Origin of the sequence: Sulfitobacter sp. M368, from assembly GCF_025141875.1 — a bacterium.
GTDB classification, from domain to species: Bacteria; Pseudomonadota; Alphaproteobacteria; order Rhodobacterales; family Rhodobacteraceae; genus Sulfitobacter; species Sulfitobacter mediterraneus_A.
This window is the reverse complement of the sequence record NZ_CP081113.1, coordinates 2967844-3198529: the sequence shown is the minus strand read 5'-3', so window position 1 is coordinate 3198529 and position 230686 is coordinate 2967844. Positions and strand designations below refer to the sequence as shown.

At 58.3% G+C, this 230686-nt stretch carries 204 protein-coding genes, 1 tRNA gene and 1 pseudogene (1 of these 206 cut by a window edge); 102 read left to right on the top strand and 104 right to left on the bottom strand.

Going from position 1 to position 230686, the window contains the following annotated elements; translation table 11 throughout:
- The 7 genes in view from K3754_RS15795 to K3754_RS15765 are tightly spaced (at most 8 nt apart) and all read left to right on the top strand, a layout consistent with a single transcriptional unit that may run on beyond the window.
- A protein-coding gene (locus K3754_RS15795) for an ABC transporter ATP-binding protein (protein WP_203210186.1) crosses the window boundary here: on the top strand, nucleotides 1–661 show its 3' portion. The gene continues 338 nt to the left of window position 1, outside the view; only the last 661 of its 999 coding nucleotides appear in the window; its start codon lies beyond the left edge, outside the window; its stop codon occupies nucleotides 659–661.
- Nucleotides 658–1692, top strand: coding sequence for an ABC transporter ATP-binding protein (locus K3754_RS15790; RefSeq protein WP_259938491.1), 1035 nt, complete (start codon nucleotides 658–660; stop codon nucleotides 1690–1692). Before K3754_RS15795 ends, K3754_RS15790 begins: the two co-directional genes overlap by 4 nt.
- Nucleotides 1689–3122 (top strand): ABC transporter substrate-binding protein, encoded by a 1434-nt coding sequence (locus tag K3754_RS15785; RefSeq protein ID WP_259938490.1) that lies wholly within the window; start codon nucleotides 1689–1691, stop codon nucleotides 3120–3122. The genes K3754_RS15790 and K3754_RS15785 overlap by 4 nt, the downstream gene beginning before the upstream one ends.
- Nucleotides 3119–4570 carry an amidohydrolase family protein gene (locus tag K3754_RS15780; RefSeq protein ID WP_259938489.1) on the top strand — a complete coding sequence of 484 codons (1452 nt, stop codon included), beginning with the start codon at nucleotides 3119–3121 and terminating at the stop codon, nucleotides 4568–4570. The genes K3754_RS15785 and K3754_RS15780 overlap by 4 nt, the downstream gene beginning before the upstream one ends.
- Nucleotides 4567–5226 (top strand): aspartate/glutamate racemase family protein, encoded by a 660-nt coding sequence (locus K3754_RS15775; protein ID WP_259938488.1) that lies wholly within the window; start codon nucleotides 4567–4569, stop codon nucleotides 5224–5226. Before K3754_RS15780 ends, K3754_RS15775 begins: the two co-directional genes overlap by 4 nt.
- An 8-nt stretch (nucleotides 5227–5234) precedes the next feature.
- Nucleotides 5235–6158 carry a dihydrodipicolinate synthase family protein gene (locus K3754_RS15770; protein ID WP_203210191.1) on the top strand — a complete coding sequence of 308 codons (924 nt, stop codon included), beginning with the start codon at nucleotides 5235–5237 and terminating at the stop codon, nucleotides 6156–6158.
- Nucleotides 6158–6928: an SDR family oxidoreductase gene (locus K3754_RS15765; protein ID WP_259938487.1), complete on the top strand. Its 771-nt coding sequence runs from the start codon at nucleotides 6158–6160 to the stop codon at nucleotides 6926–6928. The genes K3754_RS15770 and K3754_RS15765 overlap by 1 nt, the downstream gene beginning before the upstream one ends.
- Before the next feature lie 60 nt (nucleotides 6929–6988).
- Here K3754_RS15765 and K3754_RS15760 read toward each other — a convergent pair whose 3' ends face one another.
- Complete coding sequence (locus K3754_RS15760) at nucleotides 6989–8137, bottom strand: ester cyclase (protein ID WP_259938485.1); 1149 nt, start codon at nucleotides 8135–8137, stop codon at nucleotides 6989–6991.
- A 311-nt stretch (nucleotides 8138–8448) separates the two neighbouring features.
- Here K3754_RS15760 and K3754_RS15755 point away from each other — a divergent pair, with 311 nt between their 5' ends.
- From K3754_RS15755 to K3754_RS15720, 8 genes are all read left to right on the top strand, one after another.
- On the top strand, nucleotides 8449–9687 hold the full coding sequence (locus K3754_RS15755) for an ABC transporter substrate-binding protein (protein ID WP_259938484.1): 1239 nt from the start codon (nucleotides 8449–8451) through the stop codon (nucleotides 9685–9687).
- 86 nt (nucleotides 9688–9773) lie between these two features.
- Nucleotides 9774–10802: a carbohydrate ABC transporter permease gene (locus tag K3754_RS15750; RefSeq protein ID WP_203210195.1), complete on the top strand. Its 1029-nt coding sequence runs from the start codon at nucleotides 9774–9776 to the stop codon at nucleotides 10800–10802.
- Between the two features lie 3 nt (nucleotides 10803–10805).
- Complete coding sequence (locus K3754_RS15745; RefSeq protein WP_203210196.1) at nucleotides 10806–11708, top strand: carbohydrate ABC transporter permease; 903 nt, start codon at nucleotides 10806–10808, stop codon at nucleotides 11706–11708.
- Nucleotides 11709–11717: 9 nt separating this feature from the next.
- Entirely contained in the window at nucleotides 11718–12773 is a 1056-nt protein-coding gene (locus K3754_RS15740) for an ABC transporter ATP-binding protein (protein ID WP_259938480.1), read from the top strand.
- 30 nt (nucleotides 12774–12803) lie between these two features.
- Entirely contained in the window at nucleotides 12804–14132 is a 1329-nt protein-coding gene (hisD, locus tag K3754_RS15735; protein ID WP_203210198.1) for a histidinol dehydrogenase, read from the top strand.
- A gap of 158 nt (nucleotides 14133–14290) precedes the next feature.
- Nucleotides 14291–15313, top strand: a complete 1023-nt coding sequence (locus tag K3754_RS15730) for a LacI family DNA-binding transcriptional regulator (RefSeq protein WP_203210199.1) — start codon at nucleotides 14291–14293, stop codon at nucleotides 15311–15313.
- 61 nt (nucleotides 15314–15374) lie between these two features.
- Nucleotides 15375–16340 (top strand): cupin domain-containing protein, encoded by a 966-nt coding sequence (locus K3754_RS15725; protein ID WP_259938479.1) that lies wholly within the window; start codon nucleotides 15375–15377, stop codon nucleotides 16338–16340.
- A gap of 1 nt (nucleotide 16341) precedes the next feature.
- Nucleotides 16342–17730, top strand: coding sequence for an amidase (locus K3754_RS15720; protein ID WP_259938478.1), 1389 nt, complete (start codon nucleotides 16342–16344; stop codon nucleotides 17728–17730).
- Here K3754_RS15720 and K3754_RS15715 read toward each other — a convergent pair.
- Entirely contained in the window at nucleotides 17724–18272 is a 549-nt protein-coding gene (locus K3754_RS15715) for a cupin domain-containing protein (protein WP_259938477.1), read from the bottom strand. The genes K3754_RS15720 and K3754_RS15715 overlap by 7 nt on opposite strands.
- 114 nt (nucleotides 18273–18386) lie before the next feature.
- On the opposite strand from K3754_RS15715, the gene hisD (K3754_RS15710) reads away from it, so the two are divergent.
- Nucleotides 18387–19685, top strand: a complete 1299-nt coding sequence (hisD, locus tag K3754_RS15710) for a histidinol dehydrogenase (protein WP_259938476.1) — start codon at nucleotides 18387–18389, stop codon at nucleotides 19683–19685.
- A 34-nt stretch (nucleotides 19686–19719) separates the two neighbouring features.
- Here hisD (K3754_RS15710) and K3754_RS15705 read toward each other — a convergent pair whose 3' ends face one another.
- A complete protein-coding gene (locus K3754_RS15705; protein WP_259938474.1) occupies nucleotides 19720–20862 on the bottom strand; it encodes a DUF3095 domain-containing protein in 1143 nt (380 codons plus the stop codon).
- 463 nt (nucleotides 20863–21325) lie between these two features.
- Between K3754_RS15705 and acs the strand changes: the two genes are divergently transcribed.
- From acs to K3754_RS15670, 7 genes are all read left to right on the top strand, one after another.
- Complete coding sequence (acs, locus tag K3754_RS15700) at nucleotides 21326–23299, top strand: acetate--CoA ligase (RefSeq protein WP_259938473.1); 1974 nt, start codon at nucleotides 21326–21328, stop codon at nucleotides 23297–23299.
- The gene (locus K3754_RS15695; RefSeq protein WP_259943379.1) at nucleotides 23299–23985 is read left to right on the top strand and encodes an adenylate kinase; all 687 of its coding nucleotides are present in this window, start codon (nucleotides 23299–23301) and stop codon (nucleotides 23983–23985) included. Before acs ends, K3754_RS15695 begins: the two co-directional genes overlap by 1 nt.
- 62 nt (nucleotides 23986–24047) lie before the next feature.
- Nucleotides 24048–24311, top strand: coding sequence for a DUF4212 domain-containing protein (locus K3754_RS15690; protein WP_025047491.1), 264 nt, complete (start codon nucleotides 24048–24050; stop codon nucleotides 24309–24311).
- A gap of 5 nt (nucleotides 24312–24316) precedes the next feature.
- Nucleotides 24317–26104 (top strand): sodium:solute symporter family protein, encoded by a 1788-nt coding sequence (locus tag K3754_RS15685; RefSeq protein ID WP_259938471.1) that lies wholly within the window; start codon nucleotides 24317–24319, stop codon nucleotides 26102–26104.
- 105 nt (nucleotides 26105–26209) lie between these two features.
- Nucleotides 26210–28030, top strand: coding sequence for a DUF294 nucleotidyltransferase-like domain-containing protein (locus K3754_RS15680; protein WP_259938470.1), 1821 nt, complete (start codon nucleotides 26210–26212; stop codon nucleotides 28028–28030).
- A gap of 4 nt (nucleotides 28031–28034) precedes the next feature.
- On the top strand, nucleotides 28035–28553 hold the full coding sequence (locus tag K3754_RS15675; protein ID WP_259938469.1) for a hypothetical protein: 519 nt from the start codon (nucleotides 28035–28037) through the stop codon (nucleotides 28551–28553).
- A 1-nt stretch (nucleotide 28554) separates the two neighbouring features.
- Nucleotides 28555–29967, top strand: coding sequence for a 3'-5' exonuclease (locus tag K3754_RS15670; protein ID WP_203210208.1), 1413 nt, complete (start codon nucleotides 28555–28557; stop codon nucleotides 29965–29967).
- 13 nt (nucleotides 29968–29980) lie between these two features.
- On the opposite strand, the gene alr is transcribed toward K3754_RS15670, so the two are convergent.
- The 9 genes from alr to K3754_RS15625 all read right to left on the bottom strand — a co-directional run bounded on the left by alr (nucleotide 29981) and on the right by K3754_RS15625 (nucleotide 38272).
- Entirely contained in the window at nucleotides 29981–31105 is a 1125-nt protein-coding gene (gene alr, locus K3754_RS15665) for an alanine racemase (protein WP_259938468.1), read from the bottom strand.
- A 79-nt stretch (nucleotides 31106–31184) separates the two neighbouring features.
- On the bottom strand, nucleotides 31185–32477 hold the full coding sequence (locus K3754_RS15660) for an ArgE/DapE family deacylase (RefSeq protein ID WP_259938467.1): 1293 nt from the start codon (nucleotides 32475–32477) through the stop codon (nucleotides 31185–31187).
- Between the two features lie 11 nt (nucleotides 32478–32488).
- On the bottom strand, nucleotides 32489–33142 hold the full coding sequence (locus K3754_RS15655) for a CoA-transferase subunit beta (protein ID WP_259938466.1): 654 nt from the start codon (nucleotides 33140–33142) through the stop codon (nucleotides 32489–32491).
- The gene (locus tag K3754_RS15650) at nucleotides 33129–33821 is read right to left on the bottom strand and encodes a CoA transferase subunit A (protein ID WP_259938465.1); all 693 of its coding nucleotides are present in this window, start codon (nucleotides 33819–33821) and stop codon (nucleotides 33129–33131) included. The genes K3754_RS15655 and K3754_RS15650 overlap by 14 nt, the downstream gene beginning before the upstream one ends.
- Entirely contained in the window at nucleotides 33818–35170 is a 1353-nt protein-coding gene (locus tag K3754_RS15645) for an aspartate aminotransferase family protein (protein WP_259938463.1), read from the bottom strand. The genes K3754_RS15650 and K3754_RS15645 overlap by 4 nt, the downstream gene beginning before the upstream one ends.
- A complete protein-coding gene (locus K3754_RS15640; RefSeq protein ID WP_259938462.1) occupies nucleotides 35167–35937 on the bottom strand; it encodes an amino acid ABC transporter ATP-binding protein in 771 nt (256 codons plus the stop codon). Before K3754_RS15640 ends, K3754_RS15645 begins: the two co-directional genes overlap by 4 nt.
- Nucleotides 35938–35953: 16 nt before the next feature.
- A complete protein-coding gene (locus tag K3754_RS15635; RefSeq protein WP_203210215.1) occupies nucleotides 35954–36610 on the bottom strand; it encodes an amino acid ABC transporter permease in 657 nt (218 codons plus the stop codon).
- An 18-nt stretch (nucleotides 36611–36628) separates the two neighbouring features.
- Nucleotides 36629–37276, bottom strand: coding sequence for an amino acid ABC transporter permease (locus K3754_RS15630; protein ID WP_259938460.1), 648 nt, complete (start codon nucleotides 37274–37276; stop codon nucleotides 36629–36631).
- Between the two features lie 219 nt (nucleotides 37277–37495).
- On the bottom strand, nucleotides 37496–38272 hold the full coding sequence (locus tag K3754_RS15625; RefSeq protein ID WP_259938459.1) for a transporter substrate-binding domain-containing protein: 777 nt from the start codon (nucleotides 38270–38272) through the stop codon (nucleotides 37496–37498).
- A gap of 135 nt (nucleotides 38273–38407) precedes the next feature.
- Here K3754_RS15625 and K3754_RS15620 point away from each other — a divergent pair, with 135 nt between their 5' ends.
- A complete protein-coding gene (locus K3754_RS15620) occupies nucleotides 38408–39376 on the top strand; it encodes a LysR family transcriptional regulator (RefSeq protein WP_203210218.1) in 969 nt (322 codons plus the stop codon).
- 100 nt (nucleotides 39377–39476) lie between these two features.
- Here K3754_RS15620 and K3754_RS15615 read toward each other — a convergent pair whose 3' ends face one another.
- Nucleotides 39477–39902: a MarR family winged helix-turn-helix transcriptional regulator gene (locus K3754_RS15615; protein WP_203210219.1), complete on the bottom strand. Its 426-nt coding sequence runs from the start codon at nucleotides 39900–39902 to the stop codon at nucleotides 39477–39479.
- Between the two features lie 127 nt (nucleotides 39903–40029).
- Between K3754_RS15615 and K3754_RS15610 the strand changes: the two genes are divergently transcribed.
- The 8 genes from K3754_RS15610 (at nucleotide 40030) to K3754_RS15575 (ending at nucleotide 50989) form a co-directional block, all read left to right on the top strand.
- Complete coding sequence (locus K3754_RS15610; protein ID WP_259938456.1) at nucleotides 40030–41124, top strand: substrate-binding domain-containing protein; 1095 nt, start codon at nucleotides 40030–40032, stop codon at nucleotides 41122–41124.
- 130 nt (nucleotides 41125–41254) lie between these two features.
- Nucleotides 41255–42865, top strand: a complete 1611-nt coding sequence (locus K3754_RS15605; protein WP_259938454.1) for a flotillin domain-containing protein — start codon at nucleotides 41255–41257, stop codon at nucleotides 42863–42865.
- Nucleotides 42866–42916: 51 nt separating this feature from the next.
- Nucleotides 42917–44137 (top strand): ABC transporter substrate-binding protein, encoded by a 1221-nt coding sequence (locus K3754_RS15600; protein ID WP_259938453.1) that lies wholly within the window; start codon nucleotides 42917–42919, stop codon nucleotides 44135–44137.
- Nucleotides 44138–44207: 70 nt separating this feature from the next.
- Nucleotides 44208–45074 (top strand): branched-chain amino acid ABC transporter permease, encoded by an 867-nt coding sequence (locus K3754_RS15595; RefSeq protein ID WP_259938451.1) that lies wholly within the window; start codon nucleotides 44208–44210, stop codon nucleotides 45072–45074.
- On the top strand, nucleotides 45074–46099 hold the full coding sequence (locus K3754_RS15590; RefSeq protein WP_259938449.1) for a branched-chain amino acid ABC transporter permease: 1026 nt from the start codon (nucleotides 45074–45076) through the stop codon (nucleotides 46097–46099). The genes K3754_RS15595 and K3754_RS15590 overlap by 1 nt, the downstream gene beginning before the upstream one ends.
- On the top strand, nucleotides 46092–46808 hold the full coding sequence (locus tag K3754_RS15585) for an ABC transporter ATP-binding protein (RefSeq protein WP_203210225.1): 717 nt from the start codon (nucleotides 46092–46094) through the stop codon (nucleotides 46806–46808). The genes K3754_RS15590 and K3754_RS15585 overlap by 8 nt, the downstream gene beginning before the upstream one ends.
- Before the next feature lies 1 nt (nucleotide 46809).
- A complete protein-coding gene (locus K3754_RS15580; RefSeq protein ID WP_259938446.1) occupies nucleotides 46810–49209 on the top strand; it encodes an amidase in 2400 nt (799 codons plus the stop codon).
- A 16-nt stretch (nucleotides 49210–49225) separates the two neighbouring features.
- Nucleotides 49226–50989, top strand: a complete 1764-nt coding sequence (locus K3754_RS15575) for an AMP-binding protein (RefSeq protein ID WP_259938444.1) — start codon at nucleotides 49226–49228, stop codon at nucleotides 50987–50989.
- 8 nt (nucleotides 50990–50997) lie between these two features.
- Here K3754_RS15575 and K3754_RS15570 read toward each other — a convergent pair whose 3' ends face one another.
- The gene (locus tag K3754_RS15570) at nucleotides 50998–52020 is read right to left on the bottom strand and encodes a LacI family DNA-binding transcriptional regulator (protein WP_259938441.1); all 1023 of its coding nucleotides are present in this window, start codon (nucleotides 52018–52020) and stop codon (nucleotides 50998–51000) included.
- A gap of 265 nt (nucleotides 52021–52285) precedes the next feature.
- Entirely contained in the window at nucleotides 52286–53326 is a 1041-nt protein-coding gene (locus K3754_RS15565) for a hypothetical protein (protein WP_259938440.1), read from the bottom strand.
- Nucleotides 53327–53660: 334 nt separating this feature from the next.
- Here K3754_RS15565 and K3754_RS15560 point away from each other — a divergent pair, with 334 nt between their 5' ends.
- Complete coding sequence (locus K3754_RS15560; protein ID WP_259938439.1) at nucleotides 53661–55259, top strand: hypothetical protein; 1599 nt, start codon at nucleotides 53661–53663, stop codon at nucleotides 55257–55259.
- Between the two features lie 79 nt (nucleotides 55260–55338).
- On the opposite strand, the gene K3754_RS15555 is transcribed toward K3754_RS15560, so the two are convergent.
- The 10 genes from K3754_RS15555 to K3754_RS15510 all read right to left on the bottom strand — a co-directional run bounded on the left by K3754_RS15555 (nucleotide 55339) and on the right by K3754_RS15510 (nucleotide 65474).
- Complete coding sequence (locus K3754_RS15555; RefSeq protein ID WP_259938438.1) at nucleotides 55339–55578, bottom strand: hypothetical protein; 240 nt, start codon at nucleotides 55576–55578, stop codon at nucleotides 55339–55341.
- A gap of 211 nt (nucleotides 55579–55789) precedes the next feature.
- Nucleotides 55790–56902, bottom strand: coding sequence for a Gfo/Idh/MocA family protein (locus K3754_RS15550; protein WP_259938435.1), 1113 nt, complete (start codon nucleotides 56900–56902; stop codon nucleotides 55790–55792).
- Nucleotides 56899–57975, bottom strand: a complete 1077-nt coding sequence (locus K3754_RS15545; protein WP_259938428.1) for a Gfo/Idh/MocA family protein — start codon at nucleotides 57973–57975, stop codon at nucleotides 56899–56901. The genes K3754_RS15550 and K3754_RS15545 overlap by 4 nt, the downstream gene beginning before the upstream one ends.
- 12 nt (nucleotides 57976–57987) lie before the next feature.
- Nucleotides 57988–58995 carry an ABC transporter permease gene (locus K3754_RS15540; protein WP_259938426.1) on the bottom strand — a complete coding sequence of 336 codons (1008 nt, stop codon included), beginning with the start codon at nucleotides 58993–58995 and terminating at the stop codon, nucleotides 57988–57990.
- Nucleotides 58992–59930, bottom strand: coding sequence for an ABC transporter permease (locus K3754_RS15535; RefSeq protein WP_259938424.1), 939 nt, complete (start codon nucleotides 59928–59930; stop codon nucleotides 58992–58994). Before K3754_RS15535 ends, K3754_RS15540 begins: the two co-directional genes overlap by 4 nt.
- Entirely contained in the window at nucleotides 59927–61411 is a 1485-nt protein-coding gene (locus K3754_RS15530; protein WP_203210235.1) for a sugar ABC transporter ATP-binding protein, read from the bottom strand. The genes K3754_RS15535 and K3754_RS15530 overlap by 4 nt, the downstream gene beginning before the upstream one ends.
- A 71-nt stretch (nucleotides 61412–61482) precedes the next feature.
- Nucleotides 61483–62511: an ABC transporter substrate-binding protein gene (locus K3754_RS15525; protein ID WP_259938421.1), complete on the bottom strand. Its 1029-nt coding sequence runs from the start codon at nucleotides 62509–62511 to the stop codon at nucleotides 61483–61485.
- Nucleotides 62512–62567: 56 nt separating this feature from the next.
- Nucleotides 62568–63482, bottom strand: coding sequence for a sugar phosphate isomerase/epimerase (locus K3754_RS15520; protein WP_259938420.1), 915 nt, complete (start codon nucleotides 63480–63482; stop codon nucleotides 62568–62570).
- A gap of 10 nt (nucleotides 63483–63492) precedes the next feature.
- Nucleotides 63493–64647 carry a Gfo/Idh/MocA family protein gene (locus tag K3754_RS15515; RefSeq protein WP_259938417.1) on the bottom strand — a complete coding sequence of 385 codons (1155 nt, stop codon included), beginning with the start codon at nucleotides 64645–64647 and terminating at the stop codon, nucleotides 63493–63495.
- Nucleotides 64648–64658: 11 nt separating this feature from the next.
- The gene (locus K3754_RS15510) at nucleotides 64659–65474 is read right to left on the bottom strand and encodes an SDR family NAD(P)-dependent oxidoreductase (RefSeq protein ID WP_259938416.1); all 816 of its coding nucleotides are present in this window, start codon (nucleotides 65472–65474) and stop codon (nucleotides 64659–64661) included.
- Between the two features lie 100 nt (nucleotides 65475–65574).
- Between K3754_RS15510 and K3754_RS15505 the strand changes: the two genes are divergently transcribed.
- Nucleotides 65575–66600, top strand: a complete 1026-nt coding sequence (locus tag K3754_RS15505; protein WP_259938415.1) for a LacI family DNA-binding transcriptional regulator — start codon at nucleotides 65575–65577, stop codon at nucleotides 66598–66600.
- A 9-nt stretch (nucleotides 66601–66609) separates the two neighbouring features.
- Here the strand turns inward: K3754_RS15505 and K3754_RS15500 are convergent, their stop codons facing one another.
- Nucleotides 66610–67401 carry an oxidoreductase gene (locus K3754_RS15500; RefSeq protein ID WP_259938414.1) on the bottom strand — a complete coding sequence of 264 codons (792 nt, stop codon included), beginning with the start codon at nucleotides 67399–67401 and terminating at the stop codon, nucleotides 66610–66612.
- A 440-nt stretch (nucleotides 67402–67841) separates the two neighbouring features.
- Between K3754_RS15500 and K3754_RS15495 the strand changes: the two genes are divergently transcribed.
- From K3754_RS15495 to K3754_RS15480, 4 genes are read left to right on the top strand one after another with little or no spacing between them, the layout of a single operon-like run.
- The gene (locus tag K3754_RS15495) at nucleotides 67842–68978 is read left to right on the top strand and encodes a fatty acid desaturase (RefSeq protein WP_259938413.1); all 1137 of its coding nucleotides are present in this window, start codon (nucleotides 67842–67844) and stop codon (nucleotides 68976–68978) included.
- A 29-nt stretch (nucleotides 68979–69007) separates the two neighbouring features.
- A complete protein-coding gene (locus K3754_RS15490) occupies nucleotides 69008–69319 on the top strand; it encodes a MocE family 2Fe-2S type ferredoxin (RefSeq protein WP_203210243.1) in 312 nt (103 codons plus the stop codon).
- Nucleotides 69316–70119 (top strand): 3-methyl-2-oxobutanoate hydroxymethyltransferase, encoded by an 804-nt coding sequence (locus K3754_RS15485; protein ID WP_259938411.1) that lies wholly within the window; start codon nucleotides 69316–69318, stop codon nucleotides 70117–70119. The genes K3754_RS15490 and K3754_RS15485 overlap by 4 nt, the downstream gene beginning before the upstream one ends.
- A 19-nt stretch (nucleotides 70120–70138) precedes the next feature.
- On the top strand, nucleotides 70139–71191 hold the full coding sequence (locus K3754_RS15480; protein WP_259938410.1) for a hypothetical protein: 1053 nt from the start codon (nucleotides 70139–70141) through the stop codon (nucleotides 71189–71191).
- Between the two features lie 4 nt (nucleotides 71192–71195).
- Here the strand turns inward: K3754_RS15480 and iolC are convergent, their stop codons facing one another.
- From iolC to K3754_RS15445, 7 genes are all read right to left on the bottom strand, one after another.
- Entirely contained in the window at nucleotides 71196–73085 is a 1890-nt protein-coding gene (gene iolC, locus K3754_RS15475) for a bifunctional 5-dehydro-2-deoxygluconokinase/5-dehydro-2-deoxyphosphogluconate aldolase (protein WP_259938409.1), read from the bottom strand.
- A 212-nt stretch (nucleotides 73086–73297) separates the two neighbouring features.
- Nucleotides 73298–74299, bottom strand: a complete 1002-nt coding sequence (locus K3754_RS15470; protein WP_259938408.1) for an ABC transporter ATP-binding protein — start codon at nucleotides 74297–74299, stop codon at nucleotides 73298–73300.
- Nucleotides 74299–75321: a Gfo/Idh/MocA family protein gene (locus K3754_RS15465; RefSeq protein ID WP_259938407.1), complete on the bottom strand. Its 1023-nt coding sequence runs from the start codon at nucleotides 75319–75321 to the stop codon at nucleotides 74299–74301. Before K3754_RS15465 ends, K3754_RS15470 begins: the two co-directional genes overlap by 1 nt.
- Nucleotides 75318–76157 (bottom strand): carbohydrate ABC transporter permease, encoded by an 840-nt coding sequence (locus K3754_RS15460; RefSeq protein ID WP_203210248.1) that lies wholly within the window; start codon nucleotides 76155–76157, stop codon nucleotides 75318–75320. The genes K3754_RS15465 and K3754_RS15460 overlap by 4 nt, the downstream gene beginning before the upstream one ends.
- Nucleotides 76158–76167: 10 nt before the next feature.
- Nucleotides 76168–77094, bottom strand: a complete 927-nt coding sequence (locus K3754_RS15455) for a carbohydrate ABC transporter permease (protein WP_259938406.1) — start codon at nucleotides 77092–77094, stop codon at nucleotides 76168–76170.
- Between the two features lie 185 nt (nucleotides 77095–77279).
- The gene (locus K3754_RS15450; protein WP_259938404.1) at nucleotides 77280–78533 is read right to left on the bottom strand and encodes an ABC transporter substrate-binding protein; all 1254 of its coding nucleotides are present in this window, start codon (nucleotides 78531–78533) and stop codon (nucleotides 77280–77282) included.
- 14 nt (nucleotides 78534–78547) lie between these two features.
- Nucleotides 78548–79450, bottom strand: coding sequence for an N-acetylmuramic acid 6-phosphate etherase (locus K3754_RS15445; protein WP_259938402.1), 903 nt, complete (start codon nucleotides 79448–79450; stop codon nucleotides 78548–78550).
- A 299-nt stretch (nucleotides 79451–79749) separates the two neighbouring features.
- On the opposite strand from K3754_RS15445, the gene K3754_RS15440 reads away from it, so the two are divergent.
- From K3754_RS15440 to K3754_RS15425, 4 genes are all read left to right on the top strand, one after another.
- Entirely contained in the window at nucleotides 79750–80508 is a 759-nt protein-coding gene (locus tag K3754_RS15440) for a GntR family transcriptional regulator (RefSeq protein WP_203210252.1), read from the top strand.
- Nucleotides 80509–80516: 8 nt separating this feature from the next.
- Nucleotides 80517–81548 (top strand): SIS domain-containing protein, encoded by a 1032-nt coding sequence (locus K3754_RS15435; protein ID WP_259938400.1) that lies wholly within the window; start codon nucleotides 80517–80519, stop codon nucleotides 81546–81548.
- Complete coding sequence (gene nagA / locus K3754_RS15430) at nucleotides 81545–82702, top strand: N-acetylglucosamine-6-phosphate deacetylase (protein WP_259938398.1); 1158 nt, start codon at nucleotides 81545–81547, stop codon at nucleotides 82700–82702. The genes K3754_RS15435 and nagA overlap by 4 nt, the downstream gene beginning before the upstream one ends.
- Nucleotides 82703–82948: 246 nt before the next feature.
- A complete protein-coding gene (locus K3754_RS15425; protein WP_259938396.1) occupies nucleotides 82949–86956 on the top strand; it encodes a Hint domain-containing protein in 4008 nt (1335 codons plus the stop codon).
- Nucleotides 86957–87215: 259 nt separating this feature from the next.
- Here the strand turns inward: K3754_RS15425 and K3754_RS15420 are convergent, their stop codons facing one another.
- From K3754_RS15420 to K3754_RS15405, 4 genes are all read right to left on the bottom strand, one after another.
- Entirely contained in the window at nucleotides 87216–87782 is a 567-nt protein-coding gene (locus K3754_RS15420) for a carboxymuconolactone decarboxylase family protein (protein WP_259938394.1), read from the bottom strand.
- A gap of 101 nt (nucleotides 87783–87883) precedes the next feature.
- On the bottom strand, nucleotides 87884–88369 hold the full coding sequence (locus K3754_RS15415) for a YHS domain-containing (seleno)protein (protein WP_259938392.1): 486 nt from the start codon (nucleotides 88367–88369) through the stop codon (nucleotides 87884–87886).
- Between the two features lie 41 nt (nucleotides 88370–88410).
- Nucleotides 88411–89268 (bottom strand): cysteine hydrolase, encoded by an 858-nt coding sequence (locus K3754_RS15410; protein ID WP_259938391.1) that lies wholly within the window; start codon nucleotides 89266–89268, stop codon nucleotides 88411–88413.
- Nucleotides 89269–89460: 192 nt separating this feature from the next.
- Nucleotides 89461–89925, bottom strand: coding sequence for a nuclear transport factor 2 family protein (locus tag K3754_RS15405; RefSeq protein WP_203210259.1), 465 nt, complete (start codon nucleotides 89923–89925; stop codon nucleotides 89461–89463).
- A 933-nt stretch (nucleotides 89926–90858) separates the two neighbouring features.
- On the opposite strand from K3754_RS15405, the gene K3754_RS15400 reads away from it, so the two are divergent.
- Nucleotides 90859–92019: a porin gene (locus K3754_RS15400; RefSeq protein ID WP_259938390.1), complete on the top strand. Its 1161-nt coding sequence runs from the start codon at nucleotides 90859–90861 to the stop codon at nucleotides 92017–92019.
- 96 nt (nucleotides 92020–92115) lie between these two features.
- On the opposite strand, the gene K3754_RS15395 is transcribed toward K3754_RS15400, so the two are convergent.
- Nucleotides 92116–92718, bottom strand: coding sequence for a TetR/AcrR family transcriptional regulator (locus K3754_RS15395; protein WP_259938388.1), 603 nt, complete (start codon nucleotides 92716–92718; stop codon nucleotides 92116–92118).
- A 347-nt stretch (nucleotides 92719–93065) separates the two neighbouring features.
- On the opposite strand from K3754_RS15395, the gene K3754_RS15390 reads away from it, so the two are divergent.
- Entirely contained in the window at nucleotides 93066–93248 is a 183-nt protein-coding gene (locus tag K3754_RS15390; protein WP_259938386.1) for a hypothetical protein, read from the top strand.
- Between the two features lie 23 nt (nucleotides 93249–93271).
- On the opposite strand, the gene K3754_RS15385 is transcribed toward K3754_RS15390, so the two are convergent.
- Nucleotides 93272–93739 (bottom strand): acyloxyacyl hydrolase, encoded by a 468-nt coding sequence (locus K3754_RS15385; protein WP_259938385.1) that lies wholly within the window; start codon nucleotides 93737–93739, stop codon nucleotides 93272–93274.
- Nucleotides 93740–94022: 283 nt separating this feature from the next.
- Nucleotides 94023–95030 carry an AraC family transcriptional regulator gene (locus K3754_RS15380; RefSeq protein ID WP_259938384.1) on the bottom strand — a complete coding sequence of 336 codons (1008 nt, stop codon included), beginning with the start codon at nucleotides 95028–95030 and terminating at the stop codon, nucleotides 94023–94025.
- A 230-nt stretch (nucleotides 95031–95260) separates the two neighbouring features.
- Between K3754_RS15380 and K3754_RS15375 the strand changes: the two genes are divergently transcribed.
- The gene (locus K3754_RS15375; protein WP_203210265.1) at nucleotides 95261–96637 is read left to right on the top strand and encodes a PLP-dependent aminotransferase family protein; all 1377 of its coding nucleotides are present in this window, start codon (nucleotides 95261–95263) and stop codon (nucleotides 96635–96637) included.
- Between the two features lie 130 nt (nucleotides 96638–96767).
- Here the strand turns inward: K3754_RS15375 and K3754_RS15370 are convergent, their stop codons facing one another.
- The 10 genes from K3754_RS15370 to K3754_RS15325 form a co-directional block, all read right to left on the bottom strand.
- The gene (locus K3754_RS15370) at nucleotides 96768–97049 is read right to left on the bottom strand and encodes a hypothetical protein (RefSeq protein ID WP_203210266.1); all 282 of its coding nucleotides are present in this window, start codon (nucleotides 97047–97049) and stop codon (nucleotides 96768–96770) included.
- A 103-nt stretch (nucleotides 97050–97152) separates the two neighbouring features.
- Complete coding sequence (locus K3754_RS15365; protein WP_259938383.1) at nucleotides 97153–97344, bottom strand: hypothetical protein; 192 nt, start codon at nucleotides 97342–97344, stop codon at nucleotides 97153–97155.
- A gap of 50 nt (nucleotides 97345–97394) precedes the next feature.
- Nucleotides 97395–98516 carry an alanine/ornithine racemase family PLP-dependent enzyme gene (locus K3754_RS15360; protein ID WP_259938382.1) on the bottom strand — a complete coding sequence of 374 codons (1122 nt, stop codon included), beginning with the start codon at nucleotides 98514–98516 and terminating at the stop codon, nucleotides 97395–97397.
- Complete coding sequence (locus tag K3754_RS15355; RefSeq protein ID WP_259938381.1) at nucleotides 98513–99712, bottom strand: DUF1611 domain-containing protein; 1200 nt, start codon at nucleotides 99710–99712, stop codon at nucleotides 98513–98515. Before K3754_RS15355 ends, K3754_RS15360 begins: the two co-directional genes overlap by 4 nt.
- Before the next feature lie 70 nt (nucleotides 99713–99782).
- Complete coding sequence (locus K3754_RS15350) at nucleotides 99783–100484, bottom strand: hypothetical protein (protein WP_259938379.1); 702 nt, start codon at nucleotides 100482–100484, stop codon at nucleotides 99783–99785.
- Nucleotides 100485–100599: 115 nt separating this feature from the next.
- On the bottom strand, nucleotides 100600–100953 hold the full coding sequence (locus K3754_RS15345) for a hypothetical protein (RefSeq protein ID WP_259938378.1): 354 nt from the start codon (nucleotides 100951–100953) through the stop codon (nucleotides 100600–100602).
- Between the two features lie 507 nt (nucleotides 100954–101460).
- Nucleotides 101461–101796, bottom strand: a complete 336-nt coding sequence (locus K3754_RS15340; protein WP_259938377.1) for a GYD domain-containing protein — start codon at nucleotides 101794–101796, stop codon at nucleotides 101461–101463.
- Nucleotides 101797–102184: 388 nt separating this feature from the next.
- A complete protein-coding gene (locus tag K3754_RS15335; RefSeq protein WP_259943376.1) occupies nucleotides 102185–103633 on the bottom strand; it encodes a tetratricopeptide repeat protein in 1449 nt (482 codons plus the stop codon).
- A 27-nt stretch (nucleotides 103634–103660) separates the two neighbouring features.
- Entirely contained in the window at nucleotides 103661–103888 is a 228-nt protein-coding gene (locus K3754_RS15330; RefSeq protein WP_259938374.1) for a hypothetical protein, read from the bottom strand.
- 261 nt (nucleotides 103889–104149) lie between these two features.
- Complete coding sequence (locus tag K3754_RS15325; RefSeq protein ID WP_259938372.1) at nucleotides 104150–104803, bottom strand: phosphatidylcholine/phosphatidylserine synthase; 654 nt, start codon at nucleotides 104801–104803, stop codon at nucleotides 104150–104152.
- 240 nt (nucleotides 104804–105043) lie between these two features.
- Between K3754_RS15325 and K3754_RS15320 the strand changes: the two genes are divergently transcribed.
- From K3754_RS15320 to K3754_RS15310, 3 genes are all read left to right on the top strand, one after another.
- Nucleotides 105044–105475 carry an adenylyltransferase/cytidyltransferase family protein gene (locus K3754_RS15320; RefSeq protein WP_259938370.1) on the top strand — a complete coding sequence of 144 codons (432 nt, stop codon included), beginning with the start codon at nucleotides 105044–105046 and terminating at the stop codon, nucleotides 105473–105475.
- A 67-nt stretch (nucleotides 105476–105542) separates the two neighbouring features.
- Nucleotides 105543–106094 carry a 2OG-Fe(II) oxygenase gene (locus tag K3754_RS15315; RefSeq protein WP_259938368.1) on the top strand — a complete coding sequence of 184 codons (552 nt, stop codon included), beginning with the start codon at nucleotides 105543–105545 and terminating at the stop codon, nucleotides 106092–106094.
- 673 nt (nucleotides 106095–106767) lie between these two features.
- Nucleotides 106768–108729, top strand: coding sequence for a Hint domain-containing protein (locus tag K3754_RS15310; RefSeq protein WP_259938367.1), 1962 nt, complete (start codon nucleotides 106768–106770; stop codon nucleotides 108727–108729).
- A gap of 133 nt (nucleotides 108730–108862) precedes the next feature.
- On the opposite strand, the gene K3754_RS15305 is transcribed toward K3754_RS15310, so the two are convergent.
- Nucleotides 108863–109294, bottom strand: coding sequence for a hypothetical protein (locus K3754_RS15305; protein ID WP_259938365.1), 432 nt, complete (start codon nucleotides 109292–109294; stop codon nucleotides 108863–108865).
- Between the two features lie 424 nt (nucleotides 109295–109718).
- Here K3754_RS15305 and K3754_RS15300 point away from each other — a divergent pair, with 424 nt between their 5' ends.
- Genes K3754_RS15300 through K3754_RS15285 form a run of 4 tightly spaced genes read left to right on the top strand, consistent with a single transcriptional unit; the run spans nucleotide 109719 to nucleotide 113527 of the window.
- Complete coding sequence (locus K3754_RS15300) at nucleotides 109719–110774, top strand: ABC transporter ATP-binding protein (protein WP_311201432.1); 1056 nt, start codon at nucleotides 109719–109721, stop codon at nucleotides 110772–110774.
- Entirely contained in the window at nucleotides 110771–111673 is a 903-nt protein-coding gene (locus K3754_RS15295) for an ABC transporter permease (protein WP_203210276.1), read from the top strand. Before K3754_RS15300 ends, K3754_RS15295 begins: the two co-directional genes overlap by 4 nt.
- Nucleotides 111666–112472, top strand: coding sequence for an ABC transporter permease (locus tag K3754_RS15290; protein WP_259938364.1), 807 nt, complete (start codon nucleotides 111666–111668; stop codon nucleotides 112470–112472). The genes K3754_RS15295 and K3754_RS15290 overlap by 8 nt, the downstream gene beginning before the upstream one ends.
- Before the next feature lie 29 nt (nucleotides 112473–112501).
- Entirely contained in the window at nucleotides 112502–113527 is a 1026-nt protein-coding gene (locus K3754_RS15285) for an extracellular solute-binding protein (protein ID WP_203210278.1), read from the top strand.
- Between the two features lie 201 nt (nucleotides 113528–113728).
- Here the strand turns inward: K3754_RS15285 and K3754_RS15280 are convergent, their stop codons facing one another.
- Nucleotides 113729–114760 (bottom strand): histone deacetylase family protein, encoded by a 1032-nt coding sequence (locus K3754_RS15280; RefSeq protein WP_259938361.1) that lies wholly within the window; start codon nucleotides 114758–114760, stop codon nucleotides 113729–113731.
- 260 nt (nucleotides 114761–115020) lie between these two features.
- On the bottom strand, nucleotides 115021–117447 hold the full coding sequence (locus K3754_RS15275) for an ATP-binding protein (RefSeq protein ID WP_259938359.1): 2427 nt from the start codon (nucleotides 117445–117447) through the stop codon (nucleotides 115021–115023).
- Between the two features lie 107 nt (nucleotides 117448–117554).
- Between K3754_RS15275 and K3754_RS15270 the strand changes: the two genes are divergently transcribed.
- The 3 genes from K3754_RS15270 to K3754_RS15260 all read left to right on the top strand — a co-directional run bounded on the left by K3754_RS15270 (nucleotide 117555) and on the right by K3754_RS15260 (nucleotide 127039).
- On the top strand, nucleotides 117555–118277 hold the full coding sequence (locus K3754_RS15270; RefSeq protein WP_259938356.1) for a hypothetical protein: 723 nt from the start codon (nucleotides 117555–117557) through the stop codon (nucleotides 118275–118277).
- Nucleotides 118278–118376: 99 nt separating this feature from the next.
- On the top strand, nucleotides 118377–118628 hold the full coding sequence (locus tag K3754_RS19895) for a DUF6455 family protein (RefSeq protein ID WP_409202392.1): 252 nt from the start codon (nucleotides 118377–118379) through the stop codon (nucleotides 118626–118628).
- 1226 nt (nucleotides 118629–119854) lie between these two features.
- Nucleotides 119855–127039 carry a DUF4214 domain-containing protein gene (locus tag K3754_RS15260; protein ID WP_259938353.1) on the top strand — a complete coding sequence of 2395 codons (7185 nt, stop codon included), beginning with the start codon at nucleotides 119855–119857 and terminating at the stop codon, nucleotides 127037–127039.
- 146 nt (nucleotides 127040–127185) lie between these two features.
- Here the strand turns inward: K3754_RS15260 and K3754_RS15255 are convergent.
- From K3754_RS15255 to K3754_RS15245, 3 genes and pseudogenes are all read right to left on the bottom strand, one after another.
- Nucleotides 127186–127392, bottom strand: a pseudogene (locus K3754_RS15255) (integrase core domain-containing protein); the annotation flags it as partial.
- A gap of 1816 nt (nucleotides 127393–129208) precedes the next feature.
- Nucleotides 129209–129535: a hypothetical protein gene (locus K3754_RS15250; RefSeq protein WP_259938351.1), complete on the bottom strand. Its 327-nt coding sequence runs from the start codon at nucleotides 129533–129535 to the stop codon at nucleotides 129209–129211.
- Between the two features lie 99 nt (nucleotides 129536–129634).
- Nucleotides 129635–130006, bottom strand: a complete 372-nt coding sequence (locus K3754_RS15245; RefSeq protein ID WP_259938350.1) for a DUF4177 domain-containing protein — start codon at nucleotides 130004–130006, stop codon at nucleotides 129635–129637.
- Nucleotides 130007–130185: 179 nt separating this feature from the next.
- On the opposite strand from K3754_RS15245, the gene K3754_RS15240 reads away from it, so the two are divergent.
- The gene (locus tag K3754_RS15240) at nucleotides 130186–130377 is read left to right on the top strand and encodes a helix-turn-helix domain-containing protein (protein ID WP_259938349.1); all 192 of its coding nucleotides are present in this window, start codon (nucleotides 130186–130188) and stop codon (nucleotides 130375–130377) included.
- A 452-nt stretch (nucleotides 130378–130829) separates the two neighbouring features.
- Here the strand turns inward: K3754_RS15240 and K3754_RS15235 are convergent, their stop codons facing one another.
- Entirely contained in the window at nucleotides 130830–131066 is a 237-nt protein-coding gene (locus K3754_RS15235) for a hypothetical protein (RefSeq protein WP_259938348.1), read from the bottom strand.
- Nucleotides 131067–131157: 91 nt separating this feature from the next.
- Nucleotides 131158–131580, bottom strand: a complete 423-nt coding sequence (locus K3754_RS15230) for a hypothetical protein (RefSeq protein WP_259938347.1) — start codon at nucleotides 131578–131580, stop codon at nucleotides 131158–131160.
- Nucleotides 131581–131808: 228 nt separating this feature from the next.
- On the opposite strand from K3754_RS15230, the gene K3754_RS15225 reads away from it, so the two are divergent.
- Nucleotides 131809–132351, top strand: a complete 543-nt coding sequence (locus K3754_RS15225; RefSeq protein WP_259938346.1) for a hypothetical protein — start codon at nucleotides 131809–131811, stop codon at nucleotides 132349–132351.
- A gap of 276 nt (nucleotides 132352–132627) precedes the next feature.
- Here the strand turns inward: K3754_RS15225 and K3754_RS15220 are convergent, their stop codons facing one another.
- Complete coding sequence (locus K3754_RS15220; protein WP_311201493.1) at nucleotides 132628–133881, bottom strand: DUF6538 domain-containing protein; 1254 nt, start codon at nucleotides 133879–133881, stop codon at nucleotides 132628–132630.
- Nucleotides 133882–133931: 50 nt separating this feature from the next.
- Complete coding sequence (locus tag K3754_RS15215) at nucleotides 133932–134129, bottom strand: hypothetical protein (protein WP_259938344.1); 198 nt, start codon at nucleotides 134127–134129, stop codon at nucleotides 133932–133934.
- 356 nt (nucleotides 134130–134485) lie between these two features.
- Here K3754_RS15215 and K3754_RS15210 point away from each other — a divergent pair, with 356 nt between their 5' ends.
- The 5 genes from K3754_RS15210 to K3754_RS15190 all read left to right on the top strand — a co-directional run bounded on the left by K3754_RS15210 (nucleotide 134486) and on the right by K3754_RS15190 (nucleotide 138859).
- Nucleotides 134486–136198 (top strand): DUF4214 domain-containing protein, encoded by a 1713-nt coding sequence (locus K3754_RS15210; protein ID WP_259938343.1) that lies wholly within the window; start codon nucleotides 134486–134488, stop codon nucleotides 136196–136198.
- A 755-nt stretch (nucleotides 136199–136953) separates the two neighbouring features.
- Nucleotides 136954–137517 (top strand): exonuclease domain-containing protein, encoded by a 564-nt coding sequence (locus tag K3754_RS15205; protein WP_259938342.1) that lies wholly within the window; start codon nucleotides 136954–136956, stop codon nucleotides 137515–137517.
- On the top strand, nucleotides 137505–137972 hold the full coding sequence (locus K3754_RS15200; protein ID WP_259938341.1) for a hypothetical protein: 468 nt from the start codon (nucleotides 137505–137507) through the stop codon (nucleotides 137970–137972). Before K3754_RS15205 ends, K3754_RS15200 begins: the two co-directional genes overlap by 13 nt.
- An 18-nt stretch (nucleotides 137973–137990) precedes the next feature.
- Nucleotides 137991–138305: a hypothetical protein gene (locus tag K3754_RS15195; protein ID WP_311201431.1), complete on the top strand. Its 315-nt coding sequence runs from the start codon at nucleotides 137991–137993 to the stop codon at nucleotides 138303–138305.
- 185 nt (nucleotides 138306–138490) lie between these two features.
- Nucleotides 138491–138859, top strand: a complete 369-nt coding sequence (locus K3754_RS15190) for a hypothetical protein (RefSeq protein ID WP_259938339.1) — start codon at nucleotides 138491–138493, stop codon at nucleotides 138857–138859.
- 104 nt (nucleotides 138860–138963) lie between these two features.
- Here K3754_RS15190 and K3754_RS15185 read toward each other — a convergent pair whose 3' ends face one another.
- The 4 genes from K3754_RS15185 to K3754_RS15170 form a co-directional block, all read right to left on the bottom strand.
- Entirely contained in the window at nucleotides 138964–140391 is a 1428-nt protein-coding gene (locus K3754_RS15185) for a hypothetical protein (protein WP_259938337.1), read from the bottom strand.
- A gap of 262 nt (nucleotides 140392–140653) precedes the next feature.
- A tRNA-Gln gene (locus tag K3754_RS15180) sits at nucleotides 140654–140728 on the bottom strand.
- 57 nt (nucleotides 140729–140785) lie between these two features.
- A complete protein-coding gene (locus K3754_RS15175; protein WP_259938336.1) occupies nucleotides 140786–142105 on the bottom strand; it encodes a mechanosensitive ion channel domain-containing protein in 1320 nt (439 codons plus the stop codon).
- Nucleotides 142106–142149: 44 nt separating this feature from the next.
- Nucleotides 142150–143142, bottom strand: coding sequence for an NADPH:quinone reductase (locus K3754_RS15170; RefSeq protein ID WP_259938335.1), 993 nt, complete (start codon nucleotides 143140–143142; stop codon nucleotides 142150–142152).
- Nucleotides 143143–143200: 58 nt separating this feature from the next.
- Here K3754_RS15170 and K3754_RS15165 point away from each other — a divergent pair, with 58 nt between their 5' ends.
- Complete coding sequence (locus K3754_RS15165) at nucleotides 143201–144109, top strand: haloalkane dehalogenase (RefSeq protein ID WP_259938334.1); 909 nt, start codon at nucleotides 143201–143203, stop codon at nucleotides 144107–144109.
- Between the two features lie 41 nt (nucleotides 144110–144150).
- Here the strand turns inward: K3754_RS15165 and K3754_RS15160 are convergent, their stop codons facing one another.
- A complete protein-coding gene (locus tag K3754_RS15160) occupies nucleotides 144151–144654 on the bottom strand; it encodes an SH3 domain-containing protein (RefSeq protein WP_409202391.1) in 504 nt (167 codons plus the stop codon).
- Between the two features lie 130 nt (nucleotides 144655–144784).
- Between K3754_RS15160 and K3754_RS15155 the strand changes: the two genes are divergently transcribed.
- From K3754_RS15155 to K3754_RS15145, 3 genes are all read left to right on the top strand, one after another.
- Nucleotides 144785–145771, top strand: coding sequence for a D-glycerate dehydrogenase (locus K3754_RS15155; protein WP_259938333.1), 987 nt, complete (start codon nucleotides 144785–144787; stop codon nucleotides 145769–145771).
- Between the two features lie 110 nt (nucleotides 145772–145881).
- A complete protein-coding gene (gene ggt / locus K3754_RS15150) occupies nucleotides 145882–147660 on the top strand; it encodes a gamma-glutamyltransferase (RefSeq protein WP_259938332.1) in 1779 nt (592 codons plus the stop codon).
- 13 nt (nucleotides 147661–147673) lie between these two features.
- Entirely contained in the window at nucleotides 147674–149080 is a 1407-nt protein-coding gene (locus K3754_RS15145) for an FAD-binding oxidoreductase (protein WP_259938331.1), read from the top strand.
- A gap of 20 nt (nucleotides 149081–149100) precedes the next feature.
- Here K3754_RS15145 and K3754_RS15140 read toward each other — a convergent pair whose 3' ends face one another.
- The gene (locus K3754_RS15140; RefSeq protein ID WP_259938330.1) at nucleotides 149101–150675 is read right to left on the bottom strand and encodes an MHYT domain-containing protein; all 1575 of its coding nucleotides are present in this window, start codon (nucleotides 150673–150675) and stop codon (nucleotides 149101–149103) included.
- Between the two features lie 342 nt (nucleotides 150676–151017).
- Between K3754_RS15140 and K3754_RS15135 the strand changes: the two genes are divergently transcribed.
- Nucleotides 151018–153510, top strand: a complete 2493-nt coding sequence (locus K3754_RS15135) for an FAD-dependent oxidoreductase (protein ID WP_259938328.1) — start codon at nucleotides 151018–151020, stop codon at nucleotides 153508–153510.
- Between the two features lie 55 nt (nucleotides 153511–153565).
- Here the strand turns inward: K3754_RS15135 and K3754_RS15130 are convergent, their stop codons facing one another.
- Genes K3754_RS15130 through K3754_RS15110 form a run of 5 tightly spaced genes read right to left on the bottom strand, consistent with a single transcriptional unit; the run spans nucleotide 153566 to nucleotide 157676 of the window.
- The gene (locus K3754_RS15130) at nucleotides 153566–154354 is read right to left on the bottom strand and encodes a glycoside hydrolase family 25 protein (RefSeq protein ID WP_259938327.1); all 789 of its coding nucleotides are present in this window, start codon (nucleotides 154352–154354) and stop codon (nucleotides 153566–153568) included.
- A 2-nt stretch (nucleotides 154355–154356) separates the two neighbouring features.
- Complete coding sequence (locus K3754_RS15125) at nucleotides 154357–155007, bottom strand: class I SAM-dependent methyltransferase (RefSeq protein ID WP_259938326.1); 651 nt, start codon at nucleotides 155005–155007, stop codon at nucleotides 154357–154359.
- The gene (locus K3754_RS15120; RefSeq protein WP_259938325.1) at nucleotides 155004–156083 is read right to left on the bottom strand and encodes an FAD-binding oxidoreductase; all 1080 of its coding nucleotides are present in this window, start codon (nucleotides 156081–156083) and stop codon (nucleotides 155004–155006) included. The genes K3754_RS15125 and K3754_RS15120 overlap by 4 nt, the downstream gene beginning before the upstream one ends.
- Complete coding sequence (locus K3754_RS15115) at nucleotides 156076–157020, bottom strand: aldo/keto reductase (protein WP_259938324.1); 945 nt, start codon at nucleotides 157018–157020, stop codon at nucleotides 156076–156078. The genes K3754_RS15120 and K3754_RS15115 overlap by 8 nt, the downstream gene beginning before the upstream one ends.
- 47 nt (nucleotides 157021–157067) lie before the next feature.
- Nucleotides 157068–157676, bottom strand: a complete 609-nt coding sequence (locus K3754_RS15110; protein WP_259938320.1) for a glutathione S-transferase family protein — start codon at nucleotides 157674–157676, stop codon at nucleotides 157068–157070.
- Nucleotides 157677–157746: 70 nt separating this feature from the next.
- Between K3754_RS15110 and K3754_RS15105 the strand changes: the two genes are divergently transcribed.
- The gene (locus tag K3754_RS15105; RefSeq protein ID WP_259938319.1) at nucleotides 157747–158142 is read left to right on the top strand and encodes an ectoine synthase; all 396 of its coding nucleotides are present in this window, start codon (nucleotides 157747–157749) and stop codon (nucleotides 158140–158142) included.
- 7 nt (nucleotides 158143–158149) lie between these two features.
- Here the strand turns inward: K3754_RS15105 and K3754_RS15100 are convergent, their stop codons facing one another.
- Nucleotides 158150–158692 carry a winged helix-turn-helix transcriptional regulator gene (locus K3754_RS15100; protein ID WP_259938318.1) on the bottom strand — a complete coding sequence of 181 codons (543 nt, stop codon included), beginning with the start codon at nucleotides 158690–158692 and terminating at the stop codon, nucleotides 158150–158152.
- 39 nt (nucleotides 158693–158731) lie between these two features.
- On the opposite strand from K3754_RS15100, the gene K3754_RS15095 reads away from it, so the two are divergent.
- Nucleotides 158732–159112: a VOC family protein gene (locus tag K3754_RS15095; RefSeq protein ID WP_259938317.1), complete on the top strand. Its 381-nt coding sequence runs from the start codon at nucleotides 158732–158734 to the stop codon at nucleotides 159110–159112.
- 304 nt (nucleotides 159113–159416) lie between these two features.
- Here K3754_RS15095 and K3754_RS15090 read toward each other — a convergent pair whose 3' ends face one another.
- Nucleotides 159417–159635 carry a tautomerase family protein gene (locus K3754_RS15090; protein WP_259938316.1) on the bottom strand — a complete coding sequence of 73 codons (219 nt, stop codon included), beginning with the start codon at nucleotides 159633–159635 and terminating at the stop codon, nucleotides 159417–159419.
- 123 nt (nucleotides 159636–159758) lie between these two features.
- Here K3754_RS15090 and K3754_RS15085 point away from each other — a divergent pair, with 123 nt between their 5' ends.
- From K3754_RS15085 to K3754_RS15075, 3 genes are all read left to right on the top strand, one after another.
- Entirely contained in the window at nucleotides 159759–160193 is a 435-nt protein-coding gene (locus K3754_RS15085; protein ID WP_259938315.1) for a thioesterase family protein, read from the top strand.
- A 92-nt stretch (nucleotides 160194–160285) separates the two neighbouring features.
- Nucleotides 160286–161089 carry a class I SAM-dependent methyltransferase gene (locus K3754_RS15080; RefSeq protein WP_311201430.1) on the top strand — a complete coding sequence of 268 codons (804 nt, stop codon included), beginning with the start codon at nucleotides 160286–160288 and terminating at the stop codon, nucleotides 161087–161089.
- Nucleotides 161090–161777: 688 nt separating this feature from the next.
- On the top strand, nucleotides 161778–162191 hold the full coding sequence (locus K3754_RS15075; RefSeq protein ID WP_259938314.1) for a RidA family protein: 414 nt from the start codon (nucleotides 161778–161780) through the stop codon (nucleotides 162189–162191).
- Between the two features lie 220 nt (nucleotides 162192–162411).
- Here the strand turns inward: K3754_RS15075 and K3754_RS15070 are convergent, their stop codons facing one another.
- Both K3754_RS15070 and K3754_RS15065 read right to left on the bottom strand, forming a co-directional pair.
- Nucleotides 162412–162969 (bottom strand): hypothetical protein, encoded by a 558-nt coding sequence (locus K3754_RS15070; protein ID WP_259938313.1) that lies wholly within the window; start codon nucleotides 162967–162969, stop codon nucleotides 162412–162414.
- 53 nt (nucleotides 162970–163022) lie between these two features.
- Nucleotides 163023–163331: an EthD family reductase gene (locus K3754_RS15065; protein WP_203210320.1), complete on the bottom strand. Its 309-nt coding sequence runs from the start codon at nucleotides 163329–163331 to the stop codon at nucleotides 163023–163025.
- 256 nt (nucleotides 163332–163587) lie between these two features.
- On the opposite strand from K3754_RS15065, the gene nrtS reads away from it, so the two are divergent.
- Together nrtS and K3754_RS15060 are read left to right on the top strand one after the other, a co-directional pair.
- The gene (nrtS, locus tag K3754_RS19890; protein ID WP_409202359.1) at nucleotides 163588–163881 is read left to right on the top strand and encodes a nitrate/nitrite transporter NrtS; all 294 of its coding nucleotides are present in this window, start codon (nucleotides 163588–163590) and stop codon (nucleotides 163879–163881) included.
- Nucleotides 163878–165164, top strand: a complete 1287-nt coding sequence (locus K3754_RS15060) for an adenylate/guanylate cyclase domain-containing protein (protein WP_259938312.1) — start codon at nucleotides 163878–163880, stop codon at nucleotides 165162–165164. Before nrtS ends, K3754_RS15060 begins: the two co-directional genes overlap by 4 nt.
- Before the next feature lie 296 nt (nucleotides 165165–165460).
- Here the strand turns inward: K3754_RS15060 and K3754_RS15055 are convergent, their stop codons facing one another.
- The 8 genes from K3754_RS15055 to xdhA all read right to left on the bottom strand — a co-directional run bounded on the left by K3754_RS15055 (nucleotide 165461) and on the right by xdhA (nucleotide 176117).
- Nucleotides 165461–166447 carry a nitronate monooxygenase family protein gene (locus K3754_RS15055; RefSeq protein ID WP_203240818.1) on the bottom strand — a complete coding sequence of 329 codons (987 nt, stop codon included), beginning with the start codon at nucleotides 166445–166447 and terminating at the stop codon, nucleotides 165461–165463.
- A gap of 244 nt (nucleotides 166448–166691) precedes the next feature.
- Nucleotides 166692–167765 (bottom strand): BMP family ABC transporter substrate-binding protein, encoded by a 1074-nt coding sequence (locus K3754_RS15050; protein WP_259938309.1) that lies wholly within the window; start codon nucleotides 167763–167765, stop codon nucleotides 166692–166694.
- 58 nt (nucleotides 167766–167823) lie between these two features.
- Complete coding sequence (locus K3754_RS15045) at nucleotides 167824–168744, bottom strand: ABC transporter permease (protein ID WP_025046650.1); 921 nt, start codon at nucleotides 168742–168744, stop codon at nucleotides 167824–167826.
- Nucleotides 168744–169826 (bottom strand): ABC transporter permease, encoded by a 1083-nt coding sequence (locus K3754_RS15040; RefSeq protein WP_259938307.1) that lies wholly within the window; start codon nucleotides 169824–169826, stop codon nucleotides 168744–168746. Before K3754_RS15040 ends, K3754_RS15045 begins: the two co-directional genes overlap by 1 nt.
- Before the next feature lie 48 nt (nucleotides 169827–169874).
- Entirely contained in the window at nucleotides 169875–171395 is a 1521-nt protein-coding gene (locus K3754_RS15035) for an ABC transporter ATP-binding protein (protein ID WP_259938306.1), read from the bottom strand.
- Nucleotides 171392–172339 (bottom strand): xanthine dehydrogenase accessory protein XdhC, encoded by a 948-nt coding sequence (gene xdhC, locus K3754_RS15030; RefSeq protein WP_311201429.1) that lies wholly within the window; start codon nucleotides 172337–172339, stop codon nucleotides 171392–171394. Before xdhC ends, K3754_RS15035 begins: the two co-directional genes overlap by 4 nt.
- The gene (xdhB, locus tag K3754_RS15025; protein WP_259938304.1) at nucleotides 172339–174732 is read right to left on the bottom strand and encodes a xanthine dehydrogenase molybdopterin binding subunit; all 2394 of its coding nucleotides are present in this window, start codon (nucleotides 174730–174732) and stop codon (nucleotides 172339–172341) included. The genes xdhC and xdhB overlap by 1 nt, the downstream gene beginning before the upstream one ends.
- Nucleotides 174729–176117: a xanthine dehydrogenase small subunit gene (gene xdhA / locus K3754_RS15020; protein ID WP_259938303.1), complete on the bottom strand. Its 1389-nt coding sequence runs from the start codon at nucleotides 176115–176117 to the stop codon at nucleotides 174729–174731. Before xdhA ends, xdhB begins: the two co-directional genes overlap by 4 nt.
- Nucleotides 176118–176330: 213 nt before the next feature.
- On the opposite strand from xdhA, the gene dnaE reads away from it, so the two are divergent.
- A complete protein-coding gene (gene dnaE / locus K3754_RS15015; protein ID WP_259938302.1) occupies nucleotides 176331–179837 on the top strand; it encodes a DNA polymerase III subunit alpha in 3507 nt (1168 codons plus the stop codon).
- Between the two features lie 70 nt (nucleotides 179838–179907).
- Nucleotides 179908–180912 (top strand): hypothetical protein, encoded by a 1005-nt coding sequence (locus tag K3754_RS15010; protein WP_259938301.1) that lies wholly within the window; start codon nucleotides 179908–179910, stop codon nucleotides 180910–180912.
- Between the two features lie 139 nt (nucleotides 180913–181051).
- On the opposite strand, the gene K3754_RS15005 is transcribed toward K3754_RS15010, so the two are convergent.
- Nucleotides 181052–181246 carry a SlyX family protein gene (locus K3754_RS15005; RefSeq protein WP_037908572.1) on the bottom strand — a complete coding sequence of 65 codons (195 nt, stop codon included), beginning with the start codon at nucleotides 181244–181246 and terminating at the stop codon, nucleotides 181052–181054.
- 166 nt (nucleotides 181247–181412) lie between these two features.
- Here K3754_RS15005 and hisS point away from each other — a divergent pair, with 166 nt between their 5' ends.
- From hisS to hisG, 3 genes are read left to right on the top strand one after another with little or no spacing between them, the layout of a single operon-like run.
- Nucleotides 181413–182909: a histidine--tRNA ligase gene (hisS, locus tag K3754_RS15000; RefSeq protein WP_259938300.1), complete on the top strand. Its 1497-nt coding sequence runs from the start codon at nucleotides 181413–181415 to the stop codon at nucleotides 182907–182909.
- A complete protein-coding gene (locus tag K3754_RS14995) occupies nucleotides 182909–183988 on the top strand; it encodes an ATP phosphoribosyltransferase regulatory subunit (protein WP_259938299.1) in 1080 nt (359 codons plus the stop codon). The genes hisS and K3754_RS14995 overlap by 1 nt, the downstream gene beginning before the upstream one ends.
- Nucleotides 183985–184674 carry an ATP phosphoribosyltransferase gene (hisG, locus tag K3754_RS14990; RefSeq protein ID WP_203210335.1) on the top strand — a complete coding sequence of 230 codons (690 nt, stop codon included), beginning with the start codon at nucleotides 183985–183987 and terminating at the stop codon, nucleotides 184672–184674. Before K3754_RS14995 ends, hisG begins: the two co-directional genes overlap by 4 nt.
- Nucleotides 184675–184759: 85 nt before the next feature.
- On the opposite strand, the gene K3754_RS14985 is transcribed toward hisG, so the two are convergent.
- Complete coding sequence (locus K3754_RS14985; RefSeq protein WP_203210336.1) at nucleotides 184760–185191, bottom strand: DUF1489 family protein; 432 nt, start codon at nucleotides 185189–185191, stop codon at nucleotides 184760–184762.
- Between the two features lie 193 nt (nucleotides 185192–185384).
- Between K3754_RS14985 and K3754_RS14980 the strand changes: the two genes are divergently transcribed.
- Nucleotides 185385–187652, top strand: a complete 2268-nt coding sequence (locus tag K3754_RS14980) for an adenosylcobalamin-dependent ribonucleoside-diphosphate reductase (RefSeq protein ID WP_259938298.1) — start codon at nucleotides 185385–185387, stop codon at nucleotides 187650–187652.
- A 25-nt stretch (nucleotides 187653–187677) separates the two neighbouring features.
- On the opposite strand, the gene K3754_RS14975 is transcribed toward K3754_RS14980, so the two are convergent.
- Nucleotides 187678–189525 carry a DUF4214 domain-containing protein gene (locus tag K3754_RS14975; protein ID WP_259938297.1) on the bottom strand — a complete coding sequence of 616 codons (1848 nt, stop codon included), beginning with the start codon at nucleotides 189523–189525 and terminating at the stop codon, nucleotides 187678–187680.
- A gap of 193 nt (nucleotides 189526–189718) precedes the next feature.
- On the opposite strand from K3754_RS14975, the gene K3754_RS14970 reads away from it, so the two are divergent.
- The 7 genes from K3754_RS14970 to K3754_RS14940 all read left to right on the top strand — a co-directional run bounded on the left by K3754_RS14970 (nucleotide 189719) and on the right by K3754_RS14940 (nucleotide 198279).
- Nucleotides 189719–191335: a GMC family oxidoreductase gene (locus tag K3754_RS14970; protein ID WP_259938296.1), complete on the top strand. Its 1617-nt coding sequence runs from the start codon at nucleotides 189719–189721 to the stop codon at nucleotides 191333–191335.
- Nucleotides 191336–191404: 69 nt separating this feature from the next.
- The gene (locus K3754_RS14965) at nucleotides 191405–192091 is read left to right on the top strand and encodes a DUF2461 domain-containing protein (RefSeq protein WP_259938294.1); all 687 of its coding nucleotides are present in this window, start codon (nucleotides 191405–191407) and stop codon (nucleotides 192089–192091) included.
- A gap of 227 nt (nucleotides 192092–192318) precedes the next feature.
- Complete coding sequence (locus tag K3754_RS14960; protein ID WP_203210341.1) at nucleotides 192319–193338, top strand: BMP family protein; 1020 nt, start codon at nucleotides 192319–192321, stop codon at nucleotides 193336–193338.
- Complete coding sequence (locus K3754_RS14955; RefSeq protein ID WP_259938292.1) at nucleotides 193339–194889, top strand: ABC transporter ATP-binding protein; 1551 nt, start codon at nucleotides 193339–193341, stop codon at nucleotides 194887–194889.
- Entirely contained in the window at nucleotides 194879–195928 is a 1050-nt protein-coding gene (locus K3754_RS14950) for an ABC transporter permease (RefSeq protein ID WP_203210343.1), read from the top strand. Before K3754_RS14955 ends, K3754_RS14950 begins: the two co-directional genes overlap by 11 nt.
- Nucleotides 195928–196872 (top strand): ABC transporter permease, encoded by a 945-nt coding sequence (locus tag K3754_RS14945; protein WP_259938289.1) that lies wholly within the window; start codon nucleotides 195928–195930, stop codon nucleotides 196870–196872. Before K3754_RS14950 ends, K3754_RS14945 begins: the two co-directional genes overlap by 1 nt.
- Before the next feature lie 126 nt (nucleotides 196873–196998).
- Nucleotides 196999–198279, top strand: a complete 1281-nt coding sequence (locus K3754_RS14940; RefSeq protein ID WP_259938287.1) for an amidohydrolase family protein — start codon at nucleotides 196999–197001, stop codon at nucleotides 198277–198279.
- On the opposite strand, the gene K3754_RS14935 is transcribed toward K3754_RS14940, so the two are convergent.
- Complete coding sequence (locus K3754_RS14935; RefSeq protein ID WP_203210346.1) at nucleotides 198280–199158, bottom strand: BadF/BadG/BcrA/BcrD ATPase family protein; 879 nt, start codon at nucleotides 199156–199158, stop codon at nucleotides 198280–198282.
- A 184-nt stretch (nucleotides 199159–199342) separates the two neighbouring features.
- Between K3754_RS14935 and gap the strand changes: the two genes are divergently transcribed.
- Nucleotides 199343–200371: a type I glyceraldehyde-3-phosphate dehydrogenase gene (gene gap / locus K3754_RS14930; protein WP_259938285.1), complete on the top strand. Its 1029-nt coding sequence runs from the start codon at nucleotides 199343–199345 to the stop codon at nucleotides 200369–200371.
- Between the two features lie 175 nt (nucleotides 200372–200546).
- Here the strand turns inward: gap and K3754_RS14925 are convergent, their stop codons facing one another.
- The gene (locus K3754_RS14925) at nucleotides 200547–201074 is read right to left on the bottom strand and encodes a winged helix DNA-binding protein (RefSeq protein WP_203210348.1); all 528 of its coding nucleotides are present in this window, start codon (nucleotides 201072–201074) and stop codon (nucleotides 200547–200549) included.
- 223 nt (nucleotides 201075–201297) lie between these two features.
- On the opposite strand from K3754_RS14925, the gene K3754_RS14920 reads away from it, so the two are divergent.
- On the top strand, nucleotides 201298–202371 hold the full coding sequence (locus tag K3754_RS14920) for a Hint domain-containing protein (RefSeq protein WP_203210349.1): 1074 nt from the start codon (nucleotides 201298–201300) through the stop codon (nucleotides 202369–202371).
- Nucleotides 202372–202428: 57 nt separating this feature from the next.
- Here the strand turns inward: K3754_RS14920 and K3754_RS14915 are convergent, their stop codons facing one another.
- Nucleotides 202429–202998: a TlpA disulfide reductase family protein gene (locus K3754_RS14915; protein WP_259938282.1), complete on the bottom strand. Its 570-nt coding sequence runs from the start codon at nucleotides 202996–202998 to the stop codon at nucleotides 202429–202431.
- A 22-nt stretch (nucleotides 202999–203020) separates the two neighbouring features.
- Here K3754_RS14915 and argH point away from each other — a divergent pair, with 22 nt between their 5' ends.
- The 6 genes from argH to K3754_RS14885 are packed head-to-tail and all read left to right on the top strand — an operon-like array spanning nucleotide 203021 to nucleotide 209053.
- Nucleotides 203021–204412 (top strand): argininosuccinate lyase, encoded by a 1392-nt coding sequence (gene argH / locus K3754_RS14910; protein WP_259938281.1) that lies wholly within the window; start codon nucleotides 203021–203023, stop codon nucleotides 204410–204412.
- Entirely contained in the window at nucleotides 204409–204585 is a 177-nt protein-coding gene (locus K3754_RS14905; protein ID WP_203210352.1) for a hypothetical protein, read from the top strand. Before argH ends, K3754_RS14905 begins: the two co-directional genes overlap by 4 nt.
- On the top strand, nucleotides 204582–204755 hold the full coding sequence (locus K3754_RS14900; RefSeq protein ID WP_203210353.1) for a hypothetical protein: 174 nt from the start codon (nucleotides 204582–204584) through the stop codon (nucleotides 204753–204755). Before K3754_RS14905 ends, K3754_RS14900 begins: the two co-directional genes overlap by 4 nt.
- 1 nt (nucleotide 204756) lies before the next feature.
- Complete coding sequence (locus K3754_RS14895) at nucleotides 204757–205074, top strand: DUF2834 domain-containing protein (RefSeq protein WP_203210354.1); 318 nt, start codon at nucleotides 204757–204759, stop codon at nucleotides 205072–205074.
- Between the two features lie 41 nt (nucleotides 205075–205115).
- Nucleotides 205116–206381, top strand: a complete 1266-nt coding sequence (gene lysA, locus K3754_RS14890; protein WP_203210355.1) for a diaminopimelate decarboxylase — start codon at nucleotides 205116–205118, stop codon at nucleotides 206379–206381.
- Nucleotides 206382–206419: 38 nt separating this feature from the next.
- The gene (locus tag K3754_RS14885; RefSeq protein WP_259938277.1) at nucleotides 206420–209053 is read left to right on the top strand and encodes a TIGR02302 family protein; all 2634 of its coding nucleotides are present in this window, start codon (nucleotides 206420–206422) and stop codon (nucleotides 209051–209053) included.
- Nucleotides 209054–209068: 15 nt separating this feature from the next.
- On the opposite strand, the gene K3754_RS14880 is transcribed toward K3754_RS14885, so the two are convergent.
- On the bottom strand, nucleotides 209069–209926 hold the full coding sequence (locus tag K3754_RS14880) for a zinc-ribbon domain-containing protein (protein ID WP_259938275.1): 858 nt from the start codon (nucleotides 209924–209926) through the stop codon (nucleotides 209069–209071).
- Between the two features lie 165 nt (nucleotides 209927–210091).
- Here K3754_RS14880 and K3754_RS14875 point away from each other — a divergent pair, with 165 nt between their 5' ends.
- The 5 genes from K3754_RS14875 (at nucleotide 210092) to K3754_RS14855 (ending at nucleotide 214140) form a co-directional block, all read left to right on the top strand.
- On the top strand, nucleotides 210092–210769 hold the full coding sequence (locus tag K3754_RS14875; RefSeq protein WP_259938274.1) for a cell division ATP-binding protein FtsE: 678 nt from the start codon (nucleotides 210092–210094) through the stop codon (nucleotides 210767–210769).
- Nucleotides 210766–211671, top strand: coding sequence for an ABC transporter permease (locus tag K3754_RS14870; RefSeq protein WP_238937785.1), 906 nt, complete (start codon nucleotides 210766–210768; stop codon nucleotides 211669–211671). The genes K3754_RS14875 and K3754_RS14870 overlap by 4 nt, the downstream gene beginning before the upstream one ends.
- On the top strand, nucleotides 211671–212399 hold the full coding sequence (locus K3754_RS14865; RefSeq protein ID WP_203210360.1) for a 1-acyl-sn-glycerol-3-phosphate acyltransferase: 729 nt from the start codon (nucleotides 211671–211673) through the stop codon (nucleotides 212397–212399). The genes K3754_RS14870 and K3754_RS14865 overlap by 1 nt, the downstream gene beginning before the upstream one ends.
- Nucleotides 212392–212997 (top strand): pyridoxamine 5'-phosphate oxidase family protein, encoded by a 606-nt coding sequence (locus K3754_RS14860; protein ID WP_259938273.1) that lies wholly within the window; start codon nucleotides 212392–212394, stop codon nucleotides 212995–212997. The genes K3754_RS14865 and K3754_RS14860 overlap by 8 nt, the downstream gene beginning before the upstream one ends.
- Nucleotides 212998–213150: 153 nt before the next feature.
- On the top strand, nucleotides 213151–214140 hold the full coding sequence (locus tag K3754_RS14855) for a sterol desaturase family protein (protein WP_203210362.1): 990 nt from the start codon (nucleotides 213151–213153) through the stop codon (nucleotides 214138–214140).
- Between the two features lie 320 nt (nucleotides 214141–214460).
- On the opposite strand, the gene lpdA is transcribed toward K3754_RS14855, so the two are convergent.
- The 13 genes from lpdA to K3754_RS14790 all read right to left on the bottom strand — a co-directional run bounded on the left by lpdA (nucleotide 214461) and on the right by K3754_RS14790 (nucleotide 228112).
- Entirely contained in the window at nucleotides 214461–215849 is a 1389-nt protein-coding gene (lpdA, locus tag K3754_RS14850; protein ID WP_203210363.1) for a dihydrolipoyl dehydrogenase, read from the bottom strand.
- Between the two features lie 123 nt (nucleotides 215850–215972).
- Nucleotides 215973–216368, bottom strand: a complete 396-nt coding sequence (locus tag K3754_RS14845) for an MAPEG family protein (protein ID WP_259938268.1) — start codon at nucleotides 216366–216368, stop codon at nucleotides 215973–215975.
- Between the two features lie 66 nt (nucleotides 216369–216434).
- Nucleotides 216435–216818 carry an MAPEG family protein gene (locus tag K3754_RS14840; RefSeq protein ID WP_259938266.1) on the bottom strand — a complete coding sequence of 128 codons (384 nt, stop codon included), beginning with the start codon at nucleotides 216816–216818 and terminating at the stop codon, nucleotides 216435–216437.
- Between the two features lie 78 nt (nucleotides 216819–216896).
- Complete coding sequence (gene odhB / locus K3754_RS14835; RefSeq protein ID WP_259938265.1) at nucleotides 216897–218444, bottom strand: 2-oxoglutarate dehydrogenase complex dihydrolipoyllysine-residue succinyltransferase; 1548 nt, start codon at nucleotides 218442–218444, stop codon at nucleotides 216897–216899.
- A 3-nt stretch (nucleotides 218445–218447) separates the two neighbouring features.
- Nucleotides 218448–221408 carry a 2-oxoglutarate dehydrogenase E1 component gene (locus tag K3754_RS14830; protein WP_259938263.1) on the bottom strand — a complete coding sequence of 987 codons (2961 nt, stop codon included), beginning with the start codon at nucleotides 221406–221408 and terminating at the stop codon, nucleotides 218448–218450.
- Nucleotides 221409–221524: 116 nt separating this feature from the next.
- The gene (gene sucD, locus K3754_RS14825) at nucleotides 221525–222412 is read right to left on the bottom strand and encodes a succinate--CoA ligase subunit alpha (protein WP_120503548.1); all 888 of its coding nucleotides are present in this window, start codon (nucleotides 222410–222412) and stop codon (nucleotides 221525–221527) included.
- Nucleotides 222413–222567: 155 nt separating this feature from the next.
- The gene (locus K3754_RS14820; RefSeq protein ID WP_259938257.1) at nucleotides 222568–223416 is read right to left on the bottom strand and encodes a class I SAM-dependent methyltransferase; all 849 of its coding nucleotides are present in this window, start codon (nucleotides 223414–223416) and stop codon (nucleotides 222568–222570) included.
- Nucleotides 223413–223940 carry a hypothetical protein gene (locus K3754_RS14815; protein WP_259938256.1) on the bottom strand — a complete coding sequence of 176 codons (528 nt, stop codon included), beginning with the start codon at nucleotides 223938–223940 and terminating at the stop codon, nucleotides 223413–223415. The genes K3754_RS14820 and K3754_RS14815 overlap by 4 nt, the downstream gene beginning before the upstream one ends.
- Nucleotides 223941–223974: 34 nt before the next feature.
- Entirely contained in the window at nucleotides 223975–225168 is a 1194-nt protein-coding gene (sucC, locus tag K3754_RS14810; RefSeq protein ID WP_203210370.1) for an ADP-forming succinate--CoA ligase subunit beta, read from the bottom strand.
- A gap of 289 nt (nucleotides 225169–225457) precedes the next feature.
- Entirely contained in the window at nucleotides 225458–226489 is a 1032-nt protein-coding gene (locus K3754_RS14805; RefSeq protein ID WP_259938254.1) for a MaoC family dehydratase, read from the bottom strand.
- On the bottom strand, nucleotides 226489–226692 hold the full coding sequence (locus tag K3754_RS14800; protein ID WP_025046601.1) for a DUF1737 domain-containing protein: 204 nt from the start codon (nucleotides 226690–226692) through the stop codon (nucleotides 226489–226491). The genes K3754_RS14805 and K3754_RS14800 overlap by 1 nt, the downstream gene beginning before the upstream one ends.
- A gap of 10 nt (nucleotides 226693–226702) precedes the next feature.
- Nucleotides 226703–227248: an NnrU family protein gene (locus K3754_RS14795; protein ID WP_259938251.1), complete on the bottom strand. Its 546-nt coding sequence runs from the start codon at nucleotides 227246–227248 to the stop codon at nucleotides 226703–226705.
- A gap of 6 nt (nucleotides 227249–227254) precedes the next feature.
- Entirely contained in the window at nucleotides 227255–228112 is an 858-nt protein-coding gene (locus K3754_RS14790) for a CoA ester lyase (protein WP_259938249.1), read from the bottom strand.
- A 327-nt stretch (nucleotides 228113–228439) separates the two neighbouring features.
- On the opposite strand from K3754_RS14790, the gene K3754_RS14785 reads away from it, so the two are divergent.
- Nucleotides 228440–228772 carry a hypothetical protein gene (locus tag K3754_RS14785; RefSeq protein WP_409202358.1) on the top strand — a complete coding sequence of 111 codons (333 nt, stop codon included), beginning with the start codon at nucleotides 228440–228442 and terminating at the stop codon, nucleotides 228770–228772.
- 50 nt (nucleotides 228773–228822) lie between these two features.
- Here K3754_RS14785 and K3754_RS14780 read toward each other — a convergent pair whose 3' ends face one another.
- Nucleotides 228823–229578 (bottom strand): sulfite exporter TauE/SafE family protein, encoded by a 756-nt coding sequence (locus tag K3754_RS14780; RefSeq protein WP_259938246.1) that lies wholly within the window; start codon nucleotides 229576–229578, stop codon nucleotides 228823–228825.
- 109 nt (nucleotides 229579–229687) lie between these two features.
- Between K3754_RS14780 and K3754_RS14775 the strand changes: the two genes are divergently transcribed.
- Nucleotides 229688–230674 (top strand): PRC-barrel domain-containing protein, encoded by a 987-nt coding sequence (locus K3754_RS14775; RefSeq protein ID WP_259938245.1) that lies wholly within the window; start codon nucleotides 229688–229690, stop codon nucleotides 230672–230674.
- The last annotated feature ends 12 nt before the right edge of the window (nucleotides 230675–230686 follow it).

Here is a 230686-nt window from a genome sequence, read left to right as displayed (position 1 = left end):
CACTGTGGGTCGGCAGATGGATGAGGTTTTGTGCCTGCACTCCGATCTGGACGCAGGCGCCCGCAAGCAGGCCTGTATCGACATGCTGGAAAGCGTCGGCATCAGCCGGGCTGAGGAACGTCTCAAGGCCTATCCGCACCAGTTCTCCGGCGGCATGAGACAGCGGGTCGTGATCGCCATTGCCATGCTGGCCCGACCCCGGTTGATCATCGCGGATGAGCCGACAACTGCCCTAGACGTGACCATCCAAAGCCAGATCCTCAAGCTGATGCGCCAGCAGATCGCGGACAAGGGCGCGTCGATGATCCTGATCACCCATGATCTGGCGGTGGTCTCCGAAATGGCCGATCACATCACGGTCCTGTATTGCGGCAACGTGGTTGAGCGCGGCAAAACCAGAGAACTGATTGAAACGCCGACCCATCCCTATACCCGCGGTCTGATCGACAGCATCCCAGACACAGCAGAACGCCATGACCGGTTGAAACAGATCCCCGGCTCGGTGCCGGACATTCGAAACCTGCCCAAAGGGTGCAATTTCAAGGATCGCTGCCCACGGGCGCAAGCGCTTTGCGCAGAGCGCGAGCCGTCCCTCACGGCGCAGCATGGCTCGCTTTGGGCGGCTTGCCACTTCCCTCTCAAACCGGGAGAGCTTGCATGACTTCGATGTCTGATCCCATGTTGGATGTGCGTGATCTTGAGATGCACTTTGCCATCGGCGGCGGTCTTTTGGACCGGCTCAAGCTGGACAGCGGCGGCTTGCGGTTGGAAAACCCGGTTGTGCGGGCGGTGAATGGCGTGAGCTTTTCTATTGCCCGCGGCGAGATCATGGCTTTGGTTGGCGAAAGCGGATGTGGCAAATCCACGGTCGCCAAAACCATTGCCCGTATCTACAAACCGACCGTGGGCGAAATCCATATCGATGGCGAAGACATCGCCGGTCACGGGTTTGCAGAGATGCTGCCGGTGCGGGCCAAGATGCAGATGATCTTTCAAGATCCCTATGCCTCTCTTAACCCCCGCCAGAAGGTACGCGACATCGTGGCAGAGCCATTGTTGGAGCAGACAAAATCCGCGGCAGACCGCAAAGCCGTGCCCGCGCAGATCGAGAAACTTTTGGCGCGGGTCGGGCTGAACGCCGAACACGCGGGGCGTTATCCGCACCAGTTTTCCGGCGGGCAGCGGCAGCGGATCGGCATTGCCCGTGCACTGTCGGTGACGCCGGGATTGATCGTGGCGGATGAACCGGTCTCGGCTTTGGATGTGTCCATTCAGGCACAGATCCTGAACCTGATGAAAGATCTGCGTGACGAATTTGGGCTGGCCTATCTGTTCATCAGCCACGACCTCTCCGTTGTGCATCACATCGCGGACCGTGTGGGCGTGATGTATCTGGGTTTCATGGTCGAGAACGCGCCGCGCGATATTCTTTTCTCGCGCCCGCGGCACCCTTACACACGGGCGCTACTTTCGGCGGCGCCCAGTATCAAACCCAAGCGCAGCAGCGAAGAGATTGTCCTCAGCGGTGAGGTGCCATCGGCGCTTGATCTCCCGACGGGCTGCTGTTTCCGGACCCGTTGCCCCTTTGCATGGGACCGCTGCGCCCGCGAAAGGCCCGCATTACAGGACGTCGGTGCAGGGCAAACTGTGGCGTGCCACCTGACGGATGAGCCGGAAAGGGATCACCCATGACCACAATCGCACAGGCGCGTTTAGGCATTCACGACCCCCATGATTGCACCGATGCCAGCGATGAGCTGCCGATCCTGCACGCGATCTACGATACATTGGTGCGCCGGGTGGGCACCGAATTTGTTCCACATCTGGCACAAAGCTGGACGGTCAGCGAGGATGCACAGCACTGGGTTTTCGATTTGCAACCGGGCGTGACATTTCATGACGGTTCCCCCTGTGACGCAGCAGCCGTGGCCTCAAGCCTTGAGCGTATGGCACGTGCGGACAAAGGCTATACCCTCGGTGCCCCAGCCGTTTGGCGGCAATTTCTTGGCGGCGCGGCGCTGGAGGTTCTGAACCCACTTCGGTTGTCGGTCCGGCTCGCCGCCCCGATGGCGGATCTGCTTGATGTGCTGGAGCAAGGCTTCATCGTGGCGCCATCCGCCTTTGCTGCCCTCGATGCAAAGAACTACACCGTCCAGATCGGCAGCGGCCCTTACCGCCTTGAAGCGGTGTCAGATGGGCAGATCACCGCCACCCGCGTGGCGGATCATTTTGCCGGAACACCGGCCAACGCCAGGATCACCTGGAAGCTGGTTCAAGACCCGGCGGACCGATTGGCGCTGCTGGAACGCGGCGAGGTTGCGGTCGCCAACGGATTGGACTTTGATGCTTCTCGTGCACTTGGTGCGATGCGTCATGAATTTCTGTCCCCGGTCGCAATTATTTATCTGCTGAATGCCGCGCAGGGGCCGCTGGCCGATGCGCGGGTGCGCCTTGCCCTCAGCCTTGCTGTGGACCGCGATGCGATTGTGCAGACCGTGATGCAGGGCGCGGCCCGGCCGCTGCACGGTTTTGTCAGTCCAAATCACTATGGTTCCTGCCACACTGCGCCAATCACAATGGACCGAGAGACCGCGAAACGGCTCTTGGCCGAAGCGGGATATGGCTCCGGTCTGACCCTGAACGTGGACTGCCCGACCCGGCTCCCCGATGAGGCCGAAAGGCTCACTGCGGCTTTGGCGGTGCAATTGGCGGAGGTTGGGATCGCATTGGCGGTTTCCGTTCATCCGGAACGTGAAGACTATGCCCATATGGTGCGTCGCAAGGAAATCGCAGATCTTTGTGTCTTTGATTCCAGCCCGATGAGCACCTACCGTGTCCTTTATGAAAAGATCGACGCGCGCATCAAAGGATCGTGGTGGCAAGGCTATGAAAACCCCAAGATCGAGGCTCTGATCGACAAGGGCCGCATCACAACGGACCGCGCCGCGCGGGCGAAGATCTGGCAAGAGGCCTACCGGCTGTTGCAGGATGATCCGGCTTGGCTGACACTTTACAATCCGGTTCGGGTGATTGGTCTTTGGGGCGCGCACCCGGGTTTTAAGATGCCCGCGGACGGCGTGATTGACGTGGCAAGATTGCCAAAACTGGAGGCACCAGAATGATAGAGGCTGATACGCTTTTCACTGGTGGTTGCCTTGTGACCATGAACGATCAACGCGAGGTGCTGGATCGCGGCGCGGTGGCCGTTTCTGGCGGGCGGATCGTGGCGGTGGGTGAGGCTGCGGCGTTGGCCGATCAGGTGCGTGCAGCAAAGGTCATTGATTGCACCGACCAGATCATTCTGCCGGGTCTTGTGGATGTGCATGCCCATGCCGGTCACGGGCTGATCAAATCTATCGGCATGCACAACGGCAATAGGTGGGAAGAGATCTGCGGCGAAGTTTACACGCAAGCCTCGGACACGGCGTTCTGGTATGCCGAGGCCCGCCTTGCCGCGTTGGAGCGGCTTCGGTTTGGCGTGAGCACCGGGGTATCCCTGCTGGGCGGCGGTGACACAATCATGCGCACAGATGATCCGGCCTATGCCACGGCGCATTGCGAGGGGGTCATGTCCGTCGGCACCCGTTCGGTTGTTGCCGTGGGGCCAACCCGCGCCCCGCATCCAATTGATTATGCCCATTACAAAGGCGGCAGCCGCACAACCTATCCTGTGCGCTTTGAGCAGCAGTTCGAGACCTGTCAACATATCTTCGAGGCATGGCACGGCAAGGCAGATGACACGATCCGCATCGCCATGCTCTATCCCGTTTTGCGCGATGAGCATGAGCGCGACATGGCGCCTGAAGACTACGCCGCCGCCTGCGCACAAAGCCAGGCAGTCCGTCAGTTTGCCAAAGACAATAGCGCGGTCTTCACCCAGGACGGTCACTGGCGCGGATCAGTGCGCAGGGCAGATGAACTGGGGCTTTTGGGGCCGCAATCCTTGCTGTCCCACTGCATTGATCTGCACGAGGACGAGATCGCGCTGATTGCCGAGACAGACACCAAGGTGGCGCATAATCCATCCGCCAATGCCTCTATCATGGGGCGCTGCCCCGCGATTGAGATGATGGCGCAGGGGGCGACGGTTGCCCTGGGATCAGACGCCACAGCGCCGGACCGGTCGGCAGACATGTTCCGCCACATGCAGCAGGCGATGCATTACCACCGCAGGCATTTTCAGGATGCAGATGTCCTGCCCATCGGCAAGACGTTGGAAATGTGTACGATTGGTGGGGCGCGGGCCTTGGGCATGGAGGCCGATATCGGGTCTTTGGAGGTTGGCAAACGCGCGGATGTGATCACCGTTGATCTGCGCCGTGCGCATTTGTTCCCGCCCAACATGCCGCTGCACCGGCTGGTCTGTTTTGCAAATGGCAATGATGTTAGCAATGTGATGGTGGGCGGGGCCATGGTGCTTGAGGATGGCCGCGCAACGCAGGTGCACGAGGATGAGATCCTTGCCGATGCCGCGCGGCAATGTGCCGTGATGCTGGAACGTATCGGCGGCGGTCAGGCGGATATGGCCCTGCCGGATGACTTTTGGGGAAGAGAGGCAACACCCGCATGACCATCTATGTGATCAACCCCAACAGCAGCCAACACGTCACGGATGGCATTAGCCGCGCTGTTGACCCAATGCGCGCTGCCGCTCCGGTTCCGATTGAAGCCCGGACTCTGGCCGAAGGGCCGCCGGGCATTGAAACGCAAGCGCATGTGGATGCGGTCGTGGCCCCGATGCTGGCCCATTGCGCGGCTCTTGAAGAAACCGCCAGCGCCTTCGTCGTGGCCTGTTATTCCGATCCGGGATTGGCGGCGCTGCGCGAGCAATCAAACCATCCTGTGCTGGGCATTGCAGAGGCCTCCATCCTGACCGCGATGACCCTCGGCCGGCAGTTCGGCATTATCTCCATCCTGTCCACCAGCATACCGCGTCACATGCGCTATGTCGGGGCCATGGGCGTGATGGACCGGCTGGCGGGGGATCAGCCGCTGGAGCTGGGCGTGGCCGAATTGGCCGATGAAACCCGCACGTTCGAGCGGCTCATTTCCGTCGGCGAACACCTGCGCGACACAGCACGGGCAGACGTTGTTATTCTGGGCTGCGCAGGCATGACCGCTTTTCGCACCGATCTTGAAACCCATCTTGGCATTCCGGTGGTCGAACCTTGTCAGGCCGCCACTGCCATGGCGATCGGGCGGGTGGCACTTCAAAAGACACGATAGGACCAACAATGACTTTACTCACTCCCCAAGCCGCTGGCGTCTTTGTGATTGCCGTGACGCCCTTTCACCCGGACGGACGGATCGACATGGACAGCTGTGACAGGATGGTGGATTTCTACCTCGGCGCAGGTGCGACAGGGCTGACAGTCTTGGGCATGATGGGCGAAGCGCCCAAGTTAACCGTCGAGGAATCCCGCGATGTGGTGGCACGGATATTGGCCCGCGTGGATGGCCGGGTGCCGGTGGTTGTAGGTGTATCCGCTCCCGGCTTTGCCCAGATCGGCGGCTTGACGCAGATGGTGATGGATCTTGGCGCGGCAGGCGTGATGGTGGCGCCGCCAGGCAACCTGCGTACCGATGACCAGATCGTGACTTACTATACCCAAGTCGCGGAGCTGATTGGCGATGTGCCATTTGTCTTGCAGGACTTTCCGCTGGTCACAGGGGTGCAGATCGCGCCCAAGGTGATTGCCAGAATAGTTAACGATCTGCCAACCTGCGTTTGCCTCAAGCATGAGGATTGGCCGGGGCTTGAGAAGATCACAGCGCTACGCAAGGCAGGTGCGCTGAACAGGCCGCTTTCGATCCTTTGTGGCAATGGTGGTCTGTTCCTGCCCGAAGAAATGGCGCGGGGGGCGGATGGGGCCATGACCGGCTTTGCCTATCCGGAGATGATGGTCAGCGTGGTGGAACACCACAACAAGGGAGAGGCCGAACGCGGGCGCGATATCTTTGATGCCTATCTGCCGCTGGCCCGCTTTGAACAGCAGCCGGGCATGGGGCTGGCGATCCGCAAATACACCTTGGCCAAACGCGGGATCATCGCCCATGACGCGCTGCGCAAACCGGGTGCGGCGCTTTCGGCAGACAGCCGCGCCGAAGTGGACCGATTGATCGAACGGCAAGAACGAAGATTGAAGGAACTGGGCTAATGGATCTCGAACTGAACGGAAAACGGGCGCTGGTGCTGGGTGCCAGTCGCGGACTTGGCATGGCCATTGCCAAATCGCTTGCTGCCGAAGGTGCAACGGTCTTTGCCGCCGCACGCAGCCGCGACAAGATCGCAGATTGGGCGCAAGGCATGTCGAATGTGACGCCGCTGGCGTTGGATCTTGCGGAGATTGGGCAAGTGGACTCTGTCGTCGATGATCTGCTCAAGGACGGCGGTGTCGATATCATCGTGAATAACGGCGGCGGCCCACCCCCGGGAACGGCACAAACGGCAGAACGCGGTAAGTGGTTGACCCATTTTGAGGCGATGGCCGCCAATTTGTTCCACCTCAACACCCGTCTGCTCCCCGCCATGAAGAGGCGCGAATGGGGGCGGATTATTTCGATCACCTCATCCGGAGTAGAGCAGCCAATCCCGAACCTTGCCCTATCCAACGGTATCCGTTCTGCGGTTGTGGGTTGGTCCAAGACATTGGCCAATGAGGTGGCTGGGGACGGGATCACCGTCAATGTTGTGATGCCGGGCCGCATCCATACTCAGCGGGTCGATGAACTGGACGCCGCAGCCGCCAAACGCACCGAAACTGATGTGACAGAGGTCGCGGCAAAATCCCGCGCCACGATCCCTGCGGGCCGCTACGGAAAGCCGGAGGAGTTTGCCGATGTGGTCACATTCCTTGCTTCGGCGCGGGCGGGCTATGTGACAGGATCAAAAATCCGCATCGACGGCGGCTCGATCAAGAGCATCTGACCTGCATCTGTTACGCCGCCATCCCCCAAGCCAAAAACCTTGGGGGATAGTCGCCTGAACTCAGGCTTCAGGCAAGACCGCGCTGGGCCGGTCCGCCATCTGTGCCAATTTGACCTGCATCAGGATCGACATTTCGTCGTAGTTCACCCATTCATCGACAATCCGGCCATCGCGAATATGCAGATGGGTCATGCCCATGACCTGAACCCGTTTGCCAGTCGGTGCACCAAGATCATCCAGAATGCCCCAGCCAAGGTGATGCCCTTCCACCACCCAGCGGATCGCCACCTTGTGACCGCCTTCATCGCAAGGCACGGAGCAGATATGCTGTGGCATGAAATGGCCATCAGGAATGGATGCGTAAAAGCCAACCGTTTGATGGATCACTGCGGCCTGACCGTAAAGTTCCTTCATCAGCGGGCCGTGGTACTGAACGGTCGGCGCGTACACTTCATTGATTTTGCCGAACATCCGGCGATTGTGAATGTCGTTCAGCCAGATCAACACCTGCTCTTCAAGATCGTTATGGGCGATCTCCAGGTCAGGCTTGGCCTCAGGCGGGTATTGCCCTGACAGGCGTCCGTTTTCGCCGATGTCGATGGACAGCAACCCTTTGTCGAAATACCCCTGTGCGAGGTTTTCGGCGTAGTCCTGCGGATCAAGGCCGATCTGCTTGATCTGCGCCATGCTGTCGACAACAAGCCATTCGCGGTAAATCTTGTTCTCGAACACCATGCAATCGGCAATGGTCCGCGCGACAAAACTGCGCCCTGTCGGTTTGCCGTAAACGCCGGGCTGTGTGTGCCGGCCAGAGCCGGTGACCAGATGCGAGGTGTAAAATCCGTCATCCTCATTGCCGCGCCAGATCACCTGGGTGGCCATCCCGCGCCGTTCCGGCAGCATGAACATTCGTTGAATGGTGTCCTGCACAACCTGCTCGCGCGTATAGATCGTGCCGGTCGCACCATAGACCACGCAATCATGTGTATAATGGGTATAGATGAGCCCTACATCACGTTCATCCCAGATCTTGTGGGTACACCGAATGATATAGTCGACGATGTCGGTATAGATCGGATCAAACCCGCGCATGGGTTGCGCACGTGGACGGTCTTCGGGGACCAGATCAACAAAATCAAGGCGCTCTGCCTGAAGAACGTTTGGGGTCTTTGCGGCCGGCGCTGGTTTCGTGGGCTGTTGTTTGTTCATAGGTCACCTTCAGAATCGGGGGTTTGGATGAAAGGCTACCTAGTTGTGAATACGCTTGCAAATATTTCTTTTTGATAGGGTTTGGCCAGCTGCCGTTTGATGGCGATTTTGATCGTAAAGAAGAGTTTTTAGCAGAAAAATGGAGATATGGTCGCAAACATCAGCAAAAGGGTGGCGAATTCTGTTCTTGAATGCGTATTCAAAATGTGCACAAATGTCACCACAACGAGACTCGGAATCGGGTTTCGCGTGGCGTTGGGAGCGGATCCGGACGCCAGAGGGGAAGACAAAAAACCAATGGGAGGTTTCAAATGAAATTCAAACTCACAACAGCACTCGTTGCCTGTGGTCTGGCGATGTCGACCACAGCGGCGTTGGCCGATTGCGGCATCGAAAGCGGCTCTGTCCGGATCTTGTCCAACGACTTTGAAGCGCTGCATGTCATTGCGGATGCGGCCAAGACTTGCGCAAGTGACAGTGTCGAAGTCACCAGCAATGCCACGACCGAGCACAAGAACATTCAGGTGCCAGCGCTGACCACAAATCCGGCCAGCTACACCGTGCCGATTGTTGCGACCAACTCCATCGTGCCGTTGCTGAACGAAGATCTGATCCGCCCGCTGGATGCCTATGTTGAAAAGTGGGGTCAGCAATTGCTGCCGCAACAGCTGATCAAGGTGGATGGCAAGGTGATGGCGATTGCCTTTATGGCCAACGCGCAGCACCTGTTCTATCGCAAGGACATTCTTGATGAGCATGGCATCGCCGTTCCTGGCACCTATGCCGAACTGATCGAAGCTTCCAAAATGCTGAAAGACAAAGGCGTGATGGAATATCCACTGGCGGCGAACTTCAAGCCCGGCTGGAATCTCGCGGCAGAGTTTGTGAACACCTACCTCGGCACCGGTGGCGATTTCTTCAAGGCGGGTTCTGCAGAGCTGGACATCGACAATGCCAATGGCATCAAGACGCTTGAAACGCTCAAGGCGATGACCGACTACATGAGCCCCGATTACGTGACCTATGACACCAACGGCGTCAAACCGATCTGGGAGGCAAATGAGCTTGCCTTTGCAACATCCTGGGGATCACGGGCCAGCGCCTATATCGGCGACGACAGCCCTGCACCAGAGATCGCCAAAGCAACAGCACTGGCCGCGATGCCGGCACTGACGGATGGCGGCGTGCCGTCCGCGGCGCTGTGGTGGGATGGGTTCACCATCGCCAAGAATATCTCTGACGAAGATGCCGAAGCTTCCTTCCGCGCAATGATGAAGGGAATCTCCCCCCAAGTGATCGCGGAAAACCAGGAGCTGGCTGTCTGGCTGGTGGATGGCTATGAGCCAACACCTGCTGCTGATGGTGTTGTTGCCAACCTGCAAGGCAAGGCGCGCCCCTACCCGATGGTCCCTTACATGGGCCTCCTGCACACGGCTCTGGGGGACAATGTCATCGAATATCTGCAAGGTAGCGAAAGCGCGGAGCAGGCATTGGATGACATTACCGCTGCATACAACACCGCAGCAAAAGAAGCTGGTTTCCTGAACTAAGCTTTGTGCCAGACATTGTAAGGGGGCGGCATAGCCCCCTTACGTTTATTCGATCCGCATCCGGCAATTAAGGGGGGCAGGGCGCAATGACCCACAAAGAATTCATGGCCTTTATCTGGCCGTCACTTCTTGCGATGGCTTTGTTCATCGCCATTCCGATTATCTCGGTCGCCTATCAGTCGATGTTTGTCGAACACGAGCAGATCATGATCGAAACCGAAACTTGCGGCCCGTTTGGGTGTACGCCTGAAGTCGCGGTTGATCAGGATGCGATGCGCAAAATACGCGAGGAGGCTCCCGCCGGGCGCTTCAATGGGTTGGAAACCTACACAAACTCCAGCCACCTCGCGACTGATGAGATCACCGAGATTGTAGCGACCTCAGAAAACTTTGGTGAAATCCGCGACCGGATCATGAACCTGCCGTTCTACAAGGCACTGATCTTTACGCTGTCTTATACCTTTATCGTCACGCCGCTGGTGATTGTCTTTGGGTTTATCATCGCCGTGGTGGTCAATTCGATCCCGAGTGTCCTCAAGGGACCGGTGATCTTCTTTTCACTTTTGCCGATGATCGTCACGCCGCTGGTCGGCTCGCTGGTCCTCTTTTGGATGATCGACAGCCGCGGTGTTGTGGGGGCTTTCCTACAATACCTCTTTGCCGATCCATCGCTATCGCTCAAGGCCTCCCCGACGCTGACCTGGGTCACGTTATTTGTTTACGGCGTCTGGCACTCTGCGCCCTTTGCCTTTGTTGTCTTCTACGCCGGACTGCAAACCGTGCCCTCCGATACGCTGGAATCCTCCATGGTCGATGGCGCCAACCGGTGGGAGCAGATCCGCTTTGTGGTGATGCCCTATCTGCTGCCGCTGGCGACCTTTGTTGCGCTGATGCAGCTGATGGACAACTTCCGGATTTTTGAGCCAATCATCGGTTTCTCTGCTTCCGCCAGCGCCACATCGCTGAGCTATCTGATCTACACCGACCTGCGCGAGGCCGAGACCCCGCTGTTTGGCTCCGCAGCTGCAACGTCGATGTTGACGATCGTCGGAGTGATCATCCTGCTGCTGCCGGTGCTGTTCCGCAACGCCCGCGAATTCAATCGAAAGGCTTGATCCATGGCCCTCTTCAACACAACAAGCGACAATCCCGCGGCCCAGAAATCCACCGCTCTTGCAGTCCTTTCCGTGGCATTCGTTCTGGTCTGGCTGTTTATCGCGGCCTTTCCCTTCCTCTGGACGGCATGGGGATCGTTCAAGGCGGAGGGCGATTTCTTCTCCCGTGCTGATTGGATGAACGCAATCACCGGTCCCGCGACCACGGCGCAAACCGGCGGTGCCTTTACCCTCGATGGTTACCGCGGGGCATGGATCGAAAAGGAATTCTGGCGCGCTGCGATGAACACCGGCATCGTGACGCTTTGCGTCACATTGATCTCCCTCACACTTGGCACGCTGGGCGGCTATGCCTTGGCGCGGTCTGGCTTCCGCTACACCTTTTGGATCCTCATCGCCGCGCTGGTGTTTCGCGCCATGCCGCATGTCACGCTGGTCTCTGGTTATCTGCTGCCGTTCTTTCAGTTGAATATCTGGGGCTATCTGCCGACCACCATCATCGTTCTGGTGGCGATCAACCAACCCTTCACCCTCTGGATGCTGCACAGCTTTTTCCTGTCGATCCCCAAGGATCTGGATGAGGCCGCGATGGTCGATGGATGCACAAGGTTTCAGGCCTTCCGTCTGGCCATCATCCCGGTGATGTGGCCCGGCGTTGTCACCACCGGATTGTTCAGCTTCCTGCTGGCCTACAACGATTTCACCACCACCTCGATGCTGCTGACCGAAGAGAACGCCACGATGATTCCCAAGATCAACAGCTTCCTCGGCTCCACCCAGGAAGAGGGCAAGGTCATGTATGCGGTCGCCGCCGTGGTCTCGGCCATCATCCCGCTCTTTGTGCTCATCATGTTTTTCCAACGCCAAATTGTCAGCGGCCTGACCGCTGGCGCAGTCAAAGGATAGGTCTCTGTCATGGCCCGACTTCAACTCAAGAATATCAACAAGCGATGGGGCGCCTTTGTCGGCGTGAAAGACCTCAACCTCGATATTGCGGATGAAGAATTTCTGGTACTGCTGGGCCCATCCGGCTGCGGCAAGTCCACCACCATGCGGATGATTGCGGGCCTTGAAGGGGTCAGCGAGGGCGAGATCCTGTTGGGCGATAAGGTGGTGAACCATCTGCCCCCGAAAGACCGCGATATCTCCATGGTGTTCCAGTCCTACGGCCTTTATCCGAACCTCTCGGTCTATGAGAATATCCGCTTTCCACTGCGGGTGCGCCGCGTGCCCAAGGAACAACACGACGAGATGGTGATGCGGGCCGTGCGGATGGTCGAACTGGAAGACTTCATGCACCGCCGCCCTGCCGAATTGTCGGGCGGACAAAGGCAGCGTGTGGCACTGGGCCGTGCCATCGTGCGCAAGCCCACAGTCTTTTTGATGGATGAACCCCTGTCCAATCTGGACGCCAAGCTGCGGGTCTCCACCCGTGCGCAGATCAAGAACCTGCAAAGCAAGCTCAAGGTGACAACGGTCTATGTGACCCACGATCAGATTGAGGCGATGACATTGGCCGACCGTGTTGTGGTGATGAATGCAGGCGAGATCCAGCAGGTCGGCACGCCCACCGAAATCTACAACACACCCGCCAATACCTTTGTGGCCAGCTTTATTGGTTCACCCGCAATGAACCTGATCGACGGGCAAATTGAGGGCGGCACCTTTACCGCTGAGGGGATGAAGATCCTGGGGCTGAACACCAAACACAATGGCCCCGTGACCTTGGGTTTTCGCGCCGAGGATGCCGATGTCTGCGACACCGGCGGCCAGATCACCGGCCCGGTCTATTCGGTGGAACTCTTGGGCGATGCGACCATGATTACATGGCGTCAGGGCGGCGCGTTGGTATCGATCAAAACCAACAAGGATTACCGCGCCGAAATCGACCAGATCGTTGAAGGATCAATCCCAGCCGAGATTTGCCATCTGTTCGACCCGCAAACAGGTGCGCGCATTGCGCTGGACTAAGCAAAACCAAGAATTTCAAGGATAAGAGCAATGGCGATCGAATTTCTCAAGCGCAGCAAGCCCGAGACAGAAAAAGCAGAAGATGACGCGAAGGTGCGGGATGTTGTGGCCTCCACTTTGGCGGATATCGAGGCGCGCGGTGATGCCGCGGTGCATGAGCTGGCGGTGAAGTTTGACGGCTATGACCGTCCGTCCTACCGCCTGTCGGATGACGAGATCGCGGCGATCATCGCCAAGGTGTCTGAGCGTGACATGGCCGACATCCGCTTTGCCCAGGAACAGGTGGTCAATTTCGCCAAGGCGCAGCGGGCCTCGATGACCGATATTGAAGTGGAAACGCTGCCCGGTGTGATCCTCGGCCACAAGAACATCCCGGTGCAATCGGTGGGCTGCTATGTGCCCGGCGGCAAATTCCCGATGGTTGCTTCGGCGCATATGTCGGTGGCCACGGCCAAGGTGGCGGGGGTGCCGCGCATCATCGCCTGCACACCGCCCTTCAACGGAGAGCCGAACCCGGCAGTGATTGCTGCAATGCACATCGGCGGCGCGGACGAGATCTATGTTCTGGGCGGCATTCAGGCGGTGGGCGCGATGGCCATCGGCACCGAAAGCATCGCGCCGGTGCATCTGCTGGTCGGGCCGGGCAACGCCTTTGTCGCCGAGGCCAAGCGCCAGCTGTTTGGCCGGGTGGGCATTGATCTGTTTGCCGGGCCGACCGAGACCATGGTGATTGCCGATGACACGGTGGATGCCGAAATGTGCGCCACCGATCTGCTGGGACAGGCCGAACACGGCTACAACAGCCCCGCCTGCCTGATCACCACCTCGCGCAAACTGGCCGAGGCGACGATGGGCGAGATCGAGCGAATCCTGAAGATCCTGCCCACCGCCAACACGGCGTCGGTGAGCTGGGAAGACTTTGGCGATGTGGTGCTCTGCGACAGCCATGACGAGATGCTGCAGGTTGCCAATGACATGGCCTATGAACATGTGCAGGTGATGACGGACCGTGATGACTGGTATCTGGAGAACATGCACAGCTATGGCGCGCTGTTCCTGGGTCCGCGCACCAATGTGGCCAATGGCGACAAGGTGATCGGCACCAACCACACGCTGCCCACCAAGAAGGCCGGTCGCTACACGGGCGGTCTGTGGGTTGGCAAATACCTCAAGACCCACAGCTATCAGAAAGTCACCACGGACGAAGCCGCCGCGATGATCGGCGCCTATGGCTCTCGCCTGTGCCTGCTCGAAGGCTTTGTCGGCCACGCCGAACAATGCAACTTGCGTGTCCGCCGCTACGGCGGACAGAACGTCCCATATGGTGAGGCGGCGCAGTGGCAGGACGCGGCGGAGTAATCACGTTGGGCGAAGAATTTGGACAGGGCACTCCTATCCGTGGTGGTTTTGTTCTATCACGGAGCTACGGACCGATAGATGCCGGCCAAGGCATCCGGGGCGACATGTTGCCAGCGGCGACATCTGCCCTTGCAAGGCGGCCGCGCAAGGTGGGGAAAGTGAACAAATCCAGAGTGACGTCCATGCAGGTGGCCCACAAGGCGGGGGTCAGTCAGTCCGCCGTCAGTCGGGTCTTTACCCCCGGCGGCAGCGTGTCGGACAAGACCCGCGAAAAAGTAATGCGGGCCGCCGAAAGCCTTGGCTATAGCCCCAACGTTCTGGCCCGCGCCATGACCACAGGCCGCAGCCAGATCATCGGGCTGGTCGTGGCATATCTGGACAACCAGTTCTATCCCGAAGCCATCGAACGGCTGGCCGTGGCCTTGCAGGAACAGGGCTATCACGCGCTGGTCTTCATGGCGACGCCTACGATTGGTGACACCGATGATGTGATGCGGCAGCTGCTTGATTACCAAGTCGACGGGATCGTGCTGGCCTCGGTTTCCATGTCCTCCAGCCTGGCCCGCAAATGTGAGGACCACGGTATTCCGGTGGTTCTGTTCAACCGCGACCAAGACGACGCACGGATGAGCGCGGTCACCACCGACAATATCGAAGGCGGACGGGCCATTGCGCAACATTTTGCCGAACGCGGCGCGGAGCGCATTGGCTATGTCGCCGGCTTTGAAGGAGCTTCGACCCAGATCGACCGTGAGAAGGGCTTCCTGCAAGGATTGGAAGAGGCGGGGCTGTCCCTTGCCATGCGCGAGGTCGGCGGCTTTGAATACCCGCTGGCCCGCACCGCCGCGCTGGAATTTTGCGCGGGGCGGAACCGGCCTGATGCGGTCTTTGTCTGCAACGATCACATGGCCTTCGCCTTTGTCGATGCGGTGCGCCACAAAATCGGCCTGCGTATTCCCGAAGACCTGCTGGTCGCCGGGTTTGACGATGTGCCGATTGCCGCTTGGCCTGCCTATGATCTGACCAGTTATCGCCAGCCCATCAACCGGATGGTGGCGCAGACTGTCGAAGTTCTGTTGGGCCAGATCGACAACGCTGACAGCCCTGCGCAAAAGCTGCGCCTCAAAGGGGAGCTGATCGTGCGTGGGTCAACGGGTGGGCCAAGCCAAAGACAAGGTTGAGCAAGGCCGCATGAGATAACAAACCGCGCCAAAGGCGTGCGAAATAACAAAGGATAACCAGATGACACCACAGGACATGGAAAGCCGCATCGTGCGCTATGGCGATTTACGCCCCTGCCGCACTGCATTTATCGACGCCCACACCCCCGGTAGCGATCAAAAGGAAAACTTCACGATTATCGGCGGCGGTGTCAGCGAAAGCCCGGACCAGCATGTGCATATCGGTATTCCGCATGGGTTCAACATTGGCGCAGCAGGCCAGCCGCCCAAGTGCCGCAATTCCCTGCACAACCACCGCACAGCAGAAGTGTTCTTCATCCTCAGCGGTCGCTGGCGGTTCTTCTGGGGTGAGCATGGCGATGCAGGCGAGGTCATCCTTGAAGAGGGCGACATCTTCAACATTCCCACGAATATCTTTCGCGGGTTCGAAAACATCGGTACCGACTATGGGATGATCATGGCGGTTCTGGGCGGCGACGATGCGGGCGGCGGCGTGATCTGGGCGCCACATGTGATCGAAGACGCCAAGGCGCACGGGTTGATCCTTGGTGAGAACGGCAAGCTCTATGACAGCAAGAAAGGTGAAAACCTGCCCGATGGTGTTGGCCCAATGCCGCTGCTGACCCAAGCAGAGCTGGACAAGGTCGATTGCCCAAGCGCCATGCAGGTGATCGGCGGCTATGTGCGCCGCTATCTGGATATGGTCGCGCTGGCAGAGGAGGCACCGGTTAAGGTGATCGGCGAGAAGGGAATCATTCGGGATAAACCAGGGTTCGAGATTGATTTCATCACCCGCGCCTGCGCCTCCGAAGAGATGCACAAACATGACCGGCCTTCGGTCCTGATGCCGGTCAAAGGCCATTGGCGCGTGGATTATGAGGGGGGGGCCGCCACATTGGCGCCCGGTGATACGATGTCTGTGCCAGAAGGGGTCATGCATCGCGCCTTGCCCTCAATGACCGGCGAGGCCGCGCTTTACCACATCATCGCAACCGATGATGCGGCAGGGGCAACCTGGCAGGGGTGAGATGCACAACATGCAGGCCATTCTCCAAGGCCCCGATGGCAACCCCGCAGATCTGACGCTGGTGCAAATGGCGGCGGCGCTGCGGGCGGGGCGGCTTTCTTCGGTTGAGCTTGTCAGCGCATTTCTGACCCGCATCTCGGAGCGCAATCCGCAGATCGGTGCGTTTGTGCATGTTGATCAGCAAGGGGCACTTGCCGCCGCATCGGCGGCGGATGCCGCTTTTGCCGAAGATCTGGACCATGGTCCGCTGCAAGGCATTCCCGTTGCCATCAAAGACGTGATCGACGTGGCAGGATGGCCGATACGCTGGGGCTCGTCTCTCTGTGAGGATCGGATTGCGGCGCAGGATGCACCGGTCGTTGAAATCCTACGGGAGCAATGCGCAGTGCTGGTGGGGGTGGTCGCCACCTATGAGATGGCCACCGTTGGGCCAGACGCCAGCAGTCTTTATGCCCAGCCGCGCAATCCGTGGCATGCCGATCATATCACCGGCGGATCCTCTTCGGGATCAGCAGCTGCAGTGGCGGGCGGGATGGTGCCCTTGGCGCTTGGCACGGATACGGGCGGGTCTGTTCGCAGCCCGGCGGCCTTTTGCGGTGTGGTTGGGTTCAAGCCGACCTTTGACAGTTTCCCGATGGAGGGCGTCATGCCGCTGTCGCAATCCTTGGATCACATTGGGCTGCTCACGCAGACCGCGGAAGATGCGTCATTTGCAATGACGGCAATGGCCGGAATGCCAGTGCCCGACGGGCAATCGGAAAAGCTGCGTGTGGGTTTTGTTCGCAATTGGTGTGATGACCAGACCGTTCAGTATTTTGACAAAGCCGCCTCCGATCTCAGCTTGGCAGGCGCGTCAGTGACCCTCGTGGACTTGCCCGACTATGCGCCGCTGGAGAAAGCGGCCTGTGACGTATTGCTGTATGAACAAGTGCGCAATCACTGGTCGGAGATTTCGCGGGCCTCTGATCAGGTCGGCCGAATGCTGCTTGATACAATGCAAGCCGGTCGTGGTGTGGACGATCAGACCTACGCGCAAGGACAAGCCGTGGTGCAGGACTTTTCTCGGCAAGCCGAAGCGACGATGGCAAAGTTTGACGTGTTGATCCTGCCAACCACCTTGCGCCCCGCAGAGCGGTTCGACAGCTTTGAAGATGGCAAGGCGACATGGACCCCGATGCGAACCATCCCGTTCAACATGAGCGGTCAACCCGCGGTTTCCGTTCCGGTGGGGATGCAGGATGGCATGCCCCTCGGTCTCCAGATCGTCGGGGCGCGGCATGATGATATGAAGGTGTTGCAGGTGGCACAGATGTTCGAACGCGCCACCGATCACAGTTGTCAAAAGCCCGACTTTCGCGCGGTTGAATTGGCCGCGATCGAAAATCAGTAATTTGGCGGCGTGACCGCGCTGACGATCTTGCTTTCTCCATCTGACAAGTTCTCAAATGAATGGGGTATGCGGCTGTCGAAGTAATATCCATCCCCGGCTTTTAGAACGCGCACCTCGTCGCCCACTGATACCCGCACTGCACCTTGAAGCACGAACCCGCCTTCTTGGGCCTTGTGGCTTAACGCTTCGGTCGACACCGCGCCGGGCTGATAGGTTTCCATCATCAAGAGCATCTGCCGCTCGGCAAAGTTCATTCCCACCATGCGGTAGGAGATTTGCTCGGTGGAGCCTATTTCGACCAAATCGGCCTCGCTATAGAAGGGGTGTATGCCCTCTTGCACACCTTCAATGCCGAAAAATGCGGTCAAGGTCGCGCCCAGTGCATCGACAATGGCGGCCAGTGTATCGACCGATGGGCTGACTTTATCCCTTTCAATCAGTGATATGGTCGAATGCGCGATGCCCGATCGCGCTGCCAGCTCTCTCACTGTAAGCATCCGCCTTTGCCGCAATGTGGCAACACGTTTTCCGACTTTGGCCATGGAGAACTCCCTGTGGTGTCCATTATCTTGACCAAACGCTCCAAGTCAATTGATTGGTGATCCGCTAGAGAGGATGATTGCGGCCAATGACCTTCACAGCAAAGAGTGACCACCATGATGCACATTGATGACGCGCTGAACGCGCAGCTGACCTTTGTGAAACAGCCAGAGCGCAGCGCCGAGCAAGACACCGCAGAAATTGAAGGGCTGGTCAAAACGGTCCTCGACGATGTCCACAACGATGGGGATGCGGCGGTTGCAAAATATGCCCGCAAGTTCGACAACTCTGACCTTGAGGCATTTGAAGTCACAGCGCAGGACCGCGAGGCGGCGTTGGCGCAACTGGATCCGCAAACCCGCGCTGATACCGAGTTTGCCATCGACAATGTCCGGCGGTTTGCGCAGGCGCAAATGGACACGATCCTGCCACTTGAGGTCGAGTTGCATCCGGGCATTCATCTGGGGCATCGGGTCATTCCGATTGAGCGGGTCGGGTGCTACGTGCCCGGCGGCCGATTCCCGTTGTTGTCTGCCCCGATCATGAGCCTTGTTCCAGCCAAAGTCGCGGGCTGCGATGAGGTGATTGCATGTCTGCCGCCCAACGCCCATCCCGCGATGATCGCCGGCTGTCACCTTTCTGGCGCAGACCGGATCTTCCGCATTGGTGGTGCGCAGGCCATCGCAGCGATGGCCTTTGGCACCCAGACCGTGCCTTCGGTGGACAAGATTGTCGGCCCTGGCAATGCCTTCGTGAACGAGGCCAAGCGGCAGGTGTTTGGCCCAGTCGGAATTGACCAGTTGGCAGGCCCAAGCGAGATTTTCATCGTGGCGGATGAGACAGCAAACCCGGTGATGGTTGCCGCAGATCTGCTGGCGCAGGCCGAACATGATGTGCGCACCCGTGTAGGTTTGATCACCACCGACGCGGCGCTGGCAGAGGCCACCTTGAAAGAGGTCGAGGCCCAGCTGACCCATCTTTCCACGGCTGCTGTTGCCGCCCCCGCCTGGCGCGATTACGGGTCCATTGTCCTGTGCGAGACCGAAGAGGCGATGATCGCCTATTCCGACATCATCGCGGCCGAACACCTGCAGGTCCACACCCGCGACGCCAAAGCGACGGGCAAGAAGCTGCGCCACTACGGGTCGTTGTTTATCGGCGAGAATGCCTCGGTTGTGTATTCCGATAAATGCTGCGGCACCAATCACACGCTGCCGACGATGGGGGCAGGGCGCTACACGGGCGGGCTCTGGGTCGGCTCATTTGTCAAGATTTGCACCCACCAATGGCTTGAAGACAGTGGTGTTGAAACCGTGGCCTTGCCCGCAGGTCGCCAGGCGGCGACCGAAGAAATGGAGGGGCACCGACGTGCAGCCATGTTCCGCCTGCACGGTGCCAAGGTATTTGAGGGCTGATCGCCCCGCACCAAAGCTCAACCGGCTGCGCGGGTCATCCTTTGATGGCCTGCGCGGCAACGGTATACCCACCAGACGCACCATCGACGAAGTGCACGTGATCGTCTGTCATGATGGATGGGACGATGCAGGTCATCATCGCCTCTGACTGGGCATGAATGCCATATCTGACAACGCCCTCCGCCACGGCTTGATCCAAAAGGCTTCGTAATTTGGCCTCTGTTCCAGGATCGCAATCAACAGTCATCTTCAGCCCGTCCTCAAATTTGCGGAAATCGGCGTTTTGGCCGACCACACGGCGGTAACGGCGCGCGTCAAATCCGCCGATCTTGAGCCCTGTCTTGATCAGAAGCCAGGCAACGAAGCTTTCAAACAGCGCCTTGCGTCGCGCAGCGCCGAGCGATCCCGCACCGTGTTGAGCATGGGCTTCAAGCTGGGCGCCAGCAGGCGGCCAGTCCACGCCGGGGCCGCTGGTGTCGCCGGGATGACCGGACCGATCCAGACCGCCCGCCAAAGCAACAACCTTGCCGGCCAGCTTTGCAAATGCGGGGTCTTCTGCGGTGCGGGCGGGCATGATCACCACGGATAGGATCGCGCCATAGCGGCTTGGCATATGACTCCAACGGCAGGACAATCCGGTGAGGTCCGGCTGTGTCCCCGGCGGTGCGGGCGGCACGCCGTTTGCGCCATCCTTCATACGCGCCTCCGCCCAGGCCAGCCCGCCACCTGCGAACATGGCGTAGTCCACGCCTGCCGCCGCGCCAAACCGGGCAATCCGCACATCATGACCTGCCGCGCGCACGTCTGAGATCCGAACCATGCCGATCCGCAGCGACATATCAAACTCCTCTGCGGCCCAAACCTGAACCGCGGCCAATGCTTCGGTCGCGCGGTCCTTCCATTCGGGCGGAACAGCAAATCCTGCCCCATCGCCGCCAAAGATATAGGGAAAGGCGACCCCGCCATGGGCGTTGATCTGGGCAGAAATGACAGCCGCCCCAACCATGTTGACCGTTTTGTATTTGCCTGCGGCAGCGGCCTGCGTTGATCCGACGATGTCCGATGTGCCAACCCACCAATCCTCGGGCAATGAAGTGTAATTCTCGGTGTCCGACAGGGCGGCAAAATCATCCTGAACGGGGACGGCGGCATAAAACGGAGGAAGGGGATCTGTCATTTGATCACGCTAGCCAATGCGCCCCCGATCACCAAATCATTCTTTGGTGTACAAGCGGTTTCGCGCGGCCTGCTGTTTTGAGGGCGGCACGAGATTTCCGCGCTTCGCTTCTTTCCTCCTTCAAAAAATGTGCGATTCGCCTCTTTCGTACGCAATTTCACCATCAGTTGACGATTTGTCGCAGCGCGTTGGCGCGGCTTGAACCTGTGCCGCAGTATACGTTTGTATACTGTTAGCGCTGACCCCATTTTCCCGGCAGTTGACTATAGGTCAGTAAACTCTGCGGATTCTCGCGATTTGAGAAATTATTTACAAAGGCTTTCGGAGAATCGAAAAAAATTTACAGAAAGTGGCAATAAAGCCAACGGAAATCGCGGATTATTTACAAAGTTAAGTATGTTCCTTCAGAAGATGCTGTCTGTTTCTCACTGCGAGACAGGCCGCGCAGCACGAGGAGGATACCATGACAACCGCAGATCCGCTGAACACGGCAAGCCAACCATCAGCCAAAGATTCATCCCGCACGCCCCATGTAACCGCACAGGATTACGCGCGTATGTATGCGGCATCGGTAGCCGACCCTGACGCCTTTTGGGCAGAGGAAGGCAAGCGGATCGATTGGATCAAGCCGTTCAAGACCGTCAAGAACACCTCCTTCGCGCCTGGCAACATCGACATCCGCTGGTTTGAGGACGGCACGCTGAACGTCAGCGCCAATTGTATCGACCGTCATCTCGAAACCCGCGGCGACCAAACAGCGATCATCTGGGAACCGGATGATCCAAACAAGGAAGCGGCCCTGCACATCACCTACAAGGATCTGCACGCATCGGTCTGCAAGATGGCCAATGTCCTGACGGATCTGGGTGTCGCAAAGGGCGACCGCGTTGTTATCTATCTTCCCATGATCCCCGAGGCCGCCTACGCGATGTTGGCCTGCGCCCGGATCGGGGCCATTCATTCCATCGTTTTTGCAGGGTTCTCCCCGGACGCTTTGGGGGCGCGTATCAACGGTTGTGACGCGAAAGTGGTCATCACCGCGGATTACGCCCCCCGAGGTGGTCGAGAAACGCCGCTCAAATCCAACACCGACACCGCGCTTTTGCATTGCAAGGACAGTGTGAAATGTCTGGTTGTCAAACGCACCGGAAGCCAAACCACTTGGACCGACCGCGATCACGATTGTAACGCCTTGATGGCCGCGGCGTCCGACGAATGCGCCCCTGCCGAGATGGGTGCCGAAGATCCGCTGTTTATCCTCTACACCTCAGGCTCCACCGGTCAGCCCAAAGGCGTGGTGCATACGTCAGGGGGCTATCTGGTCTATGCTTCCATGACCCATGAAATCGTCTTTGACTATCACGATGGCGATGTCTTCTGGTGCACGGCAGATGTGGGCTGGGTCACGGGCCACAGTTATATCGTCTATGGACCGCTGGCCAATGGCGCGACCACGATCATGTTTGAGGGCGTACCGACCTATCCCGACGCAGGCCGCTTCTGGGAGGTCTGCGCCAAGCATAAGGTCAATCAATTCTATACTGCTCCGACCGCGATCCGTGCCTTGATGGGCGCGGGCAAAAGCTGGGTGGAAAAACACGACCTGTCCGATCTGCGGGTGCTCGGATCTGTGGGGGAGCCGATCAACCCCGAAGCGTGGAACTGGTACAATGAGGTTGTCGGCAAGGGCAATTGCCCTATCGTCGATACCTTCTGGCAGACCGAAACGGGCGGTCACATGTTGACCCCGCTGCCCGGCGCAACCCAGCTCAAACCCGGCGCTGCGCAACAGCCGTTCTTTGGTGTGCAGCCGGTCGTGCTGGAACCCACCAGCGGTGAGGTGATCGAGGGCAATGGTGTCGAAGGTGTCCTGTGCATCAAAGACAGCTGGCCCGGCCAGATGCGCACCGTCTGGCAAGATCATGAGCGTTTCGAGAAAACCTATTTTGGCGATTACAAAGGTTACTATTTCTCGGGTGACGGGTGTCGCCGTGACGAGGACGGCGACTATTGGATCACGGGCCGCGTTGACGATGTGATCAATGTCTCCGGTCACCGCATGGGCACGGCAGAAGTCGAAAGCGCCTTGGTCGCCCACGCCAAAGTCGCCGAAAGCGCCGTGGTCGGCTATCCGCATGACGTCAAGGGGCAGGGGATCTACGCCTATGTCACCTTGATGAACGGTGAAGAGCCGTCCGATGCCCTGCGTAAAGAGCTGGAAACTTGGGTTCGTACCGAGATTGGCCCAATTGCCAAGCCGGATCTGATTCAATGGGCCCCCGGTCTGCCAAAAACCCGCTCAGGCAAGATCATGCGCCGTATCCTGCGCAAGATTGCAGAAGACGATTTTGGTGCATTGGGCGATACCTCGACCTTGGCCGATCCATCCGTTGTGGATGATCTGATCAACAACCGCATGAACCGGAGCGCCTCGTGATGGATGGCGCAGGCACACCGACAGTCGCACCCGTTCTTATTCTGCTTGGCCCTCCGGGCGCCGGCAAAGGCACGCAGGCGCGTATGTTGGAAGAGACCCACGGGCTGATCCAACTGTCCACGGGTGATCTGCTGCGGGCCGCTGTTGCGGCAGGCACCGAAGCGGGAAAACAGGCCAAGGCCGTGATGGAAGCCGGCGATCTGGTCAGCGATGACATCGTGATCGCGATCCTGCGTGACCGTCTGGCCGAGCCTGATTGCGCCAAGGGCGTGATCCTTGACGGCTTTCCCCGCACCACGGTTCAGGCCGAAGCATTGGACGCCCTGCTTGCGGGCACGGGTCAGCGGATCAACGCCGCCATCAGCCTTGAGGTTGAGGACGCGGCGATGGTTGAACGGATCTCGGGGCGGTTCACCTGCGGGGCATGCGGCGAAGGGTATCACGACAGTTTCAAACCCACCGCCAAGGCTGGCACCTGTGACAACTGCGGCTCAACAGATATGAAGCGCCGCGCCGATGATAACGCCGCAACCGTGACACAACGGCTTGAGGCCTATCACGCGCAGACCGCGCCACTGATTGATTATTACCAAACCAAAGGGGCGCTTTGTGCTGTCCCTGCGATGGGCGCAATTGACGATATTGCCGCCGAACTCAACGCCGTTGTGTCGCAAGCCACGGCATAACGCTTGAACCCTAGGCCCGCCACCCGGGCCTTGAGAAAGCAAACGAAGGAGGGCTCAAACACATGTCCCAACAAGACGAAAGCAATAACGCATACTGGAGCGCCAATGTGCGTCTGATCCTGATCAGCCTCGCCATCTGGGCGCTGGTTTCATTCGGGTTCGGGATCATCCTGCGCCCTGCATTGTCGGGCATCGCCGTGGGCGGGACCGACCTTGGTTTCTGGTTCGCCCAGCAAGGGTCGATCATCATCTTCCTGATTTTGATCTTCTTTTACGCATGGCGGATGAACAAGCTCGACCGTGAGCACGGCGTGGACGAGGAATAATCACAATGGATCAGTTTACACTTAACCTGCTGTTTGTTGGCGCGTCCTTTGCGCTTTACATCGGCATCGCGGTCTGGGCCCGTGCCGGGTCCACGTCCGAGTTTTATGCGGCTGGCCGGGGTGTTCACCCTGTCACCAACGGTATGGCCACGGCGGCGGACTGGATGTCTGCGGCCTCCTTCATCTCGATGGCGGGTCTGATTGCCTTTACTGGCTATGACAACTCTTCCTTCTTGATGGGTTGGACCGGTGGCTACGTGCTGCTTGCGCTGTTGCTGGCTCCTTACCTGCGCAAATTTGGCAAGTTCACAGTTTCCGAGTTCATCGGCGACCGCTTCTATTCCAAGACCGCACGCATGGTGGCTGTGATCTGTCTGCTGGTGGCTTCCATCACCTATGTGATCGGCCAGATGCAGGGCGTGGGCATTGCCTTTGGCCGCTTTCTGGAAATCGACGCGACGCTTGGCCTGCTTCTGGGCTCATGCGTGGTGTTTGCCTATGCGGTTTTTGGCGGCATGAAAGGTGTGACCTACACGCAGGTTGCACAATATTGCGTGTTGATCACGGCCTATACGATCCCGGCTGTCTTTATCTCGCTGCAACTGACAGGCAATCCGATCCCGGCGCTTGGCCTGTTTGGCGAGCATACCGCATCGGGTGAGCCACTGCTGGCCAAGCTGGACCAGATCGTGCGCGATCTTGGCTTTGCTGAATACACCGCCGCCCATGGCTCGACCATCAACATGGTGCTCTTCACCCTGTCTCTGATGATCGGTACCGCAGGTCTGCCGCACGTCATCATGCGCTTTTTCACCGTACCCAAAGTGTCTGACGCACGTTGGTCCGCAGGTTGGACATTGGTGTTCATCGCCTTGCTCTACCTCACAGCCCCGGCTGTTGGTGCCATGGCGCGTCTGAATATCTCTGAACTGATGTGGCCAAATGGTACGGATGGCGCGGCGGTCAGCGTTGAGCAGATCGAAAACGATCCGCAATACGCCTGGATGGAAACATGGCAGAAGACCGGTCTTCTCGGATGGGAAGACAAGAACGGCGATGGCAAGATCCAGTACTACAACGACAAGAACGCCGATCTGCAAGCTAAGGCCGAGGCCAACGGCTGGACCGGGAATGAGTTGACCAACTTCAACCGCGACATCCTTGTGCTGGCCAACCCTGAAATCGCGAGCCTTCCGGGCTGGGTGATCGGTCTTGTGGCGGCGGGTGGCCTTGCGGCGGCTCTGTCCACAGCGGCGGGCCTGCTCTTGGCGATCTCTTCTGCGGTGTCTCACGATCTGCTGAAGGGTCAGTTGACCCCGAACATGTCTGAGAAGTCAGAACTCTTGGCGGCGCGTATCTCGATGGCGGCGGCGATTGTGGTGGCGGTTCTTCTGGGCCTTAACCCGCCGGGCTTTGCGGCGCAAACCGTGGCGCTTGCCTTTGGTCTTGCTGCAGCTTCGATCTTCCCGGCGCTGATGATGGGTATCTTCTCCACCCGCATCAACAACACGGGCGCCGTGGCTGGTATGCTGGCCGGTCTGGTTGTGACGCTGCTCTACATCTTCCTGCACAAGGGGTGGTTCTTTATCCCTGATACCAACGCCTTCACCGATGCAGATCCTCTGCTTGGCCCGATCAAATCCACCTCCTTTGGTGCGATCGGCGCGGCGGTCAACTTTGCGGTGGCCTATGTGGTCTCCGGCATGACCAAAGAGACCCCGCAAGAGATCAAGGATCTGGTGCAAAGCGTGCGCATCCCGCGCGGTGCGGGCGGTGCGGTCGAAGACCACTAAACAAACGCCTGACACCGCTGCAAATCTGCGGCGGTGTCTCGCATTCCAATTCCGTCCTGCCCGCGTCACTGTGGGCGGGACACCTCATTTAAAAAGGCCTGCGATATGCCTCTTCCGGCCAACCTGATCCAGTTTCTTGCCTCGGTTCATCCCTACGACAGCCTGTCCGAAGGGGATCTGAACGCCCTGGGTTCTGTCTGCGAGGCGCGTGAGTTCGCGCCGGGGGATTTGGCCTTTGCCGTGGGTGACACTGTTGCGGATCTTTTCATCATAGCCGAGGGCGAGGTGGAGATTACCGACGAGACCGGCGTGCAATTGTCGATCCTTGGCCCGCGCAATTCCTTTGGCGAACGCGCCTTGCTGCGCGGCGATACCGCCACCCGGACCGCCACAGTCATCGCGCAATCGCGGATGATCGTTATGCCCGCCGCAACACTTTTTGAACTGATCAAGGGACAGCCCGCTGTCGCACGGTTCTTTGATCGCCGCCGCCCCGCGCGGGCGGACCGCAAAGACCTGACCACCTTGCCGGTTGATCAATTGATGACCCGCGATCTTGTCACCTGCCCGCCGCAGACCACCATTCGTAACGCCGCCGCGATGATGCATGAGGCGCATATTTCATCCATCTGCGTCACCGGCCCGGACGGGCTTGAGGGGATCGTGACAGTACGCGACATGACGGGCCGTGTTGTTGCGCAGGGCGCCGATATCAACGGCCCGATCAGTGACGTGATGACCCGGACCCAGCTGACCCTTGGCCCCAAGGCGCTGGTCACAGATGTGCTGCATCTGATGGTGGAACGCGGCATTGGTCATATTCCGATTGTGGAGGGCAGTGACCTGCTGGGCATTGTCACCCAGACCGATCTGACCCGCGCCCAGGCCATGTCCTCGGCAGATCTGGTCGGCCGGGTGGCCAAGGCCAACGATGCCGCCGCGATGGCCCGTGCCACGGCCGAGATCCCGCAACTGTTGGTGCAACTGGTAGAGGCCGGGAACCGTCACGAGGTCATCACGCGCCTGATCACCGACATTGCCGACACTGCCACCCGAAGGTTGCTGGCACTGGCTGAGGCCAAGCTTGGCGTGCCGCCGGTGCCGTATCTATGGCTGGCTTGCGGATCGCAAGGGCGGCAGGAACAAACCGGCGTTTCGGATCAGGACAATTGTCTCATCCTGTCGGATGATGTGACCAATGCTGACATGCCCTATTTCGCCGCGCTCGCCAAATATGTCAGCGATGGGCTGAATACTTGCGGATATTTCTATTGCCCCGGCGATATGATGGCGACCAACCCGCGCTGGTGCCAGCCATTGAAGGTCTGGCGCGGCTATTTCAAAGGCTGGATCGCCAAGCCGGACCCAGAAGCGCAGATGCTGGCCTCTGTCATGTTTGACCTGCGTCCCATCGGCGGCGATCAAAGCCTGTTTGCCGAATTGCAAAAAAAGACCCTCAAACAGGCGTCCAAAAATTCGATCTTCACGGCGCATATGATCTCGAATTCTCTCAAGCATCAGCCGCCTTTGGGGCTGTTGCGCGGGCTGGCGACGATCCGATCCGGTGAACATCGCAACCAGCTTGATCTCAAACATGCAGGCGTGGTGCCGGTGGTGGATCTGGGCCGGATCTACACCCTGCAAGGCCGTCTGAGCCCGGTGAACACCCGCGCCCGGTTAGAAGCGGCCATGGCTGCGGGCGTGTTGTCCAGTTCCGGCGGTGCCGATCTGCTGGACGCTTACGACCTGATCGCCGTCACACGGCTTGAACATCAGGCCGCGCAGATCAAGGCAGGGGAAAAGCCCGGCAACTACCTTGATCCATCGAGGCTGTCTGATTTTGAGCGCAGCCATTTGCGCGATGCTTTTGTGGTGGTCAAAACAATGCAATCAGCCGTGGGATCCGGCAAAGGTGCGATAGGATAGGATTATGTTTGTAGAATTGATTGCCACGGTCTTTGCCGGCATCGCCTGCGCCGGGGTGGTGATGCTGTTGAATATCACGACAGGTCGACGCTTGCCCAAATGGATCATGCCCATCGCCGCAGGGGCGGGCATGATCGGCATGACGATATCGAACGAATATACGTGGTTCGACCGCACCGCCGAGCGCCTGCCCGAAGGTGTCGAGATCGCGCTCAAGGTCGACGAAGAAGGCTGGATGCGCCCTTGGACCAAGATCTGGCCCTATACCAAGCGGTTTTCGGCAGTCGACACTGGCACGGCACGCCGCAATGAAAATCTGCCGGATCAACGGCTTGCCGATATCTATTTCTTTGGCCGCTGGTCCCCGATCAGTCAGGCGCCCATGCTGTTTGATTGCGCCACTCCGCGCTCGGCCTTGTTGATCGACGGGGCTGATTTTGGTGCAGACGGTGCTGTGGCCAATGCCGATTGGCAAACGGTGCCTGCTGATGATCCGATCCTGAAACTGGTCTGCGAGGGCTGACATGTTCACCCGCCTGTCCCTGCGTTTGCGCATCTTCCTGTTTTTCTGCCTTCTGGCGGCGGGAGGCGCGGCGCTGGCGGGTGGGGCGCTTTGGTTTGGCTGGTCGCGGGCCGATACGGTCATGCCCGCCGCGCCCTTCATCACCACTTTCATCGTGTTTGCTTTTCTCAACACCGGCCTCGCCGTAGCGGTCTGGCTGTTGTTTGATGAAAACGTGGCCAAGCCGATCAACAAGCTGTCCGCCGATCTGCGGCTGCGGGCCCATTCGGGGATTGATGGGCCGGTTGACACTGACGCCGCGCGATACTTGGGCGATCTGGCACCGGCGGCAGGGGCGCTGTCACGCACCCTGAACGCGTCGATGATGGACACAGCCAAGCAGGTCGCGCATGAGACACAACGCCTGAAACACGAAAGCGAGCGCCTGACGGCGCTGCTGACGGAAATTCCTATTGCAACGATTCTGTTGAACCCGGCCCATGAGATTGTTCTTTATGACGGTCAGGCCGCTGATGTCCTGTCACAGATCGCACCGCCGCGCCTCAAGGCACCTTTGTCCGATTACTTTGACCTCACCACGCTCACCGATGCGATTGACCAATTGTCCGATGACATCGCCGAGGTGCCGTTCAAACTGGGCGATAAGACCGCCGTACGGGTCTTCGACGCGCAGGTGAAATCGCTCGGCGATGGCGGCCATATGGTTCTGATCGACGTGCAGGCCATCGCCAGCCAGCTTCTCAAGGCGCGGCCTTTGGTATTTGATTTTGGTCTGATGAATGTCGCCGAAACCAAAGAGATCAGGGACAGCCCACTGCGCGATCTGTGCTACGTGCCGTTTGACACTGAGACCACCGGCCTGTCGGTCGAGAAGGATGCAATCATTCAGATCGGTGGTGTGCGGATCCTGAACGGCCAGATGATTGCGGGCGAAACATTCGATCGCTTTGTGCATCCTGGTCGTAAAATACCGCCTGCCTCTACTCTTGTGCATGGGATCTCGGATGATGATGTCGCGGATGCACCCGATATCGCCACGGTGGGCCGCGCGTTCCACCATTTCGCCCGTGACGCCATTCTGGTCGCCCATAATGCACCTTTCGACATCGGGCTGCTGCGCAAATCGGAGGTGGAAATGGGGGTAGAATGGAACCATCCAGTGCTGGACACGGTGCTGTTGTCTGCCGTGATCTTTGGGGTCACGGAGGACCATTCACTCGACGCCCTATGTGAACGGCTTGCCATTTCGATCCCGGCAGAGCTGCGCCACACTGCCTACGGTGATGCCCATGCGACCGGTGCGGCGCTGGTCAAGCTGCTACCGCTTTTGGAAGGCAGGGGTGTGTGCACCTTTGGCCAATTGATCGAAGAGACCCGCAAACACAGCCGGCTTTTACATGATCTGAACGAATGAACAGGCGAATAGCTCAGCGGTAGATCCGGTGATTGCGCAACCCCCAGTCTGAATACAGGTCGGCCATGATGGTGCCAAACTGCGCCTCGGCTTGTTCGTTGCTGATGACCTGCCCGCCGCCGCGGCCATAGACGGTCACCTCGTCGCCCACTTGCACATCATCGTTTCCGGTCACATCGGCGACAATTGTGTTCATGGACATTTTGCCCAGTAAAGGCACGACCCTTTCCCGGATGATTACGGCGCTGCGATTGTGGGCGTTGCGATAAAACCCGTTGGCATAGCCGATGGAAATGCAGGCCAGTCGGCTGTCCCGCTCCAGAAGATTGGCTCGGTCATAGCCAACCGCGGCGCCTGCGGGGTATGCCCCAAGTCCAACAACACGGGCCTTCAACTCCATCGTCGGGACAAAGCCCAGCTCCGGTTTCAAAATCCCATAGATGATGGCGCCACAGCGGTACATGTCGGTTTCGACCGCAATGCCCGAGACCAGAGAGAGCGAACTGCCTGCATGTATTGTCAGGTCCGAACGGCGCAGGGTGCTGTTGGCCAGAACCCACGCGACTTGCTGCTGAAACAGGGTGGCACTTTGGCGCAGGTGATTTGGTTCATTTGACGCAAAATGGGTGCAGATTCCGGTGATCTGGTTGCGAAGTAGGTCAAGGATCTCTCGGCAAGCCGCTTTGCCTGTCCGAGTTGCCAGGTCCAGCCCGTCCCGCGACATTCCCGCCGCATCAAGGGCCAGATGAACCTTGGGAAGGTTGTGGCCATCGTCCATAAGCCCCCGATACTGGCGGGCTGCGTCAAGCGATCCGATCTGCTCCTGCACGCGGTCAGCCTCGGCTGTTTCCATCTCGGTCAAGGTTGCGGCGCGAAGGCGTATGATCCCGCCTGTGAAACCTGCCTCCCGAACAGCGCGGGCCTCTGCGTTGGACGTAATCCCGATGCAGCGGATGCCCTGCGCCATCACCAATGGCACAACCTGTTTGATACCATGCCCGTAAGCATCCGCCTTGAGAACCGCACAGAACTGCGACCGCTTTGGCAACAGGTCGCAAGCCAGCGCCAGATTTCGTGCAATGCGGCTTGGGTAAATGTCACACCAAGAGCTGCACGGAAGATCGCGGCGGTGGGTCACGTTGCAACCTGCCCAAGTAACCCGCGCCCGATCCACGCAGAGTATGTTCCATCGTGAAAATGGCCCATTGCGCCCGCCCTCAAATCTCTTCGGTGCCGCACCAGCGGGCGATGAATGACGCGGTAGCCTTGGTCACGCGGCGCATGCTTTCCAGCTCTACCCGTTCGTTGAACCCATGGATCGCTTCGGCTCTTGGCCCATAGACCAGCGCAGGTGTATCGGCATATAGCCCGAAGAACCGCGCGTCTGTGGTCGCCGTGATCGCCGCCTTCTTGAGGTCCGTGCCGGTGGCTGCCTGATGGGCGTTATCCAGTGCGTCGATGGCGGACCGCGCGCGTTCCGAGCTGTCTTGAGACAGCGCATAGCCCTCGGCCTCAAAGCCGTGATAGACGATCTCGGGCAGGGAATTGCGCAGAAAGTCATTCTCTCGCGCCGCGTCCAGAATGACGGATTCGATCTCGGTTTTGGCCGCCGCAATGGATTGCCCGGGAAAGATCGCCATGCGCACGTCAAACACCGCCCATGCGGGCACTGAACTGGTCCAGTCGCCGCCTTGGATTTTGGCAACATTCAAGTTCAGCGCGTGATCCATATGGGCGTAATCATCAGGGCGGTTCTCAACTGCGTTCCAGCGATGCTCCATCTCGTGCAAGGCTTTGATCAAGGGAATGGCGGCCTCAATCGCGTTGGCCCCGCTGCCCGCGTAGGCCACATGGGTCGGGCGACCCTTGAGATGCACCTGAAACCACAAGACACCCAATTGCGCTGTGACCAGCTTTTCCGAGAACGGTTCGGGGATCAGTGCGGCGTCTGCCTTGTAACCCCGCGCAAGGCAGGCCAAGGCGCCGTTTCCGGTGCATTCCTCCTCAACCACGGATTGATAAAACACATCTGCGGCAGGGGCCAAGCCGCAGGCGGCCAAGGCATCCATCGCAAAGAGGTTCGACGCCAGACCCGCCTTCATATCGCCGCCGCCGCGCCCGTAAAGCCACCCGCCTTCAACGCGCGGTTCATAGGGCGGGCTGTCCCACATATCCAGCGGCCCTTCGGGCACCACATCGATATGTCCGTTCAGGATCAGGGACCGTCCGGTTTTGGTCTTTGACCGGTGCGAGCCGACCACGTTGACTGCATCCTCATAAGAGCCAAGCACAGGCGAAAACCCCGGCAGATGCTGGATGTCTGCCACGTCGATTTGCCAGCGGTCCAGTTCATAGCCACGCGCGGTCAGGGCATGGGCCATGAAATCCTGCGCGGCCTGTTCCTTTCCTCTGGTCGAAGGAAAAGCGGTCAGGTCAGACAGGAATGCCACCTGCTGGTCAAATGCTGCATCAATGGCATCAAACAGGCGGGCTTGTAGATCTGATTGCATGATCTGGCTCCTTAGAAACTGGGCAGCGGCGAGTGCGAAAGGATCAGGGGCGCATCGGTTGCGGCGCAAACCTCTTCCGGGCTGACCCCTTTGGCGGTCTCGATCAGGGCAAAGCCATCCGCAGTTACATCAATCACTGCCATATCGGTAAAGATCCGCGCCACGCAGGCCTGCGCGGTGATCGGAAGGGTACATTTGACCTTCAATTTCGACTTGCCGGCACGGTCCAGATGGGTTGTCAGAACCACCACCCGCCGCGCCTTCTGGGCCAGTTCAACACCGCCGCCGACGCCGGGTGAGAATTTGCCCGGTATTTTCCAGTTGGCCAGATCGCCATTGGCTGCCACCTCAAACGCGCCCAGCATCGTCAGGTCCAGCCGTCCGGATCGCACCATGGCAAAGCTGGTGGCGCTGTCAAAAAACGCCGATCCCGGCATGGTCGAGACATAGGCCCCTCCCGCATCAATAAGGTTGCGATCAGCCTGTTCGGGCGGCAAGGTCGGGCCAACCCCGGTCATGCCGTTTTCCGTATGCAGACAGACAGGAATGCCAGAGGCCAGATGATTGACCACTTGGGTGGGCATACCAATCCCAAGATTGACGACCATCCCCGGCGCGATCTCGCGGGCCGCGCGGGCGATCATACGGGTTCTAGCGTCGGACAACGGCATATTCCTCGGTCAGGTTTTCCAATTGGGTCACGTGATCCACAAAAACGCCCGCGGTTTGCACCGCATTGGCTGCGATTTCGCCGGGAAGAACCACAGTCTCGGCCTCGACGATGACACAAGCAGCGGCCATGGCCATCAGCGGGCTGAAGTTCTGCGCCGTGGCGGCATAGGTCAAGTTGCCGAAGGTGTCGGCGCAATCCGCGTGAATCAGGGCCACATCGGCCCGCAATGCAGGTTCAACGAGATAGGTTTTTCCCTGCATCTCCACCACCTGTTTGCCCTTGGCCAGTTCCGTCCTGATGCCAATATCGCTCAGCACCCCGCCAAGTCCGCTGCCGCCAGCGCGAATACGCTCTGCCAAGATGCCTTGGGGGTTGAATTCGACCGCAACCGCGCCGGAGTTCATCATTTCGATGGCACGGCTGTTCAGCCCCAGATGTGTTGTGATCAACCGCGCCACCTGTCCGCTGCGCAAAAGATGATCAACCCCCATGTCAGGTTCATTGGCATCATTTTTGATCACAGTCAGATTGCGCGCGCCATGCTGGACAAGTGTGTGGATCAGCGTGAAGGGCGTGCCGGGTACACCAAAACCGCCGATCATGACGGTGTCGCCATCCTTGATCCGGCCCACCGCCGCCGCGATGTCACATCGCTTGTCGGGCAGCCTCATCTTGCGCCCTCGACGGGCAGCCCGGCCTCAGCCGCAAAAGCATCCAGCGCCGCGCAAAGGATCGTCATCATCTCGTCAATCTGGGCTTCGGTGATGATCAATGGCGGGGCAAGCAGAAAGTGATCGCCCGCCGTGCCGCCACGTGTGCGGCGCGAATAGATGATCAAACCGCGCTCATAGACCAGTTCAACCAGCCGCGCATGCGCCTCAAGGCTGGGCGGCAAAGGCTCCATGGTTTCGCGGTCGCTGACAAATTCAAACGCGGTCAAAAGCCCCTTGCCGCGCACGTCCCCGATGAACGGATAACGCTCCATCAACCCGCGCAGCCGTGCCATCAGCACCTCGCCCATTTTTGCGGCGTTTTCGATCAGACCTTGGTCTTCCATTTCTTGCAGCACGGCCAGCCCCGCCGAACAGGCCAGGGGATTGCCTGCATAGGTGAACCCATGCAAGAACCCGCCCGCATCCAGCACCGGTTCGACCAGCCGCGCCCCGGCGACAATCGCGCCCAAGGGCGCATAGCCCGCCCCAAACCCCTTGGACATGGCCACGATGTCCGGCGTGATGCCCCAATGTTCAGCTGCAAGGAATTTGCCGGTGCGGCCCGCGCCGGTCATGACCTCGTCATAGATCAGCAAGACGCCAAATTCGTCGCAAATCTCGCGGATGCGGCCATAGTAACTGTCCGGTGCGACCAGAGCGCCGGTGGAGGCTCCACCAACGGGCTCCATCAAAAAGGCCAGCACGGTTTCGGCGCCTTCCTCGATGATCTTGTCGCGCAGCATTTCCGCGTATTTCAGCCCGCGTGCCTCTTCGCTCAGGTTGTCACGGTCCAGGTAAGTGGCGGGCGCGGGTATGCTTGGCATCCCTTTCATCATCGGCGCAAAGGGTGCACGCAGCGGGTCATAGCCCGTCAGATCAAGCGCCCCCAACGTACACCCGTGATAAGATGGAAACCGAGAGATGACCTTGCTGCGGCTGCCTTGCCCCTGTGTCAGTGCATATTGCCGGGCGAGTTTAAGCGCGCTTTCCACCGCCTCCGACCCGCCAGAAACAAAGAACACCCGGTCCAGCCCCTCGGGCGTCATGGCGACCGTCTTGGCCGCCAGATCCTCAGACGGATGAGTGCGGAAATGCAGACGATACCCGAAGGTTGCCTTGTCCATTTGGGCCTTGATCTTGGCCAGCACGCGCGGGTTGGAATGGCCAATGTTGGACACCATCGCACCGGATGAACCATCAATGTAACGTTTGCCATCCTCGTCAAACAGATAGATGCCTTCGCCCCGATCCAGAAAGGGACGCGGGTTGCGCGATTGGTAAAACAGGTAAGAGGGCGCGTCGGTCACTTGGCACCTGCAATATGTTTGCGCAGAAATTCGCGGGTGCGGTCTTTGACAGGGTTCTTGAACACAACCTCGGGCGGGCCTTCTTCAACCACCACGCCCTGATCCATGAACAAAACCCGATCACAGACTGCTGCGGCAAAATCCATCTCGTGAGTGACGATGATCATGGTCATATGATCTTCGGCCAATTTCTTCATCACCTGGTTCACCTCGTCCACCAGTTCGGGATCAAGGGCGGACGTGGCTTCATCAAACAGCATCAGCTTGGGTTTCATCGCCAAGGCACGGGCAATCGCAACCCGCTGTTTCTGGCCGCCGGACAATTGCGAGGGGTAATAATCAATGCGTTCCAACATCCCGACATGGTCCAGCTGTTCTTCGGCCAATTTGTTTGCCTCGGCCTTGGACAGATCCTTGAGCAGCATCGGCGCCATCGTGACGTTCTCGCGTACGGTCAAATGCGGAAAGAGATTGAAATGTTGGAACACCATGCCGATTTGCTGGCGCATCTCGTTTATGTGCTTTTCATACTGCCGATGGGGTAGTGTCTTGTTGACCTGCACCCCGTCCAGCCAGATCTCACCGCTGGTCAACGCATCAAGATCATTGATCGCCCGCAACAGGGTTGATTTGCCTGACCCCGACGGGCCGATGATCGCAACGATCTGGCCGCGTTCCACGGTCAGGCTGATGTCCTTGAGCACCTCAAGATTGCCAAAGGATTTTTGTGCGTGTTCGATTCTGACGAAATCAGATGTGTCGGTCATGTCTGGCCCCTTGAGATCAGCGAGAGATGGAGATGCGGCGCTCAATCCGGCGCTGCACCCATTCCATTCCGAGATTGATGACGTAGTAGCAGGCCGCAGCCAGCAGATAGAATTCGAAAGGTCGGTAGGTCTTGCCGATGACCCGCTGCGCCGACAGGGTCAGCTCGCTCACCCCGATGACTGAGACCAGGGCGCTGTCTTTCAGCAGGGCAATCATATTGTTGCCAATCGGCGGCAGCACGTCCCGTACTGCCTGCGGGATCACCACCTTGCGCAGCGCCTCGCTCCGGCTGAGGCCCAGGGTGCGTGCGGCTTCCATCTGGCCCTTGTCCACGGCAAGGATCGCGGTCTGGATCAGCTCTGAATTGTAGACCGCAAAGTGTAGACCAAGGCCGATGATACCGGCGACAAAGGCCGGCAGGTCAATGCCGATCTGGACCAAGCCAAAGTAGATCAAGAACAGTTGCAGCAGCAGCGGCGTGCCCATGAACAGCCACGCAAAAAGCCGGAAAGGCTGGCGCAAAATCCAAGGTCCATAAAGCGCGATCACCGCGAAAACAATCCCGCCAAAAAAGCTCAGCAAAGCGGCGGCAACCGTGATCCCGATGGTCCAGGCACAGCCCAGAAGGATCACATCCATGTATTTGGGAATAATAGAAAAATCGAGACCCATCACCGTGTCCTTTCGTGATCAGTTGATCTGTGCTTTACGGTCCAGCCAGGTGATGCCCCGGCCAGCCACGTAGATGATGATCATGTAAAGAATCCCGGCCAGCAGGAACATTTCGAACGGCTTGTAGGTCGAACCGATGTAACGCTGCGCGGTATAGGTCAGCTCCACCACAGAGATCGCCGCAACAAGTGCTGTTGCCTTGATCAGCGCATTGATGTTGACGCCCAGGGGGCGGATCATCAGGCGGGTCGATTGCGGTAGGATGACTTTGTACATCGCCTGCCACTGGCTCAGACCCAGGGTCCGCGCGGCCTCGCGCTGACCTTTGTCGATGGCGATGATTGCACCCCGAATGGTCTCGGTCATATAGGCACCCGCGTTGATGCCAAGGCCAATCACTCCGGCCTCGAAGGCGTCCAGTTGGATGCCGATCTGCGGCCCGCCAAAATAGAGAATGAACAATTGGATCAGTGCGGGCGTGCCGCGGATGACGCTGACATATGCCGCACCGATGAACCGCAATGTGCGAAAGCGCGAGAGCCGGGCCGCCGCCCCCAGCGCCCCGCAGGTCAGGCCCAAAATGGCTGTCAGCACAGAAAGAAGTATGGTCAGCCAAGCCGCCTCAAGAAAGAACGGATAGACTTTCAGCATCAGTTCAAAGTCCATGCCGGCCTCCGCCAAAAACGCTGTGTGCCAAGAGGGGAGACTGCCTGTGCGTCATCAAATGAAATCCTGTGCAGAAGAACATGAAGGGCAGCTTGAATTGAACGGCCTTGATCGCCAAGACTGCCCCGGACCTATTGCCCATCGTCAGGCAGGATGGCAGGGCAGTCAAACCGCTTGCAAGAATCCCCCGCCGCAAAAGGCGCGGCAGGGGCAGGGAGGTCAGCGAATGTCAGCGCCGATCCACTTTTTGGCCAGCGCCAGATATGTGCCGTCTTCCATCATGGAATCCAGTGCCGCTTGCATGGCTGCGGCCAGTTCGGGGTTGCCCTCACGAATGGCGATACCCGCGCCGAAGGGCTTGGTGCCCGGATCGTCAAACATCGCAAATTCCTGACCTTTGGCGGTCATCGCGAGGATGGCCGCGATTGAATCGTTCACGATGGCGTCCACACGGCCATTTTCCAGCTCCAACAGCAGCTCAGGCAGGCCTTTGTAGGTATTGATGGAATAGCCCTGCGCGCGCGCCCAATCTTCATGTGTCTCACCCAAAGTCAGGCCGACTTTCTTGCCTTCAAGATCCGCCAGGCTGGTGATGTCCGATCCCGGCTTGGTAAAAATGGCGCGCTTGTCGGAGTAATAGGGCCCGACAAAATCCACCACTTCATCCCGCTCTTCGGTGATGGTCATCGACCCGACGATGGCGTCGTATTTGTTGGCGAGAAGCCCCCCGATGATCCCGTCCCAGGCAGTTGTCACGATCTCGGCCTCCAAACCCATGCGTTTGGCAATTTCGGTACCAATCGCGGGGTCAAAACCGACGACCTTGTTTTCATCGTTTACAAAGTTGAACGGAGGATAAGCGCCGGACATCGAGATGCGGATGACGCCCTTTTCCTTCAGTGTGTCCAATTCCTCTGCGGCGGCTGCGGTCAGCCCAAGAACCGCCAGCGAGGCTGCGGCAATTGCAGATTTCAGAATGGTGCGGCGAACAGTCATTTTTTTCTCCCAGTTTATACTGCGCCGGGGTTTGACCCAGGCGATATTGGCGGATTCCCCGCTCTGCAAAAACACTTGCATGGCCCCTAACATCGTGCAAATAAATAATAGATATCTTCAATATAGATGAAATTTATGAGACTCCCGCACCAGCAGCGTTTTCCCTGGAACCTCGACTGGAACCTGCTGCGGACCTTTATGGTGGTGGTTGAGCAACGCGGCATTTCAAAAGCGGCGGATTTTCTGGGGCTCAAACAGCCGACCGTTTCAGCGGCGCTCAAACGCCTGGAATTGTCCACGGGCCGCACTCTCATCATCCGGAAGCCCAATGAGTTTACCATCACCCGCGCGGGGCAGGTGCTTTATACCGAATGCGCGACGATCTTTGGCTCGATCTCACAATTGCCAGCCCTGATGGATGTCGACAACACGGATCTGCGTGGCCATTTGTCGATTGCGATCACCAGCTATGTGATCTCGGATCATTTCGATGACTTCTTGAACCGGTTCTCCAAGGCGCATCCGAATGTGACCTATTCGTTTACCGTGTCCGAAAGCGATGAAGTGGAAACTGCAATCTCGCAAAACCGGGCCAGTTGCGGGATTTGCCTGTTGTCGAAAGCGCCGAAAAACCTCGATACGATGATCCTGTATCGCGAATACTTTGGTCTTTACTGCGGTGCCCGCCATCCGCTGTTCAATGTACCGGATATTGAGACCAAAGAATTGGAGGGCGAGCCATTCGTGGCCTTCCAGACCGAGGCCGAGGGTGGCCCGCTTGAGGCAATTGCCCATCTGCGCGCCCGTTTGGGGCTGGCCAATACATGGCGCGGGGTGTCATCCAGCCTCAATGAGATCCGCCGTATGATCATGGCCAACATCGGGATCGGCGCCTTGCCGCTGCACGTGGCGCAACAAGACGTTGTGGCCGGTCACATTCGTCAATTGCCGCCCTATGAAGACCTGCCGATGGTTAACATCTATCTGATCAGCAATCCTGCCCGTCGGCAGTCAGAGGCCGACGCAGTGTTTCTTGCCGCCATCGCGGCAGAACTCTCTGCCATTGATATTGCCGATCGGACCTATGGGGCAATGCGAGGGTAATCGGCTGTTGCCGGATGGCCGCTGAGCGTTGCGATTTCGTTTGGGCCTAGGGCCAAATGCCGATCCATCCCGATTGTCCGGCGCAGGGTGAATGCCGTGACTAGACCGTGATCTTCGACAATAGCTTGAGCAGCAACGCCCCGTCTTCTGTCTCAAGCAAACCGTTCAGTGCGCCGTCCTGTTCTTCGACATCCTTGCGAATGTCGAGCATGCGCATACGCCCCAGATGGGTCAGCAACAGATTGATCTCACGCTGATCGCTCTGCGAGATCTGCCGGTGGACCAAGCCGTCAGAGACCATGCGATCCACCAATTTGCTTAATGTAGGCGGATTGATCAGCGCCTTGCTCGCCAGTGCGCCCATCGTCAGCCGCCCGCCAGCATCAAGGCATTCCATTACCCGCCAGGCTTCGATCTGGATGCCATGCTTTTTCAGGCGCGTCGTCATCCGCTGATTGACCGAACGATGCGCAGCGGCCACGGCATAGGAAATATGGTTTTCAAACGAACTGGGCTGCTCAGACATCTCTACCACCATTAATCACTGCCCTGAATTTAGTTGACTTGGAAAGCAAATTCAATTGCAATGTGCCACCAAGCTTGCATCAAGCGCATATCGCAGAGGGGGAGGGACGCTGCGACACGACGTGACTATGCCAATTGAACTCGCAGATTTTCGCGAGAATGGACAGTTTCACGCAAGTGGCGTCTATCGTGTTGCGCTACTGATTCCTCTGTGCGGGGCGGCGGGCATCTGGGCCCCGTCCTGCATCTCAAGCGCGCAGGTCGCCGTGGCAGAGCTGAACAAAGCGGACGGGATCGACGGGCGCAAGGTGCAGCTGATCATGATCGATGCCGCGGTTGAGGCCGCGGAGCCAATCGAAGAGATCGTCAACGATTTGATCGATCTGGGCGCAATCGACGCGATTGTCGGCATGCACCTCAGCGCGATCCGGCAAAGGCTGTCCAAGGTGGTTTGCCAGCGTATCCCCTATATCTACACACCGCTTTACGAGGGAGGCGAAACGACTGCGGGTCTTTTTGCCATTGGCGAAACCCCCAAGGAGCAACTTGGCCCCGCAATGATGTTCATGCAAAAGCGGTTCAAGCCGCGCAAATGGGCGTTGATCGGCAATGACTATGTCTGGCCGCGCAGTTCGCATGACTATGCAAAGTCCTGTCTCAAACAAATGAACGTTGATCTGGCGATGGAATGCTATGTGCCATTTGGCCTATCGAACATGAGCGGTCTGGTATCAAAACTCGAGGCCTCTGGGGCGGATGCCGTTCTGGTGTCTTTGGTGGGCCAGGATGCGGTGATGTTCAACCGCACCTTCGGGCGGCGCGGGCTTCACAAGAACATTGTCCGGCTGTCCACGGCGCTCGAAGAAAACGGCCTCATGGCCTGCGGGCGTGGCAATCTGGAGCGTCTTTTCTCGGTGTCTTCGTATTTTGGCTCCATATCCAATGACGAAAATGCCGCCTTCAAGGAACGATATTACGGGATGCACGGCGATACGGCTCCGGCGCTGAATGCGCTGGGGCAATCGACCTATGAAGGTCTGCACTATCTTGCCGGTCTTATCGGCCAGTTCGGCGACGTCTGGCAGCACAGATCAACCCGTGACCAACTGCCCGTCAGCTATGCCAGCGGTCGCAATTTTACACATTCTCCCGCTCTGAGACGCCCCTCGGTATACATGGCGCGGGCCGATGGTGTTCAATTTTGTGACTTCAAGCTTTTGTAAATAAAAGAAAAACAAAATTAACTTTCCAATTCAAATAAAATACTTGAACTGGAAACTAATCTCGCCCACCGTAAAGCAACAGAATCTTGCAGGCCGTTTGAGCGCTGCGTGACAGGTGGGGGAATTTACTTTGTATTGGGCGCTAGCTGTTGTCATTTTTATCGTCGTGCTGTTGGTCGGCATCTGGTTTCTTCAGCGTTTCTACGCCAAGGCGACGCTAGAAACGGCCTTGGTTCGGACCGGCATGGGAGGACGACGTGTGTTGACTGACGGGGGCTGCATTGCCCTGCCGATCCTGCATCAGGTGCAACGGGTCTCCATGCAGACCGCCGCCATCGAAATCGTTCGCAGTGGTCGCGATGCAGTGTTGACTGCCGATCAGTTGCGGGCCGATCTCGCAATGGAATTCGAACTGCGTATCGCCCCTGACACGGGCAGTATCGCCACAGCGGCGCAGGCTTTTGGACACCGGATTGCCCGCAGCGGTGACGCGATTGCGGAGGTCTTGTCCGGCGCCTTGATCAACGCGGTTCACAGTGCCGCCGCAGCGCGGGGGCTCACCGAAATTCATCTCAATCGGGCTGAGTTTACCAAGGATGTGGCAGATATGGTTGCAGACCACGCCAAGCGTCTTGGGTTGGATCTGGTGTCTGCCTCCCTGATTTCGGTGGATCAAAGCGATCTGTCAGGCCGGGACGAGAACAATGCCTTCAACGCCACAGGCATGCGCCGTTTGGCCGAATTGGTGGCCGAGGAACGCAAGGCGCGGATCGCCATTGAAACCTCTACCGAAGTGGTAGTGCGCGAACACCGCCTGTCACAACACCAGCGGCAAATTGAACTCAAAAAGGCCGAGCGCGAGGCCGAGATTGCCCAACAAGAGCATCTCGCCCGTCTCGAAGCCGAAGCCGAAAGCCGGTCTGCCCAGACCCGCGCAGAGGCGCACCGTGCATCAGAGGCCGTGCGGATCGCCGAAGAACGCATGACCAAATCTGCGCAAGTTGCCAATGACGAAGCCCTGCGCAAGGCCGAGATGACCGCGCTCATGCAACTGGAAGAGGCAAAGATCGCCAACAACATCAAGCTGTCGCAGGCCCGCGCCAAAGAGGCCAAATCGAAGGCCGATGAGGAAGAAGCCCGCATTCAGGTGATCCTGGCCGCCGAAAATGTGCAGGCTCAGAAAGAACGGGCAATTGCCCAGCGAGAGCGCGAGATTGCCAAGCTCAAGCAAGAGCGTGACATCGAACTCGAAGACGCCCGCGTCCAAAGTGATGTCAGCACCCTGCTGGCCCGTGCGCAGGCCGATGCCGCTGCCAAAACCGCCGCAGCCAGCGCCGAGAAAGAAGCGATGGAGGCTCAGGCCGCAGGGCAGGCCGCATTGAACTCGGCAGAAAACACACTGAGCGATGCGGTAATCCGGATGCGCCTCGAAGAGCGCAAGCTGGACCGGATGCCAGAAATCATGACCCAGATGATGAAGCCGGTTGAAAAGATCGACTCTATCCGCATCAACCAGATCGGCGGCCTGGGGAGCGGCGGAACTGGCCAGACCGAAGGTGTCGATGGGGCCTTTGGTGCCGCGATGGACCAGATCCTTGGCATGGCCGTGCGCCTGCCCGCGATGAAACAGATGGGCGATGAGATCGGCCTTGATTTCGACCCAAACATCGCAGGCCGAACGGCAGATTACGCCAACCGGATAAAGGCAAAAGACGACCCCAAACCCAAAGACAAAGAGTGATCTAAATCACCCTTCCAAAAATCCAACAGTAACCGAACGGAGGACTTACACATGTCTCTGAACAGAAGAGATTTCCTTGGCCGCACGGCCGCATTGACCACGACCGCGATGCTGCCAACAGCCGTATTTGCGGACGGCACCATCAAACTTGGCTCCATTCTGGACGCATCTGGCCCGTTTGACGCTTATGGCAAACCGATGGATCAAGCCATGCGCATGGCCGTGGCTGAGATCAACGAGGCCGGCGGTCTGCTGGGCCGTCAGGTTGAGGTCACCGCCTATGACACCCAATCGGACATGGCGCTTTATTCGCAATACGGTCAGCAGCTGACCCGTCAGGACAAAGTTGATGTGGTGCACGGCGGCATCCTGTCCGCCTCCCGCGAGGCGATCCGCCAGACCATGCGCAAGACCAAGACACTGTATTTCTACAACGTGCTGTATGAAGGCGGCGTATGCGACCGGAACATCTTTATCAACGGTGTCACCCCGGCCCAGCAGGTTGAGGCATTGGTGCCCTTCGCGATGAAAAATTCCGGCAAGAAGGTCTATATCCTTGCCGCCGACTATAACTACGGCCAGATCACCGCGCGTTGGATTCAAAAGTTTGTGGCGGACAACGGCGGCGAAGTTGTCGGCACCGATTTCTTCCCGCTGGATGTAAGCGACTTTGGCTCCACCATCGCCAAGGTCCAGACCGCCGGCCCCGATCTGGTGATTGCCCCGCTGGTTGGCGGCGCGCATCTGTCCTTCTTCCGTCAGTGGGCCGCCGCTGGCATGAAAGACAAGATTGCACTGGCCTCGACCACCCTGGGCGTTGGCAACGAACACAAGGTTCTGACCCCCGAAGAGGGCAACGGCATCATGTGCGCCTACAACTACAGCCAGGAACTGGACACGCCGGAGAACGCCCAGTTCAAGGAAAAATGGGCCGCGATGTTCGATGGCGATCAGTCGATGCACGAGATTGCCGTGTCGCATTACCACGGCATCAAAACCTGGGCCGAAGGGGTGCGCCAAGCCGGATCACTTGACCGGATGGCGATTATCGAAGCCTTGGAGACCGGCATTTCGATCATGGGGCCGGGCGGCAAAGTGACGGTTGATCCCAAAACCCATCACGCGGTTCTGGATGTGCATTTGATGCAGATGCAGGACCAGCAGATGAAAGTGATTGAAACCCTGCCACAGCGGCAGCCGGTCGACACGCAAGCGGTTTGCGATCTGAGCGCAAACCCGAATGACAACACGCAGTACGAAATCCAAATCTAACCGCGTGTATCTCCCAGGCGGGGTGCCTCTGGCGCCCCGCCACCCCTTTTATTCTTTCAAGCAGGTCTCCATGGATCTCAGTTTTGTCATAGCGGTTGAAGTGCTTTACGCGGTTGCCTCGCTGGTCTTGATCAGCGCCGGATTGGCCGTGGTGTTTGGCATGATGAAGGTCATCAATCTGGCGCATGGCGAGTTCATGATGCTGGGTGGCTACACAACAATCACAGCAGTTGGGCTGGGCGTGAATGTCTTTGTTGCGATGCTGGTGATTGCACCTCTGGTCGTGGGGCTGATCGGGCTGATTGTGGAACGATTGGTGATCCGGCACCTTTATGGGCGGCTGGTTGATACGATGTTGGCCACATGGGGTCTCAGCCTTGTGTTCATTGGCCTTGCCACAATGATCTTTGGCAATACCACCACAGGCATCTCCACCCCGATCCCCGGCTTTGCCGTGGGAGACTACCAGATCAGCGGCTATAACTTCTTTATCATTGTGGTGGCTGCCGTTCTGGTGATCGCGATGCTGGCGGTGCTGCGTGGCACCCGCGCGGGGCTGATTGCACGCGGCACGATGCAGCGCGCTGATATGGCCGCCGCCCTCGGTTACAGCCCGGACCGTATTTATATGGCGACGTTTTTCTGCGGCTCTGCCCTGTCAGGATTGGCGGGCGCGGTGCTTGCGCCATTGGTTGGCTTGGTGCCGACATCGGGCGGCGCTTACATCGCCAAAGCTTTCATCACGGTGATCGCTGGCGGCCCTTCGTTGATTGCAGGTCTGCTCAGCTCTGCCACCTCATTTGGTGTCGTTAATCAAGTGTTCACCTTCGCGATCTCGCCGGTGATTGGTGAGGTGGCGCTTCTTGTTGCGGCTGTTGTCTTGCTGCGGCTGATGCCGCAAGGGATCACGGGCCGCTTTTTCAAAGGTAAACTGTGATGGAGCGGTCATTGGGAAAAGAGATCATCGCCACATTGATCGTATCGGCGCTGCTGATCTGGCTTCTGCCGATGGTGATCGCAACCTATACGCTGACGGTGCTGGTGATCTACGGCATGCTGGGGCTGAGCCTTGGTCTGATTTGGGGCTTCGGCGGGATCTTGTGTTTTGGTCAGGCTGCGTTCTTTGGCCTTGGCGCTTACACCTATGCCATCGCGGCGATCAATTTTGGGGAAAGCACGGTGCCAATGCTCTTGGCGGTGCTGGTGCCGCTGATCTTTGCGGCTGTGCTGGGCGCGCTGATGTTCTACGGGCGGCTGACGGATGTCTATCTGGGGGTGATCACCCTTGTTGTGACGCTGATCCTTTTCAAGTTTGTGAACTCCACCGCAGGCCCTCAATACGTGATCGGCAACGCGCGACTGGGCGGTTACAACGGTATTCCGGGGTTCCAGACCCTCAACGTGCCGGGCAATCCGGATGCCTATATCTGGGGCGACCCTTATTTCTATTTCTGCGCCGTCGCGCTGGTGATTGTCTTCCTGCTGGTCACATGGTTGCTGCGCTCGTCCTTTGGTCGGATCGCCATCGGTATCCGCGAAAACGAAACCCGCATGGCGCTGATGGGCTATGACGTGGCCGCCCGCAAAACCGTGCTGTTTGCCACCGGCGCGGCCATTGCCGGACTGGCCGGGGCACTTTTTGCGAACTGGGGCGAGATTGTAACCCCGGGGCTGTTCTCGCTGGGCCAATCGGCCGAGATCATCATCTGGTGCATTGTCGGGGGTTTGGGCACGCGGCTTGGACCGGTCCTTGGCGCGGCGGGGCTGGCCTATCTTAAATTTGTTCTGGGCCAGCAAAGCCTGATCGACAACACCTTGATCACCGGGCTGATCCTCGTGCTGTTCGTGCTGTTCCTGCCCAAAGGTCTGGTGCCCGCAGTGTCCGCCTTGTGGAAGGCCAGCTTTGGCCGGGCCCGGCGCAGACCACTTGCGCGGCAAAGACGGAAAGCAAGACATGGCTGAAACTGTATTGGAAACCCATGGGCTGACCATGCGCTTTGGCGGCGTCACAGCCAGCGACAACGTGAATTTCTCTCTCAAGGCACGCGAATTGCGCTGTTTGATCGGGCCCAATGGTGCTGGCAAATCCACGTTCTTTAAATGCGTGACCGGTCTTCTGACCCCAACCGAGGGGCAGGTGTTCATGCGCGGTCAGGATGTCACGGGCTGGCAACCCCACCAGATTGCCTCGCTTGGGGTTGGGATCAAAACCCAGACGCCCAATGTGATGGACGCGCTGAATGTGCATGAAAACATCTGGCTCTCCGCTCGCCGCTTTCATGATGCGGCAGAGGCAAAGGCCCGCACCGATACCATCATCGACAGATTGGCCTTGGGCGCGATTGCCCGCACGGAACTGGGACAATTGGCCCATGGTGAACGCCAACGGGTGGAACTGGGATTGGTCGCAGTGGCCGATCCATGGCTTGTGCTGCTGGACGAACCCGCCGCCGGGATGAGTGCGCAAGACGTGGACCGGATGACCGAAATTATTCACGAGCTGACCCGCAGTGCCGCGGTGGTGATCGTGGAACATGACATGCAGTTCATCCGCTCCATCGCCGAGACGGTCACAGTTTTCCATCAAGGGGCCGTGTTGATGGAAGACCACGTCGACCGCGTGATGTCTGATCCGACAGTCCGCGCCGTCTATCTTGGAAAGAAGGCATAAGATGACCGAAGACCGCGAGATATTGTTGTCCGCCAAGGGTATATCGGGTGGCTATGGCCGCGTGCCAATCCTGCACGGCATTGATCTGGACGTGGCCGAGAACGAAGTTGTTGGTGTGCTTGGGCACAACGGCATGGGCAAGACAACCTTGCTCAAGACATTGATGGGGTTCCTGCCTGCCACCGCCGGGCAGGTCCGATATGACCAAACCGATATCACCCGAACACCGCCCAATGTACGCGGGCAGATGGGCATCGGCTATGTACCGCAGGGGCGGGGGATCTTTCCGCAGCTCTCCGTGCGCGACAATCTGCGCTTTGCCTGGCACGATCACGCCGGCGGGTCCGAGGCCGAAGTGATGGACGCTGTTCTTGCCGACTTCCCGCGCCTGCAACGCCTTCTGGATCGCGACGGCGGCGCATTGTCGGGCGGCGAACAACAGCTTCTGGCGTTGGCCCGCTGCCTGATGGGTGATCCTGATTTCCTGCTTTTGGATGAACCGACCGAAGGCATTCAGCCTTCCATCATTGAAGAGATGGCCGAAACCCTGCTGCACCTGCGCGAAAAACGCGGGCTTTCAATCCTGCTGGTCGAACAAAACTTTGACTTCATCGCGGATCTGTCTGACCGGGTTCTGGTGCTGGAGCGGGGCCGCATCACCGGCACGCTGACGCGTGCAGAATTGTCGGATCAGGCCAAGGTGGATCAATTCCTTGGGTTCGGTGCGGCGCGCGGCACCCGCCAGACCTCGGGCACGCGAGCCGAAACGCCCACAACCGCGCCTGCCGCGCCGCCAGCAGTCCGCCGCCCGCAAACCTTCCCAACGGACAGCGCTGCGAAGCCATCGCCGCCGCTTCATTCGCAACCCAACAGCCCCACGGTGACAGCCATGACCATCAAACGCCCCACATTGTCCCAAATGCGCGCCATGGCGGACCGGTTCGGGATGAGCCTGTCTGACGAAGATCTGTCCGAATACACCGAGATCATCGAGCCCTATATGCAGGCCTATGACCGGCTGGATGCCTTGCCCGACAACCTGCCCCAGGTCCGCTATCCGCGCAGTCCGGGGTATTTCCCCGACAAGACCGAGAATCCGCTGAACGCATGGTACGTCAAGACCGAAGTGCGCGGCGCGCCGGATGGCAAGCTGCGCGGCAAACGCATCGCGTTGAAAGACACGATCTGTCTTGCTGGCGTTCCGATGATGAACGGTTCCTCGATCATGGAGGGGTACACACCCGAGATCGATGCCACCATCGTGACCCGCATGTTGGATGAAGGGGCGCTGATCGCAGGCAAGGCGCATTGCGAAAATTTCTGTCTTTCCGGTGGCTCACACACCAATGCCAAGGGACCGATCCACAACCCGTGGAAACGCGGCTATATGGCGGGCGGGTCTTCAGGCGGCTCTGCGGCCTTGGTTGCGGCAGGCGAGGTCGACATGGCCATCGCGGGCGATCAGGGTGGATCCATTCGCATCCCATCGTCCAATTGCGGCGTCTACGGCATGAAGCCCACCCATGGGTTGGTGCCCTACACTGGTGCCATGCCGATTGAACAAACCATCGACCATCTTGGCCCGGTGACGAGCAATGTCGCTGACAACGCCCTGCTGCTGGAGGTTCTTGCGGGTGAAGACGGGCTTGATCCGCGGCAGTACAAACCCAAGACCTACAGCTATACCGAAAGTCTGGGACGCGGCGCCCAAGGCATGCGGATCGGGATCCTGTCTGAGGGGTTTGGTCATCCCAATTCTGAAAGTGACGTGGAACAAAAAGTCATGGCCGCCGCCGAAAGGTTCCGCGAACTGGGTGCAAGGGTCGATACGATCTCTGTGCCGGAGCATCACACCGCCATGGACGCCTGGACCGCTATCACGCTGGAGGGGCTTCAGGACGGGATGATGTGGGGCAATTCCAGCGGCACCAACTATCGCGGACTGTTCTTGCCGTCGATGACCGATCACATGGCGCAGTGGAAGGGCCGGGCGGATGAATTGAGTCATTCCCTGAAAGCCTGCATGTTCGTAGGCGAGCATTTTCAGCGCCAGTATCGCGGACGGTTCTATGGCAAGGCGCAAAACATCATGCGCAAGGTCAACGAACGCTATCTCGCCGCACTTCAGCAATATGACCTGTTGTTGATGCCCACCCTGCCGATAAAACCACAGGAACATCCACCTGCCGATTGCTCGCTTAGCTTGTATGTTCAACGGGCGTTTGAGATGGTGCCTAACACAGCCCCCTTCAACGGCGGCTTGCCCGCGATGAGCGTCCCTTGCGGGCTGAGCGAAGGGCTGCCAATCGGGATGCAACTTGTTGGTCCGAATTATGGGGAAATGAAGATTTACCAAGCTGCCCATGCGTTTGAACAATCAGGCGACTGGCGCGACATGTAAACGGGGAGGCTTCGAGATGACCATTTTGAACGAAAGCATTGCAGACCAGATCCAGAAGTTTGGGGTGAATGACGGCAGTGCAGAACAAGCCGACCTTACACCCCGCGATGGCAAATCCTATGTGCAAGGCCCCGCACATCCGCCGCTGGCTTTCGCCACCATCCCCCAGTTGTTGCAGGATGCCGTGGCGCGGTACGGCCCAAGGGATGCGCTGGTGTTTCCCGATCGCACACTCAGCTATTATGATCTCGACCGCGCTGTGGATGCATTGGCCTCCGGCCTTTTGGCGCTGGGCCTCGAAAAAGGGGACAGGGTAGGCATCTGGTCGCCCAACCGTTTGGAATGGGTGCTGACGCAGTTCGCCACCGCGCGGATCGGCGCGATCCTGGTCAACATCAATCCGGCTTACAGATTGTCCGAACTTGAATATGCGCTCAACAAAGTGGGGTGCAAAGCACTTGTACTGGCCCCTGCCTTTAAGAGTTCCGATTATCTGGGAATGATCCGGACCCTTGCGCCAGAGCTGGCTACGGCGGAGCGGGGCAAGCTTCATGCCGCCAAACTGCCGCATCTGCGGCATGTCATCGTGATGGGAGAGGCGCCCGCCGACCAGGGGATCTGGCCTTTTGATGCCCTGTCCGAACTCGGTGGCCCGGCCCAGCAACTGCGGCTGCCGCAGATCGGCGCCACGCTGGAGCCTGATGATGCGATCAACATCCAGTTCACCTCTGGCACAACCGGACAGCCCAAAGGCGCCACTCTTTCGCACTACAACGTGGTTAACAACGCGCGGTTTGTCACCGACCGGATCAAACTGACCGAAAATGACAGGTTGGCGATTCCCGTGCCGCTTTATCATTGTTTTGGCATGGTCATGGGCGTTCTGGGCGCTGTCAGCAAAGGCGCGGCGATGGTCTTCCCCGGAGAGGGGTTTGATGCGGCGCAAACCTTGGACGCATTGGCAAAGGAACGCTGCACCGCGCTTTACGGTGTGCCGACGATGTTTGTGGCCATGTTGCAAGACCTTGAGACAACGCCGCGCGATCTTTCGGCGATGCGCACAGGGGTCATGGCCGGGGCGCCATGCCCGGTGGATGTGATGAAAGCGGTCAATTCCGTGATGCATATGGATGAGGTCACAATTTGCTATGGCATGACCGAAACCGCGCCGGTGTCCTTCCAAAGTTTTGTCGATGATCCGGTGACCCAGCGCTGCGAAACAGTCGGGCGGGTGCATCCGCATCTGGAGGTCAAGATTGTCGATGAGAACGGGCAGATTGTGCCCGCAGGCACCCAGGGCGAGCTGTGCACGCGCGGCTATTCAGTGATGAAGGGCTATTGGGACGATCCGGGTCGCAGCGCCGAGGCGATCCGCGATGGCTGGATGCACACCGGAGATCTGGCTGTGTTTGACGAAAACGGATTCTGTACCATCACCGGGCGCGTAAAGGATATGATCATTCGGGGCGGCGAAAACATCTATCCCCGGGAGATTGAAGAGTTCCTGTATTCCCATCCACAAGTCCGCGAGGCGCAGGTTTTTGGTGTACCGGATGACCGACTGGGCGAAGAGGTTTGTGCATGGGTGGTTGCGGCAGATGGCGCAGATCTGACGCCGGATGCACTGCGCCAATTCTGTCAGGGCCAGATCGCCCATTTCAAGGTGCCGCGGCACATCCGCGTGGTTGAAGAGCTGCCAATGACGATCACCGGTAAGCCGCAGAAGTTTGTTATGCGGGATCAGATGGTCGAGATGCTGGCCGCAGAACGGGCGACCTGACGGGCGCATCACATGGCGGGGATATTCTCCCTTGTGATGACCCGTGGTTCAATGAACTTTTTGGTCAAATAGGGCGCGGTCGAGGCCAGTGAGCCAAGCAGCTGGATGGTGGCCTGTTCTGCCATCAACCTGGCGTTTTGATCGATGACGACGCTGACCCGATTGTTCAGAAGGAATTTTCGGGTCTGGTCCGTCAAATCATGGCAAAACAAAACCAGTCCGTCCGCATCCCCTCTGTCCTCCACCGCTTTGATCACCCCTGACCGGCCGCCGCCCGCGACATAGATTCCACCCAAATCAGGATGGCGGGCAAGGATAGACGCCGCCCGCTGATACCCACGTTGTGCATCGTCATTGATCTCAACGGCATCAATCACCTGCAGATGCGGAAACTCTTCGGACAATACCGAACGGAAACCGGATTCCCGCTCATCGTGGCCGCGGTAACGCCTTGACCCTAGGAACAGGGCGATCTTGGCATTCTCCTTGCTGAGCATTGATCCCATCAACTTGGCGGCGGTGCGCCCCGCGATCCGGTTGTCCACACCAACATAATTGGCCCGCATCGAAGAGGGCAGATCAGATGCTATGGTCACAACCCGCACTCCGGCTTCAACCAAACGCTGGATTGCGGCTCTGGTCTTGGGATCGTCGACTGCCACAACGCCAAGGCCGGCGGTTTTTGGATCAAGATCATCCAGCGCCGCCAGCAAGGTGGACGGCGATGCATCCGGCAGCCGCGTGACTTTGCACTCAGAAACCAGCGGCAAACGCAGGCAATAATCCTCAATTTGAAAGGCGAGGTTTTCCAAGAACCGATTGCCTCCAACAGGCAGGAAGAACTCCAACCGGGCGGGTTTGGCAGGCATCCACAGATCACCGGTTTCGGGCAAATAACCAAGCTTGGCCGCTGCATCCAGCACTCTGTACCGATTGGCCGCTTTCACACCGGACCTGCCGTTCAAAACCCGGTCTACAGTCGCTGTGGAGACGTCGGCGGCTGCCGCGATGTCACTTATGGTCGCTTTCATCGGTGCCTTACCTTGATGTGATCTGATGTAATTTGATGTAGCTACTGCAAAAGTCAAATCAGGATCAAGCTGGATCGTTCTCGCCCCGTGCGGAATATGGGATGGCCTCCGCAAGATCACAGGCGCACAACTTGGGCGCCCAGGGCTTTAGATAACAAATGTTGGAAAAGCCGAACGGACTGCCCCGTGATCAACGCGAGTCAAAGGTACGCTGCACCTGTCGCTGACATGCTTCGGCAGGGAGACACCCCGCCAGGCTGTTGGACTAAGCCCGGCGCAGGTTACGCTGATCTTGCTGATTGCTGATCTGGATAAAGCCATGCAAAGCAGCCAGAAAATTGCGCGACAAAGGCGCGGTCAACGGCGATTGTGCCGAGAAATACGCACCGACCCTGCAAATTTGCGCGGCAAACTCAGGATGCACGCCTGCGTCATCGTATTTGCGAATTTTTTCCTTGCTGAGCCAGCCGCGCTTGCGGCTTTCTTTGCTGATCAGTTTGAGGCGCTGAACCGAGTGAAACGTCAAATAGACCGATAGGTAATCAAGGTAATCATCCATTTCATAACCGCATTCGGGGTCAAAAGTATCGATCACGATATCGACCATGTCTTGCGGCCGAATGGGCCAAGCCTCGTCACCAATCAACCATGCAATATCTTCGGCACCATGCCGCAGACCGGCATATTCAAAATCAAACCAGCGCAGTTTGTTCGTGCTGTCGATGGCTGCATTGCCAGAACGGCAGTCCCATTTCACAAACTGGGTGCCGGCAACCGCAACCCGTTCATAGGCCGCTTCGCGATCAAATTTGTCCGAAATGCCGCCGCCAAGATCACGCAGGAAATCGATGGCATCGACGAAGTTCAGGATCCAGTCTTCGTTGTTGCCCAAATGCGGCATCATTTCATTCAACTGCGTTTTCCGGGCGGCTGATTGAATGCGAAAGATTGCGGACACCGCTTCATGTGCAAGATCCAAGCGCACATCGGGTGCAACCTCGGCAATCTCGACATTCAACCGCCGGTCCCCCACATCGGATTGGAACATGATCTCGCCGACGACGCCCAGGCATTGAGGCAGGTCATCACAATGCGCGTTGAGTTCATCCAGAACATGCGCCTCAAGGTGGGTTCGCCGGAAGTTTGGGCGCAAGGTTGCGATGACCGATTGTCCGGCCACGGACAACCGAAAGCTTGACCGCCCTTCACCGCCGGGCGCGGTGATCTTTTTCACTGGCGCGCCAAAATGCGCCTCAGCACATTCAGTGATTTTATCCTGTGTGCTTTGCTCGTTGCTCTTGCTCATCAGACTGTCCCAATAGTGGTTTCCCTTTGAGATAAATCAGCACAAGAGGGCATCACTGTGGCAGAGCCGTGGCAAAACGTAGCTAACCGGACCTTACGTCAATGTGATTCTCTCTTGACCGGGAATTGATTGTATCCAGTTCCTGCGCAAATCCCTTGGAGGCGATAATTACTGTTTCTGAAAAAATCCCAAAATTGGGCAAATATGGCCAAAATGTGCAAATTATTTGCTGAAAAGTAAGCGTTTCTCGTAACTTCGCTCATTGATTGGCCAAGGCTGGACGTGCCCGCATTTCCCTTCTTGGCCGCCGACAACAGAATTGGAGCAAGACGCTATGGGTTACAGATTTCGCAATTGGAAGTCGTCACAGGATAGAGACTCTGATGGCAGCGGTGCCAGCGGAACGAAATCCTATCACAATGGTGGTGTAGAAGGATCACGGTTCTCCAAGTGGTATGACCAGCACCTTGCAGCCAAGTTTGCGGATGACGACGGAGAAGCCAATGGCTCCGGCTCTGGCGGTACGAAAGGCTCCGGCTCTGGCGGCACGAAGGGCTCCGGTTCTGGCGGCACGAAAGGCTCCGGCTCTGGCGGTACGAAGGGTTCCGGCTCTGGCGGTACGAAAGGTTCCGGTTCTGGCGGTACGAAAGGTTCCGGTTCTGGCGGTACGAAAGGTTCCGGTTCTGGCGGTACGAAAGGTTCCGGCTCTGGCGGTACGAAGGGCTCCGGCTCTGGCGGCACGAAGGGCTCCGGCTCTGGCGGCACGAGAGGCTCCGGCTCTGGCGGCACGAAGGGCTCCGGCTCTGGCGGCACGAAGGGCTCCGGCTCTGGCGGCACGAAGGGCTCCGGTTCTGGCGGCACGAAGGGCTCCGGCTCTGGCGGCACGCGAGGCTCCGGCTCTGGCGGTACGAAGGGCTCCGGTTCTGGCGGTACGAAGGGCTCTGGCTCTGGCGGTACGAAGGGCTCCGGCTCTGGCGGCACGAGAGGCTCCGGTTCTGGCGGTACGAAAGGTTCCGGCTCTGGCGGCACGCGAGGCTCCGGTTCTGGCGGCACGAAGGGCTCCGGCTCTGGCGGCACGAAGGGTTCCGGCTCTGGCGGTACGAAGGGCTCCGGCTCTGGCGGTACGAAGGGCTCCGGCTCTGGCGGCACGAAGGGCTCCGGTTCTGGCGGTACGAAGGGCTCCGGTTCTGGCGGCACGCGGGGTTCCGGTTCTGGCGGTACGAAGGGCTCCGGCTCCGGCGGTACGAAAGGTTCCGGCTCTGGTGGTACGCGAGGCTCCGGCTCTGGTGGTACCGCTGGCGGCGGTGGACCTGTCGATCCACCTGCAAACGACAAATCGGTTTTGAACTTCGTGATGGGCGATCCGGCTGAGATCAATATCTCCGTCACTGAAACCCCCCATGGTCAGTTGCACTTCAACTTGAGCCAAACCGATTTCGCAGATCAGCCTTCGGATATCGACGGGATCTTCTTTGATCTGAGCGATGACAGTAAATTGAGCTCGCTCAACTTCTACCCTGAAGAAAACAGTCATAACGTCACGGATATCCAAGCCGATGCAAACGGTGTCTCTTCCTTGCCAAATGGCGCCGGGGTCGGTCAAAACTTTGATGTTGGGCTGCAATTCGGCACGGAGCCTGACAGTTCAGAGGGCAGTGTCAATCACGCCAGCTTTACCCTGTGGTCAGACGACGGACCGGTGACGGTTGACGATATTGACCTGAACGGAATGCGGGTGATCGTCGACAGCGACGGAACCGGCGGTGAAGTCCTTGGTGTCTCGGGTAGTGATCATCCTGACTTTATGGATGGCGACGGTGAGGCCGACAGCGATATCGTTCTCGAAGATGTCATGTCCTTGATGAGCGGGGCAGGCACCGAAGAAGACACGGATGCTACTTCGGGTGATGAAATGGAAGAATTCATCATCTGATGCAAGATCAGTAGCGTCCAAGGAGCGGCACCTTTCGAGGTGCCGCTTTTTTCATGTGTTGCGGCAGGTCCAATCCGTTTCAGGCGCAGTCAGCTTGGTAGGCGTTGTTGGCCCTGAAATCATGATGTCGCAATGACGCGTATACCGAACCTGCCCGCCCCAACTGGGCGAGCTCAAAGAATTGTTCGACCAGAACAATGACCAGAGCTGCCTTGCTGCGCAGCGGACGGAGACACTCCAGAGACTTCACCCCTGCTGGGTGATGGCGGTCTGGCTGCAGGCAGCGGGAGAGCGCACCGTTTTGTAAACGCAGCTTCATTTGCAACGCTCTATTCTATATGCGTATTCGCCGGTCTGGCTCTGGTTGTTAGCTGGCAGGCGTGGAAAGGGCACAAAGCGTTAGCCGGATCTGACTTCGAGGGAGACCTTGATCCTCGATGTGGGCGATCGGTCTGCCTTTGGCTTGGCCTCTGAACATTCGGCGCCGCGACACTAGGAGAACGCCGCGGCGCGAGCGCAGTGGCAAACACCTAGGGCAAGCTGCGCACGTCGCCAATCCGAACCTCCTGCCCGGTCTTCCGTGAGGCGATTGCGGCGAAGGTCAGCGCCAGTGAAGTCAGGTTTTCGCGTGCCGAATTGACCGGAGCACGACCCTCTTCGATGGCACAAAGCAAAGCGCCCATCGCGCCTCGAAACCCGTCATTGAACCATGTGCCTTTTAGTTTCGGATGGGCGATACCCTCGCCTGTGGTCAGGGTCACAGACTGGCTGCCAAGGTCGGGACCATTGGCCACGATACTGCCCTCGGTTCCACCGATGTAAGTGGTGTCGCGGGGGCCATGCGGCGTGCCGCCATCAAAAACAAGGCTGGCTTGACCGCCGTCCATTTTGATCAACGCCTGCGCAAGCAATGGGGTGGCATTGGCCTGACCGCGGGCATGGGCGGCTGAGGCGGTCACACTCTCGGCGCGATCCCCAACGATGGAGGACAGGAAATCGAACCAATGGATGCCAAAATCGTAAAGGATCAGGTCTTCGATCTTGTCAAACGGTGTGCCGGCGGTCCAGCCGTGGTTCCAATGCAGGGAGGCGTGCACGGATATGACATCGCCAACCACACCGTCCCGGCAGGCGTTGCGCATCCACGCCATATGCGGCGACCAGCGGCCGTTTTGGTTTACCGCCAATTGCACGCCTTGGTCTTCCGCGAGCTTGACCAGCGCCTCGCCGGTATCAAGATCGGACACAAACGGCTTTTGGCTGAGGACATGTTTGCCTGCCTTTAAGGCCGCTTCGATCACCGGGGCGCGGACCTCGGTCGGCAAGGTGATGTCGAGAACGTCGATGTCATCTTGTTCCAGAAGGGACTGCACATCGTCAAAGATCTGCGCATCTGGGCAAAACTCGGCGGCTTTTGCCTCGGCCTTGTCGCGGCTGCGGTTCCACAGGCCTGCAACTTCCCAACCTGCTTTGCGATAGGCATCAAGGTGGCTGTTCGAAATGCCACCTGTGCCGATCATCCCGATCTTTGGGCGATAAGTTTTGGGCGCGGGCGGCAGGTAATCCACCTCCGGCGCGGCGATTTCGGGCAGGGCGCCGGATTTCAGTGCATAGGTATCGCTATCGGCTGAATCGTCACTCATGGCAGCAAGCTCAATGTCCGTTTTTCTGCGGCCGATTGCATGGCCGTATCGACGATGCGCTGCGCAGTCAGGCACAGATCAGGGGCCAGCGGGCCGTCGATGGCGTCGCCCCGATTGAGGCGGCTGACGGCGTATTCGATGACATTGGTCTCGCCCGCGGGCAGCGGATCGGCGGCAATCTCATGTCGTTCGGGGCGGTCCCGCGTTTGCACGGTGACGTGGCTGGCATAATCGGGCGAGGATATGGTCCCATCGGAGCCAACAAACACAAAGCCGCAGGTCGGTTGCGGCTGGATCGCCCATGGGTCGGTAAATGTGCCCCAACGGGTTTCCATCTTGGACAGACCTCGGGCGTAACGGCACACGGCGATGGCGTGTTGATCCACCTCGATCCCGGCGGTTTCATCCACGGTGCAGGTTACTTCCAATGGCGCTTCACCGTCCATGTACCAGGTGCCTAGCGTTGCGCCGTATCCCATGTAATCCAACAAAGCGCCGCCACCGGACGCCTTCTTGTACCACCATGAGTCCGGCTTCTGGCGTTCGACCTCTTCGGGGCTAACCTCGACCTTGTCAGCCAGATGATAAAGCGGGCCGCGATTGCCGTCATAAAAATGCACCTCGCGCAGCTCGCCAATGAGCCCCTCGTCAATCAGACGCTTGGCGGTCACGTGACTTTCGACCCAGCGCAGGGGCCAGTTGATCAGCATTTGTTTGCCGGTGCCTTGCATCGCCGAAATCATCCGCCGGGCATCATCTGCCGAGGCCGCAAAGGGCTTTTCTACAAGAACATGACATCCATGCGGCGCCAACCGCTCGGTCATCTCGGCGTGTTGGGCGGTGGCCACACAAAGCAACGCCATGTCATAAGGGCCGGCTGCCATGCAGGCGTCGAAATCGGTAAAGACGCGATCTTCAGGCAAATCAAACGCATCGATCGCCGCTTGCATCTTGGCCCGGTCAGGATCGTAGATCCCTGCGATCTCCGCTTCGGGGTGCGCATGCACCATCCGCAAAAGATCGCCCATGTGCATGTGATCAAAGCTAATTCCAACGACGCGAAATTTGGCCATGTGGCTTTTCTCCTATCGACTGCCCGTGATGCGCACATAGATGGCAGTCACGGTAAGAATAATTAGCCCGAACAACATCGTGCGGGCGCCTTCGGGCATTTGCATCAGGGTCAGCATCGTATCGAGAACCCGGATGATCAACGCGCCGACAATCGCTCCGGCAAAGCTGCCACGCCCGCCAAAGATCGAGGTTCCGCCAATCACCGCCGCAGCCACGGATGGCAGCAACAACGGCGTGGCGAGGCTCAGCGAGGTTTGGCGGATCATGCCAAGATAAAGCAGGCCGGCCAGTGCGGCGATCAGACCTGAAAGGGCATAGAGTGCAATATAGACCTGCCATGACCGCACCCCGGACAGCTTGGCCGCGTTCTCGTTAGAGCCAAGCGCAAAAAGCAAACGGCCAAATCCGGTAAAGCGCATGAGCCAAAAGATAAACAGCGCAAAGGGCACGAACAAAAACAAGCCATTCGGCATAGACAGCGTGCGACCCGTGCCAAGCCATGACAGAGCGGCGGGGATCTCAGATCCGGCATTGATCACAAGGCGCTGATAGACCTGCATACAGCCGGTCGCGATCAGGCCGGTACCCAGCGTCATGATCAGCGGATGCACCCGCACGATGCCAACGCCGATACCATTGACCACACCAACCACAAGTCCCATCGACATCGCAACCAGCACAGCGGGGACCGGCCCCCAAATGGACGATAGGGTTGCACAGACAAAGGCAGCCACGGTCGCAACAATACCTGCCGACAGGTCAATGCCGGCTGTCAGCATGGTCAAGACCTGACAGGCCGCCAGCATCGCAAGCGGGATCGCGAACTTGATCAGGTTGCCGACCCAGAAGGTCGAGATCAGGCCATCCCGGCCCGCGCGAAACGGCGTCACGATGCCGGGGCGGATCACCTCGAGAACCGCGATCATCAAGACCAGAAAGGCCAAAAGCGGAATGACCGGATTGTCGCGCAAAAAGCGGCCGAAGCGGATCATCGATGAATCGGTCGTTGCCATGTTCATTTTCTGGCTCCCCGCAAAGTTGCGGCTGTGCCCAACATCACAACACCCACCATGATGGTGCCTTCGATGATGGTTGTGACATTTGGGTCAACAGCCAAAAGTGTCAGGATCGTCCGCACGATCCGCAAGATAAAGACCGCGATGATCGGACCAAGCAACCCGCCGCGACCTCCGCCCAGAACCACACCGCCCAGAACCACGGCCGCGACCGATGCCATCAGATATGGCCCCGGCACCGGCTCCCCGATCCCGGTGAGCGAGGCGAGGCTGAGCCCACCAAAGGCGCAGAAGATCCCGCAGACGCCATAGGCCATGATCTTGGTGCGTCCAACCGCCACGCCAGAGCGGAACGCGGCCAGCTCGTCCGAGCCGGTTGCGTAGATCGAGATGCCCAGTTTCGAGCGGCGCAGCGGGATCCAGACCACCGCCACGCATGCGGCGATGATCGCCAGCGCGTTGGGCACAAAGGGGATCACGCTGCCGCGAATACTTTGCTTGAGCCATTCGGTTGTTGCGCCACCTGGCGATTCCAATATGAGCAGGGCAACACCTTCCCAAACAAAGAGCATTGCCAATGTCACGACGATGTCAGGCACGCGCGTCAGCACGATCAGCCCGCCGTTGATCAGACCCATGACAAACCCCAGGGCCAATACGATCAGGATGGCAGGCACGCCGGCCATCCTTTCCATCAACACGGCCGCTGTGACCGCGCAGACCGCCATCATGGAGGCAACCGAAAGGTCGATGCCGCCAACGATGACGACCACCGCCATGCCAGCGGTGGCAAAGGCAAAGGGCAGGGCGGCGCGGGCCACGCTTTCGAGGCCAGACATGCCAAAAGAGGGTTGGATGACCTTGGTCAGAACCAACAGCACGATGAGCAGGGCGAAAAGGCCAGCAACCCATGCATTTTTCTTGATAATATCGGTCACGCCGCGCCCTCTTGTGCCGTTAGTCCATAGGCCGCCCTCAGCAGCGTCTGCTCGTCCGCATTCTCTGCGTCGATGATATCAACAACGCGGCCGTTAAAAATCACCACAGCGCGGTCGCAGGCCAAGGGGATCTCTTCCAGTTCCGAGGTGTAGAACAGAACCGATGAACCTTGTTCAGCCAATTCGCGAACCAGCGGGTAGATCTGGCGCTTGGTGCGCACATCGATCCCGCGGGTTGGGTCAAACAACAAAAGCGTCTCAACGCCGGTTGCCAGCCAACGCCCGATAGTGACCTTTTGCTGGTTGCCGCCGGACAGACGCTGCACTTCGCCCTGCGCCCTTGTATCGATCTGCAGGCGGTCGATGGCATGGGCCACCCGCTCGCGTTCGTGGCGCATGTTGAGCCACCCCCAAGACGACATCCGTGCCGAAAACGGCAGCGCGATATTCTCGCGCACCGACCGCTGCGCAAGCAACGCATCAGCCCGGTCGCCGGGCACAAATTTGACCCCCGCTGCAATCGCATCTGCCGGATGACGAAAGGCCGTGGTGGTGCCGTTCACTTCGATGCTGCCCGCCGTGGGCGGCATAAAGCCGGCCATACATTCAAACAATTCGTCCTGTCCCTGACCCTCCAAGGCGACAACACCCAGGACTTCGCCGGGATACATGTCAAAGGAGATATCACTGACCTTCGGGGCAATCGCCACGCCCTTGACACGGACCCGCGGTGTGTCACCGATGGTGCCGCGCGTTTTGTCCACTTCACGTGCTGCAAGGTCGAGCCGTTGACCCAGCATCAATTCAACGGCGCGGTCCTCCACGCCCGGTTCAATGACCAGATCGCCAACGGTTCGACCGTCGCGCAACACCGTGGCGCGGTCGCATAATTCGGAAATTTCGTTAAAGCGGTGCGAGACATAGATGACGCCCATGCCCTTGTCCGCCTGTTGCCGCGTCACTTTCAGCACACGCTCAACCAGATCCGATGGCAATGCGGCAGTCATTTCATCCAGCAACAGCACATCCGGCTCGCTTGCCAGTGCGCGGGCCAGATCGAGAATGCGCAAAGTGGCCAGTGGCAGATCGCCCACCATGTCTGACAGGGCCAGCCCCTCGATGCCCAACTCCTTGACCCAACGCTCAAACGGGGCGACGGGTGTATCGGTCAGCCGCAGATTGTCGGCAACGTCCAGATCGGGGATCAGCGAGGGTTCTTGATATACCGGCACAAGGCCGGAACGACGGGCTTCGGCCGGGCTTCCAACTCGGGCTTGCTTGCCGCGAATGAGCACCTTGCCGCTGTCCGGGTTCAGCGCCCCGGTTATAATTTTCACAAATGTCGATTTGCCGGCACCGTTGGCACCCATCAGCGCGACAATCTCGCCCTCCGAGACACTGAGGCTGGCATCAACGAGCGCTTTGACAGCGCCAAAGCTTTTGGCGATGCCGCTGGCATCTAGGATCTGATTTGCGTTCATGGGAATGCGTGTTCTTTTCTCGAATGGGTGCCCCCGCCCGACAGGTCGGGCGGGGGCGTTCCGGGTGTTGATCAGCTGTCGCCTGGGCCTTCGCAGGCGATGATCTGATCCATCGTGTAATCGGTCCAGCCCGGCACAGTGACGGACACGGGCCATTCAGGATCGAGGTTCGGGTTCTGCGCCGCGGTGATCGTGGCACGGCCCTCGTCAGAGGCATTTTCCCAAAGAACCGGATCAACCAGCACGGTTTTCTCGCTTGGCGCTTTGCCATTGAGAATGTCGACTGCAAGCGCAACGCCCGCACCGCCAACCGAGCCGGGGTTGGTCACGGCAGCGCCGGTAAGTCCGTCCACTTCGCTCAGGTATTGAACAAAGCCCGCGTTGTCGGCACCGACGATCGGCACCAACGGTGCACCGGATTCAACAAAGGCATCCACGATCACGTTGTCGATGCCAGAGGTCCAGACGCCGTCAAACGGAATGCCCGTTGCCAGATAGTCAAACATCTGTTGCTTGCCCTGGTCCTGCTGCCAGCCGGTGAACACTTCATGGACAACGTTGATACCTGGGTATTCTGCCAAGGCCCGCTTGAAACCATTGTCACGGTCACTGTCTGCCGAGACACCAGCAATGCCGCGCATATAGACGATGTCGCCCTTGCCGCCGACCTGCTCAAACAGCCACTTGGCGCCGAGATAGGCATATTCTTCCTGGTTGTTGGACAGGATGTAGGCACCTTCCGCCGACACACCGGCGTCAACCGCGACCACAACGATGCCTTTTTCCATCGCCATTTCCAGCGCAGAGTTCAATGCGTCGGGGTTTGAAGGGTTGAGAACAATCGCGTCTACGCCCGCCTCAATAAGGTTGTTGAGATCTTCCAACTGACCTGCGGAATCAGTGTTGCGGTGTGCCACGATCAGATTGGACACATCCTCTTCGACCAGTGCCTGCGCACGCATGGCGCAGATCATCTGCTCGCGCCAACCATTGCCCTGCACAGTATTGGATATGCCGATGGTATAATCCGCCGCGAATGCCGCCGGGGCCATTGTGGCCGCGATCGCAAGAGCCGCCGCGCTTGTGAGTAGTTTCTTCATGTTATTTCCTCCCAAATGAAGATTTCGTGTGGTGATTGCTGGGCTTTGACGCCCAATTACTTGATGAACGGTTGCAGCACGTCGCGCGCCAATAGAAAGCCGCGCTTGACCTTTTCGTCCGTGCCTTCGAACAGCCTGTCTTCATGCTCGATAATGACCGGGCCGTCATAGCCAGCCCGGTAAAGGCCGGAAAAGAAACCCGACCAATTGACATCCCCCAGCCCGCAAAGGCGTGGCACTTGCCAGCCCATGCCTGCTGACATGATACCATTTTCGTAAAGACCATCGTGATCAATCATCAGGTCTTTGGCGTGCACATGGCCGATCTGGGGGCCAAACTCTTTGATGAATCTGGTCTGGTCGATGAACTGCCAGATCAGATGCGAAGGGTCGAAATTCATCCCCACATCGGTGCCCCATTTCTCAAAAATGCGGCGCCAGATCTTGGGCGAATAGGCAATGTTATGCCCGCCGGGCCATTCGTCATAGGAAAAGATCATCGGACAATTCTCAAAGCAAAGCTTGACGCCCGCATCTTTGGCATGCGCCACAACGGGGCCAAAGATCTCTTGCGCGCGGGCCCAGTTTTCATCGACGTTCAACGTCCGATCCCCGCCCACAAACGTATTGACCACCGGCACCCCCATGACACCAGCCGCGGTAATGACCTTCTTCAGGTGGGCAATCACATCCTCACGGTGCGCCGCCTCCGCGTGCAGCGGGTTGGGATAGAACCCAAGGCCGGAAACCTCGATGCCCTTGGCTTCCAGCCCGTCCTTGATGTCCTTGCCCTGCGCTGCACTGAGCCCATCCACGTTGATATGACAGGTCCCCGCATAGCGCCGCTTGTCACCGCTTGATTTTGGCCAACAGGCGATTTCCATCGCCGAGAACCCGTTGGTACTTGCCCAATCGGCAACCTCCATCAGGCCCTGGTCTTCAAATGGCACACTCAGAATCCCAAGTTTCATCTCGTTCCCCTCAAATCTCGTCCAGATTGACCCAACGCGCCTCTTGCGCGGATTTCAGGACGGCGTCGCAGAATTTCATCTCGTAATGACCATCGTCAAATGTGGCCCAAGTGCTGTGGTCCCCGCGTTCACCTGCTGCAACATCTGCGTAAACCGCGCCAAAAAAGGCAAAGAAGCTGTCTGCAAATCCTTCGACGTGTCCGGGCGGCAGGGATGCCGCACGGGTGCCGGTTTCGTTCATCAATGTGAAGTCGCGCATAAGCGTTTGGTTCGGGGCATCGCGATGCCCGATGAACAGATGATCGGGCGTTTCACTGTCCCAAGAGGCACTGGCCGCGCTGCCGGCGATGTCCCACTGCAGCGAATTTTTGCGGCCAATGTTGATCTGTGATGTGGTCATCACACCCTTGGCGCCGTTCTCATATCGGATCATGATCGCTGCCGCGTCATCGGTGTCGATCGTAACGGGTTCTGTTTTGCCTTCCGCGCTTGAGAAGGTTTCAACCGGCCCTGTTGATCGCTGCCGCTCGGGCAGGAATGTGCTGAGGTCGGCAAACACCGATTTGGCTTTGAACCCCATGATAAAGCTGGTCAAATCCACCCAATGCGTTCCGATATCTCCCACCGAACGCAGGGCGCCGCCCACTTCGGACTGCAAGCGCCAGTTCCAATCTGTCGCCTTTGCCAGCCAGTCCTGATGATAGTGCCCGGTGACAAAGCGCAGGTCACCCAGTTCTCCGGCTTTCACCATGCCCTGTGCCTGTTGGTTGAGGGGATAAAACCTGATGTTGTAGCACACCGCGCAAATCTTGCCGGAGGCCTTGGCCAGCGCGGCCATTTCCGCCGACTGGGCGCTTGTCATTGCCAATGGTTTTTCGCAAACGACATGTTTCCCCGCGGCAATAATCGCCTTCACTTGCGGGTAATGCGCATGATTGGGCGATGTGACATGCACCACATCAACAGCATCATCGGCCAACAGATCGTCAAGCGAGGCATAGGCATGCCCGACACCGATCTCAGCCGCGCGCGCAGCACCACGTTCTGGCGATGATCCCAGAACACCTGCAATGCGCACACCAAGACGGCGCAGCGCTTGCACGTGCACGGTGCCAATGAACCCGGTCCCGATGACCGCCGCATTGATTTGCGAAACATCAGACAAGGTGTTTCTCCTCAGACAACAGAATATCCTCCATCCACGGGGACACAGACCCCGGTCATGAATTTCGAGGCGTCCGATCCCAGAAACAGCGCGAGACCGGCGATGTCATCCGGCTGGCCCCAGCGGCCAAGCGGCGTGCGGGCCTCGACGGCATCGGTGAAGGCCTGATCTTGTCTGGCGCGGGCAGATTGTTCCGTCACGATGAAACCGGGGGCAATGGCATTGACGCGGACGCCATCCGAAGCCCAGGCAATTGCCAGCGACTTGGTCATCTGCTCGACCCCGGCCTTGGATGCGCCATATGCCGGGTTCCGGGGGGAGCCGAAGCGGGCATACATTGACGCGATATTGATGACGCGGCCCTGACGTTTTGCAAGCGCTCCATGCAACGCCTTGGCGCAGCGCATGGAGCCAACGAGATTGACGTTTAACACATGTTGAAAGAACTCTGCGTCCATTTCTTCGCCGCGTTTTGTGATGGCGGCGCAATTGACCAGAACATCCACTTCATCCCGGCTTTTGGCAAAGTTGTCTACGGCGTCCGTGTCGGTCACATCCAGCTGCGTATAGCCGAAGCGCGCCGCATCTTCGGGCAAGCATTCGGGTTCGGCGCCGGTGATTTCCACGTCACCACCCGCATGCTGAAACGCGCGCGCAATCGCGGCCCCGATGCCGCCACGGCTGGCGCCGATCACGATGATGCGGGCGCCGGAGAAATCAAATTCCGCCGCTGCGCTCATGGCAACATAACCGTTGTTTTGCCGGATTTGGCCGGTTTCATGACATCCCCCTTTGACGCACAAAATGCGTTCTGAAATCGATTTCATTTCGGACAATTAAGTCTTTTCAGATCGTGAAATCGATTACATAATCGGCAAGACAAGAGATTCGTGTCAACAGAAAAATTATAGATGGCGACCGGCGCAGATGATTCAGAAACCCGCGACAATTCAGGATGTGGCCCGTGCGGCGGGTGTGTCGGCTGCGACGGTTAGCCGGGTTTTGACCAACCCCAGTCTGGTCAGTGACGCCACTCGCGAAACCGTTCTTGATGCGATCAAGAGCACGGAATACAGGGTCAATCAGGCAGCGCGAAATCTACGGCTGCAGCGGGCAAACGCGGTCCTTGTCTTGGTGCCCAACCTGGGAAAGCCGTTTTATTCGGGCATTCTTGCAGGCATCAGCGAAGAGTTTTCCGGCACAGACTACGCGGTTTTGATCGCCGATACAGATAGCGATCCGAATGTAGATACGGCACTGGCGGGGTACTTTCTGGATGGCCGTGTTGACGGCGCGATATCGTTGGACGGCGGTTTGGGTGCGTCGGCCTTGCGCGAATGTGTCGATCTGGGTGTCGAAGATCGGATTGTCTTTTTGTGCGAATGGGTCGAGGGCCAGAAATTCCCTGTTATCTCCAGCGACAATGCCGAAGGGGCACGGCTTGCCATTCGGCACCTTCATGATCTTGGGCATCGCAAGATCGCTCATATCACCGGGCCGGACGGCAATGTTCTGACCACGGCACGGCGTGAGGGAATGGTGTCCGAACGGGCGCGCCTCGGATTGCCTGCGAAGCCGGAATGGATCATCAGGGGCGATTTTTCACTGGAGTCTGGTCATGAGGCTGCGACGCGTATTCTGGGCATGGAGGACCGGCCCACGGCGGTGTTTTGTTCGGCGGACATGGTGGCGTTTGGCTTGATGGCAGGGTTGAAAAGCGGCGGATTGCGCGTGCCGGAAGACATTTCCGTTGTCGGCTTCGACGACATTGAGATGTCAGAATACTACATTCCGGCGCTGACCACGATCCGGCAAGATCGCCACCGGTTGGGGTGCCGCGCCGCAAGGGTGCTTTTGGACCGGTTGAGAGACAAAGACCTTGAGCGCACACCCGAAGTGCCGATCCCGGTTGAGTTGATTGTCCGCGAAAGCACTGCGCCGCTACGGACCTGATCGCGGCCCTCAGCCGATACCTGCGTTGGGTGCGCCGGTGACGGATTGTTCGAAATCCAGGTTCACACCGGTCATTGGCGCCGATGACGGTGACAGCAGGAACATCGTGGTCCGCGCCGTTTCCTCAGGTGACACCAGCCGACCAAGCGGAAGATTGGCTCCGGCCTTTTTCATCCAGTCTTCGCCATGGCCCAGAACGTTCGCTTGCATGTTGTGCTCGGCTTCGGTCAGCACCCAGCCCAAATTGATCCCGTTAACACGAATGCCATCATGCAGATGCGCATTGGCGGCGTTTTTGGTCAGCGTCTGGAGGGCCCCTTTTGAGGCGGAATAGAGGGCCAGCTCGGGCGGACCACAATGGGCATTCATCGACTGGATGTTGACGATCACACCGCCAGAATTGCGGTTCTGCATATCCTTGACGGCCTCCTGCATAAGCAGGAATGGCGCACGGGTATTGATGGCGAAAATCATGTCGAAATCTGTGGCGTTGCCGTCGGCAACGCTGGCGCGGGTGGTGACGCCGGCGGCGTTGACAAGCCCGTCGATCCGTCCAAATGCTGCCCTCGCGCCATCGGCAATCTTCTGAGCCGCCGTTGTTTCTGAAAGGTTGGCGACGACGCAGGCAACCTCTGCATGCCCTGAAAGTTCGGCGGCCAAAGAGGCCATTCCCTCTGGGTTGAGGTCGGTGGCCAATATTTGCCGTACGCCCTGTGCCGCGGCCTCAATGGCGACTGCCCTGCCGATGCCGCTGGCCGCGCCGGTGATAACGAGAACCATGTTTTCAAGGTCTTGTGTCATGGAAAGGTCCGTTCTGTTTGCGTGTCCGGTCGCCCCATTGGATCACGGGTTCGACCCATTGCGGATCGTTGCCCGATCGGCGCTGCCCTGGGCCTGACCAAAATTGTTCCCAGCGGCACAGGGCGCCTCCTACTCTCGAATCAAATATTCCACTGCAATAGTGGAGGGGCAGGGGACAATAGTCCCGATCAATTCCATCAAAATGCCTCACAACGGCTTGTTCCAGTGCCATGTCAGCAAAACAGGTTTTACAGATTCCGCCTTCGAAACCTCAGATCTTGGGCCGGTCTGATGTGATCTGATGTGTTGCGGCCTTGCAGGACACAACCGAACTCAAGACATTGGACCGAACCCGAAGACAGGTCGCGCTAATTGCCAAGACGCAAAGCAGTTCGCGCATTTTTTGGGCCGCAGACGAAACGACAACCAGATGAGAGCCGATGAGCGACGCAGCCCAACCACATTCCGAGATACCCGCAGCACGAGACTATTCGCTGACGGGGGCATCAAGCCGCCACGCCGAAGAGGTCGGGCTTGCCGCGGCCGAATGGTATCACAGCGAGGTTCCGCGCAAGACCATGAAAGCGTTGATGAAACGGCGCGACGGCCCGGCCTTGCGCGACACGGCTATCTGGATCGCGCTGCATGTTATTTTCGCGGCTGGCGGTATTTATTTCTGGGGCTCATGGATCGCTGTGCCGTTCTGGCTGGCCTATGGGGTGATGTATGGCTCGGCAAGCGACAGTCGCTGGCACGAATGTGGCCATGGCACACCGTTTCGCACCCGCTGGATGAACGATGTGGTCTATCACATCGCGTCCTTCCAACTCATCCGAAACCCGGTGAATTGGCGTTGGAGCCATGCCCGCCACCATACGGACACGCTCATTGTCGGGCGCGACCCTGAGATAGCGTGGATGCATCCGATCAACCTGTTTCTGAAGGCGCTGGCTTTTGTTGGGTTTGTAGATACATGGGCCTCGTTCAAGACGCTGGCGCGCAATGCACTTGGTATTCTGTCAGAGGATGAGAAAAATTACATTCCTGAAACCGAATGGCCCAAGGCGGCGTTCTGGGCGCGGGTGCATTTGGCGCTTTTTGCACTTACGGCGCTGGCTGTTCTGCTGATGCTGGCAAATGGCATGGGGTGGAAATCTGCACTCCCGGTCCTGCTGGTCGGCGGGCCGCGCGTCTATGGTTGCTGGCACATGGTGTTGACCGCGTTGTTGCAGCATGGCGGGCTGCCCGAGGATGTGACCGACCACCGCCTGAATTCCCGCACGCTTTACATGAACCCGATCAGCCGGTGGATCTATTGGAACATGAATTATCACATCGAACACCACATGTTCCCGATGGTGCCCTACTATTCGCTTCCTGCCCTGCACGAGGAGGTAAAACATGACCTGCCCGCGCCAAACACCTCGATCTGGGATGGCTATAAAGAGATGATGGGCGCGGTGATGAAGCAACGGAGCGACCCCAGTTACGCGGTGCGGAAAACACTGCCGCCCACCGCGAAACCCTACAACGAATTTTTGCACAAACACGTGCCGGACCGCAGCGATGCGGGCTGATCCCCTCACCCAACCAAGCGGAGCTATACATGCCCTGGATTGACGCAATTGCCGCAGATGATGTCGAAGAAGAAGACGTCATCCGCTGGGACCACGATGACAAGACCTATGTGATCATCCGCAGCCCTGACGACGAATTTTACTGCACAGCCGGTTTGTGCACGCACGAGCATGTTCACCTGTCTGACGGGATGGTGATGGACAACGAAATCGAATGCCCCCGCCACAACGGGATCTTTGACTATCGCACTGGTAAGGCCCTGCGGGCCCCGGCCTGTGAACACCTGAGCACATATGAAACCAAGAAAGAGGGCGATCGGATATTCGTGAACGTGCCGTGAGCCGTAGATTGCCTACTGTCGCTGATCTGCGTGCCCTGAAGGGCAAAAGACAGCTCAGCATGCTGCGCTATTTCACGATCGAAGAGGCCGCCGCCGCGGAAGCCGCCGGCATCGATATCGCTTCGGTGCCGCCTGAAATATTGTTCGATCCACGTTACCGCGATGTTGCACCGTCGATATTTTCGATGACCGGCCAAACCCACACGCAATGCGGCACGCCGCTGGATTATCTGCGTTGGTGCAATGACGCGGTCGAACGCGGGGCGGATGCGCTTTATTGCTCCGGCTCGATGCAGACGGTCGAGATGTTGGCGCGCGAGTATATTCCCGTCGTTGGCCATGTCGGTCTGGTGCCGGCCCGCGCCACATGGACAGGTGGCTATCGTGCCGTTGGTAAAACAGCCGCCGACGCCTTGCGCCTGTTTGACGAAGTAAAGGCTTATGAAAATGCCGGGGCCTTGGCGATCGAGTTGGAAGTGGTGCCAGAAGAAGTGGCGACCGAAATTTCCAAACGTGTCAATATCCTCGTTTGGTCGATGGGTGCCGGCGCGGGCTGCGATGCGCAATATCTCTTTTCCAACGACATCCTTGGCTACACCGAAGGCCGCGTTCCGCGCCACGCCAAGGTCTACCGTGACTTTCAGGCAGAATATGTTCGCCTGCAAAAGGAGAGGATCGCGGCCTTCCAAGAGTTTGTCGCGGATGTGGATAGCGGTGCTTTTCCGCAGGGCGAGCATCTGGTGAAGATGCCGGAAAATGAGTTGGACGCTTTCCGCAACCAACTTGAGACACGGTCTTGAGCGGCACTGGCGCTTTGACATGATTGTTCTTGCTTCTCGGGGTATTCGCCTGGCGTTCGATCCGTCGTTGGGCCAGATCGTTCGGTTTGTGGTAACAGAGGGCGCGCGTGAAATCGCGCCGCTTCATCGTGCGCCTTGGGACGAAACAGGCGAGGTTTTGCCCGATGGATTGCCGCCACATCTCTATCATTTGGGCGGCGATTTTTTCTGTGCGCCTTTTGCCGCGGAGAAGGATGGGGCGCCGCCGCACGGCTGGCCCGCGAATGCCCGCTGGCACTTGCAAAACGCCTCACCGGACCGCTTGTCGGCACGCCTGTCAAAAACGGTTCAAGGGGCGATCGTGACCAAGGAATTGTGGCTGTGCCCCGATCAGCCGTTTGTCTATCAGCGGCACACATTTGTTGGCGGCTTCGGCCGGGTGCCGGTGTCCAACCATGCCAATGTTTCGCTGCCCAATGGCGGGCTGATCCGAACGTCGCCGAAACAGGTTTGGGTGACGCCGCCTACGCCGCTTGAACCCGATGCAGGCAGAGGGCGCTCCGGGCTGACCTATCCCGCAACTTCTACTGATCCAACGGCCTTCCCTGCCGGTGCTGGCACGGCTGATCTGACCCGATATCCATGGTTTGATCGGCATGAGGATTTTGTTTCGGCGGTCGAGGCACCGGGCCACCGCTTGGGCTGGACGGCGGTGACGCGGCCCGCTGAAGGGGATGTGTTCTTGTCGCTGCGCCGCACGGATCAATTGCCGATGACGATGCTGTGGCATTCTAATGGCGGCCGCGACTACGAGCCGTGGTCAGGACGGCATAGGGCGTGTCTGGGTGTCGAAGAGGGCGCGGCGCAGCACATGTTGGGCGAGGATCATGGTCTGCCCTTAACCGGACCGGGAGACTTCAAGCTTCATAATGAATGCGCGATGACGGTCTCGCATGTGATCGGCGCTGTTGCCTGGCCATCGGGATCGGCCATCCGCTCTGTCGAGTTGGCAGGCGGGCAGCTTGTTCTGTGCGGTGAAGACGGCAGCCGCCGTGAGGTGCCTTTTGACAAGGACGCGTTGGAACTGGCCTAAAAGGTCAGCCCCGCGCCTTGTCCCAGATGTCACATAAACGCTGGTAGTTTGCGGCCATCTCCGCTACTGCGTCGGCATCTGATACCGCGCCTTTCATCCAGGCTTCGGCGCTTTTTGCAAAGATGGTTCGCCCCACGGCAAAGCCTTTGACAAGCGGCTGTTTCGCGGCGACTTCAAAGCTCGCGGCAAGTGCCGCCTGGTCTTTGCCAAGCCCAAGAACCACAATGCCCCGGCAGTGCGGATCATTGTCCAAGATCGCCGCGCTGGCCAGATCCCAGGCTTTTGCCGATTGCATCGGTTCAAGTTTCCACCAATCAGGAGAGACGCCAATCTCGTAATACCGCCGGATCAAACGGGCGGTCGTGTCATCGGCGACATCACCAACTTTGGATGGAATGACCTCCAGGAGGAATTCCAGATCATTGCGGCGGCAAGCCGCGAAGAGGCGGGTGATTGTGTCCTCTTGCGCACGCTGAATATCCGCCGGATCGTCCGGATGGCAAAAGCACAAGACTTTGACGACCTGACCGGCCGGCCAAGTATCAAGCCCACCAAAATCGGGCCCCAGTGAGGGTTCTAGCGTCAAGGGCCGCGATCCCGGCCACTCCACCGGGCGCCCAATCCAAAGGCTGCCGCCCGCCGCCTTGTGCAAAGCGGTCTCGCCCAGCCGGTCATCACAAAGAAATCCATATCCATCCTGCCCCCCGGCCACGCGGTGAGCCGCATCAAGGCACAATTCTTTGAACCGGCCGATCTTGTCCGGGGTTGCGCCTTCCAGTTCTTCCAACTGCATGCGGTGATCAAAGGCGAAGACCCGCAGATCCGGCCAGTCGCCGGTTCGGTTGGTGGCCCAATGCACCTGGTTCAATGCGGCGTCGTTGCGCAAATCTGGACGGGTCACGCCGCGCGACAGGAAAAAGCGCAACTCTTGCAAGGAAGGGTAGGCGGGGGTGCAGCCGTGACGCGAGACCGCCAATGCGCCGCAGGCATTGGCGTATGTGATCGCCTGCGCCCAATCCTCCCCATCAAGCCAACCTTTGAGCAAACCGGCCATAAAGCCGTCACCGGCACCCAAGACATTAAACACCTCAATCGGAAAGCCTGGCACAACAGGACCGGCCTCAACATGATCGGGAATATCCCCGGTAAAGGCCACAGCCCCCTTTGCGCCCAGCTTGCACACCAGCGAGGCATCGGATTTGTCCCGCACCGCACGCAGGGCCGCCACGGTGTCTGTTGACCCTCCGGCGATATGAAACTCTTCTTCGGTACCGACGATCAGATCAAACAGATGCAATGTCGTTTGCAGCTTGGCGGTTACCTCGGCACTTTCGACAAAGCGGCTCTCGCCATCCCCATGACCGGCAACACCCCAGAGGTTGGGCCGGTAATCTATGTCCAGCGCAGTTTGCATCCCATCTTCGCGCGCAATCTCCAGTGCCTTGATGGTGGACGCCGCCACTTGTGGATGGCTCAGATGGGTGCCCGAGGCGACCAGCGCACGCGCCTGCCGAATGAAATCGGGATCTATGTCATCGGGCGTCAGCCCCATATCGGCGCAATTCTCGCGGTAGAAAATCAGGGGAAACTGCTCCTTGTCGCGAATGCCCAAGAGAACCAGCCCTGTCAGCCGCTCAGGATCAACCTTAACGCCCGTGGTATCAACGCCAAGCCGCTCAAGTTCTTCGGTGACAAAGCGGCCCATATGTTCATCGCCCACGCCGGTGATCACCGCGGATTTCAGCCCCAGCTTGGCGGTCCCGCAGGCGGTGTTGGTGGGAGAGCCGCCGATGTATTTGCGGAAACTGCGTATATCTTCCAACTTGCCACCGATCTGTGCGCCATAAAGATCGACGGATGACCGTCCGATGGTGATCAGGTCGAGCGTCTTCATAGGTTTGAACTTTCTTCCCGATGAAAACCGGCGTCAGGCCGGCTCACCGTGATTGGCGTTGCACTCAAATGTTTGCGCTACCATTCAAAGTTTTAACCTGCTTGTCTACTGTCTTCGTGGTGGAACCGGAAAAAGCCAACCGTTTCACTCCAGCAAATCCGGATCGCTGTAGCTATCTTGTTTTGACGAATTTTCGCACTCGCAGAAGCTGATCACGCCGAAATGCGTTGGCGGTTTTCGTCGAAGGCAAAGGATTGTCGGTCGTCAAAATCCAACTGAATGCTCTCGCCCACCTGTGTGTTGTCCTGCCCAAAGATCCTCACGGTCAGCGGCTCCTGCTGCGCCGTGGAAACAAGCAGATTGGTATCTCCGCCAAGGCGTTCCACATGGGTGACAGTGCCTTTGATCCGCCCGTCTTTCTGAACACGCAAATACTCAGGGCGGATGCCCAAGGCACCGTTTTGGGGAATAGGCAGTGGCGCTTTGTGCAGGAAATTCATTGCGGGAGAGCCAAGAAACCCTGCAACGAATTGATTGGCGGGGTTATTGTAAAGCTCCATCGGAGAGCCAACTTGCTCAACCTGACCGTCGCGCAACACGACAATCTTGTCGGCCAATGTCATCGCTTCGGTCTGGTCGTGGGTCACATAGATCATCGACGCGCTGAGGGTGCGGTGAAGCTCCGCAATCTCGATCCGGGTGTTCATACGCAAAGCGGCGTCAAGATTGGACAGCGGTTCGTCAAACAGGAACAATTTCGGCTCCCGCACGATGGCGCGTCCGATGGCCACACGTTGCCGTTGACCGCCTGACAGGTCGGACGGGCGGCGATCAACATAGGCACCAAGGTCAAGCATATCGACGGCTTTGCTCACCCGTTCATCAATCACGGCCTTGGGTTGCTTTTCCTGTTTGAGACCCAGCGCCATGTTGTCGCGCACAGTGAGATGCGGATAAAGCGCGTAGGACTGAAACACCATCGCGATGCCGCGTTTGGCGGGGGGGATGTGGTTCACCACGGTGCCGCCGATATCCACCGTTCCACTGGTCGCGTCTTCCAGACCCGCGATGACCCGCAGCAGGGTGGATTTGCCGCAACCGGACGGGCCGACAAACACCACGAACTCACCGTCTTCAACGGTCAGGTTGATGTCCTTCAAAACCTCGACATTCCCAAACGACTTGCAGACATTGGTCAGGGTAAGAGCGGTCATCAGATGTCTCCTAGTTCTATGGGGCGGCCTGTGCGGATGCTTTCGTCCGCTGCCAGACAGATTGCGAGCGATTTTACCGCGTCATTCATGTGGCGTGTGAGGTCGATGTCCTTGTTGATCGCATCAATCATGAAAGCTTGTTCGGCGTCGCACAGACGTTGATGATCTGGCTCATCGGGCAACTCGATCAGGGTATCGCCATCGGCGCGGTGCACCAGCAGACCGCCGACCTTTGTGTGACCATCCACATTATCCGACGCGCCCTTGTTGCTGTCGACAATCGACACGGCGCCCTTGGGCGACACCACATCTTTGACGAAGAAGGCGGTCTCGGACATCATCGGGCCCCATCCGGCCTCGTACCAGCCGACAGAGCCATCGGCGAACCAAACCTGCAACTGGCCATAGTTGTACATGTCCGGCGCAATTTCATCCGAAAGCCGCAGGCCCATGCCGCTTACACGCACGGGCGCGGCATCGGTGATCTGGCACATCACATCGACATAATGCACGCCGCAATCCACGATGGGGCTGGTGTCGCGCATCAACGCCTTGTGGGTTTCCCAAGTGGGGCCGTCCGACTGTTGATTGAGGTTCATCCGGAACACGTAAGGCCCGCCCAGTGCCCGCGCCTCTGTGATCAGGCGCTTCCAGCTGGGGTGGTGGCGCAGGATATAGCCAACAACCACTTTGCGGCCCAGCCTTTTGGCCGTGGCAACGACACGCTCTGCGTCTTCGATGGTGGTGGCCAAAGGTTTTTCGATAAACACATCGGCCCCGGCCTCCATCGCCGCAATGGCATAGCTGGCGTGGCTGTCGGAATAGGTCGCAATGCAGACCAGATCAGGTGCTTGGGCAAGACCTTCTTCAAAGGTGCTCAGGCGTGGATACCCCTTCAATGCGTCGGGCAGCTCGACTTCGGAACGGTTGACCAACCCAACAATCTCGGTGTCCGGATGTGCGTGATAGGCCAGCGCATGACTTTGCCCCATATTGCCGAGACCGGCGACGACGACTTTCATTTGACAGCTCCAGATGTAATGCCGCGGATAAGCTGGCGTGAAAAGATAACGTAAAGAGTCATGACCGGCAGGATCGCGAGCGATAGTGCGGACAGCACCGCATTCCAGTCAGTGACAAATTGCCCGATGAACACCTGGCTGCCAAGAGTTAGGGTTTTGACCTCTTCTGCGGGGGCCAGGATCAGCGGGAACCAAAGATCGTTCCAAATCGGGATCATGTTGAACACAGCCACAGTCGCCATGGCTGGCCGCACCAGCGGTAGCACCAGCCGAAAGAAAATGCGGTACTCGCTCAGCCCGTCAATCCGTCCCGCGTTCTTGAGATCATCACTCACCTGGCGCATGAATTCAGACAGGATGAAAACGGCCAGCGGCAAACCCTGCGCCGTATAGACAAGGATCAACGCCCAGAGCGTATTCACCAACCCGGTTTGCACCATCATTTCGAGAATGGCGACCGTACCGATCCGGATCGGGATCATAATGCCAAGGGCCAGGTATAGGCCCATAATCATGTTCCCCTTGAACCGGTATTCGGCCAATGCAAAGGCGGCCATCGCCCCGAACAGAAGAATAAAGAACAGTGATCCGACGGTGACGATCATCGAGTTCTGGAAGTAGAGAAAGAAATCCCCCTGTTTCAGCACGGTCTCATAACCAATCAGTGAGAAACTGTCGGCGCTGGGCAATGCTAGCGGTTCGCGAAAGATCGCCTTGCGGGTCTTGAAGCTGTTGATGACGATCACAAAAACAGGGAAGAGCGCGATCAACGTGTAGAGGATCAACGCGCCATGGGCGGCAACGGTGTTCAGGCGGTTCTGGCGGGCGGCGTTCATGACGGTCTCCTCAGAACTGATAGCGGCGCATGCGTGACTGGATACCAAAGAGGTACAGGCACACACCGACAAGGATGATGGCGAACATGGCTGATGCGATTGTGGACCCCATGTGAGGATCGCCCAGTTGCAGCTGGAAGCCAAAGAAGGTGCGATACATAAATGTGCCAAGAATATCGGTGCTGAAATCCGGCCCGGCCAGCGCCCCTTGCGCGGCATAGATCAGATCAAAAGCGTTGAAGTTGGCAACGAAGGTCAGGATCGAGATGATCCCGATGGATGGCAGGATCAGCGGGAGCTTGATCTTCCAGAATGCAGAGAGACCCGTGATGCCTTCGACTTCGGCAGCTTCGAGGATCTCGTCAGGGATCGACAGAAGCGCGGCATAGATCAGCATCATCGGGATCCCGACGAACTGCCAGACAGAGACCAGCGATAGGGTGGTCAGTGCATAGGCTTCCTTGCCCAGCCAAGGAGCATAAAGCGATTTCAGCCCTATCGCATCCAGCATGCCCGGCGCGATGCCCCATATGGGCGACAGGATGAGTTTCCAGGCGAAACCGACAATCACAAAGCTGAGGATGGTCGGGATGAAGATGGCAGAGCGATAGAAACTGGCAAAGCGTAATTTGGGGTGGCTCAGGATTGCGGCCAATGCCACCCCGATGGGGTTTTGCACCAGCATGTGAATGATGAAGAACCAGAAGTTATTGCCAAGCGCATTCCAGAACTGGTTGGACCAAACGGTTTCGCCAAAAAGCGTCTGGAAGTTCTGCAAGCCGACGAACACCCGTTCCTGATCAATTTCGGTGAACAGTGACAGACGAAGCGTGTTGAACAGCGGGTAAATCATCACCGCCGTATAGACCAGCACGGCAGGGGCAAGGAAAACGACAATGTGCCAGCGAAACTTTGGACGCGAAGGTTGGTCTGACATGGTGATCTCCTGACAATCCGGTGGACGGCGACACGGTATTGCGAATGGAACGATTGGGGCAGAAAGTGATTGCCCGATCGGCGGCGAATTCAACCCGGCGATACCCTCAATGGATTGACCGGGTCGAACAGGGGGGCTTGCCCCGGCTGGAAGGACGCCGGGACAAAGCGGGCTGTCTTAGCCTTTTATTGCTGAGGCGCGTACCAGCTGGCCAGACCCTCTTGCAGGCGCGCACCGGCGGCCTCTGGAGTTTCTTCGCCTTTGATAACGGCCACGGAGGCATTCCATGTATCGTTTTCAAGGTTGGGCGTTCCGCGCGAGAGAACCTGGTAGGTTGAGCGGATGGTGCTTTCACACTGGCCGCGCCATGAGATGAACTCTTGCGCCAGCGGGTCTTCCAGCTCGACCGGGGCCGATGACAATGGGAAGAAGCCGGGCAGGGCGTTGGCAAAGATGGTCGCGAACTCGGACGAGCCAACCCAGTTCAGGAAGGTTTCCGCCGCTTCCTTGTTGGGTGTTGCGGCGTTCATGCCAATACCGATGTCCGTGTGATCCGAAATATAGCAGGTATCACCGGCATTCTGGACTGGTGGGTAAAAGGCGCCCATCTCGAAATCTGCCTGCCCGTTGAAGCCGGAGATTTCCCATGAACCGGTCGGATAGATCGCCGCGCGGCCAAGGGTAAAGATGTTCTGGCTGTCCGGATATGTTTGCGCCTCATAACCATCACCCAGATAGGCACCCCATTTTGCCAGCTGGCGGTATGGTGCAACCCAGGCCTCATCCGTCAGCTTCTGATCGCCAGAAAGAAGCGCCAGACGGCCCTCTTCACCTTTCCAGTAATTCGGACCGATGTTGTTGTAGCCCATGGTCGCAGCTTCCCACTGATCGTTGGTGCCCATTGCCATCGGGATGTAGTTGCCGTCTTCCTTGATCTTGTCGAGGACCGCAAAGAATTCGGCTTCGGTGGTTGGAACCTCGACACCGACCTCTTCGAAAGCTTCTTTGTTGTAGATGAAGCCGTGGATCACCGAGGCCATCGGCACGCAGAATTGAACGGAAGCGTCATCCGTGCTCCAGCCAGACTTGGCAACAGGCGAAAAGTTGGCCATGCCCTCAAGTCCGCTGATGTCGGCCAGGTGGCCGGCTTCATATAATGCAAGCGAGGCGTCGAAAGGGCGGCAGGTGATGATGTCACCGGCAGAGCCCGCATCAAGTTTGGAATTCAGCACTGCGTTGTATTCTGCGGGGGCGGAGGGGGTGAAATTCAGCTTGATGCCGGGGTGTGCGGCCTCGAACGCGGGAATGATCTTGTCTTGCCAGATGGCAAGATCGTCATTGCGCCAGCTTTCGATAGTCAGTGTCACATCCTCGGCCGAGGCTGCGCCTGCGATGAGTGTCGAGGCCAGCATGGCACCGATCAGATTGGATTTTTTCATGGTCTTCTCCCTGGTTAGACGATTGCGTCTTTGTTTGATGTTATGGATTGCAGGCAAGGCCCGAGCTGACCGTCATGCGCGAGCAAAAGGTTCTTGGCCTCTTGTGCAGAACAGCCAGACGCCACCAAAATGGCCTGCTTGGTGTTGCCGTTGCTGTCATGCAACGCGGTCTTGGCGATTTCGGAAGGCACGCCGGCGATGTTGGTAATGATGCCAGTCGCGCGCTGCACGAGTTTGGCGTTGTCTGCGACAACGTTAACCATCTGCCCTTGATAAACATGACCCAAACGGATGCCCATCATCGATGACAACATGTTTAACGCGGCCTTTTGCGCCGTGCCTGCCCCAAGGCGGGTCGACCCGGCAATGGCTTCGGGCGGCGTTTGCAGGCAGATCGGCATATCCGCGATCTTCAGCAGCGGTGATGCCGGGTTGTTGGCGATGGCGATCACCGTAGCACCCTTTGCCTTGGCTGATTTCGCGGCAGTCACGGCAAAGGGGGTTGATCCGCTGGCACTTATTACGATGGCGGTATCGCCCTTCTTGATGTTCTGGGTGGCCAGCTCTGCGGCCTGCGTGTCGTCTTCGGTGTTGCCGGGCATGCTGGCATCTGTCGGGATGCCGCCTGCCATGTGAATTTGGATCGATGATGGGGGGATACCGAAGGTCCCGGGCAGCTCGCACCCATCGGCGAGGGCCATAAGGCCGGAGCTGCCAGCCGCGATGTAGATAAGAGAGTTGCCGGTCCGAATGGTCGCAGCCATCGTTTCTGACGCATCCGCCAGGGTGGGCAATGCGGACCTGACCGCGTCGAGCGCAGCCATCTGGCCATCCAGAAGTGCCTGAGTCGCAGCATGCGGTGAAAGCATGTCAATCGCGCCTATCTGGGGCAGTTGTTCAGTGGTTGGTGGCGGCATTCGAATCTCCCTGCCTAATCTAATACCTTTTAGATACCTTTTGTCTACCATTTAATTCTTGATCGGAGGATTGCGGGATTATAATACCAACCACATGCTTATATGCCCATATAGGTCTTTCCTTTTTCTAAATAGGTATTATAAAGGTATCTTATGGTAGATCTTGCATCAAAGCATGTAACGGACTTGCAGCGCGGCACCTGTGCTTGTCATTTTGCCGGGATTGAGTGCGCGCGTCGAACTGGCGCAGCCCTCCATCTGGTCAAGTCATCTGCCCCTGAAATGCGAAGGAGCTTCGGATGAGCATCACTGAATTTCTCGCGCCGCATAACTGGTTGGAGCCAGGCGGAGGGCCGCGGTATTTGCAACTGCGTCAACGGCTCAGCGATGGTGTGGATCAGGGCTTGCTCAAGGCGGGCAGCTCCCTGCCTCCGGAGCGTGAAATTGCAACAATCACCGAATTATCCCGCGTGACGGTTCGCAAGGCGATCCATGCCCTCGCCGAGGATGGTATAATCGTTCAAAAGCAGGGCTCGGGGTCATTTGTCGCCTCGGATACCCCGCAAATCGAACAATCCCTATCGCGGCTGACTTCCTTTAGTGAGGATATGTCCCGGCGCGGCATGGAATCCTCCAGCATCTGGCTTGAGCGGGGCATCTTTATGCCATCCCCCGACGAAGTGCTTGCCCTTGCTTTGTCTCCGGATGCATCCGTGTCTCGCATTGCGCGGCTCAGAACCGCTGACAACAAACCCATGGCGATCGAACGCGCGTCACTGTCTACCGAAATGCTGCCCAATCCGCTTTTGGTCAAAACCTCACTTTACGAAGTGCTTGCGGAAACGGGCCTGCGTCCGGTCCGGGCCTTGCAGAAAATTTCGGCGATCAACCTCGAGGAGGACAACGCCAGACTTCTGGAGGTTGAGCCGGGTATGGCCGGTCTGAGCATCGAGCGAACGTCGTATCTTGCGGACGGACGCACTGTCGAATTCACCCAATCCATCTATCGCGGAGACGCCTACAATTTTGTGGCCGAGCTTCGACTTGCAAAAGAATAGGACGTCCAATGTCTGCCTCTCAAACACAAATGCGCCGTGAAGTGCTCGAAATTCCTGTTGCTGTGGACCGTTTGTTGCAAAATGGCGGCGCTGATATTGCCCGCGCTGCGGATGCAATGCGCGCCTGTGCGCCTGCCTTTGTGGTCAGTGTCGCGCGGGGGTCTTCTGACCACGTTGCAACCTATCTCAAATATGCGTCAGAGTTGCTGATGGGCACGCCCATCGCCTCTATCGGCCCATCGGTCGCCTCGATCTATCACCGCAAGCTGGCCCTTGATGGCTCTGTTTGCCTGTCCGTGTCGCAATCGGGCAAAAGCCCTGACATCGTGCAGATGGCCAAGATGGCACGCGAAGGCGGGGCCTTGTCCATCGCCATGACCAACGACCCTGCCAGCCCATTGGCGCAGGTGTCGGATCACACGTTGAATCTGCACGCGGGGCCGGAGCTGAGCGTCGCAGCCACAAAAACATTCGTCAACTCGGCCGTCGCTGGCATTTGGTTGCTGGCAGAATGGGCCGAGGATGACGCACTCCGCTCCGCCATTCGGAACCTGCCCGCGGCATTGGAAAAGGCCGTCAGAAACGACTGGCCCGAAGTCCGAGAGGCCCTGGCCGGACGCAGCTCCATCTTTTGCCTTGGGCGGGGAACAACCAACGCCATCTCGAATGAGGCGGCTTTGAAATTCAAGGAAACTTGCCAGATCCACGCTGAATCCTACTCCTCTGCCGAAGTGCTGCACGGTCCGGTTTCCATTGTGGATGGCGGGTTCCCCGTGATTGCCCTGGGTGCAAAAGACGAGGCCGAAACCGCGCTGGCCGCCGTCGCGGATGAGATCGCAGCCAAGGGTGCCACTGTTTTTGCCACAAGCGACAAGGTGCAAAAGGCGACCCCTTTGCCAGCTGTCAGAACCGGCCACGCGCTGACCGATCCCATTGCCCTGATCGCAAGTTTCTATGCAATGGTTGAACAAACTGCGGCGGCACGCGGCATCAATCCAGACACACCGCGTCATCTGAAAAAGGTGACCGAAACGGTATGACCCGCATAACCAAGGCCTTTGTCGGCGCAAAAATCCATGACGGTCGAAAGCTGTATGCCGATCACGCGCTTGTGGTCGGGAAGGGGGATCTTCTGAGCGTGCGACCGAAGGGCAGCCTTCCGCAGGGATGCCCCACACACGTGCTGAAGGGCGGGATCGTTATGCCCGGCTTTGTGGATTTGCAGGTCAATGGCGGCGGCGGGGTGATGTTCAATGATGATCAATCAGTCCGCGCGTTGCGCACCATTGCACAGGCTCATCAGGCGACAGGCACAGCCGCGATATTGCCCACCCTGATTACCGACACGATTGAGCGGACCCGCAAGGCAATGGACGCCGTGGAACAGGCCATCGCAGATGGCGTCGGCGGTATTGTCGGCATTCATCTTGAGGGGCCTCATCTGTCCGTTGCCCGCAAAGGTGCCCACGATCCAAATCTAATCCGAACCATGACGGATGAAGATCTCGCTATCCTGCAAGACGCGGCAGATCGGTTGCCCAATGTGATGGTCACACTTGCCCCGGAAAACGCAACCAGCGACCAGATCAAAATCCTGTCTGACGCCGGGATCGTTGTATCGCTTGGTCACACAGACGCCGATTTTGCCACCTGCATGGGCGCGTTTGATGCAGGCGCGCGCTGTGTGACGCATCTGTTCAATGCAATGAGCCAGATGGGAAACCGCGAACCGGGTCTGGTCGGTGCAACCCTTGTCCGCGATGACATATGCGCAGGCCTCATTGCGGACGGCATCCATGTGCATCCGGCGACCATCCGCGCGGCCTTGGCCGCCTGCGACCACTCCGAACGGATTTTTCTGGTGACGGATGCAATGGCAACAGCGGGTTCTTCCATCCAGAAGTTTTCCATCAACGGACGTGACGTGTTCCGAAAAGATCAACGCCTCACTCTGGCCGATGGCACATTGGCAGGGGCCGATCTTGAAATGCCCCGCGCGATTGCGGTGATGAGGGAGCAGGTCGGCGACAGCGAAACACTGGCAATCCGCAGGGCAACATCAGCTCCGACCGCTCTGCTCAGGGAGCCGGGGCAATTTGGTCGGCTTGCGAAGGGGCTGGAGACAGTTGTCCATTGTAATGACGATTTCACTTCGATCAGCAGACTGCACATGAAAGATCCGGCACTCGCATAAGGGCAACACAGCCGAAGGCCCGTTATATCCAGTCCTTGAGAGTTTCCTGCTCCACGGCTGACTGCGATCCACAAAACGAAAGAACTGGGGATGGTGTCCCGCCCCGTCATCACCGCCAGGTTTTGACTGGGAAAGACCTGTCCGCGGGGAGGCATATTGACCCCGTTCTGACGAATGAGCGCCATTATTATGGCCAAATTCTCGTCTACTTGTCGGCGTTGGAAAGTTCTATCTCAGGAGATATCCATGGTCGCTCGTAGTCTATACGCCATCGACAGTGAAGCATTGAAAGTGACGTATTCCAGAACGCAAAGCGTTGGGGATAATGTCATCAACAATTCGGATTCTCCGAACGGAACCCAATATGCCTTTGGCACAGGATATTCGACACGGCAGGTCATTGTCGATGATCGCGGCGGCAATGCCGACAGGCTAGAGGATGACAACCATTGGAACCATGTTGTTATTGATGGCAAGGGACTGGTCAGCAATGGAACCGGGATCGAGGCGGAATCCGTCATTCAGCTGCGCGAGCTGACAGACGCAGGTACACCGACCGGCCCGGTCATCAACATCTATGTTCTTTCTCAAAACGGCGTCACCAGAGACATCTGGGGATTTGCGACCGATACCCTGTTGGAGCCGGGCACCAACTATCAAAAGGTTGGCGGCAGCAACATCGGGTCGACCGACTATGCAAACTATCAAACGCCTTGGCTCGTTACCGTTGACGGGACAAACCAAGATGACGTCATGGAAAGCGAATATACGGACCGTCAGGGGGACCAGATTGACGGCACCGACGGCACCAACGAAGCCATCTATGGCTATAGCGGTAATGATTACATCGACGGTGGAAAAGGCACGGATACCCTGTTCGGGGGCACTGGGTCGGACACGCTGATCGGGGGCGCCGGGGCAGATGAACTGGACGGCGGCATTGGGTCTGACGTCGCGGATTACAGCAGCTCCGATGCCGGGGTGACTGTCGATCTGGAAGAGGGCACCGGAACAGGCGGCGAGGCGGAAGGTGATACCCTCACGGATATTGAAAATCTGAAAGGGTCGCGGTTCAACGATGTCTTGACCGGTGATCGCAATGACAACGTCATTGAAGGCGGCTCTGGCCATGACACTCTGAAAGGTGGCGAAGGCGATGACACGCTGCATGGTGATGGCGGCAATGATTATATCGACGGCGGCAGCAACAACGACAGCTTGACCGGCGGGTATGGCAGAGACACGCTGCGCGGCGGGGATGGCAACGACACGCTGGACGGCGGCTCTGGAAACGACATTCTTGATGGCGGCAGCCAGAACGACAATCTTTCCGGTGGATCTGGAACTGACACGTTGCGTGGGGGTGACGGCAACGACACGCTGGACGGTGGCAGTGACAATGACAGCCTTGATGGAGGTGAGGGCAGAGACCACCTGTCCGGTGGCGATGGCGCAGATACGCTTGATGGCGGCACGGGCAACGACACTCTCATCGGGGATGAGGGCGACGATAGCCTTTCGGGCGGCGACGGCGATGATTTGCTGATGGGTGGCGATGGCGATGACACCCTTGATGGTGGCATGGGCGAGGACATCTTGGTTGGCGGCCGCGGCGCTGACAGCTTTGTGATCGAAAAGGCCGATTTCTCTCCTCTTGGCAACTCAGAAGAAGTGTCCAACGCCATCCTGCGTTCAAATCTCTCGGATCTCAGAGGTTGGGCCGCCAAGAAGGCGCATGACCCCTCTTCGAACGACACTCCTGATTTTCAGGCGACTTCGCTTGATGTTCAATCCATTGGTGCCGCCGTGCGTGACGCAGCACCTGCAGATCTCGATGACATAACCGTCGAAGCGATTGCCACATTGGTTGAGACCACGATAACCGGAATGGTTCTGACCAACCCTCTTGGCCACCTTGATGCCATAGATGTGTCCAAAGACATAAGTGATCTCCTGAAACCGATCTATGGCGACAGAACCGCAAAGCGGATCGAGGATGCCGTCGCGGAGGACATCGACCAGCAATACAATGATCTTGCTGACCAACAAAACCCATCTGCAATTGGCAGGCAGGACATCCTCGATCTGGCAAAGGACGTCACCATTGAGGATTTCGAGATCGGAACCGATATGTTGGTTCTGTCGTCACACGACTATCTTGGGGCCATGGGGCTGTCGACGAATGACGTGAAGATCACCGACACGATCGGCAATGGCAGGGGCGATGCCGTCCTGAACCTGCCTGATGGTTCGACCATCACGTTGAAAGGCATCGATCCTGCATCGCTCGACCCTGAAACGCTTGAGACCATGGGGTTTTTCGCCTCCAATGACACAAGCGACTTTCAGAACAAATTTCTCACCGATGCGGGCAAGATCTATGGCGGCGGGGGCGATGATGAACTTGTCGGGTCTTCCAACAACGAAGAAATTTCCGGCGGCACGGGGGCCGATGTCGTCTTTGGCGGCGGCGGTGCGGACACGATCCATGGCGGCAGCGGATCGGACTTCATCGAAGGTGGTGATGGCGATGACGTACTCTACACCGGTACGGGCGACGATACGCTCGTCGGCGGTGAGGGTAACGATATTCTGAACAACTCCTCCGGCGATGACAGCCTTGTTGGCGGCGTTGGCGATGACAAGCTGGTTGCCTCGGCAGGTGACGATACCCTCGAAGGGGGCGCAGACAACGATACGCTGATTGGCGGGATCGACGATGATAGCCTGGATGGCGGCTCCGGTGATGACGTCCTCATGGGCGACTTCGAGACCACGGGTCTGGTCGAGCCGAACCTGCTTTTCGCTTATGAATATTACGAGCTGGACGGCGCAAGTTCGCTCAACAGTTTTGCGGATGCCGGTTTCACATCAGGGACTGAAAACGACAACCCCCCCGATGGCGAAGGCGTTGTACAAAGCATTGACCCCGCTGCAATCGACGCCTTCCATGGCGGCAACGGCGATACCTTTGCGGTCAAACTGTCGACCACCCTGACGGTCACCAACGCTGGCTCTTATTCCTTTGGTGTGTCCGCTGATGATGGCGCACATATCTATATCGACGGCGTATCGCTGATCGAAATCACCGGTTCGGGATCAAGTGCGTCGGCGTCCACCCCATTGGACGCAGGTGAGCACCTCATCGAAATTCTCTATTTCGACCAGAGCGGCGCCGAAACACTGAGCGTGGATTTGACCGGGCCGGATACAGGCGGCGTGCCTATCGGATTGGAAAGCGCCAACCTGTCCACATCTTTCGACGATGTCCTGATCGGTGGCACCGGCAACGACACGATCACCGGCGGTCTGGGCAACGATACGTTTGTCTACAACGTAGGTGATGGTGCCGACACGATTACCGATTTCAACGCCGGCAACACCGGATCAATTGCCGATGACGACAGCACCAACAACGACTTCATCGACCTGAGCGGCTATTATGACAGACTGTCGGAACTTTACGCTGACCAAGCGGATGACGGCATCCTCAACCAATCCAACGATGGCGTTGGCAAGGTGGACTACAGCGACAACACCAGTTTTGGCACAGGATCGCTGACCTTCACCGGCGCAAGCAGCAACAATTCGTTCTTCACTGCGGACAACACCGGTGTGGTCTGTTTCACATCCGGGACCAGCATTCGAACCCCCAAAGGCGATGTGCTGATCGATGATCTGCGTATTGGGGATCTGGTGTGCACCATGGACAATGGGCCACAGCCCGTCCGTTGGATCGGGCAACGCGAGGTGAGTTCCAAAGAGCTTGCCGCGGACGTGAGATTGCGGCCTGTTTTGATCCCTCAAGGTATGCTTGGGGCCGAACGCGACCTCTTGGTGTCCCGCCAGCACGCAGTGCTCGTTGACGGTGACCGTTTGGCCAGAGCCATCCACCTGACCGGCGCCAAAGGCCTGCCAGCACGGATCGCGCACGGGAAAAAGCAAGTCACTTACATTCACCTGATGTTCGATGAACACCAAATCGTATTTGTCGAAAACGTGCCATCCGAAAGCTTCTACCCAGGCGCAAACGCGGTCAAAATGCTGACCGAGGGCGCATTGGAGGACTTGCTTCAGGTTCTCCCTGAACTCTCGACCGCAAACAGCCCCGAAGACATTAAGCGTATCTACGGCCCGACAGCGCGACCCATTGTTGGCCTCGAAGAATTGACGGATGTCGAATGCAATGCTTGTGGGGATGGCAATCCGCCGCCTGCAAAGCGGAATGAAGATCAAAGAAGGTTTGCTGCTTAACGGTGAGCACACCAAAGCTGCCAGATGCCGTGGCGGTGTTCCGGTGACAGATGTCCTTGGAAGCAGAGGCCACCTGAACTGGGACAGAGCTGTGCGCATAAGGTTGGGATGGTTTTTCTTCATGCCGTTTCCCCGCAACTGAAACGGCGGCTTGGCCCAAATGCCACAGAACCTTTGGCTGCAGTCACAATCCTGAGGTTGTTTGGCCACTCCCAATTCGCAGTTTTTGAAAGTGGCCATATTCGATCAATATCTGCGATTAGGCCGCGTCCTTCGCAAGTCCGGTCCAGACATTCGGCGCAAAGGCCGTGTCCAACTCGGTCTCGGCGATGTGATTGGTGTAGTTGGACATGGTCTTGAGCGCCGTGCCCAAGATCACCTCCAACATGGTCTGGCGGGTATAGCCGGCCTCCAGGAACGCTTGGATTTGCGCTTGCGTGGGCCAGCCCCTGCTGTCGTTGATAGCAATCGCAAATTGACGCAAAGCCTCCAGCTTGGGATCGGAAATCGGTGTATTGTTGCGCAGGGCATCGATGACATCTTCAGACACACCGCCCATCTGCGAAAGGGTCGTATGGGCCGCCATGCAGTAGGCGCAACCGTTCATCCGGTTGTTGGTCATGAGGATGATCTGGCGTTCGGTTTCCGACAGTTTGGCCTTGCCAAAGATCGCCGAAAGGGTGGTGTAGCCTTCGAGAATGGCAGGCGCTTCGGCCATTGCGCCATAAAGATTGGGCAGGAATCCATAATCATTCAGGGCGCGCTGCAGGATGGGTTTGGCAGCGTCAGGGGCAGTGTTCAGGTCATGGGTGACAAAGTTGGTCATTGGGTCGGTATCCTTTGAGGGAGGGAAGAGGTCGTTTCGCCGGTTGAGAAGGGCAGGGGGGGCGGCACAAAAGTCGTTTTGCCGTCCCCCCTTGAGCCGGATCAGAGCGCGCTGATGGGCGTGTTCACGATCTCTGGCCATTTGGCCTCGGCGCCCTTGATCACCGCGTCCTTGTCTTCGAGGTATTTGTCAAAGATGGCTGCGTTGACGAAGAGGTACAGTTTGCCGTCAACGATATCGGCATAGCGGACATCGCCATCAAGCTTCTTGCCAACAAAAACACCGAAGGCGCAAAAACCGCCAAACTGGGGAAGGTATGCCGCGGGATCGGCGTCAAACTTTGACTGTGCCTCGGCGGAGGAAAAGTAATAGTCAACACCATCATACGCAGAGGTAAAGGCGGCGTCCCCTTGCCCCGGTTTGCCGCCCTGGAACATCGAGACAGGATCAACGCCGTGCAGGCCTAGGGGATGGCCTGCCAGTGTCAAACCGTTGTTGACGTTGTATTCGTCCGCGGCAAAGGCGGATGTTGCGAGGGCCAAGGTCATTGCGGTGGCGATGCCGGGCAGAGTGCGAGAGTATTTCATTGCTATTTCCTTTATGAATTGAAGTTTTGAGAGGGGAGAGATCAGGCAGAGCTGGCGATGCGTTTGACGGCGTCATCCGTCCACCAAAGACCATTGGCCACCATGCGGAAGTTGATCAGCGCCGCGAGATAGCCGTCACCCTCTGGCACCTTCGCGCCGGCGGTTGCGTCGCGCACAACCGCAACTTCATAGCCCAGCTCAAGCAGGTCATAGAGATGGGCCTGTGTGCACAGGTTCGCGGACATGCCCGCAAGGATCACCTTGTCGATCCCGCGTTTGCGCAATTGCAGGTTCAGGTCGTTCTGCGCGGGGCTATAGACCTTGTGGGGGGAGCAAACGATGGTCTCGCCGTCTTCGATGTATTTCTTGTACTGCGGCATCCAATCGGCGCCGGACCCCTCGAAATTGTCGAGGTTTAGCGGGCCAAGCCGGTCAAACATCCCGATGGAGTGCATTGTGGCCTCAAGGGTGCCTTCAAAGTTCCATTTGTGATCATGCGGATAATAGTAGTGGGGCGAGATAAAAACCGGCATGCCAGCTGCCTTCGCCGCTTTGAACAGCTCTTCGATGTTGTCTACGGTGCCCTGCTCGGTGACGCTTTCGCCGACCACGCCCCAGGTTACGCCGTCCTCGGACAGAAAGTCGATTTGAGGATCTGTGACCACCAATGCGGTGCGCCCCGGTTCGATGGACATATCAATCTGCGGCAGGCCCGGATTTTCCGGATCGGCATAAAGCGCTTTGGCCTCGTCTGTTGCAGCCAGAGCGCCACTGCCCGCAACACCGGCTGCGCCGGCCACACCAGCAGCGGCAACGCTGGCCAGAACGCGGCGGCGGGCCAGATCTACGGTTTCTTCGGTGTGGCCGCATCCGCAACCGTGGTCATGTTTATGTGTCATTGATTGTCTCCTTGGTTTGCTTGTGCAGCGCAGATCGCGCTGCGGGTGTCAGGGCGGCGGACCTTTGGACAGATCTTTCCCGTTCACGGCAAAACGGGCCGTGTTGGTCAGAATGCATCTGCGGTGGATCCACCTTCCTTTTGCGCCAGCCCGCATGAAACGCAGGCCGGAATAATTCATTTGGTCTTGGGGCTAGAGGCCCAAATCGGTCAGCCCCTTGTGGCTCATCGGGCGGGCGGGCTCGGACCAATGAAACAGACGGTCTGCCTCTTCGATCGGCAAATCGTTGATCGACGCGATCCGCCTCCGCATCAGGCCATCGGGAGCAAATTCCCAATTCTCATTGCCGTAGGACCGGAACCATTGCCCCGCCGCGCTGTGCCATTCATAGGCGAACCGCACGGCGATCCGGTTGCCCGAGAACGCCCAAAGCTCTTTGATCAGGCGGTACTCCAGCTCTTGCGCCCATTTGTCTGTCAGAAAGGACACAATCTCTTTGCGCCCTTGCAAAAAGGTCGTGCGGTTCCGCCAAACGCTATCAACAGAATAGGCGAGAGCGACTTTTTCTGGGGTCTTGGAGTTCCAGCCGTCTTCGGCCATCCGAACCTTTTGCTCGGCGGTTTCCAATGTGAACGGCGGAAAGGGTGGACGCGTCATATCAAGGCCTCGTGGTTTGAGAAAAAAGCGCCCCGGACAAAGTGACAGGTCGGGTAAATGCCGGGGCGCTGGAGTTTGCCACATTCGGGAGCTGGACAGATGGGGGGGTCCGAAAATGGCTTGGGGAAATGTGGTGTCTGACCGTGGGGCCAAGGTGGCAGGCCTCCACCAGGGTTGCCAACACAAGCCAGACTATGAGGGTCGTCGCGATCGCAAGCAGCCGGTCGTCGGTGCGCCGTGTTCGCGACCCAAATGGGGTCTGGAAGATCACGGGCGGAGAAGCCGGAAGGCGCCCGGAACCGCGGCGCTCATTGCGGCGGGGGGACGGTGCCGCAGTGCGCCTGACGGGGCAGGTCATGTGGTCCGGATGGGTCATTCCAGCTTCTCCGTGCGGAGTGATGCCAAGCCTTTGCCCTAGGGAAATCGGGCATCGGCCAATTGGCACCTCTCGGTTGATCGATGAGCCAGATGTAGGCGGTGCGGCTCCGCAAATATTGGCTCTTTCAGCCAAGGTTTGGGCAAATCCTGCCATGCTTTGACGGGCTGTTCGGCTGCACCGCTTATGGCCTTCGCCGGCGATTTTGTGCGGCAAAGGGGCTTGCGCAGATGTGATGTCTCTCAGAAGGCAGCGCGATCTTTCTATCTGATCTGAATGACTTTTTTGCTTTTCTTTCTGCCGCTTGTATATCCCACAAACATCGCGCTGTCGGTCGGTTCCCTGCACAAAGGACACAAATATCTGACCATACCGCAGTGATGCGTAAGCCCGATATTTCTCAGGAGAAATCAACGATTGGCAGGGCGGGGCAAAGCCCTGACCGGTAGGGCCAAGAAGACGGTCGCGAGCCTGACTAGATCTGGGGAAGGCCGGTGCCATACGACAATATCGAATGCCGGTTTGCCCCAGAGGCGCATTAAAAAGGAGCATCTGAAATGCAGCAAACAACAGATCACAACGCAACCGCAGCGGGGCATCAGTATCCTAACGAAAACAAAATCAGGTTGCGGTTGTCCGGCCTCGGGGCGGCAACGGTTGTCGCCTTTCTGGTCTCTACCGGTTTGGCCCGCGCAGATGGCGCCAAGCAGACAGCATTCAAATTCTACGGGCAGCTTAACTTCGGCATTTTTCATGTCGACGATGGGCAGGGCAATGACACCTACCTTACCGACAATGACAATTCGAACAGCCGGATCGGCATCATCCACCAGACCGAACTGGCCAATGGCCACAGGCTGAAATTCCATTTCGAAAGCGGATTGGGGTTTTCCGGATCGGCGGCGGCAACCCTTGACGACAATGACCTGAACCTGAAATGGCGGCGTACCGAGTTGCGAAAATTGGAGGTGGTATACAGCACGCCCGCCTATGGCGCCTTGTCTTTTGGTCAGGGCAGCACCGCAACAGACGGCGTTGCAGAAACGGACTTTTCCGGGACCAGCGTTGTGCATTATTCCAGTATCAATGCACTGGCGGGCACCATTGAATTCCGGGACGCGGGCGGCGCGGGGTCCGGCAGCAACATCAACGCAGCATTCAGAAACTTCGATGGCGCGCGCCGGTTTCGCCTGCGTTATGACAGCCCCGCGGTCAGTGGTTTCGCCCTCTCGGTTTCCGCCGGACAAGAGGTGCTGCGCCATGGCGATGATCGAGATTATTACGATCTGGCGCTCCGCTTTGATCGGGATCTGGACCAGTTCAAAGTCTCAGGACGCATCGGCTACGCCCGTGCAGGCTCTGACCAGTCATCGGTCGCCTCTTCCATCGCGTTCTTGCACACATCCAGCGGCCTTAACCTTGCGGTTGCCACGGGGCGACAACAGGAAACGGGGGCCAATTACGCCTACCTCAAACTTGGTCTAAAGCGTCGTTGGAATGATCTGGGCGAAACAGCCCTGTCCTTTGATGTGTTTGAGGGGGATGATCTGGCTGGAATCGGGTCACAGTCCGCGTCCTATGGCATTGGGATTGTCCAGAAATGGGAACGCTACAACACTGAACTCTACGCAGGTTACCGCCGCTATGAATTGAAAGGGGCCGCCGTTGCCGTTGAGGATATCAACGTCGCCGTGATCGGTGCCCGCTGGAAGTTCTAAAGGGCAAGTGGCAGATGGAAGGGGGCGGGCATGTTCTCCTGCCTCGATCCGGATATTCGCGAGATATCTAAAGGCCCGTCGCGGCGGGAAAGAAGATCACGCGTGACCGTTGGGTCCATTTGTGCCAAGCGCCGCATCCATCAGCGCGGCTGCGACGCGTTTGGCATTTAGCGCCGCCTCAGGCATGCCGCGGACATGGGCCGTGGCAATCGCCCCCTCCTTGATCAGGGCAATCTGCTCAGCCAGTTCGAGGGGCGCGGCCGCACCCGCCTTGCGGCAAATCTGCTCAAGGTGGTCAACAACGCTCTGTTTATGCTCTGCGGCCAAACGGTGGGCCGGATGCTTTTGATCGCCAAATTCGCTGGCTGCATTGATGAACGCACAGCCGTAAAAACCAAACTCCTTGAAAGCTCTGCCTTTGAACCAATCCTCAAGCGCGTCAAACATTGCCAAAATCTGGGCGCGCGGGTCAGGGCCAGCTTTCTTCATCTCGCCCATGAGCCAATTGCGGAACTTCTCATCACGGCGGCGCAGAGCGGCAAGGATCAGTTCATCCTTGGAGCGGAAGTGATTGTAGAGGGTCATCTTGGCCACGCCGGACTCGCCAAGGATCTTGTCGATCCCGGTGGCATTAAAGCCGCCCGTGTAGAAGAGCTTTAACGCTGTTTCGACGAGATCGTCGCGACGAGGGTTTGCCATGTTCTCAAAACCAATCAGACTGTTCTGTCTATATTTTGCATAGTTTTCCACGCCTGGCAAAGCCAAATCATTCAAAATACGGTGTTTCTGTTCACTTTCTCCCGTAGACCAATCTGTATGGATAGGCTGAATGATGGTCAGTTGCGTGCGATGGTGCCATGGGTATCATTTTTAGCAGAGCAAGTTCAGCATAAACAGTGGGTTAATGCAGATAGGCATGCTGTGTTTGGCAGAAAATGCCATCCCCTTGGCGGTGGCGGGCAAGAGCGTATCACAAACGTCCTATAGAGTGTTCTGATATCGAAAAAACCCACCTCTGCCTCCCGGCAAATTTAAGGACAAGCCAGATGCAAAGCTTGACTTCATTGACCCTCACAGCCATCGCCGCAGGTATCGCGGTCAGCGTTCTGCTTTTGCCCGTGGCAATGTCCAAGGCTTTGTTTGGCCGGAACAATGATGCAAGCGTGAAGGCAGTGCCGCAGCCGACATTCGTGGCTACCCGTGAAATTGACGGCGGCCTTTCAGACTGATCTCACTCGGCATGAGATTGGAGTTAGAACTTGTGGTGAAATCTAAGACTTAAACCATTTGAGCCGGGGTTGAATTCCGACAAACCTCCGTTGGATCGGTGATCAATGGCAAGAGATATCGACGAGGTTTTTGTGATTTCATAGCCCACCGCCAGCACCGACCGGAATTCGATGGTATGGCCCAATGCCGTCGCTGGCCCGTTCTCAAAATAAAGACCGGGCATCAGGCTTGCCTCGGCAAACCAGCGATCACCAAAATGACGCTGCGCGATCAACCCTGCACCTGCCCAGACATCACCCGAAGCATGGCTAACAACCGCCACGCCCCAGCTGATCTGGCCCTTGTCCCACTCGCGGTAGGGATCGAACCGATATTCAAAGGTGAACTGCCGGTCATTGGCGGCGAGGTTGGAGTTGAATTCCACCACACCAGAACCAATAACAAGTTCAGAGGCTTGCGCGGCTTGCCCAAAGGTGAGGCCGACAGCCATTGCGATAGTTTTCAAACATTTCATATCAGGCATCGGGGCGAACCTTGGACCAGAATGGGGGAATGCCCGCCGAGCGCGGTGTCGGCGCAGCGCTCGCTTTGGTTCTGTCTGAAATCGGCATTGAACATCTCCAAAAGATCAGTGCCGGCAAAAGCCCTTCCTTCGCGGAAGGCTGCCAATGCGGCTTGTTGCCTTTGGTCTATTCAATCGAAGGGGTCAGGGTCTTAGCCGGGTCTGCCAAGCTTCGGGCTGTTTCTGCCATCTTGTGGTGCTGCGCGGCTTATCACGCGGATCTTTGCTGCCGAAACTGCGCGGGCGCTTGGCCGACCCAGCGTTTAAAGGCGCGGCTAAAGGTGCTTTGTTCGGAAAACCCGGTCAGAAAGGCGATCTCGGCAATGGAAAAATCACTGTCGATCAGTAATTTTTGCGCCAAGGTAGTCTGGGCCTGTCGCAACACATCGCGGTAGGTCAGCCCCTCATTGGAAAGGCGGCGATAGAGCGTGCGTTCGCTCATCCCCATCTGCGCGGCAATCTTGCTGGCCTGCGGTGCCCCGTTATCCAGCGCCTCTGCCAGCAGGCCAAGCAGTTCAACGCCCAGCGGCGACTCGCTGCGCAACTTGCCCAGCTCCTGTTCGAGGTGTTGCGTCAGGAAAGTGCAGACAGCCCGATCGCCGGACATATTGGGGGCATCCAGCATTGTCCGGGGGATCGAGATCGCGCAACGATCCGCTGCAAAACGGACCTCGCAATCAAAGAGGGTATTATATGCTCCGGGCGTACTGCGGCAGCTATGGCGAAACGAGACGGAGTCAAACCGGATATCCGCCGAGATATAGTGCCGGATGTAGCGTGCAATCGCCGCCAATGCGCATTCGTTGCGAAACTGCTGGGTCGGGTGTGGGGTGTTCGGCTCTTCTACCGTCAGAAATGCCAGGGCGCCGCGTTCCTCAAACCCGTAAGCCGCGCCATCTGACAAAAGCCGGAAATACCGGGCAAGCAATTCAAGGGAAGTACGCAGGGTGGGGGCTGTCTTGACCGCAAGGCCCAGCACGCCAAGGTCTTCTGGCTCAATCATCTCGGCATAGGCGGCGACAAGCTCTGCCTCGTCGTCTTGGGTGGCCCGGATCCAGTCGATGAGGGCAAAATATTCCATGTTCGGAGCCAGCCCGCTGTCTGACGCTCTCACCCGCTGCACAACCGCGCCATCGGAAAGAATTGCATCGCCCTCGGTCATGGCCAGCCCGGCGGCGCGTGCGGTGGCGCGAATGAATGATGCAGTGACGCTTGGCATGTCAGTGCCGCAAGAGGAGGGCGCGCGCCATGGCTCTTGTGTCCACCGATAAACGGATAATCCCGGTCATGTCTGGTCTCCAGCCTGTCATATGTGGCAATGTTAACACTTTGTTAGAATTGAATGCAATCAATTTCGAATAAATGTGGTGCAATTTTATGATCTGACTTGCGGCAATGGCTGTGTGCCCTTACCATTCCGGCTGTGTCCTGCGGTAAAAGGTGAGCTTGATGTCCCCCAAAAACTGGGTTCCCGAAATCCGGCAAACCGACCTGCCGCGCTATGTCGGGATCGCCGAAGCGATTGGCGCCGACATTGCATCAGGCCGCTTGAAACCCGGCGATCGCTTGCCGCCGCAGCGGCAGATCGCAGAGGTTCTTGGGACGGATATATCCGCTATTTCAAGAGGGTACGCAGAAGCCGCCCGGCGCGGATATGTGCAGGCCCATGTCGGCCGCGGCACCTTTGTCTTGGATCCACGCGCGGGTAAACCATCGGCCGATCCGAGGCGCACCAGCGAAGAAGATCCGCGCATGAACATGCCGCCGGAACCCGAAGACCCCAAGCTGATTGCAAAGATGCAGGCTGGGCTGAGCCATGTTGCCGCCAATATCGTCCCGCTGTTGCGGTATCAAACCCCATTGGGAGGCGACAAGGACAAGGAAATCGCCGGAAAATGGCTGCATGCAAACGGATTGTCCTTTGTGCCGGAACGGTTTGCTGTCGCGCCGGGGGCGCATGCCGCGATTGATGCCGCGCTAACGGTTTTGCGCCAGCCAGGCACCGTTGTTCTGTGCGAACAGGTGACCTATCCGGGCATCCGCGCCATTGCCGCCCGTCTTGGTTTGGAACTGGTCGAGGTGGACGAAGATGAACATGGGATTTCCCCTGACGCTCTTGAGGCCGCGATCGCCGGCCATCCAACCGCTGTACTGTACCTCAATCCAACCCTGCGAAACCCGACAACGCACACCATTCCTGCGCAGAGGCGCAGCGAAATCTCCCGCGTTTTGCGGGCCCATCAGACACCACTGATTGAGGATGATGCCTACCGGTTTGTGGCCACAAATGCGCCCGCGCCGATCTGTGACAGTTTGCCAGATCTTGGCTGGCATGTCGCGGGCATATCCAAGGTGTTCGGTGCAGGGCTGCGCCTTGCCTATGTACAGGTGCCTAATGCGGCTTTCCTGGGCCCGTTTGTAAAAGCGGTGCGGGCGGCGCATGTCATGACCTCCCCGATCAGTCTGGCCTTGCTCAGCACCTGGATCGAAGATGGAACCGCCGCGCAGGTGCAGGCATTTGTGCGCAGCGCCGCCAGAGAGCGGCAGCAGATCGCCAAGGAAGCCCTGACCGGGATGACCTTTGACAGTGCTCCGGATGCATTCAATATTTGGCTGACACTTCCAGATGGATTAAATCGGGCAGAAGCACTCGCGCGGTTGTTTGGCCGGCAAATAGGCATACTGCCTAGCGATTTTTTCATTCCAAGCGGGGCAGGGCAGGACAAACTGCGGATTTGTTTGGGAGGACCGATTTCGCAGGAGAGTTTGCGCAAGGAATTGCAGCAGGTTCATCACGCCTTGTCCGCACCGGATTGGTCGGGATAGCGGCTTTGCCCTTCGAAAGGCGCTATTGGGAACAAGCATCCTGAACGCATCTCTGTTGGGCGACGCGTTTGGACGGACACCTATCTTCTATCCGATGTCTCGTGCAGGCCTCCCTGGCCTGTCACAACTCTCAGAAATCATCAGACTCCGGGACGATCCCAAGCCTGACAAGAAAGCTGGGCGATCCGACTTCGCCACTGTCTGGGTCTTCCGAAATCATATAGGCATCGGCGCCGGCGCAATTCTCTGATTGGGCTTCCCGCTCGGCTCTGTTCTGGGCTTCTGCTGCTGTCGAATACTGAAATTGTTTGTCGATCTTCAGGATTGCCTGTCCGTCCCGCACGGGCTTTTGTTCCACATATGTCTGGCAGATATAATGAACCTTTTCTGTGCTCTCGTTCGTGTCGGTCATGGGCGGTCCCTTCAGGTGTGTCCGGTCGCCCCGCAAAAAAGAGGTGTTCCAGAAACATGCATCATATCTTTGCTGCGGCTTTACATGAACTTTTGTACATTCACTAGCGCGAGGGCGGTGTCGGCGTATTTGCTTCCCGTTCAAGGCGCGCCTTGCGGAGGCGGGCGTTTCTGGCCTGTCGCTTCTCCGCCTCTTCTTCGACCATTTGCCGAACGATGCGGGTTGTCTTGTCCATCGCGGTTTCCGCTTTCGGGCTGCTTGCTTTGAACACGCTTGTTTTTGTCAGCTTTGCCATGGGGCACTCTCCTCTTTGATTTGTCCTAACCCTTGTCTGAACAAAGCAGTTCAAACCAACGCCAGGTGTTTTGCGGGGCCATCGGTATTGCGCACCGTTGGCTCCGGTCGGTCATTGTAGAGTTCTATCTGAATATCGGGCGCGACCATGACGCGCATGAGAGCGCTATAGGTCATCCCAAACCGCATTTCCGCCCCGACGCACAGCGCGGGATCTTTCGTGCCAATGACCAGATGATCACTCGTCGCGCCGATATGGCTGCATCCGGAGGGCATCAAAAGCGATGCTGCATCGGTGTCTTGGTTTCCGAGGGCAAGAATGATCCGTGTGACATCTGATGCTTCAGGAACGGGCCAAATTCTAACCAAGGTATGATCCACCTTGCCGGTAAGCAGGCGCATGGGCTTTGCGTCCGTTTCGATCACTTCGGCAACGAGCGTGAAGGCGTCCTGATGCAGACCGGCAATCGGCTCCCCCGTGATCGGATCAACACCAAGCAGTATCGCTTCGCCGATGCGCAGATCGTTGATCCGGCCTGTCGCGTGCGGGCCAAGCGCCCAATGCAGGTTCGCAGAATTGCCCCCAGACACCGTTCGAAGAGACGGGCCACATCTTGCCTCGACATCATTGGCCATGGCCGACAGGGCCCGCATCTTTGCAGCAGTCGGGGCGATGCTTTGCATGCAGGCAAAATTGGCCCCGATACCCGTCAGCGCCACGCCGGGCATGTCCGCCACCTTCCGGGCGATATCGCCCAGATCATCTGGCCTGATCCCTTCGCGGAGGTCGCCCATTTTGACCATCAGAAGAATGCCGTGAACCTTGTTTTGGCGCAGCGCAGCGGCGGCCAAAGCCGAGATCACGGCGGTCTCTGTGTTAAAGCTCGCCGCGCAGGTTTTTACGACATCATCAACCTGACTTAGCATCGGAGTTCGGATCATCGTGATCGGACAGTCTATTCCTGCCTTGCGCAATCGCTTTGCGTTGCTCAAACGCGATTCAGCCAGGCCCAAAGCGCCACCATCCAGCATGGCACGCGCAATGGCCGGATGCCCGCAAACCGCTTTGGTTACCGCGGTTACGCGGATGCCACCCACCGCCAACCGTTGGACAAGGGTCCGCGTGTTGTGGCGTAGTTTGCGCAGATCAACTTCCAGGCGCGGACTATTCAAATTGTGGCCATGGGGGTTCCTTGCTGCAAGCCGGGGTAGGCGGCAACAACCATCGCGAGCAACTGCGCCACTGGCCGGCTAAGCGCGTCTGTGACAGGCAGTCCAAGTTTTTCGCTTTGCGCTTCAATCGTGCTGGTGATCTCGGCTTCGGACATGCCCTCGTGATTGAGGGTAACGCCAATCACTTTGGTGTCCGAGAACGCCTCGATCAACGCGATTTCACTCGCCGGGGTGGGCATTGGCATATTGGGAAAATCGCAGCGATGTGCACGTTTTGGGGCGTGCTGAAGGATGACAGCGTCTGGTTGGCTGCCGCGCAAGATAAAGGCCGATGTACAGAATGCCGGATGGCTGAGCGCACCTTGCCCTTCGATCAAGATAACATCCGGTTGCTCTGCCTCTGAGGCAGCGACAATCGCACCCTCAAGTTCACCACAGCAGAACTGCGGCGGGACGGCGTCCATCGCCACGCCATGTTTTGCCCCCTGCATCAGACCCGTCTGGCCGGTACCAATCAATACAGTCTTGATGCCCTTCGCGTTCAACGCACGGGCCAGAACCGTCGCAGTGGTCCGCTTTCCTATGGCGCAATCGGTTCCGAGCACGGCGATGCGCAACGCATGGACGTTTGCGATACTGCCATCGAACAAGCGCATGTCTTTGCTGGGCTTGGGTTTGCGGATGTCGCGGATGGTGATCTGTCGTTTCAAAGCGGCCTGCGCAAATTCGGTGTCATCGCTCAGGTACTCGTGCAGGCCACTGACGATATTCATTCCCCGTGCAATCGCGTCCAGTACGACGCCACGATCCGCGGGTGAAAGCCGCCCCGTTGAGGGGGCCATTCCGTAGATAAAGGTATCAGGCATGGCTGCTTCGGTCGCGATGGCCGCGTCTAGGTTTTTGCAAATTGGTATGGTGTTGATCACATCATCAAGAACCTGCCCGCTGTTCTTGCCGCTGTGGGTGCTGTCGATAACCGATACGATCCTGTAGGCCTCGGAGTGACGCACAAGGCCGTTGGCTGTCTTGCCATCAATCTTGGCAAAGTTGCCCTCGCAATAGACAACTGCTGTAGGCTGGGCGGTGATCGGGGTTAGCGAAGTTGGGCGTGTCGGTGTGTTGCTGACCATGGAAGGCGCTTGAGAGGCCGCAGAGGGACGGCGAACGGTATCTACCGTCTGGAGATCGGTTTTCATCGTGTTTTCCTTGTAAAGTCTTAGGTGTCGCCGGGCGGCATGTCTGAACGGGTGTCAGGGTGCGACACGTTCAGTGGTTGAGAACGCATAGCCCCTTGGACTTCTGGAAATTCCAATTGCATTCCCAACGATTTCCTGACCGGTCGAGATGGGCATTTTCCGGGATATCGATCTCTTTGCAGGCAGCGCCGGAGGCTTCGTACCCCCTGTGGCACTTCCATCCTTCGCCATAAGCTGCATCGTCCAAATATCCGAATTCCGGGACAACAACGGGCTTGCAAACGGCGTCTTGTTCGAAAAACCCGCGTTCGCAGCTCCATAACTGGCCATAGCGAGATCCGTTCAAATACCCGTTGGTCGGGACCACAACTGCGGTGCAGCTTTGACCGGTTTTCTCGAACCCGCGTTCACAGTCCCAAGCAGACCCAAAGGAGGCTTCCACCAGATAGGCGTTTTCAGGCACGACGACCTTTTGGCAGCTGTCGTCAACTCTGTGGAAACCGCGCAAGCAGTGCCACCGTTCGCCAGAAGGGTCCAGGAACCCTCCCTCGGGAACGACGACCGCGACACAGGCTGTTTCATTGACCTGGCGATAGCCATGAAGGCATGCCCATCCGGTCCCATATGAACGGTTTGTTTCATATGCGTTTTCCGGTGCGGCTACGGCTGCGCAATTGTCGCCATCCGGCCGATATCCGATGTCGCAGTCCCAGCCCTCACCATAGCTCTTTGCGCTGGCGTTTTCCGGCATGGTTTGGGCAAATGCGGGCATCGCCAAGAGAAGCAAACCAAAAACAGGTCCGAGAAAAACGAGCCAGAACACTCTGGCGTCCGTTGATCCACCGGTCTCGCAAAGCGATCTTTGCAAAGGCAATTCTGTTTTTGAATTATGATCCATCCAGGGCAAGCCCCGCGAGGCAAGCAACGGCAAGATCACGGTCTGGCGCATCTGAGCCTGGAGGCGTTGCCCAACCGGTTTCCAACATTGCATTGCGGCGGCCAAAGCCTGAGAGATCCTGAAGCACTACAAGTTTCTCTGCGCGTTCTGGATCGGTTGCCGAAATGTCGAGGCAAACCGGAACCATTGCCGAGGTCACTTCTTCGGATGCCAGGTTCTGTGCCATGGTTTGGGCGCCACTGCTTGTTGTCCAGCCTCCCCAAGAAAAGCCAAGGATAGAAACCGCAATCGCGCCAACCAACGCCCCGTAGATACCGGGTTTCGTCCATTCTGGAAAAGTCATCTTTTGATCCTTTGACGGGGAAAGCGCCGCCTCACTGTTTTTGGCACTGACAAAACATTTTGTCAGCGCCGTCGCATCGTCGCTAGACCGACAGCACTCTGTTCATTTCCAACCGCCAAAACGCATGAACCTACAGCACGGACGATGAGGTTGTGCGCGATCGCATCGGCAACCTCTCAAGCATCAAATCCCGCTACGGCATGTGACATTCGAATTTTCGTGAAAGATAATTGCAGTTTGCGATGGCGGGCGATGCGCCTATGCCGCGAAAATCCACAACTTTGTACCCTTTACATAGCCGCTAAATGCCCGAATTACAATGTCAGTTGACCTAAACTTGGTCCTGACGCCGACGACGAACCATATGTGCCGGGCGCGAACGGGCTTGCAGCCATCAGCCACAAATTGTCGACCGCCCAGACAAACCGGCAGGCGGATCGAAATTTTATAGCCCGTTCAGCAAGCATACTGAAACCTAACTGGCTTTGATTTGATGGGATCCGAAGGTCAGTTCGTCGGAGGTGCGTAGGTGCCCTTGACCTGCTTGTAGACATCTCGTGCCTTATGGCTTTCGGCGCTGCTGTACATTGGAATTGTTTTGAAGCTCTCAATCGCACCGCCCATAGTCGCAGCCAAAACCGTGCCGACATATTCAGAAACACTGGGCATATCTGCAATGAGGGCGACGTGGTGCTCTTGGCCAAGAAGGCCGTAAAAACCAATCAGCTTCCCTCCGGCAGCTTCACAGACTGCACGCGCGACGTCTTCTCGATCTGTGTCCCCTTCGACAATCGTTTTTATCGCCTGCGGGGTGTACTTTATCATCAGCATGTAAAGAGCCATTTTGCAAAATCTTCCAAGAATATGGAGCACGGCAAATCGATGCAGATGATCTGCAATTCATTTCTGCCGATAGCGCACCTTATCACTTTGGGTCTTGAGAGTCGTTGACGTTCATTGAAGTTACGTCAATTCAATCTGGCGGGGAATTCCTGTCAATGCGATGTCCTTGCTGTAATTTACCCTACATGCGGAGGTGCGGACGCGTTTCAAAGGGGCCTCTGTCGATCAAGTCGGGTTCGGACGTTTGCAACTGCCCGATGTCAGCTTGCTGGCGCGAAACAAACATCAAGTGAGATCAATTCAATGTCTATTTTCCAATCTCGATCTGGCTCAAAATTACTTTGAAATTTGCCAGACACACAGCAGGTCTATCGCCTCAGGGTCATGATTATTCAAGCACACCTGCTTTGCGCATCCCGTCAAACAAGTGGTCCAGATCAGCCTGATTTTTGTAAGGCAACTTTTTTGCCAGTCCACTCAGAGTGACGCCTGGTTTGAGAGCCATGTAAATTTCTGCGTGTTTTCTCGCCTCTACCTGCTTTCCCAATTGGGCATAGGTGGGTGCCAGCCACTGATGAAGTCCGTCATAATCAGGGAAACGCGCCAAGCCCTCTTCGAGAGGTATCAACGCCTCTGCATATCGCTTTGTCAGGTAGAGCGATTTGCCAAGCATTTCATAGTAGTCACAGCGGGCATAAATCGGATTGTATCTCAGTGCGAGCCGCGCCTCTTCCACCGCTTCATCAGATTTACCTGCCGTCACCAGATAGTAGGAAAGCGCGAAATGCACATCTGCATTGTTCGGATCCAGTTCAACCGCCTTTCTCCCCTCAGAAACGGCAAGGCTATGCTGTCTCATCCAACAATACACATCCCCAAGAACCATATGCGCCTTCGCCAGACCTGACGCCAGCCGCACGGCCAAGCGCGCATGTTTTAATGCCAGTTCGAGTGCTTGCTTGGGCTCCGGGCTCCATTCCTGGTTTGACTCATGGGTCATCGCCCAGGCAAAACCGGCATGGGCCGGGGCATAGTCAGGGTCCAATTCCATCGCACGTTTGTAGAGCTCCAATGCCTGTGCATTCGTCTCCTTTGTGAATTGACTGTGCAGTGCGTTCGCTTGCAAAACGTAATCATAGGCACGCAGATCTTTGACGTCTTTTCGAAATGCCCGTTCTTGTTCGGCCCGCGATAGAGTTATGGACAGAGTTGCGACAATGCTCTCACTAATCCGATCCTGAAGGTCGAAAATTTCTTGCAAATCTCCGTCAAAGCGATCTGCCCAAAGCTGGGCTGAACTCTCGGCGTCCGTCAGTCTGGCGTTGACCCGAACCCTCCCTCCGCCCCTTCGAACGCTTCCTTCAAGTACGTAACGGACGCCCAGTTCCTGAGCCACCTGGCTCGGGCCAACAGACCGATCTTTATAGGCAAGGGTCGCGCTGCCGGCGATGACAAGCACGCCTGATATCCTTGAGAGGTCAGTGGCGATGTCATCCGTCATGCCATGTGCAAAGTACGTATCCTCTGAATCCCTAGAGACGTTCTCGAAGGGCAGAATTGCGATCGAGGGTATCTCGCTTTGTCTTTGTACGGCACCGGTCGCGGGCCACCGATAGACATGAATCGGTTGTGCAATCCCCTTGACCTTATGCTGACCGGCATCTTCGAAGCTGGCATCAATTCGATTATCGATACTTTCCTGAACAATTGAGGTGATACAAATCCCGTCAGGGTCTGCCAATGTTTCAAGCCGAGCGACGATATTCACCCCATCACCAAAGATATCCTCCCCTTCAATGATTACATCGCCAAGATTGATCCCGATCCGCATCCGGATCTGGCCGTCCGCTTGGACTGTCCGCTGTTAGATCGTCAAAGCGGCCTCGACCGCCTCGACCACGCTGGTGAACTCGACCAAAGCACCGTCGCCCATCAGTTTGACTACACGGCCACCTCGCGCTGCGATAACCGGATCAAACACCTCAGCCCTATGCTTTTGCAAAGCGGACAGCGTGCCCAGTTCATCACCGTTCATCAGGCGTGAAAACCCGACCACATCCGCCATCATTATCGCTGCAAGTCGCCGCGCCATAATACACCTCTTCGAAAGCGAAGTTATCGAATGAAGGAGGATTAGGCTATCGCAAGAATGCCGACATTCACACTTGATGCAGCAACCGGCAGCTTTGGGTTCATTGCCGACCCTGAATGCGCCGCGGCATTCCCGAGGTATGGTGCGCGGTCAATGTCGGATTGTCGTTATGGGCGGGCCTGGCAGAACGGGGGCCGTTAGGGAAACCCCGATCTTGCCTGCCAAGCGCGCTTCTACCCCGGACGTATAAACAGTTTCAAACTACGCCTGTAGCATGGACCAGCCGTAAAAAACGGTCACCCCAAGCGTATAGATCGCAAGCATGACCACATTGGCCGGGTTCCCGGACAGTTTGGGTGTCTTGATCTGAGAAACATTCAATCCCGCAAGACACAGGCTACAGACCGCAAGAAGGACCGCGAATGTCGGGCGCTCGAAGTACCCCGCAAACATGACAATAAAGACCAGGATGATACTGTTGTTGTCGATCGCGAGCCCCGTATACTTGGCATCGCCCGATAGTCCGAAGGTGCTGAAATAGCTCAGGCGGATGGCGCCAAAGACCAAGGTCACAAACACAACTGGCAGAAACGCGGCACTGAATTCGGCGTAGCTGAGGATAAGAATGGCGGGCGTCACCCCGTAGCTGACAATGTCGATCAGAAGATCAAGCGTGCCACCGAACGCCCGGTCATCACCTGTCCGGCCCTTCATTTTGCGCGCGATCAATCCATCTGCCCAATCAAAACCGACGGCCCAGATCATGCCGATCATCGCCGCAGGATAGAGTCCAATAATCAGAAAATAGATGGCCAGCAGCGAACACCCCAAGCCCGCAAGCGAGCAGATGTTGGGCAGATCTTTGATGTATGACAGGATCGGTGGCATTGGCGCGGCAGCGTTTTCGATTGTCATGAGACATCCTTTGAGTTAATGGAACAGACGCGTTGTCAACATCTGACAAGCGATCTCTGCTTTCAATTCTGAGTGCTTTTGAAACCAGCCGTTTCAAAACAACAATCAACTCCGGACTTCTGACAGTCTGGAGTTATCTCAGCTTACTTGTTTGAAACAACTGAACGAAATTCACGCACACACGCATTCAGATGCCGCGTGCTACCACCGATGACAGGTGGGCAAAAGGACAAAGCAAAAATGATCGTCTATACCGTTGGCACGTTCGACTTGCTTCATGTGGGCCATTTGGCCTTGTTGCGACACTGCAAATCTTTGGGCGATATCCTTGCCGTTGGCGTGGCCTCCGATGAGGTTGTGAACCTGTACAAGCCGAACGTTCCGGTTGTCCCGTTAGATCAACGCGTTGAGATGCTTGAGGCGCTGAGTTGTGTCGACATTGTGCGCCCCTATCACACGCTGGAATATGTTTCGGGCTGCAAAGCTGTCGGTGCCGATATCTTCGTGATCGGCGAAGACTGGGGCAGCAAGTCCCACAACCTTGATGTCGATGCCTATTTGAAACAGATGGGCAAGGAGATTGCGCAGGTGCGTTACAATCCGCGCACATCCTCCACCAAAATCAAACAGATGGTTCTGGCGCAGTCACATGCTCTGCTTCAGCCACATTGAACCGCGCGCAGATTGGCAGCCCATACCCGGCCTGAAGCCTCAATCCAAATAATAGAAGGTGACCAACATGCCTGCACTCTACTCCAAGCCGGAGGCGTTCAGTCCGGGCGAATGTGACCGAATTATTGCGGCTATCACCGCGGTCCCTTCCAAAGATGCGATGCTTGTGGGGCAAAATGAGGATCACGTTCTGCGGACCGCTCAGCTGGTATGGGTCGATGACGTTGACGGGCTGGGCTGGGTCATGGAGCGGCTGATCGAAATAGTTCGAAAATCCAATGTAGACCAGTTTGATTTTGACCTGCGCGAATTTGCCGAAAGCCCGCAGGTCGCAAGCTACAGGGCTACTGACAGTGGACATTTTGCTTGGCATTCCGACATTGGAGATGGCCCTGTAGCACGCAAACGCAAGCTCACATTGGTGCTTCAGCTTAGCTTGCCAAGCTCATACGAGGGCGGCGAACTGGAGATCATGCCAAGTGCTCAAATCCTGTCCGCCAGCCGCTCCCAAGGGTGTGTCAGCATCTTCCCTAGCTTTACACTTCATCAGGTCGTGCCCGTCCGATGTGGAGTGCGCCATTCCTTGACGGTCTGGGCCCATGGTCCTGCATTCAGATAACACGTCCTGAGAATCTCTGTGGCACGCCCGCAAGCCACGTCCGTTGACATCCATGTTCCGGCACAATGGTTCCGGTTGCATTTTTCCGCAGGGCTTTACGATGAATCTCAACCTCATGGCAATCGGCCATGGAAGAGCTGTTTTTCTTGATAACCCCAAAGGAGGGGGCGAGATCAAAATTCCGATGCTGGGGGTGAGATACCCGGATTGGGCAGATGTCGCGGTAGTATGTGACTGGCGCGACAATTGCCCGGAGGTACGGTGACCTTGGTGGGGTATTGGCTGTATCTGTGCGGACACTATTGCAAAGCCGGCTTCACACCTCAATCAGACGTTTAGATAATCCGGCCGGTTCATCGGTCATTCAGACTTTGTGTCATGAATTGGGCAAGGGGGTGCATACCCGCCCTGATACTGCCTTTTATTCGTCCTGATCGCGTCAGGATGATCTCGTATTGATGAACATGAGGAAAACAGTCACGGCAGAAGGCGTATGATTGTCGTACGATCATGAAGGGAACTTCACGATGCCAGTACACCATTGCAACCTGAGCAAAGCAGCGGTTCACGTTGCTCATGCTTTTGGCACAGCCAAACCTGCGAAGGGATGCAGTGTGCGCCCTGTTCCTCACCTCATTTGTTCAGCCGAAGCAAGCCATGAGGATGACTTGCAATGAGCTATTATCTCAAGCTTTTTGACTGGGCGCTATATACCCTGCCATCCAGTATTCCGATGTCGGATATTGAGGGCAACACCCAACCCAATGATCCGGCGCATCCTGATTACTCTAGCGGCGCTCCGACGTGGATCGGTGAAGATTTCACCTTCAATGGTGGCGTCGGTTACCAGATTCTGGTCGACGATGATGATGGCAACTTCGAAGACGGGTATGTAGAAACCGGCGGCATCCAAACTCTTGCGCAAGATGTAACGATCAACGGCACACTTTACACAGCCGGATCGCAGGTAGAGAACGAATTTTCCTTGATTGACGGCCTCGGCAACGAGGTTTGGGTGCTTCGAATTGCCGGCAAAAATGTAGGTTTCGTATATCAATCCGGCGAAGAACCAACCGCTGGCGAAACATTCACGCCCACAGGTGGCCGCGACGGTGATCCGGCCGATAGTGCCGATGGTGTTGCCTCGGCCGAGCCTTACACCACAGTTGATGCACGCGACGGCACTGTTTCAGGATCGGCGGGCAATGACACCATTGATGCGTCTTACACCGGTGACCCACAGGGCGATCAAGTCGATGACGGATGGGCTGGTGGCGCTGGAACAAACAACAACCTCATCGAAGCGCTGGACGGCAATGATTCCGTCGCAGCCGGTCTGGGCGCCGATACTGTTTACGGCGGCTCCGGCAACGATACGATCGACGGCGGATCAGGCAATGACAGTCTCTTTGGCGGTGATGACGCTGACCAGATTGATGGCGGTGACGGCAATGACACTGTTTGGGGTGGTACCGGAGGAGACAATATCTCCGGGAACGCCGGTACAGATTATCTCCATGGTGAAACCGGCGATGACATTATCTGGGGCGGCGATGGAAATGACTTTGCATTCGGCGGCGACGGAGCGGATACGCTTTACGGTGGCCAAGGCGCCGACGTGCTCTACGGCGGGAATGAAGCCGACGTTCTGAACGGCGACGATTTCTCATCGGTCGGGGGCAATGACACGCTTTATGGTGAAGCCGGTGACGACGTTCTGAACGGCAATGCTGGTGACGATCTTTTGGTTGGTGGGGCTGGAAACGATCTGTTCCTCGTCAGCGATGGCAACGACACCATCAGCGATTTCAACACTGGCAATACCGGTGCGCTGGGTGACGGAGATATTTTCAACAACGATTTCCTGTCGGTTGGAAGCTACTACGACAGCCTCGGCGAGCTGCGGGCGGACCAAGCGGACGATGGTGTTCTAAACCAGTCCAACACCGTCGATGATGAAGGCAAGGCTGTCGATTATTCCGACAACGCCCAATTCGGCAGCGGCTCAATGACGGTGCAGGGTGCGGATGCCTCCAGCTACACCTATGACAACACCGGCGTGGTCTGCTTTGCATTGAACACGATGATCCTCACGCCAAGGGGCGAAGTCCCGATAGAAAGCCTATCTCCGGGCGACATGGTCACCACTTTGGACAATGATCCGCAGCCAATCGCCTGGATCGGCCAACGCCATTGCAACTTTGAAGACCTTAAGAGGGATGAAACGCTGCGGCCCGTGTTGATCCGAAAAGGCGTATTGGGAGTTCAGCGGGATTTGTTGGTGTCGCGCCAGCATGCAATGCTGTTGGGGCAGAACCATTTCGCCAGGGCGATCCATTTGGCGGAAACGATGCAAGGGGTCAGGGTCGCCCATGGCAAACGTGAAGTGACCTATTTCCATCTGATGTTCGATGCACATCAAGTCATCTTTGCGGAGGGCGCTCCGAGCGAAAGCTTTTACCCTGGCCAGATGGCTATGCAGATGATGTCGAAGGACGCGCGTTCGGATCTTTTCCGCCATTTCCCGAGACTGATGGGCTGCACAGAAGATGCCGATGTCCAGCGGGCTTTTGGTGAGACTGCGCGACCCTTCTTGGCAAAGGCCGAGATTTCCGGGCTGTTCACTGCAGCCTGAACTGTCCAGACTGCTCTGGCGGGTAATGTTTGATCTGCCTGATTGATGCGCCGCCCCGCCTCAGTGGTTCCCGCAACCTGTTTCTCTCGTTTCTGAGATTTACGCCCAACACCCCTTCAAAGGCGACAAATCGTCAATCCCGGATTGTCGTTGCAGCGCTGAGCTCAGCCAACGTTCCGTTGTGATCGCTCATGCCAGCCTCCCAGATGGCGTCTCGCGTGACCTCGTTTATCCGCGTATGACCTCCTGATTTAACCTCGACGAAAAGCTTCGGCTTGAATTCGAACGCAGCGAGATTTCGCAGCACCCCCGCGATCATCCAAAGCTTGCATTGCGGACAAATGGTTTGATCAACCCATATCTTTACTTCAGGACTGCCATCAAAGTTTTCATGAGCGTTATCGTACCATGACTGAAGCTTCTTTTGGGCCTCACGCCACGCCTGCCGCTCTGCATGGTTTTCGGCGCCGTTATTGTCCGCCATGTTGCTGCTTCCATACCCTTGCGCGCCGCCCCAGCCGTTGCCTTCTCCCGAAAATCTGAAATATACCTTTGCAGTTGCCACTTTCTTCTCCCTAAGTCACAGTTCCCCAGAAGGAACCCGTCTAGTTATTGATGGCACCAATGCAGGTTGAGGCGCCCCCGGTTTCTTCGACACCTGCCTTTTTCAGTTTGATCTGTTCTACTTCGAAGTCAACTGGCGGTAGCGTGCCATTGTGCCGTGACCCGCTGATAGTGGATTATTGAGATGTGTTGCTCCTCCGTTGATGGGATGGCACCACTTTATTTTGTGGCCCCACCATTGATTTGAAACAGGACGCGGACGTGCCTTGAGGGCGTGCCAGCGACGATCCAATAAGGCCAAAGGTCCACGTCCCCAAGCGGGCATCTTTGGAATTTGGGCCGAAAACCCGTACAGCACGCCATGCTGACAGATTCACTTGCGCGGGACCAAAATGCATAGCAAGATTAATTATGGGGGACCAATATTGCACACACAGATAGCCGTCGAAGCACGTAACGTAGGCAAGATTTACGGCGCAGGACAAACCGCAATCACAGCGTTAGGAGACGTGTCTATTGCGATCGAAAAAGGTGAGTTTTTCACGCTTTTGGGTCCATCGGGTTGCGGAAAAACCACTTTGCTGCGCTGCATCGCAGGTTTTGAAACCCCGACAGCCGGCTCCATTTACTTGTCTGGCGAGGACATTACCTACACCCCGCCAAACGAGCGACCGGTGAACACGGTCTTTCAATCCTACGCCTTGTTTCCGCATCTTACGGTGGCCCAAAATATCGGTTTTGGCCTCAAAATGCAGGGGAAGCCCGCATCGGAAGTCAAGCGCGCGGTAGAGCGTGTGCTGGCGTTGGTGAAGTTGGAGGATTTTGCAAACCGTCTGCCGACGCAGTTGTCAGGTGGGCAGCAACAACGTGTCGCGCTGGCGCGGGCCCTCGCACCTGAACCTCAGGTGCTGCTGCTGGACGAGCCTTTGTCGGCGCTGGATCTCAAGCTGCGCAAGGAAATGCAAAGCGAGCTGAAACGCCTCCAGACAGAAACGGGTATTACCTTTGTCTTTGTGACTCACGATCAGGAAGAGGCACTCACGATGTCCGACCGCATCGGCGTAATGTCTGCAGGCGCGCTTTTGCAGGTTGGCACACCCCACGATATTTATGATCGTCCCGTCGACCGCTTTGTTGCGGATTTCATTGGCGAGACCAACTTACTGGACGGACAGGTCGAACAGGGCGGTGTGCGCATCGGAACCGGCGATGTGCTGGCTGTGACGCTGGGCGCAGCACAAGGCAAGGTCACTCTGGCCATTCGGCCAGAGCAGGTCAGCCTTGCCCCGACGGGCAGGGGGATGACCGCCAGCATTGTCGAAAAAACCTACATGGGCACCGACACGCATTACAAACTTACCCTAAGTGACGACAGCCACCTTGTCGCGCGGGTCCAGTCCAACTCCGCAATCAGCTTTGCGGTGGGTCAGGATGTGTCGGTCAACATCGATACGCAGGCCGTGCAGGTGCTGACCTCATGAACAGGAAAACCATCGGCCGCAGCAAAGGGGTGAACGGCTGGTTGCTCTCGGCACCTGCGCTTGTTCTGTTGATCCTCGCCGCGAGTGGTCCGCTGCTGATCGTCGCGCTCTATTCGGTGCTGGAGAAGGGCGATTATTCCGGCGTGCGCTGGATCCTGTCGGGTGATGGCTGGTTCAGCGTGTTCCTGCAGCGCGATATATTCGATCAGACAATCAGCCTTGCAGATGCAAACCTCACGATTTTCTGGCGGTCGGTGAAACTGTCGATCATGACAACCCTGATTACGTTCGGTTTCGGCCTGCCAACCGCATGGTTCATCGCCACACGGCCCGCAAAGGCACGTGCGTTCTGGCTGTTCCTGATCACCATTCCGTTCTGGACAAATCTGTTGATCCGCACCTTTGCGATCATGGAAGTGATCCGCAATCAGGGGATCCTGAATACCTTTCTGATGTGGACGGGCCTGATCTCCGAGCCGATACAGATTCTGTATACCGATACTGCGGTGCTGATCGGGATGGCCTATGTCTATCTGCCGCTCATGGTGCTGCCACTTTATGCCGCCATCGACCGTTTTGACTTCCGTCTGATCGAGGCGGGATATGATCTTTATGCCTCGCGCTGGCAGGTGCTGCGCGGTGTGATCATACCGATCATCAAACCGGGGATTATCGCGGGCAGTATTCTGGTCTTCATTCCCAGTCTCGGAGCCTATGTGACGCCGCGCGTGCTGGGCGGCGGCAAGAATATGATGATTGGGAATTTCATTGAGCTGCAATTCGGACAAGGTCAAAACTGGCCCTTGGGGGCCGCTCTCTCAACCCTCCTGCTCGCGGTGGTTCTGATCTCTTTGGTGATCTATACCCGCGTCTCCACCAAGGATGATCCCCGTGACTAAAAAGCGCGCCTTTGATGTGACAACGCTGCCGGGGTTCACTTTTATCGCGATCCTCGCGTTTGTCTTGCTATATGCGCCGATTGTGACGCTTGTTATCTACTCGTTCAACGGTGGACAATCGGTCAATCAATGGGGCGGTCTTTCACTGCAATGGTATGTGGTGGCCTGGAACAATGAGGCCGTTCAGGACGCCACTGCGCGTTCCTTGATCATTGCGCTCTGGGCCTCTGTCATCTCAACCACCGTGGCAACAATGGCCGCACTTGGCACAACGCGGCGGGGCAAGTTCAAGGGGCAGACGGTGATCTATATCATCATCAACCAACCCCTGATGGTGCCCGAGATTGTTACGGCTGTGGCGCTGCTGATCTTCTTTTCCTCCGTCAAGATCGCAACGGGTTATAGCGGCCTTGGCTATCTGATCCTTGCCCATTCCGCCTTTTGCATCCCCTTCGCCTATCTGCCGATCAAGGCCCGACTGGAGGGGATGGACACCAGTATGGAAACCGCGGCCGCCGACCTTTACGCCACCCCATGGCAGACGTTTTACTATGTTACGTTGCCGCTGCTGTTGCCCGGTGTGATCGCTGGTGTGATGCTGGCCTTCATTATCTCGCTCGACAATGTGATTATAACGGAATTTGTGAAATCTGCAGGGCAGGATACACTGCCGACATATATGCTCGGCCAGTTGCGCCGCGCCCTGACACCCGAGGTCAACGCCATTTCAACAGCGCTTTTGGCGCTTACGGTGCTGATCCTGACGGCATTCGTTTTCGTAACCAAGAAGCGGGAATAACCTGCAAAAAACCAATAAGGGAGATTAAGATGAAGACCTACATTATCGCAACAGCAGCCTTACTGGGCAGCACCATGGGCGCTTATGCCGAAGGGGAACTGAACCTCTTTAACTGGGGCAACTACACCAGCCCCGAGATGCTGGAGAAATTTACCGAAGAGACAGGGATTACTGTCACTGTCACCGATTACGACAGCAATACAACCGCTTTGACAAAGGTCGAAGCAGGCGGCTCGGGCTATGATCTGGTGGTGCCTTCAGCCAACTATATTCCTGTCTATGTCCGCAAGGGCCTGATCGCGGAATTGGACCATTCTAAAATTCCGAACATCGGCAATATTGCTGCTGAGTGGAAAGATGTTCCATGGGATCCGGGCCGCACCCATTCCGTACCGTGGCAATGGGGCTCGGTCGGGATTGCGGTCAATACTTCCGTTTATAGCGGCGATGTAAACACCTCTGAACTGTTCATGGACCCGCCGCCCGAACTGGTTGGCAAGATCAACGTGGTTCCTGAGATGACGGATGTTTTGAACATGGCGATCTTCAATGTGGGCGGTGAGGCCTGCACCGAAGACCTGACAGTTCTCAAGAAAGTGCGCGACCGTCTGATGGCAGCCAAGCCGAAATGGCTATCGATGGATTACGGCACCACAGACAAACTATCCTCGGGTGACTATGCCGCGTCGGTTAACTGGAACGGTTCGACCATGCGCGCACGGATCAATAACCCTGACGTGGTTTATGGATACCCCAAGGAAGGCTATCCGTTGTTTATGGATTCTGTCGCCTTGCTGGCCGATGCGCAAAACGTCGATGAGGCATACCAGTTCATCAACTTCATTCTTGAGCCGGAAAACGCCGCAATGATTTCAGCATTTGCACGCTACGCGAATGGCGTCGCAGGCTCAGAAGAGTTCATGCCTGAAGACATGAAAACCGCGCCCGAGATCGTCACGCCAGCGGAATTTGCGGCAGGTGGTAAGTTCCTTCCGACATGCCCGCAATCAGCGACTGATCTCTATACGGCAATCTGGACTGAATTGCTGAAATAAACTCTCAATGCGGGGCGGTGTAACGCCCCGCATTTTTGCTGCGGGATCAGCGCCGCGCTGAGTCAAAGATGCCCGGCACACCGTAAAGATCGGTTCGGCGGACGCGAAACATTCCCCACGCATGCCGATCCCGCGCCGGCTTGATCCATATTCTGAGCGTCATCGGGATCTGTCGCAATTTTCAAGGCGGCAAAAGCCAGCTTACGCACCCATGAAACCTTCAAGGACATTCACGGTATTTATGCCGACCGCTTCGATCGCATATCCGCCTTCCATGCAGATCACGGTGGGAAGTTTCATGTGCCCGATCCGCCGACCGGCATCGGTAAAATCATCGCTTTCCAATTTGAAGAAACTGATCGGATCCTCTTTGTAGGCATCCACACCCAGCGACAGCACCAGCGCTTCGGCGCCCCAGTTCCTGATCTTGCCAATCGCATCGTCCAAAGCGGCCGACCAGATGTCATATCCAGTGCCCTCCGACATTGGGTAGTTCAGGTTGCTCCCTTCACCTGCGCCACGACCGGTTTCATCCTCATATCCCAGATAATAAGGGTAGGTTTCTGCCGGCGCGCCGTGCAGGGAGGCGAACATCACATCCGCACGGTCATAAAACAACGATTGCGTGCCGTTTCCGTGGTGAAAATCTATATCGAGGATCGCAACCCGTTCTGCGCCCGATGCGCGGAACATCTGGGCCGCAACGGCCGCATTGTTGATAAAACAATAGCCGCCATATTGATCTGCAGTCGCATGGTGTCCGGGTGGACGGCACAGGGCAAAAGCACTCTGCGCTCCTGCCGCAACATGGCGCTGTGCGGCCTGCGCGCAGGCAAGTGATCCAAGTGCCGCTTGCCACGTCCCCTGCGTCATTGCCGTTTCGGACGCATGACAGTAATAGCCGACCTTCCCATCGATATTTGTCGGGATGCGGTCCATATGCATGCCACGGGCGGGAACATTGGCAGCAATGATCTCGCCCGCCATCCCCGCCTGTTTCCACTCGTCCCACGCTGTTTCAAGGAATGTCAGATATCCGGGATCAAGCAGAGCCCTCACCGGTTCCATATCGACGGGATCAGGTGCCAGAATATCGCTTAGCCCCTGCGCCTTGAGGCGATTCAGAACGTATTCCACCCGTGACGGCCGCTCAAAAGGCGTGACGAACTGCCCACCCGACAATTCAGCCTGTGGAAAATGTAGTCGGTGATCTTCACTGTGGTAAATTCGCATTCTGCATAAGATCCTTTGAGGAAACGAGCATCGAGATACAAAAAGACTGTGCAGATAACGATCGGTTGTCCAGCCTAAGGTTTGGACGGGCTTGAGCTGGGCGTGTGGCGGTTTGGTGCCCCTACCTATTCAATTCGGGTCATGGACGTTGGATGTCGCGCGTGCGGCTTATCGGTCTTTTGCATATTCCTGAGCGCGCCAGATTACGTCCGAAATTCAGGGGCTCAGTCGGCAGGGCGGTCTAGATGGCACCGATACCCTCACGCGACCTGCGCGATCTCGTCCCCTTTGGCCAAAGGACAAGTAAACCAGAACACGGTCTCTTTGTCCGGCTCGCTTTCAAAGCCGATTTGCCCGCCCATCGATTCAATCAGTTGGCGCGAGATGTTCAGGCCAAGCCCGGTTCCGCCCCTTTGGCGAGTGTCGGAACTGTCAGCCTGTGAGAACGGTTGGAAAACCTTTTCGCGAAATTCCTCCTGAATGCCGATCCCCTGATTTATCACAGAAATTTTTGCGCAATCGGGCAGAAACTCCGCACAGAGGCGGACAGTCGTGCCGGAATGGGCAAATTTGCATGCATTGGACAGAAGGTTGCTCAACACCTGAATGGTCCGTTTCTTGTCAGTCCAGATGTCTTGCTCGCCTTCGGGGGCTTCTACGGACAATTGCACGTCCCATTGCGATGCGTAGGTTTCGGTATGTTTGCTGGCGAGGGCCATGATGTCACTCAAGCGCTCAGGCTTTGCGTCGTGCGCCATACTGCCTGCACTGATCTTTTCCATGTCCAGAATATCATTCACCAGACTGACCAGCCGTTCTGAGTTGGACGAGGCGATTTCGATCAAACGGTCCGCGCCGTTGGTGTCCACGTCTTTCAGTTGAACCTGCAACAACCCGAGTGCCCCTTTGATGGATGTCAGGGGCGTGCGCAATTCATGGCTGACCGTTGCGACGAAATCGCGTTTGAGCTGCTCCAACTTATAGCTTTCGGTGATGTCCATCTGGATGCCCAGCATCCGGATCGCCGTACCATCAGAAGAACGCTCCACCACCACGGCATCGGACTGCATCCAGCGCCAGTCATTCTGGGCCACTTGCACGCGGAACCGCACCGATGCACGATCCGCGCCGCCGTCAACGCAGGCGGCCTTGGCTTCTTCCAGTAGGGCAACGTCATCGTCATGCATCAGTGCAATCTGAAATGAATAGGGGTCGGCACCGCCTTCCATTTCAGGTCGGTGCAAGAGCGTTTTCCAGGTTTCTGAAACCACAGAGGTCTGATTGCGCAGGTCCAGGTCAAAGACGCCGATTTCGGCGCTGGTCAGGGCGAGGTTCCAGCGTTGTTCAGTTTTGGCAATTTCCTGTGTGTGGCGCTCACTTTGGGTGATATCTCGCATCATCAGTGTGAACCGTGTCTCACCGTCTGCTGTGAACCATGTATTCTTTTCAATCTCGACGATCCAGGGCTCCGCGTCGCCCCCGGCCGGAGGCAGATGCAATTTTGTCCTGCCTTGACTGCGGCAAAGATCATAATCGGGCAGAACCTCCCCAAGGGAAAACCGCGTCAGGTCGATCTGGGTGGCCGCAGGCACCAGAAGTTTCTGTGCCGCATCGTTTGAATGCAAGATCCGCCCTGCCGGTGTCACGGAAACAATGGCAAGCATTGCGTTTTCGAGGATCGAACGTTTCTCTTTGTCCTGGGTTTCCAGATCGCGGGTCTTTTGGGCAACGGTCAGTGCAATCGTCTGGTTCTTTCTGATCAGAAAGCGCAGCATCATACTGACCAATGCAGTGATCAAAAGCCCCAGCATCAGGACAATCCACCGGGCCCGAAATGGCTGAGAAGCATCGAATTTTTCGGTGCTGCTCCAAGACAGCGCAAAGGTCTGACCAAGTATATTGATCGTTTGGCTGGCCGTGAAATCTGATGTGATGGGAGCGGTGACGGCCAGATCGCCCTGACCTGCGGCGAGGCCATCGGGGTCTGGCACCACCTTCAATTCGATAAGCTCCGACTGTGCGGCCGTCAGGCACTTGAATGCATTTTCGATATTCATCACGGCAAATGCAAATCCGACCAATTCCTCACCGGGCGACTGGGCATTTTGCCCATCGCTGAAAGGTCTGAAGATCGGTTTGATCAATAATGCCAAAGGCTGACCGTCCGGCGCGGAAAGGCCGGGAAGATCCCTTACCGCGAGGGTTTGTCTTGTCCTGCGTGCCTCTTGCGAGGCTGCAAGTAGTTCGGGGTGCTTGGAAAACGCCAACCCAACCAGATTGCCATGATCGAGCGAGGGTTCGACATATTGCACCACAGAGATATTCTGTTTCAAAGCAGCAGTCGCGCCCGTCGAACCTTTGCCCATGTCCTTGGGCATGGCCAGACCGATTGCATCCAAACCGATCATGTTATCCTGAACCTTCAGGGCATTGGCGTAATTCGACATATCCTTGGCTGTGACAAGATCCGACCCCAGCACCAAACCGGACACCCCGTCCAGAACGCGGCTGTATTCCTCGAAACGCCGGTCGAGCGACACCAGACTTTGATCAACCAGAATCTGAAAACTCTCATGCGAACGGCTTTGGGCAATGGAATGCACAAGAAGGAAGGAAACGTATGACAGGCCGAGGAAGACAACCAGAATAACTGCCTGAAACCACTCGATTTTGTTTTTTGAGGACACTGAATACCCCCTTTCGGCATAACGTTAGAAAGCCGGACTGCGCAGGGCATCCCGTTCTGGCACGATTGGCCCGAACTCTATCATTGCCCTGAGAAAGCGCTTAAATTATGGCGCAATCGGAGCATTCTGGGATGATTGTTGCGAAAACCGAAACCTCGGGGGATCGTTCAGGCAACTCAAGCGCTGGCTCGCGTTTCCAACCTAAATTTCTTTGCCGAGCATTGTCTCATGCCATCCCAACGGCGACACCTTGTCTGACGTCGCTTGAGATGCAGCCGTCTTGCTGTCAGTGTCAGATTTCACAGATGCAACCTGGCATGAGCAAGAGAAGAGCAGCGAAAATGAACCCAAATAAACTTCAAGAAATGCTTGGGCTTGCCTCTGCTGCCGCTGCGTTCTGCGACAGAACCATTCACGCGGTTTCAGCACTGCGTGAACTTCTGAACCGCGCAAAACCGAAACGGGATCCCGAGGTCACTGAAACACTGAAGAAACTGGATGCCGATCTCTTGGCCACAGCAGTCGTTCATGCACGGCTCAGCGCCAAGCTAACAAGCCTGAACGAAGAGATTTCGCGCAATGAGGAGTTCGAAAAAGAGAGATCCCGATATGAATTGGTTGAAACATCCGAGGGCGACTTTGTGTTCCGGATCAAGAACAACATGGCTGATGAACAGCCCATTCATTACATCTGCCCTGTCTGCGTGAACCGTGACAAAACCATAAGCTTCATTGCCGGTAGGAACCGGAAAGTCTGCCAGACAGACAGGAAACATGTGTTTAATTTTGGCAAGACCGCCCCTGTTCTGACCCCAAAAGTCAGGCACTGACCCCCATTTCGCTCTCTTGATACATGTCAAAGACAGCGTCCGCCCCGCCAACTAATACTGTGTCCAGGTGCGGCAAAATCGGAGGGTGGAGAATTGAGCATGTTTTCAAAAGTAGGCAAGAGCGCTGACTTGTCCCAGCAGATGGCGGACAAAGTTGGCGTGGATATCAGCGGCAGGATCGCGCAAGACCCTGTGGCAGCGGGCAAGGTTTTCCGCTCAATTACGTTGCGGTGTTCAAAGTGTGACCAACAGACGGATTGTCTTGAGTTGCTGTCGAAAAACGATCGGTTGGACGCGCCGCCAGATTATTGCCTGAACAAACAAATCCTTGGAACCTTGAAGGACAAGTAACCTCAAGAATAAAAGGCAGAAGTGCAGCTAATTTCCTAGACACCAGCTTTTGCCAATTTTCGCAGTCAACCGGCGACAGCATGCCGGTGTTCGTGTGCTTGCGCTTCGTGTTGTAGAATAGCTCGATGTATTTCAATACATCGTGCCTGGCTTGCTCCCGTGTTTCTTTCGCCGCCTGACCTTTTCTTGATTCAAGAATTGAAAGAAGATTTTGGCGACGGCGTTTTCCTGACAATTTCTCTTACGGCGTAAAAAGTGTTCGAATTTGTGTTCGCGCTGGGACGCGGCCCATTCTCGGCTGGTGAATTCTGCGTTTTGGTCCGAGTGCATCAACTGGACAGGTCCAGATTTTCGCCGCCAGATCGCGATCAGCGATGCTTGCATGGCGCGTTCTGCCCTCTGACACGACACAAAGCCCAGCCAACAACACGCCACTAGGACAGGTTGATGACGACACAGAGATACGCGAAATCTGCATGCGTGCGAAGATCAGAGATGTCAGTCGCCGATAGCTGCGTGCCCTGCGGTGACGGCGGTACTCGGGCAGGTGGCGATAGAACGGCTCTGTGCGGCTGGTAGATCGCCTGGTGGTTGACCCGAATCGGGTGGCGCTCCAGGCAGGCGTCTTGCCTGCGATCTGTCCTGGGGAACAAGCGGCCTTCAGCCGATCTTTAATGGCGTCTTTGAGTTCCGATACATCATCATCTTGCGCTGCATCGGGCGGCGCTTATCGCAATAGCCGTTCAGCCCCGGCAGATCGGAATTCGAGTATCGGTTCCGCTTGAAATTTCGATGGATGGTCGAGGCTTCTCTACCCAAGCGATCCGCGATCTCTGCTATCGGCTTTTTGGCTCACGCCATTTTGCCAATTTGCGGCACTTTTCCAGTCACGGGTGAGAATAGTGGGTTTTCATACCAAATTTACCACGCAACACTCTGTTAAAAAACATAATTTGCGTTCTTTTGTGAAGCCGCTAAAGCTGCAATGGCCCCCCAAGTCCAATGTGAGCCGGTCTGTGCCGTTGGTTTCCCATTAAATGCAAAGTTGATCGGCCTTGCGCAAAACCCCTAGCCGCGACATGGTGCTCACACAGTACAGGTTTTTCGGCATTGAAGGTAGTGCTGTACATCGAACGCACAAAATCGCCGCATTTCAGCAGCAGAAAAAGTCATATTGCTAGCGTTTGACGGGTAGCAAGTCGTTATTTAGATTTAGGAGATTTCAAATGCCAGCACCCTTTTATGTATGGGCGACGGATTCTGGAGTAACAGGATCATTCGCGGGCAGTGGCAATGTTTTTGGTGGACGTCGTGACGGCATTGAAACTAGCCCCGATGGCGACATCGATAACAACCCAAGTGGAACGACTGCTGAACTGGGATATACGGGCGCGCCTTCGGTATCGGGCATTTATGGCCTGCGCACTCTGGTTTTCAGCGATGGTGGAACCGCAGTCTGGGGGGCCGGCAGCGCTGGCGGATTTGTGATCCCGACAAACGAGATCGCCTACACTACGCTCAATAACGGAACGGCTTTTTCCGTCACTTCCCAGACCTCTGTCAGTTCTGCCGCCTATTCCACGTTTTCCACCGGCCCTGCCGCGCCGGTTAACACCGCGCCTGCGCTGGGCGGGACACCGCCGGATGCAACCGTCAACGAAGACGTGACCAGTGCGGTTAACCTGTCGGCCTACAATCTCACCGATGCAGAAGGCGATACCGTTACGCTGACCTTGGCGGTGAACAAGGGGACAATTGCATCTACGGATGGCAATGGTCCAGCGTCCAGCGTCACCGTTGCCGGCAGCGGAACAACGTCCATGACGTTGACCGGCGCTGTCGCAGATATCAACGCCTATCTCAATATCACGACCAAGATCACATTTACCACAGGGCAGAATGATACATCGTCAGCGACGCTGACGGTGACGCCCAATGACGGCACCATCAATGGCACAGCCGATACCGTGACGATCAATGTTACCCCGATCAACGACGAACCCACGCTGACCGCAACGGGTTTGAACCCGAATGCCAATGAACAGACCGCCACTGATCTTTTCTCCACGGTAACCGCCGACACAGTTGAAACAGGGCAAACCCTGACGGGTCTGACGCTCACAGTCACCAATGTTTCTGATGGATCCAGCGAACGGCTGAACATCGACGGCACCGCTGTTGTGTTGACCAACGGAACATCCGGCACAACAGCCACAAATTCGATGAGCTACAGTGTTTCGGTTACAGGCTCGACCGCGACGGTCACATTGTCAGGCGGTACGCTGAGCGAGGCGGCGATGCAGACCCTTGTTGATGGGATGACCTACACCAACAACAGCAACGCTCCGACGACAGGGGCCAGCCGGGTTGTCACCATTACCAGCCTGACCGACAGCGGATCAAACACTGGGTTGAACGACAATGCAGCGGCGCTCAACCTTGCCTCCACCGTGACGGTTGTGGCGGTGAACGACGCGCCGACAGTCAATTCGGGCACAGCAACGCTGCCGGGAACAGACGAAGACACCACATCCAGCGGCACCGCGGTCTCCACTCTTCTATCCAACCGTGGTTTTTCCGACCCGGATGGCAGCGGTCAGCAAGGCATGGCCGTCACGGGCACCACCGGCAATGGCACGTGGGAATTCTCGACGGATGTCTTTAATTATAGCCCATTTGGGGTGGTATCGGATACCTCATCGCTGTTGCTGTCCAGCAGTACGCTCGTGCGCTATGTCCCCGATGGCGACAACGGCGAGACAGCAACGCTGACGTTCCGTGGCTGGGACCGGAGCAGTGGTACGGCCTCCATCAGCGCGACAACATACAAGGTCGATACGACGACAAATGGCGGGTCAACGGCGTTCTCCAGCAACACCGCCACGGCCTCGATCACGGTCACAGATGTGAACGATGCCCCTACGCTGGCCGCAACCGGCCAGAACCCCAGCGCGAATGAGGGCCAGTCGACAGATCTGTTTTCGACAGTGAGTGCCGACACGGTTGATAACGGGCAAGACTTCACCGGGCTGACCCTGACAGTCACGAACCTGGCGGACGGTGCCGATGAGGTTCTGACGATCGACGGCAGCGATGTTGCGCTGACCGATGGCACGATGGTCACCACAGCAAACAATAGCCTGCTGGTCAGCGTGTCGGTTTCTGGCTCGACCGCCACAGTGTCTTTCACCGGTGCCACGCTGACCGAGGCGCAGATGAACACCCTTGTTGATGGTCTGACCTATCGCAACGACAACGATGCCCCCTCGACCGGTGCCAACCGGGTTGTCACGATCACCAACATCACCGACAGCGGCACCAGCAACAACTCTGCGGCGCTCTCCCTCACCTCCACAGTCACGGTTGTACCTGTCAACGATCCGCCTGTGGTGGGCAATGCCTATACCGAGACATCCACCATCAGCCAGGGCGGATTGATGAACCTGGATCATCTGGATGATGCCACGGTAGCTGACCCCGATTCTGGTGATTTCAGCGGTGGTTTGCTGACGCTGGCGCAATCATCCGGGACGGCAAACGGAGCATGGGGCGTGGATGGCACGGTCGCGACCTCTGGGGGCGACGGCACAATTTCTGCGGGCGAGACCGTTCAGATCAACGGCGTGACCATCGGCACGGTTGATGTGACCGATGACGGTCAGGGTGGCAATAACCTGACCATTGATTTCACGACCGCCGATGCGACCGCAGCCAACGTGGCGCTGCTGTTGCAAAACCTGACCTATGCCGCGCCGAGCGGTCAGGGCGACCGGGATTTTCTGGTCACGCTCAATGACGGGGATGGCACGGCAAATGGTGGCGATGAGACGGACAACGGTGATTTCACCATCGCTGTCCGGTCCCTCCCGCCGGTGATCGACAACCTCGACGGCGACAGTGTGACGGCGGAAGTGAGCGAGATCGTCCTGATCGACGCAGGCCGCGATGCGCTGATCACAGACGCGGATGCGCCTGATGCGCCACTCGGCCATGTGCTCATCACCCCGACGAGCGGTCTGGCGGGCGATTTCGGTGTGATCGGTGGGGACTTACCCCTTCAGATGGGGGATGTCGGGGCGAGCATTCCCCTGATCATCGGCACTCAGGACACTGAGATTTCCGCCGGTGAGAATATCTGGGTGTCTCCTTCGAATGGTAGTCTCTCTTTGATAGGAGATGTATCCGCGACCGAAGACGGGCAGAACGGCGCCGCCCTGAGAATCGACTTTGCTGATGATCCGATCACCAATGAGTATGACGTCTTGTCGCTGCTGCTGCAGGGGCTGACCTTCTCCTCTGATCAGGTGGGCATTCACACCTTTGACCTGACGATCACGGACAGTGACAGCGACTTTGCAGCAACCTCCGTTCCTGTGAGCTTCTCGGTAGAGATATTGCCGCCGAATGAGCCCCCGACGGTTTCCATCACCACGCTTCTCGATGAACTGCCCGAAGACACGGACACCTCCGCGCGGATCAAGTTGGCGGATGTGGTGATCACCGATGATGCGCGAGGCGATAATCTGCTGACCTTGCGTGGCGCGGACAGCGGGGCGTTTGAGCTGGATGGGACGGAGCTGTTCCTCAGAGCCGGGGCTGCGTTGGATTTCGAGGGTGAGGCGGAGCTCGATGTCTTTGTCGATGTCGATGACCCCACGCTGGGCACCGGTCGTGAGGACCGGGCGGCATTCACGCTGAATGTGACAGACGTGAACGAACCGCCGTCAGTGTTGGCCAGAAATGTCATTGGCAGCCTGCCCGAAGACAGCGACACCACTGTCGATATCAAGATTGCCGATCTGGAGATTCGGGATGATGCGCTAGGCACCAACGTACTGTCTCTTTCAGGGGCGGATGCCGGGCTATTTACGATTGTCGGGACAGAGCTGTTCCTTGCCGCTGGTGCGGCGCTGGATTTTGAAACGCAACTCAGCCTCGCCGTGAGCGTGGCCGTTGATGACCCCGCGGTGGGGGGCACGCCGGACGACTCTGTCGACCTTGTCCTGAGCATTACAGATGTCAACGAGGCGCCCAGTCTATCGCTGATCAACCTCAATCTGGGCCTTGAAGAAACCGGCTTTCTGCTCGGCCGGGTGAAGGTCGCAGATGTTGTTATCACGGATGATGCACTGGGGGATGAGATCCTGTCGCTAGAAGGGCCGAACCGGTTTTTGTTCCAACTCGATGGAACCGAGCTTTATGTTAGAGCTGGCCAGCCACTCGATTTCGAAATGCAGCACCCCTTTGAAGTGACGATAGCCGTGGATGATCCAAGCATCGGATCAGGGCCGGAAGCAACGATCATCGCCGCGCTGCCACTGCTCGACGTCAACGAAGCGCCCTCGCTTTCGCTTTTGAATGTCCTGCCCAGCCTTGCGGAGGATGTGAACACCACCACCCGCACGAAGGTGGCCGATATCGTGGTGACAGACGACGCGCTGGGCACAAACACGCTGGCGCTGGCCGGTGCGGATGCAGGCCTTTTCGAGATTGACGGCACGGAACTGTTCCTGTCGGCCGGGGTGGCGCTTGATTTTGAGAGCGATCCCCAGTTAGACGTCACGGTGACGCTGGATGATGCTCAATTCGCAGGTCTCGAAGGCTCGGAAGCTGTGGAGCTGGCCATCGTGGACGTGAATGAGCCGCCGACAGTGGCGTTGCTGAATGTTCTGGCTGGGCTGGCGGAAAACACGGAGACCAGCGCACGAATCAAGGTCGCCGACATCGACGTAACGGACGATGCGCTTGGCGCTGCCACGCTGGGGCTTGCGGGCGACGATGCATCGCTGTTCGAGATCGACGGCACGGAGTTGTTTCTCTCCGCCGGGGCCGCGCTGGATTTTGAAACCAATCCCAGCCTCGACGTCCAGGTCACCGTGGATGACCCGGCACTGGCTGCCGATCCTGATGACAGCGCGGCAATGAGTGTCAGCGTTACAGATGTGAACGAGGCGCCGAGCCTTGCGCTGGCCAGTGTGTTGGCGGGCTTGCCGGAAGATACCGACACCACCACCCGCACGAAGGTGGCCGATATCGTGGTGACAGACGACGCGCTGGGCACAAACACGCTGGCGCTGGCCGGTGCGGATGCAGGTCTTTTCGAGATTGACGGCACGGAACTGTTCCTGTCGGCCGGGGTGGCGCTTGATTTTGAGAGCGATCCCCAGTTAGACGTCACGGTGACGCTGGATGATGCTCAATTCGCAGGTCTCGAAGGCTCGGAAGCTGTGGCGCTGGCCATCGTGGACGTGAATGAGCCGCCGACAGTGGCGTTGCTGAATGTTCTGGCTGGGCTGGCGGAAGACACTGAGACCAGCGCACGCATCAAGGTCGCCGACATCGACGTAACGGACGATGCGCTTGGCGCTGCCACGCTGGGGCTTGCGGGCGACGATGCATCGCTGTTCGAGATCGACGGCACGGAGTTGTTTCTCTCCGCCGGGGCCGCGCTGGATTTTGAAACCAATCCCAGCCTCGACGTCCAGGTCACCGTGGATGACCCGGCACTGGCTGCCGATCCTGATGACAGCGCGGCAATGAGTGTCAGCGTTACAGATGTGAACGAGGCGCCGAGCCTTGCGCTGGCCAGTGTGTTGGCGGGCTTGCCGGAAGATACCGACACCACCACCCGCACGAAGGTGGCCGATATCGTGGTGACAGACGACGCGCTGGGCGCGAACACGCTGGCGCTGGCCGGGGCGGATGCAGGCCTTTTCGAGATTGACGGCACGGAGCTGTTCCTGTCGGCCGGGGTGGCGCTTGATTTTGTGAGCGATCCCCAGTTTGACGTCACGGTGACGCTGGATGATGCTCAATTCGCAGGTCTCGAAGGCTCGGAAGCTGTGGCGCTGGCCATCGTGGACGTGAATGAGCCGCCGACAGTGGCGTTGCTGAATGTTCTGGCTGGGCTGGCGGAAAACACGGAGACCAGCGCACGAATCAAGGTCGCCGACATCGACGTAACGGACGATGCGCTTGGCGCTGCCACGCTGGGGCTTGCGGGCGCCGATGCTTCGCTGTTCGAGATCGACGGCACGGAGTTGTTTCTCTCCGCCGGGGCCGCGCTGGATTTTGAAACCAATCCCAGCCTCGACGTCCAGGTCACCGTGGATGACCCGGCACTGGCTGCCGATCCTGATGACAACGCGGCAATGAGTGTCAGCGTCACAGATGTGAACGAGGCGCCGAGCGTAACACTGACTGGAACCATCGACACGTTGCTGGAACAAACTGACACGTCAACCCGGTTGCGCGTGGCTACGATCATGGTGACCGATGATGCGCTTGGCAGCAACAGCTTGACGCTGAGCGGAGATGACGCCGCTTTGTTCGAGATCGACGGCGATGACCTGTTCCTGAAGGCAGGTACAGTGCTGGAGCACGCCGTAAATCCGCAGCTTGATGTCGCGGTCCGCGTCGATGATCCCGATGTGGGCACCTTCCCTGACGATACGGCCGTACTCTCAATCGCCGTACCGGACACAAAGCAGACAGGCACGCCCGGCAATGACCTGCTAATCGGCGACCCATTGCTGAACCTGCTGGAAGGGCTTGGGGGAGACGACACTCTGGTGGGGCTTGCAGAGGATGACACGCTCGATGGCGGCCCGGGCATGGATACGGCCGTTTTGCAGGCCGGACAGGAGAATTATACAATTGTCTTTTCCGCTGATGGCACCACCGTCAGCGACCGCCGTCCGGACGGTACCGGCAGCGACACTTTGATCGACATCGAAAGGCTGCGTTTCTCCGAAGATCCTGAAGGATCGCCAGACAGTGGAAACCTTCTCAACTTGGAGGCCTTCGACGGTGTCCTCGACGTTACGGCAGACCAGCTGGAATCGCTGACAATGCTCTACCTTGCACTTTATGACCGGGCCCCTGACGCACTTGGCCTGTTCTACTGGTCAACGCAACTCGCCAATGGCATGCGATTCAGTGACATTACGGAAGAGTTCCTTATCAGCGACGAAGCGATTGCGCTCTTTGGGGGAACGCCCAGTAACGCGGATATCGTATCTGGCGCTTACGAGAATCTTCTGGACCGGGCACCAGATGCCTCGGGTCAGACGTTCTGGACCGGTTTGCTGGAAGTCGGCCTTATCAACACGGCCAATTTCTACCGGCTCTTCGTGCAAGGCGTGGAAAACAACCTCGGAGCAGATGGTGACCGGAGCACACTGGCGGATCAGACAGATATCGGCCTCTACTACGCTGTCATTCAGGGTCTATCAGACTCGACCGATGCGGCCACTGCAATGAACTTCTATGATACAACCGACCGTGCAAACAGTCTGCAGGAAGCCAAGGATTTCGTCGATGGCATCATAACCGACTCTCAAAACGGGACCAATCCGCAGTTACTTGTTCAACTGAACGGGGTGGTGGACGACCCTTTTGGTATCGCGTGAATGCCTACTAAATCACTTAACGGCCTTGTTTCAGCATCGGTTCAAGGGACGTCAGGAGTGGGTTGCACCAGATGGAGGGATTCATCGTTCAGCCCTCTACTGCAAATCATTGACAAGTTTTGATCTGCCCCCCAAGGCTCCCTCATTCATAACGAGAGTTTGCGGATTTGGATTTCATTTTCGTCGGTTTCGTTTTGGGCAAGAGCGTCGTGCGCGGAGCTCCCAACTTGCTGAAGCGCTCGACGCGCTTCAGCGGGTGTTTGGTTGCCCAGAGATGAGTGCGGTCTGATGTTATTGTAATCGTATCGCCAGAGCGCCAATTTCCTTCGGGTGTCATCTAACGTATCAAAGATCATGAAGGATACGGAGGATCCTTGTCAGAGGGGGCTTGTGCACGAATGCCTTCGCCGATTGAACATTAACCGAGACTAAATGCCCACACTGTCTCCGCCAGGCCCGCGACCTCGGGATGGTCCGACCAGCGGTGAACGTCTATGGGGCGGGAGTGCCAAGGGTTATCGACGGTGGCCATTGGCTTACTCTACTGATTACGAGGGGGAGAGGACGAGCAGTAAGGGAGTGATCAGGAAGGTTCTGTTATCTCTTCTCTATCTCCGGGTTCTTATTCATTACTTATACCTATTCCCTTCCTCCCTTCTAGCCCACCCTGATCTTCCCCCAAATCCCTTGAGATCACTCGGGCCAGCACAGGAAGCAGAACGCCAACAGGGGCCGAAACTGGGGCCTTTTAGCCACCACAGGCAACCAAGCTGTTTAGCTCTTTGATCTATCTGGAAGTGGCTGGGATGGTAGGAAACCTTGACGTGGCTTGAGCAGCATCAGTTTTTCTCTCTCGTCAACAGATCTGGGGCCGAAACTGGGGCGGAACGTAGCGCCAGCGGAGTGAGCATGGGGCGGCACGGGTGCCACGGGTTGGCGTCGATCAACCCAGAGTACTGCGCCCAGCCCGCCAGAGTTCAGTCACCGACCCGTCATCGTCGCCGAAGACCCGCCAACGACCCTCTGGCGAACTGGCGGACCTCTGGCCATCTAACGACCGCTAGACCACTGCCATAGGAACCCAACGACCGGCCCTCTTGAGGCACTCTGGCGGTCTATGCGGTGGTTCGGAGACGGTGGTGGAGGGTGGCGGAGATGACGTGGGGGGCTGCGGAAAGTCCAAGAAATTGATACTTTGACCTGATCGGCAAGAGAGGAGTTTATGGGGATGGATGTTAAGTCAAGCCAAGCTACTGGTAACGCTGCCTTGCACTATGCTGCTTGGCAGCTTTCTCGAAAGGGGTGGAATGTCATTCCAACGGCTCGCAACGCCAAAGGTAGTGACCTTTTTTGCGCAAATGACGATGAGTCCGTGATCTTCGGTGTCCAAAGCAAAGGGCTTTCTAGGCGGGGACCAGTAGGTCTCGGGTCAAATCTCGATAACCTTCGGTCGGAGTGGTGGATCATAACAATAAACTCGAAGAGCGATAACCCGACCTGCTTCATCATGACTTTAGAAGAGGTGAAGGAACTTTGTTTCCATAGCGATCCAGCTAAGAGCAGAACCGGAGCGATGTCTTATTGGCTGCAGCCAAAGGCATATGATCAACTTCAGTTCAAAGAGGCATGGCATCGATTGGGCAAATGATTGGCTCCATCTCTGGATGATCAAGCTCTCTTCAATGCAAGATATATAAAATGCAATGGTTGCGCGGCTGGCTGAGACCGAGAGAAAGAAATGTTCACGCAACGTGGGTCATCATAAAATGCCCGGTTAGGCAAAGTTTCATATTTTGCGCTGGGGGCTCCCTTGAACCGCCGTATTAGTGCTACCTCCAATCGAATGACCAAATCGGAGTTTTCTGACTGGAACAGCGCCCAGTCCTCCGTGAATTGATGCTTTACCTTTACGTGGTCATACCTGCCCTCGATCGCCGTGGTTGGGTCACGCCCACTTGCCTTGCCAATGTAGAATTTCGTAACGCCTCGATCCCTTCGGCAAATCGCTGCAATGGATCTGGTCAGGTGTTCCAGCGCTTCACTGTAACCACCGTACGAAAGGAACTCGCCAAATTCGACTTCATACTCACTCATGGTTTCAACTCCAAACAACTTGGGGTGAAGCCTTATAACACATTCTTGGAGTTGGCCTTACTTGGCGTCTTCCGCCTAGGCTTCATCGAGTAGCCTGCTCTTCTCACGTGCAACGATCAGGGCAATATAACCGATAGCACCGGCTATCCAGAGCAACCCAACCCAACCGGAGGTGAACAGCTTGATCACTCCAAAACCAAACACCAAGATCAAGACTAGGACGTTGAGCGGCGTAGCTGCACGTTTGCCCGCTTCATCGCTGATGACCTTCTCAGCCTGTTCACGCGCTTCCTTGATCGCCTGTTGCTCAGCGGTCAGCGGTTCATCGTCTCCCGCACTGCTTGGTTCGGGGTTCTCTCTCAGGAACTTCTTCGCCCGCTCCAGATCGAGACGGTCTTGCACCTTCGCCTCTAGTTCGTCCTGTTCTTTCTTGTTTTTCTCTTCGTTGGCACGTTCTCGCTTTCGCGCCTCTATTTGTTCTCAAAGGTCCATATCGCCCCCTTACGCGTCAGAGTCGCCAAGGGCAGTCAAGATCGCCGCTCCCACGCCGACCGCAGCCACGCCAGCCGCTGCCTTGCCACCTTGCCGAGACGCTGCAGCTTCAGCGTCAATGATGTCGTCAATGACCTTGGCCGCTCGATCGACTCGTGCTTCCTCCGGCACCCGACGCTCAAAGGTGATCATCAGGGTCTCTCGATCGCTGACGACCAAGTGGCGCTGCATCACCTTTTCCATGAAAACCAACCGCCAGCCTTCCGCCGCCATGGCATTCAGATAGGCTTGAAGCACCGCCGTCTCGATGCGTCCCTTGCCAAGCAGTACCGAACTGATCGACCCGTCAGCGACGTCGATAACCTTGTATTCATATTCCATGTTCAATCCTCTCTTTGTTCAATTATGCCCAGCTCGTCAGCCGAACGCCCCGCGTAATTTCGAAGCGGGTAGCCCCGAATGTCTCTTAAAACAGGTAGAGCTAAAACAGATCGTCAGCAATAGCATTGGGGGTGAAGAGAACACCGAAAAGCCCCCTGAGAGATGTCATCGCCCGCAACATGCGGTTGCTTCGTGCTGAGCGTGGCTGGTCGCAAGAACGGCTCGCTGCGGAAGCCGGGTTGAACCGAACATACTTGAGCGCGGTTGAGCGTTCCGAACAGAACATCTCAGTCGATAATCTCTATCGGGTTGCTCAGGGTCTTGGGGTTGAGAGCTGGACCCTGCTGGTTGACGAGGCTGGTGGCGATTGAGATTGTGACCCAATGGCAGCTACGAGCCCAGAGCGGACCATCTTGTCATAAAGAATTTAGCATTAGATCATTCACAAGATTTCCTTGCCGGTCGTGCTCTTCGCCATGTTAGATGCTCAGAGAATTAAACTTGGAGCATAATACGTTGAAGCCTAGTCCGTTACTGATAGTTCCTGGCGTTATCGCATTGATATTATTGACAATAGCAGTTGCGATTGGGGGCATCGCGCTGTCCGTGGCTCTCATTCCCGGCGATACACCTAAAGAGGCCAAGGCGGGGCTGATTTTTCTGATACCAATGCTCTGGGTCTGGAAACGCTTCTTTGTTTGGTGTGGCCTGAAGTTTGGATAGAACCCTTTTGCGAATAGCAGAATGTCCGCACAGCCGACATTTAGAGAGGCCAGAAATGAAACTAGGAGCCATGCAAGTTCTTCAAAGCCTGTATTTCCACTTATTCATAAAAAAGGGCTCCTAAGACTACCCCACATATATGCCGCAGCTCTGAACTAGATAAGTCATGTTCTCTGGCATAATCGACAAGATATCCGGAGATCGCGGACAAATACTGTGCGGCCTCAGGGTATTCACTATGAGTATCTTGACTTAAATCCGGACCCTGCTCCAAAAGTCGCAATGCATCAGGCAAATCGTTGATCCTCTCGATTTCTTGATGGTAGTCGATACTCACCTCTTCTTCCCTCCTTTTTGTCGTGCCCCACCCTACCAGTTGGCAAGGCCGACCGAAACTATCAGAAGACGGCTATGACCCAAGCCCGCCCTCACCGGGGTGGACCGCTCGCTCGGAGAAATGCCTTCAACGCTTCACATGGGCGTTCCTTGCGACGGCTTTCAAGCACAATGCGGATCGTTTGGAACACAATTTCAACGGTGACGTCATTAAATGCGATCATCCAAAAGCGTGACTTTGAAGCCCTCCAGCGTTCTGTTCTATCGCTGCCAAGAATTTCACTGATGTTCCATGCTTCAATTGGATATTGGTGCTTTCCTAAGTCACGGATATTCATGGAATTCTGTTCGAAGTGGAAAACACCTTCGAATTCAAGGATCACGTTTCCGCCCCCATCGACGGGCGCAATTTCATAGCAGATTAGGACATCATCTCCGTCGCTGAATATGGCGGGATTTTCAACGATGCCTATTCGCGGAAGGGTTTCACGGGGTTGCACGGTAGAAGTTTGCATTGCATTCAGTCCGTCTCATCTATTCTCGGCATCATCGTCAGACCACAGGAGTTTGGGAACGGCAACTACGTTCTGGAAGCCCACCTCTGAGGCAGCTAATCGCTGGGTGATCCGGACTGATACCATCGGCTGATTGGTTTGAGCCAAAGTGTCACAGTTGGTGGAATGTCTAGAACAAAGGTCATATGGGGTTCAGAGACTGTGGAACTTCCAAGGACATCAGAGACTATGTACCAAATCAGAGAGCTTTTAGATCTGGATCAGTGGCCTGATTTGGAAGCCAGCGTAAGCGGTTTTCAAGCGCGAAAGCGTGTTGATGTTGCACCCTTCGCTTATGAGATAAAGATAAACGCTCCACTCGAAGGTCACTTCTTGAGTGAGGTGGTTAAGTTTGCGTTGCCCGCACAATCAGAGGCGACTCGAAAAATCTATTCACTTTGCAATGGCTGCAACATCGGAGCCTCGAAGTTTTTCATCTACGGCAATTCCTTTGAGCGGATTAGTGACCGGCTTGTGTATCAGCCTTATGATCTTCAGAACGCAAACCTTTATGATAGGCCATCACATATTGATCCTGACCTTCTGATCGTTGGGGGAAGCCAGGAAGCCACTAGTGGTGAGGAGGTTGTCAGACATCATCACACATTGGATCGCATGGGCCGGATAAGGATAGTGGACGGCAGTAAATTGGCTGTTCGGGAATATGAAACAGTCGAGGAATGGCTGCAAACAGAAGTATCTCGGGCCTTAGCTGACCATAAAAACTGGTGATTGGCAGTTCCGCCAAGGCAGACCGCTTCCTTCGCAAACCCGCCCTCCAGATAAAAAAGAAAAGTGGTTCCCCCGTCCAGCACAAGCCAGCCGAGGGATAGTCTTATGGATATCGTCTGTTAACCACGTAGACCGCTAGCCACTGCCAGTACCCGTCAGAGTTGGCGAACCCCTGAGCTTGCGCAGCGACGTCCTCAGCGTCAGCACGGGTCAGGCCACCATCGAACTCAGCAATGGCAGCCCGCTCCTCGAACGCCTCGATGTCCGGAGGAACGGTCATGCCGGAAGCCGGATCTGATCAACGATGCCGCGCTTCTGCTCGTCTGAGATACCGGCACTGTAGATCCCGTAGGTTATGCCGTTCTCCGACCGCGCCGACTGATGACCAACCAGCGATGCCGTCCAGTGCTCAGGCACGCCCGTGCGCTCGCACTGCGTGATGAACCACTTGCGCGTTGAGTGAAACACCAGGCCTTCCAGAACCAACCAGTCCCGCACCCGCGAGAACCGCTTCGTCACGGCGTTCACCGTCAAGTCGGGGAACAGAGGCCCCGAAGATGGCAGTCGCTCGAACACCGCGTCCAGATCAGGATGCAGCGGCACGAGTCTTTCCGCAGCATCAGTCTTCAACAGACGAAGCTCGTTTGGTCTGACGTGAACGAAGCGACCAAGATTGCCCTTGGTGACCAGATCTTCCCGCAGCAAGCCAACCGCCTCGCCGTCCCGCATTCCTGTCAACAGACAGGTCAGCAGAACCGGACGCAGCACCGGATCGTCGTGACCCAACAGCCGCCGGACTTCAACGTCCGTCGGGACGGCATAGGGCGCTGGTCGCACCTTGGGATCGAACCGAACAGACCGGAACGGGTTGGCTTCTAGGTGGCCTTCATAGACGACCCAGTCGACCCAATGGTTCACCTGAGACCAGATGCGCCGCTGTGTCCGCGCCGTGATGCGGTGAGGCCCATCAGACGAGAACTGAACGAGTTGATCCAGCGTCAGACCACGGGTGTTCTGGGATCGTCCGATGACCGGCGATAGCTGAGCGATTGCACCAAGGAACTCCCGGCCAACATCACGGTCCAGAGCGGTGACCGGCAACCGCCCATACTTCGACAGGAACAGCCCAACGGAATACCGGACGCTCTTAAACCCACTGGGGCGCAGCTCGTTGCTCCGGCGATCGAGATACGCCCGGCCCAAGTCGGCAACGGTTGCTACGGGTGCGACGGTCTTCGCTTGGAAGGACACACCTCCAGAGGCCTCCAGAGTGGCCCGTAGGTGGCCAAGGGCTGCTGCTGGACGGTCAACCCATTCAGGCAGGCTGGCGGCTCTCTCTGCGCCAGTTCTGACGGCCTGGACCTGCGCCTCGAAGGATGCGTTCAGTTCGGCGGCACGAACGCGGGCGGTCGTCGGGTCTCCGGTCTTCAGAGATTGCTTCAATGCAGCGACCTCGGTTACGACGGTGACGTCTCGTGGGTAGTGGCGACGGTACAGCCACGTATGGCCCTTGAGATAGGCATACTTAATGGAAGCAGAAATAGGTCGGCTCCTTTCATGTTTGGGATTGTTGGGTTGGTTTAGGCGGACCGAACGGCCCGATATGCGACGGACTTGATCAACTCGAAGCCCGGTTCGCCGTAGACCCCGGCCAGCGGGCCGGTGATCGAGTAACCTCTCACGCAGTCGTCAAAGGTCTCATCGACTTCGAATAGATGTTCAGGCCAGTCATCGAAGGCTCTGATGACGACCACGTCGCCTTCTCTAAGATTATCCATTGGGCCGCCTCCAAGCCGCCAACATCGCGAGGGCAACTAGGACCGTGACGGCGGGATGTGATCGTGATCCGACCCAGAGCAACGTCGTCACTGCGGCACGGGGTGGTGGGTTCAATAAAAAACCCCCGGTCATGCGACCGAGGGTGGCTAACGTCTTCATGTCTAAGCTCCTGTTTGAGTTTCTTTATTTAGATACAGGAGGTTCCTCGGTTTAGCGGGATCATGCATAGACGCCAGTCCAGCACGCGCAAACTGCTCAACCCAGGAGAAGTCTTGAAAAACCCACCTGAGGTTGAGCTTGCGCACCTCTTTTCACTGGGTTAACAAATTGCTGTATAGAATGAGGTATTTAACAGATGGCGATTTATATTTTTTATGGGGATGCAGTTGTTGTTGTCCCATTCGTCGACTTGCCCGATGGTCCAACTGCCGACTCTTGGACTTTTTCAAAAGAGTTTAGTGAGAGCCGGCTTACTTATAAGGCGCAAGGCGCCTCTGAGACATGGACGGAATATTCTGGCAGTTTTCAGCAGGATGAGGCCGGGACGATCTCGGGGACAATCAACGGGATCACCACTTTCTACAAGCAAGACAACCCTCTCATTTACGAAGGCGAAGAGTTCTATGATGTGACCCTTTATGTGCTTGAACACGAACTCGACTTTGCGGACGTTGCTCGGTGGTTGGACGAGACAGCACATTTTGACCAGCCTTGGCTATCCGCCTTGCCCGAGGACGTTTTCTTAGGGGACGATTTAATCGACTTAAACAACTTCTCTAAAGTTGGCAGCACAATCGTAGTACAAGGAGGCGCGGGCGATGATGAGATCGCGCAAGATCTTGATCCAATAAACTATCAATTGGAAATCGCGGGGCATGGTGAGGACATCAGCGATATTCACGATCGCCGCCTTGACTTTAGCGTTGAGGAATACCTAGACATTGCCGCAAAACTCACAGCGAATATTGACGGTGGCATCGGAAATGACACGATCACCGGTGCCTTTGGCGACAACACCTTGATCGGGAATGGCGGGGATGATCGGTTGATCGGCTTTGGTGGCGACGATCGGTACATTGGAGGTGCCGGGAACGATAAGATCGAAGGTGTGATTTCTGAATTTCGTGAAGGCTTGCATACGCAGGTAGATACCGCTGTTTATGCAGGAGAAAGTTCGCAATATTCGCTGATTGTAGAGCCATTCGCGGAAGGGATTATTGCTTCAAATTTGCAGCGGGTAATTGATAACTCAACCTCAGTCGAAAGCTACTTGCGCGCATTTTCAGAAGCCAATCCAGAGTTCTCAGCTCCGCATGGGTACAGATATTCGGTGGATAGCCTTCAAGTTATTGACCGCGAGGCTGATAGGGATGGTATAGATGAACTCCGATTGGTTGATCGCCTTGAGTTTGCAGATCAGACGATAGATCTCGCCACAATATTCTCAGCTAATCGTCTTCAGGAAGATCAAATCCATGATCTGATAGAAATCTACATTGCATTCTTTGATCGCGCACCGGATGCACTTGGGCTGTACTTCTGGGGACACTATCTGGCAGAAGGCATGTCGCTGGAAACGATCACCTCGCATTTTGCATCGTCTGCGGAGGCGCAAGCGCTTTATCCATTTACCAGCCCCAGCGAGACTTTCATCACTGCAGTTTACCAGAATGTCCTCAACCGCAGTCCAGAACCAGAGGGGGTGGCATTTTGGAGCACCCATCTGGATAGCGGGATATTCACACGAGATGTACTTGTGTTAGAGATCATCCGAGGTGCGCAAGCCGGAGATCAGCCAAGCGATACTGACGAGATCAGCAGTCAACGTGCCGCGGATCTTCTGTATCTGGAAGCTAAGAGCGATCTGGGTGCGTATTTTTCTGTCGTCAAGGGGATGAGCAACGTGGAAAATGCTCGCTCAGCTATGGATCTATTCGACGGGTCTTCAGAGAGCATCGCTGCTGCGAAATCCTCAATAGACGGTTTCTATGCTGATGCTCTTGGTCCAGACGATGGTGAATTTCTTGTGAGCCTGGTTGGCGTGATTGATGATCCCTTTATGGTCTAAACAATTGACCAAATGAAAAGGAGCATGGTTACAGGGTTTCGCATCTGGCTTTGCTTATTTCCCTGCACACGTCTTCTCCGCCGCCCTCCAGCACCATGAGCCAACCACCGCAGAGACCGCCAGAGTGCCTTAAGAACAACCCGGTCGTCGCGTTGGATGGGGTTCCGACCAGTGCTCCAGTTGACCAGAGAGCGCCAGTTCGTCAGAGCGTTGGAAGACCTTCGGCATCAATGACGGATCGTTGACTGAACTCAAGCGAGCTGGGCGCAGCAGTCTAGAGCCAATAGATCACCCCCGTGGCACCCGCCACCACCGCTACGCCCGTCAACAGATGAGACCCAAACCGCCCCAGTTTCGGCCCCAGATCGGACGACCAGCGGGAAAAACCTATAGCAATCAAGCCACGTCAAGGTTTCCTACCATCCCAGCCACTTCCAGAGACATCAAAGAGCTAAACAGCTTGGTTGCCTGTGGTGGCTAAAAGGCCCCAGTTTCGGCCCCAGTTAGCTGCGCTGGGTACGTGGCTGCTGGAGAGGTGCTGGAAGAAGGGGATTGGGTAAAAAAGAACTGGTGGTGGTGGGGCTGTTCTAGGGGCTTGGAATAGGTATAAGTAATGAACAGAGAACGGGGGGAGGGAGCCGCTCAGTCTTCCCATCCTTACCACCCAGTCCCCCCCAAAGAGAACCTAATGGCAGACATAGAAGATCCCTGGAACTCACGCCCCATAGACGTCCATCGGTGGTCAGGAGGCCAGCATGTTTGTTTTCTATGACTTTGAGACCACTGGGACGGAACCAGCCTTTGACCAACCGCTGCAGTTCGCTGCGATCCTGACTGACGACGATCTTGACGAGGTCGAACGGGTCAACCTCCGCTGCCGATTGAGCCCTCTCGTGCTTCCATCGCCAATGGCGCTTGCGATTACCGGAGTTACGCCTGACGTTCTGATTGACGATCAACTGCCGTCTCTGTTCGAGTTCACTCAGCAACTGTCGGATCTGATCGATCGCTGGGGGCCTGCGACTTGGATCGGCTATAACACTATTCACTTTGACGAGGAGGTTCTTCGACAAGCCTTCTATCAAAACCTGCATCCCTCGATCTATCGGACCCAGCTGGACGGCAACGATCGCGTGGATCTGATGAAGTTGATCTATGCGGTACGTGTGCTGCAACCAGACTTTCTTGAATGGCCCATGGATGAAAAGGTCAGATCTCCTATAAGCTGGACCAACTGGCTCCTGCCAACGGATTTACCAACCACGACGCCCACGACGCCCTGGGAGACGTCGAGGCGACGATTCACGTGGCTGAACTGATCAGGAAGGGTGCTCCGGACGTCTGGGCCGAGGCGCTCAGAAACCGGTCAAAACAACAAAACAGTGAATTGCTTGAGACCGGTCAGCCACTTCGAATGGTTGAACGGTTTGGGGGCGGTGAACCGGCTAGCTACATCGGTGCCTTCGCTGGTCGTAACCCGCAGAACCCAAATCAGGTTGGCTTTCTTGATCTTGAGGCTGTCGATCCTCGTGAGTTGGTCGACGCTGGCGATGACGTAATCGCTAGTGCAGTGGAGGCGACGCCGAAGCTGATCCGGACCGTCACGGTCAACAAGTATCCGTCTTTGTTTGCCAACCCTACGGTGACAGAAGACATCGCTGCTCGAGCGACCGCGCTAGCCGACATGTCCGAACTTCATGACAGGGTTGGCGCTGCTCTGGCGGGACGGTTTGCCGACCGAGAGCAACCTGAACATGTTGAGAAACTGATCTAAGCTGGCTTCCCTTCCGCTGTGGATACGAAGCTTCTGCGAGAGTTCCAGGGCGCTGACTGGGGGCGACGCCATGAGTTGCTGAGAAGCTTTGAAGACGTCCGATTCCAGCAACTTGGTCGCCGGATCGTGTTTGCCAACCAACCAGATCAACTGAGCGAACAAGAAAGAAACACTATGAGGCTGACAGTGCTTGAGCGCTGGAACGCTGAAGACGCACCGTGGACGACGTTCGCTAAGGTCGATGAAGGGTTGGCTCAGGTGCGCCAACAGGAACTGCTGGACGAAGGTTCCATCGCGGCGCTGGTGGCCTTCTATAACCGGCTTAGGGGCTGACGATCGAAGGCGGCTATGCGGACAATGCTGCCGTTCCTACAAACTTAATACAAGGTGAGTTTTGGCAAGTCAGCCAATTGACGACCACGTGCGAAAATTAGACATTGAAACAGAGATACGCTACTGGTTGGAAATCTCAACCTCTGCAAAAGCTGTAGTCAGATTTTCTTAAAGGATGCCAGTACGTGATGCGTGGGTTTGCTGTTTTTCTGGTGGTGCTGGCGCCTTCACTTGCTTTTGGACAAGCGCCTCAAGTCAACGTGACAGATATTACTTACATTCTTGAGGACGAGGTGCCGGGTCTCGGCATAAAAGTCGATATATCTGAATGGGTTGCAGCAGATGACATGAGCGAGCTGGCTCAGGAAATTTGCGAACAAATCGCGCCAAAGGTGCTGCCTGAGATTGAAAAACAAGAAGGCTTGGAAGCACCAGAATTCATTGAGATAGACGCGAAAGTCCCTCGGTCTTATGGCATAATAAAGCTAAATGTTGGTCAAGTTCGTCGGTTCTCTAACCGTAACGGAACATGTGCGCCTCTTTGGGAGGAATAGCCCGCCCGAGGAACTGGTGATGTGACGCAAACCTACGATCTTCGACATTCGCCGCGGTGCATCAAATCGCGAGGATGGGCTCCAAGCTGCCATTGACGCCGATCTCATCGATCATAAGGCTGCACTACTGTCCCCGTTCGCTTCTCATGCCTCGCGAGCCGCTTCAAATAGCCCTCTGACCGAGCGGTCTGCCTCCAGTTGATGTAATCAAGAACCACCTCATGTGGTGCGTCCTCGTACTCGTCCAATCCAAATGACTCGTTGGCTGTCGGAAGAGCCTTCCCGACCACCTGCTCAGACGCAGCGGCCATGACCTCCTTCAGATGGTCAACACGCGTGTAGTCGACGATGTAGCTGTCATGGACAGAAACAACCGGTATCGCTTGGGTCGTGAACTCTTGATGGATAATTGCAGTGATCTGGCTGTCGACGTTCATCAGCCTGATGCCCTGATCGCTGAACAAGCTGTCTTCAAGATGCGGGGATTTCTTGATGAAAGCGGCGACCAGATTGTCCAGTTGTTCGTTGGTGAGCATCTTGCCCAAATTATCCTTTGGGAAACCATCTCTGAAGGCGCGGTAAGCAGCATCCCGTGAGCTGGCGTTAATCGCAGTTAGCAATAACCGTTTGACGAGTGCCCGCTGAAGTTCCGGTGGGCCAGCCCTGATAATCCGGTCGGGCAAGTCGTAGGGATCACCGTCAAGCTCGACCCCATGTTCCGCTGACAGAATAGCGACGTGCAGCCCCCGGAAGTCGACCTCCACAGTTGGCGTATCGTTGATGAATATCTTGGACCGCCAGTCGCTGTTGACCTGCTGCCACCACCCGCCATGAAACCGCCCGTTCTCTGACCACTCTGACCGGCTGAAGATACGGCGAGTTCGGCAATGATGATGGTCCGTCGACTGATCATCGATCACTGGCTCATCAAGGACCGGAATATCAATGAAAGCTCCGGCGATGACATCGTTATACCGTCGAACTTGCTCGCGCATCTCATTGGTCTCGTCGGTGTCTTCATAGTCGACCAACCCGTCATCTTCGCTCCGCAGCACGATGACTTCTTCGTTTGGCACGCGGGTCACATCGTCCCGCTCGAACTTCGCCTCAGCAAACATCGCCTGAAGCCGTTCGGACGCCCTGATGCGGGTCGTTCGGTTACCTCGAACGCCGGGGCCACTATAGCTGCCTTTGGCGAGGTCCAGCAGCCCGTTCTCATGGAGTGCCTTTATGATTGGTATTATTTTCTTGGAGATGTGAATGGCGTTATATCTTGAAGACGTATCCCAGTAGTTCGACGATTGGGAAACCCCGATGCAGAGGGTCGGGTCGCGCAGCCAAGCCACATAGAGGTCGAGCAGCAGAACCCTCAACTGATGGCGGAAAGCAGTCTTGGGCTTCGGACCCGACCGCTGAACGATCTTGACGTACTCATCCCAGACCGTATCGGTCAGTTCGGCGACCTCTGGATGATCTGACCACCGATGGACGTCTATGGGGCGGGAGTTCCAGGGGTCTTCTATGTCTGCCATTAGGTTCTCTTTGGGGGGACTTGGTGGTAAGGATGGGAAGACTGAGCGGCTCCCCCCCCCTCCACCCGTTCTCTGTTCATTACTTATACCTATTCCAAGACCCTAGAACAGCCCCACCACCACCAGTTCTTTACTACCCAATCCCCTTCTTCCAGCACCTCTCCAGCAGCCACGTACCCAGCGCAGCAAACTGGGGCAGAAACTGGGGCCTTTTCGTACCTGCGGGTGCGACGGGTGTTGTGTTCTTTGATCTATCTGGAAGTGGCTGGGATGGTAGGATTCGAACCTACGGTACACTGTACCAAAAACAGTTGCCTTACCACTTGGCTACATCCCAACTGAGGGGCTAATTAAGGGGACTGGGCGCTGGGTGCAAGCCTGTTTTCGCAAAAAATTACTCCTCGGACGCATTCATATTCAGAAGATCGCGGCGCGCCAGTTCTGCGCGCTCCTGATCGACGATTTTCTCAAGCTCTTTATCGGCTGTTGCCTCCACATCCTGAACCGGTGCTGGGGCAGGGGGGCGGCTTTCTTTTGGTTCCTCGGGGGCGGGCGCCGGCGCTTGCAGGACTGCAGGCAGGTTTTCGATGCGGTAGCCCGGCACAGGTGCTGCCATTCCTGCCCCGTCCAAGGCCGCCTGGGTCAGGCGGATCGCCTCGCTGCGCGCCAGAACGATGCTGGTCTCATTCTGATCAATCCATGCCGCCATCATCAGCGTGATCCAGAAATCATCCACCGATTCAACCCAAACCGACACCTCAGGGCTGTCCAGTACGAAGGGCAGATTGTTCAGAGTCTGCAACGCCAATTGCCGTGCAGCATCCAGATCGGTGTCCGAGGCCACAGACAGCGCAAATGTAAACCGCCGCTCTGCATTGCGCGAAAAGTTCACGATGCGGCTTTTGAAAACGGTCGCATTGGGGATGCGAATGTGATTGCCATCAAAGCTGAGCAAAATGGTGGCGCGGCTGGTCAGGCGGATCACCTTGCCGGTGTCGCCGTTGATCTCGACCGTGTCATTGGGGCGAAACGGCTGGCGGATCGACAGCATGATCGAGGCGATGAAATTCTCCACCGTGTCGCGCACGGCAAAACCGATGGCGAGGCCGACAATCCCGGCCGCACCCAGAATGCCTGACAGCAGTGCCGTTGCGCCCACGATATCCAGCGCCACAACCAGGCCGCCGATCACAAACAGCAGGCGCAGGATCTGGCGGTAGATGTCGGCGATAAAGGCGTTGGGCGACAAGCGATCCCAGGGTTGCCGCATCCGGGCGATGAAGAACCCGGCAAAAACAATCAGGACGAATACGCCGAGCGCAATCAGCGCCAGCGGCAGGAAGGCCACCAATTGCGTGGCGCGGGCCTTGAACCGGTCCACCGCGGGGTTCAGGCGGCGGGCCACATCCGTGGTCTCGAACACCTCGTTCTCGATCGCGACCACCCCCTCAACCCGACCAACCAGCTCGGTCAGGCGGACTGCGGTTGCCGTATCCAGCGTGGTGCCGCGCAGGGTGACAATGCCGGAGGATACCGTGACGCTGATGTCTTCATAGCCCTCCAATTCCCCAAGAATATCGCGAATTCGGGTGGCAATGGCGGCATCGGCGCTGGCGTTGTCTTCGATGGCGATGGTGCCATTGGGTTGATCCACGCTTTGCGCGAGGGCGGCAAAAGGCAAGAACAGGCACAAGATCAGGGCAAAAAGACGCATAACAAATTCCGTGGTAAAATTCGCCCCGATCTTAGGTTGCGGCCCTAGCTTTGACAATCAATCAGGATCGCCCCGGACCGCACGGCGGCTTCCACCGCCTCATGGGCGCGGGCGGTTTCGGCAAGCGGATAGATCTTGGCAACCGGACAATCCAATGCACCTTCGGCCAACGCGTTGTGCAGCCGCGTGATGGTCTGGTCCCGCTCGGCCGGGGGCAGCAGATAGATAAGAATGATATCGATGGTCACGGCCTTAAACAGCAGCGGATAGAACGGCAGCGTTGGTGACAGCTCCTTGGCCGCGCCATAGGCGGCGATCCGGCCATTTGGCGCGATCACCTCGGTGTCCATGGCGATGTTGATGCCAAACTCCACTTCGACAATGGTTTCGACAAAAGCGCCATCATTGGCCGCCAAAACCTGTGCAGGCAGATCATCGGCGCGGTAGTCGATCAGATGGTCTGCGCCAGCCGCCCGGACCGTATCCATATCTTTGGGGCTGCAGGTCGCGATCACCCTTGCACCGCCCCATTTGGCCAGTTGCACGGCGAGCAGACCAACGGTGCCTGCACCGCCCTGAACCAAAACAGTCTCACCGGCAACATCTCCGCCACCAAAGACGGCATGGCACGCCGTCAGCCCTGGAATGCCAAGACTGGCGCCGGTTTCAAAACTCACCGCGTCGGGCAGAGGTACAGCTTGCTGCGCGGGCAGGGTAATGTGGCTGGCCGCGGTGCCAAAGGGGCGTTGCCACTGGCCGTTCCAGATCCACACCCTTTGCCCGATGCGGGCCGCATCCACGCCTGCGCCCACGGCGATCACTTCGCCTGCTCCGTCACTGTGCGGGATGATCTGATCAAAGGCAGGTTTGGTCACACCGGGCCGCCCGCCCGCGCGGGATTTGACATCGGAGGGGTTCACGCCGGAATAGAACAGTTTGACCATGACCTCCCCCGCCGCCGGATCGGGGCAGACCACCTCGGCGGGCTTCAAGACGTCTGCGGCGCTTCCGAAGCGGTCATAGGTGATGGCTTTCATGGTTTGGTCCTTGAATGGGAGATGTGTCGCGGACTACCCTGATGCAAAGGAGAGACCCATGCAATTCCTTCGGACCGATGATGCCCATTTTGACGGGCTGAGCGATTATGCCTTTTCCCCCAACTATCTGGAGGTGGATGACACCGAAGGCGGCCAATTGCGGGTGCATTACCTTGATGAAGGGTCGCGCGGTGCCGCGCCTGTGCTGTTGATGCACGGGGAGCCGGCGTGGAGCTATCTTTATCGCCACATGATCCCGCCTTTGGTGGATGCCGGGCACAGGGTGATTGCGCCGGATTTGATCGGCTTTGGCCGGTCGGACAAGCCCACCGAATTGAAAGATTATACCTACCAGCGGCACGTCGATTGGATGATGTCCGTTGTGCAGCAGCTGGACTTGCAGGAGATCACGCTCTTTGCGCAGGACTGGGGCGGGCTGATCGGCCTGCGGCTTGTTGCCGCGATGCCGGATCGTTTTGCCCGCATCGTTGTCGGCAACACCGCGCTGCCCACAGGTGATCAACCGATGAGCAAGGCGTTTGAAAGCTGGCGGGACTACGCGCTGAGCGTGCCGGAGTTCAACGCAGGCCGGATCGTCTATGGCGGCACCACGTCCAAGCTGACCGAGGCCGAGGTTGCCGCTTACAACGCGCCATTCCCCGATGATCGGTATCAAGCGGGCGCGCGCAAGTTTCCGGCACTGGTGCCCAGCACACTGGATGATCCCGCAGCCCCGGCAAACCGCGCGGCGTGGAAGGTGCTTTCGGGATTGACCCTGCCGGTCCTGACCACTTTTGGCGCGGACGACAAAATCATGGCAGGGGTAGAAAAGATCTTTCAAACCCGGATGACCGGCGCGGCGGGGCAGGACCATGTGATCTTGCCGGACGCAGGTCATTTCCTGCAAGAGGACGTCGGCCCCGAACTGGCGCGGCGGATCAACGCCTTTGTTGAAAAGACCCGTTGAGCGGCGGTGGTGCTTTCGTCAAGTCTTTGAAATCGGATATCTTATTCGCGGATCTCATGGGCGGCCACGCCCCAGACCCGCGCCTTGGGCGCCCAGCCCTTGTAGCCGCCTGATCGCAACTCGCACCATTCGGTGCTGCAATCGCCAAGCCGTGCCACAACACCAATTTCCAAAGCCGCCGTCACCGGTGCATTGGGGTCAGGGCGCACATGCAGCGGCAACATGTCTTGCTCAACCAGAACCGTGCGTGTGCCCGAAAGCAGCGAATAATGCACCCAGCCGCCCATGCCGTCACGGTCTTCGACGCGGCGCCAATGACCATGCTCTGCGGTAATGCGCAGCGGCATATCGCGGCGCTTGAAAACCCAGTCGATCCGATGCGACAGGGACGGGCCGCGCCGCACATTGCCTTCCGAAGCTTTCATTGACACGAACCGCGGGAGCGGCAGATGGGTCACTGATCCGGTTTCCCCTGCCTGTACCGGTCCATGCGGGGCGAATGCCACAAGGGCCAGCGCCAGAACGGCGCTTTGCAACTTTGTCATGATCATGGGTGCTGCCTGCACTGTCATACTGATTTGTTTGCTCTTTTGCGGCGCGGGGTTCTTGTGCCTCGTCGCTGCATGAGACACCATGCCTTTCAAATAGACTGAGGCCAAGGCCGGGGAGATAAGCATGGCAAAGAAACGGTTGAGTGTTGTAGTCACGCGACGGTTGCCAGATGCCGTGGAAACACGGCTGTCCGAACTTTTTGACGTGCGGCTGCGCGAAGACGACACGCCAATGACCCGAAGTGAACTGATCGAAGCGGTGAAAACTGCCGATGTTCTGGTGCCGACTGTCACAGACGAGATTGACGCGGCCATGATCGGTCAGGCGGGCGAACAGCTCAAACTGATTGCCAATTACGGGGCCGGAGTGGACCACATTGATGTGGCCACTGCCCGTCAACGCGGCGTGCTGGTCAGCAACACACCGGGCGTTCTGACCGATGATACCGCTGATATGACCATGGCCCTGATCCTGTCGGTGACGCGCCGCATGTCCGAGGGCATGGCGCAGATGCAGAAAGGCACATGGTCCGGTTGGGCACCCACCGCCCTGCTGGGCGGGCGCGTCAGCGGCCGGCGGCTTGGCATTCTGGGCATGGGCCGGATTGGACAGGCCGTGGCACGCCGCGCGGCGGCCTTTGGCATGCAGGTGCATTATCACAACCGACGCCGCCTGCATGAGCAGATCGAAGCGGATCTGGACGCAACCTATTGGGAAAGTCTGGACCAGATGGTGGCGCGGATGGATGTGATCAGCATCAATTGCCCGCACACCCCCAGCACCTTCCACCTGATGAACGCGCGGCGCTTGAAGCTGATGAAACCCGATGCGGTGATCGTAAACACCTCGCGCGGAGAGGTGATCGACGAAAACGCCCTCACCCGGATGCTGCGCGCGGGCGAGATCAAGGGCGCGGGGCTGGACGTTTATGAACACGGCACGCAAGTCAATCCGCGCTTGCGCGAGTTGGAGAATGTCGTGCTGCTGCCGCATATGGGATCGGCCACTGTCGAAGGCCGGATGGAGATGGGCGAGAAAGTGATCATCAACATCAAGACCTTTGATGACGGTCACCGCCCGCCGGATCAGGTTGTCCCTTCGATGTTGTAGGGCGGCGGCGCGGGCAAGCCCGCATTCGATTTATGAAGGGATGAAGGGGCTTTGCCCCCTCAAACTCCCCCAGAGTATTTTTGAGCCAAAAAGGGCAAAGGAGTGATGTCATGAGATTTGCTTTGGTCGGACTTGCCTTGTGTCTTGGATCAGCTGCGACCGCGCAGCAGGTGGCTGACAGCGTCGCGCCTGAGGCGTCAGGGGCGGGGGTCTTTGCAGATCTTCCCGCGGGACTGGCAGCATCCGCCGAGGCCAAGGCGCAGGGGCGGCCCGTGGTGGCGGACAATTGGATGGTCGCGGCGGCCAATCCCCATGCGGTGCAGGCCGGTGCAGATGTGCTCGCGGCGGGCGGCACGGCGGCAGATGCCCTGGTGGCTGTGCAGGCCATGTTGGGTTTGGTTGAGCCGCAAAGCTCTGGTCTGGGCGGCGGCGCCTTTCTGGTTTGGTATGATGCCAAGTCGGGCGCGGTGACAACATTGGATGGCCGGGAAACCGCGCCATTGGCGGCAACGCCGCAGTTGTTTCAGGATCAGGACGGCGCGCCGCTGAAGTTTTTTGATGCGGTTGTGGGCGGGCGGTCTGTCGGCACGCCCGGCACGCCGGCGCTGATGGCGGACGTACATGCCCGCTGGGGCAATCGCGACTGGGCGTCTTTGCTGGCCCCGGCACAACAAGTGGCGCAGGACGGCTTTGCGGTCTCGCCGCGATTGGCCAAGCTGGTAGCCGGAGATGCCATGCGTTTGGCAACTTCGCCTGACACCGCAGCCTATTTTCTTCCGGAGGGGGCGCCGATTGAAGTGGGAGCCACCCTGCGCAATCCGGCCTATGCGCAGACACTTGCCACATTTGCCAAGGAGGGCGCGGGCGCGTTTTATGGCGGTGCCATCGGGCGGCAGATCGTGGCGGCTGTTCAGGGCGCAGAGGGCAATCCGGGTGTACTGTCCGAGACGGATCTGGCGATCTATCAGGTCAAGGAACGCGCCGCCGTTTGCGCGCCCTATCGCGGCCATGAGGTCTGCGGCATGGGGCCGCCCTCCTCGGGCGCTGTGGCGGTTGGACAGATCCTTGGGCTGCTCCAAGGTTCCGACCTGAGTGCCGGACCGCTTGACCCAGAGGTGCGCCGCCTGATGGGGGATGCGGGGCGTTTGGCCTTTGCAGACCGCGGCCGGTATCTCGCGGACAGCGATTATGTGCCCGTGCCGGTACAGGGGTTGCTGGAGCCAGGCTATCTGGCGGAGCGGGCGAAATTGCTGGATGGGGATGCGGCCTTGACCGAGGTTGCACCGGGCAATCCGGAATTTGATCATGCACTGAACTGGGCCGATGACGCGGCGATTGAGCTGCCGTCGACCAGCCATGTGTCGATTGTTGACAGCTATGGCAATGTGGCCAGCCTGACCACGACCATCGAAAACGGTTTTGGATCACGCGTCATGGCGGGTGGTTTTCTGCTCAACAATGAGTTGACAGATTTTTCCTTCCGTTCGCACCGCGACGGGGTGCCGGTGGCCAATCGGGTGGAGCCCGGCAAGCGGCCCCGCTCTTCCATGGCACCAACCATCGTGCTCAAAGATGGCAAACCGGTGCTGGCCGTGGGCAGCCCGGGCGGAAGCCGCATCATCGGCTATGTGGCGCAAGCCATTGTCGGGGTGATCGACTGGGGGCTCGACGTGCAGCAAGCGGTGACGGTGCCTCATGCCGTTAACCGCTTTGGCACCTATGATCTGGAGGCGGGCACACCGGCCGAAACGCTTGCCGCCCCGCTCGAAGCGATGGGATTTGAGGTGAACGCGCGTGGGCTGACCTCGGGTCTGCATCTGATTGCCATTGGCGATGATCTGCAGGGCGGTGCCGATCCGCGCCGCGAAGGCATCGCATACGGAGAATAAGGGGAGAGACACCATGGGAGATGCCAGAGCTTTGCCGCGCAACGAAGAGGGGATCGCCACCGTCGTGGGGATCTTGAAGCAACAGTTTGGCGAGCGGTTGCAAACAGGTCATTCGATCCGCGAACAGCATGGCCATACCACCACCTGGATCGAAAACCAGATGCCAGATGCGGTGGTGTTCGCCCAATCCACGCAAGAAGTTTCGGACATTGTCAAAGCCTGCGCCGCCCATAAGGTGCCGGTCATTGCCTATGGCACAGGCACCTCACTGGAGGGGCATGTGAATGCACCCGCGGGCGGCATTTCCGTGGATCTCAGCCAGATGAATCAGGTGCTTGAGGTCAATGCAGGCGATCTTGATTGCCGGGTGCAGCCGGGCGTGACCCGCGAGGCGCTCAATACCTATCTGCGGGATCAGGGGCTGTTCTTTCCCATCGATCCTGGCGCCAATGCCTCGATCGGGGGGATGACGGCGACGCGGGCCTCGGGCACCAATGCGGTGCGCTATGGCACGATGAAGGACAACGTGCTGAGCCTTGAGGCGGTGATGCCCGATGGCACGGTGATCCGCACCGCCAGCCGGGCACGAAAATCTTCGGCAGGTTATGATCTGACCCGGCTTATGGTCGGCTCAGAAGGGACGCTGGGCATGATCACGGAAATCACCCTTCGTTTGCAGGGCATACCCGAAGCGATCTCGGCGGCCCGCTGTTCCTTTCCCAGTGTGGAGGCTGCCTCAAAAACCGTGATGGCGGTGATCCAATATGGCCTGCCAGTGGCGCGGATCGAATTGATGGATGCGCAGCTTGTGAAGGCGGTGAACGCCTATTCCAATCTGTCCCTGCCGGAAACGCCGCTGCTCTTGCTAGAGTTTCACGGATCCCAAGCCGGGGTGGCAGAACAGGCAGAAACCTTTGGCATGCTGGCCGAAGAGGAAGGCGGCACCGGCTATGAGGCCACCGCAACCTTGGAGGAGCGGAACAAGCTATGGCAGGCGCGTCATGATGCCTATTGGGCGATGATCCAAGCCTGTCCGGGCCGCAAGGGCATTGCCACTGATGTCTGCGTGCCGATCTCGCGCTTTGCCGAGGCGGTCACGGCGGCAGAAGCCAAGGCGACGGAGATGAACCTGTTTGCACCGATTGTGGGCCATGCGGGGGATGGCAACTTTCACGCCTCCATCATGATCGACATGGAGGATGCTGATGAAGTGGCCCGCGCGGAGGTTTTTGTGAGCTGGCTGAACGAACTTGCCATTTCGATGGACGGCACCTGCACGGGTGAACATGGCATCGGGCAAGGCAAACGCCCCTATCTGGTCAAGGAGTTGGGTGCAGGCACCGTGGGTATCATGGGCGCGATCAAAGCCGCGATTGACCCGGACAACATCATGAACCCGGGCAAGATTTTGCCAGAGTGACTGGTCGGCGTATCCTGCCGTTAACCTGCACGTGCCAAACGAAAATTCGAACGCCCTTGCGGTGCGGCGGCGGGGGTCTCTGACAGGGCCAAGGCCGAGGCAGGCAATGACAGCGTAAAGGTCGTGCCAGCGCCCAGATAGCTGCGCACCTTGATATCGCCACCATGGGCAATGGCCAGCCGTTTGCAGATCGCCAGACCAAGGCCGGTGCCGCCTTCGGATCTTGTGTCAGCGGTCTCAACCTGCTGGAAGGCTTGGAAAATGCGGTCCAGATGTTCTTCTGGGATGCCGCAGCCGTTGTCGCGCACTTCGATGGTGAACCCGGTTTTGGACATTTGCGCAGACAGCGAAATCTGCGAGCCGTTGGAAAACTTCACCGCATTGCCCACCAGGTTGATCAAGATCTGCAAAATCCGTCCGCGGTCCGCAAAGGCGTCGATCTGTTCGGACTGCACGTCCAGTGCAATGGACTTGTCCTGCGCGAGTTTCTCAAACTGGTCGGCGACCTGATCCAGCAGGGCAGGCAGCGGGAAGATATCTCTGGTCAGCTTGGCGTCGTCCAGTTCCATGCTGGTGTAATCGAGGATCTCGTTGATCAGCGTCAAAAGGTGATCCGCAGCAACCGTGATTTTCTGCCCGTAAAGCTCGGCCTGTTCACCGATCGGGTTCGGTCCGGGCACAGCCGTCGTTCCATTTCGGGCGGCAATTTTCTCGTGGTGGTCCTTGAGTTTGGTCACGATGCCGGCATACCCCAAAACAATGGTCAGCGGGGTGCGCAGCTCATGGCTCAGAACGCTCATGAATTCGGATTTGGCACGGCTGGCCTCTTCGGCGGCGTTGCGTGCTTCGGTCAGTTCCTTGATGCTTTCCATGCGAATGCGGCTTTCCACGGCATAGCTCAGAAACCCGCCGACAACGATCAAAACAGCCGTGCCCGCAATCGCCAGCGCCAAAATCTTGAAGGCTTCGGGGTTCACAAATTCACCTGAAATGTTCAACGGCTCGACGTGAAAGGCGGTCATGCCGGTGAAATGCAGGCTGACGATACCAACGGTCAACGCGCCTGTCATTTGAAACTCGCTCCAGCGGGTGCTCTTGCTGCCAAGGCATAAGGCCACTGCCGCAAAAACCACCGCAAGCACAATTGAAATCGCGAGAAAGCTTTTGTCCCAATAAACAACGCCCTGCACACGATAGGCGATCATTCCGGCGTAATGCATTCCGGCAATGGCAAGCCCAAGGATCGCACCGCCAAAAGCAGGGGCGAAGCGCGTCTTGGACAGGCTGGCAAACAGCACGCCGACAGTGCTGCCGGCGATTGCGATAATCAGGGATACGATAGTCAACGTGTAGTCAAAGTTCACGGGCGCACCGGGTCGATAGCCAAGCATCGCAATGAAATGGGTGCACCAGATTGTTACGCCTGCGGTCAGGGCCGTCAGAAAATGCCACGAAATCGCGCGGTGTTTGGGCCGCATCTGCGCAGATTTATAAAGCCGCGATGTGACCCAGCTGCCGAAGGCACATAGAAGTCCGGCCACGAGGACCAGGCTGAGATCGTGTTCGACGGTGATGCAGGAAATGACAGTTAACATAAAAAGGGCTACCGGGATCGACAATGATTGCCGCGCCAATTTGCAGGGCAATGTGTTCGCAGTGTGGCGGTTTGCTGCCGTTATTTTGTTGCCATGATAAATATATCGGTCACATGCTGCGATCTTCTGAGCCGCTGTCTGCTGCAACCCAAACAGAAAAGGATCGCGCTGCACGGTCTTGCCCGCCATCGCCAATATCGGTCAAATTTGACCCATCGAGGTCACTTAACGTCACCATGCCGCAGCGCAGGTCGGTTTTTTAACATGTTGGGTCGGCTGGTGCCCGCGTATTCTAGGGCCAATCCGTAAAACAGGATCAATTGAGATCAAAGGAATCGTCAAATGAAAACGCAAGTCAAAGCATTGGTCGTGGGCGGGGGTGCTGTCGGCACGTCCATTGCCTATCACCTCGCCCGTGCGGGCTGGGATGATGTTATGTTGCTGGAACGGGATGAACTGACATCCGGCTCCACCTGGCATGCGGCAGGGCTGCTGCCGTATTTCAACATGTCCTATGCCACGACGCATATTCATGACTACTCCATCAAGTTCTACAAAACTCTTGAGGAAGAGACCGGCCTGAACGCCGGTTTTGCCGTCGTTGGCAACCTGCGCATGGCCCAGACAGACGCGCGCATGGACGAATACATGCTCTACGCCTCCACCGCCGAAACCTGTGGTGTGCCCTATGAGTTCATGACCCCTGATGAGGTAAAGGCCAAATGGCCGTTGATCCGCACCGAGGATCTCAAGGGCGCGCTCTATCACCAGACCGACGGCTACATTAACCCGGCCGATGTCACCATGGCGATGGCCAAGGGCGCCCGTCAGCGCGGCGTGATGATTGAACGCAAATGGCAGGCCGATGCTTTCCATTGGAACGGCGAAGCCTGGGAAGTCACCGCAACCAAGATGATTGAAAAGGGCGGCAACCTTGTGCCGTCCGACGAACAGATCGTCATCACCGCCGAACATGTCGTGACTGCCAGCGGCAACCACGCACAGCGCACCGCCAAGATGCTGGGCATCAAAATGCCCGCCATCCCGGTTGAGCACCAGTTCATCGTCATGGATCAAGACCCCGAGCTAGTGAAGTTTCGCGGTGAAGGCAATGCCGAACACCCCGTCATCCGCGACGCCGACGCGCAATCCTACGTGCGCGAGGAACGCGGCGGCTGGATCTTGGGCGTCTATGAAAAAGACGCGCCAGCACGCTTTGAATACGGCGTGCCAGACAGCTTCCGCGCGGATCTGTTCCAACTGGATCTTGAGCGGATCGAAGACCAATACGCCGCGATGATCCACCGCGTGCCCTCCTGTGAGGATTGCGGCCTGAAAGATGATTTCAACGGTCCGATCTGCTACACCCCCGATGGCAACCCGCTTGTCGGTCCTGCACCGGGCCTGCGCAACATGTGGCTGGCCGAAGGTTTCTCTTTCGGCATCACCGCTGCGGGCGGCACCGGTTATTACCTCGCGCAGATGATGGTCGAGGGCGAAGCCGAGATCGATATGGCGTCGCTTGACCCCAAACGCTACGGCGACTGGATGACGACCGAATTTGCGGCGCGCAAAAACGAAGAGTGCTACGATCACGTCTATATCCTGCACCACCCGGACGAAGAGCGCCCCGCCTGCCGTCCGCTGCGCACCTCGCCGGCCTATGACCGCCAAGCCGCACGCGGCGCACAATTCGGCTGGGTCAACGGCTGGGAACGCCCCAACTATTTTGCCCCCGAAGGGTTCAACGACCACGACAGCCGCAGCTTCCGCCGTGGCGGTTGGTGGCAATACGCGGTGGAAGAGGCCAAGGCCGTGCGCGAAGGCGTGGGCTTGATCGACGCCACAGCCTTTACCAAACATGTGGTCAAAGGACCGGGTGCAACCCGCTTCCTCGATTGGTTCACCTGCAACAAACTGCCTTCCGTGGGCCGGATCAACCTGACCTATGCGCTGACCTCCCATGGCACCACGCGCACCGAATACACCATCGTGCGCACCGGACAGGACAGCTACTATCTGGTTTCTGCCGGGGCATGGACGGCCTACGACAGCGACTATCTGCGCAAGGCGATCGAGGACAAAGCGCCCGAATTTGGCTACATCGAATGCCACGATGTGACCACGCAATGGGGGGTCTTTGCCATCGCAGGTCCAAAATCCCGCGATGTTCTCAAAGAGATCATCAAGGACGCCGATCCCGAAACCGCCCTGTCGAACAAGCGGTTCCCGTGGCTGACCATGCGCAACATCGAACTGGGCATGTGCCCGGTCAAGGCGATCCGCGTGGCCTATACCGGCGAGCTGGGCTGGGAATTGCATCACCCTATCGAGATGCAGAACTATCTCTTTGATCAGCTTGAGAAAGCGGGCGAAAAGCACGGGATGAAGCTGGTGGGCGCACGGGCGCAAAACTGGCTGCGTCAGGAAAAGTCTTACCGTGCCTTTGGCACCGAACTGGGCCGCGACGCGACCCCGCTTGAGGCCGATCTGCCACGTTTTGTTGACCTGAGCAAAGACTTCTACGGCAAAGAAGCGATGGAAAAGACCGGCATCCGCGCCAAATGCGTCACCCTTCTGATCGACGGGCCAGACGATGCCGATCCATGGGGCCGTGAGGTGCTTTATGTCGAAGGGGAACGCACGGGCCGTTTGACATCCGGCGGCTACTCCGTGGCCTTCGGCAAATCCATCGGCATGGGCTACGTCAAGCCAGAACATGCGGTGGTTGGCACCAAGCTGAAGGTCAAAATGTTTGATCAGCTCTGGGATGCCGAGATCGTCGAAGACAGCCCCTATGATCCGAAAAACGCAACCATTCGCGTAGACGGTTAAGCAAAACGCAGGCCGGGCATTCTGCCCGGCTTACCCACCCTATCCGCCAGAGATCTTAGGGCGCAGCCCGCCGCGCAACCCAGGCGTTCCAGTCCTCTGCCGATCCCCCAAAGGCATTCAAATCCACCTCACCGGCAATCCCCGGAACGGCGCCTGTTGCGGTGTATTGCCAGAACGTCCAGCTTTGGCCGGGATAGGCCTCTGCCGGTGTTTTGGCCGTGGTGCGCAGCCAGAAATCATAGCCCTGAAACAGCCCCAACCCATTCTCGGAAAAGAACTTGGGCGTGGTGTAGATGATTGGCCTCTGCCCGTAATGGCCCTCAACGATCCGCAGCCATTTGCGCATCTGCGCCCGCACCTCGGCGGCTGGTGGGCGCACATGGGCGCAGGTGGGTGAAAAGGGGTTCCATTCCATATCCAGAACCGGCGGCAGGGCACCGGCCGTGCGGGGAACATTGCGAATGAACCACGCCGCCTGCACCTCAGGCGCGGTGCAGAAATAATAGAAATGGTAAGCGCCGCGATACATCCCCGCACGGCCCGCGCCGCGCCAATGGCTCTTGAAAGATGGGTCGAGCAGATCACCACCCTCTGTGGCCTTCAGAAAGGCAAAGTTCACCCCGTTGCGCCGTGCGGTGTTCCAGTTGATGCTCTTTTGAAATCGCGCCGCGTCAATCCCGTGAACGGCAAAGCGCGAGGGCTTGGGATTGGCAAAATCAACCGGATCCGTGTCGCCAAACCGGGCGGGAAACAAAACCCCCGGCTCTGCCGGTGGCCCGCTGGATCCGCCGCAGGCCGCAAGGGCAAAAAGGGCAAGGACAGCAAGGCACCGGGATAATTTCATGATCAAATCTTTCGCGACACAAAAGCCAGGTTGTTGGCGGGCATCTCAATGGTCTGCACCGCCGTCAGCCCAGCATCCCCAAGCCAACGCCTCATGTCGAGCGTATCTTTGTAACCGATGGCCGGATCGGCGGTGCGCAGCTGATCGTGAAACCGCACGTCGCCTTCGCTGGTCAACCGGCCCTCGCGTTTGAACGGGCCGTAAAGGACCAGCACTCCCTGCGGCCTCAGTGCCTGCGCCGCCTCGGTGATCACGGTCCGCACCTCGGCCTCGGATATCAGATGCAGAAGGTTCACCAGAACAATCAGATCAAACGGAGCATGGGCGTCATGCCATCCGGCCTCCACTGCGTTCAGATGCGCGGCAGGGGCCACGTTGGACAGGCCCGCCTCGGCCACATGGGCATCAATACTGGCGCGGCGCTCCGCCTCAATATCTGTCGGCTGCCAGTGAAGGCCCGGTAGGGCGGTGGCAAATTCCACGATATGCTGTCCCGTGCCGCTGGCAATCTCCAGCGCCCGCCCTGTCTTGGGGGCATGATCCAGCAGCAGATTGCGCAGAGCCTGTGCATTGCGGGCCGCCGCCGGCGCGTGCAGTTTTGCGCCATCTTGGGCGATGGCCACGCTGGCGGTTGAGGGCAGCTTGCGTGTCATTTGCGCAACCGATCCGGCAAGAGCTGTGCCACCAGACCGTCGGGCAGGGCAGATGTCACCCCGCGCACCAGATCAGCCAGCAATTGTGATGCCGCCGGGGCTGTCTGAAACCTGTAACCGCCTTGTCCGGCGCACCAGACGAAACTCTCATCCTCAGGATCAGGCCCCAAAACCAGCGCCTTGTCCGGTGCAAAACTGCGCAGCCCTGCCCAAGACGCCAACAACCGTGTAACCGGTGTGCGCACCATGCCTTCATACCGCGCCAACCCCTCGGCCAGCACCATATCGTCGGCCCATGCATCCTGCGGCGCAACCACGTCTTCATCGGCGGGGGAGACCAGCAATGCACCCGCATCGGGCTTTGCGTACCAGCTTTCGCCAACGCCAAAGAACATCGGCCAATTTTGCGGATCTAGCCCGTCTGGCGCTGGAATGCGTGCCATGGACCGGCGGCGCGGCGTGATCCCTATCGGCGCAATGCCTGCTGCCTGCGCCACCTCATCGGCCCATGCCCCTGCCGCATTGACCAGCTTGGCCGCGCCATAGGTCTGGCCTGCAGCCACAACCTGCCAACCATCCGCCTGACGGGTGATTGCCGTGACCTCCGCCTTGGTGACAATTGCGCCGCCATTGCCCCGGATCTGCCGAATGAAATCCTGCATCAAACGGTCGGTGTCGATGTCATAGCCGGCCTCGTGATAGCCGGCGAACGTGAACTTGGCCGGATCAAGGATGGGGACCAGTTCCATCGCGCGGTTCTTGGAAATCCGGTCGATCCCCATGGTGACCACATCATCCTCAAACGCGTCCGCCTCATCATCGCGGGCGATGATCATCAATCCGCGCGGGCTGAGATATCCGCCGTTGGCCTCGCGGTGGTAGGCGGCGCTGGCCTTGTTCAGCGCAATGGTGCTGGGCAGTCCATAGTTCTGCTCAAACATCGCGGCAGACCGCCCCGAAGCGTGATAGCCGGTGGCCTGTTCTCGCTCCAGAACGGTGACGCGGAAATGCTCAGACAGCCGCGCCGCTGCTGACAACCCGGCGATGCCGCCGCCAATAACGACAATATCACTCACCCTGTTCCTCCAGCCGGTCTGTCGCCGGGGGCGGGGTGACTGAAAGCGCGGTGATCTGATCATAAAGCGCATCGGACATCACATAGCTCAGCGCCGCCAGTGATGGCCGCAATTGCGCCCCGCTGCGGGCGGAAATGATCGGCGAAGGTGCGGTGGGATGTTTGGCCACCCAAGCCACGGCCAATGTTGCGGGATGTACGCCAACCTCCGCCGCGATCTGTGTCAGCCCTCGTGCCGCATCATGCATCTGTTGCTGGCCATATCGCGCGGCATAGCGGCTGTCTTGCGCCAGACGCCCTTCGTCATCACCCGCCGCATATTTCCCGGTCAACAACCCTCCGCCCAGCGGCGAATAGGGCGCGACGAGAATGCCCAGATCATCCGCCATTGGCAGGATCTCGACCTCGGCCTGCCGCTTGACCAGATTGTACATCGGTTGCAGCACCGCGATCTCAAGATCAAATTTAGCCGCGATGTTTGCGGCCTTGACCACTTGCCACGCGGCAAAGTTCGACAGGCCGATGTGCCGGACATGTCCACGTTCTTTCAGTCCGGCGAGGGTCTCAAAACTTTCGTGCATGTCAGTGTCTGGATCAAACCGGTGCAGGTACAGCACGTCCAGCGTGTCGAGACCCATCCGCTGCCGCGAAGTTTCCGCCGAGGCCAGCAAGTTGTCCCGTCCCGCACCGCCATCATAGGCGGCCTTGGTCGCAATGATCAGATCCTCGCGCCGGTCCTGTACGAACCGTCCCAGAAGGGTCTCTGAGGCGCCACCTGTGTAAACATGTGCCGTGTCAAAATGGGTGATGCCCGCCGCCAGACAGGCGTCAAACATCTCGCGCGACTGCGCTTCATCGGCGCGTCCGCCAAATTGCATCGTGCCAAAGGCAAAGCGGCTGGCGGGGGTGCCATTGGGGCTGGTCAAAGTCTGTTTCATAACGCGACGGTGGCATGCGGCGCGGAGCGGTGCAATGGGGCGCGGCTCTACTCTTCGGACTTTTCCAATGCCCGTTGATATGCAGGCCGGTTCTGGATCATCTGCACAAACCCGGCCAGCGCGGGAAAGTCCTTGGCCCGCTCTTGCCGCATTGCAATCTCCGCTGGAAAGCTCAGCATGATATCCGCCGCAGACAGGCTGTCTTGCACAAAATGCCCCGAGGGGCGCACAAGGCTGTTCATATAGCGGTAATGGTTGTCGAGCTCTGCCGTGATGCGCGGATGCAGCGGTTTGCCCGCATCGCCCAAACGCCCCACGTAAAGGTTCAGCAAGATCGGTGTCATGGCCGAGCCTTCGGCGAAATGCATCAGCTCCAGATGCCGCAGATAGGCTGGCGTGTCCCGCTCCGGAATCATTTCCGGCGCGTAACGACCGCATAGGACTTCGACAATCGCCGCACTTTCGGTGATCAACGTGCCGTCCAGCTCGATCATCGGGGATTTGCCCAAGGGATGCACCAGCTGCAACTCGGGCGGGGCCAGATTGGTCTGCGCATCACGTTTGTAATGGGCGATGGTATAGGGCTCGCCCAGTTCCTCCAGCAGCCACAAAATGCGGTGCGAACGGGATCGGTTGAGATGGTGAACATGGATCATGGCATGGACTTTCAAATGCGGCTGCTGTCAGTCTAGACCCAGATCAGGGAATGAAAAGGGACGCAGTGAAATGATTGTTCAAGATCACAGACAATTGCGCGGCACAGAACGCGACGCTGCCGGTCCGGGCTGGACCAGCCTGCGGCTTTTGGTCAAGTCCGATGGCATGGGGTTTTCCATGACCGAAACCCATGTACTGCCCGGCGCCGTGCTGCGGCTGGAATACAAACACCACATCGAGGCCTGCTATTGCATCGGCGGGGCAGGGACGGTGATTGAACTGGACAGCGGCACGCGCCACGAGATCACGCCTGGGGTTCTTTATGCGCCCAATGCCCATGACCGGCACGAGGTGCATGTGCCCGAGGACGGCGATGCGCTGCATCTGATCTGCGTGTTCTCACCGGCGCTTCAGGGCGATGAGGTGCATGGGCCAGATGGCAGCTATGCCGCGCCGGAGGGATGATCTGACCCTAGCCAAACCTGATTTCAGGTGCAGTGATCCTGCTGATCACTTCCCCTGTATTCACGGCACGATAAATCGATCTGGGCGGGCGGGCGGCCTGGTCAACGCTGCGGCAGACCCAATTTCTGCTCTCCATCGACTTCAACGACTGGGACAAAGCCCGGTCCGTAATGGTTTGCAGATTTCGTTTGATCTGATTGAAATGACTTGGCGCATGAAGCGATGTCAGCACCGGCAATGTCCATGACCTGCGCAGCAAATCCTGACCTTCATCCATTGGAACCTTTTGAACTTTGTTGGCGATTGCTGCAGCGGCAATGCCCTGCGCCGTCAGTCTAAACTCCGGGCGCAGGGGGTGCCCGTAGCCGGGGTTTCTTTCCACCAACCCTATTTTGATCAGATGGTCCAGACTCTGCGCGAATGCGGTCCGGCTTGCCCCCGTCGCGGCCAGCAATGGCGCCTGCCGCGCCGCGACACCTTCATGGAGGTTCGACAAGATGGGCAGCGCCCAAGCTCTTGAGGTGATGTTGACAAACAGCGCTATGTCCATAAAGTATAGTTAGTATATTTAGAATCGTAAGGAAAGACCATGTCGCTCATTTCGTTGGACAAGACCATCACCATCGCATTCTCCGTCAAGGACCGACATGCCAGCGCCGCATGGTTTGAACGCATGCTGGGGTTTGAAACGCTATACCACGCAGACGAGGCAGGCTGGTCAGAGCTTCAAACCAATACCGCAGGCGTCACACTTGGCCTGGGCGAGCACACCAAACCCGCGCCCGGCAACTGCGTACCGGTTTTCGGGACCGCCGATCTCGATACTGCAAGGCAGGCGCTGGAACAGGCCGAGGTCAAATTTGGCGGTGCAACCGATGTGGTCGAAGGGATGGTGAAAACAGCAACCTTCTATGACCCCGATGGCAACGCATTGATGCTTGCCGAAGACCTCACCGGGCAATCACAGTAGGGCGCTGGACAAACGGCGCGTGCCTTACTTTGCCCAGCAGGCAGCGACTTTCCGGCTTTGACAAAATGCGAAGGATTGGTTGGGCGGGACGAAACGAGCTTTCTGCCAAAAGCGCCCAACACCCGATTTCTTGTGTTTCGAGATATGACCCCTGAACGGCAAACCTATGCACACTCGGCCGGCGACGGCGAGGCGAGATAAGCAGCCGTTCACGCGCACCATGGCAAACCATCGAAAATGCCGGAGTGGCAATCGTCCGCAGCTCAAAATTGAGGCTGGGTTGAGTTAGAATCTGGACACCTGATCAGCTGCGTGCGCGCATCTCCAAAGCATCTTCTGTTTTGAGAATATTTCCGCCGTATCCCCATGCACCACTGCGCACCTCGTGTATACGAACGGATGTTCCGGCTCTGATCGTCTGACCGGCTACTTCGCCGAAGGCATCTGTCACCTTTTGTATTATCTCGGCTTTCTCCTTTGTCGAAAATACACCTTCTAGAACTTGGATATCGATGGATGGCATTGCTTGCTCCTTTGACTGTAGCCATGCGGCCGATCAATCATCGCAGCGATCGTTTGGTCTGCGACGCGACCCATGATAGTTTTTACTGAAAAATTGCCAGTTCAAACAGAAAGGCGCCAGAGAATGACTGCCATGATTTCCTTCCGTTCTGTTGTCGACCCCTCGGATTGTGATTTTCTGGGGCATATGAATGTTTCAAAGTACTTTGCCGCCTGTTCAGATGGTGTGTTTGCCATTCAAGCAGAGATGGGTTTAACCGTCAGTGACATGCGTTCGGGCCGCAAGCTGTCGTTTGCAGTCGTACATGCCGAAAGCGATTTTCGCTCAGAACTGTCATCGGGTGATGCCATTCGGTTGGAAACGTCGATTGTCGCCATGGGGACCAAATCCATCACATTTCGCCACCGCCTTATCCGGTCCGAAGACGATGCAATCGCGTTTGAAACACTGTTCAAATGTGTCATGCTCAATCTGGAAACACGCAGAGCAACGGACATCCCGGATGATGTCCGGCAAAGAGCGAGTGCATGGTTGGAAAATGATGCGGACAGCGCATAGGGCAAACCGTTCGCATCCTGTGAAGGTAGACAGCGTGGCCGCAGAAAGACTGGGCGAATTCGATTAAACATGCAGTGCGGGAGGGGAACAACATGGTGAACACGGAATGGCAACTCAGCGGCAATATGGCGGAGCGATACGAAGAACACCTCGTACCTGTCATCTTCACCCCATGGGCCAACGACCTGATTGCGCGGGTGGACTTTGCGCCCGGTGACCGCCTTCTCGATCTTGCCTGCGGTACAGGGATCGTCGCGCGATTGGCAACCCGGTCAGGTGTTATGGCGACAGGTGGTGATATCAATCCCGGTATGTTGGCTGTTGCAAAGGAACGCTCGGCCGGGCTGAACGCGACTTTTCAATTGGCAGATGCACTAGACCTGCCTTTCGAGGATGAAAGCTTTGATGCGATCATTTGTCAGCAAGGTCTTCAGTTTTTTCCAGACAAACCTACCGCTGTGTCCGAATGTCTGCGAGTCTTGAAACCCGGTGGCAGGGCCGTGTTTTGCACGGCGCGTGGTTTGGAAGAAAATCCCTTGATGCAGGCACAGGTGGCGGCGTTCAGCCGCTATTTCGGGGAAGAGGCCACCCAGGCAATCCGTGCGGTTTGTGGTTTTCCCGACGCGGAGAAGGTGCAGGCTCTGTTCGACGATGCGGGTTTCGGGCAGGTCGCCGTCGAGACGGTTGTTCTTGATCTCGAAGCCGAAGATGGGTCCGCTTTTGTAAACGGTTTGATGATGGCCACTCCTGTTGCGGAACGCATCGCTGCAATGAACCAGGCTGAAAGAACAGCATTGCATGATGATATGCTTAAAGAGTTCGGTGCCTGTTATGATGGAACCGCGTTACATTTTCCCCATAGCGCCAATGTTGTTTCGGCGTCGCGGGCCTTGTGACAATCAAAGTGCGCGATACAGGGAATGGCGGCTGCATCAGAAAACCGATTTCATTACCCTTGGATCTCCAGAGACTACTATTGGCGGCTCAGCCCGCGCCGGAAGGGGGGCAATCGAATTTAATGGCCAGCGGTAAGTTTCCAAATCTGCGAGAGATTATGCCTCGGTCGGTTTTCGAACTTTCATTAAATCAAAGGGGAAGGGCCAAGGGCAAATCGCAATCTCAGATTAAGGAGCGCAAATGCCAGTTGGCGACCGTAATTTTCTGAACCGATAGCCCCATCCGATGAACAATTTCGCTCGCCATGGGGATGGCGTCGGAAAAAGTGATGGCCAACTCGACAATAAGATCCACCAGAACAAGTGGACCTATGGCTGTCGCGACCCAGCCGGAAAATTTGGAACGCTGTTGCTTGTCTGATTGACTTGGTAAGTGGCTGTTCACTGTCTTTGGTCCCCCACCTGCCATTTACCGCGGTTTGCACCGATCTTGGCAGAGTGGACCGGGGCGTGTCTTCCAGGCTGGTGTGTACAAGACCACTTTGTGATTGCGCCCCGCGCTGCACGATGCCCAACCGGCGGCGGGGTGGCATGACAGATCCGGCTGCACGGCAGGTCGGTAAACCACGCGACTCCCCTGTGGTTCTTCGCTATACTGAATAAGGTCAACATAGGGAGTTCTCCTGTCATGTCCGGTCGTCAACTTATCTCGAATGGAAATCCGATGGAGAAAATCGTCGGTTTCAGCAGAGCCGTGAGGGTCGGGTCATTTGTTGCCGTCGGCGGCACCGCCCCCGTCGATGCAAATGGCAAAACGGTCGGGATTGGTGATGTCTTCGCACAAACCACACAGTGTTTCGAGATCATCAAGGCAGCACTTGAAGATGCCGGTTCGGGCTTGGCAGATATCGTGCGAACGCGGGTGATCCTGACCGACATTGACAATTGGAAGGAGGCCATCGAAGCCCGAAAGAAATACTGCATAGATGCCCGACCGGTCGATACGATCATGGCCATCAATCGCTTTGTGAATCCCGAATGGCTCGTTGAGATCGAGGTCGATGCCGTCATTCCTGAAACGCCGGGCTCATCCCATGAATGAACCGTCGGCGATCGCTTGCTGCGCGAATGGGTTCTGGCCCTGGTCTAAACGTCCATCTGAGAAGCGCCCTGTCACCACGTGATCCGGGGCCGTATGAGCTTTTTCAACACATTCGCGGCATGGGTCAGCTGTAGCCGGTTCGGATAACATCGCCGTTCGCCGTGCGGTGCATGAACCGGTCGTATGCGGACAATGCTCCTTCACAACCGGATGTCCGCTTCTAGTGGCAGGGACTACTTGTGCCTTTTGGCAGTTGGTTTGCGGCGGCGACCCTCAACTCCCGGTCTTCGCCATAAAATGCGAAGACCGAGGTCAGACGTCCATCTGCATGACAAATGACACGGACTGGTGCAACGGTCTTTGCATCGTCAAACGCCATGGTTCGGTTTCCGAAGTCTCTTATTTGAGCAAGGAGCGTTCCTGTCAGGGTGCCGATTATTGCCCCTTGCTCATTCCCGGTGTCACCCGTCACAACGCACAGGAACCACTCAGAACCGTCTGAAATAGCACTCACAATCAATGGCATAGTGGGATGCTTAAAGCCACGCTCAAGCTGTGGTGTAACATTCAGTTTAGACTGAGTATCGGCATAGTTTTGAAAACCATCAAAGGATTGCTTGGAAACCAGCATTTCACAGGCGTTCATAGCATTGACCCATTCCTGCCCCAAATCTGCTTCGGCAAAAGCGGACGTATCAAGCATTGCAACGGCCAATGCAGCCTTTGGAAGGTCATTTATTAACATCCCGAATTTGCCCTGTAGTCTCGGGTTGCCCATCAACCGATGGTCCCATGGGCTGACATTGGCCGCAACGCAGAAAAGTTTTCCGTTCAATCGGCAACTTCGCCGATGAGCATCTTGGGATCTCCGCTGAAGAAATTTGGAATGTCCTGCAGTGCCGGACCCGCAGCGGCCATTGCAGCATCCAACGCCGCCTGATCGGCAAAGGTCATGGTTGCAATGGCATGATAACCGGCGGGGGTATCCGGGCCACCTGCCAAGCCTTTGGTGATCAGCGTTTTCTCAATATGAGGGCCCATATGCTCGGTCACGATGGGCATATGTGTTGACGCGTAATAGGCATGATCGAATGTCGTGCCATTTTCTGTTGTGTATAAAACCTGCAGTGAAAGCGTCATTGTTTTCTCCCGTTTGCCAGCGCCAGTGATTGGGCCGGTCATGGGACGCTACCCCTCAATGGGGGCACTTCCAAGCGTGATTAAAATTCCTGAGGTGGATGCCGGCGCGATAAACGGGCCAAACCTCGGGGGGGACGACAGGTAAAGAAAGACCTGTCACATCGCTTGATGTGCCCCTATCATCTGCCTACGAGCCATTGGCCGCCTGGCGTTCCGGTCGAACATTTTGTCTGAACCCAGAGCGGAGACTTGCGATATGTCGAACGAGATATCACGAAAGAGGCCAGATTGGCCGTCCTTGCTTTTCGGAGATGGCACACCGCACAAAGCGGCTGTCACGGCTCTGATCGTTGGCACCCTGCTGACGGCCATCAATCATGGAGATCTCATTCTGGCTGGGCAATTCCCACCGTTTCTGAAAGTGCTGCTGACGTATTGCGTCCCCTATTGCGTCACGACCTGGGGCGCTGTGACGGGTAAAATTGCGCAAGCGGAGCGGCAGTTCAGGGATCAAGACACCAATGCCCAACTTAACGGGCACTCGTCATGAATGCTGAGCAGTTTTTCAATCAGAAAACCATTCTGGGCCTCAGTTTCTTCAACTTCGAGAATGCCATCACAGCTGCGTATTTTGCCAACAAGGATCTTGAAATCCGACGCGTGAACGAAAATTTCCGCGTCTTTTTTCCTGAATTGGGCGACGCCACGGATACATCCATGCTGGATGTGCTGGAGCGTCTGGGCCTGCCGGGCAATCAGATTGATCTATTCAGAACGGGCCTGGAGCAAGACGGATCCGTGCTCTTGCCGCATGTTCAGGTCTCGGTCGAAGGCGAGGATCGCGTGTTCTCATTGCTGTCCACATACACGCAGAACAGTGATTTTTCCTACCTCAATGGTGTTCAGGGCCAGTTTGTCGACCGGACCGCTGAATGGTCGCTGCGGCGCGAACGAGAGGATTTGCTTGAGCAGAAAATTCGTGACCGAGAAATTATAGAACAGAAGAGCCAGCAACTTGAGTCATTGGCAAATCGGCTGGCCAAGTACCTGTCTCCGCAGATCTATAACAGTATTTTCTCCGAGACAGAGGATGCGTCCAGAACACATGCGCGCAAAAATCTGACGATCTTCTTTTCCGATATCGTGCAGTTCACCGACCTGAGCGACACGATGGAGCCGGAACGTCTGGCAACCGTGATCAATTCGTATCTGTCGGAAATGACAAACATCGCCATCGAGTGTGGTGGCACCATCGACAAGTTTATTGGCGACGCAATCCTGGTCTTCTTTGGAGACCCGGAAACCCAAGGGGATGCAGAGGATGCCCTGCGGTGTGTTGAAATGGCGGTAAGGATGCAGGAACGTGTCGAGCAGCTGCAAAGTTTCTGGAAGAAAAATGGTGTTACCAACGGCTTGCGCGTCAGGATTGGCATTGCCACGGGCTATTGTACCGTCGGAAACTTTGGCTCGGATCAGCGGCTTGACTACACCGTTTTGGGCAGCCCGGTAAACTTGGCTGCACGACTTCAGGGATTGGCCGATCCAAAGAAAATAGTCATGGATCAGAACACCGTTTCACTGGTCGAGGCGCATGTGAAAGTTGAAGGCAAGGGTGAGTTCATTCCGCGCGGCTTCAAACGACCTGTTCAGTACTTCGAGCTTTCGGAATATGTGGCATCCAAAGACCGGACCTCAGGCAGGCAGTTGTCCCACACCGGTCAACGGGTTGAGGTCAACATCATCGACAGCTCGGATATTCGCAGCGCCATTGAAGAATTGCGTGAAATCGAGGCCCGCTTTCAAACCCAACTCGACGATACGGGCGATCGCTAGGGGCAACTTTCAGCGATGCGGAAAGGGGAGGGTGTGCCTTTGCCAGAAGCGGTTGTGTTCTGGCACCTCCTGCGTGCAATGCACAAAAGGTCTGCGAGGAGCCCCAAATGGATCACTGCTGCGGAGCGTTTGATCGAAGACTGTCCCACCAAAGGCCAAAAAGCTTTCAATATTTTCTCTTGGCACTTGATTGAAACAGGATGCCCAAGGCAGGTGAGATGCTCTTGAATTTACTCAGAAACTCTTACCTTCAGCCATAGTGCCGGACCAAAAGCCCGCAATGGATCTCGCAGGGATCAGAGCACTGAATGGCCAGTTTGCAGGCGCTTTTTTGCCTCTTGATAGATCTCTTCAACAATATCGGCGGCGGGCATCACTTTGCGTACCAATGATACGCCTTGGCCTGACCAAAGCGACATCGCCTCCACGTCACCTGATGTTTCAGGCAAGGGGGTATAACTCTGATACCGAACAACCGGGTCACCATTGGGACGTCTGCCAATCTGCTCATTTTCATTTGGCCGGTGACCTGGGGCAGAAGATCCTGTTTGCAACCATTCCTGCGACGTCGAGTTGGAAAGGGCGCGGTGCGGCGCGTCCGGCCAGCCAACATCATACAGGTCATGGGCCCATTGTGTGTCGGCCTCTGATGCTTGCAGAATGCGGTTGCGATAAACCTCGTGGATTGTCGCCTCCGAACTGGCCAGCAGTCGTGTACCGATCCAGACACCTGATGCGCCCAGCATCATGGCGGCTGCCATGCCCCTTCCGTCAGCGATCCCACCAGCGGCCACAACCGGTATATCAACCGCATCCACAACGGCGGGGATCAGGGCCATGGTGGAAACCTGCCCCCAAACGTGGCCTCCGGCCTCCCATCCCTGCGCGACAATCACATCGGCACCGGCCTCGGCCGCTGCTTTCGCTTCTTTGGCGTTTCCCACGCTCATCAGAACTGTCAATCCACCTGCCTTCGCCCGTGCGATGGCTGACGGCTCCATGCCCCAGAACAATGACACGCCATGCACCCCTTCGGCGATGCATATGTCCAGTTGATCTTCATAGGGAAAAGACAGGTTCAAATTGACCGCAAAATTCCGATCCGTCAGGGCGCGCAGCTCTTCAATTCCGCAAGCCACTTGATCTTTTGACTTACCCCAAAGCGGAATGACACCGTAACCGCCCGCATTGCAGACCGCAGCCACCAAATCCGGCCCCGCCGCGCCGGCCATCGGGGCGGAGAGTATTGGTTTTGTCACTTGCAAGGTATCCAAAAGGCGCATCGGCAAAGGGTCTCCCTTATTGATGCTCTGCATTGAGCGTCCAATATGTGGCGCTGTCAATTAAGCTAAGGCATCATTTGGACATTCCCGAACCTCGGATTTGGAAGTTGAGATGCATGCCTGTGCCATATCAATGGCCAAACCCCGCCATTGCGGCTCCGTTAGAATGCAGGGCGGAACCCAATTACCCATAAAAAAAGCCCCGCAAATCGCGGGGCTTTCCATCTCTTGGAACAAGATCCGCTTACTGCGGGATCGTGCCCTCGATGCCTTCAACATAGAAGTTCATGCCAGCCAGCGTGCCGTCATCAGCGGTCGCACCCTCGGCCAGAAAGACGCTGCCGTCCTGCTTGTTCAGCGGGCCGGTGAACGCGTGATAAGACCCATCGGCCAAGGCCGCCTTCAGCGCCAGTGCCTCTTCCTTGACCTTGGCAGGTACCGCATCGGAAATCTCGCCGATGCCAACCATGCCAGCGCCGATGCCATCCCATGTGTCTTTGCTTTCCCATGTGCCATCCATCACGGCCTTGGTCCGCGCAATGTAGTAGGGTGCCCAGTCATCAATGATCGAGGACACACGCGGATGCGGTGCATATTGCGCCATGTCAGAGGCCTGACCAAAGGTGATCACATTGCCCGCTTCTTGCGCGGCGGCCTGCGGCGCGGTGGAATCGGTGTGCTGCAAGATCACGTCAGCGCCTTGTTCGATCAGAACCTTGGCCGCGTCCGCTTCTTTGGCCGGATCAAACCATGTGTAGGCCCAAACGATCTTGAATTGCACATCCGGGTTCACCTTGCGGGCATGGATAAAGGCGGAGTTGATGCCGCGGATCACTTCGGGGATCGGATAAGACCCGATATATCCGATGATGTTGCTCTCGGTCATGGACCCGGCAATATGGCCCTGAATGGCGCGGCCTTCATAGAAACGCGCCGAATAGGTCGATACGTTGTCCGCCCGCTTGTAGCCGGTCGCGTGCTCGAACTTCACATTCGGGAATTTCTTGGCGACATTGATTGTCGGATCCATATAGCCGAAAGACGTGGTGAAAATCAGATCCGCACCGTCCAGCGCCATCTGCGTCATCACCCGCTCGGAATCCGGACCCTCGGCCACGTTCTCAACGAACACGGTCTCAACCTTGTCGCCAAATTCTTCTTCAACGGCCAAACGGCCCTTGTTGTGTTCATATGTCCAGCCGCCATCGCCAACCGGTCCAACATAGACAAAACCAACCTTGGTCTTGTCGTCAGCCGCCGCCGCCGTGGCCAGCCCCAGCGCAAGCGCCGCGCTTGTCAAAAGTGCAGAGAGTTTCATTCAGGGTTCCCCATTGATTTGGCCCCGGATGATCCGGGGCAGTGGTCTGATTTGGCCTCTAATGCGAGGCATGGAAGGTGCGGCCAAGCGAGGCCGGAGCCGCCGATTTGTCCGCCGACAGGATCACCAACACGATGATCGTGATAACATAAGGCGACATTGCCAGATACTCGACAGGAATGGCAACGCCTGCGCCCTGCAAGTTCAGCTGTAATTGCGTGATGCCGCCAAAAAGATAAGCACCCAGCAACAGCCGCCAGGGCTTCCAGCTGGCAAACACAACCAGCGCGAGCGCGATCCAGCCGACACCGGCGGTCATGCCTTCGGTCCATTGCGGCACGCGGATCAGGCTGATGTAGGCCCCGCCGATCCCCGCACAGGCCCCGCCAAACATGATCGCCAGGGTGCGAATGCGCACCACCTTGTAGCCCAGGGCATGCGCCGCATCATGGCTCTCGCCCACCGCCCGCAGGATCAGCCCGGCACGGGTGAATTTCAACACTGCCCAGACGCCGGCGACCAGAGCAATGCCCAGATAAAGAATAATATCATGGGTGAACAGGATCGGACCGATCACCGGAATATCCGCCAATGGGCCAAAGTTGATATCGCCCAGCCGTGGCGGTTTGATCCCGACGTAAGATTGCCCCAAAAGGGCCGAAAGCCCCAGCCCGAACAGCGTCAGCGCCAGACCAGAGGCGACCTGATTGGCCAGGGTGATCTGCGTCAGGAACGCGAAAAGCAAGCTCAGCGCCGCACCGCCCACCGCCGCCGCCACAAAGCCCAGCATCGGCGATCCGGTTTCAACTGCCGTTGCAAAGCCGCAGATCGCCCCGGTGATCATCATCCCCTCAACCCCAAGGTTCAGAACCCCGGATTTTTCGACAACGAGTTCGCCAATGGCCGCAAAGATCAACGGCGTAGCCGCCACAAGGAAACCGGCGATAAACAGGATTGGGTTGATTGCTGAAAGGTCCATCACGCCACCTCCGCCCGGCCAAAGCGCAGCCGGTAATTTGTGAACATATCAAGCGCCAGCAGGAAAAACAGCAGCATCCCCTGGAACACCTGAATGGCGGCGGCAGGCAGGCCCAGCTGGCTTTGTGCGATGTCCCCGCCGATATAGGTCAGCGCCATCAACAGCCCCGCCAGCAAAATGCCAATGGGATGCAGTCGGCCCAGAAAGGCCACGATGATCGCGGTAAAGCCATAGCTATCGTTAAAATCAATTGTCACCTGACCAGCCGGACCGGAAACCTCGAACAGCCCCGCCAACCCGGCCAGCAGCCCCGACATGCCCATGCAGAACAACACCAGTCGCGTCGGGTTCACCCCTGAAAACTTCGCCGCACGCGGTGCTTCGCCGGTCACACGAATGGCAAAGCCAAGGCGATGCTTGCTCAGCAACACATAGGCAAAGATCACCGCGATCATCGCCGCAACAACCCCCCAATGCATGCCCGTGCCTTCGATCAGATCACCGTTAAAGGCGCTCTCGTATTGTTGCAGGTTGCGCGATCCGGGAAAGCCGAAGCCTTCGGGGTTTTTCAGCAATCCCAATGACATGGAGGCCAAAAACTGCTCCGCCACATAGACCAGCATCAAGGACACCAGAATCTCGTTCGTGCCAAAGCGGACTTTCAGAAACGCCGGGATCATCGCCCAGATCCAGCCACCAAAGGCCCCCGCCATCACCATCAACGGAAAAACATACCAGGCCTCAAGCGGATAAAACGCCAGCCCCATGCCGGCACCAAACAGCGCGCCCATGATGTATTGCCCTTCGGCCCCGATGTTCCAGATCCCCGCCTTGAACCCAAGGCTCAGCCCGATCGCAATCAGCACCAGCGGCGCCCCTTTGATCAACAGTTGCGGACGATAGTAAAACGCAAATTCACCAAAGAGCGGCTCCCAGAAGATCGTCTGGATCGAGGTCAACGGATCTTTGCCAAGCGCCATAAACAACAGCCCGCCAAACACCATCGTCGCCAGAACCGCCAACAATGGCGTTGCCAGCGAAAATGCACGGCTTGGTTCTGGTCGCTTTTCCAACCGGATCATGCGCGGCCCCCTGCTTCATTTGGCAAGAAAAACTCCTGCGCTGCGTGATCAAACATGCGCCACCTCCATGCCATGCGCCCCGCCCATCATCAGGCCAATCTCGTCCACCGTCAGATCATGTGCGGGCCGCGGCGGCGACAACCGCCCCTCATTCAGCGCGGCAAAGCGATCCGAGATTTCCATCAACTCGTCCAGATCCTGGCTGATCACCACCAGCGCGGTGCCATTCTCGGCCAGATCCAGCAGCGCCTGCCGGATCGACGCGGCGGCAGAGGCATCCACCCCCCATGTCGGCTGATTCACCACCAACAGTTCAGGGCGTTGCAAGACCTCCCGGCCAATGACAAATTTCTGCAAGTTCCCGCCCGACAGTGACCGTGCCGCATTGCCGGGGCCGGGGGTGCGCACGTCAAACTGCGCTATGATCTTTTCGGCAAATGCCTTGGCAGCCCCCCAATTGAGGAAACCACCCTTTTCCAGCCCCTCACGGGCCGCACCCGTCAGCATGGCATTTTCCGTCAGCGACATATCGGGCGCTGCGGCGTGGCCAAGCCGTTCTTCGGGCGCGGTCAAAATCCCCATGGCCCGGCGCGGGTTTGGCCCAAGCAGACCCACCTCGCGCCCCTGAAACAGGATCATCCCGGGCGTGGTCAGCATCTCGCCCGACAGCGCTGCCAGCAATTCGTCCTGCCCGTTGCCCGCAACCCCGCCAATGCCCAGAACCTCGCCGCGCCGCACCTCGACCGAAATGTCGCGCAGCGGCATGCCAAAGGCGCTGGGCGATTTGGCCGACAAGCCTTTCAGTTCCAGAACCACCTCGCCGGGGGTCTTGCCCGCCCGTGTCGGGGTTTGCAAAACCGTGCCCACCATCATCTCGGCCATATCGCGGGCCGAGGTTTCGGCAGGCGTGCATTCGCCCACCACCTTGCCCAACCGCAAGATTGTCGCGCTATCACACAGGGCGCGGATCTCTTCCAGTTTATGCGAAATATACAGGATAGCGGTGCCTTCGGCGCTGAGCTTGCGCAGGGTTTTAAACAGGATTTCAACCTCTTGCGGGGTCAAAACGCTGGTTGGTTCATCCATGATCAACAGCTTGGGCTCCTGCAGCAGACAGCGAATGATCTCCACCCGCTGCCGTTCCCCCGCAGACAAATCGCCCACCACACGGTCGGGCGACAGCGGCAAACCATAGGTATCTGACACATCGCGGATCTGTTGGCTCAGCGCATTCAGCTTGGGCGCATTTTCCATGCCAAGTGCGATGTTCTCCGCCACGGTCAGTGCGTCAAACAGCGAGAAATGCTGGAACACCATGCCAACGCCAGCCGCCCGCGCGGCACGCGGCTCTGCCGGGGCAAAGGCCTCTCCATTCATCTGCATGTTGCCCGCGTCGGGTTTGACCAGACCATAGATCATCTTGACCAGCGTCGATTTCCCCGCGCCGTTTTCCCCCAACAGCGCGTGCACCTCACCCGGCATGATCGCCAGGGACACGCTGTCGTTGGCGACGACGCCCGGATATGCCTTGGTCAATCCAGAGAGATCAAGAAGGGGCGTGTCGGTCATGAAAGGCTCACTTTCCGGGGCGTTGAAACAGGCGCTAGCATATGCGCCGCGATGCTTAGCGCAATGGCCTGCGGGTGTTTTCCAAAGGCAGGATCGCCAATCGGACAAGCAATGCGGGAAATCTGGGCGGGGGCGTGGCCCAGTGCCGCAAGCCGTTTGCGAAACCGCGCCCATTTGGTCGCGGAACCAATCAATCCGGCATGACCAAAATCGCGGCGCAGCAGATGATGACACAGCTCCAGATCATAATCATGCTCTGGCGTCATGATGTAATGCGCCGCATCGGGCGCGGCCTTGGCCATCACCTCGGTCGGCATGGCCGCATCACTGCGCACGCCCTGTGGCACATCCGCCAACAGCTCCAGCCGCAGGTCCGTCACCACGACATCGAATTGCGGCAGTGGGGCCAAGACCGCAGCCAAGGCTTTGCCCACATGCCCCGCGCCATAGATCACCACCTGTTGTTGCGGCTGCCACAATGCCTCGGCCAACCACCCGTTTTGATAGGTCAGGGGCAGGGGCGCTGGGCCAGCCGCCGCACGGGCCAGTTTCCGGTGCAGCTTTTCAGGGATCACCGCCTCCGCCTCCGGTGCCACCGCCCGTACATGGATCGCCGGATAATCGCTGCGCCAACCGGCCAGCGCGCCAGCATCAAACACTTCTGTCACCACGCTGACGGCACCGCCGCAGCATTGGTTCAGCGCCGGACCCAGCGCCGCCCGCCGCAAATGCAATGTCTCATAACCCGCCAACATCTTGCGGGCCTGTTCCATACATTGCAGCTCAAGCTGCCCGCCGCCAATCGTGCCGGAACTGCCGCCATCCCAGACCAGCATCGCGGTTCCCGCCTGCCTGGGGGCGGACCCCTGCACCTGCGCCAGAACGATCCGCGCCACTTTGCCGTGGTGTTGCGCCGCTTGGGTCAGAGCCGCCAGATCAAACATCAACCGCGCGCCTTCTGAATGGCCCGCAACACCCCTTCAGCGGTCGCAGGCGCTTGCAGATCGCCATAGGCGGGACCGCAAGCCGATACAGCATCGCTCAGCGCCATAAAGGCCGAAATGCCCAACATGAACGGCGGCTCGCCCACCGCCTTGGACCGGTAAATCGTCTGCGCCGGGTTCGGCTCATCCCAAAGTGCCACGTTGAACACATCGGGCCGGTCCGAACAGGCCGGGATCTTGTAGGTCGATGGCGCATGGGTGCGCAGGCTGCCCTTGTCGTCCCAAACCAATTCCTCGGTGGTCAGCCAGCCCGCGCCCTGCACATAACCGCCCTCGACCTGCCCGATGTCCAGCGCCGGGTTCAACGACGCCCCCGCATCATGCAGGATGTCGGTGCGCAAAATCCGGTTTTCGCCGGTCAGCGTGTCAATCACCACCTCCGTGCAGGCCGCGCCATAGGCGAAATAGAAAAACGGCCTGCCGCGCCCAGCGATCCGGTCCCATTCGATATCCGGCGTTTTGTAAAATCCGGTCGAGGACAGGCTGATCCGGTTTTCATAGGCCGAGGCCGCAGCGGCGGCAAAGCTGATACGTTCTGCACCTGCCTGTACCATGCCACCCTCAAATCTGACGTCACTCGCGTCGCAGCCATACCGCTCCGCCAGATGCGCGGCGATCCTGCCTCGAATGGTATCGCAAGCGTTCTGCACCGCCATCCCGTTCAAGTCCGATCCCGACGAGGCCGCCGTGGCCGAGGTGTTGGGCACTTTGCCCGTATCGGTCGCAGTGATCTTGACCGTTTCCAACGGCACGCCAAACCGGCTGGCCGCGACCTGCGCGATTTTCTGAAACAGACCTTGGCCCATCTCGGTGCCGCCATGGTTCAGGTGGATCGATCCGTCCTGATAGACATGCACCAATGCGCCCGCTTGGTTGAGATGGGTCAGCGTAAATGAAATGCCAAACTTCACCGGCGTTATGGCGATGCCACGTTTCAACACGGGTTGATCGTCATTCCATGCCGCAATCGCGGCGCGGCGGGCGGCGTAATCGGCACTGTGGGCAAGCCGGTCGGTGAGGGCGTTGATGATGCAATCCGTAACCGGCTGATGATAGGGCGTGGTCTGGGCCTCGCTTTGCGGGGCAGGCACGTCCGTTGATGCCTGCGGCGCCCCGCGCGAGGCCAGATCGCCCGTACCGTCCGGCACGTCACGCCCGTCTATCGGCGCACCCGCGGATGCCTCTTGCCGGCTGTCGGCATAATAATTCGCCCGCCGCACCGCCAATGGATCAAGGCCCAGCACTTGCGCCAGATGATCCATGACCTTTTCAATGCCCAGCACCCCCTGCGGCCCACCAAAGCCGCGATAGGCCGTGGCCGATTGCGTGTTGGTGCGCAGCCGGTGCGAGGTGATGCGCACATGCTCCAGATGATAGGCGTTGTCGGCATGCAGCATCGCGCGGTCCGCCACCGGCAGGCTCAGATCCATCGCCCAGCCACAGCGGGTGTAATGGGTAAACTCAATCGCCCGAATGCGCCCATCGGCGTCATGGCCCACGGTATAATCAATGCGGAAATCATGGCGTTTGCCGGTGATGATCATATCGTCATCGCGGTCATAGCGCATCTTGCAGCAGCGCCCGGTCTCCATCGCCGCCACCGCGCAGGCCACCGCCAGCGCGTTGCCCTGGCTTTCCTTGCCGCCAAAGCCGCCGCCCATCCGGCGGGTTTCCACCCGCACCGCATGCATGGGCTGGCCGATGGCATGGGCCACCTTGTGCTGGATCTCCGTCGGGTGCTGGGTGGAGCTGTGCACCACCATGTCGCCATTGTCCTGCGGCAAGGCCAATGCGGCCTGGCCCTCCAGATAGAAATGTTCCTGCCCGCCCATCTCGATGCGGCCGCTCAGGCGCAGCGGTGCATCCTCCAGCGCGGCATCCGGTTCACCCTTTTGATAGATACGCGGCCCGTCTTCAAACCGCGCATCGGCGGCCAGCGCCGCTTCGATGGTGAGAATGGGCGTGTCTTCGGCAATCTCGATCCGGCCCAGCTTGGCCGCCTTGCGGGCCGCCAGATGCGAGGTGGCAATGACCAGAAAGATCGGCTGCCCGGCATAATGCACAGTGCCTTCCGCCAACAGCGGCTCATCATGGTTGGAGGGGGAGACATCGCAATCATGCGCCAGATCGTCCGCCGTCAAAACCCGCACCACACCGGGCGCGTCTGCCACGGCGCTGAGGTCCATCGCGGTGATCCTGCCCGCCGCGACAGTGCTGAGGCCAAAGGCCAGATGCAATGTGCCCTGCGGCGTGGGAATGTCATCGACATATCGCGCCGCGCCCGTCACATGCAGGCGGGCGGCGTCATGGGGCAGGGGCTTGGCAACACTCATGCTGAAACCTCCTGCACGTTGGTTTGATGGCCCTGCATCTCATGCAGATACCGCAACAGCATGTTCTGCGCTGTTTGCAGTCGATAATCTGCACTGGCCCGCATGTCTGACAGGGGGGTGAAATCATCCGCCATCGCGGCCATCGCGGCCCGGATGGTGGCGTCGCTGAAGGGCTGCCCGATCATCGCCGCCTCTGCCGCCGCTGCCCGCATGGGAATGCCCGCCATCCCCCCATAGGCCAACCGCGCCGCGGTGATGGTGTCACCCTCACGGATCACCGACAAACAGCCGCACACTGCAGAGATATCCTGATCAAACCGTTTCGACAGCTTGTAACAGCGCAAGGTATCATCCTGTTTCGGCACGCTCACCGCCTCGACAAATTCGCCCGGCGCGCGGTCTTGCTTGCCATAGGCGACAAAGAAATCTTGCAGCGCGATCTCGCGCCGCGCATCGCCCTTGCGCAGATGCAGCCGTGCGCCCAGCGCGATCAGGGCGGGCGGGCCATCCCCGATGGGCGATCCGTTGGCAATGTTGCCACCAATCGTCGCGGCATTGCGCACTTGCACCGACCCGTACCGCCGGATCATCGCGGCAAAGCTGGGGTGATAGGGTTCAATCGCCGCCTCAACATCGGTCATCGTGGTCATCGCGCCAAAGCGGATTGTGTCCGACCCGTCCTCAACCCCGCGCAGATCGGCGCAGCGGCCCAGAAAGGCCACATCGCCCAGATCGCGGAACTGTTTTGTTACCCAAAGCCCCACATCCGTGGCCCCCGCCACCAGCGTCGCATCGGGATGCGCATCGTACCAGCTTGCCAATTCATCCGCGCTGGCAGGTTGCGCCACATTTGCGGCCAGCACATCCGCCGCCTCCACCGCCGCGGGTAAGCCGCTTCGCAAATTGCGCAGATGCACCGGCACTGGCGTGCCTTCGGTCGCCTCGGCGGCCCGAATGATCGGCGCATAACCGGTGCAGCGACAAAGGTTCCCCGCCAGTTGCACATCATGATCCCGCGCACCGTTCAGATGTGCCGTGGCCATCGACACCACAAACCCCGGCGTGCAAAATCCGCATTGGCTGCCGTGATGCGCGACCATGGCCTCTTGTGCGGGGTGCAGGCTTCCGTCCGGCGCCGCCAGACCTTCGATTGTTGTCACCCGCTTGCCGTTGATCTGCGGCATAAACAGGATGCAGCCGTTCAACGCGCGGCTTCCATCCTCATCGGTGATCATCACCGTGCAAGCCCCGCAATCGCCCTCGTTGCAGCCTTCCTTGGTGCCGGTCAGCCCACGCGCCTCGCGCAGCCAGTCCAGCAATGTTGTCGTCGGAGATACGCCAGTGAGCGACACAACCTCTTCGTTGAGAAGAAAAGTGATGTCCATGTGTTTGACCAGCCGCGGTACTAAAGGGCCCGAGGGTTGCGCGGCGTTCGATGCGGCGTAGAACGCGGCGCGGGCAATATCAGCACTCAGGCTAGTCGGGGGCAGGGCCACTTGGCAAGCATTTAACTGCGACTTTTGCGGCAACATCTGCAAATCGCTGTCAAGCAAACTCTGGCTCTGGTGATGGCCGGACGGCTGGCTTAACCTGCGTCCATGACCGACACACCCCGATTCATTCACCTGCGCACCCATTCCGAATATTCCCTGCTCGAAGGGGCGCTGCGGCTGAAAAAGCTGCCCGGCATGTGCCGCGATATGGGCATGCCCGCGATGGCCCTCACAGACACCAACAACATGTTCGCGGCGCTGGAATATTCCGTTGCCATGGCCGGTGCGGGTGTGCAGCCGATCATCGGCTGTCAGGTCGATCTGGCCTATGTAGAGGTGCAACCGGGCGAGCGGCCCCGCGATCCCGCTCCTGTGGTTCTTCTGGCCCAGACCGAGGCCGGTTACGAGAACCTGATGAAGCTGAACTCCTGTCTCTACATCGACAAGGGCGGTGCGCTCCCCGAGGTGACGCTGGACGAGTTGGAGACATTCAGCGCCGATGTGATCTGCCTCACGGGGGGGGCGGATGGCCCGGTGGGTCAACTGCTGCAAGGCGGCCAACGCCCTGCCGCCGAAGCGCTGATGGCGCGGCTGCACAAGGCCTTTGGAAACCGGCTGTATGTCGAGTTGCAGCGCCATCCGGGAGAGGACGGCCTGCCCGAAAACGAGCGCCTGACCGAACGCGGCTTTGTCGAAATGGCCTATGACATGGACATTCCGCTGGTCGCCACCAACGATGTCTATTTCCCCGACCCCAAGATGTACGAGGCGCACGACGCCCTGATCTGTATTTCCGAAGGGGCTTATGTGGATCAGCAAGATCCGCGCCGCCGCCTGACCGCGCAGCATTACTTCAAAACGCCCTCTGAAATGGCGACGCTCTTTGCCGATCTGCCCGAGGCACTGGCCAATACGGTCGAAATCGCAAAACGCTGCGCCTTCATGGCCTATCGCCGGGCGCCGATCCTGCCTAAATTTGCCGATGACGAGATCGAAGAGCTCAAGCGCCAGTCCCACGAAGGGCTCAAGGCGCGGCTGGCCGTCATCCCCCATGCCACCAGTGTCGAGGAATATGAAAAACGCCTCGATTTTGAGCTGGGCATCATCGAGGGCATGGGCTTTCCCGGCTATTTCCTGATCGTTGCGGATTTTATCAAATGGGCCAAGGATCACGACATTCCGGTGGGACCGGGGCGCGGCTCTGGTGCGGGTTCGCTGGTGGCCTATGCCCTGACCATCACGGATCTGGATCCGCTGCGCTATCAACTGCTGTTTGAACGGTTTCTCAATCCCGAACGGGTTTCGATGCCCGACTTCGATATCGACTTCTGCATGGACCGCCGCGAAGAGGTGATCCGCTATGTGCAGGAGAAATACGGCCGCGACAAGGTGGGCCAGATCATCACATTCGGTGCCCTCCTGTCCAAAGCCGCTGTGCGCGATATCGGGCGGGTGCTGCAAATGCCATATGGGCAGGTCGACCGCCTGTCCAAAATGATCCCGGTGGAGGGGGTCAAACCGGTCTCCATTGAAAAGGCACTGGCGGATGAGCCGCGCCTGCGCGAAGAGGCCAAAAACGAAGAGGTCGTCGCGCGGCTGCTCGAATATGGCCAACAGGTCGAAGGGCTGCTGCGCAACGCCTCGACCCATGCCGCCGGTGTGGTGATCGGGGACCGCCCCTTGGATGCGCTTGTCCCGCTTTACCAAGATCCGCGCTCTGATATGCCCGCAACCCAGTTCAACATGAAATGGGTGGAACAGGCCGGATTGGTCAAGTTCGACTTTCTTGGCCTGAAGACCCTAACCGTGATCCAGAACGCGGTGGACCAGATCAAAGCCTCCGGTCGGCATCTGCACATCGCGGCGGATGGCTCCGAACTGTTTGAGCCGCCCGAGGGGTTGATCGACGACATCGCCACCATCCCGCTGGATGACGAGGCGTCCTACAAACTCTACGCCAGCGCCAAAACCGTGGCCGTGTTCCAGGTGGAAAGCTCGGGGATGATGGATGCGCTCAAGCGTATGAAGCCCACCTGCATCGAGGACATCGTGGCGCTGGTGGCGCTCTACCGTCCCGGCCCGATGGAGAACATCCCAACCTATTGCGAGGTCAAGAACGGCAAGCGCGAGCGCGAATCCGTGCATCCGTCGATCGATCACATCCTGGAAGAAACCCAAGGCATCATCGTTTATCAGGAACAGGTGATGCAGATCGCGCAGGTCATGGCGGGCTATTCCCTTGGCGGTGCGGACCTGCTGCGCCGCGCGATGGGCAAAAAGATCGCCGAAGAGATGGCCAAGGAACGCCCCAAGTTCGAAAAGGGCGCGATGGAAAACGGCGTGGACAAGAAAAAAGCCGCCGAGGTTTTCGATCTTCTGGAAAAATTCGCCAACTACGGTTTCAACAAATCCCACGCTGCCGCCTATGCGGTGGTCAGCTATCAAACCGCCTGGCTCAAGGCCAATCACCCGGTCGAGTTTATGGCCGGCGTGATGAACTGCGATATCCACCTCACCGACAAACTGGCGATCTATTTCGAAGAGGTGCGCAAACGGCTCGAACTGCCTTGGGTGCCGCCCTGCGTGAACCGCTCCGATGCGACGTTCAAAGTGGTGGACGGGGCGCTGGTCTATGCGCTGGGCGCTTTGAAAAACGTCGGTGTCGAGGCGATGAAACTGATCACCGATGGCCGAACTGTCGACGGCGTGGACAAACCCTTTGCCACGCTCTTTGATCTCGCCCGCCGGGTTGACCTCAAACGGGTGGGCAAGCGGCCACTGGAAATGCTCGCTCGCTCCGGTGCCTTTGACCAGCTTGACCCAAACCGCCGCCGCGTGTTTCAGGCGCTTGATCCGCTGGTCAATTACTCCGCCGCGATCCACGAACAAAAAGCCTCCAATCAGGTCTCGCTGTTCGGGGAGGCGGGTGATGACCTGCCAGAACCGCGGATGCTGCCCTGCGATGATTGGCTGCCCGCCGAACGCCTGACCGAAGAGTTCAAGGCCGTGGGGTTCTACCTCTCCGGCCACCCGCTTGATGACTACATGGGCCCGCTGAAACGCAAGGGCGTGATGACATTGGACGAGGTCACCGCCAAGGCCGAAGGCGGCGCATTGGTCGCCAAGATCGCGGGCGTTGTCGCCGGACGGCAGGAACGCAAATCCGCCCGTGGCAACCGCTTTGCCTTTGCACAATTGTCCGACACCACGGGCGGTTACGAGGTCACGCTGTTCTCCGACACGCTTGAGGCCGCCCGCGAACACCTTGAAACCGGATCAAAAGTTGTGGTCACGGTCGAGGCCACGATGGAAAGTGACCAACTCAAGCTGTTGGGCCGGTCCGTCACCCCGATCGACGCCGCCGTTGCCGATGCCGGCAGCATGGGCCTGCGGGTTTTCATCGACGAACCTGCCGCCATTGCCGCCGTGGCAGGCGTGCTCGAAGGGGCACCCCAGGCGATACGCGGGCGTGGGCCGGTGCAACTGTGCCTGATGGACCCCAGCCTGCCCGGCGAGGTCGAGGTGGATCTGGGCCGCGAGTATCCGGTCACACCCCAGATTAAGGGCGCGATCCGGTCCTTGGGCGGGGTTCTTGAAGTGCAGGAAATCTAGAAATCCAGCCGGCTCTGTGGACGCGCGGCCCCCTTTGGTTTAGTTAACGCCGGTGCGGGAGGGGGGATCCATGCTGAAGAAACTGTGTCTTATGGCCCTGTTGGCCAGTGTTGCGGCCTGCGGTGATCCGCTGCGCAACATGGATCGGCTGTCGGACGTGGATCTGGCCGAAACCGAAGCCGTTGCACAGGCGCTCCCGACCGAAGAGGAAATCGCCCGCGAAGGCTTCCTCGGCACCGCAGCCGCGGATCCAGCCACCAACACCGCCGCCCAACTGCAGCCCGCCGAACCCGCGCCCGAAAAAACCGGCGGCTTTCTGGGATTGCTGCGCCGCGTGGTGCCAAACACCGAGGCCGCCCCGAAGGATGCCGCTGCCACCGCGCCCACGGTCCTGAACGCAGAGGCCGCGCCGCAACCCTCCGATACAGAAACGGCAGTGGTGCTGGATACAACCGCCGATGACCAACCCGCAGATGATCCCGTTCTCTTGGCCAGCCTGTCACCGGCGGAAGAAACCCCGCGCAAACGCCGGGGGCTCTTTGCCCGTGTGGCTGCCCCGCAAAAGGACAAACCGCGCACGGGCCCCGACGCGACAGACGTCCCCTATGGCACGGTCTTGCCCTACGGTGTCATCGCCCGTGTCTGCGAGGCCCGGCGCAAACCCTTGGGCCGCAAGGTGGAGAAAGCCAATGCGCGCGGATTTGCCCTGTTTGACAGCAACCCCGATTCCGCCGCGCCCCGCACCTTTTACCTCACCGGGTTTCCCGACGGTTGCCCGCGCCAGTTGACCGCCGCCAGCGTCCTTCTGGGGGCGCCCTCGTTGTATGAACAACTGCACTATGGCCCCGCGGGCAAACATCTGGCCTATGGCGCCACCGACAAAGCCTATGAAAAGGTCAAATCCCGCGTCTGCGGTGCCCGCAAAGGCAAACCCTGCGGCAGCAAAATCAGCCAGCTTGAGAAAACCACGTTCTTTGTGAACACCTATGAGCGGTTTGGCGGCAATGCCCGGTGGTCAGAACTGTTGATCCACGACGGTGAAGTGCTGGCCGCCTCGCTCAAAAGCAACGACTGACATAGCTCCGGAATTCTTAAAAATTCCGAACCGATTTCTTTAAAGAAATCGCCACCAACCGCAACATCTGCACCCGGACGTGCCCCGCATTCTTCAAAGAATGCGCAGCGATCCTTTCAAAAAGATCGCCGCCAGCCGATCAATAATGCGGCGGACGTTCATCGCCGATCACCACCGCACCGCCGCCCGAGGCTTCGCGCTCCCCCTCGCGCTGCATCAGCATATGCACACGGCGGTTCAACGTGGTGATCTCACCCTCTTGACGCGCCACGATCTCGGAAAGGTCATCCACCATCCGTGTCAGATGCGCGATCTGTTCTTCCAGCTTTTCCATGATAACTCTCCTTGTTGCCGCGCTGCCCTAACATGCCTTTCCCCGCGTGACAAAGGCCAGCCTGCATTCGGCCCTGCGACACCATTAACCCCGCCATTGCTTGCCCTCTGACAGGGGCTGGGGTAGATGCGGGACGCGCGAAATCACGCCTCAAGGAACATGATCCATGGCTAAACCCAAAAAGACCCCACGCCCCAAGGCAGAAACGCCCAAAGGGTTCCGCGACTATTTCGGCAGCGAAGTCACACATCGCGCTGAAATGCTGTCCAAGATTGCGGCGGTCTATCATCGGTACGGCTTTGACGCCTTGGAAAGCTCCGGCGTCGAAACGGTTGAGGCATTGGGCAAGTTTCTGCCCGACGTGGATCGCCCGAACGAGGGGGTTTTTGCTTGGCAGGAAGACGCGGATGCCGACAAGCCCGGCGATTGGCTGGCCCTGCGCTATGACCTCACTGCGCCGCTGGCCCGCGTCTATGCCCAGCACCAGAACGATCTGCCCAAACCCTATCGCCGCTATGCGATGGGTCCGGTCTGGCGCAACGAAAAACCGGGACCGGGGCGGTTCCGCCAGTTTTATCAATGTGATGCGGACACCGTTGGTGCACCTTCGGTGGCCGCCGATGCCGAGATCTGCGCGATGCTGGCCGATTGTCTTGAGGAAGTCGGGATCGAGCGTGGCGATTATGTGGTGCGCGTCAACAACCGTAAAGTGCTCAACGGCGTGATGGAAGTGGCAGGCCTTGCGGGCGATGACAAAGAGGCCGAACGCGGCATCGTGCTGCGCGCGATTGACAAGCTCGACCGGCTTGGCCCCGACGGCGTGCGTGCACTGCTGGGCGAGGGCCGCAAGGACGAGAGCGGCGATTTCACCAAGGGTGCAGGACTGGATGATGCGCAGGCCGAGGTGGTCATGGGTTTCATGGACGCCAAGCGGCCCACCGGAGCCGAGACAGTTGACCGCCTGCGTGAACTGGTCGAAGGATCCGCCATCGGGGCGCAAGGCGTCGATGAGTTGGAAATGATCGCCGATCTGCTGAGCGCAGGCGGCTACGGCCCCGACCGGATCGAGATTGACCCCTCCGTTGTGCGCGGCCTTGGCTATTACACCGGCCCCGTCTACGAGGCCGAATTGACCTTCGACATTCAGGATGAAAAGGGACGCACCCGCAACTTTGGCTCCGTCGCGGGGGGCGGGCGTTATGACGATCTGGTCAAACGCTTCACCGGTCAGGAAGTGCCTGCCACAGGCGTTTCCATCGGCGTGGACCGCCTGTTGGCCGCGCTGGATGCCAAGGGGCGTCTGGACAAAAAGGCAGATGGCCCGGTGGTTGTCACCGTGATGGATAAGGCCCGCATGGCCGATTATCAGACCATGGTGGCCGAGCTGCGGCAGGCGGGGATCCGCGCCGAGGTTTACCTTGGCAATCCCAAGAACTTCGGAAACCAGCTCAAATACGCCGACAAACGCGGCTCCCCAGTTGCGGTGATCGAAGGCGGGGACGAGCATGAAAAAGGCGTGGTGCAGATCAAGGATTTGATCCTTGGCGCCAAACTGGCCGAGAACGCCAGTCTGGAAGAATGGAAAGACCGCCCCAGCCAGTACGAAGTGCCGCGCGATCAACTGATTGCAAAGGTGCGCGAAATTCTGGATCTGCACAGCTGATGCCGACCCGTTCTGAAACACTGGCCTGCGCTGCGGGCCTGCGGGCGATGTTCGAGGCACAGGGCGCAGCTTTGGTTGAACCACCGATCCTGCAACCCGCCGATACCCTGCTGGAACTTTACGGCGAGGATATCCGCGCCCGCGCCTATGTGACCTCCGACGCCCTGCGGGGCGAGCAGATGCTGCGCCCCGACTTCACCGTGCCGGTGGTGCAAATGCACATGAGCGAAGGCGCAGAACCGGCCCGCTATACCTACGCGGGCGAAGTTTTCCGGCGGCAGGAACATGACCCCAGCCGCGCCAATGAATATATTCAGGTTGGGTACGAGGTCTTTGACCGCGCCGATCCGGCCGCTGCCGACGCGGAGGTTTTTGCCCTGATCGCGGAAGGGCTGAAAGGCCTGCCCGTGGCACCTGTCACGGGTGATATCGGCGTGCTGATGGCCGCGGTAGAGGGGCTGAATACCACCGCGCGGCGCAAACATGCCCTGATGCGGCACATCTGGCGGCCGCGCCGCTTTCGTGGATTGCTCGAACGGTTTGCAGGCCGCACGGCGGTGCCGCCCTCCCGCGCCGCGCTTCTGGCCGGAAAGGCCCCGAAAGGCGGGCCGCTTGTGGGGTTGCGCAGCGCCGCAGAGATTGACGCCCGCGTCGCCGCCCTGCGCGAGGACGCCGCCGCCCCTGCGATTTCAGCCCGCGATGTGGACCTGATCGAAGTGCTGCTTGAAGTGCGTGAAACCATGCCCAACGCCCTCAGCCGCCTGCATGATCTGGCGGTGGATCTGCCCTCCATCGCGCCGGCTGTGGCGCGGGTGGCTGCGCGGGAAAAGGCACTGCAGGCCCGCGGTGTGAACACCGGTGATCTGATCTTCGAGGCCAGCTATGGCCGCGCCTCGATGGAGTATTACGACGGCTTTGTCTTTGGGTTCCGCGCCGAGGCCCGACCCGATTTGCCCGCGATTGCCAGCGGCGGACGCTATGACGCGCTGACCCGGCAATTGGGGCAGGGCGACGAGATCCCCGCCGTCGGCGGCGTGATGCGCCCCGGATTGATGCTGCAACTGGAGGGCAAGGCATGACGCTGAAACTTGGCGTGCCGTCCAAGGGGCGGCTGATGGAAAAGACATTTGAATGGTTCGGTGCGCGCGGCATCACCCTGCAGCGCACCGGCAACGAACGGGAATATGCGGGCGCGGTTGACGGCATCGACAACGTCAGCCTGATTTTGCTGTCCGCCGGGGAAATCCCCCGCGAACTGGCCGCAGGGCGCATTCATCTGGGCGTGACCGGCACCGATCTGGTACGCGAAAAACTGGCGCTTTGGGACCAATTGGTCGAACCGATGGAGGAGCTGCAGTTTGGCCATGCCGATCTGATCATCGCGGTGCCGCAGGCATGGATTGATGTGGACACGCTGGATGATCTGGACGCCGCCGCGGCGGCCTTCCGCCAGCATCACGGGTTCAGGATGCGCATCGCTACCAAATATCACCGACTGGTGCGGGATTTCCTGCGCAGCGGCGGCGTGGCCGATTATGCACTGGTCGACAGCCAGGGCGCGACCGAAGGCACCGTGAAAAACGAAACCGCCGAGGCCGTGGCGGATATCACCTCAAGCGGCGAAACCCTGCGGGCCAACCATCTGAAAATCCTTAGCGATGGATTGGTCTTGCAGTCACAAGCCACCCTCTGGCGCAGCCGTGTGGCGGAGATGAGCGATCTCGATCGCAAAACCCTTGGCGAGATCAATCGCCGTTTGGGGTGAGGTGACGTTGAACCGGGGGCCAGCCCCCGGACCCCCGGAATATTTAGGGCCAAAAAGGGGGAAGTGGTGGCGCTGTTCAAACGGCTCAGAGCACGCCAATTTCCGCAAGAGCCTGATTGAGCTCCACCGGCAAAGCCTCTTCGTTTTCACGGCCCTCTGGCAGGTCGGGCGGCGCGTCGTCAGGCGCAAGGTAACGCCAGCCCTGAAACGGGCGGCGCAGGCTGCTTTGGGTGCGGACCAGTTTCGGCTCCAACACGATCGCGCAGCGGCGGATGCCGTCCGATCCGATCTGTTCATCAAGCCGCAGAATACGCTGGCGGCATTGAATTGCGCCCTTGATCACCCAGAAGATCGAGCCGCCATTGAGAATCTCGGCCTCGCGTTTGGGCCACATGCGCGTCACATGCCGTGGCAGCCCATCGGCGGTTTGCGCCCGTTTTGTGGCATGCCATTCGGCAAGCCCGTCGACGGACTCCGTTCCAACGGAAAGCTTGATCAGGTGCACGGTTGAGGTCATGAGGTTTCATCGCATTTAATGGATTTGAGGACAAGGGCCATTGCATCACGTTTTACCTGATATTGTTGTTGCGCCGCCAGATGTCACAACATATAGAAATCGTCCGGCCTGCTGAAATCACCCGTTTCAGAATCCCGCCGCCCCGCCTAAGATAAAGATCTTCCTGCCAATGCCTGCTCAGAAAGCCCCTGCTATGACCCGTTTTGCCGCCCCGATTGCCGAACAAATCTGGGATATGAAATACCGTTTCAAAGCGGCCGATGGCACCCCCAAGGATGCCACCGTCGAGGACAGCTGGCGGCGCATTGCGCGGGATCTGGCGCGGGTCGAAGAGGATGCCCCGCTTTGGGAAGATCGGTTCTATTCCGCCCTTGAGGATTTCAAATACCTGCCCGCAGGCCGCATCACTGCCGGGGCAGGCACCGCGCGGCGCGTGACCCTGTTCAACTGCTTTGTCATGGGCACCGTGCCCGACAGCATGAGCGGCATTTTTGATATGCTCAAAGAGGCCGCGCTGACCATGCAGCAGGGCGGCGGTATCGGGTATGATTTTTCCACCATCCGGCCCAAGGGCGCGGATGTTCTGGGGGTGTCGGCCGATGCCTCCGGCCCGCTGAGTTTCATGGATGTCTGGGATGCGATGTGCCGCACGATCATGTCTGCCGGCTCCCGCCGCGGCGCGATGATGGCAACGATGCGCTGCGATCACCCCGATATCGAGGATTTCATCACAGCCAAATCCGATCCGGCCCGCCTGCGCATGTTCAACATGTCGGTGCTGGTGACCGATGATTTCATGGAAGCGGTCAAGGCTGACGGATCCTGGGACCTGACGTTCAATGACCGGATCTATCACACGGTGCAGGCCCGCGATCTGTGGAACAAAATCATGCAGGCCACCTATGATTATGCCGAACCGGGGGTGATTTTCATCGACCGGATCAATGCCGCCAACAACCTCAGCTATTGTGAAACCATTGCCGCCACCAACCCCTGCGGCGAACAGCCCCTGCCGCCCTATGGGGCATGTCTGCTCGGCTCGATCAATCTGGCGCGTCTGGTGTCGGACCCCTTTGGCGATGACAGCCAGCTGGACGAGGCCGCGCTGCAAGAGCTGGTCGCAACTGCCGTGCGGATGATGGACAACGTGGTGGATGTGTCGAAATTCCCGCTGGAGGCCCAGGCCCGCGAAGCGCAGGCCAAGCGCCGGATCGGCCTTGGCGTGACGGGCCTTGCCGACGCGCTTTTGATGGTTGGCCAACGCTACGGCTCTGACGAGGCGGCGGCACAAACCGAAAGCTGGCTCAAGGCGATTGCGCGGGCGGCCTATCTTGCCTCTGTCGATCTGGCCAAGGAAAAGGGCGCTTTCCCGCTGTTTGATGCCGAGGCCTATCTGGCGTCCGGCACCATGCAGCAGATGGACGAAGACGTGCGCGACGCGATCCGCGAACACGGCATCCGCAACGCGCTTTTGACCTCCATCGCGCCGACCGGCACAATCAGCCTTTACGCAGGCAACGTCAGCTCAGGGATCGAGCCGGTCTTTGCCTATGCCTACACCCGCAAGGTGCTGCAAAAGGACGGCTCGCGCACCGAAGAAGAGGTGGTCGATTACGCCGTGCAGATGTGGCGCGACCTGAAAGGTGATGCGCCGTTGCCCGATTATTTCGTGAATGCCCAGACCCTCGCCCCCGCCGATCACGTCAAGATGCAGGCGGCAGCGCAGAAATGGGTCGACAGCTCCATCTCCAAGACCATCAACTGCCCCGAAGACATTGATTTTGACGCCTTCAAGGATGTCTACATGCAGGCTTGGGACAGCGGCTGTAAGGGCTGCACCACCTACCGGCCCAATGACGTGACCGGATCGGTGCTCAGTGTGAGCGAAGACACCAAGGCCGACAAACCCGTGCCCGTCGATGAGGGCGGCGAGGTGGTCTATATGTCCGAACCGCTGGACCGTCCGGCGGATCTGGAAGGCAACACCTACAAGGTCAAATGGCCAGACAGCGAACATGCGATCTATATCACAATCAACGACATCGTGCTGAACGGACACCGGCGCCCCTTCGAGGTTTTCATCAACTCCAAGAACATGGAGCATTTTGCCTGGACCGTTGCGCTCACACGGATGATCTCGGCGGTGTTCCGGCGTGGCGGTGATGTGTCCTTTGTGGTTGAGGAACTCAAAGCGGTATTCGATCCGCGCGGCGGGGCATGGATGCAGGGCAAATACATCCCCTCGATCCTCGCGGCCATTGGCGGCGTCATCGAACAGCATATGATCGCCACAGGCTTCATCGCGGGCGAGGGCATGGGGCTGAAAAACGATCCCAAAGCGCAGGTCGTCGGCCTTGACACCCCGCGTGGCAAATCCTGCCCCTCCTGCGGCCAATATGACCTGCGCATGGTCGAAGGCTGCATGACCTGCGCCTCCTGCGGGCACAGCAAATGCGGCTGAGCTAAGGCCGATTTACCCTTTTGGATCAGGATAAATCTGTTCCGAAGGGGTTCTCGACCAAACCAATAACTTGGATCAACATCTCGCCGCTGCCATCGGTTGAGACAGCATCCTCATAGGCAGCTTCTACGGCCAATTGCGCTGCTGTTCGGCTTTCTATACTTCCGTCAAACAGGTTCATCACATCGTTGGCGGTTGTCACATCACTCATCCCCAATAGGGCGCCATAATATACGCCAATATCGGTCTTACTGTCCAAGAATGCGCGGTCCGCATTTTGTTGCTGGGTGAAATCAGCGCTCGCGTCTGCAGGGGGTTCGGCGCGGGCTCCTGCCAGAAAACTGCGAATGAACTGGCCTTGGGTGACCGCGCCGCCGTCTATGGCATCGGCCCAGAATGAGCGGCCTTCATCGTCCGGCCCACGCCCAAGGACATTGCCATACACCGCGGTGACAAATGCTTCCGTATCCATCTGTTGACCATAAAGGGCGCGTGTCTCGGGCTGATCGAAAAAGAAATCCGCCGCCTGATCCAAAGCCGTCCCATTGACCAGTGCCCTTGCCCAAAAGTTTAGGCCTTCGGCATCTGGGGCCCGGTCGAAATAGGCGATGTACAGCTCGACCAACTCAAGAAAATCTGCGGCAGAAATGTCAGCTTCATCGAGATAGATCTGCCCGTCGCCAACAAGATCCCAGTCCCGATCGGCAAACCGCAACAGGTTTGTTCCGCCCGTGTCGGTTCCTTCTGCGCCTGTACGGTCAACAATGAAGACCTGGCTCACGGCCAAATCAACCTTGATCGTGAACTGGGTCGAGTTACCATCAAAGAGCGCGATATCAAAACCATAACCGCCTAGGTAATGGTCATCTCCTCCGCCACCCTTTATGGTATCTGCGCCCTCGTGGCCAAAAAGGAAGTCGTTGCCAGAGCTTCCAATCAAAACATCATCAAAGTTTGTCCCTTCGACCTCTTCTATATTCGTGAACTGGTCGGTGAACGCTTGACCGTTCACCGACCCTTGGGTCAATCCGGTGGTCATGTTGATGTTCAATCCGCTGTCATGTGCAGAAGAAAAATAAAGCAGTTGGTCGTGGCCGTCGCCGCCATCAAGGGTATCGTTGCCAATTCCAGAGTAAAGGATGTCGTCACCCCCGAGACTGGAAAGGGTGTTGTTACCCTCAATCACAGACAGAACATTGTCATTGTCGTCGCCCGTCAATTGATCGTCAAAGTAACTGCCTTCAATGCCCTCAAAGTTCTGGAAGCTATATGTGTAGGTCTCCGCGCCATTTTGCGTCGTTGCGACCCCCGTTAGCAGGCTGGCGTTCACGCCGCCTGTAATCACTGGTTCGCCATCTCTGTAGGTTGTAAAGAGCAACCAATCATCGCCTTCACCACCGTCAAGCGTGGCGTTCCCCCAGTCGAGATAGACATCATCGTCACCCGCCCCCGCGTCAACAAAATCATTGCCTGCACCGGAAAACAGTAGATCATCGCCCCCAAGGCCAAAAAGCTCATCATCCCCAGTCAGACCCTGAATCTCATTGGCCAGATGATCGCCCGTAAGAGTGTCGTTTCCCCCGCCGCCATAGATGTTCTCGATTTCAGAGAGCACGTAATAGCGAATACCCTGCGAAGTGATGGCCCGTGCGTCGCCATCAAGAAGATTGGCATTCACACCTTGCCCAAAAATAGGCTGGCCATTGTAGGTTGTATCAAAATAGGCAAGGTCGGTTCCGTCACCTCCAGACAATGTGTCATGCCCGTAACCCGGAAATATCGTATCATCCCCGGCAAGGCCGCGGATCTCATTGCCAATGTTGTCTGAGGGAAAAAGGGTGTCATTTCCGTCGGTCCCTTCAATAATTGGCATGTCTGCTCTCCCGGTCAAAAAAACTAGCGCTTCAATTCAACAAAACTGCAAGAGAAGGTTAATAACCTTTTAGGGAAAACTCCACAACTTAATCACCCCCTGATTGCTTTGTTGCAGCTCGACTTTTCATTTCCGTGTAAATCAGATTTGAATGGCAACAAAGACGTCGGCACTCCGCTGGAAGGGGAAAATCATGACCACAACCACCACGCTGGACGGCACCTATGATTACATCATCATCGGCGCGGGCACGGCGGGTTGTGTTTTGGCCAACCGCTTGACCGAAAACCCCAAGACCCGCGTTCTGCTGCTGGAGGCGGGCGGCAAGGACAATTACCACTGGGTCAAAATTCCGGTCGGCTATCTCTATTGCATCGGCAATCCGCGCACCGACTGGATGATGAAGACGGCGGCAGAACCGGGGTTGAACGGGCGGTCCCTGGTCTATCCGCGCGGCAAGGTTCTGGGCGGCTGTACCTCGGTCAATGGTATGATCTACATGCGCGGGCAGGCGGCGGATTATGATCACTGGCGGCAGCTCGGCAACACCGGTTGGGGCTGGGAGGATGTGCTGCCCTATTTTCTTAAGTCCGAGGATCACCACGGCGGGCCTTCGCAGATGCACAGTGCCGGCGGCGAATGGAAGGTCACGACCCAACGCCTGAGCTGGGACATTCTGGAGGCGGTACAGGAGGGCGCCAAGGAATTTGGCATTCACCCCCGCGCCGATTTCAACGATGGCAACAACGAGGGGTCCGGTTTTTTCGAGGTCAACCAAAAGGCTGGCGTCCGGTGGAGCACGGCAACAGGCTTCCTACGCCCTGCGATGAAACGGCCCAACCTGCGGGTGCTGACCCATGCCCATACCGAAACCCTGATCCTTGAAGGCAAAACCGTCAAAGGGGTGCGGTACAACCGGCGCGGCCAAAGCTATGAGGCCCATTGCACCGCCGAGGTGCTGCTGGCCGCAGGGGCGATCAATTCTCCCAAGATTCTGGAGCATTCCGGCATTGGCCAACCCGATCATATCGCGGGGCTGGGCCTGACGCCCAAACATGACCTACAAGGGGTGGGCGAGAACCTGCAAGACCATTTGCAAATCCGCACCGTTTACAAGGTCAGCAATGCCAAGACATTGAACACAATGGCCAATTCCCTGCTGGGCAAGGCCCGGCTTGGCTTGCAATATCTCACCACGCAAAGCGGCCCGCTGTCCATGGCACCCAGCCAGTTTGGCATGTTCACCAAATCCGATCCCGCGCTCGAAACGCCGGATCTGGAATACCACGTACAGCCCTTGTCGACCGACCGCCTTGGCGATCCGCTGCATCCGTTTCCGGCGATCACGGTCTCGGTCTGCAACCTGCGCCCCGACAGCATCGGCAGTTGTCACGCGAGCTCAACGGACAGCGCCCAGCAACCGCATATCAAGCTCAACTACCTCTCGGCCCCGCGTGACAAGCAGGTTGCTGTGGCCTCGATCAAACAGGCCCGCAAGATCATGACCGCCGCCGCGCTGAAACCCTACAGCCCGCAAGAAATCCTCCCCGGCCCCGATCATCAAAGCGATGCGGCGCTGGTCGAACAGGCGGGCAATATCGCCACCACTATTTTTCACCCGGTTGGCACCTGCAAGATGGGTGCGGACGAAAACGCCGTGGTCGGCACCGACCTGCGGGTGCATGGGCTCAACGGGCTGCGGGTCATCGACGCCTCGGTTATGCCGCGCATCGTGTCAGGCAATACCGCATCGCCCGTGGTTATGATCGCCGAAAAGGCCGCCGACATGATCCGCGCCGCTGCAGGGTAGCACTTCGCTGTATTCAACCGCGCCTGCGGCCCTATACTGGCGGCATCACTGATTGTTCAGGGGGATCACATGACACAAGCGGACCCATCCACGCCGCCCGACGGCTTTACCCAGATGATCGACGACAGCAACGCCTTCTTTGCCGAGCTGCGCGAGAACAACACCAAAGACTGGTTCAACCCCCGCAAGGATCACTACAACACCGCGATCAAGAAACCGGCAGAGTTCTTTGCCGATCTGCTGGCCGAGGATTTCAGCCGGATCTCGGGCAAGCCTTTCAAGCCCAAGCTGTTTCGCATCTACCGGGACGTGCGGTTCTCCAAAGACAAGACCCCGCTCAACGCCCATCTGCACATGATGTGGTCGCAGGCCGGGGATGATCCTTTTGCGCCATTCTTTTTCTTTGGCTCCGAACCCGGCGACATGACCATCGGCTTTGGCATCGGCGGGTTCAAGGGTGAAACCCTGACCCGGTTCCGCGCCTTTGTGGATCGTGACGGCGATGAACTATCAGACCGGATCGCCGCCACCGGCCTGCAGTTTTCCTCATGGGGTGCGCCGCCGCTCAAAAAAGTGCCAAAACCCTATGCCGAGGATCATCCCCATGCCGATCTGCTGAGGCGCAAGAACCTGATCCTCAGCGGCCCGATGGATGACAAATGGCGGCAGGCCGAGGGCGGATTGGTCAAGGCGGTGCGGTCCGAGTTCGAAAAAGCCCGCCCGGTCATGAAACTTTGGGAGGAACGGCTGGCGTGAACAGTCGGGGCCGCCGCCGCGTCGCAGCATCTTTGGCCAGCCCCTTGGAAACACCCAACCTTTTCCAACCTGCCCAAGAATTCGCCTCACCCGCATCTTGCCCGCACAAGTCTTTGGCAGTTACAAATTCCAAGCCTAAGCTTGCCACTGGCCGACATACAAAGCTTGACTCAAGACGATTTTAACCAAACGGTAAAAATATCAGACGTCCAACTGGGGGATAACCAATGAATAAGCCACAAAACAATAGTATCACACGCCGCAGATTGCTCGGCACTGCCGCGGTTCTGCTGGGGGCCGCTGCCTTTGCGCCCAAGGCCGCATTTGCCGCGGACAAAATCAAGGTCGCGGGCATTTACACCGTGCCGGTCGAACAACAATGGGTCAGCCGCATCCATAAGGCCGCTGAAACCGCGCAGGCACGGGGCGACATCGAATACACCTTTACCGAAAATGTCTCCAACACGGATTATGCCCGCGTGATGCGCGAATATGCCGAAAGCGGCAACACCCTGATCATCGGTGAGGTTTTCGGCGCCGAACAAGAGGCCCGCGAAGTGGCGGCAGACTATCCAAACGTGGCCTTCCTGATGGGGTCCAGCTTCAAACAGGATGCGGCGCTGCCGAACTTCTCTGTCTTTGACAACTACATTCAGGATGCGGCCTATCTGTCCGGCATCATCGCCGGTGCGATGACCAAATCGGGCAACATCGGCATGGTCGGCGGCTTCCCGATCCCCGAGGTGAACCGCCTGATGCATGCCTTCATGGCAGGCGCGGCAGAAATGAACCCCGACATCAAGTTCCAGGTCAGCTTTATCGGCTCTTGGTTCGATCCGCCCAAGGCCAAGGAAACCGCTTTTGCGATGATCGAAAATGGCGCGGATCTGCTCTATGCTGAACGCTTTGGCGTGTCGGACGCGGCGCAGGAAAAAGGTGTGCTCGCCATCGGCAATGTGATCGACACCCAAGCCGATTATCCCGACACTGTTGTCGCCTCCGCGATCTGGCATTTTGAACCGACGTTGGACGCGGCGATTGCTGCGGTAAAGGCCGGCAATTTCACCGCCGATGACTATGGCAAATATTCCTTCATGGCCGAAGGTGGGTCATCGCTTGCGCCACTCGGCACCTTCGAGGGCAAAGTCCCCGAAGCGGCGATGAAATTGGTCATGGAAAAAGAGGCCGCGATCAAAGATGGCTCCTTCAGTGTCACGATCAACGACGAAGAACCGAAGTCCTCTTAAATGGCACAGCATAAAGAGGCGCAGGTTGTCCTGCGCCTCGACAATATCACCAAAAGATTTGGCAGCCTGACCGCCAATGACGCCATCAGCTTTGATCTCGCTCAGGGCGAAGTCATTGCTTTGCTTGGCGAAAATGGCGCGGGCAAGACAACGCTGATGAACATCCTCTTTGGCCATTACACCGCCGACGAGGGCCGCGTCGAGGTCTTTGGTCAGGCCTTGCCGCCCGGCAATCCCCGTGCCGCATTGGCGGCGGGGGTCGGCATGGTGCATCAGCATTTTACCCTGGCCGACAACATGACCGTGCTGGAAAACATTGTGCTTGGCACATCGCCCCTGTGGAAGCTCGGCTTTGGTAAAGCGGCGGCGCGGCGTCGCATTCTGACGCTGGTGCAGGACTATGGCTTGCAGGTCGACCCCGATGCGCAGGTGGGCAGCCTGACCGTGGGCGAACGCCAGCGCGTTGAAATCCTCAAGGCGCTCTACCGCGATGCCCGCATTCTGATTCTGGATGAACCCACCGCCGTGCTGACCCCGCAGGAAACCGACGATCTTTTTGCCACCATGCGCAAGGCCGTGGCGCTGGGCCTTTCGGTGATTTTCATCTCGCATAAATTACATGAGGTCACGGCCATCTCGAACCGGGTTGTGGTGCTGCGCCATGGCAGGTTGGTGGCCGAGGCCCGCACCGCCGACACAGACAAACATATTCTGGCGCAGATGATGGTGGGCGAAGAAGTCGCGCCGCCCTCTGTCCGCGCCGCCAATCCCGGCGACGTACTGATTGCGCTGGATCAGGTTTCGACCCCTGATCGCGGCAGTGCACCGGGGCTGAAATCCGTCAACCTGAACCTGCGTGCAGGGCAGATCATTGGCCTCGCGGGTGTCTCTGGCAACGGGCAGGCGGCTCTGGCCGATTTGATCGGCGGGCTGATCGCCCCGGCCTCCGGCAGCCTGCGCATTCATGACGCCGCGCCAAAAAACTGGACCCCGCGTGCAGCCCTTGCCGCGGGCATCGCCCGCATCCCCGAAGACCGCCACAAAACCGGAACCATCGCCGATTTTGACCTGACCGAAAACGCGGTGCTTGAGCTTTATACAAAACCCCCGTTCAGCACCAAAGGCTGGATGCACTGGCAAGAAGCCCGCGAATTTACTCAAAATGTGATCGAAGGCTACGACGTCCGCTGCCCCGGCCCCGACACCCGCATCCGTCTGCTGTCGGGCGGCAACATGCAAAAGCTGATTCTGGGCCGCGTGCTTGAAACCACGCCCGAAGTGGTGCTGGCCAACCAACCCGTGCGCGGTCTGGACATCGGGGCGCTGACCTATGTGCATGAGCAACTGCTGGCCGCCCGTGATCGCGGCGCGGCGGTGCTGCTGATTTCCGAAGATCTTGACGAGGTCACAGCCCTGTCCGATGTGATCCATGTAATCTCCGAAGGGCGATTGTCGCCCGGATTTGCACGCGGCGCCCTCAGCACGACAGAACTGGGTGTTTGGATGGCCGGACACGGATTTGAGAACGAAGGGGGCAGTCATGCGGCTTGAACCTGTGGCCAACCCGACCCTGATCCGGCAATTGGGCCTGCCCGCGCTGGCGCTGATTTGCACGGTGGTGATTGCGTCCTTACTGGCGATGATCGCAGGGGCGCAGCCGTTCTCGGTGCTGGGCCTGATCATCAAAGGCGCGTTTGGCTCAAAATTTGCGGCGCTCGAAACCCTGAACCGCGCTACGCCGCTGATCTTTACCGGATTGGCTGTCGCCGTCGCCTTCCGCGCCCAGCTGTGGAACATCGGCGCCGAGGCACAGCTCTACATGGGCGCGGTCGTGACCGTAGTCCTAGGCACCGGAGCTTTGTCTTGGCCCGCCTTTGCCCTGCTGCCCACAATCGCCATTGCCGCGATGCTGGCCGGGGCGGTGGCCCTGCTGGTGCCGACCTTCCTCAAGACCCGCTTTGGGGTGGATGAGGTGGTTACGACGCTGCTGCTGAATTTTGTCGTGCTGCTCTGGGTGTCGATGCTTCTCGAAGGGGCGCTGAAAGATCCGATGGGCCTGGGCTGGCCCAAATCCGCCCGCCTGATTGCCGAGGCCCGTCTGCCGCGCATCATGGATGGATTGCGCCTGCACTGGGGCTTTGGCCTCGCGCTGATCTCTGCGTTGGTGGTCTGGGTGATCCAGCGCCGCACGACGCTGGGCTATGAAATGCGGGCGGTGGGCCTGAATGCCGAGGCGGCGCGCTTTGCCGGTATTCCCGTCAACGCCGTGTTGATCAAAACCGCGCTGCTGTCTGGTGGCCTTGCCGCGCTCGCAGGCTTTTCCGAGGTCGCAGGTCTCAAGGGCAGCCTTACTTTGGATATCTCCCCCGGCTTTGGCTACACCGGCATCATCGTGGCGATGCTGGCGCTGCTCAATCCACTGGGCGTGGTGGTGGCGGCGCTGTTTGTCGCGGGCATCTTTGTCGGCGCGGACAGCATGAGCCGCGCGGCGGGCGTGCCAACCTATCTGGCCGATATCATGCTGGCCTTTGCCCTGCTGCTGATGGTGCTGGCGATCATGCTGACCAAATTCCGGGTGAGGCGCAGCTGATGGATATTCTCGACATTCTGATCTCGGCCAGTTTCTGGACCGCTGCGATCCGCATCGCATCGCCGCTGATCTTCGCCGCATTGGGCGAGCTGATTTGCGAACGCGCGGGTGTCCTGAACCTCGGGATCGAGGGCATCATGGTCGTGGGCGCATTCGCTGGATGGTTGACCGTTTATCTGGGCGGCGGGCTGTGGTTCGGGGTGGCGGTGGCAATGCTGTCCGGCATGGGGTTCGGCCTGCTGCACGCGACGCTGACCGTGCCCTTTGGCCTCAGCCAACATGTGGTGGGTCTTGGTATCACGCTGCTGGCCACCTCACTGACCTATTTCTGTTATCGCCTCGCCCTGCCAGAGGTGACATCCCCGCCCAAGATCGAGGCCTTTCAACCCTATGAAATCCCCGTCCTGTCTGACATTCCACTGATCGGCGAGGCGCTGTTTTCGCAAACGCCGCTGACCTATCTGGCCTTTGTGCTGGCCGTGGTGGTCAGTGTCACGCTTTATCGCACGCCGTTGGGGCTGGCGGTGCGGGCGGCGGGGGAAAACCCTGCGGCGGTGGCGGCGCAGGGGCTGTCCGTGACCGGCATCCGCATGGGCGCTGTCATGGTTGGCAGCGGTCTGATGGCGGTTGGCGGGGCCTTCCTGACCATGAGCGCGTTCAACTCCTTCTTCTTTGAAATGGTCAACGGGCGCGGCTGGATCTGCATTGCACTGGTGGTGTTCGGCTCATGGAAGCCGGGCAAAACCCTGCTGGGCGCGGTGCTGTTTGCCGCCTTTGACGCGCTGCAAATCCGGGTGCAGCAAACTCCGTTGGGCGCGGATATTCCCTACCAGATTTTCCTGATGGCCCCCTACATCCTGTCCATTCTGGCGCTGGTGATCATGTCGCGCCGTGCGCAAGTGCCCGCCGCCCTGATGGTCCCGTTCAACAAGGGGGAACGGTGAGGACGTCTCACGAAGGGTTGGCCCTGACCGCGGGCGGGGCGAATGCCCCCGCCCATGGGGGCGGTCGGGGGCAGCCCGGCCTACGTCCGGGCGCAACCACATTTCCGACAGCACAGGAGTTTCTTCATGTTTGACCTGATCCTCAAAGGCGGCACCCTGCCGGATGGCCGTACCACCGACATCGGCATCACCGGCGGCACCATCACCGCTATCGAAGACCTCTCCTCCGCTCAAGCAGGCGAAGTCATCGACGCAACCGGCGATCTGGTCAGCCCGCCCTTTGTCGATCCGCATTTCCACATGGACGCCACCCTCAGCTACGGCATCCCGCGCATCAACGCCTCCGGCACCCTGCTCGAAGGGATCGGCCTCTGGGGCGAGCTGAAACAGGTCATGCAGCCGGAGGAGATCAAAGCCCGCGCGCTGGAATACTGCGACTGGGCCGCCTCGCTTGGCCTGTTGTGCATCCGCAGCCATGTGGACACCTGCCACGACAGCCTGATCGGGGTCGAGGCGCTGCTGGAGGTCCGCAAAGAGGTGGCCGATTACATCGATTTGCAATTGGTCGCCTTCCCGCAGGACGGCCTCTACCGTGACCCCACAGCATTGCAAAACACCATCCGCGCCCTCGATATGGGGGTGGATGTGGTCGGTGGCATCCCGCATTTCGAACGCACCATGGCGGACGGCGCCCGCTCCGTCACCGCCCTGTGCGAGATCGCGGCTGAACGCGGGCTGATGGTGGATATGCATTGCGATGAAACCGACGATCCACATTCGCGCCACATCGAAACGCTGGCCTATGAGACCCAACGTCTGGGCTTGCAGGGCAGGGTGGCCGGATCGCACCTCACCTCCATGCATTCCATGGACAACTACTATGTCTCGAAACTGCTGCCCCTGATGGCCGAGGCGGAGGTCGCAGCGATCCCCAATCCGCTGATCAACATCGTGCTGCAGGGGCGGCATGACACCTATCCCAAACGGCGCGGGCTGACGCGGGTCAAGGAAATGCAAGCCATGGGCATCGACGTTGGCTGGGGCCAGGACTGCGTGATGGACCCGTGGTATTCCATGGGCACCGGCGACATGCTGGATGTGGCCTTCATGGGCCTGCATGTGGCCCAGATGACCAGCCCCGAAGAGATGCGCCGCTGCTTTGACATGGTCACCAATGTGAATGCCCGGATCATGGGGCTGGACGATTACGGCCTGCGGGTCGGGGCCAAGGCCTCCATGGTGGTGCTGGATGCGGGCAACCCGATTGAGGCGCTGCGCCTCAGACCGGACCGCCTGTGCGTGATTGCCAAGGGCAAGGTGATCTCGCGCCAGTCGCGCAACGACGCCCGACTTGATCTGCCGGGCCGGCCCGCCAGCGTCCGCCGCCGCCACAGCGCCCACTCATGATCAACCAGCCGTCGCCGCCCGGCCTGCCAGAGTAAACGCCCCTTGCAAGGCATTGCCCGCAGGCGGCGTCAGATGGCGGGTAAATGGTTCCGGCAGATAGGGCGCGTAATGCGGCCCCACGCCGCCACTGAGGCAAAGCCGGTCGCCGGGGGCGAACCCCAACACGCCCAGCGCCGATACGATAAACGCTGCGCCCTCTTGCATCAGGGCCAGACCGATCTCATCTCCGGCTTGGGCCGCAGGGATCACCTGCCGTGCCAAAGCGGCATAATCGCCCGGCGCGGCAGCGGCGCTAAAGGTCATCGCCTTTGCCGCCCCGCCGATCTCGGCCAAGACCTGCGTGCCAAGAGGGCTTTGCGCAATCATCCCGTCCTCGCCCAACATCACCTTGCGCAGCAATTGATGTCCCAGCCACGATCCCGAGGCCTGATCGGCAAGATGAAAACCCCAGCCGTTCACGGTCTTGATCTGGCGGTCCTTCTGGCGGGCCACGATGGTGCCGGTGCCAAGGGTGACAACAAACCCGTCGGCATCCTCCAACGCGCCGACAACAGCGGTGTCGCGGTCGCTGGTCACATGAACGGCGCCAAAGTCAAACTCCGCCGCGACCCGTGCCATCTCGTCGGGAAAATTGGCCCCGGCAAGCCCCATAAAAACACAGATCTCAGATGCCGGCGTGGTTTCCAGTCCGGCCTCAACCAAGGCCGCGTCAATCGCATTGCGGATATTGCCCGTGGCCGCTTTGAAATTTGTGCCAACATTGCCCGGACCGCCCGCTGCTTCGCCAAGGACCCCCCGGTGCAAGGTGCCCGCCGCGGCCCGGCAACCGGTGCCACCGCCATCCACGGCAATCAATACGGTGTCTTGCTGTTCTGTCATTCTACCCACCTAATTTGCCCGCATTGCCTAGCGCGTCAGAGCCCGCAAATCCATCACCGCCAAACACAATCTTACAATCTCCTCATAGTACAATCCCGATGCGCAGCCCGAATAACAGTTGAAAAAGATCTATGATAGCGCTAACAGTGAGCCAAATCGAAAAATCCGGCCATGAGGTGGTATTATGACAACGAAAATTGCGATCAATGGGTTTGGCCGCATCGGCCGCTGTGTGCTGCGGGCGCTGCTGGAAAATGGCACCGACGGGATTGAGGTTGTTGCCATTAACGATCTGGCCGCGCCGGAAACCTTGCTGCACCTGCTGAAATACGATTCCGTCCATGGCCGTTTGCAGGCAGATGCCCGGCTCGAGGGGGACATGCTGCATGTCGGTCCCTACAGCGTCCGCCTGACCGCCGAACGTGATCCGGCCAATCTGCCCTGGTCTGACGTAGATATCGCTTATGAATGCACGGGCCTCTTCACCCAGCGTGACGCCGCCGCCAAACATTTTGAGAACGGCAGCAAACGGGTGCTGATCTCGGCTCCGGGCAAAGAGGTGGACCGCACCGTGGTCTATGGGGTCAACCATGAGGAATTGACCTTTGACGATGTGATTGTCTCAAACGCCTCCTGCACAACCAACTGCCTCGCGCCACTGGCGATGGTTCTGGATGATCTTTGCGGCATTGAAACCGGCTACATGACCACGATCCATTCCTTCACCGGCGATCAGCCCAGCCACGACACCGCGCACCGCGACCCGTATCGGGGCCGCGCGGCCTCACTGTCGATGGTGCCCACCTCCACTGGTGCCGCCGCGGCGATCTCACTGGTGCTGCCGGCGCTGGAAGGCCGCCTCGAAGGCTCCGCCGTGCGGGTGCCCACGGCCAATGTTTCGCTGGTCGATCTCAGCTTTGTGCCAAAACGCAAGGTCACGGCAGAAGAGATCAACGCCGCCGTTGCCGCTGCCGCCCAAGGGCCATTGGCGGGCGTGCTGTCTTTCGAGGACGATCCGCTGGTCTCGGTTGATTTCAACCACGACAGCCATTCCTCCTGCTTTGCAGCCGCCCAGACCAAGGTCACAGAGGGCGGCATGATCCGGGTGGTCAGCTGGTATGACAACGAATGGGGCTTCTCCAACCGCATGAACGACACCGCGCGGGTGATGGGACAACTGATGGAAACCGCCCCTCTCAAACGCACCGCATAAGGGGGCCAGCCCCCACCGCCGCTGCGCGGCGCTCCCCCCGGAGGTTTTTCTGGCCAAATGAAGAGAAGGGCGCCTTTTTCTTCATTTGGCCCTTAAACCTCTGGGGTCCGGGGCAAGGCCCCGGGTGTCTGCGGCGGACACAGGCTTTTGATTTAAGCGTCTTATTGCCCCATCTTCAAAGCGAGGCCGCCGCGCGGCTGGCTTGATCAAATTGCCCAGACATCGCCCGCAGACTGGCCGCGACCTGGCGCAATTCCTCGCCGCTGGTGTCCATGCGCCCAAGCCCTTCGAGAAGGCAGGTTTGACGAATGGTGCGGTAGGCCTCGCACAAGTCACTGCCCGCCTTCGAGGTGCGATAAAACACTTCCTTGCCGCGTTTGTCCGCCTCCACCAGATCCGATTTCAGCAGCTTGCGCAGCGCATAGTTGACCGTATGGGTGTCTTCGATGTTCAACAGGAAACAGATATCGGTCAGCCGCTTTTCCCGGCCCCGATGGTTGGTGTTATGCAGCACCAGGATTTCCAGTGGCGTGAGGTCCGCATTGCCCGCCGCCGCCATGCAGCGCGACATCCAGCGGGTGAAGGCGTTATAGGCAATAATCATCCCGTATTCGAGTTCGGAGGCTTCCCAGCCCTCACCTTCGGCCAAGTGGCGGGAGGATACGATGCGCCGTTCAGGCAGTGATTTGGGCGTTTCGGCCATGAATAAGTCCTCAAGAAATGCCGATTTACGTTAGCATTTTACCAGTGTTTTGCAAGCGACAGAGGGGGCAATAGCCCGAAAATCAGGCGCTCTTATGCTGTACTGCACATGCCGGGGCGCCGACTCGCGTCGGTTGAGCGACGTCCCGAAATTTCCCACTTCCCAGAGCGCGTTGAATCTGTTAACTTTTCCTTAATAAAAAGACTGAGGCAGGTGGACAGCAATGAGAACGGGCTTTCGAGGCACGTTTGTCATAAGCTGGTCGCAAACAGAAATTGACGGCCTTGAGGCCGCGCCGGTGCAATCCCTGACAGTGGGGGCCGCATGGGCATGGCGCGGGGACGCCATCCGGGTGGATGGGCCAAGCGATGTTTTGCGGCTGGACCAGGCAGACGGGGCAGAAAATCTCCGGAAACGCGCGGCACGGATGGTGCACCGCCTTGTGGGCGCGGCCCTTGACCGTGAGCCATCCCAGATCCGCAAGCCGGAACGGGACGGCAATGAACCCCCATTGATGGACAACAGCTTTGTCATCACTGATGGCGGCAAAAGCTATACCGTGACCCTGATCGAGGTGGGCCGCGGCAGCCAGCCTTTGTTGATGTTCCTTGATGAAATTCCGCCGCGTGATTGCGAGCTTTGGATCGTGCATCACACGCTCAGCGCAGCGCCCACAGGTGATGCCGCCTCAGGCGATGGCGGTGTGATCTGTTTCACCCCCGGCACGATGATCCGCACGCCGGGTGGCCTGACCCGGATCGAAGACCTGCAAGAGGGCGACGCGGTCCAGACCAAGGACAACGGCGCCCAGCAGATCCGCTGGATCGGCAGCCGCCGCATGTCCGGCGCCCGGCTGTTTGCCATGCCAAAGCTGCGCCCGGTGCGGATTTCCGCAGGGCTTCTGGGGGCCGGTATCCCCGACGAAGATCTTGTTGTGTCACCCGAGCATCGCATCCTGATCAAAGGTGCCGTGGCGCAGGATCTGTTCAACACACCCGAAGTGCTGGTCGCCGCTAAGGATCTGATCAATGGCACCTCGATCAGTGTCGACCTGAAAATGCGCGAAGTGACCTATATCCATCTGCTGCTGGACCGGCATCAGGTGATGTGGGCCAATGGGGTGGAAACCGAAAGCTTCCATCCCGCCTCTGCCTCCCTGAATGCCCTTGACGACAGCGACCGGGCGCGGCTTTTGGCCACCCATCCGTCGCTGGAGTTTGATCCGCATACCTATGGTAGCTTTGCCCGGCGGCATCTGTCAGGGTCCGAGGCGGCAATCCTGAACCACGCGGCCTGACCAGAGACCGAATTATTCAAGAATTCGGACCGGAAATTTTGAAAATTTCCGCCGCCCTTAGCTGCCCGCAGCGCTGTCGATCAGCGCCTTGATGATCGCCTTGGCACTGTCGCTGTCCCAGGTGGCATCGCCGCGCAGACGTGCAATTTCGCGGCCCTCAGGGTCCAAAATCACGGTAATGGGCAGGCCAAACACCGCCATCTGGCTGGCCAGCGCCTGTTTCGGATCTTGGTGCCGGGGCAAGGCATCCACGCCGGCCTCCTTGAAGAACCGTTTGATACCTTCAGGAGAATTGCGGCCCGCCGCGATGGTCAGCACCTCGAAATGCTCACCGCCAAATTCTTTTTGAAGCGCATTGATCTGCGGCATTTCCTTGCGGCATGGGGCGCACCATGTGGCCCAGAAGTTCAACAGGATATACTTGCCGCGGTAATCCTCAAGCGTGGCTTTGCCGCCGCCGTCCTCCAGATCGAAGGCCGCGCCAGAGGTCGCCTTGGGCGCGTCATGAACCACCAGCTTTTTCATGTCGCCCTCCCGCAAAGGGACAATGTCGGGGCCAGCGGCGAAGGCAACATTTGCACCTGCCATAAGGGCCGTATACATGACAGCCAGCGCGAATTTTTTCATCTGTCCCTCCGAGGGTTTATCAATGACTGACACGAAATCGAACAAGATGTGGGGCGGCCGCTTTGCCGCTGGTCCGGACGCGATCATGGAGGCGATCAACGCCTCGATCGGGTTTGACAAGCGGATGGCGGCGCAGGACATTGCCGGATCGCGTGCCCATGCCGCCATGTTGGCCGCCACAGGCATTCTGAGTGATAGCGATGCCGAAGCCATTCGGGAAGGCTTGCTCACGATCTTGTCAGAAATCGAAGAAGGCCGTTTTGAGTTTTCAACGGCGCTGGAAGACATCCACATGAATGTCGAGGCCCGTCTCAAGGAGGTGATCGGCGAACCTGCGGGCCGTCTGCACACCGGACGCAGCCGCAACGATCAGGTGGCGACCGATTTCAAGCTGTGGACCCGTGATCAGTTTGACGCCTTTGAAGGCGGTCTTCTGGCCTTGATCAACGCCCTGTTGGGCCAGGCCGAGGCGGGCGCCGATTGGGTGATGCCCGGATTCACCCATCTGCAAACCGCGCAGCCGGTGACATGGGGCCATCACATGATGGCCTATGTCGAGATGTTTGGCCGTGACCTGAGCCGCGTGCGCGATGCCCGTGCGCGGATGAACGAAAGCCCCCTGGGCGCGGCGGCGCTTGCCGGGACTTCCTTCCCGATTGACCGCGAGATGACCGCGCAGGCGCTTGGCTTTGACCGGCCCTCGGCCAATTCGCTGGACGCGGTGAGCGATCGTGATTTTGCGCTGGAATTTCTGTCATGTGCCAGCATCTGCGCCATGCACCTCAGCCGTTTTGCCGAAGAGCTGGTGATCTGGTCCTCGGCGCAGTTCCGCTTTGTGGCACTGTCGGACCGGTTCTCGACCGGATCCTCGATCATGCCGCAGAAAAAGAACCCCGACGCGGCGGAACTGATCCGCGCCAAGGTGGGCCGGATCTTTGGTGCGAACACCGCGCTGATGATGGTGATGAAGGGGCTGCCGCTGACCTATTCCAAGGACATGCAGGAAGACAAGGAACAGGTGTTTGACGCCGCTGACAACCTGATGCTGGCATTGGCCGCGATGGAAGGCATGGTGCGCGACATGAATGGCCAGCGCGAAAACCTCGCCGCCGCCGCGGGCAGCGGCTTCTCTACTGCGACCGATCTGGCCGACTGGCTGGTGCGGGTGCTGGGCCTGCCGTTCCGCGATGCGCACCACATCACCGGATCGCTGGTCGCCATGGCCGAAAGCCAAGGCTGCGACCTGCCGGATCTGACGCTGGAGCAGATGCAAAGCGTCCATGCGCAGATCAGCGCAGATGTTTTTGATGTGCTGGGTGTGGAAAATTCGGTGAACTCGCGTATGTCTTATGGTGGCACCGCGCCCGCGCAGGTGCGGATGCAGATCAAACGCTGGAAGGACATCCTGTCATGAAACGGCTCATCGGACTGTTGGCACTGACCGCGCTTGCAAGCTGCGGCGCGGATGGTGAACCGGTCCGGCCTGCCTCCAATATGACAAACCCGAATGCTGGTGGCACGGTGTTTGCATCGCTGGCCGGTGTCGAACCCATCAGCCTGCCTGCCCCATCGGGGCGGATGACATGATCCGCCATACCGCCCTTGTGGGCATGCTGACCTTGCTGGTCGCCTGCGGTCCGCCTGATCCCAAAGATGACCGGGCCGGATATGCCGACACCCGCCAAAAACCGACAAATACGACACCGGGCATTCATGTGAGCGGCCATGTGAACGTCGGTGTGGTCAAGACCTTCTGAGATGTCCATGCTGCGCCTCATCTATCTGGCCTTGGCGGTCTGGGGTGCGGTGCATCCGATGTATTACTTCCTGCGCTGGTTCGGGCAGAACGGTTTTGACCTCGCGGCGATGATTGACGCCTGGCACGCCAATGCCGCCAGCAGCGGGCTGGTGTGGGATCTGACCATAGCCGCCATCGCCCTGACGGTCTGGATCATCGCCGAAGTCGCCGTGCGGCGAAACTGGACCGCGCTGATTGCCATTCCCGCAACCTTCTGTATTGGAGTAAGCTGTGGTCTGCCGCTTTATCTGTTTCTGCGGTCAGCACCCATCAAATAGCCGGGGAGCCTCCGGCGGGAATTTTTAGGGCCAGAAAGAACATGGATCACTTTCTTTATCGTGACGGCACGCTTTACGCGGAAGATGTGCCTATCTCAGAGATCGCAGCGGCGGTCGGCACCCCCTTTTATGTCTATTCAACAGCGACGTTGCAGCGGCATTTCCGTCTGTTTGACGAGGCGCTGGAAGGGACGGAGCATCTGGTCTGCTATGCGATGAAGGCCAATTCCAATCAGGCGGTTCTCAAGACCCTGGCGCAGGCCGGGGCGGGCATGGATGTGGTGTCGGGCGGTGAATACCGCCGCGCGCGGGCCGCGGGCGTACCGGGCGACAAGATCGTGTTCTCCGGCGTCGGCAAGACCCGCGAGGAGATCAAGCTGGCCCTCACGGGGGGCATTCGCCAGTTCAACGTGGAAAGCGAGCCGGAGATGGCTGTGCTGAGCACCGTTGCAGAAGAGTTGGGCGTCACCGCCCCGATCACCATCCGGGTCAACCCCGATGTGGATGCCAAAACCCATGCCAAGATTGCCACCGGCAAATCCGAGAACAAGTTCGGCATTCCGATTGCCCGCGCGCGCGCGGTCTACGCCATGGCCGCCGCCCTGCCGGGGCTGGAGATTGTCGGTATAGACGTCCATATCGGCAGCCAGCTGACCGAACTTGCGCCTTATGAACAGGCCTATCTGAAGGTTGCGGAACTGACCGAGGCCTTGCGGGAAGATGGCCACACCATCCGGCGGCTGGATCTGGGCGGCGGCCTTGGCATTCCGTATGAACGCAGCAATGCCGATCCGCCTTTGCCGTCCGACTATGGCGCGATGGTCAAGCGGGTGCTGGGCCATCTGGGCTGCGAGATCGAGATCGAGCCGGGGCGCTTGATCGCCGGCAACGCGGGGTTGATGGTCAGCGAGGTGATCTATGTGAAATCCGGCGAAGGCCGCGATTTTCTGATCATTGACGGGGCGATGAACGATCTGATCCGCCCGGCGATGTACGAGGCCTATCACGACATCGTGCCGGTTATTGAACCTGCTGTCGGGATTGAGCCGCAGCCGATTGATATTGTCGGGCCGGTTTGCGAATCTGGCGACACATTTGCCAAACAAAGATTGATGCCGCCCCTGGAGGCGGGGGATCTTGTCGCCTTCCGCAGTGCCGGTGCCTACGGCGCGGTGATGGCCAGCGAATACAATTCGCGCCCCATGATCCCCGAAGTTCTGGTGCATGGCGATCAATTCGCGGTTATCCGCGCACGGCCGACCTTTGACGAAATGATAAATCGCGATACCATTCCTGAATGGCTTTGACGGCATCTTGCTGACACGGCCTTTTGGAAAGGTTTGTCATGGCCACATTCACCCCCAATGAACAACGCCGGGCGCTGGCGCGTCTGCGCTGGCCCTTGCGCCTGACACGGGCGGGGATGGTGGCAGAGGTTTTGCTGCGCCGGTTCTGGCCACTGATCAGCATTGTTCTGCTGGGTCTGGCCGCGTTGATGCTGGGATTGCAGGACATTGCACCTGTGGAACTGGTTTGGGGCGTTGGCGCCGCACTGGTGGTTGCGGGGCTTGGAGCTTTGCTGCGCGGGGTCTGGGGGCTGCGCTTCCCGACTGCGGCAGATGCCATGGCACGGCTGGATCAAAGCCTGCCGGGCCGGCCCATTCAGGCGCTGCTGGACGATGCGGCCATCGGCACACAGGACGACGCGGCGATGGCGCTGTGGCGGGCACACAAGGCCCGGATGGCGGCCCGCACCGAAGCGGCCAAACCAGTGCCTGCGGACCTGCGGATCGCATCGCGTGATCCATATGCACTGCGCTATGCCGCGCTTCTGGCATTTGTGGTGGCACTGGTGTTCGGCTCGTTCCTGCGGGTCGCGTCGGTTGCGGATATGGCGCCGGGCGGGGGTGATCTGGCGGGTGGCCCGGTCTGGGAAGGCTGGGCAGAGCCGCCGCGCTATACCGGCAAGCCGACGCTCTACCTCAATGATCTGGACGCCGGGGCGCTGGAATTGCCGATGGGTACGCTGATCACATTGCGCCTTTACGGCGATGTGGGGGCATTGCAGGTTGCCGAAACGGTCTCGGGCCGCGTGGCCCCTGACGGACCACAACAAGACGTCGCAACGCAAGTTGCACAGGATTTCACGGTTTTGCAGGAGGGCGAGATTGTCATCGACGGCCCCGGCGGGCGCAGTTGGCAAGTGGCTATGCGCCCCGACAGCGCACCGGAGGTGGAGGTGATCGGCGATCCACAAGTGTCGGCACTGGGCGAGATGCGTTTGCCTTTTGCCGCGCAGGATGATTATGGCGTCGAGGCGGGCGAGGCGCGCATTATCCTTGATTTGGCCGCTGTGGACCGGCGCTATGGTCTGGCGGCCAATCCCGACCCGCGCCCCGAGATGATCGTGCCCTTGCCAACGCCCATTTCCGGCAATCGGGCGCAGTTCGAAGAAAACCTGATCGACAACTTTTCCAAGCACCCCTGGGCCAATCTGCCCGTCAAGATGACCCTCAGCGTTCTGGACGCGGCCGAGCAATCGGGACAAACGGTGCCACAGGACATGATCCTGCCCGGGCGGCGGTTCTTTGCCCCGGCGGCGGCAGCGGTGATCGAGATGCGGCGTGATCTGCTGTGGTCGAAATCCAACGGACCGCGCATTGCGCAGGTGCTGCGGGCGGTGTCCTACCGACCCAATGACGTGTTCCGCACCGAGGTCTCTGCATTGCGGCTCCGCCGGGTGGTCCGGCAGTTGGAGGTGCATGCCAGCTATGGTCTGTCGGACGAGGTGCAAGGCGAGATTGCCGAGGATCTCTGGGGCTTGGCGCTTGAGCTGGAGGAGGGCGTTTTGGCCGATGCGCTGGACCGGATGCGGCGGGCGCAGGACCGGTTGAACGAGGCGATGAAAAACGGCGCCTCTGACGAAGAAATCGCCGAGTTGATGGACGAGCTGCGCCGCGCGACCGAGGATTATCTGCAGCAATTGCAGCGCCAACAGGCGCAGGAGCAAGAGCAGAACGGTCAGGAAGGGCAACAGCAGCAGCAGGGCGAGGGCATGCAGATGACCCAGGACGACCTGCAAGCCATGATGGACCGCATTCAGGAGCTGATGGAGGAAGGCCGCATGGCCGAAGCTGCCGAAGCCCTCAAAGAGTTGCAGGAACTGATGGAGAACATGCGTGTCACCGAAGGGCAGCAGGGCCAGCAAGGCCAGACCCCCGGTGAACAGGCCATGGAAGGGCTGGCTGATACGCTGCGCGAACAGCAAGGGCTCAGCGATCAGGCGTTCCGCGATTTGCAGGAACAGTACAATCCCGGCGCTCAGGCGGGTGAAAGCGATGGCAACGAAGGCCGCAATGGCGGGCAGGGCCGCGGCCAGAGCCATGAGGGCCAGGGCGGGCGCGGTCAGGGCGAAGGCCAGCAGCAGGGCCAGAATGGCGAGGGCGGCGAAGAGGGCGCCCCGCGCGAGGGTGATGGCAACGGCGAACGCAGTCTGGCCGAACGCCAGCAGGCGCTGCGCGATGAGTTGCGCCGCCAGCAGGGCCGTCTGCCCGGTGGCGGCACCGAAGAGGGCGAGGCCGCCCGCGAGGCGCTGGACCGTGCGGGCCGTGCGATGGATCAGGCCGAAGAGGCGCTGCGCGATGGCGATCTGGCCGAGGCCATCGACAATCAGGCGCAAGCCATGGAAGCGCTGCGCGAAAGCATGCGCTCGCTGGGTGAGGCAATGGCCCAGAACGAGCAGAACCAGCAACCCGGCCAGGGCGCAACGGAATCGGACCGCCGCGCCGATAACAGAGATCCGCTGGGCCGCGAACAGGCCGGCAACGGCGCCAACAGTTCCGATGGACCGCTGGCGCAGGGGCCGGATGGTGCGGACCGCGCCCGCCGTTTGCTGGATGAAATCCGCCGCCGCTCCGGCGAGACAGAGCGCCCCGAACTGGAGCGTGACTATCTCAACCGGCTGTTGGAGCGTTTCTAACGCCGAAACAGAAGATCAGGAGGCCGACTGGCTCGCCATTGTGTCGAGCCATGTCAGCAAGCGTTGCAATTGAACATCCAGCATCGTCCGTAGGCCGTCCACCCAGGTCACATAGGACGACAGGTAAGGATCGGCTTGTGGCACCTGCTGTGCAATCTGCGGCGCAAAGACATAGACCAGTGCCATCACGGACACGATCAGGATCATCAGCGAAAATCCACGGCGGAACCCGCGTTTGCGTTTCTTCACCTCTTGCGGTGCATGGCTGCCGTTGGCATCGCGGCTACCAGCGCTGCGGTCACTGTCACTGCGCAGGGTGGAATTGATTTCGTCGATGTCGGGCAACAATTCGCGCCGCGAGGACAAGGCGGCGGCATTGGCCGCGGCTTCGGACACCGGTTCTGCCTCGCCGCGCATCCGCGCCATCCGGCGCTTGGCCTCAAGCGCACGCTGGTCCTGTGCTGCGGCGGGGGCATCATCGTCGTCATAGCTGTGCGGCGGGTGATCCTCTGCGGTATCCAACCCAAGATCGGGCTGGGTTTCGAGGGACTGTGCCTGCCGCGCCTTGCGGGCCGCATGTTCGGCCTCGGCCTCCTGGCGCAGAATGTCGGCCACGGCCGGATCAAGCTGTCGGCGCTGCGGCTGCTCTACTGGGGGCGGTGGCGGTGGAGGCGGCGAAACCTCTTCGTCCTCGTCGGGTGCGCTGTCCCCGAGCCCGAGATCGGTTTCATCCTCATCTGCGGGGGCATGGTCGGGGTGATGCTGAAACCAGGTCTGACCACAATTGGAACATTGCACATCGCGCCCGGCCACCGGGATGACTTCATCCGGCACCTCATACTGCGCGTCGCAATTCGGACAGGTCAGCCTCATTTTGTTTCCTGCAACATTACTCAAACCGGATTTGGTATAACACCTGCACCATATGTCCAAGATTCCCACAGGAAAAGTGCAATCTGGGTCGGTTTGGCCCGAAGTGGTGCATTGAAACCCAAGCGATGCTGAGGCACAACAGGTCAATTATAACGGGGTATTTTCGTGATCGAGCTCGAAAACGTGGCCTACAGCTATGGCGGCGGCGAATTGTTATCCGACATATCGCTCAAGCTGGCGCCAGGTTCCTTTCATTTTCTGACCGGCCCGTCGGGGGCTGGCAAAACCACATTGATGAAGCTGTGTTATGGTGCCTTGCTGCCGACAGCGGGCAATGTGCGGCTGTTCGGCGCTGATGTGCGCGGTTTGGATCGGGACGACATTGCCCTTATACGCCGACGTGTCGGGGTGGTGCATCAGGACGTCAAATTCCTGGACCATCTGGGCGTTTCGGAAAATGTCTGCCTGCCCCTGACGGTGTCGGGACGGCATGCGGAGGCGGCCAATGGCGATCTCGAAGAACTGTTGTCCTGGGTGGGCCTGACCAACCGCGCATCGGCCCTTCCGCCGGAATTGTCGGGCGGGGAACGCCAGCGTGCCGCATTGGCCCGCGCGGTGATCATGTCGCCGGATGTGGTGCTGGCGGACGAACCCACGGGCAACATCGACTGGGAAATGTCGCAACGCCTGCTGCGGCTGTTGATCGAGCTCAACAAGATGGGCAAGACGGTCTTGATTGCCACCCATGATCTGAGCCTGATCCGCGCCACCAAGGCGCATGTGCAGGCGCGGGTGCTGCGCATTGTCAACCGTCGCGTGCAACTGGCGGGGGCGGACCTATGATCGCCAACATGAAGTATCTGCGCGGGTTCATCGCCGGCGACAGGCAAGCGGACCGGGTTGTGCCGCCTTCGGGCTTTACCGCGCAGCTGACCCTCTTTGCCGCAGCGGCGATGGCCTTTCTGGCCGTCTTTGCGCTGGCGCTGTCCCTAGCGGCAGGGCGCTTGGCCGACCGTTGGGGTGATGAACTGGCCCGATCCGCGACCCTGCGCATTGTTGCGCCGCTGGACCAACGGCAGCTCCAGACCGATGCCGCCCTGCGCATTCTGGAAACCACCAAAGGCGTGGCAAGTGCGCGCGCCCTCACGGATGCAGATCAACAAGCGCTGTTGGAGCCGTGGTTTGGCCCCGATCTGGCGCTGGACACATTGCCGGTGCCGCGCCTGATCGAAGTGATTGAAAACGATGAGGGCATGGATGCCGCCGGACTGCGCCTGCGCTTGGCCGCCGAAGTGCCCGGTGCGGTGCTGGATGACCACAGCCGTTGGCGCAAGCCGCTGATTGACGCGGCGGGGCGGCTGCGGATGCTGGGCTGGATCTCAACCCTGCTGATCGCGGCTGCGGTTGCGGCGATGATCACCCTTGCCGCGCAGGCCGCTCTGGCCGCCAATGCACAGGTGATCGCGGTGCTGCGTCTTGTCGGGGCGACAGACGATTACATCGCACAGGCTTTCATTCGCCGCTTTACCCTGCGGGCGCTGTCCGGCGCGGCGGTGGGCACCGCGCTTGGGCTGATTGCGATGGTTCTGATGCCCGATGCCTCTGACACGCCGGGGTTCCTGACGGGGCTTGGCTATCAGGGCGTTCACTGGGTCTTTCCGCTGCTCATCCCGGTTTTGGCCGGGGCCGTGGCCTTTGCCGCAACCGGCGCTGCCGCACGGCGAACATTGAGGGAGTTGGCATAATGCTGCAATGGGTGCGTTCGATCATCTATATCATTCAGGTTACCATCGCGATGCCGATCATCGGGCTGGCCTTTGCGCCTTGGGCGATGTTCTCCAAGGCGGGGGCTTACAAAGCCTGCAAAACCTACGCGGCCTATGCGATGTGGTCGGCCCGCTGGCTGATCGGGCTGCGTTGCGAGGTGCGCGGCAACGTCCCGCAGGGCGAAGTTCTGGTGGCGGCCAAGCACCAGTCGTTTCTTGACATCATCATGATCTTTCACGCGCTGCCACGGGCCAAATTCATCATGAAGCGCGAGATCCACTGGACCCCGGTGATTGGCCAGTACACCAAGCGGATGGAGATGATCGCCGTAGACCGTGGCAAACGCGGCAAGGCCATCGCCAAGATGATCGAGGATGTGAACGCGGGCCGCATGGAAGGCGGACAACTGGTGATCTATTCCCAAGGCACCCGTGTCGCGCCGGGGGCGCATATCCCCTATAAGGTCGGCACTGCCGTGCTTTATGGCCAGTTGGGCCAGCCCTGCGTGCCGGTGGCCACCAATGCCGGTTACTTTTGGCCGCGCCGGGGGCTTTATCGACGCCCCGGTGTTGCGGTGGTGGAATTTCTGACGCCGATTGAGGCGGGCCTGACCAAGGAGGCCTTTATGGCCGAGCTGGAAACCCGGGTTGAGCGGGCCTCCGAAGAGTTGTTGCTTGAGGCAGGCTGGAGAAGGCCGGATGCATAAGATCACCGACATCGCGGCGCTTGAGGCGTTGTATGGGCAGGCAGGCGCACCGTCGTTGCGCAAGGTCGCGGACCGGCTGACGCCGCTTTATCGCAAGTGGATCATGGCCTCAAAACTGTGTGTTCTCAGCACAGTCGGCGACAACGGCACCGATGGCAGTCCGCGCGGCGACGATGGTCCGGTGGTGACGGAACTGGATGAATTCACGCTGGCCATGCCCGATTGGCGTGGCAATAACCGATTGGATTCACTGCGCAATATCGTGGCGGATGGCCGCGTGTCGCTGATGTTTGTTGTGCCGGGCTCCAACAACGTGGTGCGGGTCAATGGCACCGCTTATCTGACCGATGATACAGACCTGCGGGGGCGCTTTGAAAAGAAGGGCCGCCTGCCTGCCACCGTGATCGTGATCCAGATTGCGGAGGTCTACACCCAATGCGCCCGCGCCCTGATGCGGGCGGGCACTTGGGCGGGCGCGGACGAAAGCACCGGCTTGCCGACTGTGGGCGAAATTCTGGCCGAGATGACCAGCGGCGAAGAGGGCGGTGCGCCCTATGACAACGCATGGGGTGCGCGGGCCAAAGACACCATGTGGTGACTGGTGACGTGACCGGCACATTAATTTTCGGACTTTGACTGATTTTCGACACTTTTCCCGATTAAAACTGCCGTAGGCAGTGGGAAAGACAAGAAAATGCAAACAGGAATTGACCTTTTAGACCGCTTCATTGCGCATGCCATGGACATCGTGATGTTTCCGTTCGACTCGCAGCAGCGCATTTTTGTGCTGTATCTGGCATGTTCGGTGGTGATCGCGTTTGTGATCTATATGCTGGCGCGGCGGCGGGGCGCACAGACCGAGGGCGGATTTCTGCGCTTTCTCTTTCCCAAACATGTTTGGCAACATCCGTCGGCCTGGCTTGATCTGCGGTATTTCTTTTTCCATCGCATTTTTGGGCATTTCCTTATTCTGGGGCTCGGCACCTGGTTCACGGTTCTGCCTTATAAATACATCACCGGCACCGATCAGGTCATGGCCAAGGCGCTCGATAACATCACCCCGCCGTTGACCGAACTGGGGCAATCGCTGGGCTTTATGGTTGTTGCGGTGATTGTGGCTGATCTGATCGGCTATGTGGCGCATTACCTCCAGCATAAGTCTGTGTTCCTGTGGCAGTTCCACAAGGTGCATCACAGTGCCGAGGTGATGCATCCGGTGTCAAACTACCGAGAGCACCCTGTCGATAACCTGTTTTACATCACTTTGAACGGGTTTGGGTACGGGGCGATCCTGGGTCTGGCGACATTGATCTATGGCTTCACTCCCAGCCTGCCGAGCCTGCTTGGGGTGCCCGCGATGCACCTGTTGTTCAATGTGGCGGGGTATAACCTGCGCCATTCGCATATCTGGCTGAAATGGCCGGGCAAACTGTCGATGATCTTTCCCTCACCGGCGCACCACCATGTGCATCACAGCTGCCACCCTGACCACATCGACAGGAACTTTGCCTTTATGTTGCCGATCTGGGACGTGATCTTTGGCACTTACCACATGCCTGAGGACAATCGCGACGTGAAGTTCGGGATTGGCAAAGAGGACAAGGGTGAATTTACCTCCTGCGCCCGCCTGTATTGGGTGCCTTGCCGGGATGCCTATCGGGTGGTGCGGCGGCGCCTGCGCCGTAAGGGCGGGCAATCGCAGGCGGCGGCACCGCAAACGTCCAATATCCCTGCAGAATAGCCACGCCAAATCGCCGCACAGGCAGGGCCGGTGCGGTTTGTTCCATCATGTTAATTGGATCTGTGGGGCCGTTAAGAAATGGCGGCGCCGCCGGATCGGAGCTGTGAGACAGGTGTCACCCTGCACCTTGAACGGTTCAGTGTGGCCTGCCTGTATGGCAGACCTCCTATTCCGAATGTGCCACGGAATGTCAGCCCGCAGCGATGTCGCGACGGGGTGGGTTGTAGGCGGGCCGGGTGAAGGAATGGTGAGGCCAGCGTACGGTGGCCATGCAACCAAGGGGGGCTCCAAGGCAGGGAAAGCCTGCCTTGGAAGATCGCTCACATATGGATCGGACCATCGCCGCAGGCCAGTGCGGCCTCGCGCACGGCTTCGGAATAGGTCGGATGCGCGTGGCAGGTCAGGGCCAGATCCTGCGCGGATGCGCCAAACTCCATCGCCACACAAATCTCGTGGATCAATTCGCCTGCCGCAGGGCCAATGATATGGGCGCCCAGAATACGGTCGGTTTCCTTGTCCGCGAGGATTTTGACAAAGCCGTCACCGGCAAAGTTCGCCTTGGCGCGGGCATTGCCCATAAAGCTGAACTTGCCAACCTTATAGGCGCGGCCTGCCTCTTTGAGGGTCGCTTCGGTTTCGCCAACGTTGGCAACCTCGGGGGCGGTGTAGATCACACCGGGGATCACGCCATAATTGACGTGGCCATGTTTGCCCGCGATCACCTCGGCGACGGCCATGCCTTCGTCTTCGGCTTTGTGGGCCAGCATCGGGCCTTCGATCACATCGCCAATGGCATAGACGCCCGGCACCGAGGTCTGCCAAGTGCCGTTCACCGCGATCTGGCCGCGCTTGGTCATCTCGATATTCAGCGCCTCAAGGCCCAGCCCTTCGACATAGGGCTTGCGCCCCGTCGCCACCAGCACGGTGTCGGCGTCCAGCACATGTTCGCTGTCATCCTTGCGCAGCTTGTAATGCACCTTGGCTTTGGTCTTGGTCGCTTCGGTTTTTTGTACCGCGGCGCCCATGACAAATTTCATGCCCTGTTTCTTGAGGGTGCGCTGGAAGGTTTTCTGCACCTCCGGATCCATGCCGGGGGTGATTGCGTCGAGGAACTCCACCACGGTCACTTCGGCGCCAAGGCGGGCATAGACGCTGCCCAGCTCCAGCCCGATCACGCCTGCGCCAATCACCACCAGTTTCTTGGGCACCTTGTTCAGGGTCAGCGCCCCGGTGGAGGTCACGACCACCTTTTCGTCCACCTCAACACCCGGCAGCGCCGAAGGTTCGGAGCCGGATGCGATGATGATGCTCTTGGCTTCATGGATTTCATCGCCGACTTTCACCTTGCCCGCCTCAGGCACCGATCCCCAGCCCTTGAGCCAGTCGATCTTGTTCTTTTTGAACAGGAATTCGATGCCCTTGGTATTGGTGTCGATGGTGTTTTGCTTGTAGGTCAGCATCTGCTTCCAATCGACGGAAGGGCTTTTGCCCTTCAGGCCCATCTCGGCAAAGTTATGTTCCGCCTCATGCAGCATATGAGAGGCATGCAGCAGCGCCTTGGACGGGATACAGCCCACGTTCAGGCAGGTGCCGCCAAGGGTTTCGCGCCCTTCGACAACGGCGGTCTTCAGGCCAAGCTGGGCACAGCGGATGGCGGCCACATAGCCGCCGGGGCCTGCGCCGATCACGATGACATCATAGCTGGACATTGGGGGTCTCCTTGGGTGTTTGGGACGTGTCTGAATTGGGGTCTATGGACGGGCCTGCCTTGCAGCAGGTTAGGCGCCGCAGGGGGCGCGGGCAAGGGCGGCTGGATGCGGGGCGGCGGCGGGTCATACAAGCGCCGCCAGCAGCATCAGTGTGGTGGCCAGAAATCCGGCGCACCAGATGGCAGAGCGTCCGGGGCGCAGCCCCTTGGCATAGGCGGGGATATAGGCCACCCGTGCCGCCAGATAGATCCATGCGCACAGACCGGTAAATGCGCTGTTCTGGCCTGACATTTCGATGACGCCCGCGGCGATGGTAAACAGGATCAGCCCTTGAAAATGGTTGTCAAAGGCACGGCCCAGTCGCGCGGTTTGGTCCGACATCGGGCGGTTTGGCGGTCGGTCGCGGGGCGATGTGGTATAGCCCGGCCCGATCTCGCGGTTGGCAGGCACCGCATATAGCAAAAACTGCACCACCTGCAAAAGCGCGGCCAGGGTCAGGACAGTGAGTTCGGTGGACATGGACATCAATCCAGTTCAGGGGGCGGGATCAGGGAAAGCGGCAGGCCGGTTGCACGGGCCCAGCTATCAAAGCGCCAGAAGATACAATACGGCGGTGGCGGCAAAGCCGACCAGCCATGCCAACGTGCGGATCGCAGGCACGCCAAGGGCATAAACCGGGAGATAAATGATCCGCGCCACGAGAAAGAGTTGCGCAACCAGCAGGGTGGTTGGGGTGGTCTTGTCCTGCACCACCAGCAGCAGGATCGCAGGGGCAAACAGCGCCATCGCGGTGATCGAATTGGTCAGCGCCCGGTTGATCCGCGCGGTCATACGCCCCACCTCGCGCGGCTCATCCCGCGCGGACATCAGATAGCCCATCGACAGGGTTTGCAGAGAACCGAGAACTTGCAGCAGGATCGTCAGCAGAACCAGCAGGCCATAGGCGACAAGGATGGTTGTTTCGGTCATCTCGGGAACTCCTCAAAGATCGTGGTGGGGGCGGGGTGGAGAGGTAAGCCGGGCAGGATGCCCGGCCTTTGGGGTCTTTTACAGATCCATCAGCAGGCGGCGTGGATCTTCGAGCATCTCTTTGACGCGGACAAGGAAGGTCACCGCGCCTTTGCCGTCGATGATCCGGTGGTCATAAGACAGCGAGATATACATCATCGGACGGATCACGACCTGACCGCCAATGGCCATCGGACGGTCCTGAATTTTCGCCATTCCGAGGATGCCCGATTGTGGCGGGTTCAGGATTGGTGCGGTCATCAAGGAGCCGTAGACGCCGCCGTTGGAGATGGTGAAAGTGCCGCCGGTCATGTCGGCCATGGTCAATTTGCCATCGCGGGCCTTTTTGCCCATGGTGCCGATGGCTTTTTCGATCTCTGCAAAAGACATCGTATCAACATCGCGGATCACCGGTACAACCAGACCTGTCGGCGTGCCGGCGGCAACGCCCATGTGCACGTAGTTCTTGTAGATCACATCGGTGCCGTCGATCTCGGCGTTGACCTCAGGGATTTCCTTGAGCGCGTGACAGCAGGCCTTGGTGAAGAAGGACATAAAGCCCATGCGCACGCCGTGCTTTTTCTCGAAGTCGGCCTTGTAGGTGTTGCGCAGTTCCATCACCTCGGTCATGTCGACCTCGTTGAAGGTGGTCAGAATCGCTGCGGTGTTCTGCGCCTCCTTGAGACGGCGGGCCATGGTCTGTTTCAGACGGGTCATGCGCACGCGTTCTTCGCGCGATGCATCGTCCGGGGCGGATGCGGCGCGGGCCGGTGCAGCCGCTGCCGGGGCCGAGGCCGCAGCAGAAGTGCCTGCGGCCAGGGCGCGGGCCACGTCGTCTTTCATGATGCGGCCATCGCGGCCGGAGCCTTGCACCTGATCGGGGCTCAGGCCCGCTTCGGCCATGGCTTTCTTGGCGGATGGGGCATCTTCGACGTCTTTGCCGGTGCCGCCGGCGGGTTGGGCCGCAGGGGCCGGTGCAGCAGTGGACGCACTGGCCGAAGCCGCAGCGCCAGCGCCCGATGCGATGACCGCCAGCTTGCCATTGGCCTCAACCGTGCTGCCTTCGGCGGCGATGATTTCGGTCAATGTGCCTGCGGCGGGGGCGGGCACCTCAACGCTGACCTTGTCGGTTTCCAGCTCGCACAGCATTTCATCCTGCGCGACGGTGTCACCGACCTTTTTGAACCAGGTGGAGACTGTCGCCTCTGTCACGGATTCGCCGAGGGTCGGCACCATCACATCCACAGAAGCGCCGCCGCCTTCGCCGTCAGAGGCGGTGCGGGCAGCAGCGGAGGCCGCGCCAGCGTCGGCGGCGGCTTCCTTGCCTTTGGGCGCGGCGGCTGATCCGGCATCACCTTCGGTGATATTGGCCAGAAGCGCATCAACACCCACGGTTTCGCCTTCACCGGCGACAATATCGCCAAGGGTGCCTGCCACGGGGCTGGGCACTTCGACGGTCACCTTGTCGGTTTCCAGTTCGCAGAGCATTTCATCAACGGCAACCGTGTCGCCGGGTTTCTTGAACCAGGTGGCGACCGTTGCTTCGGTCACGGATTCGCCAAGGGTCGGAACGCGTACTTCAGTCATGGTTTAGTTTCCTTTAATCGTCAGCGCCTCGTCCACGAGGGCGGCTTGTTGTGCTTTGTGCTGGCTGGCGAGGCCAGTCGCGGGAGAGGCCGCAGTGGTGCGGCCCGCATAGCTTGGGCGGGTGTGCTTGGCCTTGATCCGGCCCAACACCCATTCGATGTTGGGTTCAATGAAGGACCATGCGCCCTGGTTTTTGGGCTCTTCCTGACACCAGACCATTTCGGCCTGTTTGAACCGTTCCAGTTCCTTGACCGCGGATTGGGCGGGGAAGGGGTAAAACTGTTCAAAGCGCAGCAGGTAAACATCGTCGATGCCGCGCGCGTCACGTTCCTCAAGCAGGTCAAAGTAGACCTTGCCGGAACACATCACGACCCGTTTGATCTTGTTGTCTGCCACCAGTTTGGTGTCGGAATTGCCCTGCTGGGCATCATCCCAGAGCACACGGTGGAAGGAGGATCCGGTGGTGAACTCTTCGGCGCGGCTGACGGCCAGTTTGTGACGCAGCAACGATTTGGGCGTCATAAGCATCAGCGGCTTGCGGTAGCTGCGGTGCAGCTGGCGGCGCAGGATGTGGAAATAGTTTGCGGGCGTGGTGCAATTGGCGACGATCCAGTTGTCACCGCCGCACATGGTCAGGAACCGTTCCAGACGCGCGGAGGAGTGTTCCGGCCCTTGCCCCTCATAGCCATGTGGCATCAGGCAGACGAGGCCGGACATGCGCAGCCATTTGCTTTCGCCAGAGCTGATGAACTGATCAAACATGATCTGCGCACCATTGGCGAAATCGCCAAACTGCGCCTCCCATAGGGTCAGCGCGTTGGGCTCAGCCAGCGAATAGCCATATTCAAAACCCAGCACCGCATATTCGGACAGCATGGAATCGATGACCTCATATTCGGCCTGACCCTCGCGGATGTTGTTGAGCGGGTAGTAGCGTTCTTCGGTTTCCTGATTGACCAGACCGGAATGGCGCTGCGAGAAGGTGCCGCGGGTGCTATCCTGACCGGCGAGGCGCACTTTGTACCCTTCGGTCAGCAGGGAGCCAAAGGCCAGCGCCTCGGCTGTGGCCCAGTCAAAGCCTTCGCCCTCTTTGAACATCTTGGCCTTGGCCTCCAGCAAGCGGCCAACGGTCTTGTGCAGCGGAAAGCCGTCCGGTGCCGTGGTCAGCGCCTTGCCGACCTCGTCCATGGTTTTCTTGGCAATCGCGGTTTTGCCGCGCTGGTATTTGTCTTTCTGCTTGTCCAGATGGGACCATTTGCCATCCAGCCAGTCGGCCTTGTTGGGGCGGAAATCCTTGCCTGCCTCGAACTCATCGTTCATGCGTTTCTGGAAATCGGCCTTGAGGTCTTCGATCTCGCCTTCAGGCACCAGACCGTCACGGACCAGACGATCAGAATAGAGGCTGAGCGTGGTTTTCTGGTTCTTGATCTTTTTGTACATCACCGGGTTGGTGAACATCGGCTCGTCGCCTTCGTTGTGACCAAAGCGGCGGTAGCAGATCAGATCGATCACAACGTCCTTGTGGAACTTCTGGCGGAATTCGGTCGCCACCTTGGCGGCGTGTACCACGGCCTCGGGATCGTCACCGTTGACGTGGAAGATCGGCGCCTCAACCACCAGCGCGTTGTCGGTGGGATAGGGCGAGGAGCGCGAGAAATGCGGCGCGGTGGTGAAACCGATCTGGTTGTTCACCACGATATGCATGGTGCCGCCGGTCTTGTGACCGCGCAGACCCGACAGGGCGAAACATTCGGCCACAACACCCTGACCGGCAAAGGCTGCATCCCCGTGCAGCAGGATCGGCATCACGGCGATCCGGTCATGATCGTTCAACTGGTCCTGCTTGGCGCGGACTTTGCCGATGACCACGGGGTTCACCGCCTCCAGGTGGGAGGGGTTCGCTGTCAGGCTGAGGTGGACGGAGTTGCCGTCAAAATCCCGGTCGGACGACGCGCCGAGGTGGTATTTCACATCGCCGGAGCCATCCACATCTTCGGGCTTGAAGCTGCCGCCCTGAAATTCGTTGAAGATCGCGCGATAGGGTTTCTGCATGACGTTGGCCAGCACCGACAAGCGGCCCCGGTGCGGCATGCCGATCACGATTTCCTTGACGCCAAGCTGGCCACCACGCTTGATGATCTGCTCCATAGCGGGGATCAGGCTTTCGCCGCCATCCAGTCCAAAGCGTTTGGTGCCCATGTATTTCACATGCAGGAATTTCTCAAAACCTTCGGCCTCGACCAGCTTGTTCAGGATCGCTTTGCGGCCCTCTTTGGTGAAGGCGATCTCTTTGCCGTAGCCTTCGATCCGCTCTTTCAGCCAACCGGCCTCTTCGGGATTGGAGATGTGCATGTATTGCAGGGCAAACGTGCCGCAATAGGTGCGCTTCACAATATCGACGATCTGTTTCATCGTCGCAACTTCGAGGCCAAGCACATTGTCGATGAAGATCGGACGGTCCATATCCGCGTCAGAGAACCCATAGGATTTCGGATCAAGCTCGGGATGGCTGCCCATGTCGCGCATGCCAAGCGGGTCAAGGTCCGCCGCCAGATGGCCGCGAATACGATAGGCGCGGATCAACATCAGGGCGCGGATACTGTCCAGCACTGCCTGTTTGACCTGATCGTCGGTGATGCTGACGCCTTTTTCGGCGGCCTTGGATTTGATCTTGTCTCCGGCTGCGGCGGCCTCTTCGGCCTCGGGCCAGACCCCGGTCAATGCGCCCATCACGTCACCTGCGGGGGCGGGGGGCCAATCGGGCCGCGCCCAGGACGGGCCAGCGGCCTCAGCCGTGACATCACCGGAGGTGTCGCCCATCGCCCCGAAAAACGCCTGCCACGCCGCATCAACGGCATTGGGGTCATTGGCATAGCGGGCATACATCTGTTCGAGGTATTCGCCGTTCTCTCCCTCAAGGAAGGAAGAGGCGTGGAATTGGTCGTTGCCGGGTTGTTCGGTCATGGAAATACCTCGTTTGAGTTAGGACCGTATGTCTTGGGGCCGGAATATGGAGCAGGCGCTGCCTATAAGGAGGAGGCGCAGGCCGGACGACACATGCCCGGCCCGCGATTTTTGGTTTAACCTTTTGCGATGGCTTCTTTCACCGCTTCGCCCAGTGTTGCGGGGCTTTCGGCGACGGTGATGCCGGCGGACATCATTGCTTCGATCTTGTCTTCGGCACCGCCTTTGCCGCCCGCAACAATCGCACCGGCGTGGCCCATGCGGCGGCCCGGAGGGGCAGTGCGGCCCGCGATGAAACCGGCGGTTGGCTTCCAACGGCCTTTTTTCTTTTCATCGGCGAGGAACTGCGCCGCTTCTTCTTCGGCAGAGCCGCCGATTTCGCCGATCATGATGATCGATTGTGTCTCGTCATCGGCGAGGAACATTTCCAGCACGTCGATATGTTCGGTGCCCTTGATCGGGTCGCCGCCGATGCCCACGGCCGAAGATTGACCATAGCCCAGATCGGTGGTCTGCTTGACCGCCTCATAGGTCAGCGTGCCGGAGCGCGAGACCACGCCGCAGGAGCCGCGCTTGTGAATGTGGCCGGGCATGATGCCGATCTTGCAGGCGTCAGGTGTGATCACGCCGGGGCAGTTGGGCCCGATCAGGCGGGATTTGGAGCCTTCCAGCGCACGCTGCACGCGCATCATGTCCAGAACAGGGATGCCTTCGGTGATGCAGACGATCAGCTCCATCTCGGCGTCGATCGCCTCAAGAATGGAATCGGCAGCAAAGGGGGGCGGTACATAGATCACCGATGCGTTGGCTTCGGTCACATGTTTGGCCTCGTGCACCGAGTTGAACACCGGCAGGTCGAGATGGGTCTGGCCCCCTTTGCCCGGTGTCACGCCGCCGACCATCTTGGTGCCATAGGCAATCGCCTGTTCGGTGTGGAATGTCCCCTGGGAGCCGGTGAGGCCCTGACAGATCACGCGGGTATTTTCGTCTACAAGTACGGCCATTGGTTTTCCTTAGTTAGCGGGCAGGGGCTGCGTATCCGGAATGGACAGAAAGCGCCTGCGGGTCATTTGAATGGTGAGCGGGTTGCCATCGCGCCGGTCTGCCGGAGCGGCGAAAGGGGCGGGGCGGTTAAGGGTTGGGGCGGAGTTGGATGAGATCATGCCAGCCCCTCCGGTGATTTGCGCAGCAACACCGAGACATTGTCATCAAGCGGCAGAGTGATGCGGTTGATCAGGGTCGCCAGGAACCCGGCGCGTCTGGCGGCGTTTTTCAAAGTTGCCAGCGTGAAGTAATTGACGTGGTCTGGATAGCGAAAACCGCACCATTTCGGGCCAATCGCCTTGCGGTTCAGCGAGCCGTAGTTGGGCACGCGCACAAACACGCGGCCATTGTCTTTGAGCGCACGGCGTGCACCGCGCAGCACCGACATTACGTTGGTTTCATGCTCAAGATAAGAGAACATGACGATGCCATCAAACTGGCCCTTGTCGAATTTCCAGATGGCCTCGGCCCCGGCGCCATGGATGCAATAGCCGCCGGATTTGCGCATTTCGCTGTCGGCGCGGGCGTGCAGGGCGGTGGACAATTCGATGCCATAAGGTGTCATCGGTGGTTTGATCCGTGCGCCGTCACCGCAACCGATGTCCAGCACATGACCGTCATGGAACCAGCGCCGGAAGGCGGCGGTCCTGTCGCGGGTCAGTCCGAGTTTGGTGCGGATGGTGCGGACATAGGGGCTGATCGGGGTGGAGCCTTCGGTAGAGGTTTTCTTTTCTTCGTAGGTCTTTTCCCAGGCGAAGTCTTCTTCGAGCGCGGCATATTCTGCCGGATTGCGCAGATAGACCAGATTGCAGGCCGCACAGGTCACCATGTCCCAGTGATCGGGGGAATAGGCGGGCAAGGGGGTGCAGGCGCTGCTGTCGCATACCGGGCAGTCCCGCAACGCGGGCGCGGCGTCAAGCGCGGGCAGTTCCGCGCCCGGGAATGCATGCAGCGTCGCGCTCATGATCCATCCTTCGGCAGACCAAGCCCGGCATAAAGGCGATCAACGCCCATGTAGGTTTGCACATTACCTTGGGCCGTGCGGGTGCCGACCTGCACCACCGCCACACGGCCGCGCAGCAATTCGCGCCCTTCTATCAGGGCTGTGCCATCTTGTGCCGCGTGGGTCTCGGGCAGGGGGATCTTGGTGCCGAACACCGGCGGCGTTGCCATCTGTATACGCAGCGCTTTGATCGCCGCTGCGCTGTGATCGCCGTCAAAGGCGACCTCGCAGCGCCGTTCCACGCCCTGTGGTGCATCGGCGGGGCGCGGCTCAAGGCTGTCGTCCCAAAAGGTCAGGGCAAAGGGCGCGTCATCCGCGCCCATATTGGCCCGCGCCTGCGCCTCTGTCTGGCCGGCCTTGAAACACCAGGCGTTGAAAGTGTCGATGGCGGTATGGGCCGATCCCTGCGCAACAGCAGCAGACGCCGCCCCGAAAAGGGCGATGCCTGCAAGCCGTGTTGCGGTGGATCTGGTGATGGCGCTCATACCGATATCTTCACCTTAGTGGCTCAGCCGAGGCTTAACCCTTAACAGCCTGCACGATCTTCTGTGCGCCGTCTTTCAGGTCATCGGCGGCGATCACATCAACGTCGGAGTTGTTGATGATGTCTTTGCCTTCCTGCACGTTGGTGCCTTCGAGCCGGACGACCAGTGGCACCTTCAGACCAACCTCTTTCACAGCGGCGACAACGCCCTCTGCGATCACGTCACAGCGCATGATACCGCCGAAGATGTTCACGAGGATGCCTTTGACCTGTGGGTCGGAGGTGATGATCTTGAACGCTTCGGTCACTTTCTCTTTGGTCGCGCCGCCACCCACATCGAGGAAGTTGGCAGGCTCGGCTCCGTAGAGTTTGATGATGTCCATTGTGGCCATCGCCAGACCCGCGCCGTTCACCATGCAGCCGATTTCACCGTCAAGCGCGATGTAGTTCAGATCGTATTTGGAGGCTTCGAGTTCCTTGGGGTCTTCTTCGGTCACATCGCGCAGTTCCGCGATGTCGGCGTGGCGGTAAATTGCGTTGCCGTCGAAGGACACCTTGGCATCCAGAACCTTGAGATCGCCGGTATCGGTGACGATCAGGGGGTTGATCTCAAGCATTTCCATGTCTTTTTCCATGAACGCTTTGTAGAGCAGACCCATCAGGCCAACGCATTGTTTGACCTGCTTGCCCTCCAGACCCAGCGAAAAGGCGATGCGGCGGCCATGGAACGCCTGATAGCCGGTGGCCGGATCAACCGAGAAGCTGAGAATTTTTTCGGGGGTGCTGGCTGCGACCTCTTCGATGTCCATGCCGCCCTCTGTGGAGCAGACGAATGACACGCGGGACGTCTGGCGGTCGACCAGCAGCGCGAGGTAAAGCTCGGTCTCGATGCCGGAGCCGTCTTCGATATAGATGCGGTTGACCTGCTTGCCGACCGGGCCGGTCTGATGGGTGACCAAGGTGCGACCGAGCATCTTTTTCGCTTCTTCAGCGGCTTCTTCCACGGATTTGGTCAGACGGACACCGCCTGCTTCGCCTGCGTCGGCCTCTTTGAATTTGCCTTTGCCGCGGCCGCCTGCGTGGATCTGTGCCTTGATCACCCAAAGTGGGCCGTCAAGTTCACCGGCGGCGGATTTGGCGTCTTCGGCTTTGAGCACGACGCGGCCATCGGATACAGGGGCGCCATAGCTGCGCAGGAGGGCTTTCGCCTGGTATTCGTGGATGTTCATGAAAAACGGTCCCGTTTTGGTTCAAGTCACCGTGCAGTATGCCGATGAATCTTATGGTTCGGTAAAGGTTTTTCGCAGTTTGCCTCATATTACCAGTATAAAGTGACATTTGTGATCACACGAGAAAAAAGTGTGATCACAAAATCTGGTGAATATGCGAATCCCCAACAAAATATGAGGAGGCTTAGCCGTTTTGCGCGGCGAGTCTCATGAGGTGCGACTCAAGTTCGAGACACATTGTAATCGTTTGATCCGTCGGATCATAGAATGCATTGGCCTCGCAGCCAGATCACAGCGGCATCAACGCCCAATAGTCGAGATCGAGCAGCACATCGGGCAGGTATTTCCCGTCCTCCCCGCGCAGGGCAAAGGGATCGCCGCCTTTGGTCGCCACCAACCGAAGGCGGATTGCGCCGACGCCCGGCGCGTCTGTCTCGGCTTTGTCCAGCACCTCGGACCATGCCCGGACGGTGTCGCCGGACAGGCAGGGGTTGGCATGCGCCCCGCCATTGAGGCCCGCAATCATCTGCGCATTGGCCAACCCGTTGAAGGACAGCGCCCGCGCCATCGAGATCACATGGCCGCCATAGATCAGGCGGCTGCCATCTGGGCGGGCGGAGGTGTCGAAATGCACCTTCGCTGTGTTCTGCCAAAGCCGCGTGGCCATCATATGTTCGGCTTCTTCGATGGTCACGCCATCCACATGGTCGATCTGTTCCCCCACGGTATAATCGCCCCAGCGGTGCGGCTCGCCCGCGAGGGTGAAATCGTAGTTGGAGAAATCCAAACCCTGCGGCACCACCAACTGATCGGGGGTCAGCGCCTTGGGCAGATCGGGGATCACGGTCTCCGGTGCAGGTGCATCCAGATCGCGTTTGCGCACCATCACCCAGCGCACATACTCCAGCACGGTTTCATTCCGCTGGTTCACGCCGGTGGTGCACACATAGACCACGCCGGATTTGCCGTTGGAGTTTTGCTTCAGGCCGATCACCTCGGATTGGCTGCGCAGGGTGTCGCCGGGCCAGACAGGGGCCAGCCATCGCCCTTGGGCATATCCCAGATTGGCCACCGCATTGAGCGAGACATCCGGCACGGTTTTGCCAAAGACGATGTGAAAGGCGATCAGATCATCCAGCGGGCTGGCGGGCAGGCCGCTGTTCTGGGCAAATTGGTCGGACGAATAAAGGGCATGCCGGGCGGGGTAGAGCATATGATAGAGCGCCCGTTCGCCCCCCGACACGGTGCGCGGCACCGCATGGTGCAGGGTTTCGCCCAAGCGGTAGTCTTCGAAAAAGCGCCCTTGGTTTGTCTTGGCCATCAGTGCGCCCCCAACTTGGTCTCGGGGGTATAGGTGCCGTCCACCTCTTTCACCACGGATTGCCCGCAGCGCATGACGCCCGCCTTGTGGTCCCATGTCTGGGTGGGTGATCCGTAAAGTTCCCAGCCTTTGTTCAAGGCATCAGTCACCTTGTGGCAAAAGGCGGATGTGTCCTCTTCGGAGAGGAAGCGATAGAGTTTCATGGCGTTTTCCTTAGCCGAAGGGATTGTAGCCGAGCCAGCTGTGGACAAAGCCGATCACCACCAGCAGCGCCAAGGAGATCGCAAGGAACATGGCGTCCTTGGCGATGCTGCCCTTTTGCGGCGGGGTCCAGCCGGGTTCGGCACGGTTGATCACGACCATTTCGGCCAGCGCCCAGACGAGCAGCCCGCCAAAGAGCACCAGCGAAGGCGTATCGCCATTGACCAGCAGGTGGGCAACCGCCCAGAGCGAAAAGCCGGTCAGCATCGGGTGGCGCATCTTGAAAAAGATCGCCCCTTTTGAAGGGCCGGGGCTGACGAAATAGAGCGCGGCAACCATCAGTAGGTTGTTGATCCCGGTCAGGGCAGACGTGCGGCCCCAGAAGAACGTGCCGTCCCACATCCGGTAGCCGAAGATCATCAGCACGATAGAGAGGCCAATGGCAAGCGCCACAAAGCCCTTGCCCTTGTCTCCAAGGGCCGCGCGTTGGGCGGGGAGGGCGCGTTTGTAGAAATGGGCGGCCACCCAGAGGGCGAGGCCGAGGAAAAGAAGGATCATGGCGGGTTACTCCTGCTGAAGGGCGGCAATTGCCTCCAGTTTTGCCAGTGTTTCGCGGGCAGTTGCAACATGCAGGTTTTCAACGATCCGCCCGTCGACCACCGCAACACCCTGACCGGAGGCTTCGGTTTCCTCAAAAGCGGCGATTTGGCGGCGGGCCAGATCGGCTTCTTCCTCCGAAGGGGAGAAGGCGGCATTGGCCACGTCAAGCTGTGCAGGGTGGATCAGGGTTTTGCCGTCAAAGCCCATGTCGCGGCCCTGATCGCTTTCGACCTTGAGGCCGTCGTCGTCTTTGAAGGCGTTATAGACGCCATCAATAATGGCGATCTGGTGTGCCTTGGCGGCCAGAACGCACAGGCCGAGGCCCGTCATAAGCGGCAGCCGGTCGGAGCGGGTGCGGGTTTGCAGATCTTTGTTGAGGTCATTCGTGCCCATGACCATTGCCTCAAGCCGCGGATGGGCGCCGATGGCACCTGCGTTGAGCATCGCAATCGGCGTTTCCATCATGGCCCACAGTGGGGTGTCGCCGACAAGATCTGCCAATGCATCGAGGTCCGCCGGGCTGCCGACCTTGGGCAGCAGGATCGCATCTGCGTCCATCTTGGCAGCGGCGCGGGCATCGTCAGCGCCCCATTCGGTGTCCAGACCGTTGATACGGATCACCTTGTAACGCGCGCCATAGCCGCCTTCGGCCAGTGCGGCGGCAAGGGTTTCGCGGGCCGATACCTTTTCCTCCGGCGTGACCGCATCTTCGAGATCAAAGATGATCGCATCGCAAGCCAAGGTCCGCGCCTTATCCAGCGCACGGGGCTTGGAGCCGGGGATATAGAGGACAGAACGCAAGGGGCGGGTGATCTTGGGCATGGGCAGCTCCGTTCGAGGGCGCGGATGCGCCGGGTCATAAAATTGCGCACAAAGGGGCATTTCTTTCAGAAAAGTTCAAGCCAAAACGTGCCGCGCTGCAGCAAAAATCAAATCCAACAGGAATCCGGTCGCATCATTAACCTTAATTTCAGTCCTCTGACGCAGGCTTGCCCCGTCGCATTTCGTGGCTTGGGCCAAATCGGCGCGGACGCCGGATCTCCTGAATGGAAGTGCAGACATGTCATAACCGGGCTCGCCCCCAGTTCTGCCGGGAACACCGGACAGGTCAGGAACCGAGGGCGCTGTCTTTTGAATGAAGGCAATGGAATGCAACGTATGGACAAAACTTTGAAATCTATCGGGCTGATCGCCGCTGCGGCGATTTATATGACCGCGGCGACGGATGCATCCGCGCAATCGTCGCGAAACTGTGGGCCGCGCATCGCGGTGGTGGAACGATTGGCCGAAGGGTACGGAGAGACCCGCCAATCCGTGGGCCTTGGTGCAAACAACGCGGTGGTAGAGGTCTTTGCCTCCGAAGAGACCGGCAGCTGGACCATCACCATCACCCGGCCGGGCGGGCTGACTTGTCTGGTGGCCTCGGGCCAAGCCTTTGAAGAGGTGGCAGAGGCGCTGCCGACCAGTGACGAAGACGCCTGAGGCAAACAAAAAACCGTGGAAGCAACAAAGGCGGGCTTTGGCCCGCTTTTTTATGTCAGCCCGTCCCAGATCAGCTTGGATCCGGTAACAACCAGCAACACATAAGTGAGCGCAAAGAACAGCCGCTCTGGCACCAGAACGTGGGCCCGTACGCCCAGCCAAGTGCCCAGAACCGCGAAGGGCGCAAGAATCAGATTGGCCAGAAAGGTCTGCGCAGTGAACATGCCAAGCATGGCATAGGGCACAAATTTGATGATGTTCAAAATCCAGAACAGCAGCACCGTGGTGGCCTGATATTGTGTTTTGTTCAGATCACGGGTGAGCAGGAAAATCGCGGCCGGCGGGCCGCCGGCATGGCTGACGAAGGTGGTGAAGCCGACGACAGTGCCAATCACAAGCCCCGCCCAATCGGGCATGCGCTGCTGCGCCAGACGTATTATCCCGAGCTTGAGCATCATTTGCCACAAGACAAACCCCACCGATACGCCGCCGATCAGAAGCCGGAAGACATCGGGTGAGGCAACACGGTAGAGCGCCGCGCCGAGGATCACGCCGGGTACGCCGCCCAGCACCAAAAGCCGCACGTCCGGCACGCTCCATTTGCGCCAATAGGGTTTGAGCGATCCTGCATCGATCAACATGAGCAGCGGCAGCATCACCCCAAGCGCAAGCCCCGGTTCGATCACCAAAGCCAGCACCGTGGCCGAAGCAAAGGCTGCGCCAGAGCCGAATCCGGCCTTGGACACCCCGGCAAAAACCACCGCCGCGCCTGCGATACATAAAAACCAGAGGTCAAAGGTGATCATGGCGGCGGGACTTCACATTTTTTCGAAAAGGGCCGGAACAAGACCGGCAATGCGGCGTTATGTCCACACTCGGTAACGTTAACTTAGTAACTCTTAGGAGAACAGTACAATGAAACGCTTTCTGACAACAACAGCCGTAGCTCTGACCCTGTCCAGCGCCGCTTTCGCGGGCAGCCATTCGGGCGCGATCACAACTGTAGAAGCTGAGAAAAGCGACTTCTTCGCATCCGACCTGATCGGCATGCGAATCTACAATTCCGAAACAGACATTGACCCCATGACGCCCCTCGCGGATGGCGCGGAACGCGAATGGGATGACATCGGCGAGATCAACGACATCATCATCAGCGAAAATGGCGATGTGCGTGCGGTGATCCTTGGCGTCGGCGGCTTCCTCGGTCTGGGGGAACGCGACGTGAGCGTGTCGATGGACGACATCAAGGTGCTGCGTGAAGAGGGCGACAGCAACGACCGTTTCCTGGTTGTGACAACGTCCAAGGAGATGCTGGAAAAAGCCCCTGCGTTCGAGCGCCAGATTGAGCGTGATATGGAGCAGGCTGCGACCAACATCAAAGCCGAAACTCATGAGATGGCTGAAAGCGCCGAAGCTGAAGCGACGGATCTGAAGCAGGATCTGGTTGCCTCTGCCAATCAAGCGGCAGAAGGCGTCGAGACGCGCATTGATGAAGTCGCCAAGGAAACCGAAGCAGAAGCCGAGCAGCTGACAGCCCAGGCGGACGAGGCGATTGATGCGCCGGTACTGGGCCGCCCGATGGTGGAGCGTGACGGCTTTGAGCCGATGGACATCGAAGTGGCAAAAGCCGACCCGCTGACCGCTGAAAAAATTCAGGGTGCGGCTGTGATGGGCCAGAACGACGAGACTGTTGGCGAAGTTGACGCGCTGGTCCTGACCGACAAGGGCGAAGTGGCCGAAGTTGTCATCAATGTCGGTGGCTTCCTGGGTCTAGGGGAAAAGCCGGTCGCAGTTCCCTTTGAACAGCTGCAGATTCTGCGCGATGCCAATGGTGACGAACTGCGGATCTACATCGACGCCAACGAAGCGGCGTTGAAAGCAAAGCCTGAATACAAAGGCTGATTTGACCCGTTT

Bases quoted from the DNA above. Each gene is read 5' to 3' on its own strand.
- K3754_RS15790 (WP_259938491.1), top strand. From the start codon at position 658: ATGACTTCGATGTCTGATCCCATGTTGGATGTGCGTGATCTTGAGATG.
- K3754_RS15785 (WP_259938490.1), top strand. From the start codon at position 1,689: ATGACCACAATCGCACAGGCGCGTTTAGGCATTCACGACCCCCATGAT.
- K3754_RS15780 (WP_259938489.1), top strand. From the start codon at position 3,119: ATGATAGAGGCTGATACGCTTTTCACTGGTGGTTGCCTTGTGACCATG.
- K3754_RS15775 (WP_259938488.1), top strand. From the start codon at position 4,567: ATGACCATCTATGTGATCAACCCCAACAGCAGCCAACACGTCACGGAT.
- K3754_RS15770 (WP_203210191.1), top strand. From the start codon at position 5,235: ATGACTTTACTCACTCCCCAAGCCGCTGGCGTCTTTGTGATTGCCGTG.
- K3754_RS15765 (WP_259938487.1), top strand. From the start codon at position 6,158: ATGGATCTCGAACTGAACGGAAAACGGGCGCTGGTGCTGGGTGCCAGT.
- K3754_RS15760 (WP_259938485.1), bottom strand. From the start codon at position 8,137: ATGAACAAACAACAGCCCACGAAACCAGCGCCGGCCGCAAAGACCCCA.
- K3754_RS15755 (WP_259938484.1), top strand. From the start codon at position 8,449: ATGAAATTCAAACTCACAACAGCACTCGTTGCCTGTGGTCTGGCGATG.
- K3754_RS15750 (WP_203210195.1), top strand. From the start codon at position 9,774: ATGACCCACAAAGAATTCATGGCCTTTATCTGGCCGTCACTTCTTGCG.
- K3754_RS15745 (WP_203210196.1), top strand. From the start codon at position 10,806: ATGGCCCTCTTCAACACAACAAGCGACAATCCCGCGGCCCAGAAATCC.
- K3754_RS15740 (WP_259938480.1), top strand. From the start codon at position 11,718: ATGGCCCGACTTCAACTCAAGAATATCAACAAGCGATGGGGCGCCTTT.
- hisD (WP_203210198.1), top strand. From the start codon at position 12,804: ATGGCGATCGAATTTCTCAAGCGCAGCAAGCCCGAGACAGAAAAAGCA.
- K3754_RS15725 (WP_259938479.1), top strand. From the start codon at position 15,375: ATGACACCACAGGACATGGAAAGCCGCATCGTGCGCTATGGCGATTTA.
- K3754_RS15720 (WP_259938478.1), top strand. From the start codon at position 16,342: ATGCACAACATGCAGGCCATTCTCCAAGGCCCCGATGGCAACCCCGCA.
- K3754_RS15715 (WP_259938477.1), bottom strand. From the start codon at position 18,272: ATGGCCAAAGTCGGAAAACGTGTTGCCACATTGCGGCAAAGGCGGATG.
- hisD (WP_259938476.1), top strand. From the start codon at position 18,387: ATGATGCACATTGATGACGCGCTGAACGCGCAGCTGACCTTTGTGAAA.
- K3754_RS15705 (WP_259938474.1), bottom strand. From the start codon at position 20,862: ATGACAGATCCCCTTCCTCCGTTTTATGCCGCCGTCCCCGTTCAGGAT.
- acs (WP_259938473.1), top strand. From the start codon at position 21,326: ATGACAACCGCAGATCCGCTGAACACGGCAAGCCAACCATCAGCCAAA.
- K3754_RS15695 (WP_259943379.1), top strand. From the start codon at position 23,299: ATGGATGGCGCAGGCACACCGACAGTCGCACCCGTTCTTATTCTGCTT.
- K3754_RS15690 (WP_025047491.1), top strand. From the start codon at position 24,048: ATGTCCCAACAAGACGAAAGCAATAACGCATACTGGAGCGCCAATGTG.
- K3754_RS15685 (WP_259938471.1), top strand. From the start codon at position 24,317: ATGGATCAGTTTACACTTAACCTGCTGTTTGTTGGCGCGTCCTTTGCG.
- K3754_RS15680 (WP_259938470.1), top strand. From the start codon at position 26,210: ATGCCTCTTCCGGCCAACCTGATCCAGTTTCTTGCCTCGGTTCATCCC.
- K3754_RS15675 (WP_259938469.1), top strand. From the start codon at position 28,035: ATGTTTGTAGAATTGATTGCCACGGTCTTTGCCGGCATCGCCTGCGCC.
- K3754_RS15670 (WP_203210208.1), top strand. From the start codon at position 28,555: ATGTTCACCCGCCTGTCCCTGCGTTTGCGCATCTTCCTGTTTTTCTGC.
- K3754_RS15660 (WP_259938467.1), bottom strand. From the start codon at position 32,477: ATGCAATCAGATCTACAAGCCCGCCTGTTTGATGCCATTGATGCAGCA.
- K3754_RS15650 (WP_259938465.1), bottom strand. From the start codon at position 33,821: ATGAGGCTGCCCGACAAGCGATGTGACATCGCGGCGGCGGTGGGCCGG.
- K3754_RS15640 (WP_259938462.1), bottom strand. From the start codon at position 35,937: ATGACCGACACATCTGATTTCGTCAGAATCGAACACGCACAAAAATCC.
- K3754_RS15635 (WP_203210215.1), bottom strand. From the start codon at position 36,610: ATGGGTCTCGATTTTTCTATTATTCCCAAATACATGGATGTGATCCTT.
- K3754_RS15630 (WP_259938460.1), bottom strand. From the start codon at position 37,276: ATGGACTTTGAACTGATGCTGAAAGTCTATCCGTTCTTTCTTGAGGCG.
- K3754_RS15625 (WP_259938459.1), bottom strand. From the start codon at position 38,272: ATGACTGTTCGCCGCACCATTCTGAAATCTGCAATTGCCGCAGCCTCG.
- K3754_RS15620 (WP_203210218.1), top strand. From the start codon at position 38,408: ATGAGACTCCCGCACCAGCAGCGTTTTCCCTGGAACCTCGACTGGAAC.
- K3754_RS15615 (WP_203210219.1), bottom strand. From the start codon at position 39,902: ATGTCTGAGCAGCCCAGTTCGTTTGAAAACCATATTTCCTATGCCGTG.
- K3754_RS15610 (WP_259938456.1), top strand. From the start codon at position 40,030: ATGCCAATTGAACTCGCAGATTTTCGCGAGAATGGACAGTTTCACGCA.
- K3754_RS15600 (WP_259938453.1), top strand. From the start codon at position 42,917: ATGTCTCTGAACAGAAGAGATTTCCTTGGCCGCACGGCCGCATTGACC.
- K3754_RS15595 (WP_259938451.1), top strand. From the start codon at position 44,208: ATGGATCTCAGTTTTGTCATAGCGGTTGAAGTGCTTTACGCGGTTGCC.
- K3754_RS15590 (WP_259938449.1), top strand. From the start codon at position 45,074: ATGGAGCGGTCATTGGGAAAAGAGATCATCGCCACATTGATCGTATCG.
- K3754_RS15585 (WP_203210225.1), top strand. From the start codon at position 46,092: ATGGCTGAAACTGTATTGGAAACCCATGGGCTGACCATGCGCTTTGGC.
- K3754_RS15580 (WP_259938446.1), top strand. From the start codon at position 46,810: ATGACCGAAGACCGCGAGATATTGTTGTCCGCCAAGGGTATATCGGGT.
- K3754_RS15575 (WP_259938444.1), top strand. From the start codon at position 49,226: ATGACCATTTTGAACGAAAGCATTGCAGACCAGATCCAGAAGTTTGGG.
- K3754_RS15570 (WP_259938441.1), bottom strand. From the start codon at position 52,020: ATGAAAGCGACCATAAGTGACATCGCGGCAGCCGCCGACGTCTCCACA.
- K3754_RS15565 (WP_259938440.1), bottom strand. From the start codon at position 53,326: ATGAGCAAGAGCAACGAGCAAAGCACACAGGATAAAATCACTGAATGT.
- K3754_RS15560 (WP_259938439.1), top strand. From the start codon at position 53,661: ATGGGTTACAGATTTCGCAATTGGAAGTCGTCACAGGATAGAGACTCT.
- K3754_RS15555 (WP_259938438.1), bottom strand. From the start codon at position 55,578: ATGAAGCTGCGTTTACAAAACGGTGCGCTCTCCCGCTGCCTGCAGCCA.
- K3754_RS15550 (WP_259938435.1), bottom strand. From the start codon at position 56,902: ATGAGTGACGATTCAGCCGATAGCGATACCTATGCACTGAAATCCGGC.
- K3754_RS15545 (WP_259938428.1), bottom strand. From the start codon at position 57,975: ATGGCCAAATTTCGCGTCGTTGGAATTAGCTTTGATCACATGCACATG.
- K3754_RS15540 (WP_259938426.1), bottom strand. From the start codon at position 58,995: ATGAACATGGCAACGACCGATTCATCGATGATCCGCTTCGGCCGCTTT.
- K3754_RS15530 (WP_203210235.1), bottom strand. From the start codon at position 61,411: ATGAACGCAAATCAGATCCTAGATGCCAGCGGCATCGCCAAAAGCTTT.
- K3754_RS15525 (WP_259938421.1), bottom strand. From the start codon at position 62,511: ATGAAGAAACTACTCACAAGCGCGGCGGCTCTTGCGATCGCGGCCACA.
- K3754_RS15520 (WP_259938420.1), bottom strand. From the start codon at position 63,482: ATGAAACTTGGGATTCTGAGTGTGCCATTTGAAGACCAGGGCCTGATG.
- K3754_RS15510 (WP_259938416.1), bottom strand. From the start codon at position 65,474: ATGAAATCGATTTCAGAACGCATTTTGTGCGTCAAAGGGGGATGTCAT.
- K3754_RS15505 (WP_259938415.1), top strand. From the start codon at position 65,575: ATGATTCAGAAACCCGCGACAATTCAGGATGTGGCCCGTGCGGCGGGT.
- K3754_RS15500 (WP_259938414.1), bottom strand. From the start codon at position 67,401: ATGACACAAGACCTTGAAAACATGGTTCTCGTTATCACCGGCGCGGCC.
- K3754_RS15495 (WP_259938413.1), top strand. From the start codon at position 67,842: ATGAGCGACGCAGCCCAACCACATTCCGAGATACCCGCAGCACGAGAC.
- K3754_RS15490 (WP_203210243.1), top strand. From the start codon at position 69,008: ATGCCCTGGATTGACGCAATTGCCGCAGATGATGTCGAAGAAGAAGAC.
- K3754_RS15480 (WP_259938410.1), top strand. From the start codon at position 70,139: ATGATTGTTCTTGCTTCTCGGGGTATTCGCCTGGCGTTCGATCCGTCG.
- iolC (WP_259938409.1), bottom strand. From the start codon at position 73,085: ATGAAGACGCTCGACCTGATCACCATCGGACGGTCATCCGTCGATCTT.
- K3754_RS15470 (WP_259938408.1), bottom strand. From the start codon at position 74,299: ATGACCGCTCTTACCCTGACCAATGTCTGCAAGTCGTTTGGGAATGTC.
- K3754_RS15465 (WP_259938407.1), bottom strand. From the start codon at position 75,321: ATGAAAGTCGTCGTCGCCGGTCTCGGCAATATGGGGCAAAGTCATGCG.
- K3754_RS15460 (WP_203210248.1), bottom strand. From the start codon at position 76,157: ATGAACGCCGCCCGCCAGAACCGCCTGAACACCGTTGCCGCCCATGGC.
- K3754_RS15455 (WP_259938406.1), bottom strand. From the start codon at position 77,094: ATGTCAGACCAACCTTCGCGTCCAAAGTTTCGCTGGCACATTGTCGTT.
- K3754_RS15450 (WP_259938404.1), bottom strand. From the start codon at position 78,533: ATGAAAAAATCCAATCTGATCGGTGCCATGCTGGCCTCGACACTCATC.
- K3754_RS15445 (WP_259938402.1), bottom strand. From the start codon at position 79,450: ATGCCGCCACCAACCACTGAACAACTGCCCCAGATAGGCGCGATTGAC.
- K3754_RS15440 (WP_203210252.1), top strand. From the start codon at position 79,750: ATGAGCATCACTGAATTTCTCGCGCCGCATAACTGGTTGGAGCCAGGC.
- K3754_RS15435 (WP_259938400.1), top strand. From the start codon at position 80,517: ATGTCTGCCTCTCAAACACAAATGCGCCGTGAAGTGCTCGAAATTCCT.
- nagA (WP_259938398.1), top strand. From the start codon at position 81,545: ATGACCCGCATAACCAAGGCCTTTGTCGGCGCAAAAATCCATGACGGT.
- K3754_RS15425 (WP_259938396.1), top strand. From the start codon at position 82,949: ATGGTCGCTCGTAGTCTATACGCCATCGACAGTGAAGCATTGAAAGTG.
- K3754_RS15420 (WP_259938394.1), bottom strand. From the start codon at position 87,782: ATGACCAACTTTGTCACCCATGACCTGAACACTGCCCCTGACGCTGCC.
- K3754_RS15415 (WP_259938392.1), bottom strand. From the start codon at position 88,369: ATGAAATACTCTCGCACTCTGCCCGGCATCGCCACCGCAATGACCTTG.
- K3754_RS15410 (WP_259938391.1), bottom strand. From the start codon at position 89,268: ATGACACATAAACATGACCACGGTTGCGGATGCGGCCACACCGAAGAA.
- K3754_RS15405 (WP_203210259.1), bottom strand. From the start codon at position 89,925: ATGACGCGTCCACCCTTTCCGCCGTTCACATTGGAAACCGCCGAGCAA.
- K3754_RS15400 (WP_259938390.1), top strand. From the start codon at position 90,859: ATGCAGCAAACAACAGATCACAACGCAACCGCAGCGGGGCATCAGTAT.
- K3754_RS15395 (WP_259938388.1), bottom strand. From the start codon at position 92,718: ATGGCAAACCCTCGTCGCGACGATCTCGTCGAAACAGCGTTAAAGCTC.
- K3754_RS15390 (WP_259938386.1), top strand. From the start codon at position 93,066: ATGCAAAGCTTGACTTCATTGACCCTCACAGCCATCGCCGCAGGTATC.
- K3754_RS15385 (WP_259938385.1), bottom strand. From the start codon at position 93,739: ATGGCTGTCGGCCTCACCTTTGGGCAAGCCGCGCAAGCCTCTGAACTT.
- K3754_RS15380 (WP_259938384.1), bottom strand. From the start codon at position 95,030: ATGCCAAGCGTCACTGCATCATTCATTCGCGCCACCGCACGCGCCGCC.
- K3754_RS15375 (WP_203210265.1), top strand. From the start codon at position 95,261: ATGTCCCCCAAAAACTGGGTTCCCGAAATCCGGCAAACCGACCTGCCG.
- K3754_RS15370 (WP_203210266.1), bottom strand. From the start codon at position 97,049: ATGACCGACACGAACGAGAGCACAGAAAAGGTTCATTATATCTGCCAG.
- K3754_RS15365 (WP_259938383.1), bottom strand. From the start codon at position 97,344: ATGGCAAAGCTGACAAAAACAAGCGTGTTCAAAGCAAGCAGCCCGAAA.
- K3754_RS15355 (WP_259938381.1), bottom strand. From the start codon at position 99,712: ATGAAAACCGATCTCCAGACGGTAGATACCGTTCGCCGTCCCTCTGCG.
- K3754_RS15350 (WP_259938379.1), bottom strand. From the start codon at position 100,484: ATGCCCGCATTTGCCCAAACCATGCCGGAAAACGCCAGCGCAAAGAGC.
- K3754_RS15345 (WP_259938378.1), bottom strand. From the start codon at position 100,953: ATGACTTTTCCAGAATGGACGAAACCCGGTATCTACGGGGCGTTGGTT.
- K3754_RS15340 (WP_259938377.1), bottom strand. From the start codon at position 101,796: ATGGCTCTTTACATGCTGATGATAAAGTACACCCCGCAGGCGATAAAA.
- K3754_RS15330 (WP_259938374.1), bottom strand. From the start codon at position 103,888: ATGGCGCGGCGACTTGCAGCGATAATGATGGCGGATGTGGTCGGGTTT.
- K3754_RS15325 (WP_259938372.1), bottom strand. From the start codon at position 104,803: ATGACAATCGAAAACGCTGCCGCGCCAATGCCACCGATCCTGTCATAC.
- K3754_RS15320 (WP_259938370.1), top strand. From the start codon at position 105,044: ATGATCGTCTATACCGTTGGCACGTTCGACTTGCTTCATGTGGGCCAT.
- K3754_RS15315 (WP_259938368.1), top strand. From the start codon at position 105,543: ATGCCTGCACTCTACTCCAAGCCGGAGGCGTTCAGTCCGGGCGAATGT.
- K3754_RS15310 (WP_259938367.1), top strand. From the start codon at position 106,768: ATGAGCTATTATCTCAAGCTTTTTGACTGGGCGCTATATACCCTGCCA.
- K3754_RS15295 (WP_203210276.1), top strand. From the start codon at position 110,771: ATGAACAGGAAAACCATCGGCCGCAGCAAAGGGGTGAACGGCTGGTTG.
- K3754_RS15285 (WP_203210278.1), top strand. From the start codon at position 112,502: ATGAAGACCTACATTATCGCAACAGCAGCCTTACTGGGCAGCACCATG.
- K3754_RS15280 (WP_259938361.1), bottom strand. From the start codon at position 114,760: ATGCGAATTTACCACAGTGAAGATCACCGACTACATTTTCCACAGGCT.
- K3754_RS15270 (WP_259938356.1), top strand. From the start codon at position 117,555: ATGGCGCAATCGGAGCATTCTGGGATGATTGTTGCGAAAACCGAAACC.
- K3754_RS19895 (WP_409202392.1), top strand. From the start codon at position 118,377: ATGTTTTCAAAAGTAGGCAAGAGCGCTGACTTGTCCCAGCAGATGGCG.
- K3754_RS15260 (WP_259938353.1), top strand. From the start codon at position 119,855: ATGCCAGCACCCTTTTATGTATGGGCGACGGATTCTGGAGTAACAGGA.
- K3754_RS15245 (WP_259938350.1), bottom strand. From the start codon at position 130,006: ATGGAATATGAATACAAGGTTATCGACGTCGCTGACGGGTCGATCAGT.
- K3754_RS15240 (WP_259938349.1), top strand. From the start codon at position 130,186: ATGCGGTTGCTTCGTGCTGAGCGTGGCTGGTCGCAAGAACGGCTCGCT.
- K3754_RS15230 (WP_259938347.1), bottom strand. From the start codon at position 131,580: ATGCAAACTTCTACCGTGCAACCCCGTGAAACCCTTCCGCGAATAGGC.
- K3754_RS15225 (WP_259938346.1), top strand. From the start codon at position 131,809: ATGTACCAAATCAGAGAGCTTTTAGATCTGGATCAGTGGCCTGATTTG.
- K3754_RS15215 (WP_259938344.1), bottom strand. From the start codon at position 134,129: ATGGATAATCTTAGAGAAGGCGACGTGGTCGTCATCAGAGCCTTCGAT.
- K3754_RS15210 (WP_259938343.1), top strand. From the start codon at position 134,486: ATGGCGATTTATATTTTTTATGGGGATGCAGTTGTTGTTGTCCCATTC.
- K3754_RS15205 (WP_259938342.1), top strand. From the start codon at position 136,954: ATGTTTGTTTTCTATGACTTTGAGACCACTGGGACGGAACCAGCCTTT.
- K3754_RS15185 (WP_259938337.1), bottom strand. From the start codon at position 140,391: ATGGCAGACATAGAAGACCCCTGGAACTCCCGCCCCATAGACGTCCAT.
- K3754_RS15175 (WP_259938336.1), bottom strand. From the start codon at position 142,105: ATGCGTCTTTTTGCCCTGATCTTGTGCCTGTTCTTGCCTTTTGCCGCC.
- K3754_RS15170 (WP_259938335.1), bottom strand. From the start codon at position 143,142: ATGAAAGCCATCACCTATGACCGCTTCGGAAGCGCCGCAGACGTCTTG.
- K3754_RS15165 (WP_259938334.1), top strand. From the start codon at position 143,201: ATGCAATTCCTTCGGACCGATGATGCCCATTTTGACGGGCTGAGCGAT.
- K3754_RS15160 (WP_409202391.1), bottom strand. From the start codon at position 144,654: ATGACAAAGTTGCAAAGCGCCGTTCTGGCGCTGGCCCTTGTGGCATTC.
- K3754_RS15155 (WP_259938333.1), top strand. From the start codon at position 144,785: ATGGCAAAGAAACGGTTGAGTGTTGTAGTCACGCGACGGTTGCCAGAT.
- ggt (WP_259938332.1), top strand. From the start codon at position 145,882: ATGAGATTTGCTTTGGTCGGACTTGCCTTGTGTCTTGGATCAGCTGCG.
- K3754_RS15145 (WP_259938331.1), top strand. From the start codon at position 147,674: ATGGGAGATGCCAGAGCTTTGCCGCGCAACGAAGAGGGGATCGCCACC.
- K3754_RS15140 (WP_259938330.1), bottom strand. From the start codon at position 150,675: ATGTTAACTGTCATTTCCTGCATCACCGTCGAACACGATCTCAGCCTG.
- K3754_RS15135 (WP_259938328.1), top strand. From the start codon at position 151,018: ATGAAAACGCAAGTCAAAGCATTGGTCGTGGGCGGGGGTGCTGTCGGC.
- K3754_RS15130 (WP_259938327.1), bottom strand. From the start codon at position 154,354: ATGAAATTATCCCGGTGCCTTGCTGTCCTTGCCCTTTTTGCCCTTGCG.
- K3754_RS15125 (WP_259938326.1), bottom strand. From the start codon at position 155,007: ATGACACGCAAGCTGCCCTCAACCGCCAGCGTGGCCATCGCCCAAGAT.
- K3754_RS15115 (WP_259938324.1), bottom strand. From the start codon at position 157,020: ATGAAACAGACTTTGACCAGCCCCAATGGCACCCCCGCCAGCCGCTTT.
- K3754_RS15110 (WP_259938320.1), bottom strand. From the start codon at position 157,676: ATGATCCATGTTCACCATCTCAACCGATCCCGTTCGCACCGCATTTTG.
- K3754_RS15105 (WP_259938319.1), top strand. From the start codon at position 157,747: ATGATTGTTCAAGATCACAGACAATTGCGCGGCACAGAACGCGACGCT.
- K3754_RS15100 (WP_259938318.1), bottom strand. From the start codon at position 158,692: ATGGACATAGCGCTGTTTGTCAACATCACCTCAAGAGCTTGGGCGCTG.
- K3754_RS15095 (WP_259938317.1), top strand. From the start codon at position 158,732: ATGTCGCTCATTTCGTTGGACAAGACCATCACCATCGCATTCTCCGTC.
- K3754_RS15090 (WP_259938316.1), bottom strand. From the start codon at position 159,635: ATGCCATCCATCGATATCCAAGTTCTAGAAGGTGTATTTTCGACAAAG.
- K3754_RS15085 (WP_259938315.1), top strand. From the start codon at position 159,759: ATGACTGCCATGATTTCCTTCCGTTCTGTTGTCGACCCCTCGGATTGT.
- K3754_RS15080 (WP_311201430.1), top strand. From the start codon at position 160,286: ATGGTGAACACGGAATGGCAACTCAGCGGCAATATGGCGGAGCGATAC.
- K3754_RS15075 (WP_259938314.1), top strand. From the start codon at position 161,778: ATGTCCGGTCGTCAACTTATCTCGAATGGAAATCCGATGGAGAAAATC.
- K3754_RS15070 (WP_259938313.1), bottom strand. From the start codon at position 162,969: ATGGGCAACCCGAGACTACAGGGCAAATTCGGGATGTTAATAAATGAC.
- K3754_RS15065 (WP_203210320.1), bottom strand. From the start codon at position 163,331: ATGACGCTTTCACTGCAGGTTTTATACACAACAGAAAATGGCACGACA.
- nrtS (WP_409202359.1), top strand. From the start codon at position 163,588: ATGTCGAACGAGATATCACGAAAGAGGCCAGATTGGCCGTCCTTGCTT.
- K3754_RS15060 (WP_259938312.1), top strand. From the start codon at position 163,878: ATGAATGCTGAGCAGTTTTTCAATCAGAAAACCATTCTGGGCCTCAGT.
- K3754_RS15055 (WP_203240818.1), bottom strand. From the start codon at position 166,447: ATGCGCCTTTTGGATACCTTGCAAGTGACAAAACCAATACTCTCCGCC.
- K3754_RS15050 (WP_259938309.1), bottom strand. From the start codon at position 167,765: ATGAAACTCTCTGCACTTTTGACAAGCGCGGCGCTTGCGCTGGGGCTG.
- K3754_RS15045 (WP_025046650.1), bottom strand. From the start codon at position 168,744: ATGGACCTTTCAGCAATCAACCCAATCCTGTTTATCGCCGGTTTCCTT.
- K3754_RS15040 (WP_259938307.1), bottom strand. From the start codon at position 169,826: ATGATCCGGTTGGAAAAGCGACCAGAACCAAGCCGTGCATTTTCGCTG.
- K3754_RS15035 (WP_259938306.1), bottom strand. From the start codon at position 171,395: ATGACCGACACGCCCCTTCTTGATCTCTCTGGATTGACCAAGGCATAT.
- xdhC (WP_311201429.1), bottom strand. From the start codon at position 172,339: ATGTTTGATCTGGCGGCTCTGACCCAAGCGGCGCAACACCACGGCAAA.
- xdhB (WP_259938304.1), bottom strand. From the start codon at position 174,732: ATGAGTGTTGCCAAGCCCCTGCCCCATGACGCCGCCCGCCTGCATGTG.
- xdhA (WP_259938303.1), bottom strand. From the start codon at position 176,117: ATGGACATCACTTTTCTTCTCAACGAAGAGGTTGTGTCGCTCACTGGC.
- dnaE (WP_259938302.1), top strand. From the start codon at position 176,331: ATGACCGACACACCCCGATTCATTCACCTGCGCACCCATTCCGAATAT.
- K3754_RS15010 (WP_259938301.1), top strand. From the start codon at position 179,908: ATGCTGAAGAAACTGTGTCTTATGGCCCTGTTGGCCAGTGTTGCGGCC.
- K3754_RS15005 (WP_037908572.1), bottom strand. From the start codon at position 181,246: ATGGAAAAGCTGGAAGAACAGATCGCGCATCTGACACGGATGGTGGAT.
- hisS (WP_259938300.1), top strand. From the start codon at position 181,413: ATGGCTAAACCCAAAAAGACCCCACGCCCCAAGGCAGAAACGCCCAAA.
- K3754_RS14995 (WP_259938299.1), top strand. From the start codon at position 182,909: ATGCCGACCCGTTCTGAAACACTGGCCTGCGCTGCGGGCCTGCGGGCG.
- hisG (WP_203210335.1), top strand. From the start codon at position 183,985: ATGACGCTGAAACTTGGCGTGCCGTCCAAGGGGCGGCTGATGGAAAAG.
- K3754_RS14985 (WP_203210336.1), bottom strand. From the start codon at position 185,191: ATGACCTCAACCGTGCACCTGATCAAGCTTTCCGTTGGAACGGAGTCC.
- K3754_RS14980 (WP_259938298.1), top strand. From the start codon at position 185,385: ATGACCCGTTTTGCCGCCCCGATTGCCGAACAAATCTGGGATATGAAA.
- K3754_RS14975 (WP_259938297.1), bottom strand. From the start codon at position 189,525: ATGCCAATTATTGAAGGGACCGACGGAAATGACACCCTTTTTCCCTCA.
- K3754_RS14970 (WP_259938296.1), top strand. From the start codon at position 189,719: ATGACCACAACCACCACGCTGGACGGCACCTATGATTACATCATCATC.
- K3754_RS14965 (WP_259938294.1), top strand. From the start codon at position 191,405: ATGACACAAGCGGACCCATCCACGCCGCCCGACGGCTTTACCCAGATG.
- K3754_RS14960 (WP_203210341.1), top strand. From the start codon at position 192,319: ATGAATAAGCCACAAAACAATAGTATCACACGCCGCAGATTGCTCGGC.
- K3754_RS14955 (WP_259938292.1), top strand. From the start codon at position 193,339: ATGGCACAGCATAAAGAGGCGCAGGTTGTCCTGCGCCTCGACAATATC.
- K3754_RS14950 (WP_203210343.1), top strand. From the start codon at position 194,879: ATGCGGCTTGAACCTGTGGCCAACCCGACCCTGATCCGGCAATTGGGC.
- K3754_RS14945 (WP_259938289.1), top strand. From the start codon at position 195,928: ATGGATATTCTCGACATTCTGATCTCGGCCAGTTTCTGGACCGCTGCG.
- K3754_RS14940 (WP_259938287.1), top strand. From the start codon at position 196,999: ATGTTTGACCTGATCCTCAAAGGCGGCACCCTGCCGGATGGCCGTACC.
- K3754_RS14935 (WP_203210346.1), bottom strand. From the start codon at position 199,158: ATGACAGAACAGCAAGACACCGTATTGATTGCCGTGGATGGCGGTGGC.
- gap (WP_259938285.1), top strand. From the start codon at position 199,343: ATGACAACGAAAATTGCGATCAATGGGTTTGGCCGCATCGGCCGCTGT.
- K3754_RS14925 (WP_203210348.1), bottom strand. From the start codon at position 201,074: ATGGCCGAAACGCCCAAATCACTGCCTGAACGGCGCATCGTATCCTCC.
- K3754_RS14920 (WP_203210349.1), top strand. From the start codon at position 201,298: ATGAGAACGGGCTTTCGAGGCACGTTTGTCATAAGCTGGTCGCAAACA.
- K3754_RS14915 (WP_259938282.1), bottom strand. From the start codon at position 202,998: ATGAAAAAATTCGCGCTGGCTGTCATGTATACGGCCCTTATGGCAGGT.
- argH (WP_259938281.1), top strand. From the start codon at position 203,021: ATGACTGACACGAAATCGAACAAGATGTGGGGCGGCCGCTTTGCCGCT.
- K3754_RS14905 (WP_203210352.1), top strand. From the start codon at position 204,409: ATGAAACGGCTCATCGGACTGTTGGCACTGACCGCGCTTGCAAGCTGC.
- K3754_RS14900 (WP_203210353.1), top strand. From the start codon at position 204,582: ATGATCCGCCATACCGCCCTTGTGGGCATGCTGACCTTGCTGGTCGCC.
- K3754_RS14895 (WP_203210354.1), top strand. From the start codon at position 204,757: ATGTCCATGCTGCGCCTCATCTATCTGGCCTTGGCGGTCTGGGGTGCG.
- lysA (WP_203210355.1), top strand. From the start codon at position 205,116: ATGGATCACTTTCTTTATCGTGACGGCACGCTTTACGCGGAAGATGTG.
- K3754_RS14885 (WP_259938277.1), top strand. From the start codon at position 206,420: ATGGCCACATTCACCCCCAATGAACAACGCCGGGCGCTGGCGCGTCTG.
- K3754_RS14880 (WP_259938275.1), bottom strand. From the start codon at position 209,926: ATGAGGCTGACCTGTCCGAATTGCGACGCGCAGTATGAGGTGCCGGAT.
- K3754_RS14870 (WP_238937785.1), top strand. From the start codon at position 210,766: ATGATCGCCAACATGAAGTATCTGCGCGGGTTCATCGCCGGCGACAGG.
- K3754_RS14865 (WP_203210360.1), top strand. From the start codon at position 211,671: ATGCTGCAATGGGTGCGTTCGATCATCTATATCATTCAGGTTACCATC.
- K3754_RS14860 (WP_259938273.1), top strand. From the start codon at position 212,392: ATGCATAAGATCACCGACATCGCGGCGCTTGAGGCGTTGTATGGGCAG.
- K3754_RS14855 (WP_203210362.1), top strand. From the start codon at position 213,151: ATGTTTCCGTTCGACTCGCAGCAGCGCATTTTTGTGCTGTATCTGGCA.
- lpdA (WP_203210363.1), bottom strand. From the start codon at position 215,849: ATGTCCAGCTATGATGTCATCGTGATCGGCGCAGGCCCCGGCGGCTAT.
- K3754_RS14845 (WP_259938268.1), bottom strand. From the start codon at position 216,368: ATGTCCACCGAACTCACTGTCCTGACCCTGGCCGCGCTTTTGCAGGTG.
- K3754_RS14840 (WP_259938266.1), bottom strand. From the start codon at position 216,818: ATGACCGAAACAACCATCCTTGTCGCCTATGGCCTGCTGGTTCTGCTG.
- odhB (WP_259938265.1), bottom strand. From the start codon at position 218,444: ATGACTGAAGTACGCGTTCCGACCCTTGGCGAATCCGTGACCGAAGCA.
- K3754_RS14830 (WP_259938263.1), bottom strand. From the start codon at position 221,408: ATGACCGAACAACCCGGCAACGACCAATTCCACGCCTCTTCCTTCCTT.
- sucD (WP_120503548.1), bottom strand. From the start codon at position 222,412: ATGGCCGTACTTGTAGACGAAAATACCCGCGTGATCTGTCAGGGCCTC.
- K3754_RS14820 (WP_259938257.1), bottom strand. From the start codon at position 223,416: ATGAGCGCGACGCTGCATGCATTCCCGGGCGCGGAACTGCCCGCGCTT.
- K3754_RS14815 (WP_259938256.1), bottom strand. From the start codon at position 223,940: ATGAGCGCCATCACCAGATCCACCGCAACACGGCTTGCAGGCATCGCC.
- sucC (WP_203210370.1), bottom strand. From the start codon at position 225,168: ATGAACATCCACGAATACCAGGCGAAAGCCCTCCTGCGCAGCTATGGC.
- K3754_RS14805 (WP_259938254.1), bottom strand. From the start codon at position 226,489: ATGGCCAAGACAAACCAAGGGCGCTTTTTCGAAGACTACCGCTTGGGC.
- K3754_RS14800 (WP_025046601.1), bottom strand. From the start codon at position 226,692: ATGAAACTCTATCGCTTCCTCTCCGAAGAGGACACATCCGCCTTTTGC.
- K3754_RS14795 (WP_259938251.1), bottom strand. From the start codon at position 227,248: ATGATCCTTCTTTTCCTCGGCCTCGCCCTCTGGGTGGCCGCCCATTTC.
- K3754_RS14790 (WP_259938249.1), bottom strand. From the start codon at position 228,112: ATGCCCAAGATCACCCGCCCCTTGCGTTCTGTCCTCTATATCCCCGGC.
- K3754_RS14785 (WP_409202358.1), top strand. From the start codon at position 228,440: ATGCAACGTATGGACAAAACTTTGAAATCTATCGGGCTGATCGCCGCT.
- K3754_RS14780 (WP_259938246.1), bottom strand. From the start codon at position 229,578: ATGATCACCTTTGACCTCTGGTTTTTATGTATCGCAGGCGCGGCGGTG.
- K3754_RS14775 (WP_259938245.1), top strand. From the start codon at position 229,688: ATGAAACGCTTTCTGACAACAACAGCCGTAGCTCTGACCCTGTCCAGC.